Genomic DNA, 226,797 nt, shown 5'->3' with positions numbered 1-226,797 from the left:
GAGTAGTCTAGAGCCGCATCTCCTACTGCGGAAGGGGGTGACCAGGGCGCACGGATCAGGCCTTCGTCGAGGCTCCGGGGGCGCTCTTCCTCGCCGTCGTCCCCTTCGTGGCGCCTGTCTGGGCAGGAGACTTCCCGGACGTGGTCGACTTCGCAGAGGCCTTGGTAGTTGTCTTCTTCGCCGGACTCTTCCGCTTGCCGCCTTGCTTGGTCCGAACGAGGACCGTCGTCCCGGATCGTTTGGTCTCCAGATAGTTCTGGTCTTCCACGAGCGTGACCAATTTCTGGTGACCGAACGCGCGGGAGTCGAAATCTGGGTTGGTCCGCTGGAGATGCTGCCCGAGGGCTGAGAGATTGGTCCACCCGTTGTCTCCCAGACTGGCGTTGACCGCCTTGGTCAACTTGGATTGAAGATCCGCCTGCGTCTTCGAGTTGCTGTTGTCCCCCGACGCCTCATCGCGGGTGCTGTCGGCGGCGCCGTTACGCGTGGCTTGGGGCTCGTCGGCTGCCGTCCGCGTGGGTTGATCCGACTCGACGAGCAACTCGATCTGAATGAACTGGTCAACGGCGCGTCGCAGGGGATCCGGAGTCTTTCCCTCCCCGACGCCGAAGACGCGCTTTCCGGACTCACGCAGCCGGGTGGCCAGACGAGTGAAGTCCGAGTCGGAGGAGACGAGGGCGAAGGCATCGACATTGCCCTGCCACAGCAGGTCCATTGCGTCGATGATCAAGGTCGAGTCGCTGGCGTTCTTCCCCGTGCTGTTCGGGAACTGCTGGACCGGTTGGACGGCGTGGCGCAGGAGCATTTCCTTCCACCCCCCGAGCTGGGTGGTGGTCCAGTCCCCGTAGGCCCGCTTGACCGTGGGCGTGCCGTACTTGGCCAGCTCCTCCAGGACGGCGGAGGTGTGCCTGCTGGAGACGTTGTCGCAGTCGATCAGCACGGCGATCCGGGTGGAGGTACTGGCGTCGGCATCCATGTCGGCAACCTATCGCCCGCGTCAGCGTCCCTGCTGCCCCAACCACTCGTCGAAGGTCTGTCGGCCCAGTCGTGTCCCGGCACGCGCCACCAGCGTGCCGTCCCGCATCGCTCGACCGAAACGGCCGGGGAAGGGGACCTCGATGACGCGGCCGCGACTCCCTTCGTGCTGCAGGACCTGCCGGGCCATGTCCGCCACCCGCAGCTCCTGCGGACCGGCGATCTCGGGACCGTCCCCCTGCGGTGCCTGCTCCGCGACGTCGACGAGCAGGCCGGCGACCTCGGCGGTCGCGACCGGCTGGGAGCGCATGACGGGGATGGCGAAGACCGGCCCGATCCTGGTCCGGGCCATCACCTGGTGCGCGAAGTCGTGGAACTGGGCCGCGCGCACGACGGTGCCGTTGGGCTGGGCGAGGACGAGGTCCTCCTGGGCCTGCTTGCCGGCGTAGTAGCCGAAGGGGGCCTCCCGGGCCCCGATGATCGACACCGCCACGTGGTGGCGGATGCCGCAACGACGACCGGCGGTGACGAGGTGCTGGGTCACGGTGCGGAAGAAGTCGACGGATGCGCGTGCCGAGACGGCCTGCACGGAGGTGGCGTCGATGATGGCCTCCACCCCGGTCAGCCGCTCATCGATGCCCACGCCGGCGTACAGGTCGGTTCCCGTGGAGCGGGCCATGACGACCGCGTCGTGGCCACGGCCACGCACCGTCCAGACGACGTGGCGCCCGACGACGCCCGTTCCACCGGCGATGGCGATCCTCATGCCTCCATCCTCCTGCGCGTCGCGGGCGTTGTCACGGGCCTACTCCTGACCGGGGCGCCCTCGCTGCTTCTTCAGGTCCGAGCGCCGCCGCTTGGCGTCGAGCCGTCGTCGCTGGGACCCGCGGGTGCGCTTGGTGGGCCGTCGCGGTGGGGGAGGAGGGGCCAGGGCCCACCGGAGGAGGTCGGCCATCCGCTCGCGGGCCGCGGCGCGGTTGCGCCGCTGGGAACGGTGCTCTGCGGCGTCGATGGTCAGCACCGTGCCGACGAGACGTCCCGACAAGCGCGCGAGGGCGCGTTCCCGTTGGCAGTCGGTCAGTGCGCTCGTCGTGCCCAGGTCCAGGGAGAGCTGCACGCGCGAGTCCGTCGTGTTCACACCCTGGCCGCCGGGGCCGCTGGCGCGGCTGAACTGCTCGGACAGCTCCGCGCCGGGGACCACGACGCCGTCGGGGATCCCCGGCCCGGGAGGGACGCGGAGCTCGCTCATCGCTCCAAGGATCTCACTCCCGGACCAGTGCGACCTCGAGTGGCGGGGGTGCGTGCAGTGTCTGGGCGATGACGCAGTACTGCTCGGTGAGGTCGAGCAGCTTCGCGGTCGTCGCCTCGTCGGCGTCCGTGTCGAGCGCGAACTCGAGGCGCACGCCGGTGAGGCCCACCGGCACCTCCCTGTCGACGCCGAGGGTGCCGCGCCCGTCCCAGGTGCCGATTGCCCGGATCGTGCCCGAGCGCAGGGTCACGCGCATCGCGGTGGCCACGGAGCGCAGGGTCACCCCCGCGCAGGCGGCGAGTGCCTCGAGCAGGATGTCCGCGGAGCAGGCCTCGCTGCCGTCACCACCGGCCACCGGGTGCAACCCCGCACGGGAACGCCCACCTGCTCCGTCGATGACGGCCGCGATGCCGTCGTCGGCGAGGTTCACGGAGGCCGAGCTGGTCACGAGTGCCTGCTCCGGCTCGTCCCGGTAGAGCTGCTTCAGCGGCTTCTGCAGGGCCCTCAGCTCCTCCGCCGTGGGCAGCGCCCTCGCGTCGCTCATCGCGACGCTCCGACGAGCTCATCGGTGGAGCGCAGCTCCTCGGGCAGGTCCTTCTCGAGCTCGCGCACGATCGGGATGACCTGTCTGCCGAACCTCTCGACGTCCTCCCGGACGTGGAGGAACCCCGTGAGGACGAGGTCGATGCCGACCTTCTTGTACTCGATGATCCGCTCGGCAACCTGCTCGGGAGTGCCGATCAGGCCGGTGCGGAACCCGTCGTTGTACTGGACGAGGTCCTTGAACTCGCTGTCGGCCCACATGCCCTTCTTGTCGGCCGTGGCACTGCCCGCCTGCTTCACGGCCTCGCCGAAGTCGTTGACCTTGTCGACGTCGGCCCTGGCGATGATCTCGTCCACGACGGCCACGGCCTCTGCCTCGGTGTCACGGACGACTGCGAACCCGTTGAGCCCGAAGCGGACCCGTCGCCCGTGCTTGGCGGCCTGCTCGCGCACGGCCGCGACCTGCTCGGCTGCGCCCTCGATCGTCTTGCCGTTCATGAGGTACCAGTCGGACAGACGGCCGGCCATGGCCTGGGCCGAGGTGGAGTTGCCGCCCTGGAAGATCTCGGGGTTGGTCTGCGGCTGCGGCCGGAAGGTGACGTCCCTCGTGCGGTAGAAGTCACCGCGGTAGGTGAAGCCCTCCTGGTCCCACAGCCCCCGCAGGACCTCGATGAACTCCGCCGCGCGGCGGTAACGCTCCTCGTGGTCGAGCCAGTCGAGACCGAGCTCGGTGTACTCCTTCTTGAACCAGCCGGAGACGACGTTGAGCGCCAGTCGGTTCCCGCTCGTGGTCTGCGCCGTGGCGGCGAGTTTCGCGAGGATGTGCGCCGGCCACTGACCGGGGTGCACGGCGGCGATGACCTTTAGCCGCTCCGTCGCAGCGAGTAGGTCGAGTGAGAAGGACACCGACTCGTGCTGGGCATCGGCGCCGTAGGACGCGAGGTAGCGCACCTGGGTCAGGGCGTAGTCGAAGCCGACCTGCTCGGCGGTACGGGCGACGTCGCGGTTGTACTCGGGGGAGTGGTCGGTGCGCTGCTCGATGTCGGAGACGACGAGGCCACCGGAGACGTTGGGCACCCAGTAGGCGAAGTTCAGGGGGTCGGGGAAGGCCAAGGTCAGGCTCCGTTCGGGGTCGTGGTGAGGGCGCTCAGGGGGTGGTAGCCACCGGCGTGGTGCACCAGTGGCGGGCGTCCGGTGATGTCGGCGGTGTCGACGCGCGCGACGGCGATGAAGCTGTCGCCCACGTCGACGAGGTCAACGATCTCGGTGACGAGGCGCGCTGCGCCTCCGTGGATGAGCGGGAGGCCTCCGTCGTCCACGGACCAGGTGCCGTCCTCGACGAAGCGGCGGTCCCGGTGGCCAGCGAACCTGCTTGCGACGGAATGCTGCTCGTCCGACAAGAGGTGGAGCGCAGCCCTGCGGGACCGGCTGATGGTCGCCAGGGAGCTCGACGTCTTGGAGATGTTGAAGCTGACGAGCGGTGGGTCGACCGAGACCGAGACGATCGAGATCGCGGTGAAGCCGACGTGTCCGGCGCTCGAGCTGCCGGTGACGACCCAAGTGCTCGCGGCGGCGCCACGGAAGACATCACGCAGGTCGAGTGGTTCGAGGACGTCGACGAGGGGAGTGCTCATGGGTCCTCCTCAGGAGGTGTGTGTGAGTGCAGGCGTGATCGCGCTTGGCCGGGCCACGTCATGACGAGGGGGCTTCTCGCGCTGGGCGAGAAGGCTCGGGGGAACGGCGGCGGCCGTCGTCAGATGGCGCGACAGGCGCTGACGCCGCGACGCATGAGGTCGACGATGCGGCGGCTGAAGAGCTCCTGCTCGAAAGCAGGGCGCAGGGGAGTGGTCACAGCGGACCCGGAGTGGTGCATCGATCCTCCATCGATCCTGGCGTGAGCACCTGCCCCGGAGGGTGGTTGCTGCGGCGTCGTCGAGCCAGATCTCTCGGCCGCTCTGGATGGGTGCTCCCAGTAGAAGCCTGCAACCGCTCGCCGGTCAATTCGTGTCTCGCCAGTTGGGCCGGGCGTCCACAGCCATACAGCTCATCGCGCCGGCATCCACAGCTTGTCGAACTGCTTCCCGCACGCGTTGCGGGACAACGATTCTGGAGGTGGACGAACAACCGAAAGCGGGGGAGTGGCATGGCCCGAGGCACGACGATCCACGATGTCGACGAGATCAACCACATCGAGCTGACCGGACGGATCAGCGGTGCGCCCACCACGCGGGAGCTGCCGAGCGGTGACGAGCTGGTGACGCTCCGGCTCGTCGTCACCAGGGCAACCGGCGGTCCGGTCGACACCATCGACTGCGCCTGCTGGTCGGCGGGCGCACGACGGGCTGCGGCGCGCTTCGTCGACGGTGACCGAGCGCGGGTCGAGGGGGCGCTGCGTCGACGCTTCTTCAGGACCCCCGGTGGTCCCGCCAGTCGGTACGAGGTGGAGGTGCGCCGGCTCGTGCGGGACCGACGCTGAGTGCGCTCAGCGGGCGGCGAGAATCCAGGAGACCATCTGGTTGTACGGGGTCGGGATGCCGTGCTCCTGGCCGAGCGCGGTCACCCGGTCCGCGAAGAGGGCGACTTCGGTGGGACGACCGGCCACCACGTCCTGCAGCATCGACGTCAGCCCGTCACCGGGAAGGCCCCGCAGGACGCTGTCCCACCGGGTCAGGTCGGCGTCGCCGAGGTGCACTCCCTCCGCCCGGGAGAGCGCGACGACCTCGTGGGCCAGGGCGAGCATGAGGGAGCGGGCCGGTCCCTCGTCGGTGAATGCCGCGTACGGCCTGCGCAGGACCGCCGAGGCCTGGTTGATGGCGGTGTTGACCATGAACTTCCACCACATCTCGTGGCGCATGTCCGCGGGGGTCTGCCACTCGAGACCAGCAGCGTCGAGGGCGGCACCCACCGCGTGCACCCGCTCGGTGGCGGCCAGCCCGGGTGACGTCCCGATCACGAGGTGGCCGGGGGAGAGGTAGGTGACTTCGGACCCCTCTCGTCCGGCGGCCATACCGAGGGCGATGCACAGCACGACCCCGTCGCTGCCGAAGCGCTCGGCGATCGTCACCTCGCTGTCGAGGCCGTTGAGCACGGAGACGAAGGTCGTCCCCGGTCCGACGACGGGGGCGATGTCGTCGAGCGCGGCGGCCAGGTCGTGGTGCTTCACCGCGACGAGGACGAGGTCGGCGTGGAAGTCGTCCACTCCCGGCTCGACCACGCGTGCGCGCAGTGGCTCACCGTTGACCGTGGTCGGGGCGCCACGGAGCCGGGCGGCGCGGTCACCCGACGCCACGAGCGCGGTCTCCATGCCCCCTTCGACGAAGTGCGCGGCGTACATGGCTCCCATGGCGCCCGCGCCCACGACGGCCACGGTCCTGATCTGCGTCTCGGTCACACCGACAAGGTAGGCCACCTCGACGGGGCCGGTGGCGGACCGTTCCGCTCAGGGCGACGCACGCAACCGCTCCAGCAGGGCCACGGCGTCGTGCGGGGCGTGGCCCTTGGCGTCGTTGTCGAAGTAGACGTGGACGTCGGCTCCCTCCGCCGCCCACGTGCGGCACCGGTCCGCCCAGGTATCGAGGGCCTCGGAGGAGTAGCCGCTGGTGTACAGCTCCGTGTCGCCGTGCAGGCGCACGTAGTGGAAGTCGGCGGTCGAGTCGCCCATCCGTGGCCAGCGACCGGCGCTGTCCGCGACGACCATGCAGATGCCATGGCGACGCATCAGCTCGCGGGCCTCGGGGCAGTCGAAGCTCGGGTGCCTCGGCTCGAGCGCGTGGCGGACCGGCTGGTCGATCGGGACGTGCGGGGCGGGCCGGCCGAGAACCCGGTCCTCCCGCAGCTTGTCGTCGTGGCGCGCCGCGAGGTCGACCGTCTGGCCGATGGTGCGCGGGAGGAGGTCGAAGAAGGTGGTCAGCAGCGCCTCGTCGAAGGCCAGTCGCTCGGGCAGCTGCCACAGGATCGGGCCGAGCTTCTCGCCCAGCGCGAGCACCCCGGAGGCGACGAAATTGGCCAGCGGCGACTCGACGTCCCGCAACCGCTTCATGTGCGTGATGAAGCGGCCACCCTTGACCGCGAAGCAGAAGTCATCAGGGGTCTCCTCCCGCCACCTGGCGTAGGAGGTGGGTCGCTGCAGCGAGTAGAACGAGCCGTTGATCTCCAGCGAAGGGAGCTGCTCGGCGGCGTGGGCGAGCTCACGGCGCTGGGGGAGACCTACGGGGTAGAAGTCCCCGCGCCAGCCCGCATAGCGCCACCCGGAAGTGCCGATGTAGTAGCGCGCCACCGTGGCGACGCTACCGCCTTCCCAGGCCGTGCCGGAGGGGGTGCGTAGAAGCTCCTGTCACGGGTAGGGGAGGAGTGCGTACCCGACGAAGGGAGAGTAGCCATGCCCATGACGAAGAACGGCAAGGTCATCGAGGACGAGCTGCCCAGCACCATCCAGCGGTCCGACGAGAAGGCCCAGGAGACGTTCGCCAAGGCCCATGACGCGGCGGTCGAGGAGTACGGCGACGGGCAGCGCGCGCACCAGACGGCCTACGCGACCCTGAAGCGCACCCACGAGAAGGTCGGTGACCACTGGGAGCCCAAGGACCACACAGGCCCCTCGGACGCACAGGCCGCCGGCGGGCGCGACACCGACAGGGAGACCGCCGAGGGCGTCGATGCGAACGCCACGAAGGAACACCTGTACGACATCGCCCAGAGGCTCGACATCGAGGGCCGGTCCGACATGGACAAGGACGAGTTGGTCGAGGCGATCCAGAAGGAGAACCGGAAGGAAACCGCCGAATCACGCGATGACTGAGTCCGCAGGGGAGACAGACGCGACGATTCAGGGGAGACTCTGCGAGTGGGGTTGGACCACGCAGTATTGACATAATGTGGATTATCGGCGAAACGGAGAGAGGCTGACATGGCCAGGAGCAGCACCGACCAGGACTCACAGGGCTTCGACGTACGAGTCGAGCTTCTCAAGTCCCTGATGGCGCACGTGCAGGATTCGACCTATCCCTCCAACACGCAGTTGGACATGATCGAGGAGCTGCTGACGGAGAAGGAAGAGCCCGCCTATCTCAAGATGTTGCTCGGGTTCGTCGACGATGCGCGGTTCCCCAGCGTGCCAATGCTGGCGCGGATCAAGAGGTTTACCTGACAAGTATCCTCGGGGTCATGAGCCGGCACCCGAGACCGGATCGTGCAGTCCCGGTGGGGTCAGAATCCGTCGGGCGTGAAGTCGACCTGCGTCGGCGGGGCCAGTGCCTCCTTGGAGACGATGCGCCGCGCCGAGGTGTAGAGCCCCATCACGGACGAGCCGTCGCGGAGCTCGCCGCGCGTCGCCGCCGTGAGGATCTCGGCTGCCTCGGCCTCCATCGTGCGGCCGTGCCTGCTCGCGAGTTCCGACAGGCGACTCTGGACGCCGTCGTCGAGGTCACGGATCTCGAATGTCATCTGGATCACACCCTTCCGTCCCAAAACTACCCGGTCCATCAGGCCGTGTCTCCCCACTGACCCGGGATGCGTGTCCCGACGGGGCAGAATCAGCGCATGAGAGTTGATGTCGAGGTCAGTGCCCACATCCGGGCTGCGGTCGAGGACGTGGCCGCCGTGGCCGGCGACCCCGCCCGGGCGCCCGAGTGGTATGCCAACATCCACGCCGTGAGGTGGCGGACCACTCCCCCGGCACGAGTGGGGTCCCGGATGGACTTCCAGGCGCAGTTCCTCGGCCGTCGGCTCGCCTACATCTACGAGATCGTGAAGCTCGAGCCCGGTCGGCGAATGGTCATGCGCACCGCGGACGGTCCGTTCCCGATGGAGACCACCTACACGTGGGAGCCCGCGGACGGTGGAACCCTGATGACGCTTCGCAACCAGGGCGAGCCGCGGGGCTTCTCCAAGGTGGCTGCCCCGATGATGGTCAGGGCGATGAGGTCGGCGATGACCAAGGACCTGGACCGTCTGGCAGTCCTGGTCGCCTCCTGACGCGGCTGCGCCGGCGGCTCAGGCCGAGGTGTCGATGACGCAGAAGAGGTTGCCGTCTGGGTCGGCGAGGACGACGAAATCGGCGTTCTCTGGGTACTCCCACTCGACGCGACGGGCACCGAGCGTGATCAGGCGAGCGACCTCGGCCTGCTGCTCCTCGGCGCTATCGGTCCACAGGTCGAGGTGGGTGCGGTCGTCCGAGTCCAGATGGACCCGGGGCCCGGAGCTGCCGGGCGGGACCAGGAAGTCCGGGTTCGCGTCCCGTCGGTACCCCAATGCCTCGCCCCAGAAGGCAGCCCCCAACCGGGTGTCTGACACATTGAGGACGATCGCGCCGAGCCTGAGCATGCCACGACGCTACTGCGCCACTCCCCTGCCGGCCGGCATCCGTTGTTGAACAGGTCAGTCCGGTCGCCCGCGGGTACGGAACCACCCGGCGACGAGTGCGCCGGAGAGGTTGTGCCAGACCGAGAAGACCGCGCCCGGGAGAGCGGCCACCGGGGTGAAGAAGGTGGCCGCGAGCCCGGAGGCCAGACCCGAGTTCTGCATGCCGACCTCGATGGCCATCGTGCGAGCGGTCAGCTCGCCCTGACCTGTGGCCCGCCCGAAGGCGTAGCCGATGCCGATCCCGATCGCGTTGTGCAGCAACACCGCGAGCGCGACGACCAGGCCCGCTTCGACGAGCTGGTCCGCGGACAGGGAGACCACGATCGCGACCACGCCGCAGATGACGGCGACCGAGAGCCACGGCAGGGCTGGCAGGACGCGTCTGACCAGGTGCGGCAGTGCCGTTCGCACGATGAGACCGAGGACCACCGGCACGAGGACGATCTGCAGGATCGTGATCGCCATGCCGCGCCCGTCCACGGGCAACCGCTCTCCCACGAGCCACAGCGTGAGCAACGGCGTCATGACGGGAGCCAGCAGGGTCGAGACCGAGGTCATCGTCACGGACAGGGCGGTGTCGGCACGAGCCAGGTAGGCGACGACATTGCTCGCGGTGCCTCCGGGGACGCAGCCGACGAGGATCACGCCGGCCGTGAGCTCGTCGGAGAGCCCGAGCGCCCGGGCGACCCCCCAACCGACGAGCGGCATCACCGCGTACTGGGCGACGACACCGAGCGCCACCGGCAGGGGGCGCATCAGGACGAGGCGGAAGTCCGGCAACGTCAGGGTCAGTCCCATCCCGAACATGATCACCCCTAGCAGCGGGGTGATCAGCCCGGCCTGGCTCGAGATCGGGCCCGGCAGCGCCCACCCGAGCGCCCCGGCCAGCAGCACCAGGATCGGGAAGATCGTCACCGCGCGGCGAGCGCTGCGGTCCTCGACTGCTGTCGGCGCACTGCCGGTGACCGGGGACCCGGTCTCGTCCGTGGTGGTGCTCCTCACGACGTGGCCACCGAGCCGGAGATGTAGTTGGCCAGGTGCTCCGCGGTGAGCGTCGAGCGGTCCTCGACCAGCTGGCGCGGCGTGCCCTCGAACACGACCCGACCGCCCTCGTGGCCGGCGCCCGGCCCCAGGTCGATGATCCAGTCCGCGTGGGCCATGACCGCCTGGTGGTGCTCGATGACGACGACGGACTTGCCGGAGTCGACAAGCCGGTCGAGCAGACCGAGGAGGTTCTCCACGTCGGCGAGGTGCAGGCCGGTGGTCGGCTCGTCGAGGACGTACACGCCCCCCTTCTCCCCCATCTGCACGGCGAGCTTGAGGCGCTGACGCTCACCGCCGGAGAGCGCGGTGAGCGGCTGTCCGAGCGTCAGGTAGCCCAGGCCCACGTCGACGAGGCGGGTGAGGATCCTGTGGGCGGCGGGCAGGCTCGCCGGGCCGTCCTTGGCGAAGAAGGCCGTCGCCTCGTCCATCGACATCTCGAGCACGTCGGCGATGTTCTTCCCGGCCAGCTCGAACTCCAGGACCGCGTCCTGGAAGCGTCGTCCCTCGCAGTCCTCGCACGGCGACTCCACCGTGGCCATGACGCCGAGCTCGGTGAGGATCACGCCGGCCCCGTTGCACGTGGGGCAGGCTCCCTCCGAGTTGGAGCTGAAGAGCGCGGGCTTGACGCCGTTGGCCTTGGCGAAGGCCTTGCGCACCGGCTCCAGGAGCCCGGTCCAGGTCGCGGGGTTGCTGCGACGCGAGCCCTTGATCGCGGCCTGGTCGACGATGACGATGTCGTCGCGGTGGTCGAGTGAACCGTGCACGAGCGAGCTCTTGCCCGAGCCCGCGACACCGGTGACGGCGACGAGGACGCCGAGCGGGATGTCGACGTCGACGTCCTGCAGGTTGTGGGTGTCGGCACCACGGATCTCGAGCGCTCCGGTGGACTCGCGCACCGACTCCTTCAGCCGCGCCCGGTCCTCGAGGTGGCGACCGGTGAGCGTGTCGCAGGAGCGCAGCTCCTCGACCGTCCCCTCGAAGACCACCTCTCCCCCCTTCGCCCCGGCCAGCGGACCGAGGTCGACGGCGTGGTCGGCGATGGCGATCGTCTCCGGCTTGTGCTCGACGACGAGGACGGTGTTGCCCTTGTCCCGCAGGCGCAGGAGCAGGTCGTTCATCCGGTCGATGTCGTGCGGGTGCAGCCCGATGGTCGGCTCGTCGAAGACGTAGGTGACATCGGTCAGCGAGGAGCCGAGGTGGCGGATCATCTTGGTCCGCTGCGCCTCTCCCCCGGACAGCGTCCCCGCGGGACGATCGAGGGAGAGATAGCCCAGACCGATCTCGGTGAAGGAGTCGAGCAGGTGGCGCAGACCCTTCAGCAGCGGCTCGAAGCCCGGCTCGTCGAGATCGCGCACCCACCCGGCCAGGTCGTTGATCTGCATCCGGCACAGGTCGGCGATGCTCTTGCCGTTGATCGTCGACGACCGCGCCTCGGGGGTCAGCCGGGTCCCCTCGCACTCCGGGCACGTCTGGAAGGTCACCGCCCGCTCGACGAAACGGCGCACGTGCGTCTGCATCGCCTCGGGGTCCTTGGAGAGCATCGACTTCTGGATCTTCGGGATGATCCCCTCGAAGGTGAGGTTGACGCCCTCGACCTTGATCTTCGTCGGCTCGGACCACAGCATGGTCTCCAGCTGCTTCTTGGTGAACGCCGCGATGGGCTTGTCCATCGGCAGGCCCATGCCCTCGAAGAGGCGCCCGTACCAGCCGTCCATCGAGTAGCCGGGGACCGTGAGCGCACCCTCGCGCAGCGACTTGGTCTCGTCGTAGAGGGCGGTGAGGTCGATGTCGCTCACCTGGCCCATGCCCTCGCAACGCGGGCACATGCCACCGAGGTAGACGGCCTGCTTGACGGCCTTCTTCTCCACGCGCCCGCCGGACTTCTCCGTCGACATCATCCCGCTCGCCCTGCGGGTGGGGACGTTGAAGGAGAAGGCCGTCGGCGGCCCGACGTGCGGCTCACCGAGGCGCGAGTAGAGGATGCGCAACATCGCGTTGGCGTCCGTCGCGGTACCCACGGTCGAGCGCGGGTTGGCGCCCATGCGTTCCTGGTCGACGATGATCGCCGTGGTCAGTCCCTCGAGGTGGTCGACCTCGGGCCGGGCGAGCGAGGGCATGAAGCCCTGCAGGAAGGCGCTGTACGTCTCGTCGATGAGGCGCCGCGACTCGGCCGCGATGGTGCCGAAGACGAGGGAGCTCTTGCCCGACCCGGACACTCCGGTGAAGACGGTCAGCCGACGCTTCGGGAGGTCGACGCTGATGTCCTTGAGGTTGTTCTCCCGCGCGCCCTGGACGCGGATGAGGTCGTGGCTGTCGGCGGTGGTGGTCATCGGCACTCCGGGACGTGGGCGGGTCTACTCCTCCGATCCAAGCAGATCGGGGCTCCCCTCCCCCACCACCGAGGCGACGAGTGTCCGGGCGACGAGCTCACCGCGCGCGATGGCGGTCTCCTGGTCCCCCCGCAGCATCCCGGTGAGCGTCCCGAGGTACGCGACGGCCACCTGGTCGGCCAGGTCCTGTGCCCGCTCCTCACCGGCGACCTCCTCCGCGAATGCGCGCAGCCGGGCGTGCAGGAGTTCGTCCTCCGCCTCGAGCATCTCGGCCACCGCCTCGGGGGGCCGATCCATCGCCGCCGCCGTGCCGCTGAAGGCGCACCAGCGCTCCTCGAGCCGCTCCCGCTGGTAGCTGCGCAGGGCCGGGAAGATCGCGAAGAGACGACCGGTCGGCGAGTCGGCCGCCGCGATGGCTGCGTCCCAGGCCTGCGTCCAGTCCGCGAGCCGACGCTCGAGGGCCGCGGCGATCAGGCCGTCCTTGTTGCCGAAGTTCGAGTACAGCGTCGCCGCCGACGCCCGCGCCCGCCTGAGGATCACGTCGACCGGCGTCAGCACGACACCGTCGACGAACATCAGCTCGTCCGCGGCGGCGAGCAGACGTTCCCGGGCCGGCCGCTTGCGGACGTGGGTGGTCATGGTCACAACCTAACCGTAACGCGCGTTTCGATTACCTGTGAAACGTGCGTTACTGTCGACGAGTTCCCGAGTCGACCCAAGGAGTCCCATGACGACGCTGCACATCGCCGGTGAATGGCGCACCGCCGCCTCCGGTGAGACCCGAGACATCACCTGCCCCGCGGACGGATCCGTGGTCGTGACCGTGGACGAAGGGGGCGTGGCCGACGCCCAGGACGCCGTCCGCGCCGCACGGTCGGCCTTCGACAACGGCCCGTGGCCGAACACCCCGGCCCCAGAGCGGGCCGCGCTGCTGCACCGCCTCGCCGACCGTCTGGAGCGCGAGCTCGACGACGTCGCCCGCATGGAGTCCCAGGACACCGGCAAGCGCCTCGTCGAGTCGCGCATGGACATGCAGGACATCGTCGCGGTCTTCCGCCACTTCGCCGCGCTGGCGCAGGCCGAGGCCGGCCGCGTCGTCGACCCCGGCACCCCGGACGTCTCCTCGCGGGTCGTCCACGAGCCCGTCGGCGTGTGCTCGATGATCACGCCGTGGAACTTCCCGCTGCTGCAGACGGCGTGGAAGGTCGCGCCCGCACTGGCCGCGGGCAACACCTTCGTCCTCAAGCCCAGCGAGCTCACCCCGCAGACCGCCATCTGGCTCGTGCGCACGCTCGTCGAGGAGGGCCTGCCCGACGGCGTCGCCAACCTCGTGCTGGGCCCGGGGTCGACCGTCGGCGCGACGATGACCAGCGCCCCCGAGGTCGACCTCGTCTCCTTCACCGGTGGACTCGAGACCGGCCGCACGATCATGGCTGCGGCAGCCGGCACGGTGAAGAACATCGCCCTCGAGCTGGGCGGCAAGAACCCGAACATCATCTTCGCCGACGCGGACATGGACGCGGCGATCGACAACGCCCTCACGGCGATCTTCCTCGACTCGGGCCAGGTCTGCTCGGCCGGGTCGCGCCTCATCGTCGAGGACTCCGTGCACGACCGGGTCGTCGACGAGCTCGTGCGTCGGGCGCGGACCATCCGGATGGGTGTACCCTTCGACGAGGACGCCGAGACCGGCCCGCTCATCAGCGAGGACCACCGCCGCAAGGTCGAGGCCTACGTCGAGGCGGCCGTGGCCGAGGGTGCGGTCCTGCGCTGCGGCGGCGAGCGCCCCGGCGGTGACCTCGCGGCCGGGAGCTACTACCCCCCGACGATCCTCGACGAGTGCACCGCCGACATGTCCTGCGTGCAGGACGAGTCCTTCGGCCCCGTGCTCACGGTGGAGACCTTCACCGGTGACTCCCCCGAGGCCCGCGAGGAGGCCGCCGTCTCCCTGGCCAACGACACGATCTACGGTCTCGCCGGCGCGGTGTGGACGGAGAACGCCGGCCGAGCCGAGCGGGTCTCGCGCCGCCTGCGCCACGGGACGATCTGGATCAACGACTTCCACCCCTACGTCCCGGCCGCCGAGTGGGGCGGCATGAAGCAGTCCGGCATCGGCCGTGAGCTCGGCCTGGCCGGCCTGCACGAGTACCAGGAGAGCAAGCACATCTGGCACAACACCCGACCGGCCACCACCGGGTGGTTCGGCAACGAGCAGGCCTGACCGGGCCCGAGAAGCACTGATCACACGCCACCGCGTTCGCCACACGCACGACGGAAGGACCCCATGAAACAGCGCTATGACTACGTCATCGTCGGAGGAGGATCGGCCGGCTCCGCCCTGGCCAACCGACTCAGCTCGGACGACGGCACGAGCGTGCTCGTGCTCGAGGCCGGACGGGCGGACTTCATCGCCGACCCGCTGATCCACATGCCGGCCGCACTGATGTTCCCCGCGGGCAACCCGCTGTACGACTGGGCCTACGAGAGCGACCCCGAGCCGCACATGGGCGGCCGCCGCGTCAAGCACGCCCGCGGCAAGGTCCTCGGTGGCAGCTCGAGCATCAACGGCATGATCTTCCAGCGCGGCAACGCGGGTGACTTCGACAAGTGGGCCACCTTCGACGGCATGGACCACTGGGACTACGCCCACTGCCTGCCCTACTTCAAGCGCATGGAGACCACGACCGCCGGCGCCGACGCCTGGCGTGGTGGGGCCGGCCCGCTCACCCTCGAGCGCGGCCCCGCCTCCAGCCCGCTCTTCCAGGCCTTCTTCGAGGCGACGGAGCAGGCCGGCTTCGCACGCACGGACGATGTCAACGGGTACCGCCAGGAGGGCTTCGCCCCCTTCGACCGCAATGTGTCCAAGGGCAGCCGGATGTCGGCCTCCCGCGCCTACCTGCGTCCCATCCGCGACCGCAAGAACCTCGACATCACCACCCTCGCCACCGTCACGGGGTTGCGCTGGCAGGGCAACCGCGTCACCGGCGTCGACTTCGTGCGCGCCGGCAAGCGCCACCACTCCGTGGACGCCGGCGAGGTCATCCTCTGCGGCGGCGCCTTCAACACCCCCCAGCTGCTGCAGCTCTCCGGCGTCGGTGACCCGGAGACCCTGCGGGCCGCGGGTGTCACGCCGCACATCGACCTGCCCGGAGTCGGCGAGAACCTCCAGGACCACCTCGAGGTCTACCTGCAGCACGAGAGCCTGCAGCCGGTCTCCATCGCGCCGTGGCTGAAGAAGTGGAAGGCGCCGTACATCGGTGCCGAGTGGCTCTTCCTCAACCGCGGGGTCGGCGCCTCGAACCACTTCGAGGGCGGCGGCTTCATCCGCACCAACGACGACGTCGCGTACCCGAACCTGATGTTCCACTTCCTCCCGATCGCCGTGCGCTACGACGGCACCGCCGCGGGCGGGAAGCACGGGTACCAGGTGCACATCGGCCCGATGAACTCCGACGTGCGCGGCCACGTGCGGATCAAGAACGACGACCCGTCCGCCAAGCCGAGCATCCTGTTCAACTACCTCTCGACCGAGCGCGACCGCCGGGAGTGGGTCGAGGTCGTGCGCGCCGCTCGGCACATCCTCGACCAGCCGGCCTTCGCCCCCTTCGACGGGGGCGAGATCTCCCCCGGCCCGGGTGTCGAGACCGACCAGGAGATCATCGACTGGGTCGCGCAGGACGCCGAGACGGCCCTCCACCCCTCGTGCAGCGCCAAGATGGGGACCGACGAGATGGCCGTGGTCGACCCCACGACGATGAAGGTGCACGGCACGGAGGGACTGCGCGTCGTCGATGCCTCCGTCTTCCCGACGATCACCAACGGCAACATCTACGCGCCGGTGATGATGGTCGCGGAGAAGGCCGCCGACCTCATCGCCGGGAACACCCCCCTGGCCGCCGAGCACCCGCCGGTCTACCGCGCGAACGAGGGGATGCCGCTCTACCCGGAGGGCGACCCGCGCAACCACGCGTGGAACGCCCGGGATCACCTGCCGAGCGCTCTGGACGCCATGCAGGCCGCATCGACGAAGGGCGATGACCAGTGAGCACGACCGACACCTCGATCGATTCCGAGCTGAGTGCGGACCGACCGACCACTCCCCGCCTCAAGACGACCGTCCTCGCGGTCTCCGGGGCGATCATCGGCCTGATCGCCCTCTGGGCGCTCATCGCCCCCGGTTCCGCCGAGAGCACCCTCGGGACCCTCGTCACCCGGATCGGTGACTGGTTCGGGTGGTTCTACATCGCCCTGGCCACGGTCGTCCTCGTCTTCGTCATCTACGTCGGCGTCCGGTACGCCCGCGTCCGCCTGGGCGACGAGGACGACCGCCCGGAGTTCTCCACCTTCGCCTGGGCCTCGATGCTCTTCGCCGCCGGCATCGGCACCGACGTGATGTTCTTCGCCGTCGCCGAACCCGCCAGCCAGTTCCTCGCTCCCCCGCAGGGCGAGGGCGGCACGGTCGAGGCCGCACGCGAGGCGACCGTGTGGACCCTCTTCCACTACGGCATCACCGGCTGGGGCATGTACGCACTCATGGGCGTCGCCCTGGGCTACTTCGCGCACCGCAAGAAGCTGCCCCTGGCCGTGCGCTCCGCGCTGTTCCCGATCTTCGGCAAGCGCATCCGTGGACCGATCGGCGACACCGTCGACATCGCCACCGTGCTCGGCACCATCTTCGGTGTCGCCACCTCGCTGGGCATCGGTGTCGTCATGCTCAACGTCGGCCTCGGCGTCCTGTTTGACGTCCCGCAGGGCATCCCCGCGCAGGTGGGCCTCGTCGTGCTCGCGGTCGCCGTCGCGACGGTCTCCGCCACCACGGGCGTCGACCGCGGCATCCGCATCCTCAGCCAGCTCAACGTCGTGCTGGCCATCCTGCTCGCGCTGTGGGTCCTCGTGACCGGCAACACGACCTTCCTCCTGCGGGCCATCACGATGAACGTCGGGGACTTCGTCTCGATGTTCCCCGGCATGACCCTGGACACGATGGCCTTCGACCACCCGGCCGAGTGGATGAACCTGTGGACCCTCTTCTTCTGGGCGTGGTGGGTCGCCTGGGCATCCTTCGTCGGGATGTTCCTCGCGCGCATCTCCAAGGGCCGCACGATCGGGCAGTTCATGCTCGGCACCCTGACGATCCCCTTCAGCTACATCGTCATGTGGGTCTCGATCTTCGGCAACTCCGCCGTCAAGCAGATCGCCGACGGGGACGCCGCCTTCGGCGACCTCGCGATGAACCAGCCCGAGGAGGGCTTCTACACCCTCCTGCAGCAGTACCCGGGTGCCTTCTTCCTCGTGGGTCTGGCCACCTTCGTCGGACTGCTCTTCTACGTGACGTCGGCCGACTCCGGGGCGCTCGTGATGGCGAACCTGACGTCCGACCTGCCCGACAGCGAAACGGACGCCCGGCCGTGGTTGCGCATCGTCTGGGCGGTCGCGACCGGCGTCCTGACCATCGCGATGCTCGTCGTCGGCGGGATCGTCGCGCTGCAGTATGCGACGATCATCATGGGGCTGCCGTTCGCGGTCGTGATGATCCTGGTCATGGTCGGCCTGCACAAGGCGCTCGAGGCCGAGCGGGCCCAGTTCGACGCAGCCCGGTTGTCGCTGACCACGCACCTGGCCGGTCAGGAGACCAGCCACCGGACCTCCTGGCGCCAGCGGTTGTCGCACAGCTTCGGCACCGTCTCCCTCAAGCGGGCCAACGAGCGACTCGCGACGGTGGTGGTCCCGGCGCTGAACGAGGTCGCCACGGCCATGGAGGCCGAGGGCCACGTCGCCCACGTCGCCGTGACCGACGGGACGCCGGACACGCCGGGCTCGGCCCAGCTGGTCATCGGCGAGGGAGCCACCCCCTTCGTCTGGTCCGCGCGTGCCCGCCGGGTGCCCGCACCCAGCTACGGGGCCCGCATGCTCGAGGCCGACGACCGCACCACGCGGCTCGAGGTCGCCCTCCCCAGTGGCGGGGGGTACGACGTCTTCACCTACAGCGGCGAGGAGATCTGCCACGACGTGCTGGACCACTTCGAGCGCTGGACCGTCGCTGGGACGCTGACCGAGCAGGTCTGACGTACCCACCCGAGGGGCCGGGCCGTGACCGACGTGGTCACGGCCCGGCCCCTCGTCGGATCGGGCGCGGTGTGGGCGACCCCGGAGCCGCACGGCGGGTGGCAGGGTGGGGCGCATCGCACGGACGCGAACACGGAGGAGTTGAAGTGACCGAACCCGCCCAGCCCTCGTACACCTCGGGGATCTCCGACGAGCCACTGCTCGGCGACACCATCGGGGCCAACCTCGAGCGCACCACGGCCACCCACGGCGCCCGGGAGGCGCTCGTCGACGTCCCGAGCGGTCGTCGCTGGACCTACGACCAGCTGCTCGCCGACACCGACGCGCTCGCCAAGGGTCTGATGGCCTCGGGGATCGCCGCCGGTGACCGCGTCGGCATCTGGTCGCCCAACTGCCCCGAGTGGACGCTGCTGCAGTACGCCACCGCCCGCGTCGGGGCCATCCTGGTCAACGTCAACCCGGCGTACCGCTCGCACGAGCTGACCTACGTGGCCAAGCAGTCGGGCATGCGGATGCTCGTCAGCGCCACCACGCACAAGACCTCCGACTACCGGTCGATGGTCGAGGAGGTACGCCCGGACCTGCCGTCCCTGACCGACGTGGTGTACATCGGTGAGTCGTCCTGGGACGACCTGGTGGCCGCCGGCAGCCGGGTCACCGACGAGGAGCTGGCCGAGCGCGGCAGGGGCCTGGGCCCCGACGACCCGATCAACATCCAGTACACCTCCGGCACGACGGGCTTCCCCAAGGGCGCGACCCTGAGCCATCACAACATCCTGAACAACGGGTACTTCGTCGGCGAGATGATCGGCTACACGGAGCAGGACCGCATCTGCATCCCGGTGCCCTTCTACCACTGCTTCGGCATGGTCATGGGCAACCTCGCAGCCACCTCCCACGGCGCCTGCATGGTCATCCCGGCCCCCTCCTTCGACCCGGTCGCCACCCTCGAGGCCGTCGCCCGGGAGCAGTGCACCTCGCTCTACGGCGTCCCGACGATGTTCATCGCCGAGCTGGACCTTCCCGACTTCGCCGACCACGACCTGAGCAGCCTGCGCACCGGGATCATGGCCGGGTCCACGTGCCCCGTGGAGGTCATGAAGCGTGTCGTCGCGGAGATGAACATGTCCGAGGTCGCCATCAGCTACGGCATGACCGAGACCTCCCCGGTCTCGACGATGACCCGGATGGACGACGACCTGACCCGACGCACCGAGACCGTCGGCCGCTCGATGCCGCACATCGAGACCAAGATCGTCGACCCGGTGACCGGTGTCCCACTCCCCCGCGGAGAGGCCGGTGAGCTGTGCACGCGCGGCTACAGCGTCATGCTCGGCTACTGGGAGCAGCCGGACAAGACCGCGGAGGCCGTCGACGCGGCCCGATGGATGCACACGGGCGACGTGGCGACCATGGACGAGCACGGCTACGTCACCATCGTCGGTCGGATCAAGGACCTCGTCATCCGCGGCGGGGAGAACATCTACCCGCGCGAGGTCGAGGAGTTCCTCTACACCCACCCGGCGATCGCCGACGTGCAGGTCGTCGGGGTCCCCGACGACACGTACGGCGAGGAGCTCATGGCGTGGGTGGTCCTCTCCCCCGGGACCGAGTCGCTCACCGCCGAGGAGGTGCGGGAGTTCGCGACCGGCAAGCTCGCCCACTACAAGATCCCGCGGTACGTGCACGTCACCGACCAGTTCCCGATGACCGTCACGGGCAAGGTCCGCAAGGTCGAGATGCGCGAGCGTGCGAACGAGATCCTCGGCCGGGGATAGGTGCAGGACGAAGGGGGCGGGTGCCGGTTGTCCCGGCGCCCGCCCCCTTCGTCAGCTGCGGTGGTTGGTCACAGCTGGTGACGGTCCTCGTGCGAGCGCGCCTCGGCCTTGGCCGAGAGCCGCTCGAGCTGGCGGGCGGCCTGGTCGCGACCACCCAGCCCGAAGGCCAGCGCCGCGGCCGCGGCGCCGCCGACGACGAGGGCGCCGAAGCCGAGCTCGATGATCGAGTCGGCGATGCCCATGTACTTCAGGCCCATGGCGACGAAGAGCACGATCGTGGCGTACTTGACGATCGACGCGCCGACGCCGGAGAGCATCCTCGCCAGCAGGTTGGCGATGAAGAACCCGGCAGCGATGATCGCCGCACCGAAGATGACCCTGCCGCCGAGCTCGATGACCTCGCTGAGGAAGTTCGTGATCTGCGGGAAGTTCAACAGCTGGGCCGCCATGACGGCGAAGAACAGCACGATGGCGATCTGGACGATCTTGGCGATGGTCGGGACGACCCGGGTGCCCTCGGGCAGGACGTCCACGGACGCCAGCTGACGGTCGACGCCGAGGCCGTCGAGGAGCTGCCGGAGCAGGTCCCCGGCGAAGCGGGCGATGAACACGCCCAGGGCGAGCATGATGCCGGCCGCGATGATGTTCGGGATCGCGTCGAAGATCGTCTGCAGCATCTGCTCCGCCGGCTGCGAGATGGACCTGATGCCCAGGATCTGCAGGGCGGCGATCGCCACGACGATCATGATCAGCGCGTACAGGACGATGCCGACGACCTTCGGGATGGAGTCGCCGACGCCGTCCTCCGCGGGCCGGGCGTTCGGCGGGGGCGGGGTGGCGCCCTCAGGGCGTGCGGTCGGGCTGCCGGGGATGCTGCTGGCCTTGGACTCCGCCGTGCTGAACCACTTCTCGAACGGGACCGCGCCCAGCGCCGTCTCGACGAGCTGGCGCACGACCTTCGCCAGGAGCGCGCCGACGACGAAGACGACGATCGCGCCGATGAGGTTCGGCAGGAAGCCGAGGACACCGTCGAGCAGCGACTGGATCGGCGCGAGCGCAGCGCTCAGGCCGAGGAGCTGGAGCAGGGCCACGAGGCCGAACATCCAGACCAGGAGGGAACCGATCGAACCGAGGGTCGCGCCGATGCTGCTGCCGTCGGCGCCGGCCTTCTGCAGGGCGGGCACCTTGGTCGCGAGCTTGGTGAACAGCTTCTTCACGACCAGCGCGACGATCCACGTGACCACCAGGATGGCGATCGCTGCGAGGACCGTGCCGAGCAGTGACCCCCAATCAGTGTCCTTGAGGAAATCCATGATGAGCTCCTTATGACGCGGGCTGGACCTTTCGACCGTAGCCGTCCAGAGGCCCCTTGTGTCGGATGAGCGGTGCCCTGTCACAACCCGCCGGTAGCCTCTGGGACCGTGCAGTGTCCCCACTTCGACCGCGGCTCGTGCGGTTCGTGCGCCCTGATGGGCGTGCCCTACGACGAACAGGTGCGCGATCTCGCCGACGAGCTCGTGGAGAGGCTGGGTGCATTCGCGTCACCCGAGGTGTGGCAGACCCCCTTCGTCGGGCCGGAGTCGGGCTTCCGCAACAAGGCCAAGCTGGCCGTGGGCGGCAGCCGGCAGGGCCCGACCTTCGGCATCCTCGATGGGCAGTTCCGTGGCGTGGACCTGCGCGACTGCGGGCTCTACGAACCCGCCCTCGCGCAGGCGCTGCCGGACCTGACCGCGGCCGTGGCCGAGCTGGGGCTGGTGCCCTTCGACGTGACGGTCCGATCCGGTGAGCTGAAGCACCTGCTCGTCACGACCAGCCCGGACGGGGAGCTGATGGCGCGCTTCGTGCTGCGCTCCCCCGGGCAGCTGCCGCGCATCCGGCGGGGACTGGCGTCCCTGCGGGCCGCGGCCCCGGGGCTGCGCGTGGTCTCCGCCAACATCCAGCCCGAGCACAAGGCCGTCCTCGAGGGCGAGGAGGAGATCGTGCTCACCGAGCACGACTCGTTGCCGATGCGGCTGGACGACATCACCTTCCGGCTGCGTCCGCGCAGCTTCTTCCAGACCAACAGCGTCGTCGCGGCCGGCCTCTACCGCCAGGCCCGCGACTGGGTGGCCGAGACCGACCCGGCATGCGTCCTCGATCTGTACTGCGGCGTCGGCGGCTTCGCGCTCAACGCCGCCATGGCGAAGGGGGCGGGCTCGCGCCGCGTCGAGGGGGTCGAGGTCGCGCCCGACGCCGTGGCGAGTGCCCGTGCCGCGGCTGCCGACCTGGGGGTGCCCGCCGAATTCCGCGTCGGTGATGCCGGTGCCCTCGAGGACGTCGGCGCGGAGCTGGTCGTCGTCAACCCACCGCGTCGGGGTATCGGGGGACGGTTGTGTGCCGCTCTCGAGGCGGCGGCACCGGCGCACGTCATCTACTCCAGCTGCAACGCCACGAGCCTGGCCCGTGACCTCGCCGAGCTGCCGGGGTACCGCGTCGAGCGGGCCCGGCTGTTCGACATGTTCCCCCAGACCCGCCACCACGAGGTCATGGTGCTGCTGTCGCGACGGTGACCGCACCGTGGGACCCTCGTCGTCGCACCCCAGGACGGCGCTCGCTAGTGTCGTGACGACGGTCACCCCCGTTCCACGACAGGAGAACAATGCGAGCACTGGTCAAACCCCGACCCGGCCCCGGCCTCGAGCTGGTCGACGTCCCCGAACCCACCCCCGGCCCGGACGAGGTGAAGATCCGCGTCCTGCGCGCCGGCCTGTGCGGGACCGACCTCCACCTGCACGGCTGGGACGAGTGGGCGGCCGGTGCCGTGCCGACGACCCCGCAGGTCATCGGTCACGAGTTCTACGGCGAGGTCGTCGAGGTCGGGGCGACGGTGACCGGTGTCGCCGTCGGTGACCGGGTCTCCGGGGAGGGCCACCTCGTGTGCGGCTCGTGCCGCAACTGCCGCGCCGGCCGGCGCCACCTGTGCATCAACACGGTCGGGATCGGCGTCAACCGCGACGGCGCCTTCGCCGACTACGTCGTCGTCCCGGCCTCCAACGCCTGGGTGCACACCGACGACATCGATCCGGACCTCGGGGCGATCTTCGACCCGCTCGGCAACGCCGTGCACACCACGCTGTCCTTCCCGCTGGCCGGCGAGGACGTCGTCATCACCGGTGCCGGACCGATCGGCGTCATGGCTGCTGCCATCGCCCGGCACGTGGGCGCCCGGTACATCGCGGTCACCGACCTGTCCGACCACCGCCTGACGCTGGCGAAGGGGGCGGGAGCCGACCTCCTCGTCAACGCCGCCTCCTCGAACCTCGCCGAGGCCATGCGTGAGCTGGGCATGAAGGAGGGCTTCGACGTCGGGCTGGAGATGTCGGGCGCTCCCCCGGCCGTGGCCGACATGCTCGACAACCTCAACCACGGGGGCCGCATCGCCATGCTCGGCCTGCCGAAGGACCCCTACCCGATCGACTGGTCGAAGGTCATCACCCACATGGTCACGATCAAGGGGATCTACGGCCGCGAGATGTACGACACCTGGTACACGATGAGCGCGATGCTCTCCACCTCCCCCGCCCTGCGGGAGACGGTCTCGTCGGTCATCACCCACCGCTTCCCCGCACAGCAGTGGGAGGACGCGTTCGCCACCGCCGCCTCGGGAGAGTGCGGCAAGGTCATCATGGACTGGAGCTGAGATGTACGGATTCAAGGACGAGCTGACCGCGACCCTGCAGCAGATCCGCGACGACGGGCTGTGGAAGGACGAGCGTGAGCTGACCAGCCCGCAGCAGGCGCACATCACCACCACCAAGACGCGGGCGCTGAACTTCTGCGCCAACAACTACCTCGGCCTCGCCGACCACCCCGATGTGCTCGCCGCGGCGACGCAGTCGCTGCAGGAGTGGGGCTTCGGCATGGCGAGCGTGCGCTTCATCTGCGGCACGCAGGAGCTGCACACGCGACTGGAGGCAGCGCTCTCGGACTTCCTCGGGACCGAGGACACGATCCTCTACTCCAGCTGCTTCGACGCCAACGGTGGCGTCTTCGAAGTGCTCTTCGGCGAGGAGGACGCGATCATCTCCGATGCCCTCAACCACGCCTCGCTCATCGACGGGATCCGGCTGAGCAAGGCGGCCCGCTACCGCTACGCCAACGCCGACATGGACGACCTGCGGGCCCAGCTGGAGGCGGCGAAGGGGGCGCGCCGCACCGTCATCGTCACCGACGGGGTCTTCTCCATGGACGGCTACCTCGCGCCGCTGGAGCAGATCTGCGACCTCGCGGACGAGTACGGCGCGATGGTGCTCGTCGACGACTCGCACGCCGTCGGGTTCGTCGGCGACGGCGGTCGGGGCACCCCGGAGGCGTGTGGCGTGATGGACCGCGTGGACCTGCTCACCGGCACCCTGGGCAAGGCCCTCGGCGGCGCCAGCGGCGGGTACGTCTCCGGACCGGCGGAGGTGGTCGCCCTGCTTCGCCAGCGCTCCCGGCCCTACCTCTTCTCCAACGCTGTCGCCCCCGTGGTGGCCGCCGGCTCGCTCAAGGCCATCGAGATCGCCCGGAGCTCCACGGAGGCCCGCGCGGCCCTGCGGCGCAACACCGCGCTCTTCCGGGAGCTGATGACCGAGGCCGGTTTCGACCTGCTCCCGGGGGAGCACCCGATCACGCCGGTCATGTTCCCCGGCGAGGACGGCGCCCGGCAGGCGGGGCAGGTCGCGGAGGTCATGCTCGAGCACGGCGTGTACGTCATCGCCTTCTCCTACCCGGTCGTACCCAAGGGCGCGGCCCGCATCCGGGTCCAGCTCTCGGCGGCGCACAGCGAGGAGGACGTGCGCACCTGCGTCGCTGCCTTCGTCGCGGCCCGCGAGCAGGTGCTCGGCGGGGCCGGCTGACTCACTCGAAGGGGGTCGGGTCGCCCGCCCCGCGGCGGGCGATCTCGGCGCCGTCCCCGGAGAGGTCGACGACGGTGGTCGGCTCGGTGGTCACCTCACCGGCGTCGATGACGATGTCGACCTGGTGGTCGAGGGCCTCCTTGACGTCCCAGCCGAAAGTCGGGGTCTTCTCCTCGCCCGGCAGGAGCAGGGTGGAGATGAGCATCGGGTCGCCGAGGCCGTCGAGGAGCGCCTGGGACAGCGGGTGGCTGGGGATGCGCACCCCCACCGTCTTCTTCTTCTGGTGGAGCAGGCGGCGGGGCACCTCCTTCGTCGCCGGGAGGATGAAGGTGTACGGCCCGGGGGTGGCCGCCTTGACCGCCCGGAAGACCGAGTTGTCGATGTGGACGAGCTGGCCCAGCTGCGCGAAGTCCGCGCACAGCAGCGTGTAGTGGTGCTTGTCGTCGAGCTTGCGGATGTCGCGGATGCGGTCCTTGATCTCCTGGTCGTCGAGGCGTCCGCCCAGGGCATAGCCGGAATCGGTGGGAAAGGCGACGAGCGCGCCCTCGCGCAGACGCTCGACCACCTTCCCGACCCTGTGCGGTTGCGGATCGTCCGGGTGAACTTCGACAAAAGTGGCCATGCGCCAACCCTAGGATCGCCGACGGACAAAAGACATGGTCATCGCGGATTCATGCACCCACGGTGCAGCGGGTCAGTCCGACAGCTCGGCCGCCACGGTGGCGACGAGGGCCTTGGCCGTCCGCCCCACGCCGATGAGCGTGGCGGAGGCCGGGCCGGTCCAGTCGCCGTACCCCACGAAGCACACCCGCGGGTCCTTGACCGAGCGGTTGTCCACCACGTCCGGGATGCCCGTGGCGGTGCGCAGCCCCAGGGAGCGGAGGTGGCGCAGCGCCGGCCGGAAGCCGGTGCACCAGATCACGGCGTCCAGGTCGAGGTGCTCCCGACCGATGACGGCACCCTGCGGCGTCATCCGGTCGAACATCGCACGCAGGCGCAACGCCCCCTTCGCCCGCGCCTCCCGCACCTGCGGCAGGGCGACGATGTTGCCGACGAACTCGGCCTCCGCGTCGCCCTCCCCCAGGCTGGCGGTGGCTTGGGCGAAGAGGTGCCGGCCGTCGACGTCGTCGGGCAGGAAGCGCAGTCGTCGGGCGGAGACGAGCGAGAGCTCCCGCGCGTGGTCGACGAGGTCCGAGGTGATCTGCACCCCGGAGTTGCCCCCGCCGACGACCGCGACGCGTTGCCCTGCGAAGGACGTCGGGCCGCGGTACCACGCGCTGTGCAGCTGCCGGCCCCGGAAGTCCAGCGCCCCATCCACTCTCGGGACGAAGGGGGTGGCCCAGGTGCCGGTGGCGTTGATGACGTACCGCGCGCGCAGGACCCCACGGTCGGTCACCACCGCGAGGCGCTCGTCGAGCGACCGCACGTCCGTGACACGCACGGGACGCTCGACGGGCAGGTCGTAGCGTCGCTCGTACTCGGCGAGGTAGTCCAGTGCGTGGGCGACCGGCGGGAAGGTCTCGGGGTGCGGCGGCATCGGCCAGCCGGGCAGCGAGGAGTGCGCCGTCGAGGAGAAGAGTCTCAGCGAGGGCCATGCGGCCCGCCAGGCACCGCCGGAGGACTCCTGCTCGTCGAGGATGACGTGGTCCAGACCGGCTCGTCGCAGGTGGTACCCGCACGCCAGCCCCGCCTGCCCACCGCCGATGACCGCGATGTCGACGTCGGTGCGCATCCTCCGCCTACGAATCCTCTGCGGTCATGGTCACCGGCATGCCCAGCTGGACCGTGCGGGAGACGGAGCACAGCCGGTCCCGGGACTGGGCGACGGAGCGGGGGAAGGCCGCGCGGGCCGCGTCACCGGCGTCACCCTCGGGGAAGCCGAGACGGAAGGTGACCCGGAGGTCCGTCAGGTGGTTCCCGGCCTCCGGCGTCGAGGTCTTCTCCCCCTCGGCGGCGACGACGAAGCTCTCCGGCTCCGCCCGGCGGGAGGTGATGTGGTCGACGTCGACGGAGCTGCACCCCGCGAGCGCGGCCAGGAGGAGCTCGACCGGGGTGAAGTCGTCGGTGCTGCCGTCGCCGATGGTGATCGTGCCCCCACGGGCATTGCGGATCTCGTAGCGCCCCAGCGACTCCCGCGTCAGCTCCACGCTGCGGTGACCGGGACCGGTACCACCGGTCGACTCGTTCTCGGGCGTCTCGTCAGCAGCCATGGCCTCAGGGTAATGGCCAGGTGTGGACCGGCTCGTTGCGGCTCATGTGGTCCCGGTAGAGCCCGACCATCTCGGCGAGGGCGTCGGCGCGCTCGAGGCCGCCCTCCTCGAGGCGACGGACGCACTCCGTCTGCCACACGGCGCCGTTGACACCGGACGTGCACCGCCCCTCGATGACGTCGAGGTACCTCGTGATGACCCTCGAGGAGACGCCCCAGTCCTCCAACCCCTGGCGCGCCATCGGCAGCAGGTGACGCACGGTCAGCTCGTCGGCGGTGAGCTGCCCGAGCCCGGGCCAGTACAGTCGGGCGGTCAGTCCGTCCCGGGCGGCGGCCTCGAAGTTGGCCTGGGCGGCCGGGAAGGACATCCGCGTCCACACCGGGCGATCCTCGCGCGCGAGCGTGCGGACGACGCCGTAGTAGAAGGCCGCATTGGCCAGGACGTCGATGATCGTCGGCCCGGCCGGCAGGACGCGGTTCTCCACGCGCACGTGGGGCTTGCCCTCGGTGGGTTGGTAGATCGGCCGGTTCCACCGGTAGACGGTGCCGTTGTGCAGGTTGAGCTCGCCGAGCTGCGGGGTGCCGCCCTGGTCGAGGACCGCGGCCGGGTCCTCGTCGGTGGCCTCGGCCAGCAGCGCCGGGAAGTAGCGCACGTTCTCCTCGAAGAGGTCGAAGATCGAGGTGATCCATCGTTCGCCGAAGAAGACCCTTGGCCGCACGCCCTGGTTCTTCAGCTCGATCGGCCGGGTGTCGGTCGCCTGGGAGAACAACGCGATCCGCGTCTCGGCGTGCAGGCGCTTGCCGAAGAAGTACGGCGAGTTGGCCGCGAGCGCCACCTGCGCCGCGGAGATGGCCTGGGCGGCGTTCCAGTGGTCGGCGAACTGGCCCGGCCCCACCTGCAGGTGCAGCTGCACCGAGGTGCAGGCCGACTCCGGGGCGATCGAGCCGGCATAGGTGTTCAGACGCTCCCCCGTCGGGCCCTCGATGTCGAGGACGACGTCCTCGCCGCGGGCGGTGAAGATCGAGTCGTTGAGCGCTGTGTAGCGGTTGTTGGCGCTGATCCACTCCCCCAGGAAGTGCTCCTCGCGGATCGTGGGGAGGATCCCGATCGGGACGATGCGCGCGCCGCGCTCGGCGGCCTTCGCGTCCGCGCGGTTGAGGGACTCGCGCAGGGTGGCCTCGAGGTCCAGTGCCGAGTCACCCGGTAGCGGCCGGGGCGCGACGTTGAGCTCGATGTTGAACTGCGCGAGCTCGGTCTGGTAGTCGGGATCGGCGATCGACTCGAGCACCTCGTCGTTGACGAAGGCCGGCTGGTTGTCCTCGTCGACGAGGTTGAGCTCGATCTCCAGGCCGGTCAGGGGCACTGCGTCGTCGAAGACGCTCTCGGCGAGCATCCGCTCGAACACGTCGAGGTTCTGGCGCACCTTCTCGCGGTAGCGCTGACGCTCTTCGCGCGTGTAGCTCTGGGTCTGGACTTCCTTGCCCATGGGACTCCACCTCTCGCCGAGGGACGGCTGGCTCGAATCTACCCACGGGAGGCCACGCCGGACAGGGGGAGACCGTCCCCTGATGCGCCGACCGGCCGAGTCCGCCCTGCGCACCAGCGATGACGAAGGGGGTGTCGCACCGCAGCACTGTCGGTGTCCGCTTCTAGCGTGGGCCCCATGAAGCTGCTCCACACCTCCGACTGGCACCTGGGCCGCGCCTTCCACGGCGTGGGGCTGCTCGCGGCCCAGTCGGAGTTCGTGGACCATCTCGTCGCGACGGTGCGGGCGGAGTCGGTGGACGCGGTCCTCGTGTCCGGCGACGTCTACGACCGCGCGCTGCCGCCCCCGGACGCGGTCTCGCTGCTCTCCGAGGCCGTGACGCGCATCATCGACTCCGGCGCACGGGTGATCATCTCCAGCGGCAACCACGACTCGGCGATCAGGCTGGGATTCGCGTCCGACCTGCTCTCCCGCGCCGGGCTGCACATCCGCTCCGACCTGGACTCGATCGGCACCCCGGTCATGGTCGGCGACACCGCGGTCTACCCCATCCCCTACCTCGAGCCCGCGGCGTCCTCGGTGACCGAGGAGCTGGGCGTCGACCAGCGGACCCACACGTCCGTGCTGGGTGCGGCGATGGACCGGGTGCGTGCCGATGCCGCCACGCGGGGGCCGCGGACGATCGCGATGGCGCACTGCTTCGCCAGCGGTGGCGCCACGAGCGAGTCGGAGCGCGACATCAGCACCGGTGGCGTGGCCGTGGTGCCGACGAGCACCTTCGACGGCGTCGCCTACGCTGCGCTGGGGCACCTCCACGGCGCCCAGCAGGTCGCCGAGACCGTGCGCTACAGCGGTTCGCCCGTCGCCATGTCCTTCAGCGAGACCCACCACACCAAGGGCACGTTGCTGCTCGATCTGGGCGCCGAGGGCGACGTGCGGGTCGAGCGGGTGGAGGCCCCCGTGCACCGTCGGCTGGCACAGGTGCGCGGCACCCTCCAGGAGGTCCTCACCGACCCCGGTCACGCTCCGGCGGAGGGTGCCTGGGTCCAGGTGACGCTGACCGACCCGGTCCGTCCCGTCGGCGCCATGGAGCAGCTGGCCCGACGCTTTCCCCACGTGCTCCAGCTGCGCTTCGACCCGCAGGGCGAGTCCCTGCCCGCGCGCAGCTACGCGGCCAAGGTGGCCCGCCGTGAGCCCCTCGAGGTCTGCTGCGACTTCGTCGAGGACGTCCGGCGGGGGGCCGGTGCCGATGAGGCCGAGACCCGGCTGCTGCGTGACGCGCTCGAGGCCGGACGGGCCGCACGGGGTCGGCGCGAGGACGAGGGGCGCGCCCGCGAGCGCGGGGCGGCATGAGGCTGCACCATCTCACGGCGACCGCCTTCGGACCCTTCGCGGGGACGGTCGACCTCGACCTCGAGGAGCTGGGCTCCTCCGGCCTCTACCTCATCCACGGACCGACCGGGTCGGGCAAGACCAGCCTGCTGGACGCCATCTGCTTCGCGCTCTACGCCAACGTCCCCGGTGACCGGCTCACGACGTCGCTGCGTAGCCAGCACGCCGCCGTGACGGAGGTGACCACGGTCGTCCTCGAGCTGACCCTGGCCGGCCGGCGCCTGCGCATCACCCGCGCGCCGGCCTACGAGCGACCCAAGAGGCGCGGCACCGGGACGACGACCGAGCAGGCCCGCGTGCAGCTCGACGAGTACGCGGGCGGCAGCTGGCAATCGCTGAGCTCGCGCATCGACGAGACCGCGCGGGTCCTCGACGACCTCCTCGGGATGGGGGTGGACCAGTTCCGTCGGGTGGTCATGCTCCCCCAGGGGGACTTCGCCGCCTTCCTCCGCGCGAGCGACGAGGAGCGACGGGATGTCCTCGAGCGGCTCTTCGACGTCACCGACTACGTGGCCGTCGAGCAGCACCTCACCGCGCAGCGGCAGGAGGCCCAGACCAGCCTGGCCAGTGCCCGCACGGCGCTGGACGGGCACACCGGACGCCTGACCGAGCTGCTCGCCGAGACGGACGTCGAGCTGTCCGAGCTGGTCCAGACGTCCGACGTGGGCGACCGCGACGAGTCCCTCGACCACCTCGGCCCCGAGGACCTGCTCACGGCCGTGGACGCGATCGATGCTGCTCTCGAGGCGCACGCCGGAGAGGTCATGACGCTGGTCGACGACGCCCGGAGCAGGGCCGGGATCACCCGCACGGCCCTGGACACCGGGCGTCGCGAGGAGGAGCGTCGCCGGCGCGGTCATCGGGCCCGGGCCGTCCTCGACACGCTCGAGGAGGCCGCGGACGAGCACGCCGAGCGGCGTCACCGCCTCTCCCGCGCCCGGGACGCAGCGGGTGTCCTCCCGCACGTCCGGGCAGCCGAGCGCGCCCGAGAGGCCGTCACGACGGCGCACGAGGCCAGGGAGATCGCCCTGGCCGCCCTCCCCGACGACGTCCTGGGTCAGGAGCTCGCCGACGTGCGTGAGGTGCTCGTCGCCCACGACGACGTCCTCGCGACGGCACGGCACGAGTCGCAGCGACTCGAGCGCCTTGCCCGTGACCTGCCACGGTCGGCGGCGACGGTCGAGGCGCGCGAGGAGTCCGTGGGCACGACCGCCGCCGACCTCGCTGCCGCCCGTGGCCGGGCCGACGAGGTCGACGCCGCCCTCGGGGAGGTCGAGCAGGCCGCGCAGCGCCTGACCCGCATCGCCCCCCTCGTCACCCGGCTGACCGAGCTGAGCACCGAGAGGGGCTCCCGGGTGACGCTCCGGGACGAGCTGCGCACCACGACCGACCGGCGCCAGAGCGCGCACGAGGAGGTCCTGGTGGGACGGGAGCGCGTGCAGCAGCTCGTCCAGCAACGGTTGGACACCATGGCGGGTGAGCTGGCCACCCAGCTCGTCGACGGCGAGGCGTGCGCGGTCTGCGGGTCCCCCGAGCACCCCGCCCCCGCCCCGGCAGCAGACCAGGTCACACCGGAGCAGATCGAGGCGGCACGCGACGAGGTCGCCCGCGCGGAGGCCGAGCTCGACCGCGCCCGCACGGCCGACGAGGCCACGGCCTCACGTCTCGAGATCGCCGAGGCCAGGGTCGATGACCTGTCGCGGGTGGTCACCGAGCTCGTCGCTGCTGACGACCTGCTCGAGATCGACGTCGAGCAGGACCTGACCCGGGACCTCACCTTCCTGCGCGAGGAGAAGGCGGCACTCACCGAGGTCGTCGCCCGTCGGGAGGCCGTCGAGCGCGCTGCCGCGAGCTGTGCGACAGCGATCACGCAGGCCGTGGCGGCACACGACGACGCGGTGAGCGCCTTGGCAGAGTCCCGCACACGCCGTGCGCAGCTCGAGGAGGAGGTCACCGACTGCACCCGACGACTGACCCGGACGATCGACGAGCACGCCGACGAGTGCCCGTGCGCTCCCCCGTCGCCTGCCCGGCACGGGGAGACGCCACAGGAGGCAGGTGTGCCGGTCACCTCGTCGGACCCCGACCTGCAGCACACGGCACGGGCCCACTCGACGGCCGTCAGCACCGCTGTCCGCGAGCACCGTGCCGTACTCACCGCCATCGACCACGTGCTCGGTGCGGGCACCGAGCTCGAGCGCATGAGGACCATCCGGACCGAGGCCGAGGACCAGCTCGCCAGCGCCCTGACGGAGGCCGGCTTCGATGAGCCCACGACCGTTACCGCGGCGGCCCTCCCCCGATCGGCACTCGCCGAGCTCGAGCGGGCCGTCGACGACCACGAGGCCCGGCGCGCAGCAGCCGTCGCCGTCCTCGAGGAGGACGAGGTCGTCGCAGCACTGCAGGCGGACCCCGTCGACCTCGCGGCGCTCGAGGCCGCTGCCGAGGAGGCGAGGGTCGCCGCCGAGGCCGCGGCCCGACGCCAGGCGTCCGCCGAGACGGTACGAACGCAGTTCACCACCCTGCGCGACCACGTCCGCACGGCCTGTGCCGAGCTGGGGCCGGCCGCGGAGCACGCAGCCCTCGTCACGCGCATGGCCACCCTCGTCTCGGGCACGAGCACCGACAACGACAAGCGGATGCGGCTGTCCACCTTCGTGCTGGCAGCCCGACTCGAGCGCATCGTCGAGCTGGCCAACGAGCGACTGGTGGACATGGCCGACGGTCGCTACGAGCTGGGCCACGACGACTCCGGGGCGCGGGGCCGGCGACGGGGCGGTCTCGGGCTGACCGTGCGAGACCTGTGGACGGGCCGGGTGCGCCCGACCTCCACCCTCTCCGGTGGGGAGTCCTTCACGACCTCACTCGCTCTCGCGCTGGGGCTCGCGGACGCCATCCGTGAGGAGTCCGGTGGCCAGGAGTTCGGCACCCTCTTCGTCGACGAGGGCTTCGGCAGCCTCGACCAGGACAGCCTCGAGCAGGTCCTCGACGTCCTCGACCGCCTGCGCGACGGTGGCCGCACCGTCGGCGTCGTCAGCCACGTCACCGAGATGCGCACCCGCATCCCCACGCAGGTCCGGGTTCACAAGACCCAGCAGGGCTCGACCATCTCCGTCCTCGGCACCACGACTCCCGACGTCGCCTGACCCGGGACACCACACGGACGGGGTCGACCGTCGATGCGCGGGCGGCCCGCGCAGAGAGCGGTCGAAGGGGCGGGGTGGCCCGGCTCAGGCCGAAGTCCGGACCAACAGGTGTCGGTGAACGGCACCGACCCGCGTGTCCGGACTTCGCGCCAAGGGCCGCCGTGCCCTTCGTCCGCTCAGGCGACAGGCCGAGAGCAGCGGAGAGTCACCCGATCTCCGCCAGTTCCTCCGGCGACGGGCAGGAGCACACGAGGTTGCGGTCGCCATAGGCGCCATCGATCCGGGCCACCGGCGGCCAGTACTTGTCGGCGGCGTCGACCCCGACGGGGAAGACCGCGTCCTCGCGGCTGTACGGGCGGTCCCACTCCTGCGCGAGCGAGGCAGCGGTGTGCGGGGCCCGCCGCAGCATGGAGGTGGTGACCTCCTCCCCCTTCGCCACGGTCTCGATCTCCTCGCGGATGGCGATCATCGCATCGCAGAAACGGTCGATCTCGCCCTTGTCCTCCGACTCGGTCGGCTCGATCATGAAGGTGCCGGCGACGGGGAAGCTCATGGTCGGGGCGTGGAAGCCGTAGTCGATGAGCCGCTTGGCGACGTCGTCGACGGTCACCCCCGTCTCCTTCGTCATCGCCCGCAGGTCCACGATGCACTCGTGGGCGACGATCCCGCCCGGGCCGGCGTAGAGGACCGGGTAGTGCTCCCCCAGCCGCTTGGCGACGTAGTTGGCGTTGAGCACTGCCAGCTGGGTCGCCCGGCTCAACCCGGCCCCGCCCATCAGGCGCACGTATGCCCAGGAGATCGGCAGGATGCCGGCCGACCCGTACGGTGCGGCACTGATCGGGCCGACGCCCGTCTGCGGGCCCGCGGCCGGGGCGAGCGGGTGGTTGGGCAGGTACGGCGCAAGGTGCTCCCGCACCGCGACCGGACCGACACCGGGCCCCCCGCCGCCGTGCGGGATGCAGAAGGTCTTGTGCAGGTTGAGGTGGCTGACGTCCGCGCCGAACTTGCCGGGCTGCGCCAGCCCGACGAGCGCGTTGAGGTTGGCGCCGTCGACGTAGACCTGACCACCGGCGTCGTGCACGAGCCCGCACAGCTCGGAGATCGTGTCCTCGAAGACCCCGTGCGTGCTCGGGTAGGTGACCATGATCGCGGCGAGGTCGTCGCGGTGCTTGTCGATCTTGGCCCGCAGGTCGTCCATGTCGATGTCACCGCCCTCGGCGGTCCTGACCACGACGACCTTCATCCCTGCCATGACAGCGGAGGCGGCGTTGGTGCCGTGCGCGCTGGCGGGGATCAGGCAGACACGGCGCTGCTCCGCGCCCGAAGCGGCGTGGTGGGCCCGGATGGCGAGCAGACCGGCGAGCTCGCCCTGCGACCCGGCATTGGGCTGCAAGGAGACCGAGTGGTAGCCCGTGACCTCGCTGAGCCAGCCGCTGAGCTGGCCGACGAGCTCGCGGATGCCCACCGTCTGGTCGTCGGGCGCGAAGGGGTGCAGCCCGGCGAACTCGGGCCAGGTGATGGCCGCCATCTCGGTCGTCGCGTTGAGCTTCATCGTGCACGACCCCAGCGGGATCATCCCGCGGTCGAGGGCGAAGTCCCGGTCGGACAGGCGACGCAGGTACCGCAGCATCTGCGTCTCGCTGCGGTACTCGTGGAAGACGGGGTGAGTCAGGTACTCGCTCGTCCGCAGCAGCTGCGGGGACCACTGCGGCGACACCTGTGGTGCGTGCGAGGAGTCGACCTCGTGCGCGTCGCCGCCGGCGACGGGGACCCCGAAGGCCGCGGCCACCGCGGCGACCTCGCTCGGGTCCGTCGTCTCGTCCACGGACACCAGGACCGTGTCGGCATCGTGGCGCCAGAGGTTGACCCCGGCCTCCACGGCTGCGCTGACGACCTCGTCGGCTCGTCCGGGAACGCTCACCCGGAGCGTGTCGAACCAGGGTGCGTCGTTGACCTCGACGCCGCCGGAGCGCAGCGTCGCCGCCAGGCCCACGGCCGTGCCGTGGACGCGCTCGGCGATCGCGCGCAGCCCGTCCGGGCCGTGGTAGACGGCGTACATGGAGGCCATGACCGCCAGGAGCACCTGTGCGGTGCAGATGTTGCTCGTCGCCTTGTCGCGACGGATGTGCTGCTCTCGTGTCTGCAGGGCCAGCCGGTAGCTGGCGCGCCCCTCGGCGTCGACGGACACGCCGACGAGTCGGCCCGGCAGCGTGCGCTCGAGACCCGCTCGCACGGCCATGTAGCCCGCGTGCGGCCCGCCGAAGGCCATCGGCACCCCGAAGCGCTGGGTGGTCCCGACGGCGACGTCGGCCCCCCACTCCCCGGGCGCCGTGAGCAGGGTCAGGGCGAGGAGGTCAGCGGCGGCTGTCACGAGCGCCCCCGCCTCGTGGGCCGCGCTCGCCATGGCCGTCCAGTCGGTGATCGTCCCGTCCGCGGCCGGGAACTGGACGAGCACGCCGAAGACCTCGCGATCTCCTGCTGCGGCACGCAGCTCCGCGGCGGTCGTGATGCCCGTCAGGTCGGCTCCGACGACATCGATGCCCAGGGGCACGGCCCGCGTGTCGATGACGGCGCGCGTCTGCGGGAAGGTGTTGTCGTCGACGAGCATGACCGCGTCCTTGGCGGCCTTGCTGGAGCGGCGCATGACGGTCATGGCCTCGGCCGCTGCCGTCGCCTCGTCCAGCAGGGAGGAGCCGGACGTCTGCAGGCCGGTGAGGTCGGCGACCATCGTCTGGAAGTTCAGCAGCGCCTCGAGGCGCCCCTGGCTGATCTCCGGTTGGTACGGGGTGTAGGCGGTGTACCAGGCGGGGTTCTCCAGGACGTTGCGCTGGATGACTGCCGGCGTGATCGTGCCGTAGTAGCCCAGACCGATCATCGACGTCATCACGGTGTTCTTGGCCGCGAGGCCCCGCAGCTCCTCGATGACGGCCAGCTCGCTGGCTGCTGCCTCGATGTCGACGGAGCTCGTCTGACGGATGGCGGCGGGCACGGCCGCGTCGCACAGGGCCTCGAGGCTCGGCTGGCCGATGGCCCCGAGCATCTCCCGGACATCGGACTCTCGGGGGCCGTTGTGACGGCCGACGAACTCGGACAGGGGTGGTGTGGCGCTCATGAGGCTCCCTTGGACGCGTGCGGGTACAAAGCCAGCCTCCCCTTCTGTCACGCCTGGCGCTCCAGAGGTGCCTGATCCGCGGGGTCCTGGCGCCTGAGAGGTTCCGGGGAGATTTGCCCCTTCGGCGCCCCGCGCAACGCGCGAGGACTCTCCCCCGTGGGGTGAGCAGCGGTGTCAGGCTATCAGCGCGACCGGGACGCGGGAGGGGCTCAGGCGAGCTTTGCGCGTCGGCGGGCGGAGAGCTCGTCCCCCGGCATCTCCGCAGGCTCTGCCTGGTCCATCCGCTCGCTCGGGATCTCCAGCAGCGAGCCCTCGACCTCACGCCAGACCCGGCCGACTGCGATCCCGAAGACGCCCTGCCCACCCTGGACGAGGTCGATGACCTCGTCGGCGGAGGTGCACTCGTAGACGCTCGCGCCGTCGCTCATCAGGGTGATCTGCGCCAGGTCCTCGACACCGCGCTCACGCAGGTGCTGGATCGCGACGCGGATCTGCTGGAGGGACACCCCGGTGTCCAGGAGGCGCTTGACCACCTTGAGCACGAGGATGTCACGGAAGCCGTAGAGGCGCTGACTGCCGGAGCCGGCGGCACCGCGCACGGAGGGCTCGACCAGACCGGTGCGGGCCCAGTAGTCGAGCTGTCGATAGGTGATCCCCGCGGCACTGCACGCGGCGGGACCGCGGTAACCGATGTCCTCGGACAGCTCGGGCAGGTCGTCGTCGAAGAGCACGCCCTGGGTCCGGACGGGGGTCCGGCCCTCGTCGTTGGTGGCGTCCACTACGCCCTCCTGCCCTCACCGTGGTCCCGGACCGAGCCGGGTGGAATTGCACCGGTGTGGCCCGGTGCTGTCTTCGACGCTACGGCGGCTCGGGGAGGGCGTCAAACACCCCCCGCGAGGAAGGGCTTGCGTGTCGGTAACGATCAGGTCGCGCCGGGATGGACGGGCGTACCGGCCCGTCCGCGGTGCCCCGGCCTCAGCTCTCGGTGCCGGGCTCGTCGAAGTCCTCCGGCGACACCTCGTCCAGGAACTCCTTGAACTTCGCCACCTCGTCCTCGTCGTCATCGGTGGACTCGATCCCCACCTCGTCGAGCACCTGGTCCGTGGCGACGATCTCGGCGCCGGTGCGCAGGGCCAGTGCGACGCCGTCGGAGGTCCGCGCAGAGATCTCGGTCCCGTCGTCGAGCACGAGGGTGGCGTGGAAGACACCCTCGAGCACCGCGTCGATCCGCACCGTGCTCAGCTCGCGGCCGACGGCGGCGATGACGTCGACGAGGAGGTCGTGGGTCAGGGGACGCGGCGGCTCGACCCCCTCCTGGGCGTAGGCGATCGCGGTGGCCTCCGCCGCGCCGATCCAGATCGGCAGGTGTCGACCACCGTCGCGCTCTCGCAGGAGCACGATCGGTTGGGAGGTGGGCATCTCCACCCGGACACCGAGGACGTCGAGCAACTTCACCCTCCCACCGTATCCCTCACTCATCCGCGCGTCTGCAGTCCCCGGCGCACGAGCGCCAGGTGGAGGTCGAGGCAGTCCTCGACAACCCGCCTGGTGACCGATTCGTCGTCGAGCCCGTCGGCGTCGGCGGCCCTGCCGCGCAGTGCCTGGTGCCCCAGGACGTGATCGGCCAGACCGAGCTCGCGCTCGGCCGCACTCTTGAAGGGGCGCAGGTGTCGCACGTCGATGCCGGCGGCCACCAGGGCCCCCGAGGCGCGGGCCACCTCGAGATCGCCGTCGTCGTAGTACTCGCTGCTCTTGGGCAGCAGGCCGTACGAGATGAGCTCCCGGAACGTGGCCGTGTCGATGTCGGCGGCCTCCTGCAGCTCCGTCGCGGTGAGGCGCAGGGGGCGTGCCCCGGCCGGGACCGGGTCGACACGGACGGGGTCCTGCGGGTCGCTCCGGGGAGGAGCCACACTGCCGCCGTCGTCGACGCTCAGCCCCCGGTCCATGGCGTCGAGTCGTTCCCGGATGACCTTCAGGGGCCAGAACCGGTCCCGTTGGGCAGTGAGCACGAAGCGCAACCGCTCGACGTCCGCCCGGGAGAACTTCCGGTACCCGGAGGCCGTGCGTGATGGGTTGATCAGCCCTTCGGCCTCCAGGTAGCGGACCTTGGAGATGGTGACATCGGGGAAGTCGTCCTCGAGCTGCGCGATGAGGGCGCCGATCCCGATGCGCTCGTCGGGCACCGTCAGCTGGTCGCGGCGCTGGCGTAGTAGACGAGGCGGAACTTGCCGATCTGCACCTCGTCACCGGTGCGTAGCGCGACCTGGTCGATCCGCTCCTTGTTGACGTAGGTCCCGTTGAGGGAGCCCACGTCGCGCACGCCGAAGCCACGCTCCTCGCGCGCGAAGACCGCGTGCTTGCGCGAGACCGTGACGTCGTCGAGGAAGATGTCGCGGTCCGGTCCGCGACCGGTGGTGATCTCGGCATCGTCAAGGAGGAAGCGCGCGCCCGAGTTGGGACCGCGAAGGACGATGAGCAGGGCAGTGCCGGGGTGGAGCGCGTCCACCGTCGCCTGCTCCTCCCGGCTGAGGTGGTAGTCGGACTCCGGCAGGTCGGCAGGTGCGCTGCTCCCGATCCCGGTGAACTGCTGGGTCGCCGGGTCCTGTCGTGCGGGCTGGTCGTTCTGGTTGCCGCTCATCCAGCGCTCCCTCCTGTCGTGTCGTGACTCAAGACTACGTGACCGGCCCCACGCCGGGGCCGGCCGGTGACACCAGCGGTCAGTCGATCTCGGCGCGGTAGGCAGCGGCGTCGAGCAGATCCGAGGTGTCGGCGCCCTCGGCGAGCTCCAGCTCGTACATCCAGCCCTCGGTGTAGGGCGCGGTGTTGACCAGCTCCGGGGTCGCGTCCAGCGCCTCGTTGACGGCCGTGACCGTGCCCGCCAGCGGCGCGTACAGGTCGCTGACGGACTTGGTGGACTCCACCTCACCGCAGGAGTCGCCGACCTCGACGGTGTCGCCGACCTCGGGGAGGCTGACGTAGACCACGTCGCCGAGTGCATCCTGCGCGTAGTGGGTGATCCCCACCCGCACCCGACCGGACTCGGTCGTGGCCACCCACTCGTGGTCGCTGCTGTACCGGAGGTCCTCGGGGTAGGTGGCGTCGCTCATCTGTCTCCTTCGTTGTCCCGGCTCACTGCAAGCCGTCGGTCGGCTCCGGGTGGGGCTGAGCGTAACGAGGCGATGAATTGGAGTGCAATGCCTCCACGTTGATCGAGGAGTACTCGTGCACGGTCACCTCTCCCCCCTTGCTGCGGATCGACTCGGACACCCCACCGGGGATCTCCATCGCCGAGCTCATCGTCTGCGGGTCACCGATGACGATGAAGGTGTAGGGCGGGTCGAGGGTCCTGCCGTCGACCACGATGCCCTCCTCGCTGTCCCGGAACCACGTGCTCGCGATGATCCGCGCGTCCGCGACCTGCATGGCCTCGGCGCCCGCGTCACGCAGCTCCTGCACGGCGTCCAGGAGGGTCGCCGCGTCGACCTCGCCCCCCTGGTCCTCGATGCGCAGGGTGATCCCGGGCCCGGTCGCCCGCTCCGTACCCGCCAGGATGCCGAGGGTCTCGGCCCGCTCCTGGGCGGCGGCGAGCGCCTCCGGCGAGTTGCCCTCGCTGTTGGCGAGCCGATCACGTGTCTCCTCCAGCTCGGCGATCTCCTCGTCGAGGCGGCTGCCGTTCTGGGTGACGTCGTCGAGGATGCGCACCAGCTCGTCCTGACGGAGGTCCTCCAGACCCTCCGCCTGGGTCTGTCGTACCTGGGTGGCGAGGGCGAATCCGAGCAGCGACGCGAGCAGGAGGGCGAAGACATTGGCTCGCGTCAGTCGCGGGCGCGCCATCAGGTAGATCCTGCGCCAGGAGGCCTTGCTGCTGCGCCCGGAGCCTGCGGCAGGAGGCCTCGTGCCGGGCTTCGCGCCCGTCTCCTGCTCCCCCGCCCGTCCCGGGTCCTTCGCGCTGCTGTCGTCCATGTCCTTGCTCATGCCTTGAACAGGTGTCGTCGGATGGAGGCCACGTTGGAGAAGATCCGCACACCGAGGATGACCACGACCCCTGTCGACATCTGGGAGCCGACGCCGAGCTGGTCGCCGAGGAAGACGATGAAGGCGGCCACCAGGACGTTCGACAGGAAGCTGACGACGAAGACCTTGTCGTTGAAGATGCCGTCCAGCGTGGCCCGGACGGCGCCGAAGACCGCGTCCAGGGCGGCGATGACCGCGATGGGCAGGTACGGCTGCATCCACACGGGGACATCGGGCTGCAGGACGAGGCCGAGGACGATCCCGACCAGCAGGCCGAACGCGGGGATCATGGGGTCTCCTTCTTCCGGGGGGTCACTGGCGGCGTCGCCCCCGAGGGGATGGCCGTTGCCGCGCGGGTGCGGACGTTGGTGGCGCTGGGCAGCTCGAGCTCGTCCTGCGTGGTCAGTGTCGTCTCGATGCCGTAGTTGCTGCGCAGGCCCGTCATGTAGGAGCCGGCCGAGCTCTCGGCGAAGTTCGTCTGCATCTGCTCCGGGTCACCGATGGCCTCGATCGTGTACGGACGGGTCAGGGGGCGGAAGTTGACGAGGATGGCCTCGCCGGCGAAGCGGATGGCGGTCCTGGACGTCAGTCGCTGCCCGTTGACGGCGATCGCCTCCGCACCCGCGCTCCACAGCCCGTTGGTGATCAGCTGCAGGTCCTTGGAGCGCACTCGCCCCTCGTCGTTGATCCCCGTCCGAGGGTCGCCGTCGGCGCTGGTTCGGCTGTCGGGAGCATCATCGAGCGTGACGCGCAGGCCGGGACCGCCGACGGGTACGAGTCCACTGGCAACGCTGATCCCCTCCTGCTGGGTCCCCACCAGGTCGGGGTCCAGCAGTGCGGTGGCGGTGGCGATCTCCGCGCGCAGCTCCCGGATCCGGCCGTCGCGCTCGTCGACCGCCTCCTGACGGTCCTCGATCTGGCTGATCAGCCGGGCGCGGGCGTCGGCGCGCGCACCCTCGTCGCCGCGCAGGTTCGCCGTGCTCACCCCGATCATCAGACCGATGAGCAGCAGCGAGACGATCAGCATCGGGCGGCGGGTACCACTGGAGCGCGGCAGTCCGGCGGCCTCGCGCCTCTCCGCCGCGGCCGCGTAGCCGGGGTCCAGTGGCCGTTCGAGCATCGAGGTCAGCAGGGTCATGGAGGCGTCGGGGCGGCGCCCCAGGGGATGGACCCCCTTCGTCTCGACGTAGTCCAGCTCGGACTCGTCGACGGGAGGGCGCGGCTCCTCAGGTCGCACGAGAGGCTCCTCCCCCTGCTGGACGGTCATGGGCTCGAGTGCACCGGTCGTGCGCACCCCACCAGAGTAGGCGGTGTCCACGGTGCAAGAGTTGGTGCATGCAGCGTCATCTCCTGATCCACGACGAGACCACCTGTCGACGGCGCACGAGCATCAAGTGGCGGCTCCACGACCCCGACGTGCTTCCCCTCTGGGTCGCCGAGATGGACGTCATGCCGGCGCCACCCGTGGCCGAGGAGATCCGCCGGCTCGTCGCCGACGGGGACCTCGGGTATCCCGTCACGGCCCCGTACCTCGAAGCGGTGGCCCGCTGGTACGCGCGATGGTCCGCACCGGTCGACCCCACGCGGATGGCGCTGGTCACCGATGCCATGAGCGGGGTCAGGGCGGCGATCGTCTCCCTCACCGCCCCCGGCGACCCCGTGTACATCACGGTGCCCGTCTACCCGCCCTTCCACTCGGTGGTCTCGTCGACCGGCCGGCGGAAGATCGAGGTCGAGCTGACATCGGCGGGCCGCCTCGACGTACCGGCGCTGGAGACCGCCTTCGCCTCCTCCCCCGGTCGCGGCGCCGTCCTGCTGTCGAACCCGCACAACCCCACCGGCACCGTGCCGACCGCCGCCGAGCTCACCGACCTCGCCCGGGCCGCGGAGCGGCACGGCGTGGCCGTCATCAGCGACGAGGTCCATGCGCCGCTGGTTCTTTCGGGGGCACGGTTCACCCCCATCGTGTCGATCCCGGAGGCTGCCGGGGCCCTCAGCGTGATCTCTCCGGCGAAGGGGTGGAACCTCGCCGGTCTGAAGGCGGCGGCGGTCATCGGTGGACCGAACGCCTCCGCAGCGGTTCGCGGTGTGCCCGGTTACCTGGCCCACACCGCCAGCCATGCCGGTGTCCGAGCCCACATCGCGGCGATGGACGAGGGGCAGGGATGGCTTGCCGAGCTGGTCTCCGACCTCACCGCGAACAGGGCCCTCCTCGGTGAGCTGCTCGCCGAGCACCTGCCCGACATCAGGTGGCGACCCGGTGAGGCGACCTACCTCGCGTGGCTGGACTGCCGCGCCCTCGGCCTCGGGGACGACCCCGCCACCCACTTCCTCCGACACGGACGCGTCGCGTTCAACTCGGGCCTGCCCTTCGGCGCCGGACGCGGCCACGTCCGCCTCAACTTCGCCGCCTCGCCGGAGGTCCTCGACGAGGCGGTGCGCCGGATGGCGAAGGCACTCGACCAGCCCGCGGACCGATGAGGCGCACCTGGACACGGTCAGGTGGCCTTTTTCACGATTTATCGAGTTCCGTTGAGCCGCAAGTCATTTCGTTACCCGACCGAAACCCTGACTTGATCTGTGCGCTGGTCACGTTAGGTTGAAACAGGTGACCATCGACGCAGCTCAAGACCAACAGCCCCCGGACGAGTCCCCCTTCGTCCTGCGCCCACCGACCATCGCGGACGGTGGCGCCATGTGGCGCGTGGCCAGGGACTCCCGCACGCTCGACCTCAACACCTCCTACGCCTACCTGCTGTGGGCGCGGGACTTCGCCGCGACGAGCGTCGTGACCGAGCGCGATGGGGAGGTCGTCGGGTTCGTCAGCGGCTACATCCGTCCCGACGCGCCCCACACCCTCATGGTGTGGCAGGTGGCCGTCGACTCCGACCAGCGCGGCCACGGCCTGGCCGGACGGATGCTCGACCACCTGGCCGATACCGTGCCGGGCGTGACCTCGCTCGAGACGACGATCACCGACGACAACGCCGCCTCCCGCGCGTTGTTCGGTGCGTTCGCGCGCAAGCGGGGGGCCGAGCACGAGGAGATCGCCCTGTTCGAGCGGGAGCACTTCCCCGACGAGGGCCACGAGCCGGAGGTGCTGCACCGCATCGGACCGTTCTGAACCCGGCTCACCACAGACCTCTCCACTGACCCGTCCACCGGAAGGACAACCATGAACGCTGCCAATACGGACATCTTCACCACGCGCGAGTCGGAGGTGCGCAGCTACTGCCGCAACTGGCCCGTGGTGTTCGACACGGCCAAGGGGCCGTACCAGTACACCGAGGACGGCGAGCGCTACACCGACTTCTTCTCCGGTGCGGGCGCCCTCAACTACGGGCACAACAACGACATCCTCAAGGAAGCGCTCCTCGAGTACATCGCCAACGACGGAGTGACGCACTCCATGGACATGTACACCAAGGCCAAGCGCGACTTCCTGGAGGCCTTCACCGAGCTCATCCTCGCCCCGCGCGGGATGACGCACAAGATCCAGTTCCCCGGCCCGACCGGCACCAACGCCGTCGAGACGGCGCTGAAGACCGCCCGCAAGGCGACCGGTCGCGAGGACGTCGTCCACTTCACCAATGCCTTCCACGGCATGACCCTGGGCTCCCTCGCCGTCACCGGCAACGCGTTCAAGCGTGCCGGCGCCGGTACCCCCCTGTACCACGCGACCTCGGCCCCCTACGACGACTACATCGTCGGCGAGACCTCCGACTTCGCCTGGCTCAAGCGCATCTGGGCCGACAGCGGCTCGGGCACGAACCTGCCGGCGGCGGTCATCGTGGAGTCGGTCCAGGGCGAGGGTGGCCTCAAGGCCGCTCGCGGCCAGTGGCTCAAGGAGCTGCAGGAGCTGTGCCACGAGTACGGCGTGCTGCTCATCGTCGACGACGTACAGGCCGGCTGCGGCCGCACCGGGAAGTTCTTCTCCTTCGAGGAGTTCGGCCTCGACCCGGACATCATCACCCTGAGCAAGTCCATCTCCGGGTACGGCCTCCCCATGGCCCTGACCCTGATGAAGCCGGAGATCGACGACTGGGAGCCCGGCGAGCACAACGGCACCTTCCGCGGGCACAACCCGGCCTTCGTCACCGGGGCCAAGGCACTGCGCACCTACTGGGCCGACGACGCCCTGGAGCGCAACATCGCCGCGCGCGCCGAGCAGCTGCGCTCGCGTCTCGAGGTCCTGGCCGGTCTGGCCGAGGGCAGCGAGCTGCGCGGCCGCGGCCTGCTCTCCGGGATCGCCTTCCGCGACGTCGAGGTCGCGGAGAAGATCGCCAAGGCCGCCTTCGCGCGCAAGCTCCTGGTCGAGACCTCGGGCCCCTCCAGCGAGGTCGTCAAGATCATGCCTCCGCTGACGATCACCGAGGACGAGCTCGCCGCAGGCCTGGACCAGCTCGAGGACGCGACGCGCGAGGTCCTGGGCGCGCCCGCGCGCACCACGGCCTGAGCCCTCCACCACCACACTTACGAGACAAGGAGATCCCGATGAAGGTTGTCAACGTCAACGACCTCGACGGCACCGAGTACGACATCGTCCACGGCAACTGGCAGAGTCGTCGCATGGTCCTGGCCAAGGACAAGGTCGGTTTCAGCTTCCACATCACGATCCTCAAGGCGGGGACGTCGTCCGACTTCTGGTACGCCAACCACGTCGAGGCCGTGTACGTCTACCAGGGCAAGGGGACGCTCACCGACCGCGACACCGGCGAGACGTACCCCCTCGAGCCGGGCGTGATGTACATGCTCGACGACGCGGACAAGCACACCGTGACCGTCGAGGAGGAGATTCACTGCGCGTGCGTCTTCAACCCGCCGGTCACGGGTCGCGAGGTCCACGACGAGAACGGCGTGTACCCGGCCCTCTCCCTCACCGAGGACTGATCGCGCCGGCACGACGAAGGGGGCGGGCCGCCGGGCCCGCCCCCTTCGTCGTCCCCCGGTGCCTCGCGGCCGGCGCAGGGCACCGAGCGCTGGGCACATGAGCCGGCCGCCACTGGGTACCCACACCCCGTGAACGACGAGCAGACAGCAACACCCGACAACAGGGTCCTGCGGACCCCGCCCTGGCGCGGACGTCCCGAGCGAACCGGCGTGGTCGTCATGGACATGCAGGAGGCCTACTTCGAGGCGGCCGCGCTCAAGGAGCGCCGCCAGCAGATCGTGGCCCACTGCACGACCGTCCTCGCCTGGGCGCACGACCTCGGGCTCCCGGTCATCAACGTGGTCACGCAGCACAAGCGAGACCGCTCGACCTGGACGCTGAACATGCTCGAGGACGACCAGGGCTACCTCTTCGAGGGCGACGCCCACACCGCCACCCTCGACGAGCTGGACCTGGACGATGCCACCGAGGTGGTCAAGACCCGCGACGACGCCTTCGTCGGCACCGACCTGCAGGAGGTCGTCACCGAGCTGGACCTCGACGCCCTCGTGATCGTCGGGGTGTCAACCCACACGTGCGTCGCGGCGACAGCCGCTCACGCCTTCGCCATCCAGCGGGAGGTGGTGCTGGTGCGCGATGCGATCGGATCGCACCGACCGGAGCTGCACGAGCTCGCCCTCGACACGCTGCGTGACGAGTACCGGTTGCCGGTGCTGGATGCAGAGCAGCTACGCCGCGTCACCGTCCCCTGAGACCGTCCTGCATCGAGCGGACGTCGCTCCAGGGCACGCGGGAGGTCACGCCGTACACTCGGCCTGTGATCGCCCCCACGACGACGTGTACCAAGCGCCCTCCCCCGTGCTCCGGAGGCCAACCAGCCGTCCTCGTCCGCACTTCGTGAAAGCCGGGTCCCCATGACCGATCCCGAGACGACCTCCCCGAGCAGGCTTGCTCCCCACGAGTTGTGGCGCGGTGTTCGCGAGAACGCCCGCAGCGACGCCTTCGGTGGCGGGCTCCTGCTCGTGGCGACGGTGTTCGCCCTCGTGTGCGCCAACACGCCCGCGGTCGAGATGTACGAGTCCCTGAGGGACACCCACTTCGGCCCGGCGGCACTCCACCTCGATCTGTCCGTCGGGGAGTGGGCCGCCGACGGCCTGCTGGCGATCTTCTTCTTCGTCGTGGGCCTGGAGCTGAAGGAGGAGTTCGTCGCGGGCAAGCTGCGGGACCCGAAGACGGCCGCCCTGCCGATCGCTGCGGCGGTCGGCGGCGTCGTCGTCCCGGCAGGCATCTACTTCGCCATCACCATGTCCGCCGGGGGCGAGGCCCTCCAAGGGTGGGCGATCCCGACGGCCACCGACATCGCCTTCGCCGTCGCCGTCCTCGCGGTGGTCGCTCGCGGACTCCCCTCCGCCCTGCGCGTCTTCCTGCTCACCCTGGCGATCGTGGACGACCTCATCGCGATCACCATCATCGCCGTCTTCTACGCCCAGGGACTGCACCTGCAGTGGCTGCTGCTCGCGCTCCTCCCCCTGGCGATCTTCGCCGTCCTCGTCCAGCGCGGGGTCCTCACGTGGTGGCTCCTGGCGCCCCTGGGGTTCGCCACCTGGGCGCTGGTCCACCTCTCGGGAATCCACGCCACGGTGGCGGGGGTGCTTCTCGGCTTCACCGTCCCGGTCGTGGCCACGGCCCGGGCCAGGGTGCTCAGCTACACGACCGAGGACGGCGAGCCGGTCTACAACGGGCTCACTGCCTACCTCGCGGACCAGTGGGGCATCTTCTCCACCCTCGTGGCCGTGCCGGTCTTCGCCTTCTTCTCCGCCGGCGTCGCGGTCGGCGGGGTCGCGGGGATGACCAAGGCGCTGCAGGACCCGATCACCATCGGCATCATCCTCGGTCTCGTCGTGGGCAAGCCGATCGGCATCGTCGGGACCACCTTCCTGCTCAGCCGGCTGCCCGCCTTCCGTCTGGACTCGGACCTGACGTGGCCTGACATGGTCGGGGTGGGCTTCGTCGCCGGTGTCGGTTTCACCGTCTCGCTGCTCGTGGGTGAGCTCGCCTTCGGCAACTCCAGCGTCGCCGAGGAGCACGTGAAGATCGGGGTCCTCCTGGGCTCGTTCACCGCGGCCGTCTGCGGTGCGGTCATCCTGGGCATCCGCGGGCGCAGGGCCACCGCAGACTCAGCGGGCTCCGCCGCCTCCTGAGCGGCCCCTCAGAAGACGGGCTTGCCGCCCGTGACGCCCAGGACCGTGCCCGAGACGTAGCTCGCCTCGGCCGGTGACGCCAGGTAGACGAAGGCGCCGGCCACCTCGCCCGGCTGCCCTGCCCGGCCGAGAGGGGTGTCGGCGCCGAAGGCCTTGATCTTCTTCTCGGGCTGGGTGGCCGGCTGGAGCGGCGTCCAGATCGGCCCGGGAGCGACGGCGTTGACCCGGATGCCCCGCTCGCCCACCTCGGCGGCGAGGTTGACGGTGAAGTTGTTGATCGCCGCCTTGGTCGATGCGTAGTCCAACAACGACGGCGAGGGCTCGAAGGCCTGGATGGAGCTGACGTTGATGATGCTCGATCCTCGACCGAGGTGGGGCATGGCCGCTCGCGTCATCCAGAAGAGCGCGTAGAGGTTGGTCTTGAAGATCCGGTCGAGACGCTCGTCGGAGATGTCCTCGATCCCCTGGTCCCGGGCCATCTGCACCCCTGCGTTGTTGACGAGGACGTCGAGCCCGCCCAACTCCGACACGGCGGTCGCGACGACATCGGCGCACACCTGCTGGGACTGCAGGTCACCCGGGCACAGGACGACCTCCTGCCCGGCCTCACGGACCCAGTCGGCGGTGGTCTCCGCGTCCTCCTGCTCCTCGGGCAGGTAGGACAGCGCCACGTCAGCTCCCTCCCGAGCGAAGGCGATGGCCACGGCTCGACCGATCCCCGAGTCACCGCCGGTGATCAGCGCCCGTATCCCCCGCAACCGACCGGAGCCGACCCATGTCTCCTCGCCGTGGTCCGGGACCGGTTCCATCCGGGCGCTCGACCCAGGAAGCTGCTGCTGCTGTGCGGGGAACCCGCCGTCCTCGCCGGTCGTCATCGCCGCGGCCTTCGCGCTGATCTCGGACTCGCTCATGGGTTGGCCTCCTTCTCGTCTGCCCTGACATCTGCTCTCCGACTACCCCTCCACCCGGAAGCCAAACCGCTCCCCTGCCCGGTGGCGGGAGGTCGTGGGCCTGCACCGCAGGTCTCGAGCGGGTCACAGGTGGTTCACAACAGCCGACATGCCCCGTGCCCAGTGCTAGCGTTCCCGCATCCACATGGCCGGGGAAGGGTCACGCCGACAACGATGTCGGTCGGACCCTCGGCAGTTTGTCTAAGGAGAACGTATGCGTGTGAGCATGCGCACGAAGACGCTCAGTGTCACGGCGGCGGCGCTGATGGTGCTTTCCGCCTGCGGTGGAGGGGGCGACGGGGGCGGCGACGACGCGGGCGGCGGTGGCGGTGGTGGCTCGAGCGAGCCCCTGCAGCTGGGCTACGTGCTCCCCGAGACCGGGCAGCTTGCCTTCCTCGGACCGCCCCAGATCGAGGCCACCAAGTACGCGATCAGCGAGATCAACGGCGCCGGTGGGGTCCTGGGCCAGGACATCGGCGACCTCGTCAGTGGTGACGAGGCCGACACCGCCGCCATCGCCTCCCAGTCGGCCGAGAGGGTGCTCAACGCCGACGTCGACGCCATCATCGGGGCTGCGGCCTCGGGCATGTCCTTGGCGATCATCGACAAGATCACCGGGTCCCAGGTCGTGCAGTGCTCCGGATCCAACACGGCCCCGACCTTCACCGGCTACGAGGACGACGGCTTCTACTTCCGCACCGCGCCGTCGGATGCGATGCAGGGGCCGGTCCTCGCCGAGACGATCATCGGTGACGGCTACAGCAACGTCGCCCTGATCGGGCGCGCCGACGACTACGGCAAGGGCCTGGTGGATGCCACCGCCGAGGCACTCGAGAGCTCGGGCGCGACGGTCGCCACCAAGGAGATGTACGACCCGAAGGCGACCAACTTCGACGCCGTCGTCCAGAAGGCCTCGGGCGCGAAGCCCGATGCAGTCGTCCTGATCGCCTTCGAGGAGGGCAAGCAGATCCTCTCGGGCCTGGTGGAGTCGGGCATGACCACCGACGAGGTCGGCCTCTACGGCGCGGACGGTCTGCGCAGCGAGGAGCTGCCGGAGCTGGTGAACGAGAACGACCCCAGTGTCCTGTCGGGCATGAAGGGTACGGCGCCGGCGTCGTCGGCCAACGATGCCTTCCTGAAGGATCTCCAGGAGTTCGCACCGGACCTGAAGGAGACGCAGTTCGCCCCGCAGGTCTTCGACTGCGTCAACATCATCGCCCTGGCTGCCGAGCAGGCGGAGAGCACCGACCCGGCCGACTTCAAGGAGGAGGTCGGCGGCGTGACCAAGGACGGTGAGGAGTGCTCCACCTTCGAGGAGTGCAAGGGCATGATCGAGGAGGGCACCGACATCAACTACCAGGGTGCCAGCGGTCCGTTGGACTTCACCGAGGACGGTGAGCCGGGCGCGGCCTCGATCGAGGTGTACACGTTCAACGACAAGGGGGATCTCGAGACCGTTCGGGTCCAGGACGTCACCGCCGAGGAGTGATCGGGGCGGACGCTCCACGCTGAAGGGCCCGCCCGCATCGCGCGGTCGGGCCCTTCGTCGTTGAGGTTGCAGGAGGAGGGTCAGATGCGCGCGAGGGTCCCCAGGTAGAGCTCGATGACCTTCGGGTCGTGCAGGAGCTCCTTGCCCGTCCCGGTGTAGGCGTTCTGTCCCTGATCGAGGACATAGGCGCGGTCGGAGATCTCCAGGCAGTTGGTGGCGTTCTGCTCGACCATGAGGATGGACACCCCCGACCGGTTGATCTTCAGGACCGACTCGAAGACGGCGTCCTGCATCATCGGCGAGAGTCCGGCCGACGGCTCGTCGAGGAGGAGGACGGCCGGGTCGGTCATCAGGGCACGCCCCATTGCCACCACCTGACGTTCGCCCCCGGAGAGCGACCCGCACTTCTGGTTCCGTCGCTCGGAGAGCAGCGGGAAGATCTCGCTGACCACGGCGAAGCGGGTGCCGAACTCCTTGGGCCGCAGGTACATGCCCATCTCGAGGTTCTCCTCGACGGTCAGCGACGGGAAGACGTTGTTGTTCTGCGGGACGTACCCGACTCCCTCGGAGACCATGGCGTGCGCCGGCAGGGACGTGATGTCCTTCTCGGCGAGGAGGACCTTGCCACCGGTCACGGGTACCAGACCGAACATGGCCTTGATCAACGTCGATTTCCCGGCGCCGTTGGGACCGATGATCCCGACGAGCTCGCCCGCGTCCACACGGGCGTTGCACCCGCGCAGGATGTCGACCCCCGGGATGTACCCGGCCACGAGGTCGACCGCGGTGAGGACCGTCTCGCGGGTCGCTTCGCTGTCATTCATCACGGGTCTCCTTCTCCTGCTGGGGCAGGCTGCGCTGCGTCCCGAGGTAGGCGTCGATGACGGCCTTGTCCCGACGGATGTCGTCCGGACGCCCTTCGGCTATCAGCCGTCCCTGGGCGAACGTCGTCACCCAGTCGCTGATCCCCATCACGACGTCCATGTCGTGCTCGACGAGGACGATGGTCATCCCCTCGTCGCGCAGCGTCTGGATGTGCCCGAGCAGGGACTGGGTGAGGGCCGGATTCACGCCGGCCATCGGTTCGTCGAGCATGATCATCGACGGCTCGACCATCAGCGCACGCGCCATCTCCAGCAGCTTTCGCTGACCACCGGACATCGTGCCGGCGAACTCGTCCCGCATGTGGGCCAGGTTGAAACGCTCCAGGAGTTCGTCGGCCCGTGCCCCGATCTCGGCTTCCTGCGATCTCCACGGAAACCGCAGCAGCGCGGGGATGAATCGCTCCCCCACCTGGTGGGTCGCGCCGAGCATGAGGTTCTCGCGTGCCGTCAGCCGGGTCAGTGCCTTGGTCAGCTGGAAGGTGCGGACCATCCCTCGTCGTGCCACCCGGTGCGCCGGCAGCTTCGACACGTCCTGACCCTGGAAGCTCCAGGTGCCGCCGTCCGGTGTGTCGAACCCGGAGACGACGTTGAAGAAGGTCGACTTCCCGGCCCCGTTGGGGCCGATGAGGGACGTGATCGTCCCGCGCTGGATCTCGAGGTGGTCCACGTCCACCGCCTTGAGTCCGCCGAAGCTGCGCACGACGTCGTCGGCGACGAAGATCGCGTCGGGCTTCGCGACCCCCGGCTCCGGAGGCACGCCCACGAGCTGAGCCGCTCCCACGGTCGGTGCTTCGCTCATCGCGGCATCCTCCCTCGCCCCGTCCGGGGCCCCGTGTACCCGGTCATCGGACATCGAGCCTCAGCTCCTTCTGGTTCCCGAGGATCCCTGCCGGTCGGAAGACCATCAGCAGGACCAGGCCGAGCCCGACGAGGAGGAACCGGGCCGCCCCGACGTCACCGCTGTCGAGGACCGATGGGGAGATGAGTCCGGAGGACGTCGCACTCCGCAGGAAGGCGTCGAAGAAGGTGACGATGAACCAGAAGATGATCGACCCAAGGACCGGGCCCAGCACCCGACTGGCACCGCCGAGGATGACGATCGTGTACAGGTAGAAGGTCACCTTCGGGTCGTAGCTGTCCGGTTGCACGGACTGGATGCTGATCGCCATGAGCACGCCGGCAAGACCACCCAGGGCCCCACCGAGCACGAGGCTCTGCAGCTTGAAGCCGTAGGCGCTCTTGCCGAGGCTCCGCGCGGCCAGCTCGTCCTCACGGACCGAACGCAGCACGCGGCCCCACGGGCTGCTGATCAACAGCTTGACCATGAGGCAGCCGAGCGCCACCAGGCCCCAGCCGACGGTCATCACCCACATCGAGCGGTGGTCGAAGGTGACCTCTCCCCATCCGTACGTCCCCGGTGGATAGGGATTGAGCACGAAGAACTCGCCGGCGAACTGGCGCAGACCGTAGACGCCCCCGGTGAGTGGCTCGAGAGTGCTCGAGCGGTAGAAGTACCTGAGGACCTCGGCAGCGGCGATGGTGGCGATCGCCAGGTAGTCACCACGCAGGCGCAGCGTCGGCAGGCCCAGCAGAAGAGCCAGCAGGACTGCGCAGGCGATCCCCAGGAGGACCCCCACCCACATCGACCACCCGAAGACGGCGACCGACACGGCGACGCCGTAGGCGCCGACGAGCATGAACCCCACCTGGCCGAAGTTGAGCAGGCCGGTGTAGCCGAAGTGGATGTTGAGGCCGATCGCGGCCAGGGCGTAGATCGCCGCCTCGGGTCCGAACATCCCGCGAACGGCGTTGCCGATGATGCTGGGCCAGTCCATTTCTCTCCTTGACTCGTCGGTCTATCCGACGCGCTCGGCCCGGCCAAGGATGCCTTGGGGGCGCACGAGCAGGACGATGATGAGAGCGAGCAGGGCCCAAGCGTTCTGCAGCTCGGTGGGGAACCACAGGGTCGACAGCTGGGCCACGAGACCGACGACCAGGCTGCCGACCACCGCGCCGAAGGCGCTGCCCAGGCCACCGAGGATGACGCCGGCGAACATCAGCAGCAGCAGGTTGAACCCCATGTCCCAGTAGACGGCCGTGGTCAGGCCGTAGAAGACGCCACCGAGCGCGGCCAGTCCCCCACCGAGGATCCAGACGAAGAGGACGACCCGGTTGACGTCGATGCCCGAGGACTCCGCCAGGTCCCGGTTGTCGGAGACCGCACGCATCGCCTTGCCCATCCGCGTGCGCTGGAGCATCAGCGCGACACCGATGATGACCAGGATGGCGATGACGGTCACCGTCAGGTCCCGGGGCGTGATCGAGACCGGGCCGAGATCGATCTCCGACTGGAGCGCGTACTGGTCGTACTGCTGACGCCGACCGCCGTAGAAGATCAGCAGCAGGTGTCGCAGGAACAGTGAGACACCGATCGAGATGATGAACATCTGGATCAACCCGGTCCCCCGCACCCGCAGGGGCCGCCACAGACCGCGCTCCAGCGCTGCGCCGGCCCCGCCACCGATGACGATGGCCACCAGGGCGGCGAGCACGAGAGGCAGGTCGAAGGCACCGGCGGAGAAGAAGAAGGCGGCGATGGCCCCGAGGGCGACCAGCTCACCGTGGGCGAAGTTGATCAGGCCCGTGGTCCCGAAGACCAGGGACAGCCCCACCGAGGTGATGGCGATGATGGTGCCGTACTTGATGCCCTCCACGACGAGCTGGAGGAACCGGGCGGTGAAGTCATTGCCGCCGTCCCCGCCGGTGGTCCCCGTCGAGGTGTCGGACTCGCTGGTCGCCTCGCCGTCGGTCTCGGAGGGGGTCGTCCCCGACTCCTGCTGCTCCCCCTGTGGGATGAGCGGGAAGATCACCGTCGAGTCGCGTCCCGCCCGTACCTGCACCTCGGGCAGCGTCTCCCCTCCCACGTCGCGGGTCTGCAACCCATCGGGCAGTGTCGAGGTGTCGAGGCTCACCTCGTACGTGCCGGGGCCCGGCACCTCGATCCGCCACTCCCCCTTCGCGTCGGTCGTGGCGCTGCCCGCATCGGTGACCGTGAGGGTGACCCCCTCGACGGGCTCCCGATCAGGACCACGCAGGATGCCGGTGATCGCGGGCTCCTCGGCCGCGGCGACCGATGCCGGACCGGCGACGGTGTGCGCCACGGCCGTCGGAGCCCCGAGCAACATGAAGAGCAGCGCCCCGAAGGCCACCGCGAGGCGCGTTCGCACGTGCTGTCCTCCGGAAACGTCGTTGTGTACCGCTGCGGAGCATAACCGGCACCCGGAGGAACGGGGGACCAAATGCTGGACGTACACCCGACTGTGACCTTGGGGCGCCTCCCATCGTCGGCTGACGGGTACGGACGCGGTGCAGCACATCCGCAATCAGTTATATACGGTTGGTCTCGTGAAAAACATTGGGACGGCCTCACCGCTCTTCCGGGGCGTGTTCCTGCTCCCCGCGGGCCTGGCCATGCTCGCCGGCGCCAATGCCGCACTCGTGCTCGTCGGCGTCTGGGCGCCCGCACCGACCGCGCGGGCGGGCGACCTCCACGGGATGCTCATGGTCGGCGGTTTCCTGGCGACGCTCATCGCCTTGGAGCGGGCGGTGGCGCTCCGGCGGGTCTCGGCCTTCGCTGTGCCACTCCTGCTGGGTGCGGGGGGCCTCGCTCTGCTCACCCCGCTGCCCCTTGTGGTGGGTCAGGCCCTGCTGGTCGGCGGTGGCATCGCCCTCGTCACCGTCTATGCCGCCCTCTTCCAGCGCAACCACGACGACGTCGTCCTCGTCGAGCTCCTCGCCGCCCTCCACCTGACGATCGGCGCCGGTCTCTGGCTCCGGCTCGACGTCCCCTGGTTGATGCCGTGGCTCGTGGGCTTCGTCGTCCTCACGATCTGTGCCGAACGGGTCGAGCTGGCTCGGCTGCACATGCCGCCCACCGGCGGACGCACCCTGGTCCTGCACGCCGGGCTCCTGACCGTCACGCTGGTCGCCACGCTGCTGTGGCCGGCTGCCGGGGCGAGGCTCAGCGGCCTGGTCATCGCCTCGCTCGTGCTCTGGCTCGTGCGCAACGACGTCGCTCGGCGGACGATCCGGTCCACGGGTCTCCCACGCTTCAGCGCGGCCGCCCTGCTCGGCGGCTATGTCTGGCTCCTCCTGGCAGCGGTGGTGTGGCTGGTCGGCGGCGCCCAGACGAGCGGCGTCCACTACGACCTGGTGGTGCACGCGGTCATGCTGGGCTTCGCCATCTCGATGGTGATGGCCCACGCCCCGGTGATCCTGCCTGCGGTGCTGCGCCGCCCCCTTCCCTATCGACCGGTGATGTGGGCCCCCTTCGTCCTGCTGCACATCGGCCTGGCGATCCGACTCGTGCCCGGAGACCTCGCCGGCCTGCACACCGTGTGGCAGACGGGAGCGGTCCTCAACGTCGTCGCACTCCTCGCCTTCGTCGTCATCGCCGCCGGGTCGGCCATCGCCGGACCGACTGCCGGGAGGGCCCCATGAGAGGGGTGAGCCGCACCCCGGTGTGGCGCACGTGGTCGCGGCAGAGTCCTCCCCCGACCTTCTCGCTGCCGTCCTCCGTGGCGGGTGTGGGGTGGCTCGTACTCGGCCTCACCACGGCCGTCCTCGCGGCGCTCTCCGTTGCGCCGTCGGCTTCGCTGACGACCGTCCGGGTGGCCGTCCTGCTCGTCGTGGGCTTCGCGCTGCAGGTCGTGCTGGGGGTGACGACGCGGGTCCTTCCCCGTCTGCTCGGGAGGAGCCCGGCAGCTGCGCATGACGCTGCCGTCGAGCTCGAGCGGTGGGGCACCGGCAGAGTGGTCGTGACCAATCTGGGGCTGGCCCTGTGCCTTCTGGCCACCCCTTCGCTCGTGGCCCTCGTCATGGCCGTCCTGGCGGGGCTCGCCCTGGCGCTGGCCCTCCCGCTGCTGGTCCGTGCCGTCCGGGCCGCACGGGCTGCAGGGGGCCGGCGCGATCACCCACAGGCGCAGCACCCGGCGGGGCCGTCGGCTCCCGCCTGGTCGCGTCTGGAGCTGCTCACCGGCGCAGGGATCATTGCGATCGGCACGAGCGTCGGCGTCGGCCTGGACCCGGCCGCCGCAGGTCTGGGGCGGGCGGCCGCCCCCGGTGGCGCCCGGCGCGGTGGCCCGGGGGCCGGTCGTACGCGCCGGGTGCGTGTTCGAGCCCACGACATGCGGTTCCATCCGGAGGAGGTCGCGGTCGACGTGGGTGACCGGCTGGTGATCGAGCTGGAGAACACCGACTCCACCGACGTCCACGACCTGGTCCTGGTCGACGGCACCGCGTCGCCACGGCTCGCCCCCGGCGAGCAGGCGACCTTCGACGTCGGTCCCGTAGTGGCGGACACGCAGGGATGGTGCTCCGTCGTCGGCCACCGTCAGATGGGGATGGTCTTCCGGATCACCGCTACCGGGTCCGTGCACGGCACGCAGGAGCCGGGCCACGACCGCGACGACGAGGCGCCGCGGATCGACTTCAGGGACAGCTGGGGCGAGGACTTCCCCGGGATCGACCCGACCCTGCCGCCCCTGGGGGACTCCTCGGTCCGTGAGGTGAGCCTGAGCATCTCGGAGGTGCCGATCGAGATCGCTCCGGGCGTGACACAGCTGCGCTGGACCTACAACGGCGACTCGTTGGCCCCCACCCTCCACGGACGGGTCGGCGACCGCTTCGTGGTCACCCTGGTCAACGAGGGGACGATGGGTCACTCGATCGACTTCCACGCGAGCGAGGTCGCACCGAACCGGGAGATGCGCACCATCCCGCCCGGCGAGACGTTGCGCTACGAGTTCACGGCCGCTCGCGCAGGGATCTGGATGTACCACTGCGGCACCCCGCCGATGTCGACGCACATCGCCTCGGGGCTCGCCGGGGCGGTCGTCGTCGAGCCCGAGGGCCTGACCGAGGTGGACCGTTCATACGTCATCGCCCAGTCCGAGATCCACCTCGGACCGCAGGGTGAGGCGGTCAACAGCACGAAGGTGGTCGACGACGAGCCCGATGCCGTCGTGTTCAACGGCTACGTCAACCAGTACGTCGACCGCCCGCTGCGGGCGAAGGTGGGCGAACGCATCCGTGTCTGGGCCCTCGACCTGGGACCGAACCGGCCACTGTCGTTCCACGTCGTCGGAGCCCAGTTCGACACGGTGTACAAGGAGGGCAGCTACCGGCTGAAGCGTGGTCGCGGCCCGCTGGACCCACCCGGAACCACCTCGGGCGGATGCCAGTCCCTCGGCCTGCTGGCTGCCCAGGGTGGCTTCGTCGAGCTGACCTTCACGGAGCCGGGCCGCTACCCCTTCGTCAACCACGTCATGAGCGACGGCGAGAAGGGCGCACTGGGCCTGTTCGAGGTCACCTGAGCCCTTGCCCCTGCCGCGGGAGGCCGCGGCTGTCGCCCGGGCAGGGTGGTGCGGTACCGTGCGCTTATAAACACGGGATTGACCGTGTTTAATGACGAGGGAGACGCATGGGACCAGACGGTGCTGCGCGACTCGCACCCGCACGAGGCCGAGCGGGTCAACGGGCTCATGCACTTCCTCGCCCGACTGCCCGCAGAGGCGGGAGCCCCACCCACACAAGCACCCAAGGAGGAGCATGAGCACCGACCAGCAGCTCGATGTCCGCGCGGAGGCCCCGGCCCGGCGCCACACCCTGATCCTGGACACGTACCACGCACTGACCCCGGGATCGGGCTTCGAGCTGGTCAACGACCACGACCCGAAGCCCCTCTACTACCAGTTCGACGCCGAGTACACGGACCAGTTCACCTGGGACTACCTCGAGCAGGGGCCGGAGGTCTGGCGCGTGCGGATCGGCCGCCCGACGGCCTGAGACGAGCACGGGCGCACCCACCAGTGAACGACGAGGGCCGGACCTGCACGAAGCAGGTCCGGCCCTCGCTGATGTTCCGGGACATCACCCGGTCGGGCTGACAGGATTTGAACCTGCGACCCCGTGACCCCCAGTCACGTGCGCTACCAAACTGCGCCACAGCCCGTGGCTGCTCCGTCAGGAGCCACGTCACCTTATCCCACGCGGGCCACGCCGTCCCAATCGACCCGGGGCGTGTGTCGGTGACCCACTCGCGGAGCGGTGCTCAGCGCCGACGGCGCTTCTCGCGCACCCTGACCGAGATCTCGATGGGTGTGCCCTCGAAGCCGAACTCCTCGCGCAGGCGACGCTCCAGGAAGCGCCGGTACCCCGCCTCGAGGAACCCGGAGGCGAAGATGACGAAACGCGGAGGACGGGTGGAGGCCTGGGTCGCGAAGAGGATCCGCGGCTGCTTGCCCCCACGCACTGGGTGCGGGTGGCCCGCCACGATCTCGCCGAGCATCCCGTTGAGGCGTGAGGTCGGAATCCGGCTGTCCCACGAGTCCAGGGCGGTGTCCAGTGCCGGAGTGAGCTTGTCGACGTGGCGACCGGTGAGGGCCGAGACGTTCACGCGCGGCGCCCAGGTGACCTGGATGAGCTCCCGGTCGATCTCCTTCTCGAGGTAGTAGCGCCGCTCCTCGTCGAGCAGGTCCCACTTGTTGTAGGCGATGACCAGTGCCCGGCCGCTGTCCACGACCTGGCTGATGATCCGCAGGTCCTGCTCCGTGATCGGCTCGTGGGTGTCGATGAGGACGACCGCGACCTCGGCCTTCTCCAGTGCGGCCTGGGTGCGCAGCGACGCGTAGAAGTCCGCGCCGCGCGTGTGCTTGACCCGACGGCGGATACCGGCGGTGTCGACGAACGTCCACGGACGCCCACCGAGCTCGATGACCTCGTCCACCGGGTCGCGGGTGGTCCCGGCGACGTCGTCGACGACCACCCGGTCCTCCCCGGCGAGGCGGTTGAGCAGGCTCGACTTGCCCACGTTGGGCCGGCCCAGGAGGGCGACCCGCCGCGGCCCGCCCGCCATCGGGGCCGTGCCCGTGGCGGAGACCTGCGGGAGGACGTCGAGGACGGCGTCGAGGACATCGCCGCTGCCCCGTCCGTGGAGCGCGGACAGGGGCATCGGCTCACCGAGACCGAGGTTCCACAGAGCGGCGGCGTCGGCCTCGAAACGCTGGTCGTCGACCTTGTTGGCCACGAGCACCACCGGCTTGCCCGAGCGGCGCAGCAGCCTGACGACCGCTTCGTCGTCGTCCGTGGCACCGACGATGGCATCGACGACGAAGATCACGACGTCGGCCATCTCGATGGCGATCTCGGCCTGCTCGGCCACCCGCAGGTTGATCCCCTCGGCACCGATCTCCCAGCCACCCGTGTCGAGCAGCGTGAAGTCGCGTCCGGCCCACTCCGCCTCGTAGGCGACGCGGTCCCGGGTGACGCCCGGCGTGTCCTCCACGACCGCCTCGCGGCGACGCAGGATGCGGTTGACGAGCGTCGACTTGCCGACATTCGGCCGCCCGATGATCGCGACGACAGGGAGAGGACCGCTGGGGACCTCCTCGGTCGACTCCTGGAAGCCGTCGATGAGCGCCCGGTCCTCCGGCGTCAGCTCGAAGTCGTCCAGACCCGCGCGCAGGACGCGCTCGACGCCCTCTGCGTACTGGTCGTGACCGGCGTCGGTCGGCTCGGGGGTGGTGTCCACGGTGCTCCTGGTGAAATCGGTGGGGTTGGGCCCATTGTCGCAGTCATCGGGCAGATGACCGGACTCGTCGCGCTCAGCCCGCCCGGGCGGCGCGGACCACGGCCATGACGGCGTCCACCGAGCCGTCGAAGTCCAGCTCGGAGGTGTCGACCACGACGACACCGTCAGCGGCCACGGTGAACTGGGAGACGGTCGAGTCGTCGCGGTCACGCCGCACCACCTGGTCGCGCGTGGCGGCGATCGCGGCCTCGTCGCTGACACCGTGCACCTCGAGGGAGCGACGACGCAGCCGCGCCTCCTCGCTCGCGGTGAGCAGGATCCGCACGGGCGCGTCGGGAGCGACCACGGTGGTGATGTCCCGTCCCTCGGCGACGCACGCACCCCTGCGGGCCGCGATGTCGTCGATGAGCGCCCGCTGGCGACGGCCCATCTCGGTGCGCACGGCCGGCACGGTCGCCACCCGTGAGACCTGGGAGGAGATGCCGCTGCTGCGGATCGCCTCGGCGACGTCAGTGCCGCCGACGTGCACGGAGGGGGCAGCGGGGTCGTCCCCGATCTCCAGCGGCAACGACCGTGCCGCTGCGGCGACGGCCTCGTGGTCGAGCAGGTCGACCTCGTCGTGCAGGCACCACCACGTCAGCGCCCGGTACATCGCTCCCGTGTCCAGGTAACCGGCGCCGATCGTGCTGGCGACGGTCCTCGAGACACTCGACTTCCCTGATCCGGAGGGTCCGTCGACGGCGATGACGAAGGGGGTGGGCTGGCTGGTCACGAGGGGTCAGCCTAGTCGGTGCTCAGCCGTGGATCTGCCAGCCCCGCGACTGCAGGGCCTCGGTGAGGGGACCGGCGACCTGTGGCAGCACGTGGACCTCGGCGAGCCCGAAGGGCAGCCCGATGCCGTGGTCGAGGCGCAGGTCCTCGAGATTGACGCCTTCCTCGCCGATCTCGACGAGCAGCCTGGCCAGCTCACCGGGGCTGTCGTCGACGACGACGCTGACGACCGAGTAGGCGTCCGTCCCGGCACCGTGCTTGCCCGGCAGTCGCGAGTGGCCGGCGTTGCCGTCGGCGATGCTGCGCGCCAGGACGGCCCGGGCGCCGGGTGCATCGGCCACGTCGTCCTCGCTGTCACCCAGGGCGTCCAGGGCGCCGACGACTCGGGTGAGGTCCGCGGACAGGTCGCGCAGGATCGAGGCCACGGCGGGTGCGTTGCCGGACAGGATCTGCGTCCACAGGCCCGGGTCGCTGGCGGCGATCCGGGTGACATCGCGCACGCCCTGGCCGGCGAGACCGATGGCCTGCTCGCTCAGGTGCTCCAGACGGGCGGCGACGAGCGAAGCAGCGACCTGGGGCACGTGCGAGACGGCGGCGACCGCGGCGTCGTGGTCGAGCGGGCTGAGCGTGCTCACCGCGGCGCCCGTCGCCCGGGCGAGCCGTGCCACGAGCTCGGTGGCCCTCGGGTCGGTGGTCTCGTGCGGGCAGAGGACCCAGGACCGGCCCTCGAAGAGGTCGGCGCGGCCACTGATGGCACCCGAGCGTTCGCGCCCGGCCATCGGGTGGGACCCCACGTACCGGTGGATGGGCACCCCTGCGCGCACGACGTCGGCGAGGATCACCTGCTTGACCGACGTGACATCCGTGACCACGGCCTCCGGCCACCGCCGCAGCGACTCCAGCACGATCCCGGGCGCGACATCCGGGGGCGTGGCCACGACCACGAGACCGGGTGCCACCTCGCCGGTGATCCTCCCGGCGCCGAGGTCACGGGCCAGCGCCACCGAGGTCTCGGACTGGTCCTCGAGGGAGACGTCGACGCCGACCCCCGGAGGGCCAGGCCGACGCTCGTGCCGATCAGCCCGGCCCCGACGATGTGCACGGGTGGGAGGCCGGAGGCGGCCCCCTTCGCCTCCGCCGAGGTCGTCACAGCCCCGCGGCCTTGTACAGCTTGCCGATCTCGTCGCGGTTGAGCGGCCGCCACCGGCCGGACTTGGTCGAGCCCAGCGTGATCGGACCGACCTGCGTGCGCACCAGGGAGAGCACCGGGTGGCCCACCTGCTCGAGCATGCGCCGCACGATGTGCTTGCGCCCCTCGTGGAGGATCACCTCGACGATCGCCTTGCCGGGGCGCGAGTCGATGATCCGGAAGGAGTCGACCGAGACCGGCCCGTCGTCGAGCTCGATGCCCTCGCGCAGGCGCTTGCCCAGGTCCTTGGCGACCGGCCCGGGCACCTCGGCGACGTAGGTCTTGAGCACACCGTGGGCGGGGTGCTGGAGCCGGTGGGCCAGGTCCCCGTCGTTGGTGAGGATGAGCAGGCCCTCCGTGTCGGCGTCGAGCCGACCGACGTGGAAGAGACGCTCCGGCCGCCCCGCCACGTAGTCGCCGATGTTGAGCCGACCGAGCTCGTCGGACATGGTCGTGACGACCCCGACGGGCTTGTTGAAGGCGAGGTACACCCGCGACTCGTCCAGCTGCACCCGCTCGCCGTCGACGTGCACCGTCTGGTGGAGGGGGTCGACCCGCACGCCGAGCTCGGTGACCACGTGGCCGTCGACCATGACGCGGCCGTCGGTGATCAGCTGCTCGCACGCCCGGCGCGAGCCGATGCCCGCCGCGGCGAGGACCTTCTGCAGCCGGGTGCCCTTGGGGTCGTGGACGTCGATCTGCGGGCCGGTGGGCTCGGGCGGGGCGAGGTCGGGCTGCCCGGGCCGGGTGCGCCCGGTCGTGCCGCGCTCGGGCTGCTGGCGACCTCCTTGGCCACGCCGGCGCTGACCGGGGCCGCGGTTGGGTCCGCGGCCGCTGGGTGCGCCGGATCCGCCGGAAGGGCGTCGGTTGCTGGGCGGTGTCATGGTCGGGCCTCACTCACGAGATCGTCGAGCACTGCGGCATCGGGAAGGTAGGGGGCGAGCGGGGGCAGGTCGTCCAGGGAGTTCAGCCCCATCCGCTCGAGGAAGTACGCAGTCGTCCCATACAGGGTCGCACCGGACTCCTCGTCCTTGGTGACCTCCGTGATCAGGCCGCGCGTGAGCAGGGTACGCACCACGCCGTCGACGTTCACACCGCGCACGGCTCCGACACGGGCCCGCGAGACGGGCTGGCGGTACGCGATGACCGCGAGGGTCTCAAGCGAGGCCCGCGTCAGCTTCGCCTGCTGCCCGTCGAGGACGAAGCGCTCGACGACCGGCGCGTAGGCCGCGTGGCTGTAGAAGCGCCACCCGCCGCCGACGTTGCGGACGGTGAAGCCGTGGTCCCCGCCGGAGTACTGGTCCTCGATCTCCGCCAGGACGGTGCGCACCTCCTCGACGGGGAGCTCGAGCACGGACGCGAGGGCGACGTCGGTGACGGGCTCCTCGACGACCATGAGGACGGCCTCGATCGCCCCCTTCGCTCCCCCGGGGAGCTCGCCGACGTCGAAGGCGACCTGGACGTCCTCGCCCTCGGGCCCGGGCACGTCCGCCTCCACGGGCGCGTCGGCGTGGTCGGTGGGCTCACTCATCGTTGTTCTCTCCATCATCGGGCGAAGGGGGCGGTGCCTCCCCCTCGTCGAACTCGGCACCGACGTCCACGGTGCCCTCATCGCTCCCGGTCCACCGCACGTCCAGCTCGCCGAGCGCCTCGGCCTGGTCGAAGACGACCTGCTGGTCGCGGAAGAGCTCCAGCAGCGCCAGGAAGCGTGCGACGACCATCAGGGTCGAGTCCGCGTCCCGGACGAGCGTGCGGAAGGAGAGCGCACCCTCGGTGCGCAGGCGGTCGACGACGAGGAGCGCCTGCTCGCGCACGCTCACCGCGGACGCGTGCAGGTGGGTCAGGCCGACGGTCTCCGGCTCCTTGGGCGTCAGCGTCCGGGCGGCCACCATGGCCAGCTGCTCGGGGGTGACGGTCATGACCAGCTCCGGCAGGAGCGTGGCGAGGTGCGGCTCGAGGCCGGCCTGGCGGGGGGTCATCCGACCGGTCGTGGCCATCGTCGCCTCGACGTGGTCGGCGACGTCCTTGAACGCGCGGTACTGCAGCAGCCGCGCGAAGAGCAGGTCCCGGGCCTCGATCAGCTCGAGGTCGTCCTCGTCCGTCTCCCGGGTGTCGGGCAGCAGCCGGGCGGCCTTGATGTCGAGCAGCGTCGCGGCGACGAGCAGGAACTCGCTGGTCTGCCCCAGGTCCCACGCGGGCTCGCTCGCCTGCAGCGCGCGCAGGTGCGCCATGAACTCATCGGTGACCCTGGCCAGGGCGATCTCGGTGATGTCCAGCTGGTGCTTGGAGATCAGGCCGAGCAGCAGGTCGAAGGGACCCTCGAAGTTGTCCAGGTGGACGGTGAAGGCCGTCTCGGACCCGCGTGTGGTGATGACCCCGCCGGGGACCGCGGTGTCGGCGCCGTCCACGGCCGTCAGGGCGACCCGCCGCGCGAGATGAGCTCGCGTGCCAGCTGCCGGTAGGCATTGGCCCCGGAGTGGCCCGTGGCGTAGGTGGTGATCGGCTCGGCGGCGAGCGTCGCGTCGGGGAACTTCACCGTCCGGGAGATGACGGTGTGGAAGACCTTGTCGCCGAAGTGCTCCACGACCGACTCGACGACCTCGCGGCTGTGCAGGGTACGGCCGTCGTACATCGTCCCGAGGATCCCGTCGATGCTCAGTGCGGGGTTGAGCCGGTCGGTGATCTTGTCGATCGTCTCGACGAGGAGGGCGACGCCACGCATGGCGAAGTACTCCGTCTCCAGCGGGATGATCACGCCGTGGGCGGCGGTCAGCGCGTTGACGGTGAGCAGCCCGAGGGATGGCTGGCAGTCGATGAGGATGACGTCGTAGTCGTCGACGACGGGACGCAGGACGCGGGCCAGGATCTGCTCGCGCGCGACCTCACCGACGAGCTGGACCTCCGCGGCCGACAGGTCGATGTTGGCCGGGGCGACGTCCAGGCCCTCGACGGAGGTGTGCTGGATGATCTCGCTGATGTCGTGGCCGCGCGAGACGAGCAGGTCGTAGATCGTCGTGTCGAGCGAGTGCGTGGGGACACCGAGACCGACGGACAGCGCGCCCTGCGGGTCGAAGTCGACGAGCAGGACACGGCGTCCGGCCTCGACGAGCGCTGCGCCGAGGTTGATCGTCGTGGTCGTCTTGCCGACGCCGCCCTTCTGGTTGCACATGGCGATGATGCGTGCGGGGCCGTGGGAGTCCAACGGCTGTGGTTCCGGGAAGGTCGGCAGGGGTCGACCGGTCGGCCCGTTCTGGGTCCATTCGTGCTCGATGTCGAGCGGCGGCGTCACCTCGGATGCCACAGTCGGATCACTCCATCGCGTCTCGCGTGCGTTCAGCGTCTCGCTGATCGATCAGCGATGACACTATCAGCGCGCGCGGGGATGACTCTGCGCGTAGACCTCACGCAGTTGCTGGACGGTCACCATCGTGTAGATCTGCGTGGTCGTCACGGAGGCGTGGCCGAGCAGCTCCTGGACCACCCGGACGTCGGCGCCCCCCTCGAGCAGGTGCGTGGCGAAGGAGTGCCGGAGGGTGTGCGGCGAGACGTGTCCGGTCAGACCGGCTCGTTGCGCTGCTGCGGTGATGACGGCCCAGGCGCTCTGCCGTGACAATCGGGCACCGCGCTGGTTGAGGAAGAGCGCGGGGCCCGCTCTCCCCTTCGCCCCCAGGCCGGGACGTCCCCGCACCAGCCAGGCCTCCACGGCCTCGCAGGCGTAGGAGCCGAGCGGCACGATCCGCTCCTTGCCTCCCTTGCCCAGGAGCCGGGCCGCCCCCACCTCGAGATCGAGGTCGTCCACGTCCAGACCGACCGCCTCGGAGATCCTGGCCCCCGTGCCGTACAGCACCTCGAGCAGCGCCCGGTCGCGCAGCGGCAGGGCACCGTCGCCGACACCGGCCGCGTCGAGCAGGCGGGTGACCTCCGTGACGCTGATGGCCTTGGGCAGGCGCGAAGGGGGCGCCGGCGGGGCCACGTCCTCGGCCGGGTCGTGCGTGGTCTCCCCCTCAAGGGCGAGGAACCGGTGCAGCCCGCGCACGGCGGTGAGGGAGCGGGCGGCCGAGCTGGCCGCCAGCGGAGGATGCTCGTCGTCACCGGAGCGGAGCGAGGCGAGGAACTCGGCGACGTGCGCCTCGGTGACCTCGGTGGGGGTGGTGACGCCCCGGGTCGCCAAGTGGTCGAGGTAGCGCCGGGCGTCCCGGGTGTAGGCGGTCAGGGTGTGGGCGGAGACTCCTCGCTCGACGTCCAGCTGCGTCAGCCAGGTCCGCACGGCCCGCTCCATGGGGGTCGTGCTCACGGGACAGCGCTCCCCTTCCGCGGACGTTCACGTGGCTTCGTTGAGCCGTGGACACCCCATTGTGCCCACGGGTGGCGAAGCCACGCCGGGAGTTTAGGGCGGCGTGCGCGACGGAGACCATGCCTGTGTCCGATTCGCAATGATCACTCGATTGGGCGGGGGCTCTGCAGCTGGCCTGTCCGTGGGTGGTCCTTCGTGCCTACGCTCCTGCTCCACCTCGCGGTCAGTGCCCGTGAGGTGGAGCAGGAGCGTAGGCAGTTGGATCTTCGGCTGCGTCGCCCCAGCACACCGGGCCGGCGTCGGTGCCGGCGTCTCTCGTCCACAAGCACCTTCCTGTCCGGGCACGGCCCACGCATCGTCCGTCTCCGCGCTCACGTCGGCCCAGGCGGGTGTGCAGTAGGGACATGGATCCGTCCGGAGACGACGACGAAGGGGACATCACGTGCCCGATGTCCTGCACGTGGTGCGCCGATCAGGGCGATGGTGCATGTGAGGACTGCCTGCCCTGTCTCTTCTGGCCCCGTCCGGCACCGACCGAGAAGGCCGGCCCCTCATCACTGCCGGGCAGGACCTCGCCCGTGCTGTCGGACGTCCTCGCCCGCGAGCGTGCGCGGATCACCCTCGGGCGGCGGATCGGTCTCGTGCTGAGACGTCATCGACGGGAGAACCGTCACAGTCAACGCGAGACGGCACAGGAGATCGGGTGGAGTCGCTCCGCCCTCGCCAGGGCCGAGGTCGATGCGGCTGCCCTCCCCCTCCACAAGGTCGAGGCCCTACTGGCGCTGACCGGCCACCGTCTCGCCATCGTCCCCGAGACCGTTGAGACCGCCAGCGCTCTCGGCGAGGAGAGTGACGTGGCGTGGGGGGTCCCTGATCTCGTGGCTCGTGATGCCGGCAGACGACGACTGCCGACCACCGGCGCAGTGCGCCTCCGGTCCTCGACCGAGCGCCTGGTCGACGGACGCGGCACCGGCCACGAAGGGCCTTGGGTGTGGACGCGCGCCCGGTGACCGTGCTGCACGTGGTGCACCGAGACGCTCTCACTCCTCCAGACGCACGACCTGCGGGTGCAGGTCGTGCTCCGGGCAGGCCCACGTGGAGGCCTCCGCGTCGACCTGGTCACCGGAGCGGATGTCCTTGACCTGGTCCCCCGTCTCCCCCGCACCCGGGAACCACACGAAGGGGATCCCGCGACGCTCCGCGAAACGGATCTGCTTGCCGAACTTCGCCGCGGCCGGTGACACCTCGCACGGGATCCCCCGCGACCGCAGCGCGGTGGCCACGGCCACCGACGCCGACCGGCTCCCTTCGTCCGTCACCGCCACGAGGACCGCTGAGGGGGTCTTGCGGCTCGCTCCGACCAGGCCCTTGCCGAGCAGCAGGCCGAGCAGCCGGGAGAGGCCGATGGAGATGCCGACGCCGGGGTAGGTGTTCCTGCCGTCGCTCGCGAGCTCGTCGTAGCGACCGCCGGAGCAGAAGGAGCCCCAGGACTCGTACCCGACGAGCTGCGTCTCGTAGACCGTGCCGGTGTAGTAGTCGAGCCCGCGGGCGATGCGCAGGTCGGCGACCATCGCACCGGGTGCGGCCGCTGCACCGGTCTCGATGACCGCGGCCAGCGCGCTGAGGCCCTCGTCGAGGACGGGGTGTGCCACGCCGAGGTCGCGGACGCGCTCGACGAAGGAGGTGTCCTGCGTGCGGATCGCGGCCAGGTCGAGGCAGGCCTGCGCCTGCTCGGGCGTGCGGCCGGCCTCGACGAGGAGGGCAGCAACCTTGTCCGGACCGATCTTGTCCAGCTTGTCGACGATGCGCAGGGTGTCCTGGATCTCGGAGGGGTCGTCCGCACCAATGCCCAGCCCGCGGTAGAAGCCCTCAGGGATCTTGCGGTTGTTGACCTGGATGACCATCTCGGGGATGGGCAGCCCGGCGAAGATCTCGGCCATGACCAGTGGCATCTCCGCCTCGAAGTGGGGCGCCAGCTCCCCCACGTCGACGACGTCGATGTCGCACTGGGTGAACTCGCGGTAGCGCCCCTCCTGGGGCCGCTCGCCACGCCACACCTTCTGGATCTGGTGGCGACGGAAGGGGAAGTTCAGCCGGCCTGCGTTCTCCACCACGTAGCGGGCGAAGGGCACGGTCAGGTCGAAGTGCAGCCCGAGCTCCGCCTCCGAGCGTCCCTCACCGCCCTCGTCGGCGAGGCGGTGGATGCCGTAGATCTCCTTGTCGGCATCACCGCCCTTGCCGAGCAGGCGCTCCACCGGCTCGACCGAGCGTGTCTCGATCGACGGGAAGCCGTGCAGCTCGAAGGTGGAGCGGATGACGTCGAGGAAGTGCTGCTCGATGATCCGCTGCTCGGGCAGGTACTCCGGGAACCCGGACAGGGGCGTGACCTTGGTCGGCCGGGGGTTGCTCATGACAGTCCTTGCAGGTACGGGTTGGTCGCCTTCTCGCGGGCCAGCGTGGTCGCCGGGCCGTGGCCGGGCAGGACGAGGCTGGAGTCGGGACGCGGATGGACGACGTCGCGGAGGGAGCGCTGCATGGCCTCCGCCGACCCCCCGGGGAGGTCGGTGCGGCCGATCGACCCGGCGAAGATCACGTCCCCGGTGATGAGGGTGCGATCGACCTCGGCCTCGTCCGGGATGCCGTCGGGCAGGCCGGGAAGGGAGAACATCACCGATCCCTCGGTGTGGCCGGGCGCGTGGACGACGTCCAGGTCGATACCGGCCACCGAGACGGTCTCGCTGTCGGTCACCTCGACAACGCGCTCGGGCTCGCGCCAGGTCGCCTTCCTGCCGAACTGCTGCTCGAGCATCCCCGTCAGCTGGTCGCCGAGCGAGGAGCTGCCGAGCGGATCGACGAGGCGATAGCGGTCGTCGGAGTGGATGTAGGCCGCCAGCTCGCCACCGCAGACCGGGGTCACCGAGTAGACGTGGTCGATGTGACCGTGGGTCAGCAGCACCGCGGCCGGCTTGAGCCGGTGGGTCGTGAGGACCTCACGGAGGGTCTCCTCGATCCCGATGCCGGGGTCGACGACGAGACACTCCTCGCCGGGTCCGTCCGCGAGGACATAGCAGTTCGTTCCGAAGGCCTGCGCCGGGAAGGAGAAGGTCAGCACGCACCGAACCCTACGTGGAGGCCTGCATCCGACGTGTGAATGGGTAACCTCGGGAGTGTGAGCGACGAGACAGATGCCCCGCGCCCCACGGCGCCCTCGCCAGCAGCCCTGGCCAAGCTGGCTCCCACCCGACCGGCCGTGACCCCGGCCCCCGAGATCCAAGGGGTCACGGACGACCACAGCGCGTCCGCGGCCTTCGGCCGGGCCGACGAGGAAGGACGCGTCTTCGTCCGCGACGGGGACGAGGAACGCGAGGTCGGTTCCTACCCGGGTGCCTCGCCGGAGGAGGCTCTGCAGTACTTCGCCCGCAAGTACGACGAGCTCTTCGCCTCCGCCGGACTGCTGCGTCAGCGCCTCGACTCCCCCGAGGTCACCGCCAAGGAGATCGCGGACGGGCTGAAGTCCCTGCACGAGCACGCCGACAAGCCCAATGTCGTCGGCGACCTGCCGGCCCTGGCCGCCCTGATCGCCGAGGTCGACGCAGGACTGGCCGAGAAGCGCAAGCACGAGGCGAGCGAGCGCGCCGAGGCGAAGAAGGTGGCCGCGGCCGAGCGCGAGGTCATCGTCGCCGAGGCGGAGAAGATCGCCGCGCAGCCGGTCGAGAAGGTCCAGTGGAAGCAGTCCACCGCCCGCATGCGGGAGCTGTTGGACGAGTGGAAGGCGCACCAGCGCGGCAAGGTCCGGCTGGACAAGGACGTCGAGGCACCCCTCTGGCAGCGCTTCTCCAAGGCCCGCAACGGCTTCGACAAGGCACGCCGTGCCCACTTCGCCAAGCTCGAGCAGTCCCGTGGGGAGATCAAGGCCCACAAGGAGGAGCTCGTGGCCGAGGCCGAGCGCCTGTCGACCTCCACGGACTGGAACGCCACCGCCGGGGCGTTCAAGCGCCTGATGGACCAGTGGCGCCGGGCCGGCCGCGCGGGCCGGGCCGACGACGACCGGCTCTGGGAGCGGTTCCGCACCGCCCAGGACGCCTTCTTCAACGCCAAGGACGCCGAGGCGGCCAAGGAGGACGAGGCCTTCCGCGGCAACCTCGCCGTCAAGGAGGGCATCCTCGCCGAGGCCGAGGCGCTCCTGCCGGTCAAGGACCTGGAGAAGACCAAGGCCGCGCTGCGTGACATCCAGGAGCGCTGGGAGGCGGCGGGCAAGGTGCCGCGTGGTGACATCGACCGCATGGAGAAGGGCATGCGCCGCGTCGAGCAGACCGTGCGCGACGCCGAGGACCAGAAGTGGTCCTCGGTCAACCCGGAGAAGTCGGCTCGCGCGGCGTCCATGGTCACCCAGCTCGAGTCCAAGGTGACCGACCTCGAGTCGGACCTGGAGCGGGCCGAGGCGAAGGGGGACGCCTCCCGGGCGAGGAGGGTCCGCGAGCAGATCGAGGCCCAGCAGATGTGGCTGGACCAGGCCCGCAAGGGGCTGGACGAGTTCGGCGGCTGACCTTCTCCCAACCGCGGCCCGGGGAGCCCCGAGATCACGACATGGTCGGTCTGGGGGCTCCCTTCGTGAGCGGCGCGGTGCCCGTGCGGACCGCAGACGGGGGGCGCGGACGCGTGAGGAACAGCGGATAGAGCGGGACACAGGCGAGTGCGAAGGCGATCAGCTGCAACAGGTTGAGCAGGCCCTCCGAGATCAGGACGAGAATGCTCAGGTGGAGGCACACCCCCACCACCACCGAGATCACCCTCACCCGCGGCAGCCACAGGCCCACCGCGAGAACCACGGCCTCGGTCACCACCGTGGCCACCGCCATCGGCTGGAAGATCCAGTCCGGGAGGGCATCACCCACCCATGTGGACAAGGGGCCCCCGGACAGGAACTCATGATTGATCTTGGACAGACCGGCGAACAGGTAGAGGGCGCTCAGCTGGGTCATCATCAGCAGCTGCGGCCACCACGGCACATCCGGCCGGTGTTCGGGACGACGCACCGGGCTGTAGACCCGGTCGGACTCGGCGAACGCCAGACAGGCAACGAGCAGCACCACCAGAATCTGGTGGCTACTGTAGGTCTGCTGGTCCCACAGCAGCACCGTCGTCGTGGTGAGTGAGTAGATGACGGCTCCGCCGGCGGTCCCGATGCCGACGATGATCATCACCGTCGCTGTCACTGCGATCGCCATCACCACCAACGCGGCAGTAGGGGTGATCGTCGGCGCCCAGGCGAAGTAGGGCACGGTCAGCTTCCCCGAGGAGAGGCCGGTGTTGATGACGAAGAGCTCCAACGTGTTGAGGAGCCCCGCCAGGCCCAGGCAGATCCTGGCGATGCCGATCGGACGCGGATCCACGCGTTGTGTCAGCACTCCAGTGTCCTCGAGCTCTCCCGGTCGCGTGTCACAGTCACCCGGGCCGCGCCGGTGGCCTCGCAGAGTGCTTCCGGCAGCCGACGCGTCCAGTCGATCTCGATCCGTGGTGGAACGGCCAGGACGTCGGCGGGGTCGTACTCGAGCTCCTCGCCGCGCTCGTCCTCGACGGTGATGTCCAGACCACCCAGGCCCGAGTACATCTGGAAGCCCAGCCGTGTGGGTGGAGCGCTGGCGAGCAGGGCGACCAAGGGCACGCAGAACTGCGCTGCGATCACCGCCGCGACCAGCCCCCGCCTCACCGCCATGGCGGGATCCTAGCCACACTCGGCACCGTAGCGGCGGAGTCGAGGCAGGCAGATTTCTCCGCCGGCTCAGCCCTTGCTCGGCAGCTGGCCCCCGGTGATGCGGAAGGCGTCGAAGACCGACTCGGTGCGCTTGACCTGCTGGATGACGTGGCTCAGGTGGCCGGTGTCGCCCATCTCGAAGGTGAACCGCAGGATCGCCACGCGGTTGCGCGAGGTGTGCACGGTGGCGGAGAGGATGTTCACCCCGGACTCCGACAGCACCCGGGTGACGTCGGAGAGCAGCGCAGAGCGGTCGAGTGCCTCGACCTGGACCTGCACGAGGAAGAGGCTGGAGCTGCTCGGGGCCCACTCGACCTCGATGAAGCGCTCCGACTCCTTCCGCAGCGACTTGGCGTTCGTGCAGTCGGTGCGGTGCACGGAGACGCCGTTGCCCCGGGTGATGAAACCCATGATCTCGTCGCCGGGCACCGGCGTGCAGCACTTGGCGAGCTTGACCCACATGTCGTCGACGCCCTTGACGACGACGCCCGGGTCCGTGCCGCTGCGGCGATGCCGCGGCGGTCCGGGCAGGGTGGCCTCGGCCAGGTCCTCGGTGGCTCCGTCCTCGCCGCCCACGGCGGCGATGAGTCGGGAGACCACGTGCTGCGCGGACACGTGCCCCTCCCCGACCGCTGCGTAGAGGCCGTCGACGTCCTGGCGTCGCAGCTCGCTCGCGACGGAGGTCAGGCTCTCCACGGTGAGGATGCGCTGCAGCGGGAGGTTCTGCTTGCGCACTACCTTGGCGATGGCCTCCTTGCCGGAGTCGACCATCTCCTCCCGGCGTTCCTTGGTGAACCACTGCTTGATCTTGTTGCGGGCCCGGGCCGACCGGACGAAGTTGAGCCAGTCCCGCGAGGGGCCGGCACCCTCGGCCTTGGAGGTGAGGATCTCGACCGCGTCGCCGTGGTCCAGGGCGGAGTCCAGCGGCACCAGGCGACCGTTGACGCGGGCCCCGATGCACCGGTGACCGACCTCGGTGTGCACCGCGTAGGCGAAGTCCACCGCCGTCGAGCCGGCCGGCAGGGCGATGACCTGCCCCTTGGGGGTGAAGGCGTAGACCTCGTTGGTGCTGATCTCGTACCGCAGGGAGTCCAGGAACTCGCTGGGGTCCGCGGTCTCGCGCTGCCAGTCCAGCAGCTGGCGCAGCCACGCCATCTCGCCGACCTGGCCGTCCTCGACGACCTGACCGCTGTCCGCGCGCGCCTGGTCCTTGTACTTCCAGTGCGCCGCGACGCCGTACTCGGCCCGGCGGTGCATCTGGTGGGTGCGGATCTGGATCTCGACCGGCTTGCCCTGTGGACCGATGACGGTCGTGTGCAGGGACTGGTACATGTTGAACTTCGGCAGCGAGATGTAGTCCTTGAACCGCCCGGGAAGGGGGTTCCATCGGGCGTGCAGCGCGCCGAGTGCGGCGTAGCAGTCACGGACGGTGTCGACGAGGACGCGCACCGCCACGAGGTCGTAGATCTCACCGAACTCCCGACCGCCGACGATCATCTTCTGGTAGACGGAGTAGTAGTGCTTCGGGCGGCCGGTGACCGTCGCCTTGATCTTCGCCTCGCGCAGGTCCAGCACGACCTGCGACCGCACGGTGGCCAGGTACTCCTCCCGGGCCGGGGCACGCTCGGCGACCAGGCGCACGATCTCCTCGTAGACCTTGGGGTAGAGCGTCGCGAAGGACAGGTCCTCCAGCTCCCACTTGATCGTGTTCATCCCGAGGCGGTGCGCCAGCGGGGCGTAGATCTCGAGTGTCTCCTGGGCCTTGCGCTGGGCGGACTCCGCCGACACGTACCGCCACGTCCGGGCGTTGTGCAGCCGGTCGGCGAGCTTGATCACGAGGACCCGGATGTCCCGGGCCATGGCGACGATCATCTTGCGCACGGTCTCGGCCTGCGCGCTCTCGCCGTAGGTGACCTTGTCCAGCTTGGTCACGCCGTCGACGAGCTTGGCCACCTCTGCCCCGAACTCCTCCTCGAGGTCGTCGAGGCTGTAGTCGGTGTCCTCGACCGTGTCGTGGAGCAGGGCGGCCGCGAGGGTCACCGGGGTCATCCCCAGCTCGGCGAGGATGGTCGTGACGGCGAGCGGGTGCGTGATGTACGGATCGCCGCTCTTGCGACGTTGGCCCTGGTGCTTCCGCTCGGCGACGTCGTAGGCGCGCTCGATGATGGACAGGTCGGCCTTTGGGTGGCTCTGCCGCACGATCGTCAGCAGCGGGTCGAGCACGCCGGGGGTGGCTGCTCGGCCACTCCCGATCCGGGCCAGGGACGCGCGCGCCAACGACCGTGCGGAGAACCCGCCGGTGCCCGTGTTGCGCTCGCTCATGCAGAGAGCCTAGACGCTGGTGAGGCTCCGCACGGTACGGCCCTCCAGCAGCGCGCGACCACCGAGGGCCACGATCTCCGTCAGGACCTCCACGGCGACGACGGTGCCCCCGCACTGCTTGACGAGTCGGCAGGCGGCTGCTGCCGTGCCCCCGGTCGCCAGGACGTCGTCGACCACGAGCACCCGAGCGCCGTCGGGCAGATCCCCGGCATGGACCTCGACGCGCGAGCTGCCGTACTCCAGGTCGTAGTCCACACCGACGGTGGGACCGGGCAGCTTGCCTGCCTTGCGCACCGGCAGGAAGCCGACGCCGAGGTGCAGGGCGACCGCCGCACCGAAGATGAAGCCCCGCGCCTCGAGACCCGCGACCAGGTCGACCTGGCCCCGGTAGGGGTCCGCGTGTGCCCGGACCGCCTCGGCGAGGAGACCACCGTCCGCCAGCACGGGGGTGATGTCCTTGAACGTCACCCCCGGCTCCGGGAAGTCCTCGACCTCTCGCATGGTCGCCAGGATCCGCTCGGCCAGGGTGCCGGACATCAGCTCCTCCGCCGGTTCCGGGGCGTCTTCTTCGGTTGGTTGCGCGGTCCCGATGACCGTGCGTACTTGTGCACCGTGCGACCGGTGACCGTCTGGGCGTCGCCGTCGGCGGGCGTGCCGGCATCCCCGGTCGGGGTCGACGAGGGGCCCGTCGCCCCCTTCGCCTGTGTGGACGACGTGGAGGGACCACCGACGCGGGCGGGCTCGGGCGCGGCGGCCGCACGCCGCTCTGCCTCCCGCTGCCGCAGCGCCTGCGAGTTCTCCGCGTCCTCGGCGAGCCGGACGACCTCGGGGTCCTTGCGACGCAGATCCACCAGCAACGGCGTGGCGATGAAGACCGACGAGACCGCACCCACGGTCATACCGATGAACAACGCCAAGGACAGGTCGAGGAGGGTGCCGGGGCCGAGGTAGGCGAAGCCGATGACGAGCACCGCGATGATCGGCAGCACGGCGATCACCGTCGTGTTGACCGAGCGCACGAGGGTCTGGTTCACCGCGAGGTTGGCGGCCTCGGCAAAGCTCCTGCGCCGGTTGGAGAAGGCCGCGCGGGTGTTCTCCTTGACGTGATCGAAGACCACCACCGTGTCGTACAGGGAGTACCCGAGGACGGTGAGGAAGCCGATCAGCGTCGCCGGCGACACCTCGAATCCGACCCATGTGTAGATCCCGACCGTGATGAGCATGTCGTGGGCGAGGGCCACCATCGAGGAGACGGCCATCTTCCAGTTGCGGTAGTACAGCGTCATCATCAACGTCGTCAGCAGCAGGAAGACCACGAGGGCACGCAGGGCCTCCTGACTCACCGACGCACCCCACGAGGGACCGATGAGGTTCGAGCTGATGTCGTCCGACTGCACGTCGAAGCTCTCGGCCAGCGCATCGCTGACGTCGCGGATCTCGCCGGCCTCGAGCTCCTCGGTCTGCACCCGCACGATGTCCCCACCGATGGTGGAGACGTTTGCCGACGCAGTGGGTCCGGAGACCTCGCGCACGGCCGCCGTCGCCTGGGACTCGTAGTCGTCCGGCGCCTGTTGGGTGGCCACCCGGAACTCCGTGCCGCCGGTGAACTCCAGCGAGAAGTTCAACGGGCGCACGATGAAGCCCAGTGCGGCGATGACCATGATGACTGCCGAGACCTTGTACCAGGTCCTGGAGCGGCCGACGAAGTCGAACGATCGTCGGCCCGTGTAGAGGTCGTTGCCCCAGTCCGCCAAGCGACTCATCAGGCGGTCCCTCCTGCCGGGCGGACGGCTGGGTCGATGTCGACCTGGCCACGGCCGCGATAGCGCAGCTTGGCCTCGCGCAGCGTGTTCACGTCGAAACCGGACCAGGGATGGCCCGAGGCGAAGAACTTGTTCCGCGCGAGGATCGTGAGCATCGGGTGCGTGAAGAGCCAGAAGATCGCCAGGTCGATCAGGGTCGTCAGGCCGAGGGTGAAGGCGAAGCCGCGCACCCCGGAGCTGGCGAGGACGTACAGGACGACCGCGGCGATGAAGTTGACGCCGTCCGCGACGAGGATCGTGCCCTTGGCGCGGGCCCACCCGGCCTCGACCGCGGCACGCAGGTTGCGCCCTTCGCGCAACTCGTCCCTGACCCTCTCGAAGTAGACGATGAAGCTGTCGGCGGTGACACCGATGGCGATGATCAGACCTGTCACCCCGGCCATGTCGAGGCGATAGTTGTACCCCCACGACAGCAGGGCGATGGCCAGATAGGTGATGCCGAAGGCGACGACCATCGACCCCACGACGACGCTGGCCAGCGCGCGGTACTGCAGGAGGGCGTACCCCAGCACGATGAAGAGACCGATGATGCCGGCGATGATGCCCAGTCGCAGCTGCTCGGAGCCGAGCGTCGGGCTGATCTCCTGGCGCGTCTGCAGGTCGAAGGACATCGGCAGCGCACCGAACTTCAGCGACTGCGCCAGGGAGCGGGCCTCCTCGATGTCGAAGCCGGTGATGCTCGCCCGTCCGCTCGGGATGGCCTCGTTGAAGCCGGGCGCGATGAGCACCTGGGAGTCGAGCACCGCGGCGAGGGCGTTGTAGGAGGCCGGGGGGTTGACCGGCGAGGCGGAGTTGAGCGGCTGCATGCCGACCATCTCCGTCGAGACGTCCTTGTACGCCTCGCGCCCCTCGTCCGTGAGGGTCAGCGAGATCTCGGGGGTGTTGGTCTGGGCGCCCTGCGGGCTGACCTGGTACCCGGCCTCCGCGTCGGCGATGTCCTTGCCGGGGACGACCACGGGTCCGAGGACGTACTTCAGCTGACCGTCCTGCCCGCAGGCGACGATCGGGTCCGTGGTCTGCACGGGGGCCTGCTCCGGCGGCTTCGAGCAGTCGAGCTCCTGGAACTTCTCCCACAGCTCCTCGGAGACGTGGTTCGGGTCCATCGGGCCGGTCGGCTCGCCGGACGGGCTCCAGTCGATGCCCTCCGCGGGGCCCTGGCCCGCCGGGCTCTCGCTCTGCGAGGCGCTGGGGTCGTCGGCGGGCGTCTCCTCGTCCGAGGGGGACGACGCGTCGGTGGTGGGCTCGTCGGTCGGCTCGGGCGTCGCCTCGACCGACTGCGCACCGCCGTCGGAGGTCTCGCCGTCGGATGCCTTCTCGTCCGAGGTCGATGCGTCGTCACCGGCACCGGAGGTCGGGGACTCGCTCCCCTGGGTCGGCGACTCGGTGCCCGACGGGGACGGCTGACCGGCCTGCGGGCTGCCCAGCGCCGTGGCCAGGACGGGCCGGAACTGCATCTGCGACGAGGCCGAGATGGCCTCCTCCTGTTCCTCGGTCAGGGAGCCGGGCACGGCGACGACGATGTTGGTGTCGCCCTGCGTGGTCACCTCGGCACCCGTCGTGCCCTGGGAGTCGATGCGCTGGACGATGATGTCGCGTGCCTGGGAGAGCTGCTCCGGGGAGACCTGGTCACCCTCCACCCGGGGCTCGAGGATGATCTGCGTGCCCCCGGCCAGGTCCAGGCCCAGTCGGGGGGCCCACGTGGCGCTCTCCCTGACGACGCCGTACCCCAGTGCCCCGATGAGCACGAAGATGCCCACGAAGAGCCAGATCAGGGTGCGGGTGGCGTTGTCCTTGCGGGCAGCGTCCTTGCTGCGACGAGCCTCCACGTCAGTCCTGCCCGTTGTCGGTGGACGCCTCGGCGCCGGTCTCTGCCTTCATCCCGATGGCCCGCCGGTCGAGGGTGAGCACCGTGCCCGGTGCGACCTCGAGGCGGACGCGGTCCGTGTCGAGGTCGGTGATCCGACCGAGGATGCCCGAGGTCGTGAAGACCTCGTCACCCACCTGCAGGGATGCGGAGAACTCCGCCATGGTGCGCTGGCGCTTCCTGGCCGAGTACAGCATGAAGCCGATGAGCAGCAGCGGGAGGACGAGCAGGAGCAGGCTGGCGGTCTGCGAGCCTTCGTTCATGAGTGGGACTTCCTGGGTCGGGACCGATCGGTCAGGGCGACGTCACAGTGGCTCGGGAGCCCCCGAGCCAATGGCCGAGTCTAATCAGGCCACCGGGGTGACCAACGGGTAGGCCGGTGGCGGGGTTCCGTGGCCGTCATCCGAGGCGTCCGGCCTCGGGCTCGTCGGGCAGGGGAAGGGGGGTCTGCGCCCCTGCCGGAGGGGTGAGCCCGAGGTGCTCCCACGCCGCCGGCGTCGCGATGCGACCCCGGGGGCTGCGCACCACGTACCCCTGACGCACCAGGTACGGCTCCGCCACCGTCTCCACGGTGTCCGTCTCCTCACCCACGGAGACCGCGAGCGTGGACAGGCCGACCGGCCCACCGCCGAAGCGGCGGCACAAGGCGTCCAGGACCGCGCGGTCGAGCCGGTCGAGGCCGATCTCGTCGACGTCGAAGAGGGCCAGCGCCCGGTGGGCCGCGTCGAGCCCGACCCGGCCGGTGCCGTGGACCTGGGCCCAGTCCCGCACCCGCCGCAGCAGCCGGTTGGCCACGCGCGGCGTCCCGCGGGAGCGTCGGGCGATCTCGGCCAGCGCGTCGGCATCCGCCTCGACCTCCAGCAGGCCCGCGCTGCGGGCCAGGATCTGCTCCAGGTCGGCGTCGTCGTAGTAGTCGAGGTGACCGGTGAAGCCGAAGCGGTCACGCAGGGGCGCCGGCAGCAGCCCGGCACGGGTCGTCGCCCCCACGACGGTGAAGGGGGGCAGCTCCAGCGGGATGGCCGTCGCGCCCGGGCCCTTGCCGACGATGACGTCGACCCGGAAGTCCTCCATCGCGAGGTAGAGCATCTCCTCCGCGGGGCGCGACATGCGGTGGATCTCGTCGAAGAAGAGCACCTCGCCCTCGGTGAGGGAGGACAGGACCGAGGCGAGGTCGCCGGCGTGCTGGATCGCGGGACCCGACGTGACGCGGATCGGTTGCTCGAGCTCCGCGGCGACGATCATCGCCAGCGTGGTCTTGCCCAGGCCGGGCGGGCCGGAGAGCAGCACGTGGTCGGGGGGCGCGCCGCGCAGGCGGGCGGCCTCGAGGACCAGACCGAGCTGGTCGCGCACCTTCGGCTGCCCCGGGAAGTCGGCCAGGCGACGCGGCCTCAGGGCCGCCTCGACCACTCCGTCGTCGTCGGTGCCCGCGGCGTCGACGATCCGGGCGGTCGCGTCGTAGGAGCCATCGTCCTCACGGGGGTCGTCCTCGGCGACGCGGATCTCGGAGCTGAAGCCGTCGCTCATCGCGCCAGCACCTGCAGGGCCGCCTTGAGGGCGGTGGAGACATCGGCCGGGGAGCTCTCGCCGCCCTCCCGGGAGACCTTGTCGACCGCGTCGGCGGACTGCTTGGCCGAGTACCCGAGGCCCACGAGCGCCTCGGTCACCGGGTCCTGCCAGCCGCCCGAGGCGGCGGGCGCCGCCGTCGCGGCCGCACCGGGCACCTCGGGCAGCTTGCCGCGCAGCTCGAGGGCGATGCGCTCCGCCCCCTTCCTGCCGATGCCCGGGACCTTGGTCAGGGTGGTGATGTCGTCGGCGGCGACGGCGGTGGCCAGCTCCTCGGGACTGAGGACGGACAGCAGGGCCATGGCCACGCGTGGCCCGACCCCGGTCACGGTCTGGGCGAGCTCGAAGGTGTCGCGCTCTCCCACCGCGGAGAAGCCGTAGAGGGTCATCGAGTCCTCGCGCACGACCATGCTCGTGGCCAGCTCCACCTCGGACCCGTGGCGGCACCCGGCCGCGACGGCCGGGGGCGTGTGCACGAGCAGCCCGACCCCGTGGACGTCCACGACGATCCGGTCCAGCCCCACGTGGCTCGCGGTCCCCCGCAGCGAGGCGATCATCGAGCGGCCACCGCCCGCTGACGGGCCCTCTCGCCGGCCGCGGCGAGCTCCCGTCGCGCCTGACCGCTCCCCCGCCACTGGTGGCAGATCGCGAGGGCGAGCGCATCGGCCGCGTCCGCCGGCCGGGGGGCCTCGTCGAGGGTGAGGATGCGGGTGACCATCGTCGTCACCTGCGCCTTGTCGGCCCGACCGGTCCCGGTGACGGCGGCCTTGACCTCGGTGGGCGTGTGGAGCACGACGGGCAGACCACGCCGGGCCCCGGCGAGCAGGACGAGACCACTGACCTGCGCGGTGGTCATGACGGTCGGCACGTGGTCGGCCGCGTACACCCGCTCGAGGGCGATCGCCCCGGGGTCGAAGCGGTCCAGCCAGGCATCGAGCTGGTCCTGGATGTAGGCCAGCCGGTCCCCGGCCGAGCGCTGCGCGCTCGTGCGCACCACCCCGACGGCGACCATGCGCAGGTCACGGGCCTCGCCGTCGACGACGCCGAGGCCGCACCGGGTCAGCCCCGGGTCCACGCCGAGCACGCGCACGGGGACCTCCTCGATCGCTTCGGGCGCTCCGAGTAGAACACCTGTTCTAGGACACTACGGGTCGACGACCGGCTGACGACCGTCGACACGCCGCCTCACTCCTCGGAGTCGAGCTGGGCGAGCACCTCGTCCGGGACGTCGCCGTTGGTGTAGACGTTCTGCACGTCGTCACTGTCCTCGAGCGCCTCGACGACCCGGATCATCTTCTTGGCGCCCTCCAGGTCGAGGGGGACCTCCAGGCTCGGGAGGAAGACGGCCTCGGCGGAGTCGTAGTCGACGTCGGCCTCCTGCAGCGCGGTGCGCACGTCGACGAAGTTCGTCGCCTCGGAGACGATCTGCCAGGAGTCCCCGTAGTCGTTGATCTCCTCCGCGCCGGCCTCGAGGACGATCTCGAGCAGCTCCTCGTCGGTCCGCTCCGCCTTGGGCACCATCACGACGCCCCGCCGGTTGAAGAGGTAGGCGACGGAGTTCGGGTCGGCGAGGTTGCCCCCGTTGCGCGAGAGGGCGGTGCGCACCTCGGTCGCGGCGCGGTTCTTGTTGTCGGTGAGGCACTCGATGAGGACGGCGACACCACCGGGCGCGTAGCCCTCGTAGGTGATGGCCTCCCAGTTGGAGCCACCGGCCTCGGCCCCGGAGCCGCGCTTGACCGCACGCTCGATGTTGTCGTTGGGGACGGAGTTCTTCTTCGCCTTCTGGATGGCGTCGTAGAGCGTCGGGTTGCCGGCCGGGTCACCGCCGCCGGTGCGGGCGGCCACCTCGATGTACTTGATCAGCTTGGCGAAGAGCTTGCCGCGCTTGGCGTCGATCGCCGCCTTCTTGTGCTTCGTGGTTGCCCACTTGGAGTGGCCGGACACGTAGGTCTCCTCGGTGTGGCTGGCAGTTGGTCCGATCGACGATCCTACGCCCCGTCCCCGGGGCGATGCGCACGATCGGGCGCGTCAGCGCGCGGCGCGGACCATCTCGACGAACCGGGCGTGGACCCGGCGGTCGCCGGTGACCTCCGGGTGGAAGCTGGTCGCCAGCAGGTTCCCCTGCCGCACGACGACGGGCCGCGTCCCCCCCTTCGCCTCCACCGCGGCGAGCACCTCGACCCCGCCACCCCACTCCTCGACCCACGGGGCGCGAATGAAGACCGCGCGCACCGGACCGCCGGCCACCCCGCGAACCTCGAGGTCGCACTCGTGGGAGTCGACCTGGCGGCCGAAGGCATTGCGCCGCACGGTGACGTCCAGGCCCCCGAGGGTCTGCTGGTCGGGGTGGCCGTCGAGGACGCGGTCGGCGAGCAGGATCATCCCGGCGCAGCTGCCGTAGACCGGCATCCCGTCGGCGATCCGGGAGCGAAGGGGGTCACGCAGCCCGAAGATCCGGCTCAGCTTGTCGATCGTCGTGGACTCACCACCGGGGATGACGAGGCCGTCGACCTCGGCGAGCTCGTGGGGGCGGCGCACGGCCGTGGTGGTCACTCCCGAGGACTCGAGGGCCGCGCGGTGCTCACGGACGTCGCCCTGGACGGCGAGCACGCCGATCACGAGTCGGTCCTGACGAGGGGGCACGGCCGGAAGACTACGTCCACCGGCCGGGGCAGCGCCCGTCGGCCGGAGGGTTTCGGTGCACCGGTCCGGGGGTAGGGCTGGAGGGAACGTCACCACGCGACCTGTTGGAGGAAGTGTCATGGGAAAGATCACGCTGTTGGTCGGCGCTGGGATCGGCTACGTGCTCGGCACGAGGGCCGGTCGTCAGCAGTACGACAAGATGGTCGCCGAGGCGCGCAAGGTCTGGCGCGACCCACGCGTGCAGGACAAGGCCGCCCGCGCCCAGCACGCCGCCGACGATGCGGCCCACCGGGCCCAGGACAAGGTCTCCTCCACGGTGGAGGAGCGTCTCGGGAAGGGGTCCGACGGCACCGGCCCCTCCTCCACCACCACCCCGGGATCACCTCCCGCGACGGCCGGTCCCGGTGCCTGAGCGAGGGAGTTCCGTGCGAGACGAGCGAAGGAGTTCTGTGCGAGACGACGCACGGGACGTCCCCTCGGAGGATTCGCGCAAGCCCGACGGGCCCGGCGACATCGAGAAGCCGACGCTGCGCTACGTCCTCCGCAAGACCGTGCGCGAGTTCCTGGAGGACGGCTGCACCGACCTCGCTGCCGCGCTGACCTACTACGCCGTGCTGGCGGTGTTCCCGGCGTTCATCGCCCTGATGTCGCTCATCGGCCTCCTGGGTCAGGGACCCAGTACCGTCGAGACCATCCTGCGCATCGTGCGGCAGACGGCCGGGTCGTCGGTGGCGAGCACCGTCGAGCCGATCCTCACGTCGTTGTCCCAGACGCCGGGGGCCGGGCTGGCCCTCGTCCTGGGTCTCGCCGGCGCCCTGTGGTCGGCCTCCGGGTACGTCAACGCCTTCTCCCGGGCGATGAACCGGGTGTACGAGATCACCGAGGGGCGGCCGGTCTGGAAGCTGCGACCGGTGATGATCCTGATCACCCTCGTGCTGATCGTGCTCATGGCACTCGTCCTCATCGCCCTCGTGGTCTCCGGGCCGGTGGCGACCTCGATCGGCTCGGCACTGGGCCTGGGGTCCGTCGTGGTCACGGTGTGGCAGATCGCCAAGTGGCCCGTCCTGCTGGCCGTGGTGGTCCTGATCGTCGCCCTGCTGTACTACACGACGCCGAACGTGAAGCCGCCGAAGTTCCGCTGGATGAGTCCCGGCGCGTTGCTGGCGATCCTCGCGTGGATCCTCGCCTCGATCGGCTTCGGCTTCTACGTGGCCAACTTCTCCTCCTACAACGCCACCTACGGTTCGGTCGCCGGTGTGATCGTCTTCCTCCTGTGGCTGTGGATCACCAACGTGGCGCTGCTCTTCGGGGCGGAGTTCGACGCCGAGCTCGAGCGCGGTCGTCAGCTGCAGGCCGGGATGCCGGCCGAGGAGGAGATCCAGCTGCCGCCCAGGGACACCACCGGTATCGAGAAGGCAGAAGCCAAGCACGCCGAGGACGTCGAGCGCGGCGCCCGGTTGCGGCGCGGCCACAGGAACCGCTGACGGCGGGCGAAGGTCCCGGTCACCAGCCCCGCTCGGCCAGCCGGTGCGGCTGGGGGAGGTCGTCGACGTTGATGCCGACCATGGCCTCCCCCAGTCCGCGGGAGACCGCGGCGAGCACGTCCGGGTCGTCATGGAAGGTCGTGGCGCGAACGATCGCCGCGGCCCGCTCGGCCGGGTTCCCGGCCTTGAAGATGCCCGAGCCCACGAAGACACCCTCGGCGCCGAGCTGCATCATCATCGCGGCGTCGGCCGGAGTGGCGATGCCACCGGCGGTGAAGAGCACGACGGGCAGCGCGCCCCGCGTCGCGACCTCCTTGACCAGGTCGAAGGGCGCCTGCAGCTCCTTCGCCGCCACGTACAGCTCGTCCTCGGCCAGGGTCTGCAGGCGTCGGATCTCGGAACGGATCGAGCGCATGTGGGTCGTGGCGTTGGAGACGTCACCGGTGCCGGCCTCCCCCTTCGAGCGGATCATCGCCGCACCCTCGGTGATGCGCCGCAGGGCCTCACCGAGGTTGGTCGCTCCGCAGACGAAGGGGACGGTGAAGTTCCACTTGTCGATGTGGTTGGCGTAGTCGGCCGGCGTGAGGACCTCCGACTCGTCGATGTAGTCGACACCCAGTGACTGCAGCACCTGCGCCTCGACGAAGTGACCGATACGGGCCTTGGCCATGACCGGGATCGAGACGGCCTCGATGATGCCGTCGATCATGTCCGGGTCACTCATCCGCGAGACCCCGCCCTGGGCACGGATGTCCGCAGGCACCCGCTCCAGTGCCATGACCGCGACCGCACCGGCGTCCTCGGCGATCTTCGCCTGCTCCGGGGTGACCACGTCCATGATCACGCCGCCCTTGAGCATCTCGGCCATGCCGCGCTTGACGCGGGCGGTCCCGGTGGTGGTGTCACTGCTCATCATTCGCTCCTCGTCCGGCCGCGGCCACGGCACCGATTATTGATCTAGGCCATAAATTACCACGACACAGGCCAAAGACACGGCGCCGTCCCCGAGGCCCCGGGACGACCTAGACTCGGCCCCGTGGGTACTGAGGGGACACTGATCACCGGGGGCACGGCCGCAGAGATCGCCGACAGCGTGCGGAGCCTGGTCGAGCGTGGCCACCTCTCCCCCGGCGAGGTGCTGCCGCCCGTGCGGACCCTGGCGGAGCAGCTCGGGGTCAACCGCAACACCGCGGTGGCGGCATACCGGACGCTGGCCCGGTCCGGGGTCGTCGTCTCCCAGGGACGCGCCGGCACGCGTGTCGCCCAGCGGTCACAGGTTCCCCAGGAGGGCTTCGCCGCGGCCGGGTCGCTGCGCGATGTCGGCACCGGCAACCCCGACCCGGACCTGATCCCCGACCTGGGGCCGGCACTCGCGACGGCAGCGGGACGCGGGCACGTGCTGTACGGCGAACCCACCATCGACCGCGACCTCAAGGGCTGGGCGCGGGAATGGGTCGCGCTCGACGTGCCGGCGGACGCCCGGGACGTGCACCTGACCCTCACCAGTGGCGCCGTCGACGCCGTGGAGCGGCTCCTGGCCCAGGCGCTCCTGCGCGATGACACCGTCGCGCTCGAGGACCCGTGCTTCCTCGCCAGCATCCACCTCGCCCAGCTCGGGGGCTACCGCGCCGTGCCCGTGCCCGTCGACGCCGAGGGCATGACCGTCGATGGTCTCCGCGCGGCCCTCGACCAGGGAGCCCGGGCCGTCGTGAGCACCCCCCGCGCCCAGAACCCCACCGGCGCGTCGCTGAGCGCGCGACGGGCGGCAGCGCTGCGGGGGGTCCTGGCGCCCCACCCCTACGTCCTCGTCATCCAGGACGACTACTTCTCCTACCTCTCCCGCCGGCCCTTCCACTCGATCGTCGGCCCCGAGCACCGGCGCTGGGCACTCGTGCGGTCGGTCTCGAAGTTCGCCGGACCGGACATGTGCCTCGCCGTGACGGCCTGCGACGCGGAGACGGCAGCGCGCCTGGAGATGCGGCTCAGCCCGGGCACGACGTGGGTCAGCCACCTGCTGCAGCGGGTCACGCACTCGGTCATGACCGACGAGTCCGCCCTCTCGCTCATCGAGCGGGCCGGTGCGCACTATGCCGCGCGCAACGCCACCTTCGCCGACCTGCTCACCTCACGGGGCCTGCCGGTGGAGGCGGGCGACGGGATGAGCCTGTGGGTCCCCCTTCCCGTCCCCGCACGCGACGTGGCCGAGCGGCTGACCCGCCGCGGCTGGCTCGTGCGCACCGGCGACGAGTTCCGTCTGGAGCAGAGCGAGCAGCCCTCCCACCACCTGCGGCTGACCGTGCACGACCTCACCGAGCAGGAGGCGGCCGCCCTGGCGAGCGACCTCACGAAGGCGGTGCACGCGGCGCGCTGACCGGCCGGCGTCAGCGGGAGGGCAGGGCGTCGTCGAACTCCACGGTCTGCGGCAGCGTCGCGTGACCCGCCAGGCGGAAGATGCGCACGACGGGCTTGGCCCGCACGCGCTGCACCTCCTTGACCGCGTCGTTGTGGAAGCGACGGGCCAGCTGCACACGCAGGCCCGCTGCGCGCAGCCTCTCGAGGGCGGCCGCGCCGGTGCCCCCGGCCTCCTCGATCTGCGCGACCACCTCGGGCGGCAGCGCTGCGTGGACCACCTCGGTCAGCTCGCTCTCCACTCCCTCGCGACCGGCGAAGTGCTGCCCCTCGAGCGGGTCCGCCGCGAAGGTGTGCTCGTTGACCCGCTCCAGCGAGCCACTTGCCGCCCCGACGAGCAGGAGCGCGGTCGCCGGGTCCAGTGCTCCACTGTTGGCCAGCTCGAGCGTGGCCTCGGCGCGGCGCACGATGTGGGCATCGAGCGCGGACAGGGCACCCTCGACCTTCGCGTGCAGTCGGTCCAGGCGGGCGGCGCTGTAGGAGAGGTACCAGGCGAGGGCCAGCAGGAGACCGATGGCGACGGCGACCCAGGCGAGGGTGGTCATCCGGCGCCTCCGGCCTGCCTGCGACCCGGCCGCAACCGGGTGACCTCGGGACGGGCGGGGGTGGCATCCAGCACGGTCTCGTACACGGCCAGGATCTCCTCGGCGACCACAGCCCAGTCGAAGGTCGCGGCCCGTGCGCGTCCGAGCTCGCTGAGTGCCCGCCGGCGGTCTGCGTCCGACAGCAGCTCGACGGCCAGCTCCGCGAGGTCGTCGGCGCGACCGGTCGTGAAGGTCGCACCGGCCATGCCGGTGCGACCTGCGTCGAGTACCCGTCGGAAGGCCGCGAGGTCGCTCGCGAGCACCGGTGTACCCGCGGCCATCGCCTCGACGAGAACGATCCCGAAGCTCTCCCCTCCGGTGTGCGGAGCGATGTACAGGTCCGCCGATGCCAGGGCGCTCGCCTTGTCCTCCTCGGAGAGGACCCCGAGGAACTCGGTCGCTCCGGCGACCCGCTCCGGCAGTCGTGCCCGAGCGGCCTGGCCACTCCCGGGGCCGATGACGAGCAGTCGCGCGCCCGGGACCGCGTCGAGGATCCGGGGCATCGCCTCGGTGAGGACGGGGAGGCCCTTGCGGGGCTCGTCGAGGCGACCGAGGAAGACGAGCGTGGGTTCTCCCGGCCGACCGCTCCACTGCGCGTGGGGCGCGGCGTGCGCGAAGACGGCCGTGTCGACGCCGTTGGGGATGACGACGGCGTCCCCGCCGATGTGCGTGGTCACGGTCCGGCGGGCGTCCTCGGACACGGCGATGCGACCGTGGATCTTCTCCAGCGAGGGCCGCAGGAGCGGCGAGGCCGCCTGCATCACGCGGGAGCGGACGTTGGAGGTGTGGAAGGTGGCGACGACGGGCACCTCCGCGGCCCAGAGCGCGAGCATCGACAGGCTGGGAGCGAGGGGCTCGTGGATGTGCAGGACGTCGAAGTCGCCCTCCTCGAGCCAGCGGCCCACCTTCGCCGCGGCCACCGGGCCGAAGAGCAGCCGCGCCGTCGAGCCGTTGTAGCGGATGGGCACCGCCCGACCGGCGGGCACGACGTACTCGGGCAGCTGCGTGCCCACGTCCGCGGGCGCCAGGACGGAGACGTGGTGCCCGTCGCGCCGGAGGTACTCGGCCAGGTCGCGGATGTGGAACTGCACGCCGCCGGGCACGTCGAAGGAGTAGGGGCTGACGAGTCCGACCCTCATGCCGCCCTCCGCCGGTCGTCGCCACGGTCATCGAGGTCCTCGACGAAGACCCGCTGCATCATGTGCCAGTCCTGGGGATGCGCCGCGATGGCCGCACCGAGGGCGTCGGCGCAGGACTGGGTGACCCGCTGCACCGCTCCGGGCGTCCCGGCCGCCGGCACCTCCACGGCGTCGTGGATCGAGATGACCATCCCCCACTCACGCCCGACACGCTCGTGCCGCAGGGTGACCGGGAAGAGCCGGTACCCGGTTCCGACCGCGAGGGCGGCGGGTCCCGCGGCCATCCGGGCGGGGTGGCCGCACAGCTCGACCTCGACCCCCGTGTCCGACAGGTCCCGGTCCGCGAGCAACGGCATGACGACCGGCTCGCCGCTGTCGAGTTGGGCCCGGAGGACGTCGAAGGTGCCCTTCTGCGCGGGCAGGATCCGCATGCCCAGTCCCTCGCGGTAGTCGAGGAAGGCGGCGAACATCTCCGCCGGCTCGAGACGCTCGGCGACCGTGACCACCGGCCCCAGGTGCCGGGCGCACCAGACCCCGGCGAGGTCCCAGTTGCCGGTGTGCCCGAGGAAGCAGAGCACCGGACGCCCGGCGAGCAGCTCGGCCTTCAGCTGCGGCATCGCACCCTCCCACCGCACGAGGCGGTCGACGTCGTCCCCACGGACCGAGGGGAGGCGGAAGGCCTCGACGTAGTAGCGCAGGGCGGCGCGGACCCCCTTCGCCGTGATCTCCTGCAGCTCGTCCTCGCCCAGGTCGGGACGCACCCGGGCGTAGTTGGCGCGGAGGCGCTGGACCGCCGGACCGTCGCCGGCGGTGGTACGGTCCGCGGCGATGTCGAAGAGCCGGTGGGCCAGCCGTGCCGGGATGAGGCGGAGCACCCGCCACCCCAGGAGGAAGGCGATGACGGTCACCCGTTGCCGGAGCCTGCTCACGACGACGCGGCGGCGGAGCCCGCGCCGGCCTGGCGGCGCACGACGAGGACACGCTGGATGACCGTGACGAGGCTGGCGACGGCGAGCACTGCCAGCACCACCTTGAGGACGACCTCGGGCAGACCCAGACCGACGAGGCCGGTCGTCACGAGGGCGGCCACGAGACGGTCGGCCCGCTCGGCGATGCCGACGTCGGCGCGCATGCCCAGGCCCTCGGCGCGCGCCCGGGCGTACGAGACGAGGCTGCCCGTGATGAGGCAGGCCAGCGCGAGCCAGGCCATGACGCGGTCGTCGCCACCCTGGAAGAACCAGATCGCCAGACCGGCGAAGATCGCGGCATCGCCCATCCGGTCGAGTGTCGAGTCGAGGAAGGCTCCCCAGGTGCCGGAGCGATCGAGCTGGCGGGCCATGATGCCGTCGACCGTGTCGGAGAAGACGAAGGCGGTGATCACGAGGACCCCGATGAGCAGCTCGCCCCGCGGGAAGAACACGAGCGCGCCGAGGCAGACTCCGAGGGTGCCGATGATGGTCACGATGTCGGGGCTGACGCCCAGACGGAGCAACAATTTCGCCACCGGCGTCAGGATCCGGGTGGCGGTCGCGCGCGCGTATCGATTGAGCATCTCGGGCAACAGGGTAACCGGCCCACGGAGTCGCCCCGCGGCGACGCACCGGGCCGGGTCGGTCAGTCGCTCGGCCAGGCCGCGGCGAGGGCGGCCCGGGCGTCCTCCAGGAGGATGGGCAGGGCCTTGGTCTGGGCGATGATCGGCAGGAAGTTCATGTCCCCGCCCCAGCGCGGGATGACGTGCTGGTGCAGGTGGGCGGCGACCCCCGCGCCCGCGACCGCACCCTGGTTCATCCCGATGTTGAAGCCGTGCGGCTGCGAGGTCTCCTGCAGCGTGCGGATCACCGTCTTGGTCATCGCCGTGAACTCGGCCGTCTCCTCGTCGGTGAGGTCGATGTACAGGGAGACGTGCCGGTAGGGGCAGACCAGGACGTGCCCGGCGTTGTACGGGAAGAGGTTCATCACGACGAAGCCGGTCTTCCCGCGGTGGACGACCAGCCCCTCCGCGTCGTCCTTGTCGGGGGCCACGCAGAAGGGACAGCCGTCTCCGGCCTCCTCGCTCGGGCGCTCACCGGTCACATAGGCCATCCGGTGGGGCGTCCAGAGCCGGTCGAAGCCGTCGGGGACACCGGCGAAGGAGCGCTCGTCCTCGACCGGAAGCTCGTGGCGGTCACCCATCGTCAGTCCGTCGCGGGTGCGGTGGTGACCTGGCCCTTGCCTTCGATGGCCGCGAGGACCTTGGCGATCGCGGCCTCGACCGGCACGCCGTTCTCCTGCGAGCCGTCGCGGTAGCGGAAGGAGACGGCGTGGTTGCCCCGGTCCTCCTCGCCGGCGATGAGGGTGAAGGGCACCTTGGCCTTGCTGGCGTTGCGGATCTTCTTCGGGAACCGGTCGTCGCTCTCGTCGAGCTCGACGCGGATGCCCTCGGCCCTCATCCGCGACAACACGTCCCAGAGGTAGTCGTTGTACTCCTCGGCGACCGGGACACCGAGCACCTGGACGGGGCTCAGCCACACGGGGAAGGCGCCGGCGTAGTGCTCGACGAGGACGCCGATGAAGCGCTCGATGGAGCCGAACTTCGCCGAGTGGATCATCACCGGCTGCTGGCGGGATCCGTCCGCCGCCTGGTACTCGAGGGCGAACCGGTCCGGGGAGGGCTGGTTGAAGTCGTACTGGATCGTGCTCATCTGCCAGGTCCGGCCGATGGCGTCGCGTGCCTGCACGGAGACCTTGGGGCCGTAGTAGGCGGCGCCACCCGGGTCGGGCACGAGCTCGAGGCCGGTCTCGGAGCAGACCTGCTCGAGCACCGCGGTCGCCTCGGCCCAGTCCGCGTCGGAGCCGATGAACTTGGTGCTCCCCTCCCCCTCCTCGTCCCGTGTGGACAGCTCGAGGTAGAAGTCGTCGAGGCCGAAGTCCCGCAGCAGGCCGAGGATGAAGTCGAGCAGGTGGCGGATCTCGTCCGGCGCCTGCTCCTTCGTGACGTAGGAGTGGCTGTCGTCCTGGGCGAAACCGCGCACGCGCGTCAGGCCGTGGATGACGCCGGACTTCTCGTGGCGGTAGACGTGCCCGAACTCGAAGAGGCGCAGCGGCAGCTCGCGGTAGGAGCGCTGCTTGCTGCGGTAGATGAGGTTGTGCATCGGGCAGTTCATCGCCTTCAGGCGGTAGTCCATCCCGTCCACGTCGACGGGGGGATACATCCCCTCCCCGTAGTACGGCAGGTGCCCGGAGGTGTGGAAGAGCCCCTCCTTGGCGATGTGCGGCGTCCCGACGTACTCGAAGCCCTCCTCGATGTGGCGCCGACGCACGTAGTCCTCCATCTCCCGCTTGATCACTCCACCCTTGGGGTGGAACACGGGCAGACCGGAGCCGATCTCGTCCGGGAAGGAGTACAGGTCGAGCTCGCGACCGAGCTTGCGGTGGTCGCGCTTCTCCGCCTCGGCGAGCCGGTCGAGGTAGTCCTTCAGCTCGGCCTTGGTGGGCCAGGCGGTGCCGTAGATCCGCTGCAGCTGCGGGTTCTTCTCGCTCCCGCGCCAGTAGGCGGCGGCGGAGCGCATCACCTTGAAGGCATTGCCGAGCAGCTTGGTGCTCGGGATGTGCGGACCACGGCACAGGTCCCCCCACGCCACGGAGCCGTCCCGGCGCAGGTTGTCGTAGATCGTCAGCTGGGCCCCGCCGACCTCGACCTCGGCGCCTTCACCATAGGACTCAGGCGCGTCGCCCTGGCCCTTCACACCGATGAGCTCGCACTTGTACGGCTCGTGCGACAGCTCCGCGAGGGCCTCCTCGTCGCTGACCTCCCGTCGGTGGAAGACCTGACCCTCGTTGACGATCTTCTGCATGGCCTTCTCGAGGGCCTTGAGGTCCTCGGGGGTGAACGGCTCCTCGACGTCGAAGTCGTAGTAGAAGCCGTCCCGGACGGGTGGGCCGATCCCGAGCTTCGCCGTGGGGTGGACCTGCTGGACGGCCTGCGCGAGCACGTGGGCGCAGGAGTGACGCAGCACGTCGAGGCCGTCCTGCTCCTGCGCGGTCACCGGCTCGACGACGTCGCCGTCGGCCAGGACGTGCGCCAGGTCCCGCAGCTCGCCGCCGACCCGGGCGACGATGACGGCTCGGTCGCCCTCGAAGACCTCCGCCGCCGTGGTGCCCCGGGCCACCGATCGCTCGTCTCCGGCGACGGTGATGGTGATCTGGGCAGGCACGTTGGTACTCCTGGGTCGGTGTCGATGGGTGCCCGAGTGGGCACCCCACGAACTCTATCGTCGCGATTCCTGAGGCGCGAAGGCCCTCTTGGGCCTGAGCCTCGAAGGAGGTTGACTGGGCCGCATGCACATCGTCCGGATCGGCTACGCGACGCTCAAGGGTGCCCGGCACGTCGAGCAGCCCTGCGTACGGCTCGCGGAGAACGGCCCGGTCGGCGACCGCGTCTTCTGCCTGGCCGACCCCGACGAGGGGCGGGTGCTGCGCACCGTGGAGCACCCGCGCCTGGTGCTGGTGGAGACCGGCTGGGACGGCACCGTCCTCACGACGGCCACGCCCGAAGGGGGTGTGGTCACCGCTGCCCCACGGCCCACCGGGGAGCAGCTGGCCTTCGAGTACTGGGGTCGGCAGGCCCGGGTCGAGCTGCAGGACTCCCCCCACGCCGAGCAGCTCGGGGACCACCTCGGTCGGCCGGTGCGTCTGGCCCGGGTCAGCCGACCCGGAGAGGTCGTCTACGCAGGTCCGGTGAGCCTGGCCAGCACCGGCGAGATCGCCGCGCTCGGCGAGTCCGACCCGGCCCGGTTCCGGGCGACCTTCGTGATCGACTCCGAGCGCCTCCCGGGGCCCGGGACGGAGCTGGCCATCGGGCAGGCGGTCATCCGGGTGCGCTCCACGCTGCCCCGGTGCCGCGTCATCGACATCAACACGGCGACCGGGACGATGGACACCCGCCACCTCGGGACGCTGGCGGCTCGCCCGCGTCCGATCGGCGAGCTCCCGTTCGGGATGGACGCCGACGTGCTGGTACCCGGCACCGTGCGCACCGGCGACCCGGTGTCGGCGACCGGCCGATGAGGATCCCCTCAGAGCTCGGTCGTGCCCTCGTACAGTCCGATGTGGTTGCCGTCCGGGTCGGCGAGCACCGCGAACCAGCTGGTCTCGGAGATCGGTGACTTCTCCATGACCACCGACCCACCGGAGTCGCTGGCCCTGGCCAGGACCTCGTCGATGGAGTCGACCTCCACATAGGAGCGGGGGTGGGTGAACCCGTCGCCGCGCGGGGCCAGACCACCACCGCTGATCTTGTTCGGTGCCTGCCACATGGGATACCCCTCGTAGCCGGGGATCTCGGCGATCCGCCAGCCGAAGAGGCCGCTGTAGAAGGCGCTGGCCGCATCGGTGTCCGCGACCGGGATGTCGATGTGCGTGATGTCTCCGTGTGCCATGCCCCCAGCATCCCACCGGGGGTGATCTGCATCACTCTCCGAGCGCCGAGCGGTCGACCCCACGGACGCCGACGGCCCGTGTCCCCCGGGAGGGACACGGGCCGTCGGAGCGTCGTCAGGACAGGGTGAGCACGAGGTGCTCGGTGGCCGGCCTGCGCGAGCTGCGCAGGCCCGCGACGACGGAGCCGTCCCGGTCGTCCTTGTCGATGACGAAGTCGACCTTCCCGGGCAGCAGCACCGGCTTCTTGAACCACACGTGGCTCGTCCCGGGGCCATTCGTGACGGGACCGATCGCGGCCAGTGTGCGGGCATAGGTCCACATGCCGTGCGCGATGGCCTTCGGGAAGCCCATCGCCTTCGCGGTGAGGGCGCTCATGTGGATCGGGTTGACGTCGCCGGAGACCAGCCCGTAGGTGCGGCCCAGGTCGCCCGGCAGCGACCACTTCGCCGCCGCGGGTCCCGTCGGGATCGACGGGGGCTGCTCGCCCCGGTCTGCCTCGGCGTCACCGCTGCCCCGGGCCAGGTAGGTGGAGCGTCCTTCCCAGACCCGCTCCCCCGCGACGTCCACCTCGGTGACGAGGTCGACGACCCGCCCCTTGGGGTGTGCGCGCAGGTTCTGCGCCGCGACGGTGATGTCGAGCTCCTCGTCGAAGCGGATCTCGCGGTGGACGGTGATGACGTTCTCCACGTGCACCATCCCCATGGCGGACAGGGGGAAGTCCCCGGCCGTCATGATCAGCATCTGCAGCGGGAAGCCGACGACGTGCGGGTAGGTGTGGGGCAGCACGTCGGAGTTGGTGAACCCGCAGGTCCGCTCGTACTCGAGCAGGTCGTGGCGGTCGATCCGGTGCCCCGTCAGGCGCAGGGTCCGCTCGGGCAGGTCACCTGCGGGCCTCGGGCCCGGGACACCCGGCAGCGAGGACAGCGCGGCCTTCGCGTAGATCGTGCCCAGGGCGGGGACGGACGTGAGCGTCTCGACAGCCATCAGGCCCCCAGGATCATCTGGCCGCAGACGCGCACGACGTTGCCCGTCACGCCGCGGTTGGCGTCCCACGAGAACCAACCGATGGTCTCGGCGACGTCGACCGGCAGCCCGCCCTGCGAGAGGGAGTTGGTCAGCCGGCCGACCTCGCGGGTGGCCAGCGGGATCTTCGCCGTCATCTCGGTCTCGATGAAGCCCGGCGCGACGGCGTTGACGGTGATGCCCTTGGCCACGACCTGCGGGTCGGTGGCCAGGCTCTTGGTCATACCGATGACACCGGCCTTGCTCGCGCCGTAGTTCGCCTGCCCGCGGTTGCCGGCGATGCCGGCGATCGAGGAGACGTTGACGATGTGGCCGCCCTCGTTCATGGCCGGGACGAGCACCTCGTTCATCGCCAGGATCGAGAGCAGGTTGACGTTGAGCACGGAGCCCCAGCGGTCGGCGTCGGTGTTGACGAGGAGCTTGTCGCGGGTGATGCCGGCGTTGTGCACGACGATGTCGAAGCCGCCGTGCAGGCTCTTCGCGTGCTCGACGATCTTGCTGCCGGCGTCCTCGGCGGTGACGTCGAGCTGCAGCGCCGAGCCACCGATGCGGTTGGCCACGTCGGCCAGCGGTCCCCCCGCGGCCGGGATGTCGACGCACACGACGGTGGCGCCGTCGCGGGCGAGGGTCTCGGCGATGGCCGCACCGATGCCGCGGGCGGCTCCGGTGACGACGGCGACCTTGCCGGCCAGCGGGGTCTCCCAGCTCTCCGGAGCGACGACGTCACCGACCGGCGTGGCCACGTGGACGACCTGCCCCGACACGTAGGCCGAGCGGCCCGAGAGGAGGAATCGGACGGTGGCCTCGGCATCGGCGTCGGCGCCCTCGGCGACGTAGACCATGTTGGCCGTGCCACCGGCGCGCATCTCCTTGCCGACCGAGCGCACGATGCCCTCGAGGGCACGCCGCGCGGCCGCCTGGGCAACGTCCTGGGTGTCCTCGACCGGTCGACCGATGACGATGACACGTCCGGTCGGTGCGAGCGTCTTCAGCGCCGGCGAGAGGATGCCGCGCAGCGTCTCGAGGTCGGCGGGGGTCTCTGCCCGGGTCATGTCGACGACCACGCCTGCGACCGAGGTCGACGGCGACGAGGCGATCTGGATGCCGTCCGCCGACAGCGCCTCGGTCAGCGCCGCCGCGACGGGGGCGTCACCGTGGCCGTCGACGAGCACCGCGCCGTTGATGAGCGGGGCGCCGGCAGTGTGGCGACGCAGGGTGGTCGGCCGAGGCAGGCCGAGGGTGTTGGCGATCTGCTTGCCCAGACCGGAGCTGACGAACTTGCCGTACTCGAATCCCATGGGGTTCTCCTTGATCTGCTTCGGAGGGCTCAGGCGCCCTCGAGGATGGCCACGACGCCCTGTCCACCTGCTGCGCAGATGGAGATCAGGCCGCGGCTGCCCGGGCCCTTGGCGTGCAGCATCTTCGCGAGGGCTGCGGTGATCCGACCGCCGGTGGCGGCGAAGGGGTGACCGGCGGCCAGCGAGGAGCCGTTGACGTTGAGCTTGTCCCGGTCGATCGAGCCCAGCGCGTCACGCCCGAGCTTCTCGCGGCACCAGGACTCGTCCTCCCAGGCCTTCAGCGTGGAGAGCACGGTCGAGGCGAAGGCCTCGTGGATCTCGTAGTAGTCGAAGTCCTGCAGGGTCAGGCCGTTGCGCTCGAGCATGCGCGGGATGGCGTAGGCCGGTGCCATGAGGAGGCCCTCGGCGCCGTGGACGTAGTCCACCGCGGCGGACTGGCCGTCGATGAACCAGGCGAGCGGGGTCAGGCCCTGCTCGGCGGCCCACTCCTCGGACCCGAGGAGGAGCGTCGAGGCGCCGTCCGACAGGGGCGTGGAGTTGCCGGCCGTCATCGTCGCGTCGTCACCCTTGCCGAAGACCGGCTTGAGCTTCGCCAGCTTCTCCATCGAGGAGTCCGCACGCAGGTTCTGGTCACGCGACTGACCCATGAAGCTGGTCATGAGGTCGTCGTGGAAGCCCTCGTCGTAGGCACGGGCCATGTTCTGGTGGCTCTTGACGGTCAGCTCGTCCTGCGCCTCGCGGGAGATGCCCCACTTCTTGGCCGTGATGGCCATGTGGTCACCCATGGACAGGCCGGTCCGCGGCTCCGAGTTGCCGGGGAAGGCGATGCCCAGGTCCGTCGGACGGATGGCGGCGATGGCCTTGAGCTGGTTGACGGCTCCCTTCGCCCGGTTCGCCTTGAGCAGCTTGGTGCGCAGCTTCTCGCTCACGGTGATGGGCGCGTCGGACGCGGTGTCGACGCCACCGGCGATGCCGGACTCGATCTGGCCGAGCTTGATCTTGTTGCTGACGAGCAGGGCGGCCTCCAGACCGGTGCCGCATGCCTGCTGCAGGTCGTAGGCGGAGGTCGTCGGCGCGAGGGCGGAGCCGAGGACCGACTCACGGATGAGGTTGAAGTCGCGGGAGTGCTTGATCACGGCACCGCCGGCAACCTCGTCGATGTGCTTGCCGCCGAGGTTGTACCGGGCGATGAGCCCGTCCAGGGCGGCGGTGAACATGTCCTGGTTGGACGCCTCGGCGTAGGGGCCGAACTGGCGCATGAAGGGGATGCGGTTGCCACCGAGGACAGCGGCACGGCGGGGCTGGTTGTTGGCCACTCCGGGTCTCCTGGTCGTGAGTTGGGGTGTCTGTGCGATCCGCCCGCGGGCGAGGAATCCCACACGAGTTATACGATACGGACGGTAGCAGGTACCTGCAGTACCTGCTACCGTCCCTGACTGTGAGCACCACCACCGACGGCCGCAGCGCCCGCTGGGAGGTCCACCGGCAGCAGCGCCGCAAGGAGCTGGTCGAGTCGGCGATCCGGACCATCCGCAGCCGGGGCGCAGCCGTCGGCATGGACGAGATCGCCGCCGGCGCCGCGACCTCGAAGACCGTCTTCTACCGACATTTCACCGACCGCCACGGGCTCTACCAGGCCGTCGCCGAGCGGGTCGACGAGTTGATCCTGCGGGACATCGGCACCGCGCTCGGTCACGGTGGCGCGAGGGGCGAGAAGGGGGCAAGTCTCGGCGTGCTCGACGTGGACCCCCGCTCGGTCATCCGGGCGGCGATCGACGCCTACCTGATGCTGGTCGAGCGCGACCCCGAGCTGTACCGCTTCATCGTCTCCGCCCCGATCGTCGGCAGCGGGAAGTCCGGCAACGCCGCCGAGGCCGTCGCGACGGCCACCGGCAAGATGGCGGGGCAGATCAGCGAGCTGATCTCGGCGGCCCTCGTCGACCGGGGCGCCGACCCGGCACCTGCCCGGCTGTGGGGCCAGTCCCTCGTCGGGCTGGTCCGCGCCGGCGCCGACGCATGGCTGGCCGGTTCGGCGGGCGACTTCACCCGTGAGGCCCTGACCGAGCAGCTGACCGATCTCGCCTGGTCCGGCATCAAGATCGCCTGGAAGCGCCCGACCGCCTGACCCGACGTTACCCGTGGGTCATCGCCATCTGCGACGATGGCGACATGGTCACGTCCGAATCGCCCAAGGATCCCGTCGCCGAGCAGATCAGGCTCGTCCTGGACGGTCGCTGGGCGGATGTCCGCCAGCAGCTGCGCGCGGATCCCGACTTCCCCGTCGCCGTCCCCGCTCTCGAGCTGGGGCTGGATGAGCACCGCCGGCGCACCCTGGAGATCGTGCGCTCGCTCGCGGGCAAGGAGCTCGTGCGGGCGGGGCTTCCCGAGGCCCAGGGCGGCACGGGCGACCTCGGCGCGTCGGTGACCGGTCTGGAGATGATCGGCCACGGCGACCTGTCGGTCTTCGTCAAGGCGGGTGTGCAGTTCGGGCTCTTCGGCGGGGCGATCATCAACCTCGGGACCGAGCGGCACCACGAGCGCTACATCACGGGCATGGCCGACCTGTCCCTGCCGGGGTGCTTCGCCATGACGGAGACGGGCCACGGCTCCGATGTGCAGTCGATCCTCACCACGGCCACCCACGATCCGGCGACGGACGAGCTGGTGATCCACTCCCCGACGCCTGCTGCCCGCAAGGACTACATCGGCGGCGCCGCTCGCGACGGCCGGCTCGCGGCCGTCTTCGCCCAGCTCGTCGTGGGTGGGGAGAACCACGGTGTGCACTGCGTCCTCGTCCCCATCCGTGACGAGTCCGGCGCACCGCTGCCCGGGGTGGGGATCAGCGACTGCGGCGCCAAGATGGGGCTTCGCGGTGTCGACAACGGCCGACTGGTGTTCGACCACGTCCGCGTCCCCCGGGAGAACCTGCTCAACCGGTACGGCGACATCGACGACGAGGGCCGCTACTCCTCGCCGATCGAGAGCGTCAACCGTCGGTTCTTCACCATGCTCGGCACCCTCGTCCGAGGCCGGATCACCGTCGGGGCCGGAGCCGGAGCTGCCGCCCGCAGTGCCCTGGCCATCGCCGTCGACTACGGCATGGCCCGCACCCAGTTCACCTATCCCGACGGGGAGCACGAGGTCGTGCTCCTGGACTACCGGGCGCACCAGCGCAAGCTGTTGCCGCGGCTGGCCCGCTCCTACGCCCTGGCCCTGGCCCAGAACCGACTCGTGGAGAAGATGGCCGCGCTCGACTCCGGGGAGGTCGACGACGAGACGGCCCAGCGTGAGCTCGAGGCCCGCGCGGCCGGCCTGAAGGCGATGACCACCGAGCACGCCACCGACACCATCCAGGCCTGCCGGGAGGCGTGCGGCGGCGCCGGCTACATGAGCCTCAACCGCTTCGCCGACCTCAAGGCCGACACGGACGTCTTCACGACCTTCGAGGGCGACAACACCGTGCTGCTCCAGCTCGTCGCCAAGGGCATGCTCACCAACTACGCGAGCGACTTCAACGACCTCGACACCCGCGGGGCGATCCTCTTCGGCGCCAGGCAGGTGACGAGCTCGGCCATCGAGCACACCATCGGCGGCTCGCTGATCCAGCGGCTCATCTCCGGTGCCCCCGGGCGCGACGGGGACGATGCCCTGACCGACCGCGGCGGACAGCTCGCCTTCTTCGAGGACCGGGAGTCCCACCTGACCGAGACCCTTGCGATGCGACTGCGTCGCGCCGGTGGTGACGACGGCGACTCCTTCCGGGTCTTCAACGACTCCCAGGACCACCTCCTCAGGGCCGCCCGCGCACACATGGACCGCGTCGCGCTGGAGGCCTTCGTCACCGCGATCGACGAGGCCCCGCAGGGGCCGGGACGGGACCTGCTGGAGCAGGTCTGCGACCTCTTCGTCCTCAGCACCGTCGAGGCCGACCGCGGGTGGTTCCTCGAGCACGGACGACTCAGTGCGAGCCAGGCGAAGGGGGTCATCGCGCGCACCGATGAGCTGTGCGAGGAGCTGCGCCCCCGCGCCCGCACTCTCGTCGACGCCTTCGGGATCCCCGACGAGTGGTTGACCACCGAGATGATGGCTGACCTGGCGCAGTTCAGCGGGCCCGCGTGACCCGCCCCTCGTCCCAGACGGGGCCGTCCGTCTCCCGCACGCGACCGTCCGCGCCGTAGACGAGGAACCGGTCGAACCCACGGGCGAACCACCGGTCATGGGTCACCGCGACGACCGTCCCGTCGAAGGCGTCCAGGCCCTCCTCCAGGGCCTCGGCCGACTCGACGTCGAGGTTGTCGGTCGGCTCGTCGAGGACCAGCAGCGTCGCCCCGGACAACTCGAGCAGGAGGATCTGGAAACGGGCCTGCTGCCCGCCCGAGAGCGACTCGAAGGTCTGCTCGCCCGCATGGGCGAGCTCGTACCTGTCCAGCACCCGGCTGGCGGCCTCGCGCCCCATCCCGGTGCGGTGGTCGTCGCCGCGGTGCAGGATCTCGAGCAGCGTGCGGCCGATGAGCTCCGGGTGCTCGTGCGTCTGCACGAACCACCCCGGCCGCACCCGGGCACCGAGACCGGCCCGCCCGGTGTGCGCCACCGGTGGGATGGCGGCCTCGCCGACGGGCAGGTTCTCCCGGTCGGGGTCGCTGCCCCCGGCCGCGAGCAACCGCAGGAAGTGCGACTTCCCCGAGCCGTTCGACCCGAGCACGGCGACCCGCTCGCCGTACCAGACCTCCAGGTCGAAGGGCCGCATGAGGTCGGTGAGCTCGAGACGCTCGCACACGACCGCACGCTTGCCGGTGCGCCCGCCGCGCAGCCGCATCGTGACCTTCTGCTCGCGTGGCTGCTCCGTCGGCGGTCCCTCCGCCTCGAACCGCTCCAGGCGGGTGCGGGCCGACTGGTAGCGGGTGGCCATGTCGGAGTTGTACTTCGACTTCTGCTTGTACATCAGCACGAGGGCCTTGAGCTTCGCACGGTCCTCGTCCCACCGCCGACGCAGCTCCTCGAAGCGGGCGAAGCGCTCCTCCCGGGCGCGGTGGTAGCTCGCGAAACCACCCGGATGGGTCCACACGTGGTTGCCGGCTCGACCGAGCTCGATGGTGGCGACCCGGGTCGCGGTGTTGGCCAGCAGCTCCCGGTCGTGGCTGACGAAGAGGATCGTCTTGTCGGAGGCGCTCATCTGCTCCTCCATCCAGATCTTGCCGGGGACGTCGAGGTAGTTGTCCGGCTCGTCGAGGAGCAGCACCTCGTTCGGCCCGCGCAGCAGGTGCTCCAGGACCAGGCGCTTCTGCTCGCCGCCGGAGAGCGTGGTCAGCTCGCGGTACCTGCACCGCTCGAAGGGCATGCCCAGGGCAGCGATGGTGCAGACGTCCCAGAGCACCTCCTCGTCGTAACCGCCCGCGTCCGCGTAGTCGGACAGGGCGGTGGCGTACCGCATCTGGGTGCGCTCGTCCTCGCTCTCCATCAGGACCAGCTCGAGGCGCTCGACCTCTGCGGCCGTCGCCCGGACCGCGGCGGGGGCGACGGACATCAGCAGGTCGGAGACGGTGGCCCGCTCCCCCAGGCCGGCACCCACGTGCTGGCGCATGACGCCCAGACCGCCGGTGCGCGACACCGAGCCGGCATGCGGAGCGAGCTCGCCGGTGATGATGCGCAGCAGGGTCGTCTTGCCCGCGCCGTTGGCGCCGACGAGGGCGACCTTGGCCCCCTCGCCCACCCGTAGGGAGACGTCGTCGAGCAGCACCCGTCCGTCGGAGAGCTCGTACCGCACACCGGCCACGTCCACATGTCCCACGGGACGGCATCATCCTCCACGTGGTTCACCGGAGGCCAGTGGCTTTCGTCAACGGGCCCGTCCCATGGCCCGCGCCTCGCTCGTCCGGCGCACGTGGAGCAGGATGGGCACACCACGGACCCTGACCGGAGGCCGGCATGAGCAGCGCAGCGACATACCTGGACCACAACGCGACCACTCCGGTGGCGCCCGCGGTCGCCGAGGCCATGTGGCCCTACCTCGTGGACCACTTCGGCAACCCCTCGAGCACCACCCCGCTCGGGGCGCGGGCCCGGGCGGCGGTGGACCACGCCCGCGAGCAGGTCGCCGGCCTCGTCGACGCCCACCCCGACGAGATCGTCTTCACGTCGGGCGGGACGGAGTCGAACAACCTGGCCATCCGTGGGACCGCCGCCGTCGCCAGCACCTACGACGTCCTCACCTCGAGGATCGAGCACCCGGCGACGGTGGCCCCACTGACGCATCTGCGTGGTCTCGGCTGGCGGGTGCACGAGCTGCCGGTCGACGACGAGTCACGCGTGCGCCTGTCCGAGGCCCCCGCGGTGCCGGTCGGTCTCGGCACCCTGATCCTGGCCCACAACGAGACGGGTGCCGTCCAACCGGTGGCGGACTTCGCCGAGAGGGTGCACGCGGCCGGCGGGGTGGTGCATACCGATGCGGCCCAGGCGGTCGGCAAGATCGCCGTGTCGGTGGCGGACCTCGGCGTGGACCTGATGTCGATCGCCGGTCACAAGCTCTACGCGCCGAAGGGGTCGGTGCCCTCGTCGTCCGTCGGGGGACGACGCTGGAGCCGCTGCTGCGTGGTGCGGGGCAGGAAGGGGGCCTGCGTCCGGGGACGGAGAACGTCCCGGGCATCGTCGCCATCGGCGCCGCCGCAGAGCTCGCCGGGTCACACCTCGAGGACGAGGGCGCCCGGCAGGCCGGTCTGCGGGATCTGCTGTGGGAGGAGCTCGTCCGCCTGGTGCCGGACCTGGTCCGGGTCTCCCCCGCCGGCGGGTGTCTGCCCAACACGCTCATGGTCGCCGCCCGGGGACGCATCGGTACCGAGGTGCTCGCTCGGGTGGAGGACGTGGCGGCCTCGACCGGCAGTGCCTGCCACGCCGGGGAGCACACTCCGTCCGCGGCGTTGCTGGCCATGGGTCTGGACCACGAGACGGCGCTGGGCGCACTGCGGCTGTCCCTGGGACGGGGCACGACCCGGGATGAGACCGTGCACGCCGCCGAGGTGCTCGGCCAGGCACTTGCGACGGGAGGGCACCACGGCGTCGCAAGAGCCTAAGCAGTTGCGAATGATCGGGCTCAGGCAGTGGCTGGCACGAGACGCCACAGCGAGGTGACCTCGGCCCGCCGTGCGGCGTGGAGGGCGTCCTTCGCGTCCGTGGCGCGAGCGTGACGGGGCCTGGTGTCGTGCCGGCCGGCCACGCGCAGCCCGGCGTCGGCGACCAGCGCGAGGAGCTCCTCGCGGCTGCGCAGGCCGAGGTGCTCGGCGAGGTCGGAGATGACCAACCATCCCTCTCCCCCGGGCTCGAGGTGCCCGGTGAGTCCGCCGAGGAACCGGCGCAGCATGTCGGAGTCGGGGTCGTAGATGCCGGCCTCGAGCGTCGACGTGGGTGCGCCGGGCAGCCACGGCGGGTTGCACACGACCAGGTCCGCCCGGCCCGGGGGGAAGAGGTCGGTCTCGATGACGTCCACCGTGGACCCCAGGCCCAGCCTGGTCATCGTGTCGCGTGCTGCTGCCACCGCCCGCCCGCTGATGTCCGTCGCGACCACCCGCGCGGCCCCGCGCCGTGCCAGGACCGCCGCCAGCACCCCGGTGCCGGTCCCGAGGTCGAATACCCGTGGTGCCTCGACGGGCAGCGGTGCCGTGGCGACGAGGTCGATGTACTCCCCGCGCACCGGCGAGAACACCCCGTACCCCGGATGGACGGACGCATCGAGGGCCGGGACCGGCACCCCCTTCGTCTGCCACTGGTGGGCACCGATCACGCCGAGCAGCTCCTGCAGGGCGACGCACATGCCTCCCGCGGGTGCGCCGTAGGCGCCGTGACAGGCCTCGCGCACGTCCGGAGCGCGCCGCAGCCGGAGCGAGTGGTCGTCCTCCAGCTCGACGAGGAGCATGCCCAGGACGCGGGATCGCTCGGCGCGTTCGGCGCGGTGGGCCGCGAAGTCCGTCCCCGTGCCCCCGCGCCGCGACGCGTGCCTGCGCAGCCGGCGATCCATCGCCTTCAGCAGCTGCCGCGCGTTGTGGTAATCCCCCCGCCAGAGCAGACCGGTGCCCTTCCGGGCCAGGCGGTAGGCGGTGTCCGCGCGTGTGGTGTCGTCGACGAGGACCACCCGCGTGGGCGCGGGTGTGGCGTTCTCCGAGTGCCACGTGGCGGAGTGCTCCACGCCGTCCTCGCTCCAGTGGATCGACATCTGGCTCCCTGCTCGTCGGACGCACCCGGGCGCACTGGCGGCAGCACGCACGAGGCGGGCTGCGTCGCCGGTGACGAGGATGTCACACCGTCCTGCGCGCACGACGCTCCGCAGCCGGCGGTGCAGTGCATGTCGTGGGCCCGGCCGGGTAGGCAGAGGTGACGCCAGAAGGCAACGACGAGAGGACGACATGTCGAGCTACCGCACCGAGAACCCGACGACCGGAGAGGTGGAGCGCACCTTCGACGCCCTCGACCGTGACGGCGCGATCGCCGCTGTCGACCGTGCCCACGCGGCGTACGAGCAGTGGGGCACCGTCCCGGCGCAGGAGCGGGCCGAGGTGCTGCGCCGCACGGCGGACCTGTACGAGGAGCGGGCCGACGAGCTGGCCCGCACCATCGCCGTCGAGATGGGCAAGCCACTGAAGGAGGCGAAGGGCGAGGTGCAGCTCGCCGGGTCGATCTACCGGTGGTACGCCGACCACGGGCCGACCCTGCTGGAGGACGAGCAGCTCGACCCGCAGGGCGCGATGAGCAGCGCGGTCCGCAAGGAGCCGGTCGGTGCGTTGCTCGGCGTCATGCCGTGGAACTACCCCTACTACCAGGTCGCACGCTTCGTCGCGCCGAATCTCATGATCGGCAACACGATCCTGCTCAAGCACGCGGGGATCTGTGCCGCCTCGAACGCGCTCATGGAGGAGATCCTGCTGCAGGCGGGGCTGCCCGACGGCGGCTTCGTCAACCTCCTCGCCCCCAGCAGCGTCATCCCCGATGTCATCGCCGACCCCCGGGTGCAGGGCGTCTCGCTCACCGGCAGCGAGGCCGCCGGCGCCTCGGTGGCCGAGGCCGCGGGCAAGAACCTGACCAAGTCGGTGCTCGAGCTCGGCGGGTCGGACGCGATGATCGTGCTCGATGCGGCCGACGTCGAGGCGATGGCGCGGACCGCGGCGAAGGCGCGGCTGTCCAACGCCGGTCAGGCGTGCAACTCGCCCAAGCGCATCTTCGTCGCCGACGAGATCCACGACGACTTCCTCGCCGCGCTGACGCGCAACGTCGAGAAGACGGTCGTCGGCGACCCTCTGGACGAGGCGACGCAGATGGGGCCGATGTCCTCGATGCAGGCCCGCGACGACCTCCACGAGCAGGTGCAGGACGCGGTGTCGAAGGGGGCGACGGTCCACACCGGCGGCCGGCCCCAGGACGGTCCCGGCGCGTTCTACGCGCCGACCGTGCTCACCGGCATCACGCCCGACATGCGGGCCTGGGACGAGGAGCTCTTCGGCCCGGTGGCGATGGTCTACCGGATGACCGACGTCGACGCCGCGGTGGAGCAGGCCAACGCATCCACCTTCGGCCTGTCCGGCTCGGTGTGGAGCGACGACCCGGAGAAGGCCGCGGAGGTCGCCACCCGGCTCGACGTCGGCATGGCCTACGTCAACGAGCACGGGACGACGCTGCCGGGACTGCCCTTCGGCGGCGTCAAGCGCTCCGGCTACGGCCGCGAGCTGGCCCGCGACGGGATGCACGAGTTCGTCAACCGGAAGCTGGTACGGGTCGCCGCGAAGTGAGCCCGCCCCAAACGAGACCGGCCCCGCACGGATGTGCGGGGCCGGTCTCGTGGTGGACGTAAAGGGACTCGAACCCCTGACCTTTCGCGTGTGAAGCGAACGCTCTAACCAACTGAGCTATACGTCCGTGGCTTCCCGACCAGCGTCCCGGCCGGGCAACCCGAGCAGAGTACCCGGCGGGCTCACGAACGTGCCAATCGGCCCCCTTCGTGTCTCACCGCGGCGGGATCAGCTCGATGCCGGGCACCTGCAGGAGCAGGTCCTCGAGGTGGTCCGGCAGCCACCCCGGGATGCCGGTGATGGTCAGGGCCAGCCAGAAGCACAGCCACCCGAAGACGGCGGAGGCGATGAGCAGCGGGATCTTCGCCCGCCAGGGCAGCGCCCGCGTGTACTGCTCGAAGGCCTTGACCTCGGCCTTGACGTACTGCGTCACGCGGCGGGCCCACATGAACTCGGTGCTCCACAGGAACAACCCGATGAAGATGATCGCCCAGCCGGGGCCGACGAGCGGGACCAGGGGCATCCCGGCCACGATCAGCGCCAGACCGACCACGGCGACGACGACACGGTAGATCGTCCCGGTCATCGGGTTGGTGCGGATGGCGCGCCGCCACCGGATCGGGTCCTCGTGCGCGTCGATCCGCCCGTCCGAGCCGAAGCGGTCCAGCAGCTCCTGGCGCACGACGGCGTGCTGCTCGTCGCGCACGACCCGGTAGGTCTTGCGCCGGCCATCGGCCGTGCGCCCCGGGGACTCCTTCTCGGGTGTCGACGACTCGGCGGTCATGGTGCTCTCCGTCGGGCTCACGGGTTGATCGTGGCGGTCGCGGCCTTCACGAAGGCCTCCTGGACACGGGCGGTGACGGGTCCGGGAGCCGGCAGCTCACGCCCGTCGACGGCGTGGACGGGCTGGACGTCCCGCGTGCTGCTGGTGAGGAAGATCTCCTCAGCGGTCTCGAGCACCGTCAGGGGCAGGGCCTCCTCGCGCACCTCGACGCCGATCTCCCGGGCCCACTCGATGGTCAGCGCGCGGGTGACGCCGGCAAGGCAACCGCTCTCCAGCGGCGGTGTGCGCAGCACCCCGTCAACGACGACGAAGATGTTGCTGCCGGTGCCCTCGCACAGCTCACCGCGGGTGTTGGCGAGGATCGCCTCCGTCCCGCCCTTTCCCTTCGCGTGCGCGAGCGAGATGACGTTCTCCGCGTACGAGGTCGTCTTCAGTCCCGCGGTGGCGGCCCGCTCGTTGCGGGTCCACGGCACCGTCGCGACGGCCGTCGTCCGCGCGAGGGGGCCGACCTCCGCCGCCGTGACGATGTAGCTCATCCCCTGCTCGCCCCGGTCGGAGCCGAGCGGCCCCGGCCCCGCCGTGATCGTGTAGCGCAGCCGGCCGAGGGCGATCCGCTCCCCGTCCCCCAGCACGGCGTCGATGCCCTGCCGGAGCAGGTCCCGGTCGGCGGCGGGCAGGCCCAGGCCGGCGAGCGTGCGGTCCATGCGCGCGAGGTGGCGATCGGCGGCGAAGACCTCGCCGTCGACGATCTTGCACGTCTCGAAGGCCCCGTCACCCACGGTCACGCCGTGGTCGAGTGCGGCCAGGGACGGCTCGTCCGGCCCCACGATCGATCCGTTGACCCACACCCGTACGTCGCTCATGGCCCTACTCTTCCAGATGCCAGATCCATCAGGACCCGGGTCTTGAGCTCGCACTCGGCCCACTCCCCCTCCGGGTCCGAGGACCACGTGATGCCCGCTCCCGTCCCGAAGCGCAGCAGTCGTCCCCCGTCCGGGGCCGTCGTCGCACAGAACGTCCGGATCCCCACCGCGAGTTCCCCGGTCGCGCATCCGTCGTCATCCCGCTCGATCCACCCGAGGGCGCCGCAGTAGGGACCCCGCGGGGCCGTCTCGAGGTCGGCGATCGCCTGCAGGGCGCTCGACTTCGGCGCGCCGCTGACCGACCCGGGCGGGAAGGTCGCCCCGAGGACGTCCGCCCAGGTGACGTCCGGGCGCAGCCGTCCGGCGACGTCGCTGACGAGATGGACCAACCCAGGGTGCGCCTCCGGTGCGCACAGCCGCTCGACGACGACGCTCCCCGCCGAGCAGACCTGCTGCAGGTCGTGCCGCACGAGGTCGACGATCATCACGTTCTCCGCGACGTCCTTGGTCAGCATCTGCTCAGGCGTCGGCGCGGTGCCCTTGATCGGGCTGGACAGCAGCCGGTCGCCGCTGCGGGCCACGTAGCGCTCCGGGGAGGCGGTGACGAGGTCCAGCCCCGCCGAGGGCACGTGGACGGTCCCGGCGAAGGGGGCGGGGTTGCCTCTCGCGAGTCGTGCGGCGAGGTCGGGCAGGTGTGCGTCCGGGGGCAGGTGCGTCTCGAGCATGGTCGTGAGGTTCACCTGGTAGACGGTCCCGGCGGCGATCCGCCGACGGATCTCCTCGACCCCGGCCACGTACCCCGCCCGGTCCAGACTCGCCCGCCAGCCGGCCACGCCCGGCCACCGCTCGGCACGGCCCGGTGCCCCGCCCCCTTCGTCGCGGTGGGCGAAACGGACGGCGGTCAGCTCGCCCTCGAAGGTGACCACCACGACCCACGAGCCACGCTCGAGGTCACTCGCATCGTGGCTGACCTCCACCGGGTCGGACCACGTCGTCGACCCGAATCGCGCGAACTCCACGCCGGAAGGATAGAGGCCCACCGTGACGGGGTCGTGCCGGGAGCGGCAACCCAGCGGCAATTCGGTCACGAAGTCTGGTCATCGGCTGGGTGGAGCCCCTAGCGTTGGCCACGGTTGGCTCCGGGGGGGAGGACCGCGGGCCGCTCCTCGAGGGGAAGGAGCGGCCCGAACGGTCCACCCGGGGCGACGGGGCCGACCATTTCCGGCAGGGTGGAGCCATGAGTCATCCAGCCCGCGCCGGCGCCCTGCTGAGGAGTCTGCGGCAGAGGTACGGCGCCACGCAGAGCGACCTCGGTCACGACTCCGGGGTGAGCGTGCGCACGATCCGTGGCCTGGAGCGCGGGGAGATCCAGCACCCCCAGCTGGCCACCCTGCAGCAGCTGGCCCTGGCGATGAGGCTCCCACCGCAGGACCAGGCCGAGTTCTTGCACGCGTGGGCCACACCCCGCCAACCCGGGTACGACGGCCTCCTCGTCGACCCCACCCTGTCGGAGATGGAGCAGATCGATGCGATGACCCGCTCGGTCCTGGGTGCCTACCGGGTGATCAACCAGACCTGGCACACCACCATCGGCGTGGACCGCCGGATGTCCACGACCCGCTGCCAGGTCGCGCTGGAGGCGGTCGAGCACGGGCTCGAGCGGGTCTTCAACGTCCAGAACGGCGACGAGCACACCACGGCCGCCCGCCTGGACTTCGTGCCCCTGCGGGGCTGTCGGCTGTCCGGACGGTGGGACTTCGAGGACAGCAACGTCACCGTCTTCGGGGTGGACCTGCCGCGCCCCCTCACCAAGGGCCAGTCCCACGCCTACGAGTACGAGGTGATCTCCCACCCCGACGAGGACGGCACCCTCGGCTACTCCGACGGGTTCATCTGGGGCGCGCCGCACACGACGAGGAGCATCGTCGTCTCGGTCGAGTTCGCCGCCCCGCCCGCGACGCTGCGCCGCGTGCAGAAGGCGCCGGGGAAGGACTTCGAGTTCCTCGACCCCGTCCCGCTCGACGACACCCTGCAGGCGGCACTCGTCCTGGAGGACGCCGACCCGGGCGCCTACGGGTTCACCTGGACCTGGTGACCTCGGGTGTCGCACCCGTCCGGCTCCCCGGACACCGTCGTCCGGGCGTGGCGAGGACTCAGCCCGTCGAGACCGGCTCCCGTCCGTCGATGCGCGTGCGCAGTCGGCGGCAGACGGAGCTGAGGATGCGCGAGACCTGCATCTGGCTCACCCCGATCCGCTCCCCGATCTCCTGCTGGGTGAGGTCGGCGGAGAAGCGCAGCCGCAGGATCTGCCGCTCGCGCCCGTCGAGGTCCTCCATCGCCGCGCGCAACGAGATCAGCGTGACGACCTTGTCGTAGGACTCCTCGCCGTCGTCCGCGGCCAGTGTCTCGGACAGCACCGGGCCGGAGGCCCGGATCGGGGCGTCCAGCGAGGTCGAGCGGTACCGGTCCCCTGCCGCCCGTGCGGCACGCACCTCGGCGACGTCGATGTCGAGCTCGTCGGCGACCTCGGCATCGGTGACGTCGCGCTGGAGCTCCTGGCTCAGGGCGGCCGAGGTCTCCCGGACCTGCTGGTGCATCTCCTGCAGGGCCCGCGGCGGACGCACCGCCCACCCGTGGTCCCGGAAGTAGCGTTTGAGCTCGCCCGTGATGGTCGGCGCGGCGAAGGCCGTGAACCCGTGGCCCTTGTCGGGGCGGTAGCGCCGTGCCGCCTGGACGAGGCCGAGCATCGCGACCTGGTGCAGGTCGTCGACCTCGATGCCGCGCCCCTCGAAGCGGCGCGCCAGCGTGTCGGCCAGGCCCCGGTTCGCCAGGACGACGCGCTCGCGCAATCGACTGGCCTGCGCTGGATCCGGCTCGGCGCACGCCTGCGCCAGGAGTTCGACGGACTCACGGTCCCGACTCTCGGTTGTGCTCTGCTGCGATGTAACGGACAAGGTGCGGCCTCTTCCTCAAAAAGAACCACGCCAGCCACGGTCTCGAGCCGACAACGATCTTCAGACAACCACAGTGATCCGCGGCATGCAACCGATCCGCGGAGGTTGATCGCGCAACGAACGCATGGCGACCCGGAGGACGGGTAGGGCCGGACAGACCGACACGCGGCTCCGGCACTCGCCCGAGCCTCCAGCACCCGACCGAGGAGGGGACGTGGCCGTGCACATTCCGGACATGGCGATCCGCTCCTACCTCGGGCACGAGGTCCGCAGCACCACCGGACAGCTCCTCGGGCACATCGTCGACGTCCTGGCGGACGCCGAGTCGGCCGTCCCCGAGTGGGTGGTGGTCAGCCTGCGCGGCCTCCTGCCGAGACACCGGGCGCTCCCGTGTGCACTCCTGCTCCGGACGACCCGGGGACTGGTCGTGCCGGTGTCGCGGAGGACTCTGCGGGATTCGCCCCAGATTTGGTTGGGAAGCGCGATGACCGCCCGGCAGGAGCTGGACCTCCACGTCTACTGGTCCGGACACTGACTGCTCCCCGACCTCCTGACGTTGGCCGGGCGGCACCGTACGTCGACACCACCAGCAGGGCGTGGAGCCCCGTAGTCCCCTGCCCTGACCCCGGTGAGCCGGCTGCGTCGTCGGCGGTCAGTCGCTCCCGCGGGCAGGGCGAAGGGGGCGGGTCGCCGGTCCTTCCAGCACCTCCCCGGAGTGGCTGAAGCGGGAGCCGTGCAGCGAGCAGTCCCAGGACTGCTCGACGTCGTTCCACTCCACGACACCACCGAGGTGGGTGCACACGGCCGAGAGGGCACAGGTGCGCCCATCGACGGTGGACACCGCCGTGGGCACGGGCCCACGGCGGCCCACCACCCCCTTCCCCTCGCTCGGGGGTGTCTCGTCGAGGGGCCGCAGGGCGGCACCGGCGGCATGCCTGACTCCGGAGGCGACCACCCCGGCATTGATGGTGGCGAACCCACGCACGGCACCCGCCCGTACCGGTCGGTCCTGCAGCCTCTGCGCCCACGGCACGCGGCCGTCGAGGATGCGCGCCGCCGTCGCGAGCGCGGCCGCGACGCCGTTGGTCATGCCCCACTTGCCGTACCCGGTGGCCACGTGGATGCGCTCCGAGCTGCCGGGCATCGTGTCGATGACGGGGAGCAGGTCGTGCGAGACGTAGTCCTGTGCCGACCAGTGCGCGACCTCCGTCGCCTCGGGGAAGTGCTCCCGGGTCCATCGGCGCAGCCGGTCCACGTGCAGGCGCTCGGAGTCGGTGCGTCCGACGGTGTGGCCCTCCCCGCCGACGAGCAACAGCCGCGCGTCGCCGGCCCGGGCATCACGCAGGGACCGGCTGGGCCCGTGGGACGAGATGAGCATCATCTCCGGCGGAGCCGGGTGCTCCAGGGCGAGCGCGTAGGAACGCTCCGGGCTGAGCCGGGCGAAGTGCAGACCCCGGTCGAGGACCGGTGTCCCGGTGGCGAGGACGAGCTGGTCACACACCACTGACGACCCGCCCCGGCACTGGACGGTCAGCTGCCCCGTTCCGGTGACCCCGCGCACGCGCGTCCCGGTGACCACCCGCCCACCGTGGTCGCGCAGGTCCCGCACGAGCGCATCCACGAGGGCCATCGGGTCGACCTCGGCCTGGTCGTCGAGGACCGTGCCCCCGGACGTGGGGAAGGGCACCGGAAGGTCGTGCTCCCACCGCACCCCCAGGTCGAGGCGCCGCGCCGCCTCGTGCTCCTCCTTGGCCCGGCGCAGGCCCTCTCCGTCATCGGACGCATAGGTCACGGCCGGACGCCGGAGCACGCCCACGTCGTGCTCCGCGCAGTAGCGCAGCAACCAGTCCCGGCCCTCCCGGTTGCCCTCGACGTACGCGCGCACGACGTCCTCGGAGTGCCTGCCCAGCAGTTGGGAGTAGCGCGTCGCCTGGAGGAGCGACACCTTGGCGGTGGAGTTGCCGGTCGTGACGGCGCCCGGCGTGCGGGCCTCGAGGACGACCACCTGCCGGCCGGCACGGGCGAGGAGCAGGGCAGTCACCAGGCCGGTGATCCCCGCGCCCACGACGACGTCCTGGACCCTGCCCCCGTCGAGCGAGTCCGATGGGAAGGGCTCCCGGTCCTGCAGCCACACAGACGTCATCGTGGGTTCCTCTCGTCAGACCATGTCCCGCAAGATCCGGCCGTTCCCGTTCTCGGCACGGCGCCCTACGGTCGCCGCTGTCCTACCCGCTCGTCGCGACATGACACGTCCGGATGCGCCGAGCGACCCCGCGCCACGACACCCTCCGGGCACGACGAAGGCCCCTGAGCAGCGTCTCCGCTGCTCGGGGGCCTTCGTCGTGCTGGTGGGCGATACTGGGTTTGAACCAGTGACCTCTTCCGTGTCAAGGAAGCGCGCTACCGCTGCGCCAATCGCCCGAGGTCGTGCACTTTTCAGTTCCATGCAGGCTCTGCACGGTCGAGGTGGAGACGGGATTTGAACCCGTGTAGACGGCTTTGCAGGCCGTTGCCTCGCCTCTCGGCCACTCCACCAATGAAGGCGGTGAACCTTCCGAGCGGATGACCGGCCTCGAACCGGCGACCTCAACCTTGGCAAGGTTGCGCTCTACCAACTGAGCTACATCCGCACTCACGCTTGCCGCTTCTCTGCGTCGGCGTGCTGTGGAAGATTAGCCCATAGATTCCGTCAGAACCAAACTGGGCACTGACACGGCCCGAGTCGCCCGGATTGCCGGGGAACTCGCCCTCCGGAGAGGGCCGCGCCCGCCCCCGGGCCCGCGCTCTAGGCTGCACCCATGCCGACGCACGAGGTGACCAACCAGCCCCCGCCGCTGAGCGGCCAGGACGTCTTCTCCACCGACCCCGCGCTCACCGAGGGGATCTCCCGCTGGGTCCCCGCCGAGCAGCGGGCGACGTCCGTGGCGGAGCTCACCGCCCTGGGGCTCCTGGCAGGTTCGCAGGAGGCCGCCGGCTGGGCCGACCGTGCCCACCGCAACACCCCGCGGCTGGTCACCCACGACCGCTTCGGTCACCGCATCGACGAGGTCGAGTTCGATCCCGGATGGCACGAGCTGATGCGTACCGCCGCCGACGCCGGGCTCACCGGCGAGGCATGGACCCGGGGCGAAGGGAGCGGCGCGCACGTGCGGCGGGCGGCCGGCCTGATCACCTGGAGCCAGGCCGAGCCCGGCCACATCTGCCCGATCACGATGACCAACGCGGCCGTCCCCGCCCTTCGCCACTCACCGGAGCTCGCGGCGCGCTGGGAGAGCAAGCTGGCCTCCCGTGACTACGACTTCGGGCTGCGCGAGCCGGGGGCGAAGTCCGGCGTCATCGCCGGCATGGGGATGACCGAGAAGCAGGGCGGCTCCGACGTGCGGGCGAACACCACCCACGCCGTCGCTGCGCCCGGCGGGCCGATGACCGGGCAGACCTATCGGCTGACCGGGCACAAGTGGTTCTGCTCGGCACCGATGAGTGACGTCTTCCTCGTGCTGGCCAAGACCTCTCCGGAGGCCGCTCCGAGCTGCTTCCTCGTCCCCCGCGTCCTCGAGGACGGGACGCGCAACCCCTTCGCCCTGCAACGGCTGAAGGACAAGCTCGGCGACCGCTCCAATGCCTCCTCCGAGGTCGAGCTCGACGGCACCTGGGGCGCGCTCGTCGGCGAGGAGGGCCGCGGGGTCCGGGCGATCATCGACATGGTGGCCACCACCCGGCTGGACTGCATCCTCGGGTCGGCCGCGACGATGCGCGCCTCGCTGACCCGGGCGGTCCACCACACACAGCACCGCGTCGCCTTCGGGCGCACCCTCGTCGACCAGCCGCTGATGCGCAACGTCCTCACCGATCTCGCCCTGGAGTCCGAGGCAGCCACCCTGCTGGGCTTGCGCCTGGCCCACGCGCTCGACGAGGGCGACACCGAGCTGTCCCGGCTCGGGGTCGCGGTCGGCAAGTACTGGGTCTGCAAGCGCGCCTCGACCTTCACCGCGGAGGCCATGGAGTGCCTCGGCGGCAACGGCTACGTCGAGGACCACGGCATGGCCCGGCTCTACCGGCAGGCTCCCCTGAACTCGATCTGGGAGGGCTCGGGCAATGTCAACGCGCTGGACGTGCTCCGGGCGATCGCCAAGGAGCCGGCCTCGCTGATGGCGCTGCTCAAGGAGGCCTCCGTCGCCCGTGGACAGCTCCCCGTCCTCGACGCCGCACTGGACGACCTGGAGCGCGACTGCAGCGAGCTCGGGGCCCAGGACGCCGACCGGGTGGCCATGGGCTCGCGGCGGCTCGTCGAGCGCCTCGCGCTGGTCCTGCAGGCGAGCCTGATGGTCGCCCACTCCCCCGGCGACATGGCCGAGGCCTTCGTGGCCTCGCGCCTCGGCGGGGCCAGGGCGATGAACTTCGGCACCCTGGATCCCGACCTCGTCACCCTGGCCGGGGCCACCGCCATCCACCGGGCTTCGGCGTCGGTGTAGCCGCCGGAGCGATCAGGACCTCCTGAGCCGCTCCTGCTGCTCCCCGACGTCGAAGTGCGCCGCCGGCCAGTGCAGGTCCAGTCCCTCGAGGTGCTCCTTGAGCAGATTCATCACGGCGAGCCGGGCGTACCACTTGCGGTCCGCCGGCACGACGTACCACGGCGCGATGCCGGTGGAGCACCGGTCGATCGCGATGCGATAGGCCTCCTGGTACTCGTCCCAGTGGGCACGCTCGTCGATGTCGCCGGGACTGAACTTCCAGTGCTTGTCCGGCCGCTCGAGCCGCTCCGCCAGTCGCTCCTTCTGCTCGTCTTTGCTGATGTGCAGCATCACCTTGATAATCGTCGTGCCCGAGCCGGCCACGTCCTCCTCGAAGGTGTTGATCTGCGTGTAGCGACGTGACAGCTGCGTCCTGGGCACGAGTTCGTGGACTCGCGCGACGAGAACGTCCTCGTAGTGGCTGCGGTCGAAGACCCCGATCTGCCCGGGCTGCGGCAGTGCCTTGCGGATGCGCCAGAGGAAGGAGTGCTGCAGCTCCTCGTCCGTCGGCGCCTTGAACGCGGTGATCGCCACGCCCTGGGGGTCGACGTTGCCGACGACGTGGCGCATCACGCCGCCCTTGCCGGCGGTGTCCATGCCCTGGATGACCAGCAGGATGCTGCGCCGACTCCCTGTGGTCGCCTCGGCGAAGAGCCGCTCCTGCAGGTCCGACACGGGCTTGGCCAGATCGGCCAACGCCTCCTTGCCCTTCGTCTTGCCGCCGTCGAAGATCGGGGTGCCGCGGGTGTCGATGGCGGTCAGGTCCGAGCCCGGCTCCACGCGCAGGGCATCCCGGTACGGCGTGCTCGAGGAGGTCTTCTTCGTGCCCGACTTCGTGTCCTTGCCCATCCGTCGATCATGTCAGCCACGGCCCTCGTGGGGCAGACTCGCGGCATGCGCGTCCTGACCTGTGACCACGCCGCCGCCCGCGTTTCCCCCGGTGACGAGCTCACCAGCGTCGACCTCGATGCGCTCTACGCCGCCACGGGACCGCTCCTGCGGCTGAACTTCGTCACCACGCTCGACGGGGCGGCGACCGGTCCCGACGGACGGTCGGGGACGATCAACTCCGCGGCCGACCACCGTGGCTTCACGGCGATGCGCCGGGCGGCCGATGTCCTCCTCGTCGGGGCAGGGACGGTGCGGGCCGAGGAGTACGGCCCGGCACGCCTCCCCGTCGTCGTGGTCTCGGGCCGATCCGAGCTGCCGGACTCCGTGCGGGGGCAGGAGGGCGTGGTCCTCGCGACGACCGCGGCCTCGGGTGCCACCGAGGGCGAGTCGGTCTGGATCTGCGGGGAGGACGGTGTCGACCTGCCGCGGCTGCTCGAGCGCGTGCGTCGGGAGGTCGGTCCCCACGTCCTCTGCGAAGGGGGCCCCACCCTCGCCGCCGAGCTGGTCGCGCTCGGTCTCGTCGACGAGATCGCCCTGTCGTGGACGCCGAATCTCGTCGGTGGCGGCCGGGGTGACCACCCGCGTCTGCTCGAGGGCGCCGACGTCGACGTCGAGCTCGCCTGTCGGCACCTGCTGGAAGAGGACGGGACCCTGCTCGGTCTCTGGCGCCCGGTGCGCTGAACCCCGCTCGACGGGCCCCGGCCCGCTGCGCGCGGAGCGGGGGTCGCGGGCAACGAGCGGGGTCAGCGCACGAAGTCGGCGACCACGGCGTTCCAGCGCCGCGGGTCGACGTTCCACTCCTTGCAGTGCCGCGCGAGCGACCAGGGCTCGAAGGTGACCAGGTCGGGCCGCGCCTGTGCGAGCGCCTCGCTCGGCCCCACGGGCACGAACTCGTCGTCGCGCGAGTGGATGAGGAGCATCGGGTGGTGCAGCTCCTCGGCCCGGGCGACCCAGTCGGTCCTGGCGACGTCGACGCTCTCCGAGACCCCCACGAGGCGCTTGGCCCAGTGCTGCCCCATCAGGGCGCTGCCCAGGTGGGAGACGGGCGCGGGCACACGGTGCAGATCGGCGTGGTGCTTGAGCACGTCCCCCCAGTCGACGACCGGGCCGTCGAGCACGGCCCGCGAGACGACGCTGGAGAGGGGCGAGCGGTCGAGGAACTGCAGCACGATCGCGCCGCCCATGGACCACCCGACGAGGATGATCTCCTGGGCTCCACGGGCCAACGCCAGCGAGACGGCGTCCTCGATGTCGCGCCACTCCGACAGGCCGAGGTTGTAGCGCCCGTCGGGGCCCACCGGGGCCTCGCCGTCATTGCGGTAGCTCGGCACCAGACAGGTCAGGCCCGCCTCGTGCAGCGCGGGGACGGCCCGGATCGCCTCGATGCGCTGGGCGCCGCGACCGTGGACGAGGATCGCCCAGCGGTCACCGGTGCCGTGCGGGGCCGGCGTGATCCAGGCGGGCATCGGCCCGAGCCCGGCGGGGACGACCACCTCCTCGGTCGCCAGGCCGAGGTCCGCCTGCGGGTCGCGCCCCCAGTAGTAGCCGTTGAAGCGAGCGGGACCCGGCTGCAGCGTCCCCCGGTCCACCCCGAGCAGCTCGCGGCGTACCCGCCGGCGCCGGTGGTCGACCTCGAGGACGCCGCCGACCCGGGCATGACCCCTGCCGCCGTCGAGCCAGAGGCCGTAGCGGCCGGGGACGAGGATGTCATCGGTGCCCGAGAGCGTGACGCTGTCGGTGTGCACGACGTGGACGACGGTGTCGTCGGGGCGGATCGGGTCCGGGGTGAGGACGCGGCGGGCGAAGTAGGTCGCGCCCCCGACCCAGACGGAGCCTGCTCCCACGAGCGCGGACGCGGCGGCGACGGACCCGTAGGTCACTGCCCGCTCGGCCACGGTCCTCGACGTCGTCACGGGACCATGCTCTCAAATCCGGGACGGAGGGGGCAGAATGTGACGAGTGACACCCCTTCCCGACCTCGACCTGTCCCCGATGCTCGCCAAGGCCGTCACGGAGGTGCCGGCGGCCGACGCCGTCGACGGGGGGTACTCCTACGAGCCGAAGTGGGACGGGTTCCGGTGTCTCGTCGTCAAGGACGGGGACGACGTCGAGCTGGCCAGTCGCGGCAAGAAGCCACTCACCCGGTACTTCCCCGAGCTCGTCGACGCCTGCCGCGAGCACCTGCCCGACCGGGTCGTGGTCGACGGCGAGATCGTCGTCCGCAGCGGTGAGCCGGGTGCGCAGCGCCTGGACTGGGAGGCACTCGGCCAGCGGATCCACCCCGCCGAGTCACGCGTCACCAAGCTGTCCGCGCAGACCCCGGCGGAGCTCATCGCCTTCGACCTGCTGGCCCTCGGCGACGAGGACGTGACCGGGTCCCCCTTCGCCCGCCGCCGGGAGCAGCTCGAGTCGGTCTTCACCACGATGGCGAAGGGAGCCCCGCTGCACCTGACGAGGGTGACGCGGGACGCGGACGAGGCCCGGGACTGGTTCGTGCGTTTCGAGGGCGCCGGGCTGGACGGGGTCGTGGCCAAGGCGCTCGCCTCGACGTACGAGCCGGGCAGGCGCACGATGCTCAAGATCAAGCACAAGCGCACCGCGGAGGCGGTCGTCACCGGCTACCGCGTGCACAAGTCCGGGCAGGGCGTCGGCTCGCTGCTGCTCGGTCTCTACGACGGTGACCAGCTCTTCAACGTCGGCGGGATCGCGGCCTTCACCGCCAAGCGGCGCCTGGAGCTCGTGGACGAGCTCGAGCCGCTCGTGCGACGGGACGCGGACGGCTCGGTCGAGCACGCCGAGACCGACCGGTCACGCTTCTCCTCGGGCAAGGACGTCTCGTTCGTGCCGCTGCACCCCGAGTGGGTGGTCGAGGTCGCCTTCGACCAGCTCGAGGGGCACCGCTTCCGGCACACCGTGCAGTTCCTGCGCTGGCGGCCGGACCGCGAACCGGAGTCGTGCACGCTGGACCAGATCGACCGGGCCGCGGCCTACGACCTGGGCGAGGTCCTCGCCGACTGAGTGGTCCCGGGGGCTCAGTCCTCGATGCGGTTGCCCTCCTCGTCCCAGTGCTCGGCGACCTTCTTGCTCGGCTGCACCCGTGGGGGCTCGCCGGGCATCTTGGGGTAGTCGGGCGGGAAGCTCAGCTCGCCACCGGGCAGGGTCTCCCACAGCTCGAGCAAGGGGTCCAACGAGTGGGCCCGGTCGTCCATGTCGATCCACGGGTCGCCGTCGGCGAGGTGGTCGAAGACGGTGGTCAGGTTGTACTCGCGCGGGTCGGTGACGGCTGCGAGCTGCTCCCACGTCATCGGCGTGCTCACGGGTGCTCCGGGCCGCGCCCGCAGGCTCCAGGCCCCGGCGATCGTGCGGTCGCGGTTGTTCTGGTTGTAGTCGACGAAGATCCGCTCGCCGCGCTCCTCCTTCCACCAGGCCGTCGTCACCGAGTCGTCACGGCGCTCGAGCTCGCGACCGAAGCCGATCGCCGCGTGGCGCACCTCCTCGAAGGACCACCGTGGCTCGATCCGCACGTAGATGTGGATCCCGCGGTTGCCGCTCGTCTTGGGGTAGCCCCGCAGACCGAGCTCCTCCAGCAGCTCGCGGGCGACCCCGGCGACCCGCTGCGCGTCGGCGAAGTCGGTCCCCTCCTGCGGGTCGAGGTCGATCCGCAGCTCGTCCGGGTGGTCGACATCGGGCCGCCGCACCGGCCACGGGTGGAAGGTCAGCGTCCCCATGTGGGCCGCCCACACCAGCGCCGCCGGCTCCGTCGGGCACAGCTCGGCGGCCGTGCGTCCGCTCGGGAAGGTGATGTCGACGGTTTCGACGTAGTCCGGCGCTCCCCGGGGAAGCCTCTTCTGGTAGAAACCGTCGGCGTCGCCGTCCTTGGGGCCGACCGCCAGGCGCATCCCCTCGCGCCAGCCGTCCGGCCAGCGCTCCATCGCGGTGGGGCGCTCACCGATCGTGCGCATCATCGTCGCGCCGACGGCGGCGACGTACTCGCAGACCTCGAGCTTGGTGATCGCAGGGGTCCGGTCGGTCTCCTCGTACACGACCCGGTCCGGGCTGGAGACCCGTACCTCCCGCTCCCCTGCCGTCACGACTGCCGCCGGTGTCCTGGCCATGCCGCCAGCCTATGGGCTCCGCGGACGAAAGAAGCGGGCCAAGGCCCACATGACGCCTCGCCCGCCGGGTAGGACATGGTTGCGCCGCAGGGCGCACATTGGCAATCTGCCGACAGGGAGCAAGTCCCCCCCTCGTTGACAACAAAACACGAAGACCGGCACCACCGACGCCGGATTGAGCGAAAGGGATCTGCATTGATCACGGGAACTCAAACCGCAAGCACGACGACGATCGACGTCTATCGCACCCGTCTGGCCGACCGCAGCCAGATCGAGCCGCGCTCCCACTCCGTGGTGTGGAGCCAGGATGCCTCGGGCCCACTGTCGCGGGACCAGCTGCGCGGCTACGACCAGCGCGGCTACCACACGGCCGAGTCAGTCCTCTCCGAGGACGACATCGCCACCTGCCTGTCCGAGGTGGGCACCATCACCGACCGCCTCGGCGAGGACGAGCGGATCATCCGCGAGCGTTCCAGTGGTGACGTTCGTTCGATCTTCGCCGTCCACCGGCTCAGCGACGCGATCGCCGAGATCGTGGGCCGCGAGGACATCGTCGGGGTGGCCCGGCAGATCCTCGGCGACGACGTCTACGTCCACCAGAGCCGGATGAACCTCAAGCCGGGCTTCGCCGGCGGACCGTTCTACTGGCACAGCGACTTCGAGACCTGGCACGCGGAGGACGGCATGCCGACCCCGCGTGCCCTCAGCGTCTCGCTCGCGCTGACACCGAACTACGAGACCAACGGCGCGCTGATGATCATCCCCGGCTCGCACAAGCAGTTCGTCAGCTGCGTCGGGGAGACGCCCGACGGTTACCACCGCGAGTCGCTGAGCTCCTACCGCCCGCCCTTCGGCACCCCCGACGAGGAGGATGTCACGCGACTGGCACAGGAGCACGGGATCGACATGATCACCGGCCCCGCCGGATCGGCGCTGTACTTCGACTCCAACTGCATGCACGCCTCGGCCGGCAACATCTCCCCGGACCCGCGCAGCAACCTCTTCGTCGTGTTCAACGCCGTCTCCAACCGGCTGCAGGAGCCCTTCGCGGCCTCCGCCCCGCGACCGGAGTACCTGGCGCACCGGGAGATCGACTGATCCCCGGGCGACGACCCGCACGCCGCGGCCCCCGGATGATCTCCGGGGGCCGCGGCGTTGCATGATGGAGACCAGCGACGAGAAGGAGTCACACCATGATGGAGCCCACCGGCCGCGACTACGCCGTGAGCAAGACCGACGAGGAGTGGCGCCAGGAGCTCGGCCCGGAGGAGTACTCCGTGCTTCGCGCCGCCGGGACGGAGCGTCCCTTCACCGGTGAGTACAACGAGACCACGACGGAGGGCGTCTACGCCTGCCGCGCCTGCGGCACCGAGCTGTTCACCTCGGAGACGAAGTTCTCGAGCCACTGCGGGTGGCCCTCCTTCTACTCCCCCCTCGCCGGGGACCGCGTCGAGTACATCGAGGACGACTCGCTGCCGGGCCGTCCCCGCGTCGAGGTCCGCTGCGCCAACTGCGGCAGCCACATGGGCCACGTCTTCGAGGGTGAGGGGTACGACACCCCCACCGACCAGCGGTACTGCATCAACTCGATCTCGATGACGCTGCGCCCTGCTCAGGGCTGAGGCGCCCCATCTGTCCCCCGATTATCGGGTGACCCGATAAACCCCCGGTCCGCAGGAGTTTCTTACTCCTGCTGACCGGGGGTTTCTCTTGCCATCTCCCGCAGGAGCAGGGGTCGTGGGCCGGCCGACGCCACCTGTTCCGTTGGAGCGGTGCGCCGTGCCGCGGTCCGCACATCACGGCTCGGGATCCGCCAGCCAACCGCTGCAGATGTGCCGGATCCCGTGGAACTCCTACGCCGCGGCGGAGAGTGCCGCCGACACGGCGGCGACGATGCGCTGCGCATGGAAGAGGTCGGCCCAGGTCACCCGCACGATGACGTAGCCGAGGGCCCGGAGGCGGTCCTCACGCTTCTTCTCCCGGAAGAGTGCATCGGCACCCCCGTCCGCGTACTTCACCTTGCCGTCGAACTCGATCAGGACCCTGGTCCCCTCGATGCCGAGGTCGACCCGGGCGACGAACTCACCATGCCGATCGACGATCGGGACCTGCGAGGCGACCTGCCATCCGGCCGCGCGCAGGATGACCCGGGTGACGCTCTCACCGAGCGACTCCGCGTCACCGTCTGCCCATTCGAGCGCGCACCTCACACGCGACGAGAGCGGCCATCGCCGGACGAGCTCGTAGGCGGCCTCGAGGGTTTGGGTGGTTGTCTCCTGCCACTGCAGGGCCGCGTCGATCGATGCCACTCCCGCGGTGATGCCGTGATCCATGGTCATCTGGACGAGTCCCGTCGCCAAGTCCGTCGCAGGTCCCCACGGTGTCTCGACGAGCCCATGACGAAGGGGGCGGATGCGCAGGTGCTCCGTACGGGCCTCGCGGATGATGGGTCGCGCGATGTCCGTTGGCACGACCGGCACCTCGAAGAGCGGGATGCCGTGGGCCGCGACCGCCGTGGCGCCGATCAGGACCGCATCGGGATAGGTGTGTAGTGCGGCCTTGGCGAGGAGGTGACGGTGCTCTTCCCGCGTCCACGTACCGGGCACTGTGTACGCGCCCCGGCAGATGCGGGTGATGAGCCCCCGACGAAGGGCCGCGTTGAGCACCTCGTCGGACAGACCCGCCCCCAGAGCGTCCTGGCGTGTGAAGATCCTGTCGGGGAGGGCAAGGAGCTCGCTGAAGAGGGTGGGAGCCACGTCGATCATGGGTGCAACAGTGGCTCGCACCCGAGACGCCTGCTGTGAGCACGCCGCGGTCTGTGGATCCCTGACCGGGTGGGCCCGGATGTGGATGAGGAGAGGCCCCCGGGAACTCCGCATGAGAAACCCCCGGTTCGCAGGAGTAAGAAACTCGCGCGAACCGGGGGTTTATCGGGTGACCCGATAATCAGGAGGCGGGTGAGGCGCGATCCTCAGCGCAGGCCCTCCACGAGCTGCTCGACGCTCCTGCGGGGCCCGGTGAAGAAGGGAATCTCCTCGCGCACGTGCAGGCGGGCGCGGGAGGCACGCAGCTCCCGCATGAGGTCGACGATGCGGTGCAGCTCGTCGGCCTCGAAGGCCAGGATCCACTCGTAGTCGCCCAGGGCGAAGGCGGGGACGGTGTTGGCGCGCACGTCGGGGTAGTCGCGGGCCATGGCGCCGTGCTCGGCGAGCATGGCGCGCCGGTCCTTCTCGTCGATGACGTACCAGTCGTAGGAGCGCACGAAGGGGTAGACGCACACGTAGTCGCGCACCGGCTCACCGGCCATGAAGGCGGGCACGTGGCTGCGGTTGAACTCGGCCTGGCGGTGGCACGCGACGTTGGACCACACCGGCTTCAGGTGCGCCCCCAGCCGGGTGCGCAGCAGGCGCTTGTAGGCGTCCTGGAGCAGCTCGACCTCGTCGGCGTGCCACCAGATCAGCAGGTCCGCGTCGGCGCGCAGGCCGGCGACGTCGTAGACCCCGCGGACGGTGACGCCGCCCTCGGTCACGGCGGCGATCAGCTCCTCCACCTCGCTGGTGAGCGCGGCCCGGTCGGCGTCGCCCAGTGGAGTGGTCAGGGCGAAGACGGAGAACATCGCGTAGTGCACGGAGGCGTTGATCGCCTCGAGCTGCTCGCGGTCGGGCTTGGCGGGTGCGGGGCGGGTGGTCATCGCTGCTCCTGTCGGGTGGGGGTCGAAGGGGGGCACGTGGACGAGATGGTGGTCGCGGCCCGGACCGCGCCGTCCAGGACGGCCGCGATGCCCACTCCGTCGTAGGCGGCGCCGACGAGCTCGAGCCCCGGCAGGCCGGTGACGTCCGCCCGTGTCGTGGCGACCCTGCCAGTGTGCCCGAGGTCGTACTGGGGCAGTCCCCCGCCCCAGCGCTGCACGTGCGTGTCGACCGGCTGCGGCAGCGGGGCCCCGAGCGCCTGCCCGACCTCGTCGAGGGCGACGGCACGCAGCTCGTCGTCGCTGCGCTGCAGGCTCGCGACCTCACCGGCCCGGCCGATCGACGCACGCAGGAGGGTCACCTCGGAGGAGGCGTCGCGCACCCAGGCCCACTTTGCTGCGGAGAAGGTCGCGGCCTTGATCGTGTGCCCGTCGACGGCCGGGACGAGGAAGCCGTTGCCGGGCAACGCCGGCAGCTGCGCGCTCGGCAGGGCGAGCGTGACGACGGCCATCGACGCGTACTCGATCCCGGCCAGCGCACGGGATGCCGCAGGGGCGTGGTCGGCGAGGAGCCGAGACGTCGGTGCGGCCGGGGTGGCGAGGACGACCGCGTCCGCGTCGTGGGCCACCGGGTCGATGGTCGGTCCGGTGACCACGCGCCACCCCGTGGCCGTGCGCTCCAGCCCGCGGGCGAGGGTCTGCCGCAGGATGGTGCCGCCGGCAGCCGTGACACCGGCGGCAAGGGCCTCCACGAGCGCGCTGAGGCCACCGTCGAGTCCCATGACCCGCGGTCTCGGTGGCGTCACCGGCTCCGGCAGGAGGGACGCGACGGCCTCGGGCATGGACCGCCCTTCGTCCATCGCCGACCACAGCCCCGGCATCGTCGCCCGCAGGGACAGTGCATCGACCCGTCCGGCGTAGACCCCACCGAGCAGCGGCTCGACGACCCGGTCGACCACCGCCCGGCCGTACACGGAGCCGACCGCGTCGGCGACCGACACATCACCGTCGAGGGCGAAGGGGCCGGTCCCGCAGCCCGGGCGACCTCACCCCCGGTCAGGAGGCCGCCGAGGTCGGTCTCGCCGGACGGGATGCCCAGGTAACTGCGCGCCGGGACGTGGTGGCGCGCGCCGCGGGACCAGATGGTGGCCGGGACCGGCTCGGGATGGACCAGACGGTCGGCCAGTCCCACGTCGGTGATCAGCTCACGCGCGGTCCGGCTGCTCGCGACGACCGACTCGGCACCGACGTCGACGGTGACACCGCCGACCTCCACCCCACGGATCTTGCCGCCCGGCCGCTCCCCCGCGTCGACGACGAGGACGTCGAGGTCGGGCCGCTGCGCCAGCAGGTGGTGGGCCGTGGCCAGACCGGCGATGCCCCCACCGACGACGATCACGCGGGGAGGCATCAACGCCCGCTGACCTCGTGGACCAGCTCGACGACACGGGTGAGGACGACCGGGTCGGTGTCCGGCAGGACCCCGTGGCCGAGGTTGAAGATGTGTCCGGGCGCCGCGCGCCCCTCGGCGAGGATCCGGCGCACCTGGGTCTCGATGACCTCCCAGGGGGCGAAGAGCAGCGCGGGGTCGAGGTTGCCCTGCACCGGCTGGTCACCGCCGACGCGCTCGATGGCCTCGGCGAGGGAGACGCGGTAGTCGACGCCGATGACCTCGGTCCCCGCGCCCGCCATATCCACGAGCAGCTCACCGGTGCCCACACCGAAGTGGATCCGCGGGACGTCACGGTCCGCGAGTGCGGACAGCGTCGCCGTGCTGTGCGGCAGGACGTGCCGTCGGTAGTCGGCCCTGGAGAGGAACCCGGCCCAGGAGTCGAAGAGCTGGACGGCGCTCGCACCGGCGTCGACCTGCACCTGCAGGAAGGTCGCGGCGATCTGCGACAGGCGCGCGCACAGGTCGTGCCACAGCTGCGGGTCGCCGTGCATGAGCGCCTTGGTGTTCTCGTGGTTCTTGCTCGGTCCACCCTCGATGAGGTACGAGGCCAGCGTGAAGGGGGCACCGGCGAATCCGATGAGCGGTGTCGCCCCGAGCTCGAGCACGATCCGCCGGACGGACTCGGTGATGTCGCCGACCATGTCGGGGGTCAGCTCCGGGATGCGGTCGAGGTCCTCCCGGGAGCGGAAGGGCACGTCCAGCACCGGACCGACACCCGGCTCGATGTCGATGTCGATGCCGACGGCCTCGAGCGGGACGACGATGTCGGAGAAGAAGATCGCGGCGTCCACGCGGTGGCGGCGCACCGGCTGCAGGGTGATCTCGGTGACGAGGTCGGGGGTGCGACAGGCCTCCAACATCGTCGTGCCGGCCCGCAGCTCGCGGTACTCCGGGAGGGAGCGGCCGGCCTGGCGCATGAACCACACCGGGGTGTGCGGGACGGACTGGCCCCGGGCCGCGCGGACCAGGGGGCTGTCGGAGGGCGAGGCTGCGGTGTTCACGCCCCCGATCCTCCCATGCAGGGTGCCTCCTCCCGGCCCCGGGCGAAGGGGGTGGGTCAGCTGGCGATGAGGGCGATACCCGCCAGCGCGGCGGCCACCCCGACGACCTGCACGGGCCGCAGCCGCTCGCGCAGCAGCAGCCACGCGAGCAGGATCGTCGTCACCGGGTACAGCGAGGCGAGCACCCCGGCGATGCTCAGGTGCCCTCGGGTCGTGGCCATGCTGAAGAGCGCGGTGGCCGACAGGTCGGCGATGCCCACGACGACCAGGCCCGGGGCCAGCCCTCGGGGGATGCGCCACCGGGTCGTCAGCACCAGGGCGAGCAGCAGGAAGACGCCCACCGACGCCACCCGCATCGCCCACAGGGTGTGCAGCCCCGAGACCCGGCTGCCGAGGTCGACACAGGCCATCGCCGTCCCCAGCCCGAGGGCCGCGAGGACGGCGTAGAGGATGGAGGTGGCGTCGCCCCCTTCGCCGCCACCCTCGACCTCGGGGCCGCTGGCGAGGACGCCCCCGACGATCGCCAGCAGGATGCCGGCGCCGAGCAGGACGGTCACGGGGTCGCCGCGGACGAGTCCGACGACCACGGGGACGAGGACACCGAGACCGGCGATCGGCGTCACGATGCCCATGCGGCCGCGGGCCAGGCCGCTGTAGAGGGCGAGCAGGCCGGCGCCCTCGGCCACTCCCCCGACCGCGCCCCACAGCCACCACGGGCCCGGTGGCAGGGGCAGCCCGACGACGAGGACGACACCGGAGATCGCGACCAGGGCCACGGCCTGGGAGCAGATGACGACGGTGCGCGCCGGGAGCCGACCGGAGAGGATCCCCGCGATGAAGTCCGAGGCACCCCAGGTCACGGAGGCCGCGAGGGCGAGGACGATCGTCACGCGGGTAACGGTACGTCTCCCCCGGCGTGGCCTCCCGTCCGCACCGCGTCCGGCGACCTACCCTCACATGGTGGCCTCCCGACAGATCTCCGGTGCGCAGTCGCCCGACTTCGATCACGCCCTGCGCAGCGTGCACGAAGCGCGGCTGCGTCCAGAGGTGCGCCTGACCGAGGTCCCGGCGCCGACCCGCCTCGCACCCCAGGCCGTGGCGATGACCGCCGACATCGTCGATGCCTCGGACGGTGAGGACGTGGCCACCGGACGCTTCGTGCTGCTGCACGACCCGCAGGAGCCCGAGCCGTGGGGCGGTGCATGGCGCGTGGTCACCTTCGCCCGGGCGGAGCTCGAGGCCGAGGTCGCCGGTGACCCGATGCTCGGCGCGGTCGGCTGGTCGTGGCTCACCGATGCGCTCCAAGCGCACGGTATCGAGGCGCACAACCTCGCGGGGACCGTCACCCATGTGGTCTCGGAGTCCTTCGGCGACCTCGACGACCGCGAGCCCAGCGTCGAGATGGAGATCCGCGCCTCGTGGAGCCCCACCGACGCTGACGCCGGCACGCACCTGTCCGCGTGGGTGGACATGCTGGGGACGGTCGGCGGGCTGCCCCCGCTGCCGGAGGGAGTCGTCGCACTCCCGGGACGGCGCCGTTGAGCTCGGGACCGGCGAAGGGCGGGGACGAGGAGGCCACGAAGGCACCTCTCCCGCTGCTCGCCGAACCCGCCGAGGGTGTCCCGGACGTCATCACGCGCGAGTCCGAGCTGATCGCGTGCGCGGACGCGATCTCGGCCGGCGTCGGGCCGGTCGCCATCGATGCCGAGCGCGCCTCCGGTTACCGCTACGGGCAGGCCGCCTACCTGGTGCAGCTGCGACGTGAGGGCTCGGGCACCTGGCTGATCGACCCGGTCTTCCTCCCCGACCTCCAGCCGGTCGACCAGGCGATCGGGACCGGTGAGTGGATCCTGCACGCAGCCACCCAGGACCTCGCCTGCCTGCGCGACGTCGGCCTGGTGCCACGACAGATCTTCGACACCGAGCTCGGCGCCCGCCTGCTCGGGCTGCCCCGGGTCGGGCTCGCCGCCGTGATCGAGCACTACCTCGGGATCTCGCTGGCCAAGGAGCACTCGGCCGTCGACTGGTCCACCCGGCCCCTGCCGGAGCCGTGGTTGCGCTACGCGGCTCTCGACGTCGAGGTGCTCACCGAGGTGCGCAACCTCATGGGCGCCGACCTCGCGGCGCAGGGCAAGTCGGAGTGGGCGAGACAGGAGTTCACCTCGCTCCTGGACTGGCGGCCCGCCCCGCGCCAGGACCCGTGGCGACGGACCTCCGGCCTGCACAAGATCCGCCAGCCCCGCGTCCTGGCCACCGTGCGCGAGCTGTGGTGGGAGCGCGACCGGATCGCCCGTGAGCGCGACACCTCCCCCGGGCGCGTCATCCCTGACGCGGCCCTGGTCGAGATCGCGCAGGCCGCGCCGGGAGGTCCGGGCGACCTGCCCCGCGGTCACCGCGCCATCCAGCGCAGCCAGCGTGCCTGGCTCGCCGCCGTCGAGCGGGCCCGGGAGCTGGCGGACGAGGAGCTGCCGCCACCGACGCTGAAGTCGGACGGCCCCCGCCGCAGCGCTCGTGGGCCAACCGCGACCCGCTCGCCGCGGAGCGGCTGACGACGACCCGTGCCGCCCTCACGGCCTTCGCCGAGGAGCACACGATCCCGATCGAGAACGTCTGCTCCCCCGATCCGCTTCGCCGTGTCGTGTGGAGCCCGCCGGCCGAGCGGAGCACCGAGGGCTTCGCGGCCGCGCTGGCCGAGCACGGCGTGCGCCCGTGGCAGCAGGAGATCGTGGCACCGATGCTCGTCGCGGCCTTCGAGGCCCACCCGGACGCGTAGGCGGGCGGGTCGCAGCCCGACGCCTCAGCCCGGCAGCCGATGCCGATGCCGAGGAGGTCGCCGACGAGGCCTGGGGCACGGACGACCTCATCGCCCGTGACCGGAGAGGGCGCCGATTCCCTCCCTTCGCCCGGCTGACGTGGGAGGACCCGCTGGACCGGGACCTCTACCGCCGTCACGGGCAGCCCCTGCCCGAGTGGACGTGGTGCAACCCCGGGCCGAGGTCCTCCAGGTGACACGCTGCGGCCCGCAGATCTGCGTATGAACTCATATATGAGTTACGGTGGCAGGCATGTCTGATGACTACCTCGCCCGTATCGGCACGACCATCAAGGACGCACGACACCGCGCCGGCCTGTCCCAGGCCGACCTGGCCGCGCGCCTGGAGACGAGCCAGAGCGCCGTCACGCGCATCGAGGCCGGCGGCCAGAACCTCACCCTCGACAGCCTCGCCCGCATCAGCGAAGCCCTCGACACCGAGCTCGTCGCACTGACCCGCACGTCGGGCTCCGGCGCCGTCCACCTCAAGGTGGAGGGTGGCCGGCAGCTCTCCGGCGCCATCGACGTCAAGACCAGCAAGAACGCCGCCGTCGCGCTGCTGTGCGCCTCCCTGCTCAACAAGGGCACGACGACCCTGCGCAACCTGGCCCGCATCGAGGAGGTCAACCGCATCCTCGAGGTCCTCGAGTCGATCGGCGTGCGGACCAGGTGGCTGCCGGACAGCGCCGACCTGGAGATCGTCCCGCCGGCGAGGTTCAACCTCGAGGCCATGGACGAGGAGGCGGCTCGGCGCACCCGCAGCGTCATCATGTTCCTCGGCCCCCTCCTGCACGAGTTCGCCGACTTCCGCCTGCCCTACGCCGGTGGCTGCGACCTCGGCACCCGCACGGTCGAGCCGCACATGACCTCGCTGACCCACTTCGGTCTCGACGTGCAGGCCACCCAGGGCTGGTACGAGGCCCAGGTCGACCCGCAGGACGGTGCGGACCGCGCGATCGTCCTCACCGAGCGCGGCGACACCGTCACCGAGAACGCCCTCATGGCCGCCGCTCGCCACCCCGGGCGCACCACGATCCGCAACGCCTCGCCCAACTACATGGTCCAGGACCTGTGCTTCTTCCTCGAGCGGCTCGGCGTGCGCGTCGAGGGCATCGGCAGCACGACGCTCGTGGTCTCGGGCGTGCGCGACATCGACGTCGATGTCGAGTACTCCCCCAGCGAGGACCCGATCGAGGCGATGAGCCTGATCGCCGCCGCCGTGGTCACCGAGTCCGAGATCACGATCAGGCGCTGCCCGATCGAGTTCCTCGAGATCGAGCTGGCGACCCTCGCCGGCATGGGGATGAAGTACTCGATGACCGAGGAGTACCGGGCCCACAACGGCCGCACCCGGCTCGTCGACATCACCACCCAGCCGGGGCCGCTGCGGGCCCCGATCGACAAGATCCACCCGATGCCCTTCCCGGGCCTGAACATCGACAACCTGCCCTTCTTCGCCCTCATCGCCGCCTGCGCGCACGGCACGACGACGATCCACGACTGGGTCTACGACAACCGGGCGATCTACCTGACCGAGCTGAACAAGGTCGGCGGCAAGGTCACCCTGCTGGACCCGCACCGCGTCCTCGTCGAGGGCCCGAGCCGGTGGCGCTCCAACGAGGTCACCTGCCCGCCGGCACTGCGCCCCGGCGTCGTCGTCCTGCTGGCGATGCTCGCCGCGCCGGGCACCTCGTACCTGCGCAACGTCTACGTCATCCACCGCGGCTACGAGGACCTCGCCGAGCGACTCAACGCCCTCGGCGCGAGCGTGCAGCCCTTCCGCGACATCGGCTGAGCCTGCACGAGCACGAAGGAGGGCCCGTCACCGACTCGGTGACGGGCCCTCCCTTCGTGCGTGGCAGTCGGGTCAGAAGCTGCCGAACAGCGTGCCCAGGACGATCACCGCGACGAGTGCGATCACCGGGATCAGCACCGCCACGACACCGATGTCCTTGTACGACTGGCGGTGGGTGAGCCCGCAGATCCCCAGCAGGGTGATCACGGCACCGTTGTGCGGCAGCGCGTCGAAGCCACCGGAGGCGATCGCCGTGACGCGGTGGACCAGCTCGAGGTCGATGCCCTGCTCGACCGCCATCGTGCGGAACTGGTCGCCAAGGGCCTCGAGCGCGATGCTCATGCCGCCGGAGGCCGAGCCGGTGACACCGGCGAGCACGTTGACCGACAGCGCCAGGGAGACCAACGGGTTGCCCGAGACGCCCAGGACGGCCTCCTTGATGGTCGTGAAGGCGGCGAGGGAGGCGATCACCGCTCCGTAGCCGACCTCCGAGGCGGTGTTGAAGATCGGCAGGAGGGAACCCATCGTGCCCTCGTTGACCGTCGCCTTGACGTCCTGGATGCGGCCCCAGTTGGTGCCCAGGTTGAGCACGATCGCCGCGACGAGGGCCACGATGATCCCCCAGATGCCGGCGACCTTGTCGATGCCGACCGAGCCGTACGCCTCCTGCTGCAGGTACTCGAACTCCATGCTCGGGAAGATCCAGTTGACCAGCGCGTAGTTGAGCCCGATGACGACGACGATCGGCAGGAAGGCGAGCCAGACGGGCACGTGGGGGCGCTCCATGAGGTGGTCGTCCTGGTCGCTGTGCTCGACGCGGGGCTGCTCCTCGGCCGCCTTCTTCCGGCCGAAACCGGGGAACCCGCCGCCGGCGATCACCGGCGGCTCGTACCCCTCGCCCGCCGCGAGGAGCTTCTTCGCGCGACGGTCGAGCCAGAGGACACCACCGACGAGCATGATCAGGCCGGCGATGGCGCCCAGCCCGGGCGCGGCGAAGGCATTGGTGCTGAAGAACGGCGCCGGGATGGCGTTCTGGATGGCCGGGGTGCCCGGCAGCGCCGTCATCGTGAAGGTGAAGGAGCCCAGCGCGATGGTGGCGGGGATGAGCCGCTTGGGCAGGCCGGCCTCCTTGAACAGCGCTGCCGCGATCGGGAAGACGGCGAAGGCGACGACGAAGAGCGAGACCCCGCCGTAGGTGAGGATGCCGCAGGCCAGGGTGATGGCGAGGATGGCGCGGCTGGCACCGATGCGGTTGACGATGAAGTCGGCGATCGCCTTGGCGCTGCCGCTGACGTCCATCACCTTGCCGAAGATGGCGCCCAGCAGGAACAGCGGGAAGTACGTGATGGCGTACCCGCCGAGGGCGGGCATGAAGACCTGGGTGTAGGTCGCCAGCATCGGCCCACCGGCCATCAGGGTGGCCAGCAGCGCCAGTATGGGCGCGAGGATCAGCACATTGATGCCGCGGTAGGCCAGGTACATCAGCAGGCCTAGCGACACCACGATGCCGATGAGTCCGAGGGACATCGGTGTCTCCTAGTCGGGGTCGGGGGCGGATCGTCGGGGGGCGGCGATCCCGGGAGCGCCCCCGATCGTGGCACCCGACCAGCACGGGGACCGGTGTGGGGGCGACACACACTCTGCGGACAATCACGTGGGCACGGATCATCCGCCGTCCGTGACCGGCCTCATACCTTCGTCACCATGACGACGCAGACCCAGCGCCCCGACGGCACCCCCGAGCCCCTGTCGACCCTCTCGCCGGACCTGACGGGTCGGCACGTCCTCGTCACCGGCGCCGCGAGCGGGATCGGGGCGGCGTGCGTGGCCGCCTTCGCCGCAGCCGGTGCCCGCGTCACCGCGGCCGACCTGGACGAAGGGGGTCTGGCCCACCTCCGCGAGAGCCACCCGGACGCGCGGATCGAGACCCGGGCCATCGACCTCGCCGACCTCGATGCCCTGGCGGACCTGCCCACCGACGTCGACGTGCTCGTCAACAACGCCGGCATCCAGCACGTCAGCCCGGTGCACGAGTTCCCGCTCGAGCGCTTCGATCTGATCCAGCGGCTGATGCTGCACTCCCCCTTCCGGCTCGTGCGTGCGGTCCTGCCGCACATGTACGAGCAGGGGTGGGGTCGCGTCATCAACGTCTCCAGCGTCCACGGGCTGCGGGCCAGTGCCTTCAAGTCCGCCTACGTCACCGCCAAGCACGGGCTGGAGGGCCTGAGCAAGGTGGTGGCCCTCGAGGGGGCCGAGCACGGGGTCACGAGCAACTGCCTCAACCCGGCGTACGTGCGCACCCCGCTGGTGGAGAAGCAGATCGCGGACCAGGCGGCGACCCACGGCATCTCCGAGGACGAGGTCCTCGAGCAGGTCATGCTGGCACCGGTGGCCCTCAAGCGGCTCGTCGAGGTCGACGAGGTGGCGGCCATGGCGCTCTTCCTCTGCACTCCTGCGGCGACCTCCATCACCGGCGTGTCCCTCCCCGTGGACTGCGGCTGGACCGCGCACTGAGCCTCGTGCCTAGGATCACCCTCATGGCCAGCGAGGACGACCCCCCGATCGACCAGGCCACCGCTCTGCTCGAGCTGCTCGCCTCGGATGCCTCCATCGCCCGGCTCGCGTCCGCACCGGCTCCCGAGGAGATCAAGGACCTCGTCCTGCGCGTCGGGACGGCCCGTGACGAGCACCGTCGCCGGGAGTCGGCCCAGTCCGCGCTGCTGGACATCGCCCGCGAGCTGGCCTCGGAGGAGGATCCCGGCACCGTCCTGGAGGCCATCGTCCGGCGGGCCCGCACCCTCCTGGGCACGGACCTGGCCTACCTCACCCTGTACGACCCCGAGGCCGGCGACACCTTCATGCGGGTGACCGACGGGTCGGTCTCCGCGGAGTTCCAGTCGCTGCGGCTCTCCCTCGGCGACGGACTCGGGGGCCTGGTCGCCTCCACCCACAAGCCCTACTGGACGGCCGACTACTCGGCCGACCAGCGCTTCAGCCACACGACCACCATCGACAGCGGTGTCGGTGACGAGGGCATCATCGCCATCTGCGGCACGCCCCTGATCGTGGAGTCGAACTTCGTCGGTGTCCTCTTCGCGGCGAACCGCAGCCCGCGCCCCTTCTCCCGCACCGAGGTCGGCCTCCTCGGCAACCTCGCGGCGCTCGCCGCCGTCGCCATCGTGCAGACCCGGGCGCTCGCCGAGTCGCAGACCGCGCTTGCCGCGCTCTCGGAGGCGCACGAGACGGTGCGGCAGCAGGCACGTGGTGTCGAGCGTGCGGCAGCGGCCCACGACCGCTTCGCCTCGGTGGTGCTCGAGGGCGGTGGCGTCGCCGACGTCACGCGTGCCCTCGTCGATCTCCTCGGGGGGTGGGCGGTCCTCTTCGACGAGGCCGGTGAGCGGCTGAGCTCCTTCGGGCCGGCCCCCACGTCCCGGACGGGGGGTGACGAGGTCCTGGCCCTGCCGGTCGTCGACGAGGCGCGCCACGACCTCGGTCGACTCGTCGAGGACGACGGGGTCCACGCGATCGGCGTCATCGCCGCACGCGAGCAGCTGGGCACCCTCGTGGTCGGCGCCCCACGCACGCTCGAGGACGCCGACCAGCGCACGGTCGAGCGGGCCGCCGTCGTCACCGCCCTCGTCCTCCTCTTCGAGCGGCAGGCGGACGCGGCTCGGCAGAGCGCCCGCAACCGCATCGTCACCGACCTCGTGGGCGCCCGCGGCAGCCACGACGACCGGACCGTCTCCCTGCGGCACGCCGGGCTGGACCCGCGCGGCCCGCTGTGCCTGCTCGTGGCGCGCGGCGGCGACGCGACCCAGCACCGCGCGCTGGCCCTCACCGTCGGTACGGCGCTCGGTGAGGGCACGCTCGTGGGCTCGCACGACGACGAGATCATCGCCCTCGTCCCCGGTGACGACCCGGACGCCCTCGCCCGCTCACTGGTCGCCCGGGTCTCCCGGGGTCCGCGGATCACGGTGGGCGGCAGTGGTCCGATCGGTGACGTGGACGACCTGCCTGCGGCCCACGAGGAGGCGGCACGCACCCTCAGGGCGCTCGTCGCCCTCGGCCGGGCGGGCACCGGCGCCGCCGCGACGGAGCTGGGGTTCGCCGGTCTGATCGTCGGCTCCGACCCCGACGTCCGGGACTACGTCCGCACCGTCCTCGGGCCGGTCCTGGACTACGACGACTCCCGCGGCAGCGACCTCGTGGGCACGCTCGTGGCCTACTTCGCGGCCGGGGCGAGCCCCCGGCACGCTGCCCACGAGCTGCACGTCCACGTCAACACCGTCGCGCAGCGACTGGGCCGGGTGGCCGCGTTGCTCGGCGACGACTGGCAGCACCCGGACCGCGCCCTGGAGCTGCAGCTCGCCCTGCGTCTGCGTCGCCTGCTGTCTGCCTGAGTCGCTTCTCGGCTTCGCGGGCGACGCGATGGTGCCGGCACTCGGCGGTCGCGGGTGACGCAGAGGCGTCGGCACGTGGCGCACCGCCCGGACGACCAAGCGCTTGTCTCACCTGATCATCAGGTCCGGGCGGTGGCCTGAGTCGTGCCCGACCCCTCCGCGCCCCCCACTCGCTGAGGTGGCGCCGGCCGTCAGCGGTTCTGCGCGTCCAGAGTCCGCTCGGCCGGCTCCTCGGCGGCCAGGCCGCGGTCGATGGCGTCGACGACGGCGGTGAGGCCCTCCCCGGACAGGATGACGTCGTAGTGGTTGGCGTCGACCCCCCGCACGACCAGCTCGGCGGGCAGGTCGAGGGCGGCCAGCCGCCCTTCGTCGTACAGCCCCTGGGGCTCGTCGAGCAGCCCCCGTCGTGCCCAGACCAGCTCCACCGGGACGCCGGCCGCCACGGCGCGGGCCGCGGCGGAGTGGGCGTCCTCGCTGACCAGGACGTCCCGGCCGTCGGCCCGCACCGCCTCGAGGATGCACGAGCTCATCAGCGCGCCCGGGGTGTCCGGTGCGGGGACGAGATCGTGGTCGAGGTATCGCCGCACGCTCTCGCCGGCCGCGCCGGTGCGCAGGACCGGGCCCACGGCCGGGTGCTGCTGCCAGAACTCCAGGTGCGCCGCCTCGTCGTCGAAGCGCATCGACAACCGGTCCATCGCCGGACCGATCACCGCTGCCAGCGCGGCGTCGACGTCGAGGTCCGGCGGTGGCGGGAAGGCGAGGCCACCGTCGACGAGTACCGCTGCGCGGACCAGCCGCGGGTGCTCGGCGGCCGCGAGAGCGGTGATGAAGCCGCCCATCGAGTGACCGACGAGCACCGGTTGGGCACCGAAGGCGCCGACGACCGTGGCCAGGTCGGCGACGTGGGCCGCCAACCCGTACGGGCCGGGCGCGTCCCGGCTCGCGGCGCGACCGCGCAGGTCGGGCGCCAGCACCCGCACCGCCCCGGGACCGTGCCGACGGTGCAGCTCCTCGGCGAGCTCCCGGAAGGACAGCCCGTTCGCGGTGATGCCGTGCACGGCGAGCACGACGGGCACCCCGGGGTCCGCGGCCCCGACCGTGAGGTCGTGGATGGCCAGGCTCCCCTCCGGGAGCTCGATGACGAAGGACGGCTCGGTGCTCATGCGCGCTCCCTCCGCAGCACCCGGACCGCCAGGCCGGTGATCCCCTGCGGCGCGAAGTAGACGATGATCACGAACAACGTGCCCAGGATGAACAGCGGTTCGGCCAACAGCCTCGCGAAGAGGTCCGGCAGGGACCCGATGAGGGACGAACCGCTGAGCTCGATCAGCCGGGCATCGGCGTAGTGGTAGACGAAGCCACCGACGACGGCTCCCCAGAGCCGCCCGGCGCCACCGAGCACGACCATGACGAGCAGGGCGAGGGTGAACTCCGCCGTGGCCAGGTGCGGGCTCGACCCACCGAGGACGACCGCGTGCACGACACCGCCGAGCCCGCCGAGGAAGGCCCCGACCACGATGGCCAGCAGCTTCACCCGGTAGACCGGGAAGCCCAGGACCGCCGCCCGGGCCTCGTTCTCGCGCACCGCGGCCATGGCATGCCCGGCCCGCGAGCGCACGAGGAGGGCCACGAGGACCCACGCCAGGACGACGAAGCCCAGGGCGAGCCAGTAGCGGTAGGACGCGTTCTGCACGCCGATGAGGATGGACGGGATGGCCTCGCGGTTGAGGACCAGGCCCTCCTCACCTCCGGTGAGGTCGTTCGGGTTGCGCAGGATGATGATCGACCCGGCCTGGGCGAAGGCCAGGGTCACCATCGCGAACGCGATCCCGCCGACCCGCAACGCGATCCCGCCGACGATGAGCGCCAGCAGGGTCGTCAGGCCGAGGGCGACGAGGATCGCGAGCGGCAGCGGCAGCGACCACGTCGACAGCGACATCGTCAGCAGGTAGCTGCCCGCGGAGATGAAGAGCGCGTGGCCGAAGCTGAGCAGGCCGGTGCGCCCGAAGATCACGTCGTAGCTCAGGGCGAAGCCGGCGAAGATGAAGCAGACCGCCAGCAGTTGCAGCGAGCCGGGGCCATTGACCCGCCCCGGCAGGATGCCCGGGATGGTCAGCGACAGGTAGGGCAGGACGGCGAGGACGACCACGAGGGCCACGCCGGGAAGGATCTTGAGCACGGTCTTGGCGCTCATGCGTGACCACCCTTCATCGAGGCCGGGCGAAGGAGCAGGACGATCGCGAGCAGCAGGACGACCGAGAGGTCTCCGGCTCCGCTCACCGCGTAGTAGTTGGCCATCTGCTGCACCAGGCCCACCGCCACCGCGGCCACGGCGGTGCCCACGAGGGAGCCCATCCCGCCGATGACGACGACGATGAAGGCGTAGATCAGCAGGGAGCCGCCCTGGGCGGGTGAGACCGCTCCCACGTACTGCGAGTACAGGAGGCCGGCCAGCGCTGCCGCCGCACCGCCCATGGCGAAGACGATGGTGAAGGTGCTGCGCACGTTGATCCCGAGCGCCTCGACCATGGTGCGGTTCTCCACGCCGGCCCGGATGATCAGGCCCAGTCGGGTGTAGCGCAGCAGCGCGAGGAGCCCGACGAAGAGCGCCAGGGCCACGGCCACGAAGACGAGACGGTCGTTGGGCAGGAGCGCACCGCCGAGCTCGGTCGTGGTCGACATCCATCCCGGGGTCTCCATGGGCTTGGGGTCGGCGCTCCACACGGCCTGCGCCACGGCGACCGCGGCGAGGGAGAGCCCGACGGTCACGAGCACCTGCTGGATGTGGTGCTTGTAGAGCGGCCGGATCAGGGCCACTTCGACCACCAGCCCGATCACGGCCCCGACCACCAGTGCCACGAGGACGGCCACGAGCAGCTGGAGGGTGACCGACATGCTGTCCGGCAGTCGTCGCATGACCTCCCAGCCGGCGTACGAGCCGGCCATCATGAAGGCGCTGTGGGCGAAGTTCAGCACGCCCATGAGCCCGTAGATGAGGCTCAGGCCGCTGGCCGCGAGGAAGTAGAGCGCGCCCAGACCGAGCCCGGTCGCGAGGATGAGGGTGAACTCGCTCATGCCGCCGCCCCCCGTCGCATGGAGACCCCGAGCAGCTCGCGGGTCAGCTCCTGGTCGTTGACGAGCTCGGCGGCGGAGCCGGTGTGCACGACCCGTCCGGCATCGATGACGACGACGGTGTCGGCGATCCGGCGCACGAGGGGGAGGTTCTGCTCGACGAGGAGGACCGGTGCCGTCCGGGCCACCTCGGTGAGCACGTCGGCGACCTCGGTGACCAGCTTGGGCGCCAGTCCCTTCGTCGGCTCGTCGATGAGCAGCAGCCGGTTCTCGCGCAGCAGGACCCGCGCGAGCGAGACCATCTGCTGCTGCCCGCCGGACAGCGTGCCGGCGCGCTGGGCGCGCCGGGTGACCAGGTCGGGGAAGAGCCGCTGGACGATGGGTGCATCGGTGCCCAGGTCGGGCTCGACGAGGCGCAGGTTCTCCTCGACGGTCAGCCCGCCGAAGACCTCTCGGTCCTCGGGGACGTATCCCACGCCGTCGCGCACGATCTTCGTCGTCGCGCGGTTCTGGATGGGCCGGCCGTCCAGGGTGATCGTGCCCGTGCGCGGGGCCAGACCGAGGATCGCCTTGAGCGTCGTGGTCTTGCCGACGCCGTTGCGTCCGAGGAGCGCGGTCACACCGGTGGCCGGCACCTCGAAGTCGACTCCCTGCAGGATGTGCGAGCCACCGAACCTCACGTGCAGGTCCTCCACAGTGAGCACCGGTGCCGTGCCGGTGGGGTCGTCGTCAGTCACAGTGCTTCTCCCAGATAGGCCTCTTGCACACGGTCGTCGGAGGTGACGTCGCCCGGGCTGCCGATGGCCAGCAGCTGCCCGTGGTGGATGACGGCCACGCGGTCGGCCAGGCCGAGGACCACGTGCATGTGGTGCTCGACCATGGCCACCGCGACGCCGCTGTCCCGGACCTCGCCGATGATCTCGGTCAGGCCGTCGACGTCCTCGGCGGAGACCCCCGCCATCGGCTCGTCGAGCAGCAGGGCGCTCGGCCGGGAGGCCAGGGCCATCGCCAGCTCGAGCTTGCGTCGGTCCCCGTGGGAGAGGTCGCGTGCGATGGTCTCCCCCTTGCCGGGCATGCGGACGCGCTCCAGGAGGTCCTCGATCTCATCCACTCCCGTACCGCTGGCGGGACGGAACGGAGAGAAGGGCGCCGACCCGACCGCCTGGATCGCCAGGCGGACGTTCTCCCGGGCGGTCAGCCCGTCGAAGAGCGCCGACGTCTGGAACGAGCGGGCGAGGCCGCGCTGCGCCCGTCGGGTGGAGCTCAGGCGCGTGACGTCCTCGTCCCGCAGGCTCACCCGACCCGTCGTGGGTCGGGTGACGCCGGAGAGGATGTTGACGAGCGAGGACTTCCCCGCGCCGTTGGGGCCGATGATGCCGAGCAGCTCACCGGTCCCGACCTCGAGGGTAATGTCCTCGAGGATACGAGCCCCTCCGATGCGCCACCCGATCCCGGTGGCGGCGATCACTTGCCGGAGGCGACGGGAGGAGCCACGTCGGCCGGGGCGATGGTCTCGCCGAGGACGGGCGCGAACTCGCCGCCCTCCTTCTCCAGCGAGACGGTGAACATCGGCTGGAGCATGGCGTGGTCCTCGGCGCGGATCTCCATGTCGCCCTTGGGCCCCTCGAAGGTCCAGCCCTCGAGCGCGTCGATCATCGCGTTGGTGTCACCCTCGCCCTCCTTGAGGGCGTGGACGACCATCTGGGCGGCGACGAAGCCGTCGTTGCTGAAGAGGTCGACCTCCTCGCCGTTCTCCTCCAGGCCGCTCTCGAGCGCCGTGTACGCCTCGTTGTCGGCCGCCCCCTTGAAGAAGTGGGAGAGGAAGTCGATCTTCGTGCCCGCCTCACCGAAGAGCGAGTGGGTGGCCTTGATGTCCAGGCCGGTCACGACGGTCGTGGTCTCGAAGACGCCCTGCTGCGAGAGCGTGCCCCACATCGACGTGGCGTTCTCCCCCGCCCAGGCGACGAAGAGCAGGTCGGGCGACTGGCTCTTGATCTTCGTCGCGAAGGGGGTGAAGTCCTTGGCCGCGGCCGGCGCCTCGATCGCGGTGACCTCGGCCCCCTTCTCCCCCAGGACGCCCTTGACGGCGTCGATGTTCGCGGTGCCGAAGGCGCTGTCCTGGGCCAGGACGGTGACCTTCTTGCCGTCGACGTCACCGAGCATGGTGCCCGCCGTGGCGACGTCCTGGTAGGTCTGGCGACCGGAGCGGAAGGTGTACTCGTTCAGCCCGGTGACCCCGTCCGTGGCGGCGGGACCGGAGATGAAGAGGGTCTTGTTGTCCTTGGCGAGCGGAGCGACCTGCAGGGCCACGCCCGATGAGGTGGAACCGGCGAGGATGTCGCTGCCCTGGCCGATGAGGGTGGTCGCGGCCGACACGGCCTTCGACGGGTCACCCGCGTCGTCCTTCTCGCTGATCCGGATCTCCCGGCCGTCGACCTCGCCGGTGCCGTCGGTGGCGTAGTCGAGCCCGACGTCGAAGGCCGCCTTGTACTGCGCCCCGTACGGAGCGAGCGGGCCGGACTTGCTGTAGACGAGGCCCACCTCGAAGGGGGCATCGCCACCGCCGTCGTCCCCACCACCGCTGGCCTGGCCGGGAGCGCCGCACGCCGCCAGGGACAGGCTCAGGGCCGTGCCCGTCAGGATGATCCAACGCTGTGTCATGGGATGACCTCCACCCTCGGTGAGCGCTCGCGCCTTTGCTGCAACGAGAACCGTTGACGCTCAACCGTTCCGGCGAAGGTAGCCCGCACGACACCGGGGCGGGTGTGGTCCGGCACCCCATATTCGCCGGGGACTGGTGTCCTGCGGTGACACCCGAGGACGAAGGGGGTCGCCCCCCGCCTGTCAGAGGTGGTCGCGCAGCCGCTCGACGATCGGCTCCGGGGTCAGCCCGGTGGCCTCCAGGACCTGCGCCCGGGAGGCGTGCTCGATGAACTCCTTGGGCAGGCCGAAGCGGTGCACCGGCACGGACAGACCGGCGTCCTCGAGGGCCCGCGAGACCTCGGCCCCCACCCCGCCGGCGACGCTGTTGTCCTCGATGACCGCGACCCGACCCGCCCGACGGGCGAGCTCGATGACGCCGTCGGGCACGGGCAGCACCCAGCGTGGGTCGACGACGAGGACGTCGTGGCCCTCGGCCTCGAGCTTCTCCCCGACCGTCGTCGCGGTGCCGGCCATGGAGCCGACGGAGACGATGAGCACCTCGGGGTCGACCGCGGTGTCACCGGCCAGCACGTCCAGACCCTCTGTGGTCGAGATCGCCTCGAGCGGCTCGGCGACGCTGCCCTTGGGGAAGCGGATGACGGTGGGTCCGTCGTCGATGTCGACCGCCTCGCGCAGGGCGCGACGGATCTGCTGCCCGTCGCGGGGCGCGGCCAGGCGCAGGCCGGGCACGATGGAGACGAGGGACATGTCCCACATGCCGTGGTGGCTCGCGCCGTCCGGTCCGGTGACGCCCGAGCGGTCGAGGACGAAGGTCACTCCCGCCCGGTGCATCGCGCAGTCCATGAGCAGCTGGTCGAAGGCGCGGTTGAGGAAGGTGGCGTAGATCGCGACGACCGGGTGCATCCCCGCGAAGGCCAGGCCCGCGGCCATCGTCGTCGCGTGCTGCTCGGCGATGCCCACGTCGATGGTGCGCTCGGGGTAGGCGTCGGCGAAGGGCTTCAGGCCGACGGGCATCATCATCGCCGCCGCGATGGCGACGATGTCGGTGCGCTCCCGACCGAGGTCGAGCATCTCGTCGCTGAACTCGTCGGTCCACGACCGTCCGGCGATCTCCAGGGGCAGACCGGTCTCGGGGTTGATCTTGCCGACCGCGTGGAACTGGTCCGCGACGTCACCCACGGCGTGGTCGTAACCGCGGCCCTTCTGCGTGATGACGTGGACGATGACCGGCCCGCCGAAGGCGCGGGCCCGGCGCAGCGCCTGCTCCACGGCGGCCTCGTCGTGGCCGTCGACGGGGCCGACGTACTTGATCCCCAGGTCCTCGAACATGCCCTGCGGCGCCCAGAAGTCCTTGGCGCCCTTCTTCAGCGAGTGGAATGCCTGGTAGACGGTCCGGCCGACGACGGGGGTCCTGTGCAGCGTCTCCTTGCCCCAGTCGAGCACCTGCTCGTACTGGCGGTGGGTCCGCAGCATCGCCAGGTGGTCGGCCAGTCCGCCGATCGTCGGGGCGTAGGAGCGCTCGTTGTCGTTGACGACGATGACGAGCGGGAGGTCCTTGTTGGCGGCGATGTTGTTCAGCGCCTCCCAGGCCATGCCGCCGGTCAGCGCACCGTCACCGATGACCGCGACGGCGTGCCTGTCCTCGCCGCGCAGGTGGTACCCCCGGGCGATGCCCTCGGCCCACGACAGGGAGGTCGAGGCGTGGCTGTTCTCCACGACGTCGTGCTCGGACTCTGAGCGCTTCGGGTAGCCGGACAGCCCACCTCGGGTGCGCAACCCGCTGAAGTCCTGCCGCCCGGTCAGGAGCTTGTGCACGTAGGACTGGTGCCCGGTGTCGAAGACGACGGTATCGCTCGGCGAGTCGAAGACCCGGTGGATGGCCAGGGTCAGCTCGACGACGCCGAGGTTGGGCCCGAGGTGCCCCCCGCTGCGCGAGACCTGCTCGACGAGGAAGGCCCGGATCTCCTCGGCGAGGACGCCGAGCTGCTCGGCAGGGACCCGCTTGAGGTCGGCGGGAGAGGTGATCGTCTGCAGGACTGCCACGCTGGCTTTCCTTCCTGTGGGGACCCTCGAGTCTACGTCTCCCCGGAGCCGGGAGGTGTCCGGGGACCGGCACCGGCGACCGCGGCACTCACAGGCGCTCGATGAAGACATTGCCGTCGAGCACCTCCCGGATCAGGGCGATCCCCCGCTGGGCGGCACGCAGGCGCAGCCCCTCGTGCTCCAGGCAGACGAGGAGGGCCTGGGTGGTGCCCGCCGGCAGCGCCTCCCCCAGGTCGATCCGGGCGCACCGGTAGGCCTGTCGCATCGCCTCGACCTGCGCCGCGACGTGCTGATCGGCCAGCCAGGCCAGGGCGACGGGATGGCGCCGCAGCACCGCGTGACCGCGGTACTCGGGCGGACAGAGGTCGAGCAGCCACGACACCGCGGCCTGCTCCCACCCGCGCGCCCCCGGCGGCGGCACCCGGTCCGGCCAGCCGGGCGGTCCCCCCTTCGCCCGGGCCGCGGTGTGCGCCCCCGGCGACCCCGGCGCAGCCGTGCGCACCGGTGGCTCCGCCGAACTTTGATCGAACACCTGTTCGAGTCTACGGCATGGTGAGCGATCTCAGGAGGGCGCGGAAGATCGAGGGAGGAGGTGGCGCGGGCAGGAGGATGCGGCCCGACTCAGGGAGTGAGGAACGAACGACCAAGGGCCGTATCCCTCCAGCCCGCGCCGCCGGACACGACGAAGGGGCCCGCAGAAGCGGACCCCTTCGCCAGGCCGGATCAAGCAGCGAGCGAACGCAGCACGTACTGCAGGATGCCGCCGTTGCGGTAGTAGCCGGCCTCACCGGGGGTGTCGATGCGCACGACCGCGTCGAAGGTCACGGGCTCGCCACCCTGCTTGGTGGCGGTGACCGTGACGGTCTTCGGGGCCGGGCCGTCGTTGAGGGCCGTGATGCCGGAGATGTCGAAGGTCTCCGTGCCGTCCAGGCCGAGCGACTCCGCCGTCTGCCCCTCCGGGAACTGCAGCGGGATGACGCCCATGCCGATGAGGTTCGAGCGGTGGATCCGCTCGAAGGACTCGGCGATGACCGCCTTGACGCCCAGCAGGCTGGTGCCCTTGGCCGCCCAGTCGCGCGACGAGCCGGAGCCGTACTCCTTGCCGGCGAGGACGACGAGCGGCACACCGGCCTCGAGATAGGCCTCGCTGGCCTCGAAGATCGTCGTCTGCTCGCCACCCTCGAGGAAGTTGCGGGTGAAGCCGCCCTCGACGCCGTCCAGCAGCAGGTTCTTCAGCCGGATGTTGGCGAAGGTACCCCGGACCATGACCTCGTGGTTCCCGCGGCGGGAGCCGTAGGAGTTGAAGTCCTTGCGGTCGACGCCGTGCTCGGTGAGGTACACACCGGCCGGGCTGTCGGCCTTGATGGCGCCGGCCGGGCTGATGTGGTCGGTGGTGACCGAGTCCCCGAGCAGCGCGAGGACGCGGGCGCCGGAGATGTCCTCGACGGTGTCGAGCTCCTTGGTCATCCCGTCGAAGAACGTGGGCTTGCGCACGTAGGTGGAGTCCTGCGCCCACTCGAAGGTGTTCCCCTCCGGCGTGTCGAGCGAGGTCCAGCGCTCGTCCCCCGCGAAGACGTCGGCGTACTTCTCGGTGAACATCTCCTGGCTGACCGCGGTGTCGATCGTGCTCTGCACGTCGGCCGGCGCGGGCCAGAGGTCCTCGAGGAAGACGTCCTTGCCGTCCTTGTCCTGCCCGAGCGGCTCGGACGCGAAGTCGAAGTCCATCGTGCCGGCGAGCGCGTAGGCGATGACCAGCGGCGGGGAGGCGAGGTAGTTCATCTTCACGTCGGGGTTGATGCGCCCCTCGAAGTTGCGGTTGCCGGAGAGGACCGAGGTGACCGCCAGGTCATTCGCGTTCACGGCCTCGGAGACCTCGGGGATGATCGGCCCGGAGTTGCCGATGCAGGTCGTGCAGCCGTAGCCCACGAGGTGGTACCCGAGCTTCTCGAGGTAGGGCCACATGCCGGCCTTCTCGTAGTACTCGGTGACGACCTTGGAGCCGGGCGCCATGGAGGTCTTGACCCAGGGCTTGACCTGCAGGCCGCGCTCGACCGCGTTCTTCGCGAGCATGGCCGCGGCCATCATCACCGACGGGTTCGAGGTGTTGGTGCAGCTGGTGATCGAGGCGATGACGACGTGGCCGTGGTCGATGTCGACCTCCGTGCCGCCCAACGTCACCGGGGCCGGGTTGCTCGCCCGGTCACCGTTGGCCCGCATCGCGGAGTGCTCGGGGCGGCCGGCCTCCTCGGACAGCTCGTGGGCGTCGTGGCTCGGCGAGTCGGAGGCTGGGAAGGTGTCCCGCAGCTCCTCGTCGACCGAGCTCTTGGTGATGCCGTGGCCGTCGACGACGTAGTTCTTCAGGTCACCGCGGAACTGCTGCTTGGCATCGGAGACCGAGATGCGGTCCTGCGGACGCTTCGGGCCGGCGATGGAGGGCACGACCGTGGACAGGTCGAGCTCGAGCTTCTCGGAGAAGCGCGGCTCGACGGCCGGGTCGTGCCACATGCCCTGCTCCTTGGCATAGGCCTCGACGAGGGCGACCTGCTCCTCGGGGCGACCGGTCAGGCGCAGGTACTCCAGGGTGATGTCGTCGATGGGGAACATGGCGGCGGTCGAGCCGAACTCGGGGCTCATGTTGCCGATGGTGGCGCGGTTGGCCAGCGGCACCTGGGCGACGCCCTCGCCGTAGAACTCGACGAACTTGCCGACGACACCGTGCTCGCGCATCATCTCGGTGATCGTCAGGACGACGTCCGTGGCGGTGGCCCCGGCCGGGATGGCCCCGGTCAGCTTGAAGCCGACGACGCGCGGGATGAGCATCGAGACCGGCTGGCCGAGCATCGCGGCCTCGGCCTCGATGCCGCCGACGCCCCAGCCCAGGACGCCCAGGCCGTTCTCCATGGTGGTGTGGCTGTCGGTGCCGACGCAGGTGTCGGGGTAGGCGACCCCGTCACGGGTCATGGTCACGCGGGCCAAGTGCTCGATGTTGACCTGGTGGACGATGCCGGTGCCCGGGGGCACGACCTTGAAATCGTCGAAGGCCGTCTGGCCCCAGCGCAGGAACTGGTAGCGCTCGTTGTTGCGCTGGTACTCGAAGTCGACGTTGCGCGCGAAGGCGTCGTCGGAGCCGAAGACGTCGATCTGCACCGAGTGGTCGATGACCAGCTCGGCGGGTGCCAGCGGGTTGATCTTCTCCGGGTCGCCACCGAGCTCGGCGACGGCCTCGCGCATGGTGGCGAGGTCGACGATGCACGGCACGCCGGTGAAGTCCTGCATGATCACGCGCGCCGGAGTGAACTGGATCTCCGTGCTCGGGTCGGCGGTCTCGTCCCAGGACCCGAGGGCGTTGATGTGCTCCGCGGTGACGTTCTCGCCGTCCTCGGTGCGCAGCTGGTTCTCCAGCAGCACCTTGAGGCTGTACGGGAGGTTCTTGGAACCCTCGACCGCATCGATCCGGTAGAACTCGTAGGACGAGTCACCGACGGTGAGCTGGTCCTTCGCGTTGAAGGTGTTCGCACTGGTCACAGTCGACTCCTTGATATAGGTATCTTGACGTCAAGATAAATCTATCACAGCCACCTCGCACCGGCGCGGGGACCCGTCGGAGGGGCTCTGCTGCCCACTCTCCCGCAGATCCGCCGCCACGTCACGGGTGGGGCGGTGCCTCTCGGGCCCTTGTGGGCTCGAAGACGGCGATGCACTCCACGTGGTGGGTCATCGGGAAGGCGTCGAGGGCGCGCAGGCCCGTCAACGCGTACCCGCGGTCGGCGAGGTAGGACGTGTCGCGGGCCAGGGCCGCCGGGTCGCAGGCGACGTAGACCATGCGCCGGGGACGAAGGGAGGTGAGCGCCTCGACGACTCCCTTGCCCGCACCGGTGCGTGGCGGGTCGAGCACGACGACGTCCGCGCTCGGTGGCAGCAGGTCCGAGCGGGCCGGGGCGCGCCGACGGGTGCGGCCCCGCGCTCCCTTCGGCCCCTTGCGCGGCACCCCGAGGAGGTCATCGACCCGGCCGGGGACGACGAGCGACCACGGGCGGTCGGCGAGGTTGTCGCGCAGGCGCTCGGTGGCCCGGCTGTCGGACTCGACCGCGACGAGCTGGCCGGACTCCCCCGTCGCCGCGGCGAGCGGCACGGAGAACAGCCCGACGCCGCAGTACAGGTCGAGCACCCGCTCCCCCGGCGCGACGCGGGCCGCGGCGAGCACGGCCTCGACGAAGGCCCGGGGGGCGTCCCGGTGGACCTGCCAGAACCCGCGGGCGTCCACGCCCATGGCCATCGGTCCGCTCGGGACGGGGACGACCTCGGTGATCGGGATGGCGGGTGGCGTCGCCCCCACGGGCACCTCGACGACCACCGTGTCGTTCTCGCCCGAGGGCACGACGACGTCGAGCGCGGCGATCCCGTCCAGGGCGTGCGGCGTGTCCACGACCTCGGCCCGCGCGTCCGCGAGGGCGGCGTCGACCTCGGGCACGGCGATCGGGCACCCGGGCACGGGCTCGATCTCGTGGCTGCGGTGCCGCCGCAGCCCGATCGTCGGGCCGTCCACGGCGAACTCCACCCGGGTGCGGTACCCGAGCCCGTCGGCGTCACCGAGGGCCTCGACGGTGACGTCACGGTCGATGCCGGCGAGGCGCTGGAGCTGCTCGGCGACCACCTGCCCCTTCAGCTCGCGCTGGTGGGCGGTGGACACGTGCTGGAAGTCGCAGCCGCCGCACCCGCCGGGGCCGGAGACGGGACAGCGCGGGGGCACCCGGTGCGGCGAGGCCTCGAGGACGTCGACGGCGTCCGCCCGCAGGAACCGGTCGCCCGGGCCACCCTCGGTGATCCTCGCCCGCACCCGCTCACCGGGGACGGTGTGCCGCACGAAGAGCACCCGTCCCTCGTACCGGGCGACGCAGTGGCCGCCATGGGCGATCGGACCGACCTCGACGTCGACCACGTCCCCGGTCGTCAGCTCGTCAGCAGCCACGGTGCTCATGCTCCTCCCCGTCTCACGTCACCGGCCGCCGGCCGGTCCAGCTTCTCCTCGGCTCCCTCGGAGCTGGCCAGCTGCCAGGGCACCGAGGAGACCATGACACCCGGGGTGAAGATCAACCGGCTGCGCAGGCGCAGCGCCGACTGGTTGTGCAAGAGCTGCTCCCACCAGTGGCCGAGCACGTACTGCGGGATGTAGACCACGACCAGGTCGCGCGGGTTGCCCGTGCGGATCGACTTCACGTGCTCCACGACGGGCCGGGTGACGTCGCGGTAGGGCGAGTCGAGCGCCGTGAGCGGGACCGGGATCCCCCGGCGGTACCACTCGCCCTGGAGGGCCGCCGTGGCATCGGCATCGACGTCGACCGTCACCGCCTCCAGGCTGGAGGGACGCGTGGCCTTGGCGTAGGCCATCGCGCGCAGCGCGGGCTTGTTGACCCTGCTCACGAGCACGATGGCGTGCACCCGCGACGGGAGCAGCTGCTGGGAGGTGTCCTCCTCGGCGACGGACAGCTCCTGGCGCACCCGCTGGTAGTGGCGCTGGATCGCCCGCATGAGGACGTAGAACGCGGCCATCGCGGCGATGGCGAACCCGGCCCCCTCCGCGAACTTCGTCACCAGGACGACGAGCAGCACGATCCCCGACAGGACGGCTCCGACGACGTTCAGCGCCCGACGCCGCAGCATCTGCCGTCGCGACCGCTTGTCCTTCTCCACCGCCAGGTGGCGGTTCCAGTGCCGGACCATCCCGGCCTGGCTCACCGTGAAGGAGACGAAGACCCCGACGATGTACAGCTGGATCAGGCGTGTGACGCTGGCGTCGTAGACGGTGATCAGCAGGGCGGCGGCCCCCGCGAGCAGCAGGATCCCGTTGGAGAAGGCCAGCCGGTCACCGCGGGTGTGCAGCTGGCTGGGCAGGTACCCGTCCCGGGCGAGGATCGACCCGAGGACGGGGAAGCCGTTGAAGGCGGTGTTGGCGGCGAGCACGAGGATCAGCCCGGTGACGACCGCCACGAGGAAGACCCCGGCCGGGAAGCCCTCGAACACCGCGTGCGAGACCTGGCCCATGATCGTGTGCTGCACGTAGTCCTCGCCGACCGGCTCACCGTCGCGCAGCAGCTGCGTCGCCGGGTCCTCGGCGATCTGGACACCGGTCCAACGGGCCAGGGCGATCATCGCGACGAAGAGCGTCACGGCGATCGCGCCCATGAGCACGAGCGTCGCGGCGGCGTTGCGGCTCTTCGGCGTCCTGAAGGCCGGCACGCCGTTGCTGATCGCCTGCACACCGGTCAGAGCCGCACACCCGGAGGAGAAGGCCCGCAGGACCAGGAAGGCCATGGCGAGGGTGCCCAGCTGCTCGTAGCCCGGCTCGGGCGCGAGCGTCAGGCCGGCGCTCTCGGCCTGCGGCAGCGTCCCCGTGGTGCGTCGCACGATGGCGACCATGGCCATCCCGAGCACGGTGAGCATGAAGAGGTAGGTGGGGACGGCGAAGGTGCGTCCCGACTCGCGCACCCCTCGCAGGTTGACCGCGGTGAGCGCGGCGATGAGGACGAGACCGGCGACCACCTCGTGTCCCTCGAGGAACCCGAAGGCGGCCGCGGCGTTCTGCACCCCGGAGGAGATCGACACCGCGACCGTCAGCACGTAGTCGACGATGAGCGCACTGGCGACGGTCAGGCCGGCGCGGGGGCCCAGGTTCGTGCTGGCGATCTCGTAGTCGCCGCCCCCGGACGGGTAGGCGTGCACGTTCTGCCGGTAGCTGGCGATCACGACCACCATGACGGCGACGACGGCCAGGGCGACCGGCCACGACCTGGTGACCGCGAGCGCCCCCCCGGCCAGGCCCAGGGTCAGCAGGATCTCGTCCGGTGCGTAGGCGACGGAGCTCAGCGTGTCGCTGGCGAAGACCGGGAGGGCGATGCGCTTCGGGAGCAGCGTCTCGCCCAGCCGGTCGCTGCGTTTCGCGCGACCGAGGACCATGCGCTTGAGAAGTTGTCCTGAAGACACCCGGCGAGTGTAGGCCGCGGGCGCCCGGCGAGTAACGTCGTCGTGTGCACTTCGTGATCATGGGCTGCGGCCGGGTCGGCGCATCGTTGGCGCGTTCCCTGGAGGGGATGGGCCACGATGTCGCCGTCGTCGACCAGAACCCCGCGTCCTTCCAGCGCCTCGGCAGCGACTTCACCGGCCGACGCGTCGCCGGCGTCGGCTTCGACCGCGACACCCTGCTCAAGGCGGGGATCGAGGACGCCCACGCGCTCGCGGCGGTCTCCAGCGGGGACAACTCCAACATCCTCGCCGCGCGCGTCGCCCGCGAGACCTTCGGCGTCCAGCACGTCGTCGCCCGCATCTACGACCCGGACCGGGCGCAGGTCTACCAGCGCCTCGGGATCCCGACGGTCGCCACCGTCCGGTGGACGGCCGACCAGATGCTGCGGCGCCTCCTGCCCCAGGGGCTCGCCAGCGAGATGGCCGATGCGTCCGGGCGGATCGTCATCGCCGAGATGGCGGTGGACGAGAGCTGGGTGGGCGTGTCCCTGACCCGGGTCGAGGAGCTGACCGGGGCCCGGGTGGCCTACGTGACCCGGTTGGGCGAGGGCGTGCTTCCCGGGCCGCAGACGGTCCACCAGGAGGGCGACCTGCTCCACCTCGTCATCGAGCGTCCCCGCCTCGACGCGGTGGAGCGCATCCTCGACAACCCACCCCCGAGGGAGAGCTGAGCATGCGCGTCATCATCGTCGGAGCCGGGTCCGTGGGGACGTCCATCGGCCAGGAGCTGCTCGACAACGAGCACGAGGTGCTCTTCATCGACAAGGCGACCACGGAGGAGCGGATGTCCCGCCTCCCCCGGGCCGGCTGGCTCGCCGGCGATGCCTGCGAGATCGCCACGCTGCAGGAGGCCGCGCTGCAGACGGGCGATGTCGTCGTGGCCGCGACCGGGGACGACAAGGCCAACCTCGTCGTCTCCCTGCTGGCCAAGACCGAGTTCGGCATCCCGCGCACCGTCGCCCGGGTGAACAACCCGAAGAACGAGTGGATGTTCGACGAGTCGTGGGGCGTGGACGTCGCGGTCTCCACGCCGCGCCTGATGACCGCACTCGTGGAGGAGGCCGTCAGTGTGGGCGACCTCGTGCGCATCTTCGACTTCCAGCAGGGCAGCGCCTCGATGGCCGGCATCACCCTCCCGCCGGACAACCCCAATGTCGGCCGTCGCGTCGGGGACATCGACTTCCCCCAGGACACCCTCCTCGTCGGGATCATCCGGGACGCGCGGCCGATCGGCCCGGGCCCAGACGACGCCCTCGAGGCCCATGACGAGCTGCTCTTCCTCACCACGACGGAGGCGGAGCCCCACCTCGAGGCGATGATGCGTCCCGGGCAGCCCGCCCGCCACCACGGCGGCGACTGAGGGCGAAGGGGGTCACTCCCCCGAGCTGGCCGGCCGCTGCTCGAGGTCGCTCGGGTGGACCAGCTCGTCGTCCGGGTCGATCGGCGTGCTCCCCTTGAGGAGCATCGCGCCCATGACCGCGACCGCCCCGGCCCACAGGGGCCAGCCGAGCACGACCTTGGTGATCGTCAGCCCGGCGACGTGGTCGGCCAGGTAGAGCGGGCCCATGACCCCGACCCGGATGACGTAGACGCCGACCAGGACGAGGGTCAGCCGGGTGCACACGGCCACCGCCGCGGGGTTGCGACGCCAGCGGAACCAGTCCCCCTCGGCGACGGCGTCCTGGTCGACCGCACCGAGCATCAGGCCCACGAGCGGCCAGCGCACGAGGACCGACACGACCGAGGCCACCAGGTAGGCCAGCGAGGTGAGGATGCCCGGGAGGAAGGCGTCCTCCGCCTGCCCCGTCCGCAGGGCGAAGAAGGCCGCGAGCGCGGTCGCGAGGACCGAGGTGAGGACGAACTGGAGGGTCTGCCGCTGCACCAGGCGCGCGAGCGCCAGCACGACCGTCACCGCCGCGGCCGCGCCGAGGGACAGGGTCCGGTCCTTCGTCGCCGCCCACACGATGACGAAGGCGAGCATGGGGGTCGTCGTCTCGAGGGACCCGCGCACGCCGCCGAGGGCCTCCCCGAGCCGGTGCCGGATCAGCGCCTCGACGGTGGGCCGCGCGGGCTCCGTCGTCGACGGGCGGGCGCTCTCACCCACGGGGCGTCAGCTCGTAGGCCGGGTTGTAGATGGTCGCCACCCCACCCGGACGGCACAGCAGCCCGCGCACCTTGACGTAGGAGCCGGGCTCGATGCCGGCGATGCGCCGTCGACCGAGCCAGACCAGCTGGACGCTCAGGGAGCCGTCGTAGAGCGTGGCCACGAGCGCCGGGACGGTCGCACGCGGCCGCAGGGTCACGGCCACGATCGTGCCGGCGACGGTCACGACCTCACGGTCGGTGTCCGGGGAGATCGGGTGGCACCCGTGCGCCATCGCCGCCTCGCGCAGCTCCCCCGCGGCGACGTCGTCGTCGGAGCGACCGAGGTCGACCAGTCGTCGCAGGAGGGTCATCAGCGGACCTCGGTGATCTCGGGGCCTCGCTCGAAGGGCTGGAGGTCGTCGCCCGCGGGGGTGCCGTCCTCGTCGAGCTCCACGGGGCCCTTCGTGGCGCCCTCGGGCATCGTCAGCGGCAGCATCTCGCGGGGGGCACGAGGCTCGTCGCCGCGGGTGACGACGATCGAGCGCACGCACTCGTCGAACGTTGCCCGGGCCGACTCGTCGACCGCCGGGGCGCCCGAGTAGACCGCACGCAGGAACCACCGGGGTCCGTCGACGCCCGCGAAGACGGCCGGGGCGAAGACGGTGCGGCCCTGTGGCCCCGACTGGGCCAGGCGGGTGCGCAGCTCGGGGCCGAAGGGGCCCTCGGCCTCCTCGACGGTGCCGCCGTTGCCGGCGATCATCTCGGAGATCTCGCCGCGGATCTCCTCCCAGATCCCGCTCGAGCGGGGCGCCGCGAAGACCTGCACCTGGACGGCGCCGTCGTCGTTGCCCATCTGCAGGCCGGAGACGTCGTTGGTCTTGGGGTCGAGCTCCAGCCGCAGCTCCATGCCCGGCGCGGGGCGGGCGTGCACGGCGCCCAGGTCGACCAGCGACCCGAGGTCCTCGACGTCGGCGCTGTCCCGCGGACCTTCGTGCGGGGCCCCCGCGGGCGACGGCTCGGCGGTGGTCCCGGCGGGATCACCGGCGGCAGGCTCCGTCCCGGACCCGGCGGGCTGCGGCGCGACCGACTCCGGGGCCGCGTCCGCCGTCTCCTCGGAGCCCTGCTTCTTCTTCCGCCCGAACATCATCATCGTCCTGTCGTCGACACGGGGCCGAAGCCCCCAGTGGATCCGTGTCCAGTGTCACCCCGGTCACTCGGTGGAAGCGAATCCACGGGGAGGAACTCCCCTTCGCCCACCTCCTGGAGCACGAGCTGCGCGATCCGGTCCCCGACGCGGACCGTGAAGGGGGTCTGCGGGTCGTGGTTGACGAGGTTCACCAGGATCTCGCCCCGGTACCCCGAGTCCACGGTCCCCGGCGCGTTCACGACCGAGATGCCGTGCCTGGCCGCGAGACCGGAGCGCGGGTGGACCAGTCCGACCCAGCCACGGGGCAGCGCGAGGCTGACCCCGGTGGGCACGAGGGTCCGTTCACCCGGAGCGATGACGACCTCGGCGACCGAGGTCAGGTCGGCGCCGGCGTCGCCCTCCCTGGCGTACGCGGGCACCACTGCGTCCCGGTGCACGAGGTGCACCGGGATACGCGGCCGCGGAGAGTCAGGCACCGGTCAGGCAGCACACTCGGTGCAGACCGGTCCGTTCTTCCCGTCCTCGGCCAGCTGGCTGCGATGGTGCACGAGGAAACAGCTCGTGCACGTGAACTCGTCTGCCTGGCGCGGGACGACCCGCACCGACATCTCCTCACCGGAGAGGTCGGCCCCCGGCAGCTCGAAGCCTTCGGCCATCTCCGTCTCGTCGACGTCGACATTGGACGAGCTCGCGTCTCCGCGTCGGGTCTTGAGCTCCTCGATCGAGTCCTCGGACAGTTCGTCGTCGGACTTGCGGGGAGCGTCGTAGTCGGTCGCCATTTCTCCTGATTCCTTGGGGGCTAGCGGGGCTGGAACTGTGGTGCGCCGTTGTCAACGCAGCAAGTGCTGAATTTGTGCCCGGCGCGCCGGATTGTGCCCCATCTGTCCGTCTCGCGCCACCCTCAACCGCTCAGTGGTCCTTCTCGGGCCCGACCCGGGCCAGCACGCCGGTCAGGAGGGCCCGCAGGTCGGCGTGGTTGCCGGGCCCGCCGGCGATGGTCATCGCCGTGCTCGGGTGACCTCCCTCGAGGTCGGTGACCAGTCCCCCGGCCTCGGTGGCGACCAACCACCCTGCGGCCATGTCCCACGGGTTGAGGCCGCGCTCGTAGTAGACGTCGAGGCTGCCGTCGGCGATCCGGCAGAGGTCCAGCGCCGCGCTGCCGATGCGCCGGATGTCCCGCACCTCCGGCACGACCCGGGCGAGGACCTCGCCCTGCCAGCGTCGGCGGTCGGGGTCGTAGCCGAAGCCGGTCCCGCACAGGGACAGCCCGAGCGGGGCGTCGGGGACCCGCAACGCACGCCGCGGTCCGGAGTCCACCGCACGGTGCGCGCCGGCGTCGAGGGCGGCGGTGAAGCACTCCCCCGTCACCGGGTTGACCACGGCCCCCGCCACGGGGCGCCACGCCCCGGGGGTCGTCGGGTCGCCGACGACGGCCGCGACCGAGACCGCGTACGCCGGGATCCCGTAGAGGTAGTTCACGGTGCCGTCGATGGGGTCGACGACCCACGAGATGCCCGAGGTGCCGACCCGACCGCCGCGCTCCTCGCCGTGGAAGCCGTCGTCGGGTCGCAGCTCACCCAGACGGGTGAGCAGCAGGTCCTGGCTGCGCTGGTCCATGACCGTGACGACGTCGGTGGCCGAGGTCTTTGTCTCGGCCACACCGAGGTCCCGTGGACGCTCCTGCACGATGAGCCGTCCGGCCTCGAGCGCGACCTGCTCGGCGACCTCGCGCAGTGCCGACGGATCGACCGTGGTCGGCACGGAAAGGTCCATGCTCAGTCCTGCCCGCACAGCGCCGGCTCGGCGGTGCGCAGGTTGGGGCAGCACCCGACCGGGCACACCGAGGGGTGGGAGTCGAGGTCGCGCCAGGTGGCCCGCACCGGCCCCTCGCCCCGCGCCTCCGCCGCCCGCTCGAGCAGCAGGTCGGCCAGCCCGGCCACGAAGGCCGGGTCCGCGCCCGGTGTCGTCACCCTCGTCATGCCGATCCCGACCTCGGCAGCGGTCTCCGCCGCCTCGACGTCGAGGTCGTGGACGACCTCCATGTGGTCGGAGACGAAGCCGAGGGGGACGACCACGACGTGCTGGATCCCCTCGCCCTCGAGCTCACGGATCCGGTCGTTGACGTCCGGTTCCAGCCACGGGGTGCGCGGGGAGCCCGAGCGGGAGCAGAAGGCCAGCCCGCCGGGCAGGTCCGTGCCGAGCGCGGTGTCGACCTCCGCGAGGATCGCGGCGGCCGTCTCGGCCTGGTCGGTCGAGTAGGCCCGCCCCTCCCCGTCGCCCGGCCCGGAGGTCTCGTCCATCGCGTCGGGGATGGAGTGGGTGACGAAGAGCAGCGCGACGTGCTCCGCGCCGACCCGCCCCACGGCCTCGCGGGCCGCGGCGAGGGTGTCGCGGGCGAAGATGCCGGCGAAGCCGGGGTGCTCGCCGAAGGGACGCACCTTGTCCAGGGCCAGACCGGGGAAGTCCCCGGCCGCACGCGCGAGGTCCTCGCGGTACTGGCGGCACGAGGAGTAGCTGCGCCAGGCGCTGGTGGCGATGACGACGACCCGGCCGGCCCCCTTCGCGGCGAGCTCGCCCAGGGCGTCCCTGACGAAGGGGGCGGAGTTGCGGTTGCCCAGCACCACGGGAAGGGGGTGGCCCCGGTCCTCGAGCTCGGCCGACAGCTCCGCCACGAGGCGCCGGTTGAGCGCCGGCAGCGGGCTCACCCCGCCGACCCGCTCGTAGTGCTCCCCCACCTCGGCGAGGCGCTCGTCGGGCACCCCGCGGCCGGCGGTGACCCGACGGAGGAAGGGCAGGACGTCATCGGGCCCCTCGGGCCCGCCGAAGGACTGCACGAGGACGGCGTCGTAGGGGTGGAGGGCGTGCGCATCATCCGGGGTGGGCATGGACACAAGGTATCCCCCGCGGCGTGTGCATTCCCTGATCGGGCGCGACAGGTGGCAGAGTCGTGGTGAGGACGACTGACGAGAGGGATCTTGATGCGCGACCTGCGACTCATCGGGGTGCACGATGACGGCGAGCACCTCGTGGTGATCGACGACGCCACCGGCGAGGAGTACCGTCTGCGCATCGACGACCCCCTGAGGGCCGCGGCACGGCGGGACCGTCCGCGTCTGGGCCAGCTCCAGATCGCCATCGACAACAACGTGCGTCCGCGCGAGGTGCAGGCGATGATCCGCGCCGGTGCGACCGCGGACGAGGTCTGCGCGCGCACCGGTTGGGACCTGGACAAGATCGCGCGCTTCGAGGGTCCGGTGCTCGCCGAGCGCGAGCACGTGGCCGAGCGCGCCCAGGCCGTGCGGATGCGCGGCGCCACCCAGTCCGGCGACCAGGAGACGCTGGGTGACCGGGCCCGGGCGCGGTTCGCCGGTCGCGGGGTCGAGAGCTCGTCGGTGGAGTGGGACGCGCGTCGCAGCGAGGACGGGCAGTGGACCGTCTCCGCCACCTTCGTCGCCGGTGGCCGTGAGCGCAACGCCACGTGGTGGTTCGACGTGCCGGGGATGAGCGTGGTCGCCAAGAACGACGAGGCGAAGTGGCTCTCCGAGGCCGACGCACCGGCAGGTCCGGTCCCCTCGTCCGTGCACCGACCGACCGCGGTCTTCGACGTCGAGGTGGAGGAGTCCCGCGCCGAGCGCGCCCAGCGAGCCGATCCCGACGAGCTGATCGCCTCCATGCGTGAGCACTCCGGCGCCCGTGGCCGCCGTCGTGGCGGTCGCCGGCGCCATCGCGGCGCGGACCCGGCGGCGCCCGACGACGCCCTGCCCTTCGACACGGGCGACGAGCGCCCGCCCGCCGCTCGCGGGCCGCACGCGAAGGACGTCGCGGCCCAGGACACCGCTGTGTCCCTCCCGGACCGGCAGGCCCCGTCCACGCAGGGCTCCGAGGAGTCCGCGGAGGGCGAGGAGCCGACCCCCACCCCCACGACACGGACCGCGGCTCCCGCGGAGGCTGCGCAGGAGGGCGCGACACCCGAGGCGTCGACGGCGGACGGGGCGGAGCCGACGGAGGCGCCGGCCCCCGCCCCGGAGACGGGCAGCGACCGGGGGAGGCACCGCCCACGGAGCCCGTGTCCACTGCGGACGCGCCCCCCGGTGACGGCGACTCGCCTGACGAGACGGCTCGGGACGAGGCGGACCAGGACGACGCGGACCAGGACGACGCAGACCAGAAGGGCGCGGACCAGGAGGATCGGGAGTCGCCCGCCGAGCCTGCGCAGGAGGCCGACTCCGACCGCTCATCGGACAGGAAGTCGAAGTCCGGACGCGGCCGGGGCCGCAAGGGCCGCGCGAGCGTGCCGAGCTGGGACGACGTGATGTTCGGGACCACCCGGGACTGACGAAGGGGGCGCACCCCCTTCGCGCGGGTGACCCGGCCGACCGCTCAGGCCGGGGGCGGGACCGGACAGGCGTCGAGGTCGAAGGGCAGCACGTCGGCCGAGACCGCCGCGGCGTGGGCGGCGGTGGAGTTCATCCGCCTCATGTGATGGCGACGGCAGAGCACCTCGTACTCGACCTCGCCCTGCTCGAGCGCCTCGGTGGTGTCCCCGACGACGACCTGCTCGCCCTCGACCACCATGACGCCGTCGACGACGCGGGCGTTGTGCGTGGCCCGGCGACCGCACCAGCACAGCGCGGCCACCTGCAGCACCTGGGTGCTGTCGGCGAGCTCGATGAGTCGTCGGCTGCCGGGGAAGAGCTCGGTGCGGAAGTCGCTGGTGATGCCGAAGGCGAAGACCTCGATGTCCAGCTCGTCGACGATCCGGGCGAGCTGCTCGACCTGCTCGGGGGTGTAGAACTGCGCCTCGTCGCAGACGAGGTAGTCCACGCGCGCCCCTGCGGTCAGCTGCCCGACGACGGTCTCCCAGAAGTCGAGGTCCTCCCCGACCTCCACCGCGTCCGTCGACAGACCCAGGCGCGAGGACAGCCGGGCCTCACCCGAGCGGTCCAACCGGGTGAAGATCACGCCCGCGAGACCACGGGCCCGGTGGTTGTGGTCCATCTGGAGGGCCAGGGTCGACTTGCCGCAGTCCATCGTCCCGGCGAAGAAGCACAGCTGCGCCATGTCAGGACTCCCGTGCCGGGAGCTCCAGCCACGGGATGGCGACCTCGTCGGCGGTGATCGAGCCGTGGACCCCCAGCAGGTTGCGCAGCAGCGGACGGTGGCGACGGGAGTCGACGACCGCGACCGACCCGGTCATCGCGGCGATGACGTCACCGATGCGCGGGCGCACGTCGTCGGTCACCGGGCCGAACCAGCCGGCCTCGATGGCCTCCTCCCCCGCGATGACGTACGCGTCGTCACCCAGGCGTGAGCGCCAGGCGGAGAGCACGTCCTCGACGGCCCCCTCCTGCACGTGCAGTTGCAGGCAGCGCGGCTCGCCCGAGACGTGCCGCAGCCCGGCGTCCAGGTCCGGCTCCTCGGCGATGTCCGGGCGGGCGTCCAGGGGCACGTCGACCATGCCGTGGTCGGCCGTGATGTGCAGCGACGTGTCCGGCGGCAGCAGCCCCGCCAGCCGGGCCAGCTGCGCGTCGACCTCCTCCAGCTCCTCGCCCCACTGCCACGAGTCGCTGCCGTGGACGTGGCCGACCTTGTCGATGTCGCCCCAGTAGAGGTAGACGAGCGAGCGCGGCATCGCCCGGACCGCGGTGACCGTCGCGTCGACGCGCTCGGCCAGGGACTGCGCGGCGACGAATCCCCCACCCCGCAGGGCCGCGTTGGTCAGCCCCGAGCCGTCGAAGTAGCCCGGCCCGATGCGGGTGACGGCGACCCCGGCCCCGAGCGCGGCCTCGAAGACCGTGGGGTGCGGCTGCCACCGGTGCGGCTCGGGGCCGTCCTCCCAGGACAGCTCGTTGAAGACGGTGTCGGTCCCGGGGTCGTAGGCCTCGTAGCCGACGAGCCCGTGCACGCCGGTGAGCGTGCCGGTCCCGAAGGTGCCCATCGACGTCGCGGTCGTCGAGGGGAAGCCGCAGTCCAGCCGGACCGCCCGCTGCGGGTCCTGCAGCAGGCGACGGAGGAAGGGGGCGTGCCCGCCCCGGCGGGCCAGCAGCTCGGCGCCGAGCCCGTCGACGAGCACGACCACGCTCCGGCGGGCCGGCGCGAGGTGCCGGTCTCCCCCCTTCGCCAGGCCGGGGACGCCCAGGCTCGTGGCGACGGACGGAAGCACACGGTCCAGACGTGGGGTCGTCGGCAGGAGCGGGACGGGCTGCGCGCCGTGGTGGGCCATCGGCCGCTCAGTGCCCGATGCTCGAGGAGAGATCACGGGCGAACTCGATCGCCCGGTCCAGGGCCACCCGCCCCTCGGCCTCGGCGCTGATGCGCAGACCGATGTCGTCGGCCGCCACGGTGCCCTCGTAGCCGTGGTCGCCCCCCTCGCAGTCGGGGTCGGAGCACTGCCCGGGCAGCAGGTCGACCCGGCTGACCGCTCCCCACCCGATCGTCAGCGTCATCTCGCGGCCGAGGGAGCCGGGGACGTACTGCGAGGGGTTCTCGGTGACGTGGGTGAGCATCACCCCGCGCACGGCGGACAGCGGGATGCACTCGGTCGTCGCCGTGGCCACCTCCCCCGAGGAGTCGGTGACGGCGTGGTCGACGAAGTCGTCGGCGTGGGCGATGACCAGGCGGGTGTCCGTGCGCACGAAGACCGTGATGTGGCGGCGCACCGCGTCCTGGTCGAAGGTCGTCTCCTGGTGGACGAGGTGGCTGCGCACCTCCTCGGCGCCGACCGCGGCCTTGACGACGTCGGCCACCAGGGCCGGGTAGTACCCCGCGCGCTCGATGTCGGCGGTGAGGGCGTCAGGAAGGGTGATCGCCGTGAGATCGGCTGGAACGGACATGACGGCCATTGTGCCCCAGCGTCAGGTCAGGCTCCGCGCACCGGGGTCGGTCCGCCGCTGGGCGGGCGCGATGATGATCTCCGCCCCGAGCACCGTCGCACCGTCCGGGTGCGCGATGACGGGGTTGAGCTCGACGGAGGACAGCTCGAGGAAGTCGTCCGACATCAACGACAACCGTCCGAGGATGTCCTCGAGCGCGGCCCGATCGACCGGCGTGGACCCGCGGTGGCCGTGCAGCAGCGGTGCCGACTTGATCTCGTCGAGGAGCTCACGGACGTCGACGTCGGTCAGGGGCGGGATCCGGTATGCGACGTCGTCGAGCATCGTCGTCGGTGCCCCCGCGATGCTGAACGAGACCACGGGCCCGAAGAGCGGGTCCTCGACGGTCGAGAGCACCGTGGAGACACCGGGGCCGGCCATCCGCTGCACGACGAAGTAGTTGGCGTCCATCGGTGCCAGCCGCCGGTCCATCGTCTCGAAGGCCGCCCGTACGGAGGCCTCGTCGTGCAGGTCCACACGGATGCCCTCGAGCACGGCCTGGCCGCGCACGAGCGGCGAGAGGGACTTGACCACGACGGGGTAGCCGACGGCGTCGGCCGCGGCGACCGCCTCGTCCGCGGTGGACACCTCGTGCCGCGGCCACACCGGGATGCCGTACCCCGCGAGCAGCTCGTGCGCCTCGTCGCTGGTCAGCGCCCGCCCCTCGGGGTCCTCCTCGAGGATCCGGTCGAGCAGCGCGCGCACCGCCCAGCGGTCGATGCCCTCGCGCACGACGGTCTCGCCCTTGTCCTTGGTGCGCCACTGCCCGTAGTTGGTGGCCGCGGCGAGCGCACGGATGGCCTCCTCGGGCATCGGGTACAGCGGGATGGCCTGACGTGGCTGACCCTCCGCGACCTCGCCCCACTCGTGGGCGAAGTAGGCGTTCTCGCTGCCGGTGTCGACACCGCGCATCCCGAGGAGGGTGGCCACGCACGGCTTGTCCGAGCGCGAGGCCGCATGACGAAGGGCGTCGACCACCTCCTGGTCGAGGGCACCGACGGGAGGGATGAAGCAGGTGATGACCGAGTCCACCTCGGGGTCGTCGAAGGCGGCGTCGACGGCCTCGCGGAACTCCTGGGCGGTGGCCTCGGTGCGCACGGCCGTGGGTCCGTGCACGACCTCGAGGCCCCGGGAGGTCGCGTTGTCCGCGGAGAGGGCGGCCAGCTGGCTGGAGTTGCCGACGACCGCGACCCGCCGCCCCCTGGGCAGCGGCTGGTGGACGAGCAGCTGGGCCACGTCGAACATCTGGTGGACGTTCTCGCAGCGGATGACACCCGCCTGGTCGAGCATGGCGGTGTAGGCGTGCGGCTTGACCTTCGGCTGGCGCACGCGGTGGCCGGGCGGCACACCGTAGCTTGCGGACGAGGCCTTGACGACGATGACCGGCTTGTTGGCGGCCAGGTGGCGGGCGATCCGGGAGAACTTGCGCGGGTTGCCCATCGACTCCAGGTAGAGCCCGACGGCGTGGGTGCGCTCGTCGTCGACCCAGTACTGCATCAGGTCGTTGCCGGAGACGTCGACGCGGTTGCCCGCGGAGGCGAAGACGGAGATCCCCAGGTTGCGGCGAGCGGCCGAGTCGAGGTTCGCGATCGCGAGGGCACCGCTCTGCGAGAACAGCCCGAGGTGACCCGGGTGCGGGATCGTCGTGGCGAGGGTCGCGTTGAGGCTGACCGAGGGGTCGTTGTTGATCAGGCCGAAGGAGTTGGGGCCCACGACACGCATCCCGTGCGAGCGGGCCAGCCGCAGGACCTCCTGCTGCAGCCGGGTCCCCTCCTCCCCGACCTCGGCGAAGCCCGAGGAGATGATCAGCAGCGTCTTCACCCCGGCGGTGGCGCAGTCGGCGACGACGGGCAGGACCTCCTCCGCCGGGATGGCGACGACCGCGAGCTCCGCGCCGTCGGGCAGGTCGGTGATCGAGCGCACCGCGTCCACGCCCAGCACGGCGTCGGCGTTGGGGTTGACGGCGTGCACCTCGCCCGTGAACTCGCCGACGAGGATGTGCTTGAGGACCTGGTGGCCGATCGCGCGCTCGCGGCGGCTGGCGCCGATGACGGCCACCGAGGCGGGGTGGAGCATCGCCCGCACGCTCTGCGACTCCGCGCGGTGCTCGCGGGCGAAGCGCACCGACAGCGACTCCGCGGTCGGCTCGATGTCGAAGTGCAGCGAGACGATGCCGTCCTCGACGTGCCGGCTGACCTGGTAGCCGGCGTCGGCGAAGACCGAGAGCATCTTGCGGTTGTGCGGGAGCACCTCCGCCTCGAAGGCCTCGATGTCCCGGTGGTAGGCGAGCGCGGCGAGGTGCTCGAGCAGGACCGACCCGACACCCCTGCCGTGGTAGTGGTCGGAGATGTTGAAGGCGACCTCGGCGCTGTGCTCGGTGACCCGGTCGTAGCGCCCGATGCCGATGATCTCGTCGCGGATCGTCGCGACCAGCGCCATCCGGTCGTGGTAGTCGACCTCCGTGAAGCGCTTGATGTCCCGGTCGCTGAGGTTGCGCATCGGGGCGAAGAAGCGCAGGTAGATCGACTCGTCGGACTGGCCGGCGTGGAACCGGCGGATCGCATCAGCGTCCGAGGGCTTGATCGGTCGCAACCGGCAGACCGAGCCGTCCCGCAGGACGACGTCGGCCTCCGCCAGCACCGGGTATCCCGGTGGGAGCTGCGTCATGTCGTCAATCCTGCCAGACGGGGGCGTGCGCGCACGGATGTGTGTCGCAACCGCCCTCTCGCACCCGCAGGGGTGAGGATGGACGGGTCGTCACCGTCCCTGACCAGGAGTCCACTGCCAGCATGGCCCGCCGATCCGCGCCCGCCCCCCGACCCGAGGTCCCCGAGCGGATCGTCGACATCGACGTCGCGGACGAGATGCGCAACGCCTTCCTCGAGTACAGCTACTCGGTCATCCACGCGCGCGCCCTCCCGGACGCCCGCGACGGTTTCAAGCCGGTCCACCGCCGGATCCTCTACGCCATGGGCGAGATGGGCCTGCGGCCCGAGCGCGGTCACGTCAAGTCCTCCCGCGTCGTCGGTGAGGTCATGGGCAAGTACCACCCGCACGGGGACTCGGCGATCTACGACGCGCTCGTGCGCCTGGCGCAGCCGTTCTCGATGCGGGTGCCGCTCGTCGACGGGCACGGCAACTTCGGCTCCCTCGACGACGGGCCGGCCGCCAGCCGCTACACCGAGGCCCGGATGGCCCCGGCCGCCCTGCTCATGGTCACCGGGCTGGACGAGGACACCGTCCCCTTCGTCCCCAACTACGACGACCAGCTCCTCCAGCCGGACGTCCTGCCCTCGGCCTACCCGAACCTCTTGGTCAACGGCACCACCGGGATCGCCGTCGGCATGGCGACGAACATGCCGCCGCACAACCTCGTCGAGGTCATCGGCGCCGCGCGGCACCTGCTGACCCACCCCGACGCGAGCCTGGACGACCTGATGAAGTTCGTGCCGGGACCCGACCTGCCCGGCGGCGGGCGCATCGTCGGGCTCGAGGGGATCCGCGACGCCTACCTCACCGGGCGCGGGAGCTTCCGCACCCGGGCGACGACGCGGATCGAGAAGGTCTCGCCCCGCCGCCAGGGCATCATCGTCACCGAGCTGCCCTACCTCATCGGCCCCGAGAAGGTCATCGAGAAGATCAAGGACGCCGTCCAGTCCAAGAAGCTGCAGGGCATCGCCGACGTCAAGGACCTGACGGACCGCTCCTCGGGCATGCAGCTGGTCATCGAGATCAAGAACGGCTTCAACCCCGAGGCCGTCCTCGAGAAGCTCTACAAGCTCACGCCGATGGAGGACTCCTTCTCCATCAACAACGTCGCACTCGTCGACGGCCGGCCGCGGACGATGGGCCTGAAGGAGCTGCTCACCGTCTACGTCGACTTCCGTCGGCAGGTCGTGCTGCGCCGCACGGAGTACCGCCTGGCCAAGCGCCGCGAGCGACTGCACCTCGTCGAGGGGCTGCTCGTCGCGATCCTCGACATCGACGAGGTCATCCAGGTCATCCGCTCCAGCGACGACGCGACGACGGCCCGGGACCGCCTGCGCAGCGTCTTCGACCTCTCGGAGCCGCAGGCGACCTACATCCTCGACCTGCAGCTGCGGCGGCTGACGAAGTTCTCCCGCATCGAGCTGGAGAAGGAGCAGGAGGAGCTGCGCGCCGCCATCGCCGAGCTCGAGGAGATCCTCGGCGACGAGAAGGTGCTGACCAGGCTCATCTCCAGCGAGCTGGCCGACGTCGCCAAGAAGCACGGCGACCCGCGCCGCACGGTGCTGCTCGAGTCCGCCGGCACCCCCGCCACCGCCACCACCCCGCTCGAGGTCGCCGACGACCCGTGCTGGGTGCTGCTGTCGAGCACCGGCCTGCTCGCCCGCACCAGCGACGACGAGCCGCTCAGCCGCGAGGGCGCTCGCGCCAAGCACGACGCGGTCGTGGCGGCGGTGCGCACCACCGCCCGCGGTGAGGTCGCCGTGGTCACCTCCGCCGGCCGCATGGTGCGCCTGGGTGCGCTCGAGCTGCCGACGCTGCCCCCGTCCAACGGCGCGCCCACCCTCTCCGGTGGCGCCCCGCTGGCCGCCTACGTCGACCTGCCCGGTGACGAGCGGGCACTGACCCTGACCAGCCTCTCCCCGGACTCCCCCGGCCTGGCCCTGGGCACCGCCCACGGTGTCGTCAAGCGGGTCACGACCGAGTACCCGAAGGGTCACTCCTGGGAGTGCATCTCACTCAAGGACGGCGACCACGTCGTCGGTGCGGTCGAGCTGGCCACGGGCGAGGAGGAGCTGGTCTTCGTCACCTCGCAGGCGAGCCTGCTGCACTTCCCCGCCGCGGACGTGCGCCCACAGGGGCGCTCGGGCGGGGGCGTCGCGGGCGTGCGCCTGACGGACGGTGCCTCGGTCGTCTTCTTCGGCGCCGTCGACCCGTCGGTCGACAACATCGTCGTCACCGTCTCCGGGGCCGGCGACTCGCTGCCCGGCACCGATGCCGGCGCGTGGAAGGTCACCCCCTTCGCCGAGTACCCGCGCAAGGGTCGCGCCACCGGCGGCGTGCGCGCCCACCGCTTCCTCAAGGGGGAGGACGCACTGCTGCTCGCCTGGGTCGGTCGGGCCGGTGCCCGCGCCGCGCAGCCCAACGGCGTCGCGATCACCCTGCCCGAGCCCGAGGGCCGCCGCGACGGCTCCGGCGTCCCGGCAGGCGCCGTCATCGGGGGCATCGGCTCCCTCTGAGTCACTCGGCGCGAGGCGAGAGTGGACGAAGAGTAGGGGTGGCACGGCTCAGGCCGACGTCCGCACTGTGCGCCCGCGCACGTGATGCACACAGCCGTGCGGACGTCGCGCCAAGGGCCGCCCCTGCTCTTCGGCCGCGGCAACTGGGCGGTCACTCGTGGTCGATGTGCTCCGGGTCGCGGATGAAGGTGCGCTTGGCGTACACCGCGCGGTTGATGAACCAGGTGATCGCCCACAGGACGATGCCGAGCAGGAGCAGGCCACCGGCGATGACGTACTGCTGCTGCTGCTCGGGGCTGCGGGCCCACGGGCCGACGAGGAAGGCACTGGACACGGCAGCGATGATCGGCAGGCCCCACGGGGCGACGAAGTGCTTGTGCTCGACGTGGTCCTTGCGCAGCACGAGCACGGCGGCGTTGACGACGACGAAGACGACCAGCAGGAGCAGCGCCGTGGTGCCACCGAGCAGGGAGACGACCTCCGAGGCGCTGTCGAGGGTCACGTAGGTGATCAGGGCGTAGGAGACCAGCGTGGTGAAGATGATGGCCACCCACGGCGTCCGCCGGCTCGCGTGCACCCGTCCGAGACCGGGCGGGAGGACCTCCTGCTTGGCCATGCCGTAGACGAGGCGTGAGGCCATGAGCATGTTGATCAGCGCCGTGTTGGCCACGGCGAACATCCCGATCCACGGGAAGATCTGGTCGAAGGGCAGGTCCGGCGCCCCGACCGCGACCACCTGGGTCAACGCGGAGCGTTCTCCACCGACGAGATCGCCCACCGGGACCAGCGCGACCGCGGTGACCGAGACCAGCGTGTAGATCACGGCAGCCAGGCCGAGGCCGGTGAGCATCATCTTCGGGAAGTCCCGGGAGGGGTTCGTGGTCTCCTCGGCCATGTTGACCGAGTCCTCGAAGCCGATCATCGCGAAGAACGCCAGCGCCGTGGCCGAGGTGATCGCGAGGAAGGTGCCCTTCTCGTCGGGGCTCTCGAAGACGACGACGCGGGAGAAGTCGGCCCGGCCCTGGAACATGGCGTACAGACCGATGAAGATGATCATCAGCAGGCCGGACAGCTCCACGAGGGTGAGCACGACATTGGCCTTGACGCTCTCACCGACGCCACGCAGGTTGATCAGGCCGATGACGGTCATGAACCCCAGGGCGATGAGCAGCAGCGCGGGAGAGCTGTCGCCCCAGTCGGCCTTGAGCCCGTCGCGGAGGAAGCCGGCGAAGGCCCGCGACGCGGTGGAGGCGGAGGTGATGCCCGAGGCCATCACGGCGAAGGCCACGATGAAGGTCACGAAGTGGATCCCGAAGGCCTTGTGGATGAAGGTCGCCGCCCCGCCGGCCGCGGGGTACTTCGTCACCAGCTCCAGGTAGGAGAAGGCGGTCAGGGTCGCGACCGCGAAGGCCACGAGGAAGGGCGCCCAGGCGGCCCCGCCGACCTCACCGGCGACCTCACCGGTGAGCGCGTAGACACCGGTACCGAGGATGTCACCGACGATGAAGAGCAGCAGCAGCTTGGGCCCCATGACCCGCTTGAGCTCACCCGCCCCGTCGACGGCACGCTCCGATGTGACCTCGGACATGGGACCTCCCTGGCTCCGGGTGCGCGATCGCGCACTGATCCCCCAACCGTGGTCCGCATCCTTCCACGACGCAACTGCTGATGGGGCGACACGCCGACACGACTTCTCCGGCGCCGAGGGTCAGGCGTCGATGCGTTCGCGGTCCAGCTGGTCGGCGGAGGAGACGATGAAGTCGCGGCGGGGGTCGACGTTCTTGCCCATGAGCAGCTCGAAGACCTCCTCGGCGATCTCCAGGTCCTCGGTGGTGACCCGACGCAGCATCCGGTGCCGCGGGTCCATGGTCGTCTCGGCGAGCTGGTCGGCGTCCATCTCACCCAGACCCTTGTACCGCTGGATCGGCTGCTTGATGTTCTTGCCCTTGGCACTCAGCGCAGCGAGCTTCTTGCGCATCTCCGCCTCGGAGTAGGTGTAGATCAGCTCGTTCTTCTTCGACCCGGGGTTGATCACCTCGATGCGGTGCAGCGGCGGCACGGCGGCGAAGACCTTGCCGGCCTCGACCATGGGTCGCATGTAGCGGAAGAAGAGGGTCAGCAGCAGCGTGCGGATGTGGGCGCCGTCGACATCGGCGTCGGTCATGATGATGACCTTGCCGTACCGCGCCGCGTCGAGGTCGAAGCTGCGGCCCGAGCCGGCGCCGATGACCTGGATGATCGAGGCGCACTCGGCGTTCTTGAGCATGTCCCCGACCGCGGCCTTCTGGACGTTGAGGATCTTGCCGCGGATGGGCAGCAGCGCCTGGAACTCGCTGCTGCGGGCCTCCTTGGCCGTTCCCATGGCCGAGTCGCCCTCGACGATGAACAGTTCGGTGGCCTCCACCTCGGTGCTGCGGCAGTCGCGCAGTTTCGGCGGCAGGGTCGAGGTCTCCAGGGCGTTCTTGCGGCGCTGGGTCTCCTTGTGCTGGCGCGCGGAGATGCGCGACTTCATCTCGGCGACGACCTTCTCCAGCAGCTGGGCGGCCATCTGCTTGTCCCCGCGCTTGGTCGAGGTCAGGCGTGAGGTCAGCTCGGTCTCGACGACCTTCGCCACGATGGAGCGCACGGCGCTGGTGCCGAGGACCTCCTTGGTCTGGCCCTCGAACTGCGGCTCGGCCAGCCGCACGGTGACGACCGCGGTGAGGCCCGCGAGCAGATCGTCCTTCTCCACCTTGTCGTTGCCGACCTTGAGCTTGCGGCTGTTGAGGTCGAGCTGCTTGCGGAAGACCTTGAGCAGCGCCTGCTCGAAACCGGCGACGTGGGTGCCGCCCTTGGGCGTGGCGATGATGTTGACGAAGGAGGAGGCCTTGGCCTCGTAGCCCGTCCCCCACCGCAGCGCGATGTCGACGCCGCACTCGCGCTCGACCTCGGTGGGGGTCATGTGCCCCTTGCTGTCGAGGACCGGGACGGTCTCGGTGAACGTCCCGGTGCCCTCGAGCCGCCAGACGTCGGTCACCGGCTGGTCGGGGGCGAGGAACTCGACGAACTCGCTGATGCCGCCGTCGTGGTGGAAGACCTCCTCCACCGGCTCCTCACCCCGCTCGTCCCGCACGACGAGGGTCAGGCCGGGCACGAGGAAGGAGGTCTGCCGCGCCCGGGCCATCAGCGCGGTCAGGTCGATGGTGGCGTCCTTGAGGAAGATCTGCGGGTCCGCCCAGTAGCGCACCCGCGTGCCGGTGACGCCCCGCTTGGCCTTGCCGACGACCTCCAGCTCGCTGCCCTTCTCGTAGGGCGTGAACTCGTTCTCGGGCGACTTCGCCCCCTTCGCGCCGGCGACGTCGGAGAAGACGCCCGGCTCGCCGCGGCGGAAGCTCATCGCATAGGTCTTGCCGGACCGGTCGACCTCGACGTCCAGGCGCACGGCGAGGGCGTTGACGACCGACGCGCCGACGCCGTGGAGACCGCCGGAGGCGGTGTAGGAGCCGCCGCCGAACTTCCCGCCCGCGTGCAGCTTGGTGTAGACCACCTCGACGCCGGTCAGTCCGGTCCGGGGCTCGATGTCGACCGGGATGCCCCGGCCGTTGTCGCTGACCTCGACCGAGCCGTCGCCGTGCAGGGTGATGTCGATGCGGTCGCCGTGGCCGCCGAGGGCCTCGTCGACGGCGTTGTCGATGATCTCCCACATGCAGTGCATGAGGCCGCGCTGGTCGGTGGAACCGATGTACATGCCCGGGCGCTTGCGCACGGCCTCGAGACCCTCGAGGACCTGCAGGTGGTGCGCCGAGTAGTCCTTGACGGACTTGCTGCTGGCGGTCTTCTTGGCGGTGCTGGCTGCCGGAGGCACGAGGTGGGCCGGTCCTTCTCGTCGGGGCGGGGTCTTCTTCGCAGGGTAGTCCGCCCCACGGGCGCGACCGGGGAGGTTCCGGCTCGTGGTGTCGCGACGGTGGGGACGGATGCCGGCCCACGGGGCCGTGTCGGCCGGGTCACGGCTGTGTGTCATCAGTCACGCCGCGCGATCCGGGTGCTTCGCGGGAAGCACTCGGCGTGTTTGACTGTTGGCACGGACGTCCACGCTTACTGACGTAGGAAATGAGGCACACGTGAACGCGACCCTGGCCAGCCCCTTGACCGCAGCCGACCGCTGCGACCGCTGCGGCGCCAAGGCCTATGTGCGCGCCCGCCTCCACGCGGGCGGCGAGCTGCTCTTCTGCGCCCACCACGGGCGGGAGCACATCCCTGCACTGAAGGACCTCGCCGAGATCGAGGACGAGTCCTCGCGGCTCGAAGAGGTCCCGGCGTCGGCGCCCGTCGAAGAGCGCTGACGCTCGACACCCCACCTCGTGATGACCCTGGCGGCCCAGGCCGCCCCCGATCCCATCGGCTTCGGCCTGCTGATCGCTGTTGCGATCTACGTCGTCGGGGTCATCGGCATCGTGCTGCCGGTCCTCCCCGGTCTCCTGCTGTGCGTCGGGGCGGTCCTGCTCTGGGCCATCGACACCGGTGGCACCCTCGCGTGGGTCACCTTCGGGGTGGCCCTCGTGCTGTACCTGTCGGGGGTCAGCCTGCAGCTGCTCATCCCCGGACGCCGGATGAAGCGTGAGGGCGTCGGCGGCCTGACCCTGCTCCTCGGCGTCGTCGGCGCCGTCATCGGCGTCGTCGTCATCCCCCTGCTCGGTCTGCCGATCGGCTTCGTCGCGGGGATCTTCGCGGCGGAGTACCTGCGCTTCCACCAGCTCGACCGGGCGTGGTCCGCGACGAAGTCGGCCCTGCGTGGGGTCCTGCACAGCATGGGCATCGAGCTGACGACCGCCCTGGCCATCGCGATCAGCTGGACGATCGGGATCCTGCTGCACTGAGTGCGGCTCACCGCACTGCCCGGCCGTCCACGGCTCGGGAGCACGACGAAGGGGCCGGTCACACCGGCCCCTTCGTCATGCGTCGCTCGATCAGTGGCTACCAGCCCTGACGCCGACGCTCCTCCCAGCGCTGCTCCATCCGCTCCATGAAGGTCCCCTGGCGCGGCTGCTTGCGGGAGCGGCCCTGCCCGCCGCCGCGACCGAATGCGGTCGGCTTGGACCTGGGCCTGGGCGGTGACTTCTTCACCGCACCGTCGTCGTCGACGACACCGAGCGTGGCCGGCTGGCGCGAGGGGGTGAAGGCGTAGGCGACGGCCGCGACGATGATCACGAAGCCGGCGACGCCGATCCACAACGTCGTGTTGATCCCGAGCAGGACCAGGCCCAGACCGACGATTGCGCCGACGACACCGATGGCTACGCGGCGACGGTCGGTCCCGCCGGGCCCCGTCCTGCGGCCCTTCATCTGCGACGCAAAGCGAGGGTCCTCGGCCCGGATGGCCTCTTCCATCTCCTCGAGCATCTGCCGCTCACGCTCTGACAGCGCCACGGTGACCTCCCAACGCTTCCTTCCGACGGGCCCGGCGACCCGTGTCGCCATGACAGGTACCCCGCCATGGTCTGTTCATTCTAGGTCGCTCCCGGGCCTCGCGGTAGGTGGGTGGCCTCGCCGGTCGTCGCCGTCCTTCAGCAGGCTCGCCGGACGCACACTCCCGATCCCGAATCGGGCGCTGGCCCGGTCGATCGCCCGGTCGGCATCCCGCCACCCGTGCTCCGGCTCGTCGAGGGCGACCTGCACCGGTGTGGACGCCGTCTCGCTCAGCTGCTCGACGCGCACGCCGACGAGTCGGATGCGGGCGCGTTGCAGCCCGAGGGCGTCGTAGAGGTCCCGGGCCATCGCGGCGATGTCCCGGGAGACGTCGGTCGGGTCGCGAAGGGAGCGGGAGCGGCTGATCGTCGTGAAGTCGGCGAAACGCACCTTGATGCTCACCGTCCGGCCGACCAGGCCGGCGGCCCGCAGCCGGCTCGCGGTCTTCTCGCTCAGGGCGAGGAGTGTGCGGTGGACGACCTCCGGGTCGTCGACGTCGTGGCCGTAGGTGCGCTCGTTGCCGATGCTGCGCTCCCGGCGGACGGGCTCGACGGTCCGGGGGTCGCGTCCCCACGCCAGGTCGTGCAGGTGCGTGCCGGTCGCGGCCCCCAGAGCGCGCACGAGGGTCTCGCGCGGGGTGTGGGCGATGTCGGCGACGGTCTTCAGGCCCAGCCGGGCCAGGGACTCCTCGGTCTTGTCGCCCACGCCCCACAGGGCGGCCACCGGCAGCTGCTGGACGAAGGTGACGACCTCGGCGGCGGGGATGACGAGGAGGCCGTCCGGCTTGGCGAGGGACGAGGCGAGCTTGGCGACGAACTTGGTGCTGGCCACCCCGACCGAGCAGGTGATCCCCTGCTCGTCGGCGACGGTGTCACGGATGCGCTGGGCGATCGTCGCCGGGGAGCCCATGAGGCGGACGGCGCCGGCGACGTCGAGGAAGGCCTCGTCGAGGCTCAGCGGCTCGACGGAGGGGGTGATGTCGGTGAAGGTCGCCATCACCGACCGGGAGATGCGGGCGTAGAGCTCGTGGTCCGGGGGCAGGATGGTCGCCTGGGGGCACAGTCGACGGGCCCGGCCCATGGGCATGGCGGAGGTGACGCCGAAGGCGCGGGCCTCGTAGGTCGCGGAGAGGACGACACCGCGGTTGCCGCCCCCGACGATGACGGGGGTACCGACGAGGTCGGGGCGCGCCAGCAGGGAGGCCCCGGCGAAGAAGGCGTCCATGTCGACGTGCAGGATCGTGCACCCGGTGTCGTCCGGGGGGCCCTGGCCGGCCCGTGGTGGGGGCCGGAACTGACGCCGGCTCATCGCGGCCCGATCAGTCGCGGCGGGCGATGACGTGGACCGCTGCACCCAGCGCGGACAGGCCGATCCGGCGGTCGGTGGCCGCGAGCTCCTCGAGCCCCAGCAGCGCCTGCCGGTCGGCCTCGGTGTCGATGTACTCGTACGGGACGAGGTCGCTGAAGATGCGCACGCCGCGGGCGTCGAGGGTGGTGAAGCCGGCGCGGCTGAGCATGTCGGCCACGTCGGTGCGGTCGAAGCGGCGCGGCATCGGGTCGTCCTCGCCCCAGCGGCCGTCGGCGCTGGTCAGCGCCGCGGTGGCCTGGTCGAACCGCCCGGCGACGGCGCGGGCCAGCACGGCGGCCACGCGCTGGGCGGTCACGAGGGACAGGTGGCCGCCGGGGGCGAGCACCTCGGCGACCCGGGTGAGGGTGGCTCCGGGATCCTCGACGTACTCGAGGGCGCCGTGGCAGCAGAGCAGGTCGATGGACCCGGGCGTGACGGATGCGGCGAAGGTGTCGGCGTCGCCCTGGACGGCGCTGACCCGCTCGGCGGCGTCGGACTCCTCGGCGCGACGGGCGAGGGAGGCCAGGGCGTCGGCGTTGGGGTCGACGACGGTGACCGTGTGGCCCTGCTCGGCGAGCGCGACGGCCACTCCCCCGGTGCCACCCCCCAGGTCGAGGACGCGCAGGGGCCGCCCCAGCTCCTGGCGACGCGACTCGCTGAGGTCGTGGAGCTGGGACCAGACGGCGGCGGTGCGCATGTTGGCCTCGACCCCGCTGCTGCGGGACCATCCTCGCTCGTCGTTCACGTCTGCTCCTGCTCGTGGGGTGATCGATCATCCGCCTGCCCCGGCGGACCCTCCAACCCTAGTCGCCGCCCCTGACGGTGCTCCCCTGTCGCCCGGTCGATGTAATAACGCGGGCCCCAACACGCGCTATTACATCCATCCAATGGCAGCTGCGCCTGCGAGTCGTCGAATCGATGGACCACGGGGCGCTCCAGCGCTCGGCGCTACATCCACCCGAAGTCAGGGCAGCGGTGTCCCCTGGTGGTGGACCTGCTGCCAGCCGTGCGCCCGCTCGCACCAGATCGAGGTGCGTCGAGCCCGTCTGCCGGTCTGATCCGAGTCCCATGAGACCTGGACGACACCGGGTGCGATGACCCGGCCACGCAGGTCGTGGATCCCGATGGGTGAGGTCTCCTCGTCGTCGGACTGCTCACGCAGCAGGACGAGGACCGACTCGCGATCCCAGGCTCGTCCGGATGCACCGACCTCGGTGAAGTCGGGCGCGAGCAGCTCGAGCAACCGGTCCTCGTCGGCGCGGGCAACTGGGGTCTGCAGCTCACGCTCGAGCCGCAGGACCGTGGGCAGCACGGACTCGTCCATGGCAGCCATCCCAGCACGTCCACCCCCACTTACAGGGCGAAGGGGGCGCGGGTCCCACCCTCGTGGGTGGCTCAGCAGGACTTTCCCATGTACGTCAGTGGCCGGAGCTGCCCGGCGAGGAGTGCCACAGCTTGCGCGGGGGCTGCACACCCGAGCCGGCGGGGCGGGTGTCGGCCCAGGGCGACTGCCGGAAGCCGGAGGCGTGGACGAGCACCCGGTGCCCCTCGGGCTGCTGGTGCGCGGCATCGCGCGCCCGGGCGAGGTCGTCGGCCTCGTCGAGCGCGGCGTGCACGGCCTCGATCCCGCCGCGCTGCCAGGCGTCCCACAGCGTCGACAGCTCCCACGCGCCGGAGGCGAGCACGGAGACGCCGCGGTCCCCGGCCCGTCGCACGGTGCCGCGCACGAGCAGCAGCCAGGAGTGGAAGATCGTCGCCGCATAGGGCCCCTGGGTGTCCTCGAAGAAGGTCGCGTCGACCGGCCCGGTGGAGTCGTCGACGGTGAGGAAGACCACCCGGCGCCCCGAGCGGATCGGCGGGGTCTGGGTGGCGACCTTGACCCCGGCGGCGAGGACCTCGGCATCGCTGCGCACCGAGAGCAGGTCCGCGCTGCGGGTGACCCCGAGCGCCCGGAGCATCGGTGCGTAGAACTCCATGACGTGCCGGGAGGCGTCCAGGCCGAGAATCTCCAGCTCGGCACTGACCTGGTCCGGCACGGTCATCTCCGGCAGGCCCACCCCTTCGCCCAGCTCCGGGGAGTCCCCGAGGTCGAGGGTGAGCTGGCTGGCCACGGGGGTCGTGGTGGTCGTGCGCACCTGCTGCGCACCGAGCTCGCCCGCGGTCCAGGCCGGCGGCGCGGCCCGTCGGGACCGACCGCGCGGGCGCCCGGTGCTCGCCCGCGTCCACCGGTCCAGCTCGGCGACGTGCAGCAGCAGGTCCCGGCGGGTCAGTCGGCCCCGGTGGCCGAGCCCCGGCCCCCCGCTGCCCGCGCCGGTGCCGTGCACGGAGTCGAAGGCCCCGACCAGGACCAGCCGCTCGACGACGGGCCGGCTCACCTGCGCCCGCTGCCAGAAGTCGGTGAGCGAGTCGTAGGGAGCACCGGCGACGACACGGGCGATCTCCGCCTCGCTCATGCCCTTGACGTCGGCGAGGGACAGGCGGATGCCCCACCCCGACCCGTCCGGCAGGTCCGGGTCGGCGGGCCGGTCGCCGGGGACGGGCGCCCGCTCGATGCGGTACTCCCCCGTGCTCGCGTTGACGTCGACCCCGAGGACGGTGATGCCGAGGGAGCGGGCCTCCTCGAGGAGCAGCCGCTTGGGGTACATGCCCGGGTCGTGGGTGAGCACCCCGGCGAGGAAGGCCGCCGGGTGGTGGGTCTTCAACCACGCCGACTGGTAGGTCGGCATGGCGAAGGCCGCGGCGTGCGCCTTGCAGAAGCCGAAGGAGGCGAAGGCGGCGAGCACCGCCCAGATGCGATCGACGTCCTCCGGCGGGTACCCGCGTGCGGTCGCGGCCGGACGCCACCACTGCTCGATCCGCGCCTGCCCGTCGGGGCTGCCCATCGTCCGGCGCACCTCGTCGGCCTGGGCCAGGGTCACCCCGGTCGTCTCGGCGATGATCCGCAGCATCTGCTCGTGGAAGACGACCACGCCCTCGGTCTCGGCGAGCGCCGGGACGAGCCGCTCGTGGAGGAACTGCGGGCGGGACCACCCGTGCCGGGCCTCGAGGAAGGGCCGGATCATGTCCGACTTCACCGGACCGGGGCGGAAGAGGGAGATGTCGACGACCAGGTCCTCGAAGGCCGTCGGGGCGAGCTTGCCGATGAGCTCGCGCTGGCCGGGGCTCTCGATCTGGAAGCACCCTAGGGTGCGGGTGGTGCGCACCATCGCGAAGGTCGCCGCGTCGTCGAGCGGGACGTCGCCCCGGTCGTCGAGGTCGACCCGGGTGCCCTCGACGCGCTCGATCTCGCCCACCGCGTGCGCCATCGCGGACTGCATCCGGATGCCGAGGACGTCGAGCTTGAGCAGCCCGAGGGCCTCCACGTCGTCCTTGTCGAACTGGCTCATCGGGAAGCCCAGCCAGCTCGACTCCACCGGGGTGCGGTCGAGCAGACCACCATCGGACAGGACCATCCCGCACGGGTGCATGGCGATGTGCCGGGGCAGCCCGTCGAGACGCTCGACGAGATCAAGAAGAGTCCCAAGTCCGTGCTCACCAGGCTGCGATCCGGCCCCGAGGCCGCGGGTGCGCAGCTCCGGCAGCTCGGCGAGGGCGCTGCGCACGTCCCTGGCCCGGATGTGCGGGAAGGCCTTGGCGATCTGGTCGACCTCCGCGGGTGGGATGCCCAGCGCCGCGCCCACGTCGCGGATCGCGTGCCGGGCCTTGTAGGTGTCCATCATCGACACGCAGGTGACCCGGTCGCGGCCGAAGCGCTCGAGGACCCGCTCGTACATCTCGGTCCGGCGGGCGGACTCGACGTCGATGTCGATGTCCGGGAGCTCGGCCCGCAGTGGGGAGCAGAAGCGCTCCATGAGCAGGTCGTGACGGATCGGGTCGATCGCGCTGATGCCGAGCAGGTGGTTGACCAGGCTGCCCGCCCCGGAACCGCGGGCGGCCACCCGCACCCCGGCCTCGACGATGAGGTCGACGACCTCGGCGACGGTGAGGAAGTAGGTCGGGTAACCCAGCGCCGCGATGACGTCGAGCTCGTCCTCGAGGCGCTCCTCGACCTGCCGGAGGGTGCTCGGCGAGGCGTCCGGGTACCGCGTGCCGATGGCCGCTCGGCAGCGCTGCGCGAGCACCGCCTGCGGGTCGTCGTCGGGGCCCAGGCCGAGCACCCGGGCCTCGGGCAGGTGGACCCGACCGATCCCCAGGTCCTTGCGATCGTCCTGCGCGCACTCGAGGGCGGTGCGGGTCGTCGTCGCGAGGAGCGCCTCGGCGCGCTGGCGCGGACCGGCACAGCCGAAGCCACCGGCCCCGCCCCCGAGCGCGGTCGTCACCCGGTGCGCGGACGCGGCCATCGTCGGGGTGTCGGCGAGGTGACCGGCCTCGGTGATCCGGTCCAGGTGGCGGGTGTCGAGGACGACGAGCCGACGGGTCGCGTCGAGCACGTCGGCGACGACCGCGTCCTGCGGGTGCAGGTGGCGGGTCGCGGCGGTGAGTACGGCCGGGGTGCCGGTCGCGTCGGCCAGCCCGAGCAGGTGCGCGGCGTGCCCGGTCGAGGCGGGTGAGCCGGGCGGGCCGCCGTGGTCGACGACCTCGATGGCGACGGCCCCGGTGGGCAGCAGGCGGCGCCATGCCGCGAGACGATCCCGGGCGATGTCCGGCCGGCGGTCGAGCAGCGCGGCGCCGACGTCGGAGCCCGGGCCGAGCAGGACCAGCAGCGGTGCCGGCTCCGCGGGGTCGGGCGCGGTCGCGTGCCGGGCGATCATCTGCGGCTGCGCGACCGCGTCGCCCCGCTCACCGGTCAGATGCACCTCGCTGACGAGGCGGCAGAGCCGCGCCCACCCGACGCCGTGCGGGACGCCCGCACCGGCTCCTCGCGCCAGCACCGTGACGCGGGGGTGCCTGGGGTCCACCTCGGCACCCCCGCGCGCCGGCGTGCGAAGGGGGCGGTCCCGTCGCTGTGCCGGACCCGGACGAGCACCGACGGCCAGGTCGACCCCGAGCACCGGCGCCACACCGGCCGCACTCGCCGCCCGGACGAAGCGGACGGCCCCGTAGAGCCCGTCCCGGTCGGTGAGGGCGAGCGCGGGCTGGCCGAGCTCGACGGCCCGGGCGACGAGGTCCTCCGGCGTGCTCGTGCCGTGACGGAGGGAGAAGCCCGAGGCCACGTGCAGGTGGGCGAAGCTCATCCACGCCCTCCATGTCCGCTCAGCACGGTCAGCACAGTCGAGTCACCGGTGACGGGGACCGGGGGCAGGCCGAGCAGCCCCGCGACGAGCTGGACGAACTCCTCCCCCTGGCGCAGCAGGTCGTCGACCTCGCGCACGCTCATCGGCGCCCCGCTGCGCGCCTCGTCGGACAGCACGGCCCCGAAGAACTGCGCCCACTCGGTCAGCTCGGGTGCCACCCGCGGGAGCAGGTGCCACACGTCGAGCGGCCCGGACCCGCTCGCGCACGCCCGGCCACGGACGGCGAGGACCGCAGCGGCGGCCCGGAGCACGGCCAGCCGGGTCGCGGCGCTGCGCCCGTGGGCCGTGCGGGCCCAGTGCGCGCTCGCCAGGCTCTCGGCGGCGGCGGAGAGCAGGTGGACCGCGCCGTCGACGCGGTCGGGGTGCAGGAGCGGTGCGGCGGCCATCGTCACCACCTCAGTCCTGCGTCCGCAGCAGCAGCCAGACGGGCCCAGCGGGCCTGGCAGACACGGCAGGCGTGACAGGGACGCCGTCGACGCCGAGGTCGTAGACGCCCGGCGCACTGCTGCGCCCACGGCTGGCCGTCACCCGCCACACGTCCCGGGCGAGCGGGACCTGGGCCAGCGGCTGCTCGGTGGCCGACCGCCACCACGGGTGCCGCTCCTGCCAGTGGGCGATGACCTCGGTCACCCGGTAGAGCCGGCCACGCCACAGGAACTGCTCCGGCGCCCCGCACCGGTCATCGGGCTGTCCCTCCACACCCATACGCTGCGGATCGCCCACCCGCACCTCGATGGTCTCCTCCACGAGCCGGACCATGATCAACTCCATCCATCTCGAACACCTGTTCGAACAACAGTAGACCGAGGGGCTGACACCGCGTCAAGCACGAGCCACGTAGGCTGGCTCCCGATGGCTCCGAGGAGCGCGGCAGACCGCCGTTCCTCCCCCCCTTCGCGACTGGAGACGACGTGCCGCACCCCCTGGACCGGGCCGACCTGCGTACGCGGGTCCAGACCCGTCTGGACGCCGAGCTCGACCGCTGGGTGGACGAGCTCGCCGAGATCGGCCCCGACGTCGCCGACCTCATCGGCCCCGTGCGCACCCTGCTCGAGGGCGGCAAGCGGCTGCGGGCCGGCTTCGCCTACTGGGGCTGGCGGGCCGCCGGGCAGCCCGACGACGAGGGTGCGATCACCCTCGCCGCCGCGATGGAGTTCTTCCAGGCCGCCGCCCTCATCCACGACGACGTCATGGACGACAGCGAGACCCGCCGCGGCAAACCGGCGATGCACCGCACGCTCGCGGCAGCCCACGGGGACCGCGGCTGGCACGGCGACGCGGACCGCTTCGGCACCGCGGGCGCGATCCTCGCCGGCAACCTCTGCCTGGGCTGGTGCGACGACCTCTTCACCGACTCCGGGCTGCCCGCCCGGTCCCTGACCGCCGCCCGGCCGACCTTCGAGAAGATGCGCGGCCAGCTCATGGCCGGGCAGTTCCTCGACATCGTCACCTCGATGCGTCCGTGGCACCTGCTCGACGACGCGGAGCGCATCGAGCGCTCACGCCACGTCATCCGCTACAAGAGCGCCCAGTACTCCGTCGAGCACCCGCTCCTCATCGGCGCCACGGCCGGCGGCGCCTCGGAGGCCGACCTGCGGGCACTCTCCCGCTACGGACTCGCCCTCGGCGAGGCCTTCCAGCTGCGTGACGACGTGCTCGGGGTCTTCGGCGACCCGGCCGCGACCGGCAAGCCGGCCGGGGACGACCTGCGCGAGGGCAAGCGCACCGTGCTCATCGCCCGGGCGCTCGCCGGGGCCGACGAGACCACGACGAGCCGGATCGAGACGTGGCTCGGCTCCCCCGACCTCGGCGAGACGGAGGTCGAGTCCTTCCGTGCGCTGCTCGTCGACACCGGTGCACTCGAGGGCGTCGAGACCGACATCACGAAGGGGGCGGACACCGCCCGCGCAGCACTGGCCGAGGCGTCCGGGCTGGCTCCCGACGCGCGCGAGCTGCTCGCCGAGCTGATCGACGTCACGACCGCGCGCAGCACCTAGTCACGGGTACCTCGCGCGGCCGGGCGTCAGAGGGCCTCTTCCATGGCCCGGCGACGCACCTCGGTCTTCGCCCCCTGACGGATGGCGCCGATCGGCGTGCCCCCGACCAAGCGGTCGTCACGGGCGAACATCCACTCGACGATCTCCTCGTCGCTGAAGCCGCCGTCCGAGAGCACGGTGAAGGTCCCGCGCAGCTCCGGCAGCGGCCCGTCCTCACCGATGAAGTCCGCCGGCACGGAGAGCACGTTGCGCTCGCCGCGACGCACCGCCACGAGGTCACCCTCCTTGAGCATCCGGCGCACCTCGGTGATGCGCACACCGAGCTGCTCGGCGATGTCGGGAAGCGTCAGCCACACGGGCTCGGACGGCGCTGACGGCTCGGTGGTGGAAGCATTCTCTGGCGTGTCGTTCACGCCGCACAGTCTGGCAGAGCGGGCGGCGGGAGCGGTTCCCGAACCCGCCGACTGCGTGAATCCGCGCACATCCCGCAATTTTTCGGTACCGTCGCCACTGCAACCACATACGTCACTTGGTTCACAGGTGCCACGCAGACGTCACGGCACCTCCCCTGACCGCACCACCGGGCGCCTCCCGACGCCCCCGACATCGGAGTCCCCCTTGGTCCTGCCGCTCTTCGTCCCCGTCCCGGCCACCCCCGTCGCCCCGGCGCTCGACCTGACTGCCGGAGCCACCGAGACCACCATCAGCGCCGAAGGATCCAAGCAGCACACGGTCCGCTCCGGCGAGACCGTCTACGGCATCGCCCAGCGCTACGGCGTCTCCCCCACCACGCTGCTCTCGCGCAACAACCTGCGTGGCAACGAGTTCATCCACCCCGGGCAGAAGCTCGCGGTGCCCCAGCGCTCCGACTCGACCGCGCGTGGGAGCGCAATGCCCTCGCGCTCCGGCTCCACCCGCACCTACACCGTGCGCAGCGGGGACACCCTCACCGGCATCGCCGCCCGCCACGACATGAGCCTGGACCGGTTGCGGTCGCTGAACGGCCTCGGTAACGGCTTCATCCACCCCGGCGAGAAGCTGCGCGTCAGCGGCACCCCGGCGAAGCCGGCCAAGCGGGCGACCAGCCGCCCGGCGGCGTCGTCCTCCTACACGGTCCGCTCCGGTGACACCCTCAGCGGCATCGCCGCCCGCCACGGCATGAGCATCACCCGCCTGGCCAAGCTCAACGACGTCCCCACCAGCAAGCACATCTACCCCGGTCAGACGCTGAAGGTCACCGGATCGGCGAAGGGCCCCACCCCGACGAAGGAGAACACCTTCTCCGGGCGCACCTACGCCGACTCGATCGTCGCCGCGGCCGACAGGAACCGCACGATCCTCGCCGGGCGCGCGGTACCCAGCCGCGCCGAGACCAGGGCGATCATCACCCGCATCGCCCGCCAGCACGGGGTCGACCCCTCGCTCGCGCTGGCGGTCTCCTACCTGGAGTCCGGCTGGAACCAGCGGCAGGTCTCCGTCGCCAACGCCGTCGGCACGATGCAGGTCATCCCGGCCTCCGGCGAGTGGACCTCGGCGCTGGCCGGCCGTGACCTCGACCTGCTCGACACCGAGGACAACGTCACTGCGGGAGTCCTCCTGCTGAAGGTCCTCACCCAGCAGGCCTCCTCGCCCGGGGACGCGATCGCCGGCTACTACCAGGGGCTCGCCTCGGTCGAGGCCAACGGCATGTACGACGACACCAAGCGGTACGTGGCCAACGTCAAGGCGCTGCGCACGCGCATGTGACGGAGGGCGAAGGGGGCGAACCTACACTTTGGGCGTGACCACGGCATCCCATCCCCTCGTCGGCGAGCTCGTCGACGGGCGGTACCGCGTGCTGCGGCACCTCGCCGACGGAGGCATGGCCACCGTCCTCCTCGCCACCGACACCCGTCTGGACCGGGAGGTGGCCCTGAAGGTCATGCGGCCCGACCTCGCCGCGGACCAGACCTTCGTCTCGCGGTTCCGCCGCGAGGCGCGCTCCGCCGCCCGGCTGAGCCACCCCAACGTCGTCCCGGTCCACGACCAGGGCGAGGACGACGGCCGGGTCTTCCTCGCGATGGAGTACGTCGAGGGACGCACCGTCCGCGAGCTCGTCGACGCCGAGGGTGCCCTGACGCCGCGGGCCGCCCTCGACATCATGGCCGCGGCCCTCACGGGCCTGACGGTCGCCCACGACGCCGGGTACATCCACCGCGACGTCAAGCCCGAGAACATCCTCATCGCCGACAACGGCCAGGTGAAGGTCGCCGACTTCGGGCTCGCCCGCGCCGTCACGTCGCAGACGACGACCGCCGATGACGGGGTCCTCTACGGCACGGTCGCCTATCTCTCCCCCGAGCAGGTCGAGCGCGGCATCGCCGACGCCCGCAGCGACGTCTACGCCGCCGGGCTCGTCCTCTTCGAGCTGCTCACGGGCACCCGGGCCATCGAGGGCGAGTCGCCGATCCACATCGCCTTCCAGCACGTCCACGGCGGGGTCCCGGCACCCTCGGAGCGGGACCCGGACCTGCCGGCGCCGCTGGACGCCCTCGTCGCCCTGGCGACGCACCGTGACCCCGACGAGCGGCCACGCGACGCTGGCGAGTACCTCGAGGCCCTCCGGGCGACCCGGGACGAGCTGACCCCGGAGCAGCTCGACCGCCGCCCCTCGACCGCCGCTGCCGCTGCCCGTGCCGGAGCCGCGACCCTGGCCCACCCCCGCCCGAGCCGCACGCGCGCCCTCGGCGCGACGGGCGCCGCCCGCACCCCCGACGCCACTGCCGCGGTGCCGGCCGCCGCGGGCGGGGAGGACCCCCTTCGTCATCACGACGTCGGGGTCGCGGCCTGCTCGCCGCCCTGCTCGTGCTGCTCCTGCTCGGCGGCGGCGTCGGCTACTGGTACGTGACCGCGGGTCCCGGGGCGACCGTCCTCGTGCCCGACGTCGCCGGCCAGACGCGCGACGAGGCGGCCACCACCCTGGGCGGTCACGACCTCGGGCTCACCGAGGAGAGCGCCTTCAGCGAGGAGGTGCCCCAGGGTGCGGCGATCACCTCCAACCCCCCGCCCGAGACCGAGCTGGCGAAGGGGGACGACGTCACCGTCGTCTTCTCCAAGGGTCCGGAGCGCTACGAGGTCCCGGAGCTCACCGGGAAGAGTCTCGACGCCGCGGAGGCGGCCCTCGCCGAGCGCAACCTCGCGCTCGGGGGCACCAGCGAGCAGTGGCACGAGTCGGTCGCGGCGGGCGAGGTCATCTCCACGGCGCCCGAGCCCGGGACCGAGCTCAAGCGGGACGAGCAGGTCGCCCTCGTCGTCTCGAAGGGCCCCGAACCGATCACCGTCCCGTCGGTCACCGGCCGCAGCGCCGCGGCCGCGGCCGCGGCGATCGAGGCGGCCGGCCTCGCGGTGGCCCGCGCGGACGACGTCTACTCCACCTCCGTGCCCGAGGGCTCCGTGGCCAGCCAGTCCCCCGCAGACGGCACCCTCACCCGCGGCGACACGGTCACGATCACCGTGTCCAAGGGACCGCAGATGGTCACCGTCCCCGAGGTCAAGGGCCTGAGTGAGGCACAGGCGACGCAGAAGCTCGAGGCGGCCGGCTTCTCGGTCAAGGTCGACAAGTTCTTCGGTGGCGTCCTCGACGAGGTCACCGCGACGCGCCCGTCGGGCGGCCAGAGCGTCGAGAAGGGCTCGACCGTGACGATCCTCGTCATCTGAGCACCAGGACGCCCCCTCCACCCGCACGGGCGAAGGGGGCGTGCGCAGGCCGCGTGCGAGGTGGCCTCAGCGGGCGCCGAGCATCTCGGCGGTGAGGAAGGCCAGCTCCAAGCTCTGCTGGTGGTTCAGCCGCGGGTCGCACACGCTCTCGTAGCGCTTGTTCAGGTCCTCGTCCAGGATCCGCTCGGCGCCACCGAGGCACTCGGTGACGTCGTTGCCCGTGAGCTCGATGTGCAGGCCGCCCGGGACCGTGCCCAGCGACCGGTGCACCTCGAAGAAGCCGCGGACCTCGTCCACGACGTGCTCGAAGTCGCGGGTCTTGAAGCCGGAGGCCGACTCGAAGGTGTTGCCGTGCATGGGGTCGCAGATCCAGGTGACGATCGCACCGGAGTCGCGCACCCTCTCGATGATCGGCGGCAGCGCCTCCCGGATCGTGTCGTGGCCCATCCGGGTGATGAAGGTCAGGCGGCCGGGCTCGCGCTCCGGGTCGAGCAGGTCGATGATCCGCAGCAGCTCGTCCGGGTCGGCCTTGTCCGAGACCTTCATCCCGATGGGGTTGCGGATCCGGCTGACGAAGTCCAGGTGGGCGTGGTCGAGCTGGCGGGTGCGCTCACCGACCCACAGGAAGTGGCCGGAGGTGTCGTAGAGGTCACCGGTGCGCGAGTCCACGCGGGTCATCGGACGCTCGTAGTCCAGCAGCAGCGCCTCGTGGGCGGACCAGAACTCGGTGGTCTTCATCGCGTCGAAGTCGACCCCGCAGGCCGCCATGAAGCGCATCGCCTTGTCGATCTCGCGGGCCAGGCCCTCGTACCGGCGGTTGGCCGCGTTGGAGACGAAGCCGACGTTCCAGTCGTGCACGTGCCGCAGGTCGGCGAAGCCACCCTGGGTGAAGGCCCGCACGAGGTTCAGCGTCGAGGCACTCGCGTGGTAGCCGTGCACGAGCCGCTGCGGGTCCGGGGTCCGCGACTCCTGCGTGAAGGCGAAGTCGTTGACCATGTCACCGCGGTAGGCCGGCAGGGTCACGCCGTCGCGGGTCTCGGTGTTCTTGCTGCGCGGCTTGGCGAACTGCCCGGCCATCCGGCCCATCTTGACCACCGGCATCCCGGCGCCGTAGGTGAGCACGGCGGCCATCTGCAGGACGGTCTTGATGCGGTCGCGGATGTTGTCGGCCGTCGCGTGGACGAAGGTCTCGGCGCAGTCACCGCCCTGGAGGACGAACGCCTCGCCCACCGAGGCCGCGGCCATCCGGTCGCGCAGGTCGTCGCACTCGCCGGCGAAGACGAGGGGCGGCAGCGTGCCGAGAGTGGCGACCGCGTCGTCGAGGGCCGCGCGGTCCGGCCACTCGGGCTGCTGGGCCGCCGGGAGGTCGACGGGCAGCGAGCGGTCGGTCGGAGCGGAGGTCGGCACTGCAGTGGTCACCATCCAAGGATAGGCACCTCGGCCCGAGCGGTGGACACCCGTCCACTCTGCGGAGCCCTCACGGCTCGCGGTCGGCCCCGTCCGGCACCCGATCCGGCTGGTCGAGGCCCCGGCTGATCGCGAACCGCGTCAGCTCGACGCGGTTGTGCAGGTGGAGCTTGCCCAGGATGTTCTGCACGTGGTTCTGCACCGTGCGGTGGGAGAGGACGAGGTCGGCGGCGATCTCCTTGGCCGTCATCCCCATCGCGACGTACCGCAGGATCTCGACCTCACGGTCGGTCAGCTCGGGGACACCGGCTTGGCCGGGTCGTTCGGTCGGGTCCTCCGCGTCCCGCGGTGCGGCCCTGGCGCGACTGCTCATCTCGCGGAACTCTCCGAGCACCAGGCCGGCGAGGCCGGGGGTGAAGACGGCCTCCCCCGCCCCGGTGGCGGTCACCGCGTCGCGGATCTCCGCCGGGGAGGCGGACTTGACGAGGTACCCGCTCGCGCCGGCCTTGACCGCCGCCAGGACGTCCTTCTCCTCGCCGCTGGCCGAGAGGACGAGCACCCGCGTCGGGAGGTCACCGATGGCACGGCAGACCTCGTCGCCACGCATGTGCGGCAGGTTGAGGTCGAGGACGAGGACCTCGGGCACGGTCGCACGGGTGCGCCGCACGGTCGACGGTCCGTCCGAAGCCGTGCCGACGACGACGAAGCCGGACTCCTCGAGGTCGCGCACGAGCGCGTCGCGCCACAGCGGGTGGTCGTCGGCGACGAGGACCGTCGGCGCGGTCGGGGCAGCGGTCATGGTGACGAGCCTGCCATGTGCTCGGCCGGCAGTGTGAGGGTCACCGTGGTCCCTCCTCCGGACGGGGACCGCCAGCTCGCGTCCCCTCCGAGGTCGACCATCCGGCCGCGGATGGAGCTGCTGGCGCCCAGCCGTCCCTCCGCAGCCGCCTCGACCAGGCGTCCGGGTGCGGTGCCGGTGCCGTTGTCCCGGATGACGACCTCGATGTGCTCGTCGTCGGCGTCCAGCAGCACCCAGGCACGGGCGTCGTCGCCGGCGTGCTGCTCGACGTTGTCCAGGGCGGCGACCACGGCCGCCTCGACCTCCCGCGCCGTCGCGGTGGGCAGGCGCACCTCGCCCGCGGGGAGGACGACCTCGACGCGTGCCGACCGCAACCGGCCCAGGGCCACGGCGAGATCGGTGCACTCGGCCGCCGGCGTGGCCGTCCCGGCCCTCGGCGGGACCGGGTCGAGGCGCGAGATCATCGTGCGCAGGGACCGCTCCTGGTCCGCGGCGAGCTCGGCGAGATCCACTCCGTCGCCACCCATGTCCCGGCCGCGCCGGTGGATCAGGGCGAGCGCCTGCAGGACGCCGTCGTGGACCTGGCGCCCGATCCGCTCGCGCTCGGCCAGTCGCTCGCTGGCTGCGATGGCCTGCTCGAGGCGCTGCTGGCTCTCCCGGGCCAGCTGCACGGCCAGACCGAGCAGCACACCGAGCAGGAGCAGCAGGACGATGTTGTGGTAGGTCAGCTGGCTGGGCTCGACGGCCTGGATGATGTTGGCCACCGAGATCACGAGCGCGGCGAGCAGGCCCCCGCGCACCCCGGCGAGCAGCGCACCGGCCATCACCGGGGAGGCGGCCCACACCCCGGGGACGGTGGAGATCCCGTCGGCGACCGACACGGGGTCGTAGACCTCGCTGGTGAGGAAGATGCCGACGCACGCGATGAGCAGCTCGACGCCGATCGCGAGCACGGTGGGTCGTCGCAGCAGCGGTGCGATGACCGACCAGGCCAGGGCGAGGACGCCGTAGGCGATGATCGGCCACCACAGGACGACGTGCTCACGGTGGACGACGACGAGGACGCCGGCGTAGATGATCGCCAGGAAGCGGTAGAGCGCGAGGCCACGCCCCCCGGCGCTGTCGATGAGTGGTGAGGGGTGGTAGCGCCGCGGCGCGGCACCGCCCCACGGTCCGACGGTCACGGCTAGAGCCCGTTCCGGCTCTCCTGCGACCAGGGGTTGACCTCGTCGGGGTCGTCGTCGCCGAGTGCCTCCTCGAGCTCCGGGGCGGCCCGTCCCGGTCGGGCGGCCTCCTGCAGCTCGCGGGCGCGGCGCTTGGCCCTGGTGACCAGGCGCTCCTTCATCGACGTGGCGTACATGTCGACGTACTCCTGCTGGGACAGCTGCATCAGCTCGTACATGATCTCGTCGGTGACGGAGCGCAGCACGAAGCGGTCGCCCTCCATCCCCTCGTAGCGCGAGAAGTCGAGCGGTCGGCCGATCCTGACCCCGATCCGCCGGATGTTGGGGATGATCTGACCGGTGGGCTGGGCCTTGTCGGTGTCGATCATGGCCACCGGGATCACCGGGACGCCTGCGGTGAGCGCCATGCGGGCGACGCCGGTGCGACCGCGGTAGAGGCGGGAGTCGGGCGAGCGGGTCCCCTCCGGGTAGAGCCCCAGGAGCTCGCCGCCCTCGAGGACCTTCAGGCCGGCGTTGAGCGCGGCCTCGCTCGCCTTGCCGCCGCTGCGGTCGATGGGCAGCTGGCCGGCGCCGCGGAAGAAGGCCGCGGTGAGGCGTCCCTTGACGCCCTTGCCGGTGAAGTAGTCGGCCTTGGCCAGGAAGGTGAGGCGACGGTCGAGGACGAGCGGGAGGAAGATCGAGTCGGAGAAGGACAGGTGGTTGCTGGCCAGGATGGCCGCGCCCTCGTCGGGGACGTGCTCCAGGCCCTCGACCCGCGGTCGGAACAACAGCTTGAGCACGGGTCCGACGAGGACCATCTTGAGCATCCAATAGAACACCTGGCACCTCCTTCTGATCGCACCGAACTCTACGACACGTCAGGGCGTGCAAGACTGGTTGCAGCGCACCACGACGTCACGGATTGGCGGAAGAAGCAGATGGCGGAGCGACAGCACCCCGAGGAACGGGATGTGGACGCGATCTTCGAGTCGATCGTCGCCCGGTGGGACGAGACTCCCCCGGAGGAATCGGCCACCGGCACCACGTCCGGTCCCGAGGGGCCGAGCGAGACGCCTGCCACGCCGCCTCGCCGCCAGTCGACCGGTGACGTCCGGCTCCCCCGCCCCCGGGACGACGGGGGCCGACCCAGTCCACCGGGGACGTCGACGTCCCCATGCCCGGTCGGGGCGGGCGGCCGCGCGAGGAGCCGCCCGCCGAGCCGGTCCCGTGGCGCACCGACCCGACGAACTCGGTCGCGGACGCGCTCATGGCCGGCGACGACGGCTTCCTGGGGGACGCCGACGACGAGGAGGGCTACACGCCACCCCCGCCGGCGCCGCTGCCCCCACTGGGTGACCGCTTGTTCTGGGGGGCCGTGGTCGGCCTCGTCCTCGGCCCGCTCGGGTTGCTGTGGATGCTGCTGACGCGCTCGGGCGGCTTCTGGTCCACGATGCTCGTCTTCGCCCTGATCCTCGGGGGCTTCGCGTGCATCGTGCTGCGCCAGCCCACGAGGCGCGGCTACGACCCCGACGACGGCGCCCGGGTCTGACCGTTGACCGGAGGCCGGGCGAAGTCGCTCAGGCCTCCTCGGCCCCCAGCGTCGCGGCGCCGATGAGCCCGGCGTCGGGACCGAAGCGGGCCGTGACGATCCGTGCCGCCGGTCGGTAGCCCCGCCCGGCCAGCTGGCGGGCGAAGGTGTCGCGCGCGGGTCCGAGCAGCAGGTCCTCGGCAGCGCTCACTCCCCCGCCGACGATGAAGACCTCCGGGTCCAGTGCCGCGGCGAGGTCGGCGATGCCGACGCCGAGCCAGTGGCCGATCTCCGCGAGCAGCTCGACGGCCGTCGCGTCCCCCTCCTTGGCCGCATCGGTGATCCGTGGCCCGGTCAGGTCCTCGACGTCGCCGCCGACGTGGGCGATGAGATCGGCCGCCATCGGGGAGTTGGCCATCGCCATGCCCCGGGCCTCGCGCACGAGTGCGTTGCCGGAGGAGTACTGCTCCCAGCACCCGCGGTTGCCGCACTCGCACCGCTGGCCACCCGGCACGACCTGCATGTGTCCGAACTCCCCCGCGATCCCGTAGCGTCCGCGGACCAGGTTGCCGCCGACGAGGAGGGCGCCACCGATGCCGGTGCCCAGGGTGATCATCACGGCGTGCGTGGCCCCGCGCGCGGCGCCGAACCGGTGCTCGGCCCACAGCGCCGCGTTGGCGTCGTTCTCGACGACGATCGGCAGGTCGATGCGCTTGCCGAGGGACTCTCGCAGCGGCTCGTTGCGCCACGACAGGTGGGGTGCGAAGACCACGGTCGCCCGGTCGGCGGCCACGAACCCGGCGGCACCGACACCGACCGTGGCCGGCCGCTCGAGGTCGGCCTCCTCGGCGAGCACCAGCAGCTCCTCGAAGACCTCGACGATGGTGTCCTCGACGACGCGGGGGGCGTTGGAACGGTCGGGGGTGTCGCGCCGGGTGCGCACGAGGATCCGTCCGTCGTCGTCGAGGACCCCGCCGGAGACCTTCGTCCCGCCGATGTCGATGCCGATGCGCGTGCTCATGTGGTGATCTCCCGGGCGAGGGTGGCTGCGCCGACGAGCCCGGCGTCGTTGCCGAGTGTGGCGACCACGATGGTCGGCGACGGACGGTGGCCGCGGCCGATGAGGTGTGCGGCGAAGGCCTCCCGGGCCGGGTCGACGAGCAGGTCGCCGGCGTCGGCGACCCCTCCGCCGATGACCACGACGGCCGGGTCGACGACGGCGCACACCGAGGCCAGACCCTCGCCCAGGCGGGTGCCGAGCCGGGTGAGGAGGGCGACCGCGCCCTCGTCCCCGTCCCGGGCCAGCTCGGTCACGTCCTGGCCGGTGAGCTCCTCGGGGGCGTCGCCGCACCGCTCGCGCAGGCCCGCCCCCTTCGCCTCGCCGGACGAGACGAGCTCGCGGGCGTAACGCTCCAGTGCGGTGCCGGAGGCGTAGACCTCGAGGCACCCGTGGTTGCCGCAGCCGCAGCGCGGGCCGTGGGGGTCCATGGTGACGTGCCCGATCTCGCCGCCGATGCCGAAGGCACCCCGCAGGAGCCGGTCGTCGATGATGCACCCACCGCCGACCCCGGTGCCGACGGTGGCCAGCAGCATGTCGTCGCAGTCGATGCCGGAGCCGAAGCGGTACTCGCCCCAGGCCGCGGCGTTGGCGTCGTTCTCGAGGACCACGTCGTGGCCGGTCCGCCGGCGGACCTCGCCGGCGACGTCGAGGTCGCGCAGGGGCAGGTTGGGCGAGAACCACAGGCGGCCGGCCCGACCGTCGACCATGCCGGCGCAGGCCATGCCGACACCCGAGACCTCACCCCCGGCTCCGGCCACGAGCGTCGTGACCAGCTCGGCGGTGGCATCGAGGATCTGCGACGTCCCCTCCCGCGGCGTGGGCAGCTGCTCCCGGTGGGTGATCCGGCCCTCGGCGTCGACGAGTGCCCCCGCGATCTTGGTGCCCCCGATGTCGATCCCGACCGCTGGTGCCCGACTCATCGCCTCATCACGCCTCGCTCGCGGGGTGCAGGTCCGTGGTGGCCTCGTCGTCGTGCACGGTGATGCGCACACCCGCGGAGCGTCGCGGCTCGTGGTGGGGCGGGTCACCGAAGTCGACTCCCAGCGCGTCCGCGATGGTGTCGCTGCCGAAGGTGGCCCGCGTCAGGGCCTCCGCGAGCATGCTCGCCCCGGTCATCGCCCGTCGGGCGGTGGCCCCGTCGACGCGGCGCAGGTCCTCGCCGAGCCCGTCCAGGTCGACCTCCGAGAGGACCTGCAGGAGCTGGACGACGACGTCGTGGGGTTGTGAGTGCTCATCCACGGGGCCACACCCTCTCATCCGGGGTCATGGTGAGCGTGAGCACGCCCCCGGCGACACCGGCGCGCTCGACCTCGCACCGGCGCAGCACCGACGGCAGCAGCAGACGGCGGGTGCGCCCGGCGCACCCCAGGACGAGCTCGTCCTCGTGCCGCACGAGGTCCAGGTCGGCGGCCCGCACTCCCGGCAGCTCGATGTGCAGCAACCACTCCCGGCCGCGGCGCTCGACCGGCGGCAGGTCCGTGCTCGGTGGGACCGGCAGGTGCTCCACGCCCGGCCCCTCGACGGGGTGGACGGCGGTGAGCGTGCGGCCCATGAGCGCGAGCAGCACCTCCGCGTCAGCACGACGGACTGACCCGACCGGCCCGTCCGGGGCCGCGAGGTGGATGGCGGTCTGCCCGGGGTCGGCCAGCGCGCTGTCGAGCCGATCTAGCAGGTCGGCGCCCTCGCGCAGGGCGGCCAGGACGGGGGGCTCCGGGGAGGGCAGGGCACCGACCCCCTCGGGGGCGACGAGCACCTCCCAGCGGGCGACCACCGGCACGAAGGCCGCGAAGGCACGGGCCACCCGCTGCGGCAGGTCGAGCAGGCGGGAGACCTCGATGTCGACCTCGGTGAGGAGCTCGTGGCCGTCGGCCGCGGCCTGCTCCAGGGATCGGGCCAGGTGCAGCAGGCCCGGCAGCTCCCCGGGCAGCAACCGGGCGACCAGGTCGGCGACCACGGGGGACGGCAGGTCGAGGGCGGCGAGCAGGCGGTCCAGGTGGTGCTCGATGGCCTCGAGCACGGGATCGTGGCCGTCCGAGCCCCGGCTGCGGACGAGGGGGCGAAGGGCGGTCGCTGCGGCGATGCGGTCCGTCACCGTGGCGGCATGCTCGCCCCCACCGACGACGAGGTGTGCACGCACGGGAGGATCAGGCCTCGGCGCGCTTCTTGAGGTCACGCAGCGCCGAGTCGACGATGACCTTCTCCGCCTTGCGCTTGAGCATGCCCAGCATCGGCACCCTGACGTCGACAGTCAGCTCGTAGACGACTTCGGTCCCCCCGTCGGGCGTCGAGGCGAGGGTGTAGGACCCGTCCATCGCCTTCAGGACGGTGGCGTCCACGAGGTTCCACGAGGCGACACCCTGGCCGTCCTCCCCGACCTCCCAGACGTACTTGAGGGTGTAGGTGTCCTTGATCGGGCCCGCGTCCAGGCCGAACCGTGCCTGGTCGGGCCAGCCGTCCCCGTCCTCGGTGAGGATCTCGACGGACGAGAACTCGGTGATCCACTCGGGGTAGGCCTCGAGGTCGGCGATGATGTCGAGCACGTCCCCGGCGGGCGCGTCGACGACGATGCTGGAGCGGGTGCTGTCGGCCATGGCGGGAGACTATCGCGTACGGCCCTCGAGCCGGTCCTTGATCTCGTGCACGCCGTTCTTCCACCGCCGGCGGTGCTGCTGCTCCCAGCGGCGGCGTCCCGACTGCTGCTGCCCGCGGACGAAGTGGTGCACGATCGTGCCGCCCGGCACCTCCTCCAACCAGATCTCCATGCGGCCGGTGACCTCCCCCCGAGCCCACCAGCGCACCCCCTTCGGCCCCCTGTCCTGCGCGACCTCACGCTGCAACCCCGGCCAGAGCCGGTCGAGCACGCCCGGCTCGTCCAGCGCCGCCCGCACCGCACGCGGCTCGGCGCGCACGAAGGTCTCGTCGACGACGTCGATGACGGGTGCGCTCCTGGGGCGCATGGCGGGCTCCTGCAGCGATCGGGGACGAGGGGGCGGGGGTGAGCGAACGGGTCGGGGACCGTGCCCACGCTATGGCCTCCGTCACCGCCCGCGCGCCTGACCCGGCCGACGGCTCGGCGGTAGGCTCGCTGTCGATCCCAGCAACCCAGGCACGGCCGGTCCGGCGAACGAAGGAGAACTCGTGAACGACAGCACGATGCCTCGACTCATCGAAGGCAACCCCACCGACTCCCTGGCGGACCTGCCGGGCCGGAACGCGGCGAAGGAGCCGCAGCGAGTCTCCTTCACCGTCAAGGAGCAGGGCGCCTGGCGGGACGTGACCGCCGCACAGTTCGCCAACGACGTGCGCGGCCTGGCGAAGGGCCTCATCGCCGCCGGGCTCGAGACCGGCGACCGACTCGCCATCATGGCCCGCACCCGCTACGAGTGGACCCTGCTGGACTTCGCGGCGTGGGCCGCCGGTGGCGTCCCCGTGCCGATCTACGAGACGAGCTCGGCCGAGCAGGTCGAGTGGATCGTCAAGGACTCCGGCACGCGCTTCGTCGTCGTCGAGACGACCGCCCACGAGAGCGTGGCAGCGGAGGCCCGCGGCAACCTCGATCACGTCAAGGAGCTGTGGGTCATCGACAAGGGAGACCTCGACCAGCTCGTCGAGGCCGGCTCGACCATCAGCGACGAGGACCTCGAGGCCCGGATCGCCGGTCAGCAGCGCGACTCGCTCGCGACGATCATCTACACCTCGGGGACGACCGGTCGCCCGAAGGGCTGCGAGCTGACGCACGACAACTTCCTCGGCCTCGCGGAGAACACCGTCGCCAAGCTCGGCGACGTCCTGGACAAGGACGAGGCGTCCACGCTGCTCTTCCTGCCGCTCGCGCACGTCTTCGCCCGCTTCATCGAGGTCCTTGCCGTCACGGCGAACCGCCGGATGGGCCACAGCGCCGACATCGCCAACATCCTCGACGACTTCCAGTCCTTCAAGCCCACCTTCATCCTCGCCGTGCCCCGCGTGTTCGAGAAGATCTTCAACAAGGCCAACGAGCAGGCCACCGCCGACGGCAAGGGCACGATCTTCGCCAAGGCCGCCGACACCGCCATCGCGTGGTCCGAGGGCCAGGACACCGGCTCGGTGCCGCTGAAGGTGAAGCTCCTGCACGGCGTCTTCGACAAGCTCGTCTACAGCAAGTTGCGCGCGAAGATGGGCAACAAGGTCGAGTACGCCGTCTCCGGAGGGGCGCCCCTCGGCACGCGTCTGGGCCACTTCTTCCGCGGCATCGGCGTGACCGTCCTCGAGGGGTACGGCCTGACCGAGACCACGGCGCCGGCGACGGTCAACATCCCGGAGAAGGTGAAGATCGGCACCGTCGGCCCGCCCCTGCCGGGCGTCTCGATCAAGGTCGCCGACGACGGCGAGGTCATGATCAAGGGGCTGAACGTCCTGCGTGGCTACCACGACAACGAGGAGGCGACCCTCGAGGCGCTCCGGGACGGCTGGTTCCGCACCGGCGACCTCGGTGAGCTCGACGAGGACGGCTACCTGAAGATCACCGGTCGCAAGAAGGAGATCCTCGTGACCGCCGGCGGCAAGAACGTCGCCCCCGCCGTGCTCGAGGACCGTCTCAAGGCGCACCCGATCATCAGCCAGTGCCTCGTGGTCGGTGACGGCAAGCCCTTCATCGCCGCGCTGGTCACCCTCGACGAGGAGATGCTGCCGGGATGGGCCGCCAACCACGGCCTCGGGAACATCACCGTGGAGCAGGCCCGCACCAACGAGACGGTGCTCGCCGAGATCCAGGGCGCGGTCGACGAGGCCAACAAGGCCGTCTCCAAGGCGGAGTCGATCCGCAAGTTCTCCGTCCTCAGCGAGGACTTCACCGAGGAGAACGGCACCCTCACCCCGTCCATGAAGCTCAAGCGCAACGTCATCATGCGCGACTTCGAAGAAGAGGTGGAGAGCCTCTACGGCAACTGACCCGACCGGTCAGGTCACCCCGCGCGGTTGGCCCCACCGGCCAGCACGTCGTACTCCGACCAGGGCTCGCGCTGTGCGCGGGCCCTGGTCGCGTTCTCCGCGCTGACCAGGCCGCTGGCGACCAGCCGTGAGACGACCTCGCGCTCACGACGGTCCAGCGGCAGGTCCGCCGCGCTCGGGTCCTCGAGGGCGACCGGTGACTGCAGCGCGGTCACCATGCACTCGGCACACCCCACGTCCTGCACCGGACACGTGGCGCAGTCGATCGTCAGGGACGCTCCTGCTCGACGGCTCATGTCCGTCACCTCCTCCTGGTCACCGGGGCGATCCCGGCAGGAACCACGCTAGGAGGGGCCACCGACAACGCAGCCTCGTGCCGACCCCGGCGTCAGCACCACTCGAGCCGGCGCCCGTGCCCGTGGGCCCACGCGACGGCCTGCCCGTCCAGGGCGAGGCAGAACGTGGCCCGCTCGGACTCCGCGCACCGGGCGGTCGCGCTCACCCCGGGCAGCACGTCGGACCCCTCGTTGCTGATCCAGTGCGCCGCACCCCCGTCGGCGCGCACCCGCTCGAGCGCTGCGGTGACCACCTGCGGCCAGTCCCGTCGCCCCCCTTCGTCGAGGTAGGCGATGACCGCGGTGTGGAAGACGACGACCGTCGCGCCCGGCGCAGCGGTCCGCGCCCGCCCGATCGCCTCGTCGAGCGAGGTGCGCAGGTCACCGGCGAGCACGTCGACGGCGACGTCGGCGACCTGCTCGCACGCCGCCGACAACCGCTGCCTGCGGTCCTCGTGCTCGGGCCACACGAGCGTCTCCAGCCATGCGGCGTTGTCGTCGGCGGCCAGGTCGAGCGGGTTGAGGTCCACCCCACCGCGGTGGACCACGACGGGGGGCGAAGGGGGGATCGGCACCGGGCCGGTGATCGTGCAGTCCAGGACGACCGGCGACGGACCCCCGACCGGGTCGATGCGGGCGACCTCCGCGCCCCCGTCGTCGAGGTAGCGGTAGGACCACCGGTCCGGGTGGAGGCACAGGCCGGCGCTCGCGCCGACCTCGACGAGGGCGAGCGGCCCCGGCAGACCGCACAGCAGCGGCAGGAGCGACGCGGAGCGGCCGACCTCGTTGGTCTGGGTCGCTCGGGCGAGGATCGTCTCGCGCACCCGGGGCCACCTCGTGAGCAGGACGTCCCGCAACCCGCCGACGTCGTCGTAGCGCGAGGGCGTGACCGCACCGTGCCACCGCGCCGCGGCGAAGACGAGGTTGGGCTGGCGCTTGGCCGTCGGCAGCTGCCCCAGCAGCGCGAGCACCTCGGGGTCCTGCGCCACCCCGGCCGCCCACTGCGCGAAGGTGGCGGACTCCCCCTTCGCCTCGTGCTCCGCGAAGTGGGCGTAGAAGCCGGCGACGTCGCCGAGCTCGTCCATCGTGCGCATGCGGTCAGGGTGCCACGAGGAGCCACGAGGAGCCGCGCCGCTACGCCTCCCGGACGTTGTCGGGGCGCTCGCCTACCGTCAGGCCCATGGAGGTCGTGCAGGACAGGTTGGATGATCTCGGCACACCCCTGGCCGAGGTCACCTTCGTCGTCGTCGACCTCGAGACCACGGGTGGGTCGGTGCGCGACTGCGGCATCACCGAGATCGGCGCGGTCAAGGTGCGCGGCGGCGAGGTCCTCGGCGAGCTGCAGACCTTCGTCAACCCGGGGGAGCCGATCCCCGCCTTCATCCAGTCGCTGACCGGCATCACCGATGCCATGGTCCGCGACGCCCCCCGGGCCGGGACGGCCGTGGCCGGTTTCCTCGAGTTCGCGAAGGGGGCGGTGCTCGTGGCGCACAACGCCGGCTTCGACATCGGCTTCCTCAAGGCGGCCTGCGCGGCCCACGACCTGCGCTGGCCCGGGTCGACGGTCGTCGACACCGTCCGGCTCGCCCGGCAGGTCGTCAGCCGCGACGAGGTCGCCAACCACAAGCTGGGCACCCTCGCCCGCCACTTCGGGGCCGCGACGACCCCCGACCACCGGGCGCTGCACGACGCCAAGGCCACCGTCGACGTCCTCCACGGGCTCATCGGCCGCCTCGGATCGGTCGGCGTGGACACCCTCGAGGAGTTGAGCTCCTACTCCTCGCGGGTCAGCGACGCCCAGCGCCGCAAGCGCCACCTCGCCGACGGCCTGCCCGCGGCCCCGGGGGTCTACGTCTTCAAGGACGAGCACGGCGAGCCGCTCTACGTCGGCACCTCCGTCGACATCCGCACGCGCGTGCGCAGCTACTTCACCGCCTCCGAGCAGCGTCGCCGAATGGGTGAGATGGTCCGGCTGGCCACGCAGGTGACGCCGATCGTGTGCGCCACCACCCTCGAGGCGCAGGTGCGTGAGCTGCGGCTGATCGCCGAGCACAAGCCGCGCTACAACCGGCGCTCGCGCAACCCCGAGCGGGTCTGGTGGCTCAAGCTCACCGACGAGGCCTTCCCCCGGTTGTCGATCGTGCGCTCGATCGGTCCGGACGACCTCGCGTACGCCGGCCCCTTCGGCGCCCGGGGCAGGGCCGAGGAGGCCATGGCCGCTCTCCACGACGCCGTGCCGCTGCGCCAGTGCCTGACCCGGATCTCCCCGCGGAGGCCGACCTCCGCCTGCGTCCTGGCGGAGATGGGGCGGTGTGCCGCCCCGTGCACCGGCGCGGTGACCGTGGACGAGTACGCCACGACCGTCGCCGCCGCCGCACGTGTGCTCGTCGGCGACTCCCGGACCGCCGTCACCGCGGTGCGCGAGCGGATGCGCACCCTCTCCGAGGGCGAGCGCTTCGAGGAGGCGGCGGCCCTGCGCGACCGGCTGGCCGCACTCGTCAAGGCCGCCTCGCGCAACCAGCGCGCGGCACCCGTGCGCGAGGCGGCCGAGATGGTCGCCGCCCGGCGCGCTCCGCGCGGTGGCTGGGACCTCGTCTGCGTGCGTCACGGCCGTCTGGCCGGCAGCACCCACTCACCCGCGGGTGCCGACCCGATGCCCTACGTCGCCGCCCTGCAGGCCAGCGCGGAGGTCGTCGCGGCCCCCACCGGCCCGGGCACGAGCGCGCTGCCGGCCGAGACCGAGCTCGTCCTGCGCTGGCTCGAGGCCGAGGGCACCCGGCTGGTGCACATCGACGGCGAGTGGACCTGCCCCGTCGGTGGCGCCACCGCCGCCCACCACGAGCTCGCTCCTGCCCTAGGGTGGGCCTCGTGATCACCGCAATCGTGCTCATCCATGCAGAGGTCGACCGCATCCCCGAGGTTGCCCAGACCATCGCCGACCTCGAGGGCGTGAGCGAGGTCTACTCCGTCGCCGGGGACGCCGACCTGATCGCCATGGTGCGGGTGACCCGCCACGAGGCCCTCAACGAGGTCATCGCCGGCCGGTTGAACAAGGTCGAGGGCATCGTCGACACCTCGACGCACATCGCCTTCCGGGCCTACAGCCATCACGACCTCGACGCGGCCTTCAACATCGGCCTGGAGTGACGTCGGGCGCTCGTCGCTAGTCGGCGAGGTCCCGGGTGGCATCGACCCAGCGCTGGAGCTGCTCCCGGGCACGCCCGGAGTCGAGCACCGTCTCGATCGTGTCCATACCGCTGCGGATCGCGGCGATCGGGTCGGCGGGAACCCCGGGTCCGGCCTGCGCCAGGGCCACCGCGGCCCCGGCGTTGAGCACCACGGCGTCGCGGACGGGGCCGCGCTCCCCGGCGAAGAGCCGACGGGCGACGTCGGCGTTCTGCTCGGCGTCGCCGCCACGCAGCGAGTCCAGCGGGCTGCGGTCCATGCCCACCTGCTCGGGGGTGAGGTGCACTTCGGTGATCTCGCCGCCTGCCACCCACCACAGGTGCGACCCGTCGGCGACCGTGAGCTCGTCGAGCCCGTCGTCGCCCCGGAAGACGAGGGCGTCCGTCCCCCGCTGGGCGAAGACGCCGGCCATGAGCGGGGCGACCCGCGCGTCGGCCACGCCCACGACCGAGTAGGTCGGCCGGGCCGGGTTGGTCATCGGACCGAGGACGTTGAGTGCGGTGCCGATCCCGAGGTCACGCCGCGGGATCGCGGTGTGTCGGAAGGAGGGGTGGAAGGACTGCGCGAAGCAGAACGTGATGCCCGCCCTCTCGGCGACCTCCGCCACGACCTCCGTCGGCAGGGAGAGGGTGACTCCGAGCGCCTCGAGGACATCGGCCGAACCGGACTTCGAGGACGCCGCGCGGTTGCCGTGCTTGACCACGCGCACCCCGGTCGCGGCGATCGCGATGGAGGACATCGTCGAGATGTTGACGGTGCCGGCCATGTCGCCGCCGGTGCCGACGATGTCGAGCGTCGGACCCGCGACCGAGATCGGCCGCGCGTGCTCGAGCATGACGTCGGCCAGCGCACGCAGCTCGGTGACGGTCTCCCCCTTCGCCCGCAGCGCGACGAGGAAACCGGCGATCTGGGTCGGCGCGGCGTCACCGGACATCATCTGACCCATCGCCCACGAGGTCTCGGCGGCGCTGAGGTCGCGCCCGGACAGGAGGCTGGTGAGCAGCTGGGGCCAGGTGTGGGTGACCGCGCCGCTCATCGGCGGGCCACGCCCCGGGCCAGGTCCGCCACCGCGTCCGCGACGGCGATCGGGTCCAGGGGGTGCGGGACCGACCCCTCGGCCATCGACCACGTCGCCAACCACCCGTCCTGCGGGCGGCCGGTGAGCACCAGCACGGGCGGGCAGTTGTAGACCTCGAGCTTCAGCTGTCGACACAGACCGAGCCCACCGACCTTGGCGGCCTCGCCGTCGAGGATGAGCAGGTCGAATCCGCCCTGCTCCACGGCCGAGACGACGGCGGGTGCCGTGGCACACTCCAACCAGGACTCCACCTCGACGTCGCGGGCGGGACGCCGTCCCACGGCGGCACGGACGGCGTCCCGCGTGGTGATGTTGTCGCTGTACAGCAGGAGCCGGACGGCGGTCGGGCCGACCTCCGTGGCCTGCGGGCGGGCGCCTTCTGCGGGCCGGGAACTGGTCGTCTGCGGGGTACCGGTCATGCCCCAGATCCTAGCGTTCGCAGGCGTGACGGGACTCGCGGAGGGGGGTGGTGCCCAATCGGTGGGCAGGGGATACATAATGGGGCGCGTGGCCACTGCAACCTCCCTGCCTTCAGACGCGTCCAGGCACCCGATGACGGATCCCTCCATGGGTCCGGTGAGCCGGCCGAACATGGCTTCGGTCGGCACGATCGTCTGGCTCTCCAGCGAGCTCATGTTCTTCGCCGGACTGTTCGCCATCTTCTTCACGGTCCGGTCGATGCGTCCGGAGCTGTGGGAGCAGAACATCGAGCTGCTGAACGTCCCCTTCGCCGCAGCGAACACCCTGATCCTCGTGATCTCGTCGGTGTGGTGCCAGCTGGGTGTCCTCAGGGCCGAGCACGGGCAGAAGTCGCGCACCGGGTCCCTGCTCAACGTCGCCGGCTGGGGCATGCGCGAGTGGTACGTCCTCACCTACATCTTCGGGGCCGTCTTCGTCTCCGGCCAGATCCTCGAGTACGCCACCCTCGTCTCCGAGGGCGTCAACATCGCCAGCGACTCGTGGGCGTCGGTCTTCTACCTGACCACCGGCCTGCACGGCATCCACGTCACCGGCGGGCTCATCGCCTTCCTCCTGATCATCGGCCGCACCTACACCACCCGTAACTACAGCCACTCGCAGCAGACCGGTGCCATCGTCACCTCCTACTACTGGCACTTCGTCGACGTCGTGTGGATCGCCCTCTTCGCAGCCATCTACCTCCTCGGATGATGCAGATGCCCTCCCGCCGACACCGCACGACAGGACACTCCATGCCGAAGCTCACTCGCCGTCACCCCGCGGCGATCGCCCTGCTGCTCATGCTGGGTCTGCTCGTCACCGGCACGGCTTACTCGGCCGTCGCCCCGAAGGACGCGCAGGCCACCGTGACCGCCGCCGACAGCGTCGAGAAGGGCAAGAAGCTCTTCACGGCCAACTGCGCCAACTGCCACGGAGCCAATGGTCTGGGCGTCGAGGGCGCCGGCCCGAGCCTGGCCGGTGTCGGTGCCGCCTCCGTCGACTTCCAGATGGGCACCGGCCGCATGCCGATGGCCGCCCCGGACGTCCAGGCCCCCGGCAACATCCGCGTGAAGTTCTCCGATGAGGAGATCGCCGACGTCGGCGCCTACGTGGCCACCCTGGGCGCCGGTCCGGCCGTCCCCCCGGAGGAGTACACGGACGGCTCGAAGGGCGACGCGGGCAAGGGCGGCGAGATCTTCCGCGTCAACTGCGCCATGTGCCACGCCAGTGCCGGTGTCGGTGGCGCGCTCACCCGCGGCAAGGACGCGCCACCCGTCACGGGTGTCTCCGGCAAGCACATCTACGAGGCGATGGTCACCGGGCCGCAGAGCATGCCGGTCTTCAACGAGACCAACCTCGATCCGGAGGACAAGCGCGACGTGATCGCCTACATCGAGGCCATGGAGGAGGCCGGCAACCCCGGCGGCAACCCCCTCGGTGGTTACGGCCCCGTCCCCGAGGGCCTCTTCACCTGGACCATCGGGCTCGGGATCCTCATCGCCGGAGCAATCTGGCTCGGCCAGAAGTCCGCCTGACCCACACCTGACAACCGCCACACAGACAGGACCCACGACAGATGAGTGAGCACACCCCGACGGGGGCGCAGCCGGAGCCCAGCGGCTCCGAACCCGTGCGCCTCGACCAGGGCCACGTGCAGGGCACCGGCGGCGTCCCGGAGCAGTTCACCAACCCCGGCCTCCCCCCGCACGTGCTGCGCAATGCAGACCTGGACGAGCGGGCCGCGAAGCGCGCCGAGCGCCAGGTGGCGCTGCTCTTCCTCGTGTCCATCCTCGGCACGGTGCTGTTCATCGTCGCCTACCTGCTCGTCGACACCAGCACCCAGGTGTGGGTGCCGATCACCGGCGACATGCGCCTGTCGAACCTCCTGCTGGGGCTCGGCCTGTCGCTGAGCCTGCTGGGTATCGGGCTGGGCGCGGTCCACTGGGCCAAGACGCTCATGCCCGACACGGAGCTGGTCGAGATGCGTCACCCGATGCGGTCGAAGGAGGAGGACCGCCGGGACTTCGTCACCACGATGGTCGAGGGTGGCGAGTCCTCCCAGCTCACCCGTCGCCCCCTGCTCAAGGCGACCTTCGGTGGCGCGATGGGTCTGTTCGCCCTGCCTCTGCTCGTCCAGCTCGTCGGCTCGCTCGGTCCGCTGCCCCGAAACGACCTCTCGGTGACCTACTGGGACGAGAGCGTGAACGGCGAGTCCAACCAGCTGCGCCTGATGCGGGACCCGGAGAACACCCCGATCAAGCCCGCCGATGTCACCATCGGCTCCGTCTTCCACATCCAGCCCGAGGGTCTGCTCGACCTGCACGAGGGCAAGCTGGACGAGATGAGCAAGGCGTCCGTGCTCCTCATGCGTCTGGACCCCAAGGACTTCCAGGAGACCGAGCAGGGTCGCAAGGCCCGCTCGTGGGGTTACGAGGGCATCGTGGCCTACTCCAAGGTGTGCACCCACGTCGGTTGCCCGGTCGGCCTGTACGAGCAGACGACCCACCACCTGCTCTGCCCCTGCCACCAGTCGACCTTCGACGTCACCAACGACTGCGAGATCGTCTTCGGCCCGGCCGGACACCCGCTGCCGCAGCTGAAGATCACCGTCGACAGCGACGGTTACCTCATCGCTGACCAGCCCTTCCAGGAACCGGTCGGCCCGAGCTTCTGGGAGCGTGGTTGATCATGACCAGCAATGCTCGTCCCGCCGACGCGCTGCGTCACGATGACGCACCGCCCACGGCGCCCACCTCTGCCGGCATGAAGAAGGTCGGCGGCGTCGCCGGCTGGATCGATGACCGCACCGGTGCTGCCAAGGGCATCGGCTACCTGATGAAGAAGGTCTTCCCCGACCACTGGTCCTTCATGCTCGGCGAGATCGCCATGTACTCGATGATCGTGTGCATGCTCACCGGGGTCTTCCTGACCTTCTGGTTCGACCCCTCGATGGCGCACACCACGTACCAGGGCAGCTACGTCCCCATGCAGGGCGTGGAGATGTCGCGGGCCTACGCATCCACCCTGGACATCTCGTTCGACGTCAAGGGCGGTCTGCTCATCCGGCAGATCCACCACTGGTCGGCACTGCTGTTCATCGCCGCACTGTCGGTGCACATGCTCCGCGTGTTCTTCACCGGCGCCTTCCGCAAGCCGCGCGAGATCAACTGGGTCATCGGCTGCGTGCTCTCCCTGCTGGCCCTGCTCGAAGGCTTCGCCGGCTACTCCCTCCCGGACGACCTGCTCTCCGGCACCGGTCTGCGTGCCGCACAGGGCTTCATGGTGTCCGCACCGGTCATCGGCAGCTACCTCAGCTACGCGCTGTTCGGCGGCACCTTCCCGGGGACGGACATCATCCCGCGCCTGTACTCGATCCACATCCTGCTGCTGCCGGCCCTGCTCATCGGGCTGTTCACGGTGCACATCGTCCTCGTGGCACTGCAGAAGCACACGCAGTACCCCGGTCCGGGCAAGACGAACGACAACGTCGTCGGATTCCCCGTCATGCCGGTGTACGCCGCCAAGGCCGGTGGCTTCTTCTTCATCGTCTTCGGCGGCATCGCGTTGATCTCCTCGCTGATCCAGATCAACGCGGTGTGGGTCCACGGCCCCTACGAGCCCAATGCCACGACAGCCGGCGCCCAGCCCGACTGGTACATGCTCTTCCCCGACGGTGCGCTCCGCCTCCTCCCGGGCTTCCTGGAGTTCGAGACCTTCGGGTTCACGTGGGCCTTCCCGGTCATCATCGGCGCCCTCCTGGTCATCCCGGCCTTCTACGGAGGCATGATCGCCTACCCGTTCATCGAGGCCTGGATCACCGGTGACAAGCGTGAGCACCACCTGCTCGACCGCCCCCGCAACGTCCCGACCCGTACGGGCCTGGGCGTGGCCGCGGTGACGCTGTACGCCGTCCTGACATTCGCTGCCGCCAACGACATCATGGCGGTCCAGTTCGGGATGTCGATCAACGACATCACGTGGACGCTGCGCGTGCTGACCTTCCTCGGCCCGCTCCTGGCCTTCTGGGCGACCCGTCGCCTGTGCCTGAGCCTCCAGCGGCACGAACGCGACCTGGTGCTCCACGGCCGCGAGACGGGTCGGATCGAGCGGAGCGCCGACGGCGAGTTCCACGAGGTCCACGAGCCGCTCGACCCCTACACGCGGTGGACGCTCGTCCAGCACGAGGGCACTCCCCCGCTGCAGCTCGAGCCGGCCGTCGACGAGAACGGCGTGGAGAACAAGAAGGGTGCACGCAAGAACAAGCTGCGTGCCAAGCTGCACGACTTCTACTTCGGCGGCGCCGTCGAACCGGTCTCCCCGGCGGAGCTCGAGGCGGCGCACCACGGCCACGACCACGAGCAGATCGAGGCGGCCGAGCACGACAAGGTCACCACCCGCTGACCCTCGGTCGGCGTTCGGTGCGGGCCCCGGAGGTGTTCCTCCGGGGCCCGCGCCGCGCCGTGCGTCCTGCCTCGCTGGCTCTGACGACGGTCCTCCTGGCGCTGCTGGGCATGTTCGGACCCTTCTCCATCGACACTCCCTTCCCCGCGTTCGCGGCCATGGGTGAGCAGTTCCGGGTGTCCGACGCCGCGATGCAGCTCGTCGTGAGTGCCTACCTGGCCTCCTTCGCGGCCATGAGCCTCTTCCACGGGCCCATCAGCGACGCCGTGGGACGCAAGCCGGTGATGGTCACCGGGGCCGCGGTCTACGCCCTGGCGTCCATCGGGTGCGCCCTCGCGACGTCGTTGGAGCTGCTCCTGGTCTTCCGGGTGCTGCAGGGCATGTCGGCAGGGGCGGGGACGATCGTCTCCCGCACGGTGGTCCGCGACCTCTTCGAGGGGGCCCGGGCACAGCAGCTGATGAGTGTCGTCGCCATGATCTTCGCCCTCGGTCCGGCCATCGCCCCGATCATGGGCGGATGGCTGCTGCTCGTCGGGCCGTGGCCCCTGATCTTCTGGTTCCTGGCCATCTTCGGCGCGACGATCGCCATCGCCGTGCTCGTCCTGCTGCCGGAGAGCCACCCGCGCGAGGAGCGCTCGCCCCTGCACGTGCGCTCCATCCTGGGCAATGTCGCCGACGTCAGCCGCCTGCGCAGATTCCAGGTCCTCTCCGCCGCCCAGGCCTTCTCCTTCGCCGGGCAGTTCCTCTACATTGCCGCGGCGCCGATCTTCGTCGTCTCGCTGCTGGGCAAGGGGCCGCAGGACTTCTGGATCTTCTTCGTCCCGATGGTCGGCGGGATGGTCCTCGGGTCCTTCACCAACGCCCGTCTGGCCAACCGGTTCGACGGTCACCTGCTGATCACTGCGGGACAGTGCGTCGCCATCACCGGAGCCGTGACCGGTATGGTCCTCGCGTTCGGTCCGGGAGCCGCGACCCTGCCCTGGGCAGTCGTGGGCCCCACTGCCATCGCCTTCGGGACCGGCATCTCGCTGCCGGTCTACCAGCTGGCCCTGCTCGATGCGGTACCGCACGCCCGGGGGACGGCGGCGTCGGTCTCCACCTTCGCCATGCTCCTGCTCAACGCCGTCCTGGCGAGCGTCGTCGTACCCGTCGCTGCCACGTCCCTCGGACGCCTCGCCGCGACGAGCCTGGGGCTGCTGCTGCTCGGGATCACCCTTTTCCACGTCCACCGTGTCGGCGCGCGAGCGACACCCGCGCCATCCCTGCAACCGGAGGTGCCTTGAGGATGCAGATCAGTGAAGAGGACTTCGAGTCGGCCGTCCGTGACGCTCTCGACGAGGTGCCGTCCGAGCTGCTCGGGATGCTCGACAACGTGGCCTTCTTCATCGAGGACGAGCCCGGACCCGAGTACGCCGACCCGGACTTCTCCCCGGAGGAGAACGCCCAGCTGCTCGGGATCTACGTCGGGACTCCCCTGACCGAGCGCGACGGCGGCTGGGCGGCAGGTGCCCTCCCGGACCGGATCGTGCTCTTCCGCGGCCCGCTGTCGCGCCTGAGCGCCGACATGGACGAGCTGCGCGAGGAGATCGCCATCACCATCGTCCACGAGGCGGGTCACCACGTCGGCATCGACGAGCAGCGCCTCCACGACCTCGGTTGGGCCTGACATCCGCCACCCAGTCGTCAGGTCAGGGCGCTCTGCTGCTGCCACTGCGCCCACGAGTACTGCCAGACACCGATCCCCTCGGCGGGCTTGAACTCCCGGTCCGACCCGGTGAAGTTCACCGGATCACCGACCAGGGAGTTGTTGTAGAACCACTTCGCGCTCTGCGGGGCCATGTTCACGCACCCGTGGGAGACGTTCGTGCTCCCCTGTGCGCCGACGGACCAGGGCGCGGAGTGGACGAACTCCCCGGTCCAGGTCACCCGCACGTTGAAGTCGGTCTCGACCTTGTAGTAGTCCTCGTCGCCCTTCTCGATGCCCAGGGTCGTGGAGTCCATCGTCATCTCGCGCTGCTTGCCGATGACGACCTTCATCCCCGACCGGGTCTCGGTCCTCTTGCCGGGCTTGCCACTGCTGACGGGGAAGGTCTTGAGCGTCTGGCCGTCCCGGGAGACGGTCATCTCGTGGTCGGCGATGTCGACCGTGGCCATCTGGCGCCGACCGATGGTCATGGACCCGTTGACGTCCTCGGCGACCCACTTGTCCTCACCGGTCTGGTACCCCGTGATGGGGGCGTCGACGGTGACGGTGGTCCCGGGCGTCCAGAAGTCTTTGGGCCGCCACATCAGCTGCCGGTTGTCCAACCACCCCCACGAGCCCTCGGTCCTCGGTGTGGTCTCGACGGACACGGCCCGCTCGATGGCCCGGCGGTACTTCTCGTCGGTCACGGCCGAGTCGAACTGGATGCTCACCGGCATGCCCACGCCGACGGTCCAACCGTCGTAGACGATGCCGTAGGTGGCAGTCACTTCCGGCTCGTGGGTGGTGAAGGTGCTCGTATCCGTCGTGGTTTCGCCCTCGGGGCCCTGCGCGGTCGTTGTGACGGTGTACTCGGTCGACGGCTTCAGCCGGGTGCTGGACGTCCACGTCCGCCCCTGCACCTGCCCCTCGATCTCGTCCCCGCCGGCCCCCACGACGGTCACGTCGCCGAGGTCTCCGCGCTCGACCTGCACGGTGATCGTCTCGTCCGGCATCACCTCGGCCGTCCCCTCGGCAGGGTCGACGGTGATCCGGGCCTGCGGCTGCGGGGTCGACGGCGATGCACCGGAGGGGGACGCCGACGGGTCGGATGAGCTCGGGCCGCCGGCACAACCGGCCAGCACGAGTGACATGAGCAGACCCAGGACCGTGGCCGTTCGTGGTCCCTTCACCAATTCGCGTACCCCCGTGGTAACAGGTGGTGCGTCATCCCGCTTGGCAGCGATGACGCACCCGGACAAGATGCCGAAGGGCCTGCGACCTCGTCGAGGTCGGCAGGCCCTTCGGCACAGTGTAGGCCCTTGGTCAGTGCGCGAACTCGCCCTTGTAGTACTCGAAGGTCCACCCGATGACGGCCCACACGCCCACGACCGCCCCGAGCGCGGCGATCCAGTAGGCCATCGCGACGCCGAGGAAGACCAGCGCACCGGCCAGCGACAGCCACAGCGGCCACCAGGAGTACGGGGCGAAGGCGCCGTAGGCACCCTCCTGGTCCTCGATCTCACCGTGCGGATTGTCCTCGGGACGGGCCGGCAGCTTGCGGCCGGCCGCCCACAGGAAGAAGGCGATCATGAAGCCGAGGCCGCCGCAGAGGTGCAGCGCGACCCAGCCCACGGGCTCGACCCAGCCGGTCCAGAATCCGTAGAGCAGGCCGACGGCGACGAAGAAGACGCCGATGCCGGCGAAGAACACGATCTCGACCTTCATCGGGTGACCTCTTCCTTCGCCGTGGCCCCGGTTCGGGCCTGCAGCGCCTTGGGTGCGTACTCGGGGTGCCTCATGTCGAATGCCGGTCGCTCGGAACGGATCGGCGGGATCGACGTGAAGTTGTGGCGCGGCGGCGGGCAGGAGGTCGCCCACTCGAGGCTGCCGCCATAACCCCACGGGTCGTCGACCTCGACCATCGGCGCGCTCGTGTGCGTCTTCCACACGTTGTAGAAGAAGGGCAGGAAGCTCACCGCCAGGATGAGCGAACCGACCGTGGAGATCTGGTTGGCCAGCTGGAAGTTGTCCTCCGGCATGTAGTCCGCGTAGCGGCGCGGCATGCCCTCGACGCCCAGCCAGTGCTGGATCAGGAAGGTCAGGTGGAAGCCCACGAAGAGCAGCCAGAAGTGCACCTTGCCCAGGAACTCGTCGAGCATCTTGCCGGTCAGCTTCGGCCACCAGAAGTACATCCCGCCGAAGAAGGAGAAGACGATCGTGCCGAAGAGGACGTAGTGGAAGTGGGCGACGATGAAGTAGGTGTCGGTGATGTGGAAGTCCATCGCGGGGCTGGCCATGATCACGCCGGTGAGACCACCGAAGAGGAAGGTGACCACGAAGCCCAGCGCCCAGACCAGCGGTGTGCTGAAGACGAGCTTGCCGCCCCACATCGTGCCGATCCAGTTGAAGAACTTCAGACCCGTCGGCACCGAGATCGCCATCGTCATCACGGCGAAGAAGGGCAGGAAGACCTGACCGGTGCCGTACATGTGGTGGGCCCACACCGAGACCGACAGGCCCGCGATGGCGATCGTCGCGAAGACCATGGTCTTGTAGCCGAAGAGCGGCTTGCGGGAGAAGACCGGGATGATCTCGGAGATCACGCCGAAGAACGGCAGCGCGAGGATGTAGACCTCCGGGTGACCGAAGAACCAGAAGAGGTGCTGCCACAGCAGCGCTCCCCCGCTCTCCGCGGCGAAGATCTGCCCGCCGAAGCGACGGTCGACGCCGAGCCCGATGAGTGCGGCCGCCAGGACGGGGAAGGCCATCAGGATCATGACCGAGGTGACCAGGACGGTCCAGGTGAACAGCGGCATCCGGAACATCGTCATGCCGGGCGCACGCATGCAGATGACCGTGGTGATGAAGTTGACCGCACCGAGGATCGTGCCGAAACCGGCGAGACCGAGACCCCAGACCCACAGGTCGCCCCCGACGCCGGGGCTGTACGTCGGGTCGGACAGCGGCGCGTAGGCGGTCCATCCGAAGGCCGCCGCACCTCCCGGCGTGATCAGACCGGCACCCGCGATGAGGCCACCGAAGAGGTAGAGCCAGTAGGCGAACATGTTCAGCCGGGGGAAGGAGACGTCCGGTGCCCCGATCTGCAGCGGCATGAGCGCGTTGGCGAACCCGGCGAAGGCCGGGGTCGCGAACAGCAGCAGCATGATCGTGCCGTGCATGGTGAACATCTCGTTGAACTGCTCGGGATTGTCCACCACCTGCAGCCCGGGGGCCCACAGCTCCAGCCGGATGACCAGTGCCATCAGGCCACCGAGCAGGAACCACAGGAAGCTGGTCGCCATGTAGAGGTTGCCGATGACCTTGTGGTCGGTCGAGGTGATGATGCGGAAGAACTGGCTCCCGGCCCGCTCACGACGGGCGATGGTCTTCTCGGTGACCTCCGCCTCGCTCGTGTTCCGGCTCAGTGCTCCGGAGATCGTCGACATCAGTTCGTCTCCTCGTCCCGGACGGAGTCAGGAAGCAGGTCCTGATCGCGCTCGTTGATATCCTCGCGGTTGAGGCCGGTGCCCAGCTGGCCGGTCTGGCCCTTGTCCCGCAGCTCCTGCATGTGCGCCTCGTACTCGGCGGGCTCGACGATCTTGACGTTGAAGAGCATCTGCGAGTGGTAGGCACCGCACAGCTCGGCGCACTTGCCCTGGAAGGTACCCGTCTCCGACGGCACCACCTGGAAGCGGTTGACGATGCCCGGGTTGACGTCCATCTTCTCCAGGAAGGCCGGGACCCAGAAGGAGTGGATGACGTCGCGGGAGGTGAGGACGAACTCGACCCGCTCACCCTTCGGCAGGTAGAGGGTCGGCAGGTCCTCCTCGTGGCCGGACTTGCCGTCCAGCGGGGCCATGTGACCGGCCTCGTAGACGTCGGCCTCGACGTAGTTGAAGTCCCAGCTCCACTGCTTGGCGACGACGTTGATCGTGACGTCGGGCTCGTTGGAGACGTCGAGCAGCTTCGACTGCGCCTGCTCGGTGTAGAAGAAGAGCGCACCGACCATGAACATCGGCACGACCGTGTAGAGGATCTCCAGCGGCACGTTGTACTGCAGCTGCACCGGCAGGGAGCCGTCGTCGTCCTTGCGCCTGCGGTAGGCGACGATGCACCACAGGGTCAGGCCCCACACGAGCACGCCCACGGCGAGCGCCGCGACCCACGACCAGATCCAGAGGTTCTCGACGAGCACGGACTCCTCGGTGACCCCCTCGGGCAGGTACCCGTTCTTGAGGTCGGTGTTGACACCGACCGCGCTGCAGGCCGACATGGCCGTCACGGCGGCGACGAGTCCGATCGCACCGATCCCGCGGCGTACACGCCGGGACGTTGTGCTCGAAGACACAGGCAAGGGGCACCTACTACTGGTCCGAAGTTTTCAGAAGACGGTCACACATTACCGCAGGGGTGCGGCCCCTTCGAGGAAGGGTGGCACTAACGTGCAGGCGTGGCGCCACAGACGGATTCGACCCCACCGGGCCCCCGTGGGACCGCCCTCGCAGAGGGTGTCCGGGGCCTGCTCGACGCCTCCCCCGGACCCGTCCTCCCGGCCGCCCTCGAGACCTGGCGCGCGGCCCACGACCTGGCGTGGGCCGACCCCACGTCGCGGCATGCTGCGGGACGTCGCAGCCGGGCCCTGCTCGACCGCGCCCGGGCGATCATCGCCGGGGGGCTCGGGGTCCGGCCGGACGAGGTCACCCTGCACGCCAGTGGGGACCAGGCGGCTCGCACTGCGCTCGCGGGCCTCGCCAGGGGGCGCCGACGCCGCATCGGGCCTCCCGTGGCCTCCTCCGTGGAGCACTCGGGACTCCTGCGGTGGCTGCGTGCGCGTGACGAGGGAGCGGTCGAGGTCGCCGCCACCCCCACCGGGGCGCTCGACCTGCCGGGGTGGCGCGCCGCGATCACCGGGGAGACCCCCTTCGCCGTCCTGCAGGCCGCCAACCAGGAGGTCGGGACCCGCCAGCCACTGACCGAGGCCCGGTCGGTCACGGCCGCGCACGGCGTGCCCCTCCTCGTCGACGCCCGCGCGTCGGTCGGGCGCGACCCGGTTCCGCGCGACTTCGACGTGCTCGTGGCCGACGCCGCCTCCTGGGGTGGACCCCGGCTGGGTGTGCTCGTCGTGCGCACGGGCACCCGCTTCTCGCCCCACGACCCGCCGAGCCCGCACGAGGGCGGCTTCACCCTCGACCCCGTCGCCGTCCCCACGGCCCTCGCGGCGGCGGAGGCATGGCAGCAGGTCACCGCCGACGCCGGCGAGGAGTCACGAGGGGCTCGGGAACTCATCGACCGGATCCGGTCCGCGGCGGGTGCCGTGGGGGCGGTGGACGTCGTCGGCGACCCGTGGGACCGCCTGCCGCACGTGTGCACCTTCTCCGTGCTCTACGTCGACGGCGAGACCATCGTCGACGAGCTCGCCCGGCACGGGCTGGCCGTCGCCTCGGGGTCCGCGTGCACCTCCGACACCCTGGAGCCCAGCCACGTGCTCGCGGCCATGGGCGCCCTGACCCAGGGGAACGTGCGCATCACCCTCCCCCTCGCGGCCGTCTCCCCGGACCGTGCGGACGACGTCGAGCGGCTGTGCGCGGTGCTCCCGGAGGTCGTGCGCAGCGCTCGTGGGCGTCTGGGCGTCACCGACCTGTGAGATGGGCGCCGAAGTCGATCGCCGGCGCCTGCAGCGCCACCGACAGCCGGGCCAGGTACTCACGGCGGTGGATCTCCTCGATCCCCAGGGTCCCCAGGTGCGTGGTGCGCCACTGCACGTCGATGATCCGGCGCTCGTCACCGTCGGCGGCGACGAGCCGGTCGAGGTGGACCAGGGCGGCCTTGGAGGCGTCCGTGGCGTGGTGGAACATCGACTCCCCGGCGAAGAGTCCCCCCACGGCCACGCCGTAGAGACCGCCGACGAGCATGCCGGCGTCGTCGCGCACCTCGACGCTGTGGGCCCAGCCGAGCTCGTGCAGCTCGCCGTAGACCTCGGCCACGGCGTCGCTGATCCACGCACCCTCCCGCGCCGGGTCGGCGCAGGCGGCGACGACCTCGCGGAAGGACTCGTCCACCGTCACGGTGAACCGGGGCAGGGACCGCCGCAGCGACCGGGAGACGTGCACCCGGCCGGGGACGAGGACGCCCCGCCACCGGGGGCACCACCACCCCATCGGCGGGCCACCCCTTCGCCCAGGCCCATGGGGAAGACCCCGAGGCGGTAGGCGGTGAGTACGGAGAGCGGGTCGAGCCGTCCGCCGACCCCCACGACCTCGCCGACGTCGCCGGGGTTGGCGTCCGCGGCGTCGATCCCGGCGCGCAGGTAGTTCGCCCACAGAGCGGACCCGCCGGGGGGTTCGATCGGTGGGAAGGGGGCGGTCATCCCGGTCGTGGCCCTCCCGTCAGGGACGCCGGCAGCGGATGTGGCCGCCGATGAGCTCGGCGCTCTCGGCGCCGTAGGCCTCGGTGAGCCGCTCGAGGAACCGGGCGGTGCCCAGCTCGTACTCCTGGGTGCCCACCGTCTCGATGACGTAGGTGGCGAGCATCGAGCCCAGCTCCGCGGACTCGCGCAGGGGCAGGCCCTCGGCCACACCCGTGAGGAAGCCGGCACGGAAGGCGTCGCCCACCCCGGTCGGGTCGGCCCTGGTCACCTCGCGCGCGGCACCGACGTGGATCGGCTCGTCGAGGCCACGGCCGGTGATGCGCGCCCCCTCCTTGCCCAGGGTCGTCACGCGGTAGCCGACCCGGGAGTTGATCTCGTCCTGGCTCCACCCCGTCTTCTGGGCGGTGAGGTGGCTCTCGTACTCGTTGGTGATGAGGTACTCGGCCCCGTCGATGAGGTCGCGGATGAGGTCACCGCCGCCGAAGGCCAGCTGCTGGCTCGGGTCGGCCACGAAGGGGATGCCCCGGTCGCGACACTCCTGGGTGTGGCGACGCATGGCGTCCGGGTCGTCCGGGCCGACGAGGACCAGGTCGAGCCCGCCGACGCGCTCGGCGATGGGGGCGAGCTCGATCTCCCGGGCCTCACTCATCGCTCCGGCGTAGAACGTCGCGATCTGGGCCATGTCCTCGTCGGTTGTGCACACGAAGCGCGCCGTGTGGCGGGTCTCGGAGACCCGCACCGAGTCGCAGTCGACACCGTGCCGCTCCAGCCAGCTGCGGTAGTCCGCGAAGTCCTCGCCGACGGCACCGACGAGCACCGGTCGCTGGCCGAGGTTGGCCATGCCGAAGGCGATGTTGGCAGCCACTCCCCCGCGTCGGATGTCCAGGTCCTCCGCGAGGAAGCTCACGGAGATCTTGTCCAGCTGGTCGACGACCAACGAGTCCGCGAAGCGACCGGCGAAGGTCATCAGGTGGTCGGTGGCGATGGATCCGGCGATGGCGATGGGCACGCGCGCAACCCTACAGACGTGCCCGGGGACGGCGAAGGGCCTCCTCACCGAGTGGTGAGGAGGCCCTTCGGGTGCCGGAGTCGGCTCAGCCGAAGCTGTCGCCGCAGGCGCAGGAGCTGCCCGCGTTGGGGTTGTCGATGGTGAAGCCCTGCTTCTCGATCGTGTCGGCGAAGTCGATCGTGGCGCCGGTGAGGTACGGGGCGCTCATCCGGTCGACGACGACCGAGACGCCGTTGAAGTCGCGCACGAGGTCACCGTCGAGGGAACGCTCGTCGAAGTAGAGCTGGTAGATCAGGCCGGAGCAGCCACCGGGCTGGACGCCGATGCGAAGCCGCAGGTCGTCACGTCCCTCCTGCTCGAGCAGTGACTTGACCTTGCCCGCAGCAACATCGGTGAGGATGACCTCGTGGCTGTCGGTGGCAACGTCGGAAGAAGTGTCCTGGACGCTCATGCGATGTCCTCGTGGCTCGGGGGTGTGGCAGTGGCGGGAGTCCCGCCACATCGGGGCAAACGCGACGGTGCCGTCGGATGTTCCCGTGTGCTCACCATACGCCAGTTGTGTGGGTGTCAACGGCGGGGTGACCACGTTGCGGCGACCCGTGCCGCGCGGGCGCTGAGGGTGCCGACGGGGTCGGCCATCGACCGTGCGACGTCCTCGTACCGCTCGGCCACGGCGTAGCTGCCGCTCAGGCCCAGCGACATGGCCTCGCGACGGCCGATGACGATCCGCCCGGCCAGGGCCACGACGGGTGTCGCGTGCGCGGCGGCGAGATCGGCGACACCGGCGACAACGGTGTCCACCATGCTCTGGTGGTCCAGGGTGCCCTCCCCGGTGATGACGACGTCGGCAGCGGCGACGAGGGGACCCAGCCCCACGGCCTCGAGGACGGTCTCGACGCCGCTCCTGCGGTGGGCGCCCAGGAGCATCAGCCCGTATCCGACGCCGCCGGCGGCGCCTGCTCCCGGCTCGCGGTCGAGTCGCCGCTCCTGCCCCGTGAGCAGGTCCGCCCCCGCAGGAAGCACCCGACGGACCTGGTCGACGAAGTGGCCCAGAGCTGCCTCGAGGAGCTGTGACTGCTCGGGCGTGGCGCCCTTGCCCTGGGAGAAGACGGCGCTGGCGCCCTTGAGGCCGAGCAGCGGGGAGGCGACGTCCGTCGCGGCCACGACCTCGACCCCGGCGAAACGCTCGCGGGTGGCGGCAAGACCGGCGAGGTCTCCCTCACGGGTGGCGATCAGACCCGCTCCCCCACCGCCGAGGACCTCGCGGGGGCCGGCGCCGAGGGCAGCGAGCATGCCGGCACCCCCGTCGTTGGTCCCGGAGCCGCCGAGACCGACGACGATCCGCTGGACGTCCTGCTCCAGGGCCGCCGCCAGCAGCTCGCCCAGCCCCCAGGTCGAGGTCACGCCCGGGTCCCGCTCCACCGCGTCCAGCAGGTGCAGGCCGATGGCCTGGGCCGACTCCACCCACGCGGTGCGACGCCCCCCTTCGTCCGTGGTGACGTGCACGGCCGCCGGGACGAACCCGCCGCGGGGGCCGGTCACGGTCACGATGGACGAATCGCCCGGGCAGGCGGCGGTGACCACGTCGATGAATCCGGGGCCGCCGTCGCTGAGCGGGACGAGGGTCAGCAGGTCGTCGGGGGCGCTGCGGCGCCAGCCGGCCGCGATCGCCTCGGCCGCCTGGGTCGCTGTGAGGGTGCCGGTGAAGCAGTCCGGCGCGATGAGCACGTGCACGCAGGGACTCTACCGAGAGTGCCGTCGTCGCTGTGGGATCATGCCTGATGTGAGCGAGACGACCCAGACCCGCCCGGCACCCCTGTCGCTGCTCGTCCTCGGCCAGGACCGCGACCTGCACTCGGAGCGAGGGGTCGAGTGCCCCGGCGAGCTGCCGCAGCCCTCGGACCCCGACCTCGTCGCGCGTGCGCGCGCAGCCAAGAACGCACTGGGCGAGCGCGTCTTCGTCCTGGGACACCACTACCAGCGCGACGAGGTCATCGAGTTCACCGACACCACCGGTGACTCCTTCAAGCTGGCCAAGGAGGCTGCGGCCCGGCCGGACGCGCCGTACATCGTCTTCTGCGGCGTGCACTTCATGGCCGAGTCCGCGGACATCCTCACCAGCGACGAGCAGACGGTCGTCCTGCCCGACCTCGCCGCGGGCTGCTCCATGGCCGACATGGCCGCCCTGCACCAGGTCGAGGACTGCTGGGACGACCTCGTCGAGGCCGGGGTCGCCGAGTCGACGGTCCCCGTGACCTACATGAACTCCTCCGCGGCCATCAAGGCCTTCACCGGCCGCAACGGCGGCACCGTGTGCACCAGCTCCAACGCCGAGCGGGCCCTGACGTGGGCCTTCGACCAGGTCGGCGGCGTCGAGGGCGAGGGCAAGGTCCTCTTCCTGCCCGACCAGCACCTCGGCCGCAACACCTGGGCGCGCGACCTCGGTCGCGACCTCGACGACTGCGTCGTGTGGAACCCCCACCGGCCGATGGGTGGCCTGACCGTCGAGCAGATCCGCGACGCACGAATGATCCTGTGGCGCGGCCACTGCTCGGTGCACGGACGGTTCACTCCCGAGGCCGTCGAGACGGCGCGGAGGGAGATCCCCGGCGTGCGCGTGATCGTGCACCCGGAGTGCCGCAACGAGGTCGTCTCGCTCGCCGACGAGGTCGGCTCGACGGAGAAGATCATCCAGGCCGTCGCGTCCGCGCCCGCCGGCACGAAGTGGGTCATCGGGACCGAGCTCAACCTCGTGCAGCGCCTGGCGAAGGAGCACCCGGAGCAGCAGATCAGCTTCCTCGAGAAGAACGTCTGCTACTGCTCGACGATGAACCGCATCGACCTGCCGCACCTCGTCTGGGCGCTCGAGTCACTCGTCGAGGGGCGCGTGGTCAACCCGATCGTCGTCGACGAGACCGTGGCGCAGCAGGCGCGCACGGCGCTCGACCGGATGCTCGCCCTGCCCTGAGCCGGGCGAAGGGGGATCAGCCACCGGAGGAGAGCGGTCAGCTCGAGCGGACCATCCCGCTCTCGTCGAGCAGCGGGTTGTGCGCCACGGGGACACGCTCGTCCTCGCTCGGCGCACCGGGAGCCGTCCCGTGCGGGCCGAAGGGCGATCCACCCAGGGTCTCGCGGCCGTGCGGCTCGAGCCAGTTGGCGTAGTCCGGTCCGGCCGGCACGATCCCGGTGGGGTTGATGTCCCGGTGGACCTCGTAGTAGTGGCTCTTGATGTGGGTGAAGTCGGTGGTGTCGCCGAACCCGGGCGTGGTGAACAGGTCGCGGGCGTAGGCCCACAGCACCGGCATCTCGCTCAGCTTGGAGCGGTTGGCCTTGAAGTGCCCGTGGTAGACGGCATCGAAGCGCGCGAGCGTGGTGAACAGGCGCACGTCGGCCTCGGTGATGTGGTCACCCATGAGGTAGCGGCGGGTCGACAGGCGCTCCTCGAGCCAGTCCATGGCCGCCCAGAGCCGGTCGTACGCGGCCTCGTAGGCCGCCTGGTCACCGGAGAACCCGCAGCGGTACACGCCGTTGTTGATCTCGGTGTACACCCGCTTGTTGACCGCCTCCATCTCCTCGCGCAGGTCCTCGGGCCACAGGTCCGGGGCGCCCTCGCGGTGGTACTCGCGCCACTGCGTGGAGAAGTCGAGGGTGATCTGCGGGAAGTTGTTCGTCACGACCTCACCGGAGGGCACGTCCACGACCGCTGGGACGGTGATGCCCTTCGAGTAGTCGGGGAAGCGCCTGAGGTAGGCGTCCTTGATCCGCGGGATGCCCAGCACCGGGTCGAGGTGCCCCTCGTCGAGGTCGAAGGTCCAGCTGTCGGCGTCGTGGGTCGGACCGGTGACACCCATGGAGATGACGTCCTCCAGGCCCAGCAGGCGCCGGACGATGATCGTGCGGTTGGCCCACGGGCACGCCCGGGAGACCACGAGGCGGTACCGGCCCGGCTCGACCGGCCACTCACCGCTGCCGTCGGAGGTGATCCGGTCCTCGATGTAGGTCGTGTCGCGCTGGAAGTCCTTCTCGACGTAAGTGCCCTGTGTCATGCCTCCACAGTAGTTGAAAATTGTACTTTTATCCATTCCCCCGACCGGGCTCACCTCGGTGGACGTGGGGACATCATGGAGGAGTGCGCGCAGCAATCCGACGACGATACGGCGGTCCGGACGCCATCGCCTTCGACGACGTGCCGGACCCGACGCCGGATCCCGGTGAGGTGCTCGTGCGCGTGCACGCGACCACGGTCAACCGCACGGACTGCGCGTACCGGTCGGGGCACCCGTGGATCAACCGGGTCGTCTGCGGCTGGCCACGGCCCCGGGTCGAGGTGCTGGGGTCGGAGTTCGCCGGTGTCGTGCTCGATGTCGGGGAGGGCGTGACGGCCTACGACCCCGGCGACCGGGTGTTCGGCTTCGTCGACGGCCGCCCGGGGGCGCACGCCGAGATGCTCACGGTGGCCGCGGACGGGCTGCTCGCCCCCGTGCCCGCGCACCTGGACCCTGCCGAGGCGGCACCGGGGATGGAGGGCGGGCACTACGCGCACGCCTTCCTCCGGGTGACCGGGGTCGGCGAGGGCGACCGTGCGCTCGTGCACGGGGCCACGGGCGCCATCGGCACCGCGCTCGTCCAGCTGCTCCACGCGGCGGGCGTCGAGGTGACGGCGGTGTGCGACCAGATCCCCACCGGCCGACCCGGGTTGCTCGCGGACCTCGGCGCGACCCGGGTGGTGGATCTGGGCTCGGGTGAGCATCTTCGGTCGGCCGGCGCGGGGTACGACTCGGTCCTCGACGCGACCGGGCACCTCTCCTTCACCGCCGCCCGGCCGCTGCTTCGCCAGGGTGGCAGCTACGCCTCCTCGGACCTGGGCCGGGGAGCACAGAATCTTGCCCTGGCCGCCATCGGTCCGATCACCCGGAGGTTGGGACTGCGCCACGTGCTCTTCCCGTTCCCGCACGGGGGCGCCGACCTGGCCGCTCACCTGGCCGAGCTCATGGCCGGGGGCCGCTACCGCCCGGTCGTCGACCGCACCTACGGCTTCGACGAGCTGCGCGATGCTTACGCCTACGTCGACGCCGGCCGCAAGGTGGGCTCCGTGGTGGTCCTCGTGCCGACCGCCTGAGCTCAGGCCAGTCGGTGCGAGAGCTGGTCGAAGGTCGCCTCGTCGAAGGCGACGATCCGCGCGTCCTCCACCCGGGTGTCGGCGCGGCGGATCGTCTCGACCGCGGCGGCGATCGCGTCGTCCATGGGCCAGCCGTAGACACCGGCGCTGATCAGCGGGAAGGCCACGCTGCGGGCGCCGAGCTCGTCGGCGACCTCGAGGGAGCGTCGGTAGCAGGAGGTGAGCAGCGAGCGATCGGTCTGGCCGGCGCTGTGGTTCGGCCCGACGGTGTGGATGACCCACCGGGCGGGCATGTCCCCTGCAGTCGTCCAGCCGGCGTCACCGGTCGCGAGGCCGTCGGGGAAACGCTCGATGCAGGCCTCCAGCACCGCCGGTCCGCCGGCCCGGTGGATCGCCCCGTCCACTCCCCCGCCCCCGCGCATCGCGGAGTTGGCGGCGTTGACGACCGCGTCGACCTCCTGGGTCGTGATGTCTCCCCGGACGGCAGTGAGCGTGACCATCGCTCCAGTCTCCCTGCCGTCGGCACCTGTGCTCAAGGGCGCGAAGGGGGTGGCGACCGGACCATCCACGTGTTTACCGGGCGGTCAGCAGGGGTAGCAGCAGGCCACCTGCACCCGCCTGCGCGCACGGAGGACGATGATGACTGCTCTGGGACCGCTGACGACGCTGACCGACCGGATCGAGCGACTCACCCGGCTGGACGAGCCGGGCAAGGCACTGGGGAGGACCATCCGGAAGGCGGTCTCCGCCGGCGCGGTCAAGGACGCCCTGAGCGGGACGTGGCTGGGACACCCCGTGCACCCCCCGATGACCGACGTGGTCATCGGCTCCTTCGTCGGGGCGAGCGTGCTCGACCTCGTCGGCCCGGACGACGGGCGGGCGTCCCGTCGCCTGCTGCAGCTGGGACTGCTGTCGGCCGTGCCGACGGCGCTGAGCGGGGCCAGCGACTGGGCCGACTCGGAGCTGGGGGACGAGAGGGTCCGCCGGATGGGTCTGGTCCACGCGGGCTCGAACGTGCTCGCGCTGTCGCTGTACGCGCTGTCCCTCGCGGCCCGACGCGGCGGCCCGAGCCGGGCCGGGTCGGCCCTGGCTCTCGCCGGGTCAACGGTCCTCGGCGCCAGCGGGTTCCTGGGCGGCCACATCACCTTCGTCCGCGGGACCGGCGTGAACCAGACGGCCTTCGACGTCGGCCCCTCCGACTGGACCGACGTCATCGACGCGGGCGACGTGCTCCGGGACGGGACCGCCTTCGCCATGGCAGGCGAGACGCCCGTGGTGCTCGGTCGCCACCGCGGTCAGGTGTTCGCCCTGCACGACCGGTGCTCCCACCGCGGGTGCGCGCTCAGCGACGGCGAGGTCGAGGACCGGGTCATCACCTGCCCCTGCCACGGCTCCCGCTTCGACGTGCGGGACGGCGCGGTGGTGCGTGGCCCCGCGACCGCGACCCAGCCGGTCCTGGACGCACGCGAGAGGGACGGCCGGATCGAGGTGCGCGTGCGGCAACCGGGGCGGTGAGGTAGAGGAGTCCCCCAGCGACGGGCGCCCGAAGATCCATCCGCGGGGGTCGGCGTCAGGAGCGCATCGCGCCCAGGCGGGCGAGCAGCAGCGCCTCCGCGACGCACACGTTCTCGAACTCACCCAGGTGCAGCGACTCGTTCGCGCCGTGGGCGCGGGTGTCGGGGTCCTCGACGCCGGTGACGAGGATGGCCGCGTCGGGGAACTTCTCCGCGAAGGCCTGCACGAAGGGGATCGACCCCCCGATGCCGACATCGACCGGGTCCGTGCCCCAGGCGTCGGCGAAGGCAGCCCGGGCCTGGTCGTAGACCGGCCCCTGCGCGTCGGCGGCGAAGCCCCAGCCCTGCTCGTCGAGCTCGACCTCGACCGTCGCGCCCCAGGGGGCGTAGTCGGCTAGGTGCTCCTGCAGTGCGGTCCACGCCTCCTGCGGGTCCTGGGTCGGGTTGAGGCGCAGGTTGATCTTGGCGCTCGCGCTGGCGTTGAGGACGTTGCCCGCGTCATCGACCGAGGGCGCGTCGATGCCGATGACGACGGCGGCCGGCTTGGTCCACAGCCGGGAGGGGATCGAGCCGGTGCCGATGAGCTCGGTGCCCTCCAGCAGGCCGGACTCCTCGCGCAGGCGGGCCTCGTCGTAGTCGATCTCCGGGGCGTCGGTGTGCACCAGTCCCTCGATCGCGACATCGCCCTGGTCGTCGTGGAGCGTCGCCAACAGGCGGCACAGCGTCGTGATCGCGTCGGGGCAGGCTCCGCCGAACATCCCCGAGTGCACCCCGTGGTCGAGGGTGCGCACGGTGACCACGGCGCGAAGGGAGCCGCGCAGGGTGGTCGTGAGCGCGGGGGTCCCGATGGCCCAGTTGAGCGAGTCGGCGAGGACGATCGCGTCCGAGGTCAGCTTGTCGCCGTGGCGCTCGAGGATCCGCGGCAGCGACTCACTGGCGATCTCCTCCTCGCCCTCGACGAAGACGGTGACGCCGACGGGCAGCTCGCCCGAGTGGGCCCGCAGCGCCGCGACGTGCGCCATGACCCCGGCCTTGTCGTCGGCCGCGCCACGGCCGTAGAGGCGCCCGTCGACCTCGGTCGGCTCGAAGGGGTCGGTGTCCCAGTCCGCCCGGTCACCGGGGGGCTGCACGTCGTGGTGGGCGTAGAGCAGGACGGTGGGCGCGCCCTCCGGTCCGGCGACGTGGCCGATGACGGCCGGGCGCCCCCCTTCCTCCACGATCTCGACGTCGAGGCCCTCCGCGCGCAGCAGCTGCGCGGTGCGCTCGGCGGAGGCCCGAACGTGGGTCTGGTCGAAGGAGTCGAGGCTGACGCTCGGGATCCGGGTGAGGTCCTCCAGGTCGGCGCGCACCTGCGGCATCAGCGCGCGGACGCGGGCGCGCAGGGTCTCGATCTGGTCGGCGGTGAGAGTGGTGTCGGTCACGCGAGCGACCGTATCGCGAGCCGACGCGCGCATGCACCGGGGACGGGCGGGTACCGCTGGGATGCACCCGACACGAGGAGGAGCGATGGCTGCCGAGAGCCGCACCACGGTCGACCACGACGAGATCCGCACCTGGGTGGAGCGGCACGACGGCGTCCCGGCCCGCGTCGTCGGGACCGAGTCGCAGGAGGGGGTCGGCGTGCTGCGCATCGACTTCCCCGGCGGTGCCACCGAGGACGAGCTGGAGCAGATGTCCTGGGACGACTGGTTCGCGGCCTTCGAGGACGACCGGCTCGCCTTCCTCTACCAGCCGCCCCGGGACGACGGCGAGGACACCACCTTCGTCAAGCTCGTCGATCGCTGATCCGCCGCGACCGTCGCGGGGGCGCCCGGCTCCCCGGCGACCGGGGTCGGCGCCGGTGCGCCTAGAGTGCACCTCGTGTTCGGACGCAAGAAGGATGACCAGCCCGCGGTGACGGATGAGCGACCCCACCGCGAGGGGGCGAAGAACCGCCCGACCCCCAAGCGCAGGGACCAGGAGGCGGCGCGCAAGCGACCCCTGGTGCAGAACGACCGCAAGGCCGCCAAGGCCGCCGACCGGGCGGCCCGTCGCGCCGAGGGCCAGAAGGTGCGCCAGGCGATGGTCACCGGCGACGACCGGCACCTGCCCCCGCGCGACAAGGGACCGGTCCGCCGGTACGCCCGCGACGTCGTCGACGCGCGCTGGAGCCTGGGTGAGCTGCTGCTGCCGCTGATGCTCGCGGTCCTCGTCCTCAGCCTCTTCGCCGGCACGTGGGCGACCTTCGTCTTCCTCGCCGTCTACGTGCTGATCATCGTCGCGATCCTCGACGCCTGGCTCCTGTGGCGCCGCACCAAGCCGAAGATCCGCGAGCGCTTCGGTGAGGACGCCGAGCTGCGCGGCGTCGGGATGTACCAGGCGATGCGCGCCTTCCAGATGCGCCGCACCCGCCTGCCGAAGCCGAAGGTCGAGCGGGGCGCCAAGGTCTGAGCGGGCCCGCGCACGGCGTCGCGGGCTGTCGTGCGCGACCTCGCCGCCGCGTCGACGCCGATGACCTCTGCCCGTGGTCACATCGGCAGGACGGCCTCGACGCGACCACCCGCGGACGAGGGCCCGGTGGTGAGCGTGCCGCCGAGGTCGACGGCCCGGTCGTGCATCGACGACAGACCGACGCCCGCCGTCCACCGCGGGGCCGCGCCGTCGATGCGCAGTCGAGCGCCGTCCCCGTCGCGCACCGACACCCGAAGGGCCGATCCGTCGATCCGCAGTGACACGGTGGCCTCGGGACTTGCCGTGTGGCGCCCGACATTCGTGAGCGCTTCGACGACGATGCGGTAGGCCGCGTCCTCGACGGCTGCCGGGAGTGTCGGCAGGTCGACCGCGGCGTCCACCGACACCTTCAGCGGCGCACCGCGGGCGGTGCGCAGCGCGACGCAGTGCTGCCGCAGGGCGCCGACCAGACCCAGTTCGTCGAGCGCGGGTGGACGCATGGCATAGACCAGCCCGCGGATGTCCTCGATCGCGGTGACCATCTCGGCTCGCAGCATCCGAAGCAGTTCGTCGGCGCCGTCAGGATCCGTGTGCACGAGATTTCGGGCGGCGTCGGAGGTGAAGGCGATGCCCGACAGCCGGGGGCCCAGTCCGTCGTGCAGGTCGCGCCTCAGGCGTCGACGCTCCTCTGCGATGGCGGCGACGGTCTCCTCGCGGGAGGCGTGGAGCTCTGCCACGAGGGCGCGTACCCGCAGCGCCTGCGCGAGCAGCGGGGCCGCCAGGTCGAGCACCTGCTCATCACCCCGCGACAACGACAGGTCTCCAGCCCGCAGACCCACCACGAGCTCGGCATCACGGGCCACGCGGAGCCTGTGGGTATGGGGCGTGGCCTGCCCGGACGAGAGGAGTTCCCGACGTGACGGGGCTTGGAGGACGGTCCCGGGAAGGATGGTCCTGTTGCCGGCATCACGAGGCGGTGCACGGTGGTCTCGTCCCACCCACCCGGCACCAAGGAGTCATCATGAGTCAGCTGTCCAGCCGCCAGAGGATCGGGCTGGTCCTCGCCGGACTGCTCCTCCTCACCACCGTTCCCAGCGTCCTCATGCCGACTCCCGAGGGGGAGGTGGGCCCGCCCTTCGCGGTCCTGGTCCTCTCCACCGTCGTCGGCATCATCGGCGTCGCCGCCGTCGTGCTCGCGTGGCGTGGTAACGCAGCAGCCCTGCGGGTCGTGGCCGGCGCGGTCATCATCCCGACGCTCACGGCGATCCCGGCGTTCTTCGTCGACGTGCCCCCCTGGGTGCGCCTGATGGTCGCAGCCTCGGTCCTTCTCGCGGTCGCGTCCGTCGTGCTCATGTTCTCGAGCGCTCACCGGCCTGCGCCGGTGCTGGACTGAGGATCGGTCATGGTCGGCATCGTCACGATCCTGCTGGCGCTTCCGCTGGGCTTCCTGCTCGGGTCCCTGCTGGTCGCCAACCTCACCTACGCACTGGCCTACCTGTGGGCCTTCGTCTTCCAGACGCTCTACCTGCTCCTCCCGTCACTCGACGGCACCACCGGACTGACCTTCGAGGCTGGAGTCTTCCCGTGGAGCTACGGGCTGGTCACCCTCACGATCCTCGTCGTCGGCTTCGGGCTGGTCGCCCTCGGGCACCGACTGCGCCTCAGGTACCGACCGGGCCGGGGCCTGACGTGATCGGCAGACGAGATGTCGACCGCAGGCACGCCGATCACCACGTGGACTCACGCTCTCGAGGCCGCGGGGTGGTCGGCGGACGCTCAGTCGGCGGACAGCGGCATCGGCCCGTAGACCACCTCGGACTCGCGCAGCAGGCTCACCTGGGCGACACCGGCACCGGCCAGGTCCTCCCACGACTCGGCGAACCATGCCTCGGCGTCGGCCTGGGTCGGGAAGGGCACGGACTGCTCGGGACGGTCGGGCAGCGCCTGGCCAGAGGCGTCCTCGAGCCGCCAGCGGTAGCTGTCGGTCATGACTTCACCTGTACGTCGACGAAGGGGGGCTTGGTCACCGTGGCAGGGACGTCGCGACCGCGCACGTCGATGACGATCTCGTCGTCCCAGGTGATGACCCGGTCGACCAGGATCAGGGCGATGCCCTGCTTGAGCGTCGGGCTGAAGGTGCCGGAGGTGACCACGCCGACCTCGTTGCCCTCGCGGTCGCGGACCGCGCAGCCGGGGCGCGGGATGCCGCGACCGGTCACCTTGGCGCCGCGCAGCAGGCGCGAGGACTTGGCCACGCGCTGGGCGACGAGCGCGTCCTTGCCCCAGAAGCGCTCCTTGTCCCAACCGACCGCCCACGCGGCGCGTGCCATGACGGGGGTGATCTCCGGGGTGAGGTCGTTGCCGTGCAGCGGGTACCCCATCTCGGTGCGCAGCGTGTCGCGCGCGCCGAGCCCGCAGGGCAGCCCCTCGTACGGCGCCATCGCCTCGACGAGCGCGTCCCACAGCTCGAGGCCGGCGGCTGCGGGGGCGATGAGCTCGTAGCCGCGCTCCCCCGTGTACCCGGTGCGGCAGACGGTGAGCTCGTGGTCGTGCCACCGGGCCGTGTCGTAGGACATGTAGTCGTGGTCGACGGGCAGGTCGAGGGCGCCGAGGACCTCGTCGCTCAGGGGGCCCTGGACGGCGAGGACGACGAAGTCCTCGTGGTGGTCCTCGACCTCGACGCCCTCGGGGGCCTCGGCGCGCAACTTGTCGACGACGGTGGCCGCGTTGGCCGCGTTGGGCATGAGGAAGAGGTCGCCGACACCACGCAGGTAGACGATGAGGTCGTCGATGACACCGCCGGCGTCGTTGCAGCACATCGTGTACTGCGCCTGGCCGGGGCCGATCCGGGTGAGGTCGTTCGTCAGCGTCGTGTTGACCAGCTCGTCCGCGCCGTCACCGCGGACGAGGACCTTGCCCAGGTGGCTGACGTCGAAGAGGCCGACCCGCTCACGCACGGCCGCGTGCTCTGCCACGACACCGCCCCCCGGGTACTCGATCGGCATCTCCCAGCCGCCGAAGTCGGCCATCTTCGCCTTGAGGGCGACGTGCCGGTCATGGATCGGTGAGGTACGCAGGGGGGAAGCTTCGCTCATGTGACGCACGCTACCGTCTCGCCCTACGGGATAGCCTCCCTGTTGGCACGACCACCAAGACACGACCGAAAGGTTCCCCCGACGTGACCACGTTGATGCTCGGCACTCGCTCCTACTCCGCCTGGTCCGGCCGATCCCTGGTGATCGGCGTCGTCGGCTCCGGGGACGAGGTGGCCGTGCGTGCCTCGTCCGCCCTGCCGAAGACCGCCGCCAAGCACCTGGACGCCGTCCTGCCCTCGCTCTCCGTCGACGCCAAGGTCGCCAGCACGACCGTCGTCCCGGCCGTCCCCGGACTCAAGGCGGACGCCGTCGTCCTCGTCGGCCTCGGGAAGGACACCGCGGCGGACGGGGGCCGGCCCGGCTCGGACTCCCTTCGTCGTGCTGCCGGTGCGGCCGTGCGGACCGCCGGCAAGGGCTCCGTGGCGATCGCCCTCCCCCACGACGATGCGGCCGAGCTGGCCGCCATCGCCGAGGGTGCCGCGTCCGGCGCGTACACCTTCACCGCGCACAAGTCGACCGAGGATGAGCAGGCCGACCGGGAGATCACCGTCTTCTCCGACCTCGACCGCAAGGCCTCGCCCAAGGACGTCATCGAGCACGCCACCACCGTCTCGCGCAACGTCTCCTGGGCCCGCGACCTGGTCAACACCGCGCCCAACCTGCTCTACCCGCAGTCCTTCGCCGAGACCGTGCAGCAGGTCGCGAAGGCCTCCCCCGGCAAGCTCACCGTCAAGGTCCTCGACGAGAAGGCGCTGGCCGACGGCGGCTTCGGCGGCATCACCGGTGTCGGCCAGGGCAGCACGCGACCGCCGCGGATCGTCACCCTCTCCTACGCACCCCGCTCGAAGAAGGTCCCCCACGTCGCGCTGGTCGGCAAGGGCATCACCTTCGACACCGGTGGCGTGTGCCTCAAGCCCTCCGCGGGCATGCTGACGATGAAGTCCGACATGGCCGGCGCAGCCGCGGTGGCCGCGACCGTCGTCGCCGCTGCCGAGCTCGGTCTGCCCGTGGCCGTGACCGGCTACCTCTGCCTCGCGGAGAACATGCCCGGCGCCAACGCCCAGCGCCCCAGTGACGTCGTCACCATGCGCAACGGCACGACCGTGGAGATCCTGGACACCGACGCCGAGGGCCGCATGGTCCTCGCCGACGGCATGTGCCTGGCCGCCGAGTCCGGCCCCGACCAGATCCTCGACGTCGCCACCCTCACCGGTGCCTGCGTCGTCGCCCTCGGCCCGAAGATCTTCGGCGTCATGGGCAACGACGACACGGTCCGCCAGTCGATCACCAGCGCGGCCGAGCGCGCCGACGAGCCGAGCTGGCCCCTGCCGCTGCCGACCGACCTGCGCCCGACGCTCGACTCCGCGGTGGCCGACATCGCCCACAAAGGTGACCGCATGGGCGGCGCGCTGACGGCGGGCCTGTTCCTGCAGGAGTTCGCCAAGGACGCGAAGGGCAACACCATCCCCTGGGCGCACCTGGACATCGCCGGCCCGTCCTTCAACGAGGGCAGCCCGTGGGGCCACGTGCCCAAGGGCGGCACCGGCGTCGCCGTCGGCACCCTCCTGGAGCACATCGCCTCCCTGGCCTGACCTCCCCTCCGTCCCGGACCGGGTTCGGTCCCTCCCGCAGGACGAGGGTGGCCCTTGGCGCGACGTCCGCACGACACCGTGCACCCCTCACCCGGGTGCACGGTGCGGACGTCGGCCTGAGTCGGGCCACCCTCGTCCTGCGTCCGCTCCTCGTGCACCGACCCCTTACGCTGGGGTCCGTCCGTGACCCCGGACACAGTCCATGCAAAGGAGCACCCCGTGGCCGACCCCACGACCTCGACCTCGTCCCCCTTCGACCTCGTCATCCTCGGCGCCGGCAGCGGCGGCTATGCCTGCGCCCTGCGCGCGGCCCAGCTCGACCTGAAGGTCGCTCTCGTGGAGGAGGACAAGATCGGCGGGACCTGCCTGCACCGCGGGTGCATCCCGACGAAGGCGCTGCTGCACGCGGCCGAGATCGCCGACGGGGCACGCAACGGGGCCGCGCACGGGGTGCGCACCACCTTCGAGGGGATCGACACTGAGGCGCTGCACGCCCGCAAGGACAAGATCGTCGGGCAGCTGTACAAGGGTCTGACCGGCCTCATCGGGCAGGCCGACATCGAGGTCGTCACGGGCCGGGGGCGCCTCGTGGACGCCCACACCGTCTCCGTCGAGACCTCGGAGGGAACCCGTGAGGTCACCGGGACGACGGTGGTGCTGGCCACCGGCTCCTACGCGAAGACCATCCCCGGCATCGAGCTCGGACCGCGGGTGATGACGAGCGACCGGGCGATGAGTCTCGCCGAGATCCCGCAGCGGGTGGCCGTCCTCGGTGGCGGGGTCATCGGCGTGGAGTTCGCCTCGATGCTGCGCAGTTTCGGCGCCGAGGTGACGATCGTCGAGGCGCTCGACCGAATCGTCGCCGGCGAGGAGCCGGCGATCTCCAAGCAGCTCACCCGCGAGTTCAAGAAGCGCAAGATCAAGACCCTCACCTCCACCAAGGTCTCCTCGGTCGACGCCGACGACTCACGCGCCGTCGTCCACCTCGAGGAGGGCGACCCGCTGGAGGTCGACCTCGTCCTCGTCGCCGTCGGGCGCGGTCCGCGCAGCGAGGGCACCGGCCTGGAGGACGCCGGGGTCGCGACCGAGCGTGGCTTCGTGCCCACCGACGAGCGGCTGCGCACGAATGTCGACGGCGTGCGCGCGGTCGGTGACCTCGTCCCGGGACCGCAGCTGGCCCACCGCGGCTTCGCCCACGGCATCTTCGTCGCCGAGGACGTCGCCGGCCTCGAGCCCGCGCCGGTCGAGGACGTGACCGTCCCCAAGGTCACCTACAGCGACCCGGAGATCGCCTCGGTCGGGCTCACCGCGGACGGTGCGAAGGGGGTTCTGGGCGAGGGCCGCGAGGTGGAGACGGTCACGTATCCCTTGGGCGGCAACGGCCGCAGCCTCATCCGGGGCGCCAGCGGATCGGTCACCCTGGTGCGCGAGAAGGACGGCCCGGTGCTCGGTGTGCACATGATCGGCCTCGGCGTCAGCGAGCTGATCAGCGAGGCCCAGCTGGCCGTCGGGTGGGAGGCCCACCCGGAGGACATCACCCCGCTGGTGCACGCCCACCCCACCCAGAGCGAGGCGCTCGGCGAAGCCGCCAT

The 226,797-nt window shown here is 71.0% G+C and carries 218 protein-coding genes, 5 tRNA genes, 2 pseudogenes and 2 riboswitches (1 of these 227 running past the window's edge); of the genes and pseudogenes, 77 read left to right on the top strand and 148 right to left on the bottom strand.

Annotated elements, in window-relative coordinates:
* Positions 1-55: 55 nt before the first annotated feature.
* From PVE36_RS08015 to PVE36_RS07990, 6 genes are read right to left on the bottom strand one after another with little or no spacing between them, the layout of a single operon-like run.
* Positions 56-976 (bottom strand): NYN domain-containing protein, encoded by a 921-nt coding sequence (locus PVE36_RS08015; RefSeq protein ID WP_277451439.1) that lies wholly within the window; start codon positions 974-976, stop codon positions 56-58.
* A gap of 21 nt (positions 977-997) precedes the next feature.
* Positions 998-1,741 carry an SDR family oxidoreductase gene (locus PVE36_RS08010; RefSeq protein WP_277451437.1) on the bottom strand — a complete coding sequence of 248 codons (744 nt, stop codon included), beginning with the start codon at positions 1,739-1,741 and terminating at the stop codon, positions 998-1,000.
* A gap of 39 nt (positions 1,742-1,780) precedes the next feature.
* On the bottom strand, positions 1,781-2,224 hold the full coding sequence (gene arfB, locus PVE36_RS08005) for an alternative ribosome rescue aminoacyl-tRNA hydrolase ArfB (protein ID WP_277451436.1): 444 nt from the start codon (positions 2,222-2,224) through the stop codon (positions 1,781-1,783).
* 13 nt (positions 2,225-2,237) lie between these two features.
* A complete protein-coding gene (locus tag PVE36_RS08000) occupies positions 2,238-2,768 on the bottom strand; it encodes an OsmC family protein (protein WP_277451435.1) in 531 nt (176 codons plus the stop codon).
* Positions 2,765-3,886, bottom strand: a complete 1,122-nt coding sequence (gene sfnG, locus PVE36_RS07995) for a dimethylsulfone monooxygenase SfnG (RefSeq protein WP_346780641.1) — start codon at positions 3,884-3,886, stop codon at positions 2,765-2,767. The genes PVE36_RS08000 and sfnG overlap by 4 nt, the downstream gene beginning before the upstream one ends.
* The gene (locus tag PVE36_RS07990) at positions 3,883-4,401 is read right to left on the bottom strand and encodes a flavin reductase family protein (protein ID WP_277451433.1); all 519 of its coding nucleotides are present in this window, start codon (positions 4,399-4,401) and stop codon (positions 3,883-3,885) included. The genes sfnG and PVE36_RS07990 overlap by 4 nt, the downstream gene beginning before the upstream one ends.
* 243 nt (positions 4,402-4,644) lie before the next feature.
* Positions 4,645-4,733, bottom strand: a riboswitch (SAM riboswitch).
* 177 nt (positions 4,734-4,910) lie between these two features.
* Between PVE36_RS07990 and PVE36_RS07985 the strand changes: the two genes are divergently transcribed.
* A complete protein-coding gene (locus PVE36_RS07985; RefSeq protein ID WP_277451432.1) occupies positions 4,911-5,243 on the top strand; it encodes a single-stranded DNA-binding protein in 333 nt (110 codons plus the stop codon).
* A gap of 6 nt (positions 5,244-5,249) precedes the next feature.
* Here PVE36_RS07985 and PVE36_RS07980 read toward each other — a convergent pair whose 3' ends face one another.
* Positions 5,250-6,158: a 2-dehydropantoate 2-reductase gene (locus tag PVE36_RS07980; RefSeq protein ID WP_277451431.1), complete on the bottom strand. Its 909-nt coding sequence runs from the start codon at positions 6,156-6,158 to the stop codon at positions 5,250-5,252.
* Between the two features lie 48 nt (positions 6,159-6,206).
* The gene (locus PVE36_RS07975) at positions 6,207-7,043 is read right to left on the bottom strand and encodes a DUF72 domain-containing protein (RefSeq protein ID WP_277451430.1); all 837 of its coding nucleotides are present in this window, start codon (positions 7,041-7,043) and stop codon (positions 6,207-6,209) included.
* Between the two features lie 102 nt (positions 7,044-7,145).
* Here PVE36_RS07975 and PVE36_RS07970 point away from each other — a divergent pair, with 102 nt between their 5' ends.
* Together PVE36_RS07970 and PVE36_RS07965 are read left to right on the top strand one after the other, a co-directional pair.
* On the top strand, positions 7,146-7,565 hold the full coding sequence (locus tag PVE36_RS07970; RefSeq protein WP_277451428.1) for a ChaB family protein: 420 nt from the start codon (positions 7,146-7,148) through the stop codon (positions 7,563-7,565).
* Positions 7,566-7,673: 108 nt separating this feature from the next.
* A complete protein-coding gene (locus tag PVE36_RS07965) occupies positions 7,674-7,913 on the top strand; it encodes a hypothetical protein (RefSeq protein WP_277451427.1) in 240 nt (79 codons plus the stop codon).
* A gap of 59 nt (positions 7,914-7,972) precedes the next feature.
* On the opposite strand, the gene PVE36_RS07960 is transcribed toward PVE36_RS07965, so the two are convergent.
* Positions 7,973-8,209 (bottom strand): hypothetical protein, encoded by a 237-nt coding sequence (locus PVE36_RS07960; RefSeq protein ID WP_277451425.1) that lies wholly within the window; start codon positions 8,207-8,209, stop codon positions 7,973-7,975.
* A 96-nt stretch (positions 8,210-8,305) separates the two neighbouring features.
* On the opposite strand from PVE36_RS07960, the gene PVE36_RS07955 reads away from it, so the two are divergent.
* Complete coding sequence (locus PVE36_RS07955) at positions 8,306-8,740, top strand: SRPBCC family protein (protein WP_277451423.1); 435 nt, start codon at positions 8,306-8,308, stop codon at positions 8,738-8,740.
* An 18-nt stretch (positions 8,741-8,758) separates the two neighbouring features.
* Here the strand turns inward: PVE36_RS07955 and PVE36_RS07950 are convergent, their stop codons facing one another.
* From PVE36_RS07950 to PVE36_RS07935, 4 genes are read right to left on the bottom strand one after another with little or no spacing between them, the layout of a single operon-like run.
* Entirely contained in the window at positions 8,759-9,088 is a 330-nt protein-coding gene (locus PVE36_RS07950) for a VOC family protein (RefSeq protein WP_277451421.1), read from the bottom strand.
* Positions 9,089-9,142: 54 nt separating this feature from the next.
* Positions 9,143-10,129, bottom strand: a complete 987-nt coding sequence (locus PVE36_RS07945) for a bile acid:sodium symporter family protein (RefSeq protein ID WP_277451420.1) — start codon at positions 10,127-10,129, stop codon at positions 9,143-9,145.
* Complete coding sequence (locus PVE36_RS07940) at positions 10,126-12,501, bottom strand: excinuclease ABC subunit UvrA (protein WP_277451418.1); 2,376 nt, start codon at positions 12,499-12,501, stop codon at positions 10,126-10,128. Before PVE36_RS07940 ends, PVE36_RS07945 begins: the two co-directional genes overlap by 4 nt.
* Before the next feature lie 24 nt (positions 12,502-12,525).
* Entirely contained in the window at positions 12,526-13,140 is a 615-nt protein-coding gene (locus PVE36_RS07935; RefSeq protein WP_277451417.1) for a TetR/AcrR family transcriptional regulator, read from the bottom strand.
* 88 nt (positions 13,141-13,228) lie between these two features.
* Between PVE36_RS07935 and PVE36_RS07930 the strand changes: the two genes are divergently transcribed.
* The 4 genes from PVE36_RS07930 (at position 13,229) to PVE36_RS07915 (ending at position 20,345) form a co-directional block, all read left to right on the top strand.
* On the top strand, positions 13,229-14,722 hold the full coding sequence (locus tag PVE36_RS07930) for an aldehyde dehydrogenase family protein (protein WP_277451415.1): 1,494 nt from the start codon (positions 13,229-13,231) through the stop codon (positions 14,720-14,722).
* A 63-nt stretch (positions 14,723-14,785) separates the two neighbouring features.
* The gene (betA, locus tag PVE36_RS07925; protein ID WP_277451414.1) at positions 14,786-16,546 is read left to right on the top strand and encodes a choline dehydrogenase; all 1,761 of its coding nucleotides are present in this window, start codon (positions 14,786-14,788) and stop codon (positions 16,544-16,546) included.
* A complete protein-coding gene (gene betT / locus PVE36_RS07920) occupies positions 16,543-18,567 on the top strand; it encodes a choline BCCT transporter BetT (protein WP_277451413.1) in 2,025 nt (674 codons plus the stop codon). The genes betA and betT overlap by 4 nt, the downstream gene beginning before the upstream one ends.
* Before the next feature lie 146 nt (positions 18,568-18,713).
* A complete protein-coding gene (locus tag PVE36_RS07915; RefSeq protein ID WP_277451412.1) occupies positions 18,714-20,345 on the top strand; it encodes an AMP-binding protein in 1,632 nt (543 codons plus the stop codon).
* Between the two features lie 68 nt (positions 20,346-20,413).
* On the opposite strand, the gene PVE36_RS07910 is transcribed toward PVE36_RS07915, so the two are convergent.
* Complete coding sequence (locus tag PVE36_RS07910) at positions 20,414-21,658, bottom strand: mechanosensitive ion channel (protein ID WP_277451410.1); 1,245 nt, start codon at positions 21,656-21,658, stop codon at positions 20,414-20,416.
* Between the two features lie 108 nt (positions 21,659-21,766).
* On the opposite strand from PVE36_RS07910, the gene PVE36_RS07905 reads away from it, so the two are divergent.
* The 3 genes from PVE36_RS07905 to PVE36_RS07895 all read left to right on the top strand — a co-directional run bounded on the left by PVE36_RS07905 (position 21,767) and on the right by PVE36_RS07895 (position 25,222).
* Positions 21,767-22,894, top strand: coding sequence for a methyltransferase domain-containing protein (locus PVE36_RS07905; RefSeq protein ID WP_277451408.1), 1,128 nt, complete (start codon positions 21,767-21,769; stop codon positions 22,892-22,894).
* A gap of 89 nt (positions 22,895-22,983) precedes the next feature.
* Positions 22,984-24,024 carry an L-threonine 3-dehydrogenase gene (tdh, locus tag PVE36_RS07900; protein WP_277451407.1) on the top strand — a complete coding sequence of 347 codons (1,041 nt, stop codon included), beginning with the start codon at positions 22,984-22,986 and terminating at the stop codon, positions 24,022-24,024.
* Between the two features lies 1 nt (position 24,025).
* Positions 24,026-25,222 carry a glycine C-acetyltransferase gene (locus PVE36_RS07895; RefSeq protein WP_277455728.1) on the top strand — a complete coding sequence of 399 codons (1,197 nt, stop codon included), beginning with the start codon at positions 24,026-24,028 and terminating at the stop codon, positions 25,220-25,222.
* 1 nt (position 25,223) lies between these two features.
* On the opposite strand, the gene PVE36_RS07890 is transcribed toward PVE36_RS07895, so the two are convergent.
* From PVE36_RS07890 to PVE36_RS07875, 4 genes are all read right to left on the bottom strand, one after another.
* Positions 25,224-25,844 carry an L-threonylcarbamoyladenylate synthase gene (locus PVE36_RS07890; protein ID WP_277455727.1) on the bottom strand — a complete coding sequence of 207 codons (621 nt, stop codon included), beginning with the start codon at positions 25,842-25,844 and terminating at the stop codon, positions 25,224-25,226.
* Positions 25,845-25,916: 72 nt separating this feature from the next.
* Positions 25,917-26,954: an ArsO family NAD(P)H-dependent flavin-containing monooxygenase gene (locus PVE36_RS07885; protein WP_277455726.1), complete on the bottom strand. Its 1,038-nt coding sequence runs from the start codon at positions 26,952-26,954 to the stop codon at positions 25,917-25,919.
* Between the two features lie 7 nt (positions 26,955-26,961).
* A complete protein-coding gene (locus PVE36_RS07880; RefSeq protein ID WP_277455725.1) occupies positions 26,962-27,432 on the bottom strand; it encodes an OsmC family protein in 471 nt (156 codons plus the stop codon).
* A 4-nt stretch (positions 27,433-27,436) separates the two neighbouring features.
* Positions 27,437-28,918, bottom strand: coding sequence for a glutamate--cysteine ligase (locus PVE36_RS07875; RefSeq protein WP_277455724.1), 1,482 nt, complete (start codon positions 28,916-28,918; stop codon positions 27,437-27,439).
* A 177-nt stretch (positions 28,919-29,095) separates the two neighbouring features.
* Here PVE36_RS07875 and PVE36_RS07870 point away from each other — a divergent pair, with 177 nt between their 5' ends.
* Together PVE36_RS07870 and PVE36_RS07865 are read left to right on the top strand one after the other, a co-directional pair.
* Complete coding sequence (locus tag PVE36_RS07870; protein ID WP_277455723.1) at positions 29,096-30,271, top strand: exonuclease SbcCD subunit D; 1,176 nt, start codon at positions 29,096-29,098, stop codon at positions 30,269-30,271.
* Positions 30,268-33,456: an SMC family ATPase gene (locus PVE36_RS07865; protein ID WP_277455721.1), complete on the top strand. Its 3,189-nt coding sequence runs from the start codon at positions 30,268-30,270 to the stop codon at positions 33,454-33,456. Before PVE36_RS07870 ends, PVE36_RS07865 begins: the two co-directional genes overlap by 4 nt.
* Positions 33,457-33,661: 205 nt before the next feature.
* Here the strand turns inward: PVE36_RS07865 and gcvP are convergent, their stop codons facing one another.
* From gcvP to PVE36_RS07820, 9 genes are all read right to left on the bottom strand, one after another.
* Positions 33,662-36,568: an aminomethyl-transferring glycine dehydrogenase gene (gene gcvP, locus PVE36_RS07860; protein ID WP_277455720.1), complete on the bottom strand. Its 2,907-nt coding sequence runs from the start codon at positions 36,566-36,568 to the stop codon at positions 33,662-33,664.
* A 71-nt stretch (positions 36,569-36,639) separates the two neighbouring features.
* A riboswitch (glycine riboswitch) is annotated at positions 36,640-36,733 on the bottom strand.
* A gap of 44 nt (positions 36,734-36,777) precedes the next feature.
* Positions 36,778-37,347: a MerR family transcriptional regulator gene (locus PVE36_RS07855; RefSeq protein WP_277455719.1), complete on the bottom strand. Its 570-nt coding sequence runs from the start codon at positions 37,345-37,347 to the stop codon at positions 36,778-36,780.
* 196 nt (positions 37,348-37,543) lie between these two features.
* Positions 37,544-38,023 carry a bifunctional nuclease family protein gene (locus tag PVE36_RS07850; RefSeq protein WP_277455718.1) on the bottom strand — a complete coding sequence of 160 codons (480 nt, stop codon included), beginning with the start codon at positions 38,021-38,023 and terminating at the stop codon, positions 37,544-37,546.
* A gap of 20 nt (positions 38,024-38,043) precedes the next feature.
* Positions 38,044-38,751: a MerR family transcriptional regulator gene (locus PVE36_RS07845; RefSeq protein WP_277455717.1), complete on the bottom strand. Its 708-nt coding sequence runs from the start codon at positions 38,749-38,751 to the stop codon at positions 38,044-38,046.
* Positions 38,752-38,753: 2 nt separating this feature from the next.
* The gene (locus tag PVE36_RS07840; RefSeq protein WP_277455716.1) at positions 38,754-39,206 is read right to left on the bottom strand and encodes an FHA domain-containing protein; all 453 of its coding nucleotides are present in this window, start codon (positions 39,204-39,206) and stop codon (positions 38,754-38,756) included.
* A gap of 79 nt (positions 39,207-39,285) precedes the next feature.
* On the bottom strand, positions 39,286-39,675 hold the full coding sequence (gcvH, locus tag PVE36_RS07835; RefSeq protein WP_277455715.1) for a glycine cleavage system protein GcvH: 390 nt from the start codon (positions 39,673-39,675) through the stop codon (positions 39,286-39,288).
* A 22-nt stretch (positions 39,676-39,697) separates the two neighbouring features.
* A complete protein-coding gene (locus PVE36_RS07830) occupies positions 39,698-40,543 on the bottom strand; it encodes a DUF881 domain-containing protein (protein WP_277455714.1) in 846 nt (281 codons plus the stop codon).
* Entirely contained in the window at positions 40,540-40,872 is a 333-nt protein-coding gene (locus PVE36_RS07825) for a small basic family protein (RefSeq protein WP_277455713.1), read from the bottom strand. The genes PVE36_RS07830 and PVE36_RS07825 overlap by 4 nt, the downstream gene beginning before the upstream one ends.
* Positions 40,869-41,876 carry a DUF881 domain-containing protein gene (locus PVE36_RS07820; protein ID WP_277455711.1) on the bottom strand — a complete coding sequence of 336 codons (1,008 nt, stop codon included), beginning with the start codon at positions 41,874-41,876 and terminating at the stop codon, positions 40,869-40,871. Before PVE36_RS07820 ends, PVE36_RS07825 begins: the two co-directional genes overlap by 4 nt.
* 41 nt (positions 41,877-41,917) lie before the next feature.
* Between PVE36_RS07820 and PVE36_RS07815 the strand changes: the two genes are divergently transcribed.
* From PVE36_RS07815 to nhaA, 6 genes are all read left to right on the top strand, one after another.
* The gene (locus tag PVE36_RS07815) at positions 41,918-43,063 is read left to right on the top strand and encodes an aminotransferase class I/II-fold pyridoxal phosphate-dependent enzyme (RefSeq protein ID WP_277455710.1); all 1,146 of its coding nucleotides are present in this window, start codon (positions 41,918-41,920) and stop codon (positions 43,061-43,063) included.
* A gap of 127 nt (positions 43,064-43,190) precedes the next feature.
* Positions 43,191-43,706, top strand: coding sequence for a diaminobutyrate acetyltransferase (ectA, locus tag PVE36_RS07810; protein WP_277455709.1), 516 nt, complete (start codon positions 43,191-43,193; stop codon positions 43,704-43,706).
* Positions 43,707-43,757: 51 nt separating this feature from the next.
* Positions 43,758-45,038, top strand: a complete 1,281-nt coding sequence (gene ectB, locus PVE36_RS07805; protein ID WP_277455707.1) for a diaminobutyrate--2-oxoglutarate transaminase — start codon at positions 43,758-43,760, stop codon at positions 45,036-45,038.
* A 38-nt stretch (positions 45,039-45,076) separates the two neighbouring features.
* Positions 45,077-45,472, top strand: coding sequence for an ectoine synthase (locus PVE36_RS07800; protein ID WP_277240932.1), 396 nt, complete (start codon positions 45,077-45,079; stop codon positions 45,470-45,472).
* A 129-nt stretch (positions 45,473-45,601) separates the two neighbouring features.
* Positions 45,602-46,225, top strand: a complete 624-nt coding sequence (locus PVE36_RS07795) for an isochorismatase family cysteine hydrolase (RefSeq protein WP_277455705.1) — start codon at positions 45,602-45,604, stop codon at positions 46,223-46,225.
* Positions 46,226-46,387: 162 nt separating this feature from the next.
* A complete protein-coding gene (gene nhaA / locus PVE36_RS07790; RefSeq protein WP_277455703.1) occupies positions 46,388-47,674 on the top strand; it encodes a Na+/H+ antiporter NhaA in 1,287 nt (428 codons plus the stop codon).
* A gap of 8 nt (positions 47,675-47,682) precedes the next feature.
* On the opposite strand, the gene PVE36_RS07785 is transcribed toward nhaA, so the two are convergent.
* Entirely contained in the window at positions 47,683-48,585 is a 903-nt protein-coding gene (locus PVE36_RS07785) for an SDR family oxidoreductase (protein WP_277455702.1), read from the bottom strand.
* A gap of 265 nt (positions 48,586-48,850) precedes the next feature.
* Between PVE36_RS07785 and PVE36_RS07780 the strand changes: the two genes are divergently transcribed.
* A complete protein-coding gene (locus PVE36_RS07780; RefSeq protein ID WP_277455788.1) occupies positions 48,851-50,113 on the top strand; it encodes an ABC transporter substrate-binding protein in 1,263 nt (420 codons plus the stop codon).
* Positions 50,114-50,193: 80 nt separating this feature from the next.
* Here the strand turns inward: PVE36_RS07780 and PVE36_RS07775 are convergent, their stop codons facing one another.
* Genes PVE36_RS07775 through PVE36_RS07760 form a run of 4 tightly spaced genes read right to left on the bottom strand, consistent with a single transcriptional unit; the run spans position 50,194 to position 54,224 of the window.
* Positions 50,194-50,937: an ABC transporter ATP-binding protein gene (locus PVE36_RS07775; RefSeq protein ID WP_277455701.1), complete on the bottom strand. Its 744-nt coding sequence runs from the start codon at positions 50,935-50,937 to the stop codon at positions 50,194-50,196.
* Positions 50,930-51,796 (bottom strand): ABC transporter ATP-binding protein, encoded by an 867-nt coding sequence (locus PVE36_RS07770; RefSeq protein WP_277455699.1) that lies wholly within the window; start codon positions 51,794-51,796, stop codon positions 50,930-50,932. The genes PVE36_RS07775 and PVE36_RS07770 overlap by 8 nt, the downstream gene beginning before the upstream one ends.
* Positions 51,797-51,839: 43 nt before the next feature.
* A complete protein-coding gene (locus PVE36_RS07765; protein ID WP_277455698.1) occupies positions 51,840-52,832 on the bottom strand; it encodes a branched-chain amino acid ABC transporter permease in 993 nt (330 codons plus the stop codon).
* 21 nt (positions 52,833-52,853) lie between these two features.
* Positions 52,854-54,224 carry a carboxypeptidase regulatory-like domain-containing protein gene (locus PVE36_RS07760; RefSeq protein ID WP_277455696.1) on the bottom strand — a complete coding sequence of 457 codons (1,371 nt, stop codon included), beginning with the start codon at positions 54,222-54,224 and terminating at the stop codon, positions 52,854-52,856.
* A gap of 178 nt (positions 54,225-54,402) precedes the next feature.
* On the opposite strand from PVE36_RS07760, the gene PVE36_RS07755 reads away from it, so the two are divergent.
* The 3 genes from PVE36_RS07755 to PVE36_RS07745 all read left to right on the top strand — a co-directional run bounded on the left by PVE36_RS07755 (position 54,403) and on the right by PVE36_RS07745 (position 57,843).
* Positions 54,403-55,497: a hypothetical protein gene (locus PVE36_RS07755; RefSeq protein WP_277455694.1), complete on the top strand. Its 1,095-nt coding sequence runs from the start codon at positions 54,403-54,405 to the stop codon at positions 55,495-55,497.
* The gene (locus PVE36_RS07750) at positions 55,494-57,371 is read left to right on the top strand and encodes a multicopper oxidase domain-containing protein (RefSeq protein WP_277455692.1); all 1,878 of its coding nucleotides are present in this window, start codon (positions 55,494-55,496) and stop codon (positions 57,369-57,371) included. Before PVE36_RS07755 ends, PVE36_RS07750 begins: the two co-directional genes overlap by 4 nt.
* Positions 57,372-57,606: 235 nt before the next feature.
* Positions 57,607-57,843, top strand: coding sequence for a DUF2249 domain-containing protein (locus tag PVE36_RS07745; protein ID WP_277455691.1), 237 nt, complete (start codon positions 57,607-57,609; stop codon positions 57,841-57,843).
* Between the two features lie 92 nt (positions 57,844-57,935).
* On the opposite strand, the gene PVE36_RS07740 is transcribed toward PVE36_RS07745, so the two are convergent.
* From PVE36_RS07740 to xerD, 9 genes are all read right to left on the bottom strand, one after another.
* Positions 57,936-58,009 (bottom strand) — tRNA-Pro (locus PVE36_RS07740).
* Between the two features lie 99 nt (positions 58,010-58,108).
* Entirely contained in the window at positions 58,109-59,521 is a 1,413-nt protein-coding gene (gene der, locus PVE36_RS07735) for a ribosome biogenesis GTPase Der (protein WP_277455786.1), read from the bottom strand.
* A gap of 139 nt (positions 59,522-59,660) precedes the next feature.
* Complete coding sequence (gene cmk / locus PVE36_RS07730) at positions 59,661-60,359, bottom strand: (d)CMP kinase (protein ID WP_277455690.1); 699 nt, start codon at positions 60,357-60,359, stop codon at positions 59,661-59,663.
* Between the two features lie 22 nt (positions 60,360-60,381).
* A complete protein-coding gene (locus tag PVE36_RS07725; protein WP_346780633.1) occupies positions 60,382-61,362 on the bottom strand; it encodes a prephenate dehydrogenase in 981 nt (326 codons plus the stop codon).
* Positions 61,363-61,504: 142 nt separating this feature from the next.
* Positions 61,505-62,431 carry a pseudouridine synthase gene (locus PVE36_RS07720; protein WP_277455689.1) on the bottom strand — a complete coding sequence of 309 codons (927 nt, stop codon included), beginning with the start codon at positions 62,429-62,431 and terminating at the stop codon, positions 61,505-61,507.
* Positions 62,428-63,078 (bottom strand): SMC-Scp complex subunit ScpB, encoded by a 651-nt coding sequence (gene scpB / locus PVE36_RS07715; RefSeq protein ID WP_277455688.1) that lies wholly within the window; start codon positions 63,076-63,078, stop codon positions 62,428-62,430. The genes PVE36_RS07720 and scpB overlap by 4 nt, the downstream gene beginning before the upstream one ends.
* Positions 63,071-63,955, bottom strand: coding sequence for a ScpA family protein (locus tag PVE36_RS07710; protein ID WP_277455687.1), 885 nt, complete (start codon positions 63,953-63,955; stop codon positions 63,071-63,073). The genes scpB and PVE36_RS07710 overlap by 8 nt, the downstream gene beginning before the upstream one ends.
* Positions 63,956-63,960: 5 nt before the next feature.
* Entirely contained in the window at positions 63,961-64,848 is an 888-nt protein-coding gene (locus PVE36_RS07705; RefSeq protein ID WP_277455686.1) for an AAA family ATPase, read from the bottom strand.
* Between the two features lie 66 nt (positions 64,849-64,914).
* Complete coding sequence (gene xerD, locus PVE36_RS07700; RefSeq protein ID WP_277455785.1) at positions 64,915-65,826, bottom strand: site-specific tyrosine recombinase XerD; 912 nt, start codon at positions 65,824-65,826, stop codon at positions 64,915-64,917.
* 593 nt (positions 65,827-66,419) lie between these two features.
* Between xerD and PVE36_RS07695 the strand changes: the two genes are divergently transcribed.
* Positions 66,420-66,851 carry a helix-turn-helix transcriptional regulator gene (locus tag PVE36_RS07695; protein WP_277455685.1) on the top strand — a complete coding sequence of 144 codons (432 nt, stop codon included), beginning with the start codon at positions 66,420-66,422 and terminating at the stop codon, positions 66,849-66,851.
* 30 nt (positions 66,852-66,881) lie between these two features.
* Here the strand turns inward: PVE36_RS07695 and hisS are convergent, their stop codons facing one another.
* Both hisS and PVE36_RS07685 read right to left on the bottom strand, forming a co-directional pair.
* On the bottom strand, positions 66,882-68,252 hold the full coding sequence (gene hisS, locus PVE36_RS07690; protein WP_277455683.1) for a histidine--tRNA ligase: 1,371 nt from the start codon (positions 68,250-68,252) through the stop codon (positions 66,882-66,884).
* Positions 68,249-68,953: an MBL fold metallo-hydrolase gene (locus PVE36_RS07685; protein ID WP_277455681.1), complete on the bottom strand. Its 705-nt coding sequence runs from the start codon at positions 68,951-68,953 to the stop codon at positions 68,249-68,251. The genes hisS and PVE36_RS07685 overlap by 4 nt, the downstream gene beginning before the upstream one ends.
* A 57-nt stretch (positions 68,954-69,010) precedes the next feature.
* On the opposite strand from PVE36_RS07685, the gene PVE36_RS07680 reads away from it, so the two are divergent.
* On the top strand, positions 69,011-70,387 hold the full coding sequence (locus tag PVE36_RS07680; protein WP_277455679.1) for a DUF349 domain-containing protein: 1,377 nt from the start codon (positions 69,011-69,013) through the stop codon (positions 70,385-70,387).
* A gap of 34 nt (positions 70,388-70,421) precedes the next feature.
* Here the strand turns inward: PVE36_RS07680 and PVE36_RS07675 are convergent, their stop codons facing one another.
* The 12 genes from PVE36_RS07675 to pdxT all read right to left on the bottom strand — a co-directional run bounded on the left by PVE36_RS07675 (position 70,422) and on the right by pdxT (position 81,811).
* Positions 70,422-71,123: an HTTM domain-containing protein gene (locus PVE36_RS07675; RefSeq protein ID WP_277455676.1), complete on the bottom strand. Its 702-nt coding sequence runs from the start codon at positions 71,121-71,123 to the stop codon at positions 70,422-70,424.
* Between the two features lie 119 nt (positions 71,124-71,242).
* A complete protein-coding gene (locus tag PVE36_RS07670) occupies positions 71,243-71,557 on the bottom strand; it encodes a hypothetical protein (protein WP_277455674.1) in 315 nt (104 codons plus the stop codon).
* A 66-nt stretch (positions 71,558-71,623) separates the two neighbouring features.
* The gene (locus PVE36_RS07665) at positions 71,624-73,918 is read right to left on the bottom strand and encodes a bifunctional (p)ppGpp synthetase/guanosine-3',5'-bis(diphosphate) 3'-pyrophosphohydrolase (protein WP_277455672.1); all 2,295 of its coding nucleotides are present in this window, start codon (positions 73,916-73,918) and stop codon (positions 71,624-71,626) included.
* A 9-nt stretch (positions 73,919-73,927) separates the two neighbouring features.
* Complete coding sequence (locus tag PVE36_RS07660; RefSeq protein WP_277455671.1) at positions 73,928-74,455, bottom strand: adenine phosphoribosyltransferase; 528 nt, start codon at positions 74,453-74,455, stop codon at positions 73,928-73,930.
* Positions 74,455-75,681, bottom strand: coding sequence for a protein translocase subunit SecF (gene secF, locus PVE36_RS07655; protein ID WP_277455668.1), 1,227 nt, complete (start codon positions 75,679-75,681; stop codon positions 74,455-74,457). The genes PVE36_RS07660 and secF overlap by 1 nt, the downstream gene beginning before the upstream one ends.
* Positions 75,681-77,567, bottom strand: a complete 1,887-nt coding sequence (gene secD / locus PVE36_RS07650) for a protein translocase subunit SecD (RefSeq protein WP_277455667.1) — start codon at positions 77,565-77,567, stop codon at positions 75,681-75,683. The genes secF and secD overlap by 1 nt, the downstream gene beginning before the upstream one ends.
* A gap of 1 nt (position 77,568) precedes the next feature.
* Positions 77,569-77,868, bottom strand: coding sequence for a preprotein translocase subunit YajC (gene yajC, locus PVE36_RS07645; protein ID WP_277240881.1), 300 nt, complete (start codon positions 77,866-77,868; stop codon positions 77,569-77,571).
* Between the two features lie 136 nt (positions 77,869-78,004).
* Entirely contained in the window at positions 78,005-79,129 is a 1,125-nt protein-coding gene (gene ruvB, locus PVE36_RS07640; RefSeq protein ID WP_277455666.1) for a Holliday junction branch migration DNA helicase RuvB, read from the bottom strand.
* Positions 79,126-79,725, bottom strand: a complete 600-nt coding sequence (gene ruvA / locus PVE36_RS07635; RefSeq protein ID WP_277455665.1) for a Holliday junction branch migration protein RuvA — start codon at positions 79,723-79,725, stop codon at positions 79,126-79,128. Before ruvA ends, ruvB begins: the two co-directional genes overlap by 4 nt.
* Positions 79,722-80,258: a crossover junction endodeoxyribonuclease RuvC gene (gene ruvC / locus PVE36_RS07630; RefSeq protein ID WP_277455664.1), complete on the bottom strand. Its 537-nt coding sequence runs from the start codon at positions 80,256-80,258 to the stop codon at positions 79,722-79,724. Before ruvC ends, ruvA begins: the two co-directional genes overlap by 4 nt.
* A 95-nt stretch (positions 80,259-80,353) precedes the next feature.
* Complete coding sequence (locus tag PVE36_RS07625) at positions 80,354-81,112, bottom strand: YebC/PmpR family DNA-binding transcriptional regulator (RefSeq protein WP_277455663.1); 759 nt, start codon at positions 81,110-81,112, stop codon at positions 80,354-80,356.
* A gap of 84 nt (positions 81,113-81,196) precedes the next feature.
* Complete coding sequence (gene pdxT / locus PVE36_RS07620; protein ID WP_277455661.1) at positions 81,197-81,811, bottom strand: pyridoxal 5'-phosphate synthase glutaminase subunit PdxT; 615 nt, start codon at positions 81,809-81,811, stop codon at positions 81,197-81,199.
* 118 nt (positions 81,812-81,929) lie between these two features.
* Here pdxT and PVE36_RS07615 point away from each other — a divergent pair, with 118 nt between their 5' ends.
* Positions 81,930-82,223 (top strand): YtxH domain-containing protein, encoded by a 294-nt coding sequence (locus PVE36_RS07615; RefSeq protein WP_277240872.1) that lies wholly within the window; start codon positions 81,930-81,932, stop codon positions 82,221-82,223.
* A gap of 37 nt (positions 82,224-82,260) precedes the next feature.
* On the top strand, positions 82,261-83,295 hold the full coding sequence (locus tag PVE36_RS07610; RefSeq protein WP_277455657.1) for a YihY/virulence factor BrkB family protein: 1,035 nt from the start codon (positions 82,261-82,263) through the stop codon (positions 83,293-83,295).
* 19 nt (positions 83,296-83,314) lie between these two features.
* Here PVE36_RS07610 and pdxS read toward each other — a convergent pair whose 3' ends face one another.
* On the bottom strand, positions 83,315-84,211 hold the full coding sequence (gene pdxS / locus PVE36_RS07605; RefSeq protein WP_277455656.1) for a pyridoxal 5'-phosphate synthase lyase subunit PdxS: 897 nt from the start codon (positions 84,209-84,211) through the stop codon (positions 83,315-83,317).
* Between the two features lie 120 nt (positions 84,212-84,331).
* Here pdxS and PVE36_RS07600 point away from each other — a divergent pair, with 120 nt between their 5' ends.
* The gene (locus PVE36_RS07600) at positions 84,332-85,666 is read left to right on the top strand and encodes a GntR family transcriptional regulator (RefSeq protein WP_277455654.1); all 1,335 of its coding nucleotides are present in this window, start codon (positions 84,332-84,334) and stop codon (positions 85,664-85,666) included.
* A gap of 10 nt (positions 85,667-85,676) precedes the next feature.
* Here PVE36_RS07600 and PVE36_RS07595 read toward each other — a convergent pair whose 3' ends face one another.
* The 6 genes from PVE36_RS07595 to thrS all read right to left on the bottom strand — a co-directional run bounded on the left by PVE36_RS07595 (position 85,677) and on the right by thrS (position 91,620).
* Positions 85,677-86,249, bottom strand: a complete 573-nt coding sequence (locus PVE36_RS07595; protein WP_277455652.1) for a hypothetical protein — start codon at positions 86,247-86,249, stop codon at positions 85,677-85,679.
* Positions 86,246-87,427: a glycosyltransferase family 4 protein gene (locus PVE36_RS07590; RefSeq protein WP_277455651.1), complete on the bottom strand. Its 1,182-nt coding sequence runs from the start codon at positions 87,425-87,427 to the stop codon at positions 86,246-86,248. The genes PVE36_RS07595 and PVE36_RS07590 overlap by 4 nt, the downstream gene beginning before the upstream one ends.
* Positions 87,424-88,356, bottom strand: coding sequence for a phosphatidylinositol mannoside acyltransferase (locus PVE36_RS07585; RefSeq protein ID WP_277455649.1), 933 nt, complete (start codon positions 88,354-88,356; stop codon positions 87,424-87,426). The genes PVE36_RS07590 and PVE36_RS07585 overlap by 4 nt, the downstream gene beginning before the upstream one ends.
* A complete protein-coding gene (pgsA, locus tag PVE36_RS07580; RefSeq protein ID WP_277455648.1) occupies positions 88,353-88,979 on the bottom strand; it encodes a phosphatidylinositol phosphate synthase in 627 nt (208 codons plus the stop codon). Before pgsA ends, PVE36_RS07585 begins: the two co-directional genes overlap by 4 nt.
* A gap of 62 nt (positions 88,980-89,041) precedes the next feature.
* Positions 89,042-89,599, bottom strand: a complete 558-nt coding sequence (locus PVE36_RS07575) for an HIT domain-containing protein (RefSeq protein ID WP_277455647.1) — start codon at positions 89,597-89,599, stop codon at positions 89,042-89,044.
* 2 nt (positions 89,600-89,601) lie between these two features.
* A complete protein-coding gene (gene thrS, locus PVE36_RS07570) occupies positions 89,602-91,620 on the bottom strand; it encodes a threonine--tRNA ligase (RefSeq protein ID WP_277455646.1) in 2,019 nt (672 codons plus the stop codon).
* Positions 91,621-91,744: 124 nt separating this feature from the next.
* On the opposite strand from thrS, the gene PVE36_RS07565 reads away from it, so the two are divergent.
* Positions 91,745-92,473 carry an MOSC N-terminal beta barrel domain-containing protein gene (locus PVE36_RS07565; protein WP_277455645.1) on the top strand — a complete coding sequence of 243 codons (729 nt, stop codon included), beginning with the start codon at positions 91,745-91,747 and terminating at the stop codon, positions 92,471-92,473.
* Between the two features lie 8 nt (positions 92,474-92,481).
* Here the strand turns inward: PVE36_RS07565 and PVE36_RS07560 are convergent, their stop codons facing one another.
* From PVE36_RS07560 to PVE36_RS07545, 4 genes are all read right to left on the bottom strand, one after another.
* Positions 92,482-92,844 (bottom strand): VOC family protein, encoded by a 363-nt coding sequence (locus PVE36_RS07560; protein ID WP_277455643.1) that lies wholly within the window; start codon positions 92,842-92,844, stop codon positions 92,482-92,484.
* Positions 92,845-92,959: 115 nt separating this feature from the next.
* Positions 92,960-93,829: a MaoC/PaaZ C-terminal domain-containing protein gene (locus PVE36_RS07555; RefSeq protein ID WP_277455642.1), complete on the bottom strand. Its 870-nt coding sequence runs from the start codon at positions 93,827-93,829 to the stop codon at positions 92,960-92,962.
* Complete coding sequence (locus PVE36_RS07550) at positions 93,829-95,166, bottom strand: 3-oxoacyl-ACP reductase (RefSeq protein ID WP_277455640.1); 1,338 nt, start codon at positions 95,164-95,166, stop codon at positions 93,829-93,831. The genes PVE36_RS07555 and PVE36_RS07550 overlap by 1 nt, the downstream gene beginning before the upstream one ends.
* A 29-nt stretch (positions 95,167-95,195) precedes the next feature.
* Positions 95,196-96,521 (bottom strand): acetyl-CoA C-acetyltransferase, encoded by a 1,326-nt coding sequence (locus PVE36_RS07545; RefSeq protein ID WP_346780640.1) that lies wholly within the window; start codon positions 96,519-96,521, stop codon positions 95,196-95,198.
* Positions 96,522-96,604: 83 nt separating this feature from the next.
* Here PVE36_RS07545 and PVE36_RS07540 point away from each other — a divergent pair, with 83 nt between their 5' ends.
* Both PVE36_RS07540 and PVE36_RS07535 read left to right on the top strand, forming a co-directional pair.
* Positions 96,605-97,291: a TetR/AcrR family transcriptional regulator gene (locus PVE36_RS07540; protein WP_277455638.1), complete on the top strand. Its 687-nt coding sequence runs from the start codon at positions 96,605-96,607 to the stop codon at positions 97,289-97,291.
* A 44-nt stretch (positions 97,292-97,335) separates the two neighbouring features.
* Positions 97,336-99,285 (top strand): acyl-CoA dehydrogenase, encoded by a 1,950-nt coding sequence (locus PVE36_RS07535; protein ID WP_277455637.1) that lies wholly within the window; start codon positions 97,336-97,338, stop codon positions 99,283-99,285.
* Here PVE36_RS07535 and PVE36_RS07530 read toward each other — a convergent pair.
* Positions 99,269-100,954, bottom strand: coding sequence for an ATP-binding cassette domain-containing protein (locus tag PVE36_RS07530; RefSeq protein WP_277455636.1), 1,686 nt, complete (start codon positions 100,952-100,954; stop codon positions 99,269-99,271). The two genes, PVE36_RS07535 and PVE36_RS07530, sit on opposite strands and share 17 nt — an antisense overlap.
* 137 nt (positions 100,955-101,091) lie before the next feature.
* On the opposite strand from PVE36_RS07530, the pseudogene PVE36_RS07525 reads away from it, so the two are divergent.
* Both PVE36_RS07525 and PVE36_RS07520 read left to right on the top strand, forming a co-directional pair.
* Positions 101,092-101,646: pseudogene (locus PVE36_RS07525) on the top strand (aminotransferase class V-fold PLP-dependent enzyme); the annotation flags it as partial.
* A 269-nt stretch (positions 101,647-101,915) separates the two neighbouring features.
* The gene (locus tag PVE36_RS07520) at positions 101,916-102,233 is read left to right on the top strand and encodes a hypothetical protein (RefSeq protein WP_277455895.1); all 318 of its coding nucleotides are present in this window, start codon (positions 101,916-101,918) and stop codon (positions 102,231-102,233) included.
* Between the two features lie 20 nt (positions 102,234-102,253).
* On the opposite strand, the gene PVE36_RS07515 is transcribed toward PVE36_RS07520, so the two are convergent.
* Complete coding sequence (locus tag PVE36_RS07515) at positions 102,254-103,471, bottom strand: class I SAM-dependent methyltransferase (protein WP_277455635.1); 1,218 nt, start codon at positions 103,469-103,471, stop codon at positions 102,254-102,256.
* Positions 103,472-103,559: 88 nt separating this feature from the next.
* On the opposite strand from PVE36_RS07515, the gene PVE36_RS07510 reads away from it, so the two are divergent.
* Positions 103,560-104,936, top strand: a complete 1,377-nt coding sequence (locus PVE36_RS07510; RefSeq protein WP_277455633.1) for an NAD-dependent succinate-semialdehyde dehydrogenase — start codon at positions 103,560-103,562, stop codon at positions 104,934-104,936.
* A 50-nt stretch (positions 104,937-104,986) separates the two neighbouring features.
* On the opposite strand, the gene PVE36_RS07505 is transcribed toward PVE36_RS07510, so the two are convergent.
* From PVE36_RS07505 to PVE36_RS07490, 4 genes are all read right to left on the bottom strand, one after another.
* Positions 104,987-105,063: transfer RNA gene (locus tag PVE36_RS07505), tRNA-Val, on the bottom strand.
* 87 nt (positions 105,064-105,150) lie between these two features.
* On the bottom strand, positions 105,151-105,741 hold the full coding sequence (locus PVE36_RS07500) for a PGPGW domain-containing protein (protein WP_277455632.1): 591 nt from the start codon (positions 105,739-105,741) through the stop codon (positions 105,151-105,153).
* On the bottom strand, positions 105,738-106,583 hold the full coding sequence (locus PVE36_RS07495) for an aminotransferase class IV (RefSeq protein WP_277455631.1): 846 nt from the start codon (positions 106,581-106,583) through the stop codon (positions 105,738-105,740). The genes PVE36_RS07500 and PVE36_RS07495 overlap by 4 nt, the downstream gene beginning before the upstream one ends.
* Positions 106,580-107,602 (bottom strand): chorismate-binding protein, encoded by a 1,023-nt coding sequence (locus PVE36_RS07490; RefSeq protein ID WP_277455629.1) that lies wholly within the window; start codon positions 107,600-107,602, stop codon positions 106,580-106,582. Before PVE36_RS07490 ends, PVE36_RS07495 begins: the two co-directional genes overlap by 4 nt.
* Positions 107,603-107,820: 218 nt before the next feature.
* Between PVE36_RS07490 and PVE36_RS07485 the strand changes: the two genes are divergently transcribed.
* Positions 107,821-108,678: a helix-turn-helix transcriptional regulator gene (locus PVE36_RS07485; protein WP_277455628.1), complete on the top strand. Its 858-nt coding sequence runs from the start codon at positions 107,821-107,823 to the stop codon at positions 108,676-108,678.
* A gap of 58 nt (positions 108,679-108,736) precedes the next feature.
* On the opposite strand, the gene PVE36_RS07480 is transcribed toward PVE36_RS07485, so the two are convergent.
* Positions 108,737-109,432 (bottom strand): sigma-70 family RNA polymerase sigma factor, encoded by a 696-nt coding sequence (locus PVE36_RS07480; RefSeq protein ID WP_277455627.1) that lies wholly within the window; start codon positions 109,430-109,432, stop codon positions 108,737-108,739.
* Between the two features lie 319 nt (positions 109,433-109,751).
* Here PVE36_RS07480 and PVE36_RS07475 point away from each other — a divergent pair, with 319 nt between their 5' ends.
* Complete coding sequence (locus PVE36_RS07475; RefSeq protein WP_277455625.1) at positions 109,752-110,072, top strand: PRC-barrel domain-containing protein; 321 nt, start codon at positions 109,752-109,754, stop codon at positions 110,070-110,072.
* A gap of 117 nt (positions 110,073-110,189) precedes the next feature.
* Here PVE36_RS07475 and PVE36_RS07470 read toward each other — a convergent pair whose 3' ends face one another.
* The 4 genes from PVE36_RS07470 to PVE36_RS07455 all read right to left on the bottom strand — a co-directional run bounded on the left by PVE36_RS07470 (position 110,190) and on the right by PVE36_RS07455 (position 112,167).
* Positions 110,190-111,680, bottom strand: coding sequence for an FAD-dependent oxidoreductase (locus tag PVE36_RS07470; RefSeq protein WP_277455624.1), 1,491 nt, complete (start codon positions 111,678-111,680; stop codon positions 110,190-110,192).
* Between the two features lie 203 nt (positions 111,681-111,883).
* A tRNA-Val gene (locus tag PVE36_RS07465) sits at positions 111,884-111,958 on the bottom strand.
* A 43-nt stretch (positions 111,959-112,001) separates the two neighbouring features.
* Positions 112,002-112,072, bottom strand: a tRNA-Cys gene (locus PVE36_RS07460).
* 22 nt (positions 112,073-112,094) lie between these two features.
* Positions 112,095-112,167 (bottom strand) — tRNA-Gly (locus PVE36_RS07455).
* A 168-nt stretch (positions 112,168-112,335) separates the two neighbouring features.
* On the opposite strand from PVE36_RS07455, the gene PVE36_RS07450 reads away from it, so the two are divergent.
* Entirely contained in the window at positions 112,336-114,009 is a 1,674-nt protein-coding gene (locus PVE36_RS07450; protein WP_277455623.1) for an acyl-CoA dehydrogenase family protein, read from the top strand.
* 12 nt (positions 114,010-114,021) lie between these two features.
* Here PVE36_RS07450 and PVE36_RS07445 read toward each other — a convergent pair whose 3' ends face one another.
* A complete protein-coding gene (locus PVE36_RS07445; protein WP_277455622.1) occupies positions 114,022-114,897 on the bottom strand; it encodes a polyphosphate kinase 2 family protein in 876 nt (291 codons plus the stop codon).
* Between the two features lie 45 nt (positions 114,898-114,942).
* Here PVE36_RS07445 and PVE36_RS07440 point away from each other — a divergent pair, with 45 nt between their 5' ends.
* Positions 114,943-115,620 carry a dihydrofolate reductase family protein gene (locus PVE36_RS07440; RefSeq protein WP_277455620.1) on the top strand — a complete coding sequence of 226 codons (678 nt, stop codon included), beginning with the start codon at positions 114,943-114,945 and terminating at the stop codon, positions 115,618-115,620.
* A gap of 62 nt (positions 115,621-115,682) precedes the next feature.
* Here PVE36_RS07440 and PVE36_RS07435 read toward each other — a convergent pair whose 3' ends face one another.
* Positions 115,683-116,852 carry an alpha/beta fold hydrolase gene (locus tag PVE36_RS07435; protein ID WP_277455619.1) on the bottom strand — a complete coding sequence of 390 codons (1,170 nt, stop codon included), beginning with the start codon at positions 116,850-116,852 and terminating at the stop codon, positions 115,683-115,685.
* 79 nt (positions 116,853-116,931) lie between these two features.
* Between PVE36_RS07435 and PVE36_RS07430 the strand changes: the two genes are divergently transcribed.
* The gene (locus PVE36_RS07430) at positions 116,932-117,957 is read left to right on the top strand and encodes an ATP-dependent DNA ligase (RefSeq protein WP_277455783.1); all 1,026 of its coding nucleotides are present in this window, start codon (positions 116,932-116,934) and stop codon (positions 117,955-117,957) included.
* Between the two features lie 14 nt (positions 117,958-117,971).
* On the opposite strand, the gene PVE36_RS07425 is transcribed toward PVE36_RS07430, so the two are convergent.
* On the bottom strand, positions 117,972-119,054 hold the full coding sequence (locus tag PVE36_RS07425; RefSeq protein WP_277455617.1) for a DNA polymerase domain-containing protein: 1,083 nt from the start codon (positions 119,052-119,054) through the stop codon (positions 117,972-117,974).
* 195 nt (positions 119,055-119,249) lie between these two features.
* Here PVE36_RS07425 and thpD point away from each other — a divergent pair, with 195 nt between their 5' ends.
* Together thpD and msrB are read left to right on the top strand one after the other, a co-directional pair.
* Positions 119,250-120,152, top strand: a complete 903-nt coding sequence (gene thpD, locus PVE36_RS07420; protein WP_277455616.1) for an ectoine hydroxylase — start codon at positions 119,250-119,252, stop codon at positions 120,150-120,152.
* Between the two features lie 95 nt (positions 120,153-120,247).
* Positions 120,248-120,676: a peptide-methionine (R)-S-oxide reductase MsrB gene (msrB, locus tag PVE36_RS07415; protein WP_277455615.1), complete on the top strand. Its 429-nt coding sequence runs from the start codon at positions 120,248-120,250 to the stop codon at positions 120,674-120,676.
* Positions 120,677-120,907: 231 nt separating this feature from the next.
* Here the strand turns inward: msrB and PVE36_RS07410 are convergent, their stop codons facing one another.
* The 6 genes and pseudogenes from PVE36_RS07410 to PVE36_RS07385 all read right to left on the bottom strand — a co-directional run bounded on the left by PVE36_RS07410 (position 120,908) and on the right by PVE36_RS07385 (position 126,086).
* Complete coding sequence (locus PVE36_RS07410) at positions 120,908-121,819, bottom strand: type IV toxin-antitoxin system AbiEi family antitoxin domain-containing protein (protein WP_277455614.1); 912 nt, start codon at positions 121,817-121,819, stop codon at positions 120,908-120,910.
* 206 nt (positions 121,820-122,025) lie between these two features.
* Positions 122,026-122,745 (bottom strand): hydrogen peroxide-dependent heme synthase, encoded by a 720-nt coding sequence (hemQ, locus tag PVE36_RS07405; RefSeq protein WP_277455613.1) that lies wholly within the window; start codon positions 122,743-122,745, stop codon positions 122,026-122,028.
* Positions 122,742-123,701, bottom strand: coding sequence for a protoporphyrinogen oxidase (gene hemG / locus PVE36_RS07400; RefSeq protein WP_277455612.1), 960 nt, complete (start codon positions 123,699-123,701; stop codon positions 122,742-122,744). The genes hemQ and hemG overlap by 4 nt, the downstream gene beginning before the upstream one ends.
* A 209-nt stretch (positions 123,702-123,910) precedes the next feature.
* Positions 123,911-124,153, bottom strand: a pseudogene (locus PVE36_RS07395) (FAD-dependent oxidoreductase); the annotation flags it as partial.
* Entirely contained in the window at positions 124,153-125,196 is a 1,044-nt protein-coding gene (hemE, locus tag PVE36_RS07390) for a uroporphyrinogen decarboxylase (RefSeq protein ID WP_277455611.1), read from the bottom strand. The pseudogene PVE36_RS07395 and the gene hemE, both read right to left, overlap by 1 nt.
* A gap of 56 nt (positions 125,197-125,252) precedes the next feature.
* Positions 125,253-126,086, bottom strand: coding sequence for a DMT family transporter (locus PVE36_RS07385; protein ID WP_277455610.1), 834 nt, complete (start codon positions 126,084-126,086; stop codon positions 125,253-125,255).
* A 70-nt stretch (positions 126,087-126,156) separates the two neighbouring features.
* Between PVE36_RS07385 and PVE36_RS07380 the strand changes: the two genes are divergently transcribed.
* The 4 genes from PVE36_RS07380 to PVE36_RS07370 all read left to right on the top strand — a co-directional run bounded on the left by PVE36_RS07380 (position 126,157) and on the right by PVE36_RS07370 (position 129,803).
* Positions 126,157-126,738, top strand: coding sequence for a DUF3000 domain-containing protein (locus tag PVE36_RS07380; RefSeq protein ID WP_277455608.1), 582 nt, complete (start codon positions 126,157-126,159; stop codon positions 126,736-126,738).
* A complete protein-coding gene (locus tag PVE36_RS07375) occupies positions 126,735-127,745 on the top strand; it encodes an HRDC domain-containing protein (RefSeq protein ID WP_346780632.1) in 1,011 nt (336 codons plus the stop codon). The genes PVE36_RS07380 and PVE36_RS07375 overlap by 4 nt, the downstream gene beginning before the upstream one ends.
* Entirely contained in the window at positions 127,742-127,969 is a 228-nt protein-coding gene (locus PVE36_RS16220; protein WP_346780639.1) for a hypothetical protein, read from the top strand. The genes PVE36_RS07375 and PVE36_RS16220 overlap by 4 nt, the downstream gene beginning before the upstream one ends.
* Before the next feature lie 292 nt (positions 127,970-128,261).
* Positions 128,262-129,803, top strand: coding sequence for a UDP-N-acetylglucosamine 1-carboxyvinyltransferase (locus PVE36_RS07370; RefSeq protein ID WP_277455607.1), 1,542 nt, complete (start codon positions 128,262-128,264; stop codon positions 129,801-129,803).
* Between the two features lie 72 nt (positions 129,804-129,875).
* On the opposite strand, the gene PVE36_RS07365 is transcribed toward PVE36_RS07370, so the two are convergent.
* Positions 129,876-131,330, bottom strand: coding sequence for a GntP family permease (locus PVE36_RS07365; protein ID WP_277455606.1), 1,455 nt, complete (start codon positions 131,328-131,330; stop codon positions 129,876-129,878).
* 177 nt (positions 131,331-131,507) lie between these two features.
* On the opposite strand from PVE36_RS07365, the gene PVE36_RS07360 reads away from it, so the two are divergent.
* Positions 131,508-132,317, top strand: coding sequence for a 3-hydroxybutyrate dehydrogenase (locus tag PVE36_RS07360; RefSeq protein ID WP_277455605.1), 810 nt, complete (start codon positions 131,508-131,510; stop codon positions 132,315-132,317).
* A gap of 23 nt (positions 132,318-132,340) precedes the next feature.
* On the top strand, positions 132,341-134,203 hold the full coding sequence (locus tag PVE36_RS07355) for a GAF domain-containing protein (RefSeq protein ID WP_277455603.1): 1,863 nt from the start codon (positions 132,341-132,343) through the stop codon (positions 134,201-134,203).
* 191 nt (positions 134,204-134,394) lie between these two features.
* Here PVE36_RS07355 and PVE36_RS07350 read toward each other — a convergent pair whose 3' ends face one another.
* The 11 genes from PVE36_RS07350 to PVE36_RS07300 all read right to left on the bottom strand — a co-directional run bounded on the left by PVE36_RS07350 (position 134,395) and on the right by PVE36_RS07300 (position 148,936).
* The gene (locus PVE36_RS07350; RefSeq protein ID WP_277455601.1) at positions 134,395-135,366 is read right to left on the bottom strand and encodes an alpha/beta fold hydrolase; all 972 of its coding nucleotides are present in this window, start codon (positions 135,364-135,366) and stop codon (positions 134,395-134,397) included.
* Positions 135,363-136,397, bottom strand: a complete 1,035-nt coding sequence (locus PVE36_RS07345) for a branched-chain amino acid ABC transporter permease (protein ID WP_277455600.1) — start codon at positions 136,395-136,397, stop codon at positions 135,363-135,365. The genes PVE36_RS07350 and PVE36_RS07345 overlap by 4 nt, the downstream gene beginning before the upstream one ends.
* A complete protein-coding gene (locus PVE36_RS07340; protein WP_277455598.1) occupies positions 136,394-137,278 on the bottom strand; it encodes a branched-chain amino acid ABC transporter permease in 885 nt (294 codons plus the stop codon). The genes PVE36_RS07345 and PVE36_RS07340 overlap by 4 nt, the downstream gene beginning before the upstream one ends.
* Complete coding sequence (locus tag PVE36_RS07335; RefSeq protein ID WP_277455596.1) at positions 137,275-138,012, bottom strand: ABC transporter ATP-binding protein; 738 nt, start codon at positions 138,010-138,012, stop codon at positions 137,275-137,277. Before PVE36_RS07335 ends, PVE36_RS07340 begins: the two co-directional genes overlap by 4 nt.
* Positions 138,009-138,743 carry an ABC transporter ATP-binding protein gene (locus PVE36_RS07330; protein WP_277455595.1) on the bottom strand — a complete coding sequence of 245 codons (735 nt, stop codon included), beginning with the start codon at positions 138,741-138,743 and terminating at the stop codon, positions 138,009-138,011. The genes PVE36_RS07335 and PVE36_RS07330 overlap by 4 nt, the downstream gene beginning before the upstream one ends.
* Positions 138,740-139,936, bottom strand: coding sequence for a substrate-binding domain-containing protein (locus PVE36_RS07325; protein WP_277455594.1), 1,197 nt, complete (start codon positions 139,934-139,936; stop codon positions 138,740-138,742). Before PVE36_RS07325 ends, PVE36_RS07330 begins: the two co-directional genes overlap by 4 nt.
* Before the next feature lie 183 nt (positions 139,937-140,119).
* The gene (gene dxs, locus PVE36_RS07320) at positions 140,120-141,982 is read right to left on the bottom strand and encodes a 1-deoxy-D-xylulose-5-phosphate synthase (RefSeq protein ID WP_277455592.1); all 1,863 of its coding nucleotides are present in this window, start codon (positions 141,980-141,982) and stop codon (positions 140,120-140,122) included.
* A gap of 88 nt (positions 141,983-142,070) precedes the next feature.
* Positions 142,071-142,484, bottom strand: a complete 414-nt coding sequence (locus PVE36_RS07315; protein ID WP_277455591.1) for a hypothetical protein — start codon at positions 142,482-142,484, stop codon at positions 142,071-142,073.
* A 221-nt stretch (positions 142,485-142,705) separates the two neighbouring features.
* Positions 142,706-145,507, bottom strand: coding sequence for an aconitate hydratase (locus tag PVE36_RS07310; protein ID WP_277455589.1), 2,802 nt, complete (start codon positions 145,505-145,507; stop codon positions 142,706-142,708).
* A 121-nt stretch (positions 145,508-145,628) separates the two neighbouring features.
* On the bottom strand, positions 145,629-146,960 hold the full coding sequence (locus PVE36_RS07305) for a TRAM domain-containing protein (protein ID WP_277455588.1): 1,332 nt from the start codon (positions 146,958-146,960) through the stop codon (positions 145,629-145,631).
* Complete coding sequence (locus PVE36_RS07300) at positions 146,957-148,936, bottom strand: APC family permease (RefSeq protein ID WP_277455782.1); 1,980 nt, start codon at positions 148,934-148,936, stop codon at positions 146,957-146,959. The genes PVE36_RS07305 and PVE36_RS07300 overlap by 4 nt, the downstream gene beginning before the upstream one ends.
* Before the next feature lie 71 nt (positions 148,937-149,007).
* Between PVE36_RS07300 and PVE36_RS07295 the strand changes: the two genes are divergently transcribed.
* A complete protein-coding gene (locus PVE36_RS07295; protein WP_277455587.1) occupies positions 149,008-149,673 on the top strand; it encodes a TrkA family potassium uptake protein in 666 nt (221 codons plus the stop codon).
* Between the two features lie 2 nt (positions 149,674-149,675).
* Entirely contained in the window at positions 149,676-150,362 is a 687-nt protein-coding gene (locus PVE36_RS07290) for a TrkA family potassium uptake protein (RefSeq protein WP_277455586.1), read from the top strand.
* Between the two features lie 12 nt (positions 150,363-150,374).
* On the opposite strand, the gene PVE36_RS07285 is transcribed toward PVE36_RS07290, so the two are convergent.
* The 7 genes from PVE36_RS07285 to PVE36_RS07255 all read right to left on the bottom strand — a co-directional run bounded on the left by PVE36_RS07285 (position 150,375) and on the right by PVE36_RS07255 (position 155,119).
* On the bottom strand, positions 150,375-151,106 hold the full coding sequence (locus PVE36_RS07285) for a DUF3159 domain-containing protein (protein ID WP_277455585.1): 732 nt from the start codon (positions 151,104-151,106) through the stop codon (positions 150,375-150,377).
* Positions 151,099-151,458: an OB-fold nucleic acid binding domain-containing protein gene (locus tag PVE36_RS07280; protein ID WP_277455583.1), complete on the bottom strand. Its 360-nt coding sequence runs from the start codon at positions 151,456-151,458 to the stop codon at positions 151,099-151,101. The genes PVE36_RS07285 and PVE36_RS07280 overlap by 8 nt, the downstream gene beginning before the upstream one ends.
* Positions 151,458-152,237 (bottom strand): DUF3710 domain-containing protein, encoded by a 780-nt coding sequence (locus tag PVE36_RS07275; RefSeq protein WP_277455582.1) that lies wholly within the window; start codon positions 152,235-152,237, stop codon positions 151,458-151,460. Before PVE36_RS07275 ends, PVE36_RS07280 begins: the two co-directional genes overlap by 1 nt.
* The gene (gene dut / locus PVE36_RS07270; RefSeq protein ID WP_346780631.1) at positions 152,234-152,671 is read right to left on the bottom strand and encodes a dUTP diphosphatase; all 438 of its coding nucleotides are present in this window, start codon (positions 152,669-152,671) and stop codon (positions 152,234-152,236) included. Before dut ends, PVE36_RS07275 begins: the two co-directional genes overlap by 4 nt.
* Before the next feature lie 42 nt (positions 152,672-152,713).
* Complete coding sequence (locus PVE36_RS07265; protein ID WP_277455580.1) at positions 152,714-153,013, bottom strand: DUF4193 domain-containing protein; 300 nt, start codon at positions 153,011-153,013, stop codon at positions 152,714-152,716.
* A gap of 130 nt (positions 153,014-153,143) precedes the next feature.
* Positions 153,144-154,007 (bottom strand): inositol monophosphatase family protein, encoded by an 864-nt coding sequence (locus tag PVE36_RS07260; RefSeq protein WP_277455579.1) that lies wholly within the window; start codon positions 154,005-154,007, stop codon positions 153,144-153,146.
* Positions 154,008-154,009: 2 nt separating this feature from the next.
* The gene (locus PVE36_RS07255) at positions 154,010-155,119 is read right to left on the bottom strand and encodes a ferrochelatase (protein WP_277455578.1); all 1,110 of its coding nucleotides are present in this window, start codon (positions 155,117-155,119) and stop codon (positions 154,010-154,012) included.
* 93 nt (positions 155,120-155,212) lie between these two features.
* On the opposite strand from PVE36_RS07255, the gene sepH reads away from it, so the two are divergent.
* Positions 155,213-156,547 (top strand): septation protein SepH, encoded by a 1,335-nt coding sequence (gene sepH / locus PVE36_RS07250; RefSeq protein WP_277455576.1) that lies wholly within the window; start codon positions 155,213-155,215, stop codon positions 156,545-156,547.
* A gap of 67 nt (positions 156,548-156,614) precedes the next feature.
* On the opposite strand, the gene PVE36_RS07245 is transcribed toward sepH, so the two are convergent.
* Genes PVE36_RS07245 through PVE36_RS07230 form a run of 4 tightly spaced genes read right to left on the bottom strand, consistent with a single transcriptional unit; the run spans position 156,615 to position 161,773 of the window.
* Positions 156,615-157,295, bottom strand: coding sequence for a thymidine kinase (locus PVE36_RS07245; protein WP_277455575.1), 681 nt, complete (start codon positions 157,293-157,295; stop codon positions 156,615-156,617).
* A 1-nt stretch (position 157,296) separates the two neighbouring features.
* Positions 157,297-158,457 carry a nucleotide pyrophosphatase/phosphodiesterase family protein gene (locus PVE36_RS07240; protein ID WP_277455574.1) on the bottom strand — a complete coding sequence of 387 codons (1,161 nt, stop codon included), beginning with the start codon at positions 158,455-158,457 and terminating at the stop codon, positions 157,297-157,299.
* A gap of 7 nt (positions 158,458-158,464) precedes the next feature.
* Positions 158,465-159,076, bottom strand: coding sequence for a DUF5998 family protein (locus PVE36_RS07235; RefSeq protein ID WP_277455573.1), 612 nt, complete (start codon positions 159,074-159,076; stop codon positions 158,465-158,467).
* 12 nt (positions 159,077-159,088) lie between these two features.
* Positions 159,089-161,773 (bottom strand): bifunctional GNAT family N-acetyltransferase/acetate--CoA ligase family protein, encoded by a 2,685-nt coding sequence (locus PVE36_RS07230; protein ID WP_277455571.1) that lies wholly within the window; start codon positions 161,771-161,773, stop codon positions 159,089-159,091.
* A gap of 122 nt (positions 161,774-161,895) precedes the next feature.
* Here PVE36_RS07230 and PVE36_RS07225 point away from each other — a divergent pair, with 122 nt between their 5' ends.
* On the top strand, positions 161,896-164,331 hold the full coding sequence (locus PVE36_RS07225; RefSeq protein WP_277455569.1) for a DNA topoisomerase IV subunit A: 2,436 nt from the start codon (positions 161,896-161,898) through the stop codon (positions 164,329-164,331).
* 151 nt (positions 164,332-164,482) lie between these two features.
* Here the strand turns inward: PVE36_RS07225 and PVE36_RS07220 are convergent, their stop codons facing one another.
* Both PVE36_RS07220 and PVE36_RS07215 read right to left on the bottom strand, forming a co-directional pair.
* Entirely contained in the window at positions 164,483-165,919 is a 1,437-nt protein-coding gene (locus tag PVE36_RS07220; protein ID WP_277455568.1) for an APC family permease, read from the bottom strand.
* 120 nt (positions 165,920-166,039) lie between these two features.
* Positions 166,040-168,175, bottom strand: a complete 2,136-nt coding sequence (locus tag PVE36_RS07215; RefSeq protein WP_277455567.1) for a DNA topoisomerase IV subunit B — start codon at positions 168,173-168,175, stop codon at positions 166,040-166,042.
* 256 nt (positions 168,176-168,431) lie between these two features.
* Here PVE36_RS07215 and PVE36_RS07210 point away from each other — a divergent pair, with 256 nt between their 5' ends.
* Both PVE36_RS07210 and PVE36_RS07205 read left to right on the top strand, forming a co-directional pair.
* On the top strand, positions 168,432-168,653 hold the full coding sequence (locus PVE36_RS07210) for a hypothetical protein (protein WP_185989800.1): 222 nt from the start codon (positions 168,432-168,434) through the stop codon (positions 168,651-168,653).
* A gap of 21 nt (positions 168,654-168,674) precedes the next feature.
* On the top strand, positions 168,675-169,187 hold the full coding sequence (locus tag PVE36_RS07205; RefSeq protein ID WP_277455780.1) for a DUF456 domain-containing protein: 513 nt from the start codon (positions 168,675-168,677) through the stop codon (positions 169,185-169,187).
* Positions 169,188-169,284: 97 nt separating this feature from the next.
* Here PVE36_RS07205 and PVE36_RS07200 read toward each other — a convergent pair whose 3' ends face one another.
* The 7 genes from PVE36_RS07200 to PVE36_RS07170 form a co-directional block, all read right to left on the bottom strand.
* Positions 169,285-169,737 (bottom strand): DUF3040 domain-containing protein, encoded by a 453-nt coding sequence (locus PVE36_RS07200; protein WP_277455565.1) that lies wholly within the window; start codon positions 169,735-169,737, stop codon positions 169,285-169,287.
* A gap of 75 nt (positions 169,738-169,812) precedes the next feature.
* Positions 169,813-171,084, bottom strand: a complete 1,272-nt coding sequence (dinB, locus tag PVE36_RS07195) for a DNA polymerase IV (protein WP_277455563.1) — start codon at positions 171,082-171,084, stop codon at positions 169,813-169,815.
* A gap of 10 nt (positions 171,085-171,094) precedes the next feature.
* On the bottom strand, positions 171,095-171,868 hold the full coding sequence (locus PVE36_RS07190; RefSeq protein ID WP_277455561.1) for a methyltransferase domain-containing protein: 774 nt from the start codon (positions 171,866-171,868) through the stop codon (positions 171,095-171,097).
* A 219-nt stretch (positions 171,869-172,087) separates the two neighbouring features.
* Positions 172,088-172,456, bottom strand: a complete 369-nt coding sequence (locus tag PVE36_RS07185; protein WP_277455558.1) for a DUF4440 domain-containing protein — start codon at positions 172,454-172,456, stop codon at positions 172,088-172,090.
* Positions 172,457-172,541: 85 nt separating this feature from the next.
* Entirely contained in the window at positions 172,542-176,297 is a 3,756-nt protein-coding gene (gene dnaE, locus PVE36_RS07180; protein WP_277455556.1) for a DNA polymerase III subunit alpha, read from the bottom strand.
* Entirely contained in the window at positions 176,294-176,743 is a 450-nt protein-coding gene (locus PVE36_RS07175) for an SAV_6107 family HEPN domain-containing protein (RefSeq protein WP_277455555.1), read from the bottom strand. The genes dnaE and PVE36_RS07175 overlap by 4 nt, the downstream gene beginning before the upstream one ends.
* Positions 176,744-176,753: 10 nt before the next feature.
* The gene (locus PVE36_RS07170) at positions 176,754-177,116 is read right to left on the bottom strand and encodes a DUF6504 family protein (protein ID WP_277455553.1); all 363 of its coding nucleotides are present in this window, start codon (positions 177,114-177,116) and stop codon (positions 176,754-176,756) included.
* A gap of 152 nt (positions 177,117-177,268) precedes the next feature.
* On the opposite strand from PVE36_RS07170, the gene PVE36_RS07165 reads away from it, so the two are divergent.
* Positions 177,269-178,354 (top strand): polyprenyl synthetase family protein, encoded by a 1,086-nt coding sequence (locus PVE36_RS07165; protein ID WP_277455550.1) that lies wholly within the window; start codon positions 177,269-177,271, stop codon positions 178,352-178,354.
* 26 nt (positions 178,355-178,380) lie between these two features.
* Here PVE36_RS07165 and PVE36_RS07160 read toward each other — a convergent pair whose 3' ends face one another.
* Positions 178,381-178,767: an Rv2175c family DNA-binding protein gene (locus tag PVE36_RS07160; RefSeq protein WP_277455548.1), complete on the bottom strand. Its 387-nt coding sequence runs from the start codon at positions 178,765-178,767 to the stop codon at positions 178,381-178,383.
* 205 nt (positions 178,768-178,972) lie between these two features.
* On the opposite strand from PVE36_RS07160, the gene PVE36_RS07155 reads away from it, so the two are divergent.
* From PVE36_RS07155 to PVE36_RS07145, 3 genes are read left to right on the top strand one after another with little or no spacing between them, the layout of a single operon-like run.
* Positions 178,973-180,100 carry a LysM peptidoglycan-binding domain-containing protein gene (locus PVE36_RS07155; protein ID WP_277455546.1) on the top strand — a complete coding sequence of 376 codons (1,128 nt, stop codon included), beginning with the start codon at positions 178,973-178,975 and terminating at the stop codon, positions 180,098-180,100.
* A gap of 34 nt (positions 180,101-180,134) precedes the next feature.
* Positions 180,135-181,241, top strand: a complete 1,107-nt coding sequence (locus PVE36_RS07150; protein ID WP_277455545.1) for a protein kinase — start codon at positions 180,135-180,137, stop codon at positions 181,239-181,241.
* Complete coding sequence (locus tag PVE36_RS07145) at positions 181,199-182,050, top strand: Stk1 family PASTA domain-containing Ser/Thr kinase (RefSeq protein WP_277455542.1); 852 nt, start codon at positions 181,199-181,201, stop codon at positions 182,048-182,050. Before PVE36_RS07150 ends, PVE36_RS07145 begins: the two co-directional genes overlap by 43 nt.
* Before the next feature lie 66 nt (positions 182,051-182,116).
* Here the strand turns inward: PVE36_RS07145 and PVE36_RS07140 are convergent, their stop codons facing one another.
* Genes PVE36_RS07140 through PVE36_RS07125 form a run of 4 tightly spaced genes read right to left on the bottom strand, consistent with a single transcriptional unit; the run spans position 182,117 to position 186,258 of the window.
* Entirely contained in the window at positions 182,117-183,469 is a 1,353-nt protein-coding gene (locus tag PVE36_RS07140) for a 3-deoxy-7-phosphoheptulonate synthase class II (protein ID WP_277455541.1), read from the bottom strand.
* A 58-nt stretch (positions 183,470-183,527) separates the two neighbouring features.
* The gene (locus tag PVE36_RS07135) at positions 183,528-184,256 is read right to left on the bottom strand and encodes a response regulator transcription factor (protein ID WP_277455540.1); all 729 of its coding nucleotides are present in this window, start codon (positions 184,254-184,256) and stop codon (positions 183,528-183,530) included.
* Positions 184,253-185,440, bottom strand: a complete 1,188-nt coding sequence (locus tag PVE36_RS07130; protein WP_277455539.1) for a DUF5931 domain-containing protein — start codon at positions 185,438-185,440, stop codon at positions 184,253-184,255. Before PVE36_RS07130 ends, PVE36_RS07135 begins: the two co-directional genes overlap by 4 nt.
* Positions 185,441-185,442: 2 nt before the next feature.
* Positions 185,443-186,258 (bottom strand): lysophospholipid acyltransferase family protein, encoded by an 816-nt coding sequence (locus PVE36_RS07125; RefSeq protein ID WP_277455538.1) that lies wholly within the window; start codon positions 186,256-186,258, stop codon positions 185,443-185,445.
* A gap of 335 nt (positions 186,259-186,593) precedes the next feature.
* Here PVE36_RS07125 and PVE36_RS07120 point away from each other — a divergent pair, with 335 nt between their 5' ends.
* Positions 186,594-186,968, top strand: coding sequence for a hypothetical protein (locus PVE36_RS07120; protein ID WP_277455537.1), 375 nt, complete (start codon positions 186,594-186,596; stop codon positions 186,966-186,968).
* Positions 186,969-186,996: 28 nt separating this feature from the next.
* On the opposite strand, the gene PVE36_RS07115 is transcribed toward PVE36_RS07120, so the two are convergent.
* From PVE36_RS07115 to PVE36_RS07090, 6 genes are read right to left on the bottom strand one after another with little or no spacing between them, the layout of a single operon-like run.
* Positions 186,997-187,968: an ROK family glucokinase gene (locus PVE36_RS07115; protein ID WP_277455536.1), complete on the bottom strand. Its 972-nt coding sequence runs from the start codon at positions 187,966-187,968 to the stop codon at positions 186,997-186,999.
* On the bottom strand, positions 187,965-188,927 hold the full coding sequence (locus PVE36_RS07110) for an ROK family protein (protein WP_277455534.1): 963 nt from the start codon (positions 188,925-188,927) through the stop codon (positions 187,965-187,967). The genes PVE36_RS07115 and PVE36_RS07110 overlap by 4 nt, the downstream gene beginning before the upstream one ends.
* Positions 188,928-188,934: 7 nt before the next feature.
* Positions 188,935-189,246: a hypothetical protein gene (locus tag PVE36_RS07105; RefSeq protein WP_277455533.1), complete on the bottom strand. Its 312-nt coding sequence runs from the start codon at positions 189,244-189,246 to the stop codon at positions 188,935-188,937.
* A complete protein-coding gene (locus PVE36_RS07100) occupies positions 189,239-190,144 on the bottom strand; it encodes a hypothetical protein (RefSeq protein ID WP_277455532.1) in 906 nt (301 codons plus the stop codon). Before PVE36_RS07100 ends, PVE36_RS07105 begins: the two co-directional genes overlap by 8 nt.
* Positions 190,145-190,151: 7 nt before the next feature.
* On the bottom strand, positions 190,152-190,598 hold the full coding sequence (locus PVE36_RS07095; RefSeq protein ID WP_277455531.1) for an SRPBCC family protein: 447 nt from the start codon (positions 190,596-190,598) through the stop codon (positions 190,152-190,154).
* A gap of 9 nt (positions 190,599-190,607) precedes the next feature.
* Positions 190,608-190,964, bottom strand: coding sequence for a hypothetical protein (locus PVE36_RS07090; RefSeq protein ID WP_277455530.1), 357 nt, complete (start codon positions 190,962-190,964; stop codon positions 190,608-190,610).
* Between the two features lie 181 nt (positions 190,965-191,145).
* Between PVE36_RS07090 and PVE36_RS07085 the strand changes: the two genes are divergently transcribed.
* Positions 191,146-192,936, top strand: a complete 1,791-nt coding sequence (locus tag PVE36_RS07085) for a long-chain fatty acid--CoA ligase (RefSeq protein ID WP_277455529.1) — start codon at positions 191,146-191,148, stop codon at positions 192,934-192,936.
* Between the two features lie 14 nt (positions 192,937-192,950).
* Here PVE36_RS07085 and PVE36_RS07080 read toward each other — a convergent pair whose 3' ends face one another.
* Positions 192,951-193,232, bottom strand: a complete 282-nt coding sequence (locus tag PVE36_RS07080) for a hypothetical protein (protein WP_277455527.1) — start codon at positions 193,230-193,232, stop codon at positions 192,951-192,953.
* Between the two features lie 92 nt (positions 193,233-193,324).
* On the bottom strand, positions 193,325-194,365 hold the full coding sequence (locus tag PVE36_RS07075) for a DUF2332 domain-containing protein (RefSeq protein ID WP_277455526.1): 1,041 nt from the start codon (positions 194,363-194,365) through the stop codon (positions 193,325-193,327).
* Between the two features lie 86 nt (positions 194,366-194,451).
* Between PVE36_RS07075 and PVE36_RS07070 the strand changes: the two genes are divergently transcribed.
* Together PVE36_RS07070 and PVE36_RS07065 are read left to right on the top strand one after the other, a co-directional pair.
* A complete protein-coding gene (locus PVE36_RS07070; RefSeq protein WP_277455525.1) occupies positions 194,452-196,143 on the top strand; it encodes a DEDD exonuclease domain-containing protein in 1,692 nt (563 codons plus the stop codon).
* Positions 196,140-196,418, top strand: coding sequence for an Lrp/AsnC ligand binding domain-containing protein (locus tag PVE36_RS07065; protein ID WP_277455524.1), 279 nt, complete (start codon positions 196,140-196,142; stop codon positions 196,416-196,418). Before PVE36_RS07070 ends, PVE36_RS07065 begins: the two co-directional genes overlap by 4 nt.
* Positions 196,419-196,434: 16 nt before the next feature.
* Here the strand turns inward: PVE36_RS07065 and trpD are convergent, their stop codons facing one another.
* Entirely contained in the window at positions 196,435-197,493 is a 1,059-nt protein-coding gene (gene trpD, locus PVE36_RS07060) for an anthranilate phosphoribosyltransferase (RefSeq protein WP_277455522.1), read from the bottom strand.
* Positions 197,490-197,954 carry a hypothetical protein gene (locus PVE36_RS07055; protein WP_277455521.1) on the bottom strand — a complete coding sequence of 155 codons (465 nt, stop codon included), beginning with the start codon at positions 197,952-197,954 and terminating at the stop codon, positions 197,490-197,492. The genes trpD and PVE36_RS07055 overlap by 4 nt, the downstream gene beginning before the upstream one ends.
* A gap of 148 nt (positions 197,955-198,102) precedes the next feature.
* Here PVE36_RS07055 and PVE36_RS07050 point away from each other — a divergent pair, with 148 nt between their 5' ends.
* The 6 genes from PVE36_RS07050 to PVE36_RS07025 are packed head-to-tail and all read left to right on the top strand — an operon-like array spanning position 198,103 to position 204,061.
* A complete protein-coding gene (locus tag PVE36_RS07050) occupies positions 198,103-198,705 on the top strand; it encodes a heme-copper oxidase subunit III (RefSeq protein WP_277455520.1) in 603 nt (200 codons plus the stop codon).
* Between the two features lie 41 nt (positions 198,706-198,746).
* On the top strand, positions 198,747-199,529 hold the full coding sequence (locus PVE36_RS07045) for a c-type cytochrome (RefSeq protein ID WP_277455519.1): 783 nt from the start codon (positions 198,747-198,749) through the stop codon (positions 199,527-199,529).
* A gap of 41 nt (positions 199,530-199,570) precedes the next feature.
* Positions 199,571-200,680 (top strand): Rieske 2Fe-2S domain-containing protein, encoded by a 1,110-nt coding sequence (locus PVE36_RS07040; protein ID WP_277455516.1) that lies wholly within the window; start codon positions 199,571-199,573, stop codon positions 200,678-200,680.
* A gap of 2 nt (positions 200,681-200,682) precedes the next feature.
* A complete protein-coding gene (locus tag PVE36_RS07035; protein ID WP_277455513.1) occupies positions 200,683-202,395 on the top strand; it encodes a cytochrome bc complex cytochrome b subunit in 1,713 nt (570 codons plus the stop codon).
* A gap of 59 nt (positions 202,396-202,454) precedes the next feature.
* Entirely contained in the window at positions 202,455-203,678 is a 1,224-nt protein-coding gene (locus PVE36_RS07030; RefSeq protein ID WP_277455510.1) for a multidrug effflux MFS transporter, read from the top strand.
* A gap of 2 nt (positions 203,679-203,680) precedes the next feature.
* On the top strand, positions 203,681-204,061 hold the full coding sequence (locus PVE36_RS07025; protein ID WP_277455507.1) for a metallopeptidase family protein: 381 nt from the start codon (positions 203,681-203,683) through the stop codon (positions 204,059-204,061).
* Positions 204,062-204,078: 17 nt separating this feature from the next.
* Here PVE36_RS07025 and PVE36_RS07020 read toward each other — a convergent pair whose 3' ends face one another.
* The 4 genes from PVE36_RS07020 to coxB form a co-directional block, all read right to left on the bottom strand.
* A complete protein-coding gene (locus PVE36_RS07020; protein WP_277455506.1) occupies positions 204,079-205,230 on the bottom strand; it encodes an Ig-like domain-containing protein in 1,152 nt (383 codons plus the stop codon).
* A 172-nt stretch (positions 205,231-205,402) separates the two neighbouring features.
* On the bottom strand, positions 205,403-205,804 hold the full coding sequence (locus PVE36_RS07015; protein ID WP_277455504.1) for a cytochrome c oxidase subunit 4: 402 nt from the start codon (positions 205,802-205,804) through the stop codon (positions 205,403-205,405).
* Positions 205,801-207,525 (bottom strand): cytochrome c oxidase subunit I, encoded by a 1,725-nt coding sequence (gene ctaD, locus PVE36_RS07010; RefSeq protein ID WP_277455503.1) that lies wholly within the window; start codon positions 207,523-207,525, stop codon positions 205,801-205,803. The genes PVE36_RS07015 and ctaD overlap by 4 nt, the downstream gene beginning before the upstream one ends.
* Positions 207,525-208,352: a cytochrome c oxidase subunit II gene (gene coxB, locus PVE36_RS07005; protein WP_277455502.1), complete on the bottom strand. Its 828-nt coding sequence runs from the start codon at positions 208,350-208,352 to the stop codon at positions 207,525-207,527. Before coxB ends, ctaD begins: the two co-directional genes overlap by 1 nt.
* Positions 208,353-208,529: 177 nt before the next feature.
* Here coxB and PVE36_RS07000 point away from each other — a divergent pair, with 177 nt between their 5' ends.
* Positions 208,530-209,723, top strand: a complete 1,194-nt coding sequence (locus PVE36_RS07000) for an aminotransferase class V-fold PLP-dependent enzyme (RefSeq protein ID WP_277455501.1) — start codon at positions 208,530-208,532, stop codon at positions 209,721-209,723.
* On the opposite strand, the gene aat is transcribed toward PVE36_RS07000, so the two are convergent.
* The 5 genes from aat to PVE36_RS06980 form a co-directional block, all read right to left on the bottom strand.
* A complete protein-coding gene (aat, locus tag PVE36_RS06995; protein WP_346780629.1) occupies positions 209,710-210,237 on the bottom strand; it encodes a leucyl/phenylalanyl-tRNA--protein transferase in 528 nt (175 codons plus the stop codon). The two genes, PVE36_RS07000 and aat, sit on opposite strands and share 14 nt — an antisense overlap.
* The gene (locus tag PVE36_RS16215; protein WP_346780628.1) at positions 210,141-210,446 is read right to left on the bottom strand and encodes a hypothetical protein; all 306 of its coding nucleotides are present in this window, start codon (positions 210,444-210,446) and stop codon (positions 210,141-210,143) included. The genes aat and PVE36_RS16215 overlap by 97 nt, the downstream gene beginning before the upstream one ends.
* Positions 210,447-210,465: 19 nt before the next feature.
* A complete protein-coding gene (locus PVE36_RS06990; RefSeq protein ID WP_277455499.1) occupies positions 210,466-211,455 on the bottom strand; it encodes a carbohydrate kinase family protein in 990 nt (329 codons plus the stop codon).
* Between the two features lie 85 nt (positions 211,456-211,540).
* On the bottom strand, positions 211,541-211,906 hold the full coding sequence (locus PVE36_RS06985) for an iron-sulfur cluster assembly accessory protein (protein WP_277455496.1): 366 nt from the start codon (positions 211,904-211,906) through the stop codon (positions 211,541-211,543).
* 116 nt (positions 211,907-212,022) lie between these two features.
* Positions 212,023-213,189 (bottom strand): glycerate kinase, encoded by a 1,167-nt coding sequence (locus PVE36_RS06980; RefSeq protein WP_277455494.1) that lies wholly within the window; start codon positions 213,187-213,189, stop codon positions 212,023-212,025.
* Positions 213,190-213,229: 40 nt separating this feature from the next.
* Here PVE36_RS06980 and nadA point away from each other — a divergent pair, with 40 nt between their 5' ends.
* A complete protein-coding gene (nadA, locus tag PVE36_RS06975; RefSeq protein WP_277455493.1) occupies positions 213,230-214,423 on the top strand; it encodes a quinolinate synthase NadA in 1,194 nt (397 codons plus the stop codon).
* Between the two features lie 37 nt (positions 214,424-214,460).
* Here the strand turns inward: nadA and PVE36_RS06970 are convergent, their stop codons facing one another.
* Positions 214,461-215,501, bottom strand: coding sequence for a glutathione S-transferase C-terminal domain-containing protein (locus PVE36_RS06970; protein ID WP_277455491.1), 1,041 nt, complete (start codon positions 215,499-215,501; stop codon positions 214,461-214,463).
* 83 nt (positions 215,502-215,584) lie between these two features.
* On the opposite strand from PVE36_RS06970, the gene PVE36_RS06965 reads away from it, so the two are divergent.
* On the top strand, positions 215,585-216,574 hold the full coding sequence (locus PVE36_RS06965) for an NAD(P)-dependent alcohol dehydrogenase (protein ID WP_277455489.1): 990 nt from the start codon (positions 215,585-215,587) through the stop codon (positions 216,572-216,574).
* Positions 216,575-216,576: 2 nt separating this feature from the next.
* On the opposite strand, the gene PVE36_RS06960 is transcribed toward PVE36_RS06965, so the two are convergent.
* Complete coding sequence (locus tag PVE36_RS06960) at positions 216,577-217,074, bottom strand: O-acetyl-ADP-ribose deacetylase (RefSeq protein WP_277455487.1); 498 nt, start codon at positions 217,072-217,074, stop codon at positions 216,577-216,579.
* Positions 217,075-217,213: 139 nt separating this feature from the next.
* Between PVE36_RS06960 and PVE36_RS06955 the strand changes: the two genes are divergently transcribed.
* The gene (locus PVE36_RS06955; RefSeq protein WP_277455486.1) at positions 217,214-218,089 is read left to right on the top strand and encodes a Rieske 2Fe-2S domain-containing protein; all 876 of its coding nucleotides are present in this window, start codon (positions 217,214-217,216) and stop codon (positions 218,087-218,089) included.
* A 55-nt stretch (positions 218,090-218,144) separates the two neighbouring features.
* Here PVE36_RS06955 and PVE36_RS06950 read toward each other — a convergent pair whose 3' ends face one another.
* Positions 218,145-219,542, bottom strand: coding sequence for a dipeptidase (locus tag PVE36_RS06950; RefSeq protein ID WP_277455485.1), 1,398 nt, complete (start codon positions 219,540-219,542; stop codon positions 218,145-218,147).
* Positions 219,543-219,594: 52 nt separating this feature from the next.
* Between PVE36_RS06950 and PVE36_RS06945 the strand changes: the two genes are divergently transcribed.
* Together PVE36_RS06945 and PVE36_RS06940 are read left to right on the top strand one after the other, a co-directional pair.
* Positions 219,595-219,873, top strand: coding sequence for a hypothetical protein (locus PVE36_RS06945; RefSeq protein WP_277455484.1), 279 nt, complete (start codon positions 219,595-219,597; stop codon positions 219,871-219,873).
* Positions 219,874-219,948: 75 nt separating this feature from the next.
* Positions 219,949-220,518: a DUF3043 domain-containing protein gene (locus tag PVE36_RS06940; protein WP_277455483.1), complete on the top strand. Its 570-nt coding sequence runs from the start codon at positions 219,949-219,951 to the stop codon at positions 220,516-220,518.
* 77 nt (positions 220,519-220,595) lie between these two features.
* Here the strand turns inward: PVE36_RS06940 and PVE36_RS06935 are convergent, their stop codons facing one another.
* Complete coding sequence (locus PVE36_RS06935; RefSeq protein ID WP_277455482.1) at positions 220,596-221,381, bottom strand: histidine kinase; 786 nt, start codon at positions 221,379-221,381, stop codon at positions 220,596-220,598.
* 158 nt (positions 221,382-221,539) lie between these two features.
* On the opposite strand from PVE36_RS06935, the gene PVE36_RS06930 reads away from it, so the two are divergent.
* A complete protein-coding gene (locus PVE36_RS06930) occupies positions 221,540-221,911 on the top strand; it encodes a hypothetical protein (protein ID WP_277455481.1) in 372 nt (123 codons plus the stop codon).
* 9 nt (positions 221,912-221,920) lie between these two features.
* Positions 221,921-222,211, top strand: a complete 291-nt coding sequence (locus tag PVE36_RS06925) for a hypothetical protein (protein ID WP_277455480.1) — start codon at positions 221,921-221,923, stop codon at positions 222,209-222,211.
* A gap of 83 nt (positions 222,212-222,294) precedes the next feature.
* Here the strand turns inward: PVE36_RS06925 and PVE36_RS06920 are convergent, their stop codons facing one another.
* Positions 222,295-222,507 carry a hypothetical protein gene (locus tag PVE36_RS06920; protein WP_277455479.1) on the bottom strand — a complete coding sequence of 71 codons (213 nt, stop codon included), beginning with the start codon at positions 222,505-222,507 and terminating at the stop codon, positions 222,295-222,297.
* The gene (gcvT, locus tag PVE36_RS06915) at positions 222,504-223,613 is read right to left on the bottom strand and encodes a glycine cleavage system aminomethyltransferase GcvT (protein WP_277455478.1); all 1,110 of its coding nucleotides are present in this window, start codon (positions 223,611-223,613) and stop codon (positions 222,504-222,506) included. The genes PVE36_RS06920 and gcvT overlap by 4 nt, the downstream gene beginning before the upstream one ends.
* An 83-nt stretch (positions 223,614-223,696) precedes the next feature.
* Between gcvT and PVE36_RS06910 the strand changes: the two genes are divergently transcribed.
* Complete coding sequence (locus PVE36_RS06910) at positions 223,697-225,205, top strand: leucyl aminopeptidase (protein WP_277455476.1); 1,509 nt, start codon at positions 223,697-223,699, stop codon at positions 225,203-225,205.
* A 219-nt stretch (positions 225,206-225,424) separates the two neighbouring features.
* On the top strand, positions 225,425-226,797 hold the 5' portion of the coding sequence (gene lpdA, locus PVE36_RS06905) for a dihydrolipoyl dehydrogenase (RefSeq protein ID WP_277455475.1). Its footprint extends 37 nt past the window's final position; the window shows 1,373 of its 1,410 coding nt (coding positions 1-1,373); it begins with the start codon at positions 225,425-225,427; its stop codon lies off the right edge, out of view.

Source organism: Janibacter sp. DB-40, from assembly GCF_029510815.1.
In the GTDB taxonomy this organism is placed as follows: Bacteria; Actinomycetota; Actinomycetes; order Actinomycetales; family Dermatophilaceae; genus Janibacter.
This window is presented reverse-complemented; position numbering and strand designations above follow the sequence as displayed.

Bases quoted from the DNA above. Each gene is read 5' to 3' on its own strand.
- PVE36_RS08015 (WP_277451439.1), bottom strand. From the start codon at position 976: ATGGATGCCGACGCCAGTACCTCCACCCGGATCGCCGTGCTGATCGAC.
- PVE36_RS08010 (WP_277451437.1), bottom strand. From the start codon at position 1,741: ATGAGGATCGCCATCGCCGGTGGAACGGGCGTCGTCGGGCGCCACGTC.
- arfB (WP_277451436.1), bottom strand. From the start codon at position 2,224: ATGAGCGAGCTCCGCGTCCCTCCCGGGCCGGGGATCCCCGACGGCGTC.
- PVE36_RS08000 (WP_277451435.1), bottom strand. From the start codon at position 2,768: ATGAGCGACGCGAGGGCGCTGCCCACGGCGGAGGAGCTGAGGGCCCTG.
- PVE36_RS07990 (WP_277451433.1), bottom strand. From the start codon at position 4,401: ATGAGCACTCCCCTCGTCGACGTCCTCGAACCACTCGACCTGCGTGAT.
- PVE36_RS07985 (WP_277451432.1), top strand. From the start codon at position 4,911: ATGGCCCGAGGCACGACGATCCACGATGTCGACGAGATCAACCACATC.
- PVE36_RS07970 (WP_277451428.1), top strand. From the start codon at position 7,146: ATGCCCATGACGAAGAACGGCAAGGTCATCGAGGACGAGCTGCCCAGC.
- PVE36_RS07965 (WP_277451427.1), top strand. From the start codon at position 7,674: ATGGCCAGGAGCAGCACCGACCAGGACTCACAGGGCTTCGACGTACGA.
- PVE36_RS07960 (WP_277451425.1), bottom strand. From the start codon at position 8,209: ATGACATTCGAGATCCGTGACCTCGACGACGGCGTCCAGAGTCGCCTG.
- PVE36_RS07955 (WP_277451423.1), top strand. From the start codon at position 8,306: ATGAGAGTTGATGTCGAGGTCAGTGCCCACATCCGGGCTGCGGTCGAG.
- PVE36_RS07950 (WP_277451421.1), bottom strand. From the start codon at position 9,088: ATGCTCAGGCTCGGCGCGATCGTCCTCAATGTGTCAGACACCCGGTTG.
- PVE36_RS07940 (WP_277451418.1), bottom strand. From the start codon at position 12,501: ATGACCACCACCGCCGACAGCCACGACCTCATCCGCGTCCAGGGCGCG.
- PVE36_RS07935 (WP_277451417.1), bottom strand. From the start codon at position 13,140: ATGACCACCCACGTCCGCAAGCGGCCGGCCCGGGAACGTCTGCTCGCC.
- PVE36_RS07930 (WP_277451415.1), top strand. From the start codon at position 13,229: ATGACGACGCTGCACATCGCCGGTGAATGGCGCACCGCCGCCTCCGGT.
- betA (WP_277451414.1), top strand. From the start codon at position 14,786: ATGAAACAGCGCTATGACTACGTCATCGTCGGAGGAGGATCGGCCGGC.
- PVE36_RS07910 (WP_277451410.1), bottom strand. From the start codon at position 21,658: ATGGATTTCCTCAAGGACACTGATTGGGGGTCACTGCTCGGCACGGTC.
- tdh (WP_277451407.1), top strand. From the start codon at position 22,984: ATGCGAGCACTGGTCAAACCCCGACCCGGCCCCGGCCTCGAGCTGGTC.
- PVE36_RS07895 (WP_277455728.1), top strand. From the start codon at position 24,026: ATGTACGGATTCAAGGACGAGCTGACCGCGACCCTGCAGCAGATCCGC.
- PVE36_RS07890 (WP_277455727.1), bottom strand. From the start codon at position 25,844: ATGGCCACTTTTGTCGAAGTTCACCCGGACGATCCGCAACCGCACAGG.
- PVE36_RS07885 (WP_277455726.1), bottom strand. From the start codon at position 26,954: ATGCGCACCGACGTCGACATCGCGGTCATCGGCGGTGGGCAGGCGGGG.
- PVE36_RS07880 (WP_277455725.1), bottom strand. From the start codon at position 27,432: ATGGCTGCTGACGAGACGCCCGAGAACGAGTCGACCGGTGGTACCGGT.
- PVE36_RS07875 (WP_277455724.1), bottom strand. From the start codon at position 28,918: ATGGGCAAGGAAGTCCAGACCCAGAGCTACACGCGCGAAGAGCGTCAG.
- PVE36_RS07870 (WP_277455723.1), top strand. From the start codon at position 29,096: ATGAAGCTGCTCCACACCTCCGACTGGCACCTGGGCCGCGCCTTCCAC.
- PVE36_RS07865 (WP_277455721.1), top strand. From the start codon at position 30,268: ATGAGGCTGCACCATCTCACGGCGACCGCCTTCGGACCCTTCGCGGGG.
- gcvP (WP_277455720.1), bottom strand. From the start codon at position 36,568: ATGAGCGCCACACCACCCCTGTCCGAGTTCGTCGGCCGTCACAACGGC.
- PVE36_RS07840 (WP_277455716.1), bottom strand. From the start codon at position 39,206: ATGAGCGGCAACCAGAACGACCAGCCCGCACGACAGGACCCGGCGACC.
- gcvH (WP_277455715.1), bottom strand. From the start codon at position 39,675: ATGAGCGACGCCACCTACCCCGAGGACCTCCGGTACAGCAGCGACCAC.
- PVE36_RS07830 (WP_277455714.1), bottom strand. From the start codon at position 40,543: ATGAGCAAGGACATGGACGACAGCAGCGCGAAGGACCCGGGACGGGCG.
- PVE36_RS07825 (WP_277455713.1), bottom strand. From the start codon at position 40,872: ATGATCCCCGCGTTCGGCCTGCTGGTCGGGATCGTCCTCGGCCTCGTC.
- PVE36_RS07815 (WP_277455710.1), top strand. From the start codon at position 41,918: ATGCAGCGTCATCTCCTGATCCACGACGAGACCACCTGTCGACGGCGC.
- ectB (WP_277455707.1), top strand. From the start codon at position 43,758: ATGAACGCTGCCAATACGGACATCTTCACCACGCGCGAGTCGGAGGTG.
- PVE36_RS07800 (WP_277240932.1), top strand. From the start codon at position 45,077: ATGAAGGTTGTCAACGTCAACGACCTCGACGGCACCGAGTACGACATC.
- nhaA (WP_277455703.1), top strand. From the start codon at position 46,388: ATGACCGATCCCGAGACGACCTCCCCGAGCAGGCTTGCTCCCCACGAG.
- PVE36_RS07785 (WP_277455702.1), bottom strand. From the start codon at position 48,585: ATGAGCGAGTCCGAGATCAGCGCGAAGGCCGCGGCGATGACGACCGGC.
- PVE36_RS07780 (WP_277455788.1), top strand. From the start codon at position 48,851: ATGCGCACGAAGACGCTCAGTGTCACGGCGGCGGCGCTGATGGTGCTT.
- PVE36_RS07775 (WP_277455701.1), bottom strand. From the start codon at position 50,937: ATGAATGACAGCGAAGCGACCCGCGAGACGGTCCTCACCGCGGTCGAC.
- PVE36_RS07770 (WP_277455699.1), bottom strand. From the start codon at position 51,796: ATGAGCGAAGCACCGACCGTGGGAGCGGCTCAGCTCGTGGGCGTGCCT.
- PVE36_RS07765 (WP_277455698.1), bottom strand. From the start codon at position 52,832: ATGGACTGGCCCAGCATCATCGGCAACGCCGTTCGCGGGATGTTCGGA.
- PVE36_RS07750 (WP_277455692.1), top strand. From the start codon at position 55,494: ATGAGAGGGGTGAGCCGCACCCCGGTGTGGCGCACGTGGTCGCGGCAG.
- PVE36_RS07745 (WP_277455691.1), top strand. From the start codon at position 57,607: ATGAGCACCGACCAGCAGCTCGATGTCCGCGCGGAGGCCCCGGCCCGG.
- PVE36_RS07720 (WP_277455689.1), bottom strand. From the start codon at position 62,431: ATGACACCGCCCAGCAACCGACGCCCTTCCGGCGGATCCGGCGCACCC.
- scpB (WP_277455688.1), bottom strand. From the start codon at position 63,078: ATGAGTGAGCCCACCGACCACGCCGACGCGCCCGTGGAGGCGGACGTG.
- xerD (WP_277455785.1), bottom strand. From the start codon at position 65,826: ATGGAGCGGGCCGTGCGGACCTGGCTGACGCAGCTGGACGTCGAGCGA.
- hisS (WP_277455683.1), bottom strand. From the start codon at position 68,252: ATGAGCAACCCCCGGCCGACCAAGGTCACGCCCCTGTCCGGGTTCCCG.
- PVE36_RS07670 (WP_277455674.1), bottom strand. From the start codon at position 71,557: ATGGCGGTGAGGCGGGGGCTGGTCGCGGCGGTGATCGCAGCGCAGTTC.
- PVE36_RS07665 (WP_277455672.1), bottom strand. From the start codon at position 73,918: ATGAGCGAGCGCAACACGGGCACCGGCGGGTTCTCCGCACGGTCGTTG.
- PVE36_RS07660 (WP_277455671.1), bottom strand. From the start codon at position 74,455: ATGTCCGGCACCCTGGCCGAGCGGATCCTGGCGACCATGCGAGAGGTC.
- secF (WP_277455668.1), bottom strand. From the start codon at position 75,681: ATGAGTCGCTTGGCGGACTGGGGCAACGACCTCTACACGGGCCGACGA.
- yajC (WP_277240881.1), bottom strand. From the start codon at position 77,868: ATGAACGAAGGCTCGCAGACCGCCAGCCTGCTCCTGCTCGTCCTCCCG.
- ruvB (WP_277455666.1), bottom strand. From the start codon at position 79,129: ATGAGCGACGGCTTCAGCTCCGAGATCCGCGTCGCCGAGGACGACCCC.
- ruvA (WP_277455665.1), bottom strand. From the start codon at position 79,725: ATGATCGCCTCGCTGCGGGGGACCGCGAGCCACGTGGGGCTGGACCGG.
- PVE36_RS07615 (WP_277240872.1), top strand. From the start codon at position 81,930: ATGGGAAAGATCACGCTGTTGGTCGGCGCTGGGATCGGCTACGTGCTC.
- pdxS (WP_277455656.1), bottom strand. From the start codon at position 84,211: ATGATGAGCAGTGACACCACCACCGGGACCGCCCGCGTCAAGCGCGGC.
- PVE36_RS07595 (WP_277455652.1), bottom strand. From the start codon at position 86,249: ATGACCACCCTCGCCTGGGTCGCCGTCGCCATCGGTCTCCTGCTGGCC.
- PVE36_RS07590 (WP_277455651.1), bottom strand. From the start codon at position 87,427: ATGAGGGTCGGACTCGTCAGCCCCTACTCCTTCGACGTGCCCGGCGGC.
- pgsA (WP_277455648.1), bottom strand. From the start codon at position 88,979: ATGCTCAATCGATACGCGCGCGCGACCGCCACCCGGATCCTGACGCCG.
- PVE36_RS07575 (WP_277455647.1), bottom strand. From the start codon at position 89,599: ATGGGTGACCGCCACGAGCTTCCGGTCGAGGACGAGCGCTCCTTCGCC.
- PVE36_RS07565 (WP_277455645.1), top strand. From the start codon at position 91,745: ATGCACATCGTCCGGATCGGCTACGCGACGCTCAAGGGTGCCCGGCAC.
- PVE36_RS07560 (WP_277455643.1), bottom strand. From the start codon at position 92,844: ATGGCACACGGAGACATCACGCACATCGACATCCCGGTCGCGGACACC.
- PVE36_RS07555 (WP_277455642.1), bottom strand. From the start codon at position 93,829: ATGGCTGTCGAGACGCTCACGTCCGTCCCCGCCCTGGGCACGATCTAC.
- PVE36_RS07550 (WP_277455640.1), bottom strand. From the start codon at position 95,166: ATGGGATTCGAGTACGGCAAGTTCGTCAGCTCCGGTCTGGGCAAGCAG.
- PVE36_RS07535 (WP_277455637.1), top strand. From the start codon at position 97,336: ATGGTCACGTCCGAATCGCCCAAGGATCCCGTCGCCGAGCAGATCAGG.
- PVE36_RS07510 (WP_277455633.1), top strand. From the start codon at position 103,560: ATGTCGAGCTACCGCACCGAGAACCCGACGACCGGAGAGGTGGAGCGC.
- PVE36_RS07495 (WP_277455631.1), bottom strand. From the start codon at position 106,583: ATGAGCGACGTACGGGTGTGGGTCAACGGATCGATCGTGGGGCCGGAC.
- PVE36_RS07485 (WP_277455628.1), top strand. From the start codon at position 107,821: ATGAGTCATCCAGCCCGCGCCGGCGCCCTGCTGAGGAGTCTGCGGCAG.
- PVE36_RS07470 (WP_277455624.1), bottom strand. From the start codon at position 111,680: ATGACGTCTGTGTGGCTGCAGGACCGGGAGCCCTTCCCATCGGACTCG.
- PVE36_RS07450 (WP_277455623.1), top strand. From the start codon at position 112,336: ATGCCGACGCACGAGGTGACCAACCAGCCCCCGCCGCTGAGCGGCCAG.
- PVE36_RS07445 (WP_277455622.1), bottom strand. From the start codon at position 114,897: ATGGGCAAGGACACGAAGTCGGGCACGAAGAAGACCTCCTCGAGCACG.
- PVE36_RS07440 (WP_277455620.1), top strand. From the start codon at position 114,943: ATGCGCGTCCTGACCTGTGACCACGCCGCCGCCCGCGTTTCCCCCGGT.
- PVE36_RS07430 (WP_277455783.1), top strand. From the start codon at position 116,932: ATGCTCGCCAAGGCCGTCACGGAGGTGCCGGCGGCCGACGCCGTCGAC.
- PVE36_RS07425 (WP_277455617.1), bottom strand. From the start codon at position 119,054: ATGGCCAGGACACCGGCGGCAGTCGTGACGGCAGGGGAGCGGGAGGTA.
- msrB (WP_277455615.1), top strand. From the start codon at position 120,248: ATGATGGAGCCCACCGGCCGCGACTACGCCGTGAGCAAGACCGACGAG.
- PVE36_RS07410 (WP_277455614.1), bottom strand. From the start codon at position 121,819: ATGATCGACGTGGCTCCCACCCTCTTCAGCGAGCTCCTTGCCCTCCCC.
- hemQ (WP_277455613.1), bottom strand. From the start codon at position 122,745: ATGACCACCCGCCCCGCACCCGCCAAGCCCGACCGCGAGCAGCTCGAG.
- PVE36_RS07370 (WP_277455607.1), top strand. From the start codon at position 128,262: ATGTCTGATGACTACCTCGCCCGTATCGGCACGACCATCAAGGACGCA.
- PVE36_RS07365 (WP_277455606.1), bottom strand. From the start codon at position 131,330: ATGTCCCTCGGACTCATCGGCATCGTGGTGTCGCTAGGCCTGCTGATG.
- PVE36_RS07360 (WP_277455605.1), top strand. From the start codon at position 131,508: ATGACGACGCAGACCCAGCGCCCCGACGGCACCCCCGAGCCCCTGTCG.
- PVE36_RS07355 (WP_277455603.1), top strand. From the start codon at position 132,341: ATGGCCAGCGAGGACGACCCCCCGATCGACCAGGCCACCGCTCTGCTC.
- PVE36_RS07350 (WP_277455601.1), bottom strand. From the start codon at position 135,366: ATGAGCACCGAGCCGTCCTTCGTCATCGAGCTCCCGGAGGGGAGCCTG.
- PVE36_RS07345 (WP_277455600.1), bottom strand. From the start codon at position 136,397: ATGAGCGCCAAGACCGTGCTCAAGATCCTTCCCGGCGTGGCCCTCGTG.
- PVE36_RS07340 (WP_277455598.1), bottom strand. From the start codon at position 137,278: ATGAGCGAGTTCACCCTCATCCTCGCGACCGGGCTCGGTCTGGGCGCG.
- PVE36_RS07325 (WP_277455594.1), bottom strand. From the start codon at position 139,936: ATGACACAGCGTTGGATCATCCTGACGGGCACGGCCCTGAGCCTGTCC.
- PVE36_RS07305 (WP_277455588.1), bottom strand. From the start codon at position 146,960: ATGAGCACCGTGGCTGCTGACGAGCTGACGACCGGGGACGTGGTCGAC.
- PVE36_RS07300 (WP_277455782.1), bottom strand. From the start codon at position 148,936: ATGGTCCTCGGTCGCGCGAAACGCAGCGACCGGCTGGGCGAGACGCTG.
- PVE36_RS07290 (WP_277455586.1), top strand. From the start codon at position 149,676: ATGCGCGTCATCATCGTCGGAGCCGGGTCCGTGGGGACGTCCATCGGC.
- PVE36_RS07280 (WP_277455583.1), bottom strand. From the start codon at position 151,458: ATGACCCTCCTGCGACGACTGGTCGACCTCGGTCGCTCCGACGACGAC.
- PVE36_RS07275 (WP_277455582.1), bottom strand. From the start codon at position 152,237: ATGATGATGTTCGGGCGGAAGAAGAAGCAGGGCTCCGAGGAGACGGCG.
- PVE36_RS07265 (WP_277455580.1), bottom strand. From the start codon at position 153,013: ATGGCGACCGACTACGACGCTCCCCGCAAGTCCGACGACGAACTGTCC.
- PVE36_RS07260 (WP_277455579.1), bottom strand. From the start codon at position 154,007: ATGGACCTTTCCGTGCCGACCACGGTCGATCCGTCGGCACTGCGCGAG.
- PVE36_RS07255 (WP_277455578.1), bottom strand. From the start codon at position 155,119: ATGCCCACCCCGGATGATGCGCACGCCCTCCACCCCTACGACGCCGTC.
- sepH (WP_277455576.1), top strand. From the start codon at position 155,213: ATGCGCGACCTGCGACTCATCGGGGTGCACGATGACGGCGAGCACCTC.
- PVE36_RS07245 (WP_277455575.1), bottom strand. From the start codon at position 157,295: ATGGCGCAGCTGTGCTTCTTCGCCGGGACGATGGACTGCGGCAAGTCG.
- PVE36_RS07240 (WP_277455574.1), bottom strand. From the start codon at position 158,457: ATGGCCCACCACGGCGCGCAGCCCGTCCCGCTCCTGCCGACGACCCCA.
- PVE36_RS07235 (WP_277455573.1), bottom strand. From the start codon at position 159,076: ATGGCCGTCATGTCCGTTCCAGCCGATCTCACGGCGATCACCCTTCCT.
- PVE36_RS07230 (WP_277455571.1), bottom strand. From the start codon at position 161,773: ATGACGCAGCTCCCACCGGGATACCCGGTGCTGGCGGAGGCCGACGTC.
- PVE36_RS07225 (WP_277455569.1), top strand. From the start codon at position 161,896: ATGGCCCGCCGATCCGCGCCCGCCCCCCGACCCGAGGTCCCCGAGCGG.
- PVE36_RS07220 (WP_277455568.1), bottom strand. From the start codon at position 165,919: ATGTCCGAGGTCACATCGGAGCGTGCCGTCGACGGGGCGGGTGAGCTC.
- PVE36_RS07205 (WP_277455780.1), top strand. From the start codon at position 168,675: ATGACCCTGGCGGCCCAGGCCGCCCCCGATCCCATCGGCTTCGGCCTG.
- dinB (WP_277455563.1), bottom strand. From the start codon at position 171,084: ATGAGCCGGCGTCAGTTCCGGCCCCCACCACGGGCCGGCCAGGGCCCC.
- PVE36_RS07185 (WP_277455558.1), bottom strand. From the start codon at position 172,456: ATGGCTGCCATGGACGAGTCCGTGCTGCCCACGGTCCTGCGGCTCGAG.
- dnaE (WP_277455556.1), bottom strand. From the start codon at position 176,297: ATGAGCTTCGCCCACCTGCACGTGGCCTCGGGCTTCTCCCTCCGTCAC.
- PVE36_RS07175 (WP_277455555.1), bottom strand. From the start codon at position 176,743: ATGGCCGCCGCACCGCTCCTGCACCCCGACCGCGTCGACGGCGCGGTC.
- PVE36_RS07170 (WP_277455553.1), bottom strand. From the start codon at position 177,116: ATGGTCCGGCTCGTGGAGGAGACCATCGAGGTGCGGGTGGGCGATCCG.
- PVE36_RS07135 (WP_277455540.1), bottom strand. From the start codon at position 184,256: ATGACCGCTGCCCCGACCGCGCCGACGGTCCTCGTCGCCGACGACCAC.
- PVE36_RS07120 (WP_277455537.1), top strand. From the start codon at position 186,594: ATGCCCGGTCGGGGCGGGCGGCCGCGCGAGGAGCCGCCCGCCGAGCCG.
- PVE36_RS07115 (WP_277455536.1), bottom strand. From the start codon at position 187,968: ATGAGCACGCGCATCGGCATCGACATCGGCGGGACGAAGGTCTCCGGC.
- PVE36_RS07110 (WP_277455534.1), bottom strand. From the start codon at position 188,927: ATGAGTCGGGCACCAGCGGTCGGGATCGACATCGGGGGCACCAAGATC.
- PVE36_RS07095 (WP_277455531.1), bottom strand. From the start codon at position 190,598: ATGGCCGACAGCACCCGCTCCAGCATCGTCGTCGACGCGCCCGCCGGG.
- PVE36_RS07090 (WP_277455530.1), bottom strand. From the start codon at position 190,964: ATGCGCCCCAGGAGCGCACCCGTCATCGACGTCGTCGACGAGACCTTC.
- PVE36_RS07080 (WP_277455527.1), bottom strand. From the start codon at position 193,232: ATGAGCCGTCGAGCAGGAGCGTCCCTGACGATCGACTGCGCCACGTGT.
- PVE36_RS07075 (WP_277455526.1), bottom strand. From the start codon at position 194,365: ATGCGCACGATGGACGAGCTCGGCGACGTCGCCGGCTTCTACGCCCAC.
- PVE36_RS07070 (WP_277455525.1), top strand. From the start codon at position 194,452: ATGGAGGTCGTGCAGGACAGGTTGGATGATCTCGGCACACCCCTGGCC.
- trpD (WP_277455522.1), bottom strand. From the start codon at position 197,493: ATGAGCGGCGCGGTCACCCACACCTGGCCCCAGCTGCTCACCAGCCTC.
- PVE36_RS07055 (WP_277455521.1), bottom strand. From the start codon at position 197,954: ATGACCGGTACCCCGCAGACGACCAGTTCCCGGCCCGCAGAAGGCGCC.
- PVE36_RS07050 (WP_277455520.1), top strand. From the start codon at position 198,103: ATGGGTCCGGTGAGCCGGCCGAACATGGCTTCGGTCGGCACGATCGTC.
- PVE36_RS07045 (WP_277455519.1), top strand. From the start codon at position 198,747: ATGCCGAAGCTCACTCGCCGTCACCCCGCGGCGATCGCCCTGCTGCTC.
- PVE36_RS07040 (WP_277455516.1), top strand. From the start codon at position 199,571: ATGAGTGAGCACACCCCGACGGGGGCGCAGCCGGAGCCCAGCGGCTCC.
- PVE36_RS07035 (WP_277455513.1), top strand. From the start codon at position 200,683: ATGACCAGCAATGCTCGTCCCGCCGACGCGCTGCGTCACGATGACGCA.
- PVE36_RS07025 (WP_277455507.1), top strand. From the start codon at position 203,681: ATGCAGATCAGTGAAGAGGACTTCGAGTCGGCCGTCCGTGACGCTCTC.
- PVE36_RS07020 (WP_277455506.1), bottom strand. From the start codon at position 205,230: ATGTCACTCGTGCTGGCCGGTTGTGCCGGCGGCCCGAGCTCATCCGAC.
- PVE36_RS07015 (WP_277455504.1), bottom strand. From the start codon at position 205,804: ATGAAGGTCGAGATCGTGTTCTTCGCCGGCATCGGCGTCTTCTTCGTC.
- ctaD (WP_277455503.1), bottom strand. From the start codon at position 207,525: ATGTCGACGATCTCCGGAGCACTGAGCCGGAACACGAGCGAGGCGGAG.
- coxB (WP_277455502.1), bottom strand. From the start codon at position 208,352: ATGTCGGCCTGCAGCGCGGTCGGTGTCAACACCGACCTCAAGAACGGG.
- aat (WP_346780629.1), bottom strand. From the start codon at position 210,237: ATGGGGTGGTGGTGCCCCCGGTGGCGGGGCGTCCTCGTCCCCGGCCGG.
- PVE36_RS16215 (WP_346780628.1), bottom strand. From the start codon at position 210,446: ATGACCGCCCCCTTCCCACCGATCGAACCCCCCGGCGGGTCCGCTCTG.
- PVE36_RS06985 (WP_277455496.1), bottom strand. From the start codon at position 211,906: ATGAGCGTCCAGGACACTTCTTCCGACGTTGCCACCGACAGCCACGAG.
- nadA (WP_277455493.1), top strand. From the start codon at position 213,230: ATGCCTGATGTGAGCGAGACGACCCAGACCCGCCCGGCACCCCTGTCG.
- PVE36_RS06970 (WP_277455491.1), bottom strand. From the start codon at position 215,501: ATGACACAGGGCACTTACGTCGAGAAGGACTTCCAGCGCGACACGACC.
- PVE36_RS06960 (WP_277455487.1), bottom strand. From the start codon at position 217,074: ATGGTCACGCTCACTGCCGTCCGGGGAGACATCACGACCCAGGAGGTC.
- PVE36_RS06955 (WP_277455486.1), top strand. From the start codon at position 217,214: ATGACTGCTCTGGGACCGCTGACGACGCTGACCGACCGGATCGAGCGA.
- PVE36_RS06950 (WP_277455485.1), bottom strand. From the start codon at position 219,542: ATGCGCGCGTCGGCTCGCGATACGGTCGCTCGCGTGACCGACACCACT.
- PVE36_RS06945 (WP_277455484.1), top strand. From the start codon at position 219,595: ATGGCTGCCGAGAGCCGCACCACGGTCGACCACGACGAGATCCGCACC.
- PVE36_RS06930 (WP_277455481.1), top strand. From the start codon at position 221,540: ATGAGTCAGCTGTCCAGCCGCCAGAGGATCGGGCTGGTCCTCGCCGGA.
- PVE36_RS06925 (WP_277455480.1), top strand. From the start codon at position 221,921: ATGGTCGGCATCGTCACGATCCTGCTGGCGCTTCCGCTGGGCTTCCTG.
- PVE36_RS06920 (WP_277455479.1), bottom strand. From the start codon at position 222,507: ATGACCGACAGCTACCGCTGGCGGCTCGAGGACGCCTCTGGCCAGGCG.
- gcvT (WP_277455478.1), bottom strand. From the start codon at position 223,613: ATGAGCGAAGCTTCCCCCCTGCGTACCTCACCGATCCATGACCGGCAC.